Origin of the sequence: Brucella oryzae, assembly GCF_041929965.1 — a bacterium.
Classification (GTDB): domain Bacteria; phylum Pseudomonadota; class Alphaproteobacteria; order Rhizobiales; family Rhizobiaceae; genus Brucella; species Brucella oryzae.
Genome location: NZ_JBHEEO010000006.1, coordinates 1 through 230,686, shown reverse-complemented (window position 1 = coordinate 230,686; position 230,686 = coordinate 1). Strand labels below are relative to the sequence as shown.

The window sequence follows — 230,686 nt, the reverse complement described above, 5'->3', positions numbered from 1 at the left end:
ATCACGTGATCGAGCTAGCGAAACGTCCGGCCGCAGCGCTGGCAAGCATCCTCCTGATACTACTGGCCAGTTCGGTAGTTGCGCAGGCAGAGGATATGCGCGTTGGGCTCGCAGCACCACTGTCCGGGACGTTCGCCCCATTGGGCAATCAACTGGCGGAAGGTACCCGTGTCGCAGCAGCGGCGAAAAGCGTGAAACTCATTATCTCCGATGATCGCTGTGACGCAGATGGCGGCAGGGAAGCTGCGGAACGTTTCGTGCGGGAGAATGTCCGGCTGGCATCCGGTTTTCTGTGTCCGGAAGCGCTGGAGGCAGCACTTCCCATTCTCGCGACGGGAAACATTCCCATTGTAGCATCAGGTGTCAGCGAACCCACACTGACCGAAAGACGCGCAGCATCGCCGATGGCGGTGTTCCGTCTTGCAACCGGCCTCGACAAGGAAACGCAGGCTACCGGAAGTTTTCTCGGCAGTCTTTGGCGCGCACAAGCCTTTGCCATCATCGATGATGGCACGATTGAAGGACGCGAGCGCGCAGCACGTGTTTTGGCCAGCCTCAAAGAACAACAGTTGCAGCCGGCATTTACTGACACCTATCGGCCAGGGCTCGATAAACAAAATGCTCTGGTCGCCCGGTTACGGCGCGCGGGCGCTACCCATGTCTACGTCGGTGGCGAACGTGACGATATAGCGGCTATTGGGGCAAGCGCTGCCGCCCTTAACTATCCGCTGACGATTGCAGGCGGTAGTCTTCTGGAGGCTGCTCCCGGTGCGCAGCCCTTAAGTCAGGGCACTTTGATGATTGCTCCGCTCCGCCCGCAGGATCTTTCAACAGCAAAGCCCGCAATAGACGCCCTGCGTCAGGCAGGGAAACTTGCAGATGCCTATGCGATCATAGGCTATGCCAGCGCCGAAATTGCTAGGAATGCCATCAAGCGTGCAGACGAACAGAAGCAGCCACTTATCGACACACTCCGCAATAGTTCCTTTGAAACCGTTCTTGGCACCATCAAGTTCGATGGCAACGGTATCCGAACCGACAACCCGAACCGCCTGCAGCGTTTCGATGGCAAACGGTTCGTGCTAGCCGACAAGTAGTCCAATCAGGCTTGCAGCGATCACCAGTCCGGTCATCACGCTCATCGTCGACCAGAAAAGGTGAAGCGCGGCATCGATATCATTGGCGTTGGCTTCGCGTTTACCGGACGCATTCAGCATCGGCCCTTCGACTTTTTCAGCGCCATACTGGCGCGGACCGGCAAGCGCCAATCCCAGCCCACCTGCAAAGGCCGATTCCGGCCAGCCGGCATTGGGCGAGCGATGCAGACCCGCATCGCGGCGCATGACGGAGAACGCCTCTCCTCCCGAAAGCCTGCCTTTCGTGATCGCTGTAGCAAGGGAAGCAAGCAGCCCGGTCAGTCTGGCTGGGATATAATTGGCGACATCGTCCAGCTTTGCGGCAAAACGACCGAAGTGACGATAGCGGTCATTCAGATGGCCGATCATGGAGTCGGCAGTGTTGATGAGCTTGTAAGCGAAGAGGCCGGGCAAGCCGCCGACTAGAAACCAGAACGCAGGCGCAACAATGCCATCCGAGGCGTTCTCGGCAAGACTTTCTATCGCTGCACGGCTGACACCGCCTTCATCGAGATGTTCGGGATTGCGCCCGACGATCATCGACACAGCCCGGCGACCGCCTTCAATCCCTTCCTCACGCAATGCCAGCGCGACCGCCTGCACATGATCCGCAAGGCTTTTCTGCGCGAGCAGCACCGTCACGATCAGGATTTCGGCAACTGCACCGGCAGTCCCGGCGAAAGGTAAAGAGAGTTCAAGCACAAGCCCGAGGGCCACGCAGGCCATCACCAGCCCAATCGTCAGCCACATGCCGTTTCGGCCAAGCATTGAGGCAGAGAGATTGCGGTTGTTCCAGCGCTTTTCGCCCCACGAAATCGCTTTCCCGAACAGAACGACCGGGTGTGGTACCCTCTGCCACAGCTGTGGCGGGTCGCCGACAAAACGATCCAGAAGAAGCGCCAGCGAAAGGATAATCAACTTTATTTCCATGAGCTTGACCAGAAAAACTGAATCAAAATTTCAACGCCTTTTCAAACCGCGCAAGCGCCACATCATCCAAAGGCAAACCAATGCGCAACCAGCGCGGGGCGTAATTGAACTTCCGGACCAGAATATGTCTCTCGCACAATCTGGTATAAATCCCGAGTGCATCTGCGTGTTCAACGAGGGAAAACAGCGCCGTTCCGCCAATTTCTTTCAGACCGGAGTTTTCAAGTACAGCCGACAATTCCTGCCGTCGCAGACCAATACGTATGCGATATTCTGCAAGCGCTTCGGTATCGTCAAAGGCATGACTGGCAATTGCAAGCGCTGGCCCCGAAACCGCCCATGATCCAAGCCGCTGCGCCAATGCCTCAACGAAACGAGCGTCGGCAATTGCAAAGCCCAACCGAACGCCAGCAAGCCCAAAGAACTTGCCGAAGGATTTCAATACGATTATCGGCGCATCTTCTGCATTTGCGGCAACGCTGATGGCCTCATGTGCATCGGCGAAAGCCTCGTCAACAACCAGAAACCCGCCGCGAGCACCGAGCTTTTGCGAAAGATGCAGGAGAGCCTCTTTCGAAATCACGCGACCATCAGGATTGTTCGGGTTAACGATGACTGCCGCAATCGCCTCGTCTGGAATTTCATCAATTGTCGCGCATTGCACGACCTTCCAGCCGGAAGCGGAAAATGAGGCCGCATGTTCCTGATAGGTAGGCCCGAGGACGGCAACCGTCGACGGGGCAACCAGCGTCGGAACGAGCTGAATCAAAGCCTGCGTGCCGGGCGCTGCCACAATTGGGGCTTTCTCGTTCAGCCGATAATGGATGCGAGCCAATCGCAGCGTTTCCTGCAGCAGCCCCTCGTCCGGCAAGCGGTTCCAGATTGCCGGTGTCAGTTCGGGAAGCGGAAAATGCTCGGGATTGATGCCCGTCGAAAGGTCGAGCCAATCTTGCGGCCTGCCGCCAAAACGCGCGACTGCCTTGTCGAGCGCACCGCCATGCTCGATTTCTGCGCTCAAGTTTTCTCTCCGCAAAAATCGATGACATGCATGAACGAGCCTGAAACGGAACCGACCCGCAGGCCCACTTCACCAACATCGTCGCCGATAGCATCGCGTGCACGGAAAAGACGATCCGCCTTTCCTTCGCGCACGATGCTGGCATAGTGAAACTCATGCGCCTTCAATGGCTCCGTCCAGGGGGAACCTTCAAGCGGTTCCAGCACACGGTAGCCGAGATGCAATTTTCTTTTCGCAAAGCTCGTCTCAAGCGGCAAAAGCCCCAGCATAGGGTGGGCAACACCCTCTGCATCCTGCAAGCTCTCGCCGAGAACCATGTAGCCGCCGCATTCGCCGTAAACCGTCAACCCACGCGCTGCGGCTTCGCGTATACCTGCCTGAAAACGTCCGGCCTGCGCCAAACGCCCGGCATGCAATTCAGGATAGCCGCCCGGCAGATAGATCGCGTCGGCATCCTGTCTCGGAGACTCATCGCCAAGCGGTGAGAAGAACGAAATTTCCACCCCTCGCCTGCGCCAGCCTTCAAACAAATGCGCATAGGTAAAGGCGAATGCATCGTCGCGGGCAACGGCGATGTGGCTGCCAAGCGGCTTCAGGCGTGGAACATTGGCCATCGCATCGTAACGCTTCGGTCGCGACCAGATCGTCTGCAGCGCGTCCAGATCGATATGCGTTTCCATTGTATCTGCAGCGTGTTCGAGAAAGCTCTCAAGATCGGAGTGCTCGCCCGCCTGCACCAGCCCCAAGTGCCTTTCCGGCAAGGAAAGAGCAGTATCGCGGGGCAATGCACCAAGAACCGGAATACCAAGAGGTTCCAATGCGCCGCGCAACATTGCCTCATGACGAAGACTACCGACACGATTGAGGATAATTCCCGCAATCAGCACGTCCTTGCGAAACTGGCTGAACCCCCACACCAGAGCGGCAATGGAGTGTGATTGTCGCGCGCAATCCACCACCAGCACCACCGGCAAATCGATAATCCGGGCCAGATCGGCAGAAGAACCCTTGCCGTCTATGGCTCCATCAAAGAGCCCCATCATGCCCTCGGCAACCAGAAGTCTGGCGCCACTTTCCGTCATACGAGAGGACAATGCGCTGATAAGTTCAGGGCGCATTGCCCAAGGGTCCAGATTGAAGCAATCCATCCCGCTTGCAGCCTTGTGATAAGCGGGATCGATATAGTCCGGGCCGACCTTAACCGGCGCAAGCTCTTCTCCCCGCCGCTTCAAGGCGCGCAACAAGCCCAGCGTTACCGTTGTCTTGCCAGCCCCGGAAGCTGGCGCTGCTATCATGAAACCCTTCATGCGCTCTGCACTCTCTCACTTTGGTTTCGTCTGGAAAGCGGGTCACTGGATAGGACTTTACCGCTTAACGCGCCCATCCAGTCCAGCCCGGCGCGCAGACGAACCACTTCACCCACGACCACGATGGCGGGCGGGGTCAGCCCCGCCGCTTCGACATCTTTTGCAGCCTGTATCAGTGTTGTTTCAAGCACGGTCTGGTCAGGCAAGCTGGCATTGCATACAAACGCAACCGGCTCATCCGGCGAACGCCCGGCCTCGATCAGGCGCTTGGCGATGAGGCCGATATGCTTCATCGCCATATACATGACGATGACAGGCGATGACCTGGCAATGCCCGCCCAATCGACGCCATCCGGCATGGCCCCGGTTGCGTCATGCCCGGTCAGGAACGTTACCGACTGGTTGATATCGCGATGGGTGGCTGCAATACCTGCATAAGCAAGGCCGCCGATTCCTGCGGTCACTCCGGGAACGATGCGGAACGGAACACCATGTTCCACCAAGGTCAGCGCCTCTTCTGCTCCCCGTCCGAAAACAAACGGATCGCCGCCTTTCAGGCGAAGCACCTTCTTGCCCTGTTTCGCAAGTTCAACAAGCCGCAGGGATATATCGCGCTGTTTCGGCGAGGGCTTACCGCCGCGTTTGCCTGCATATTCCAGCACAGCGTCCGCATTCTTGAGAGAAAGACAGGCATCATCCACCAGCGCGTCATAAACGATGATATCCGCCTGTTGCAAAGCTTTGACGGCGTGAAGCGTCAAAAGGCCGGGATCGCCCGGCCCCGCCCCAACGAGCCAGACATGGCCGGGTTCCATCGCAGGCAAGGTCACTTTGCTCCTCGCAATGACACATGCTGCCGTTTCTTCAGCCTTGTTCATTCTCGTCAACCACATTGATCCACTAGCGGCACAGCTATCAGATACATTATAAGGCGTCCATGAATGACGAAACCGCCCCAACGAATAAAAGTCAGGAAAAAGCCGAGCTTCGCCGCGGCTGGACCACTGGTGCCTGCGCGACCGCTGCCACCAAGGCAGCATTGACAGCACTGATTACCGGAGAATTCCCTGATCCTGTCGGTATAATTCTGCCCAAAGGGGAAGTACCCTATTTCCAGCTTGCTTATGAAGGATTGGGCGAAGGCTATGCGATGGCAGGCATCGTCAAGGATGCGGGCGACGACCCCGACGTGACCCACGGCGCCACGATCATCTCGACAGTGTTTCCGGCTCCTCCCGGAACCGGCATCCTCTTTCGCGCTGGTGAAGGGGTTGGAACAGTTACACGGCCCGGCTTGCAAATTCCTCCGGGCGAAGCAGCTATCAATCCGGTCCCACGTCGCATGATGACGGAAATCTGCGAGCAGACCTGCGCTGAATATGGCCTGCCCGCCGATCTCGTCATTACCATATCGGTGCCCGGCGGCGAGGAGATTGCCAAGAAGACATGGAACCCGCGTCTCGGTATTATCGGCGGCATTTCCATTCTTGGCACCACCGGTGTGGTTCACCCGTTTTCCTGCTCAGCCTGGATACATTCGATCCATCGCGGCATCGACGTTGCGCGTGCAGCCAGACAAAAACATGTGCTCGGCGCGACCGGTTCAACCTCCGAAGACGCCGCGCAGGCGCTCTATGATCTGCCGGATTTTGCCATTCTCGACATGGGCGATTTCGCGGGCGGTGTGCTCAAATATCTGCGTGACCACCCCATCGACAAACTTACAATCGCCGGCGGTTTCGCCAAGCTGACAAAGCTTGCCCAAGGCGCACTTGACCTCCATTCATCGCGCTCGCAAGTGGACAAGAGCTTCCTCTGGACAATCGCCGAAAAGGCTGGCGCGCCGAAAAGCATGAAGGATCAGATTCTCTTTGCGAACACTGCTATGGAAGTGCTTGAACTGACTCGATCATTTGGCATCGATATGGCTACGCCAATTGCGCTTAAGGCGAAAGAGACAGCGCTCGAAACCCTTCGTGGTGCGCCTGTGGAAGTCGAAATTATCGTGACTGATCGCAGTGGAAATATCCTTGCGCGCGTCTGACCCCAAGATACTCATTTTGGGTGGAACGGCCGAGGCTGCGGCGCTTGCAACGGCCTTTGCGGAACTGCCCGTCAATGCCATCACATCGCTTGCCGGACGCACCAGCAATCCAGCAAAACTGACTGGAACAGTTCGAAGCGGCGGCTTCGGAGGCATTGACGGCCTTACCTCTTATCTCGATAGCGAAGGGATCGATCTTATCATCGATGCGACCCACCCTTATGCTGCGCGCATCTCGCAAAACGCAGTTCAGGCAGCAAGCAAGCGCGGCATACGATTGGTGCGACTGGAACGCCCCGCCTGGGAGGAAAAGCCCGGAGACGCTTGGATCGATATTTCCAACGAAGCCGAAGCAGCGAATGCCATCCCGCCCGGTGAGCGTGTGTTTCTGGCGCTCGGTCGCCAGCATATCGCCCCCTTTGCGGAGCGTGCCGACGTTCATTTCATCATCCGTATGATCGATCCGCCGGATGTGACACTGCCACAGGATTGCGAGATCGTTCTGGCAAAACCCGGCGATTACGCTGCGGAGAAGCATTTTCTGGAGGGCCGCAGGATCGGGCTGATCGTCTGCCGCAATTCAGGGGGCACCATTTCCTATGCAAAAATCGAAGCTGCCCGCACGCTTGGGCTTCCGGTCATGATGATTTCCCGTCCACCGGTTGTAGCCAAAAACATTGTCGCCTCGCCGGAAGATGCGATCATATTCGCCCGCGCAGCACTAGGTTTTTGAACGCGCCACATGGCTATGCGCTTCATGATAAAGCGCTGAATCGCGAAAGCTTTTAGGGTCCAGTCCGCGTCCGACAAAAATCATTGCCGTGCGTTTCAACCCGGATGCGGCCACCTTCTCCGCTATATCCGACAACGTACCGCGTAGAATCAGTTCGTCAGGCCATCCGATGCGATAAGCAATGACGACCGGGCAATCAGCACCGTAAAGAGGTGCCAGCTCGGCCTCGATTTTGCTAAGGTTCCGTATGGAGAGATGAATTACCAGCGTCGCCCCCGACCGCCCGAGCGTGGCAAGGTCTTCACCTTCAGGCATCGCAGATGATTTCATTGAGGTGCGGGTCAGAATAATGGTCTGATTGACCTCCGGAATGGTCAATTCTCGTTTCATGGCAGCCGCAGCGGCCGCAAAAGCAGGCACACCTGGCGTCACGTCATAAGGAATGCCGAGGCTGTCCAGACGACGCATCTGTTCGGCCATCGCACCATAGATCGACGGATCACCGGAATGAACCCGTGCAACGTCGAAGCCTTGCGCATGTGCGGCTTCCATTTCGGCGATAATCTCATCAAGGGTAAGCGATGAACTATCGACAAGCCGCGCATCCTTAGGTGCTCCGGCAACAATCTCCTTCGGCACCAGCGACCCAGCATAGATACAGACAGGACATTGCTCGATCAGGCGCAGACCGCGCACGGTGATAAGGTCCGCCGCGCCGGGACCGGCTCCAATAAAATGAACAGTCACGATTTTCCCTTCCTGAGCCGCGGACATGACTTTCCATAAGGTGGAAAGTCAATCTGTTTCCGGCAGCAACTCTTCGATATCGTTGAAGATCGACTGCCATTCTTCATCCGTCAGCTCGAAGAAATTGAAGCTGCGCAACAGGAAAGCACCCTCATTGGCTATGAAGGCCAGCCGAGCCATTCGCCCTTCCCGTGTGGAGACATCAAGCCCATCCCATTGCTTGCGATACCAGAGGCGGGTTTCATCCAGATACTCGGTATTCGGAATAAGACTGGTCATCATAGCCGCGAAGCGCGAGTCGTCTTCGGCATCGCTTTCGCGGGTCACACGAATATGGGCTGCAATATGAGACAGAGCGCCCATGCGGCCTTGCCTTTTCTTGTCGACCTGTGCGTCGAAACGATCGCCCCACCGCCCGATCATCGCTTTTAAAAGCCCGTCCTTATTGCCGAAGCAATATTGGACGCCCCCTTTGGTCACACCGGAAGCCTGCGCGACGGCCTCCATCGTCAGAGCCGCCAACCCACCTTCTGCGACGAGCTTTTCTGCCATATCGAGCACATGGTCGCGGTCGATTGAACGCGGCCTACCCATTTTGTGCAAATTATTACTTTCCATACGGACGGATTTATATTAGGTGGGCCTTCCTCGCAAGTTTGAATACAAGCGTATTGAAAAGGTACTATCCAATGTCGCCTAAAAATCGCTGGCTGGTTCTGACTATTGTTTCCAGCGCATTGTTCCTGATCGTCGTCGACATGACGGTGCTTTACACAGCACTGCCTCGCCTCACCCACGATCTCGCGGCCAGTGCTTCAGAAAAGCTCTGGATCATGAACATCTATCCGCTGGTCGTTGCAGGTCTCCTGCCCGGTCTCGGCACGCTCGGCGACAAGGTCGGCCACAAGCGCATGTTCATGTCCGGGCTGGCGATCTTCGGGCTTGCCTCCTTCTGCGCAGCCTACTCACCGAACCCAGAGTTTCTCATTGCCGCCCGCGCATTTCTTGCTTGCGGTGCCGCCATGATGATGCCCGCGACGCTTTCCATCATTCGGCTGACATTCACCGATGACAAAGAACGTTCGCTTGCGATCGGCATTTGGGCTGCCATTGCATCAGGCGGCGCCGCAATTGGTCCCGTGGCTGGTGGCGTTCTGCTCGAATATTTCTGGTGGGGTTCGGTCTTCCTTATCAACGTGCCCGTTGTACTGATTGCGCTGGCATTGTCGATCTTCACACTTGAAAACCGTCCGCTCGGCTCAAAACGCAAATGGGATCTGATCGGTTCTATCCAGATTATGGTGGGATTGATTGCACTCACCTATGCCGTGAAGGAACTCGCAAAACGCGATGCATCAATGATCGTGTTCGCAGCTGCGCTAGCAATCGGACTGGTCGCGTCGTTTATCTTTGTGCAGCGGCAATTCGCAAGCGACGAACCGCTGATCGACTTCTCCCTGTTCAGCAACCGGCTATTTTCGATGGGCGTTTTCGCAGCCCTTGTGGCCTCTGGATCAATGACAGGTATGGAACTCGTTTTCAGTCAGCGCATGCAGTTGATTGAAGGCATGACACCCTTGCATGCCGGATTGTCCATCTTGCCTATTCCTCTTGCCGCCTTCGTTGCAGGCCCACTCGCAGGAATAATGCTACCACGCCTCGGAACAGGCAAACTGCTATGGTCATCGTTGGGGATCACAGCACTTGGCGTTATCGTCTACATTCTGACTTACAAGACTTCGGCATCGTTTTATCTGATCGGCCTTGCGATTCTCGGATTCGGCGTCGGCGCAGCGATGACAGGTGCATCTTCGGCAATCATGACGAATGCACCAGCTGAAAAGGCAGGCATGGCAGCTTCCATTGAAGAAGTCTCCTTTGAACTCGGCAACGCCCTCGGCGTTACGCTGTTTGGAAGCATTTTGTCAGTGTTCTACACAGCAAGCCTTGTGATTCCTGAAGGCGCAGGTATTCCCGCAATTGTGCGCGACAGCCTAGACGAAGCGCTTCTGGCGGCTCAGTCCCTACCGCCAGCCGATGCACAAACTCTGACAACACTGGCATCAGCTGCTTTTGAGAATGCTTATCTTGCCGTCATCACAGCGACCGCAACTCTGCTTTCGGTTGCTACGCTCGTGGCTTACGTTATTCAGCGGTGTAAAACTGTTATCGCGTAATCCAGGTTCAGGATCGGGCAACAGCCAATGCCGCAGTTGCCCGGCCTGATGCAGTTTTTTCGACCATAAGAAAACCATTAGCCCCTGTAGCAGCAAGCGCAGCCGATTCGGCTACGCCATGACATCCGACAGAACAAAAAACAGCTTCCGATGGATTTTTAAGACGTGGTGTTTCCTCTTCCAGTCGCTCAGCATCAAAGAAACAAAGTGCACATGCATAATGCGCCGCAAGCTCAGTCCATATCGGATCGCCGCGTTTGGTGCTCAAGGTAGCTATGGCATCCGGCCTCGAACACAAACCTTGTGACAACACTTGATCAGCCAAGGCCGAAAGCTCATCGAATGTCACATCCGACGAACCACCCATACCAAGAACGGTATTGTAATTCCTAAAACCCACAGGGTGACGACTGGCGGGCTTTGTGGAGTTCTTCCGGCTTGACGCCAAGCGTATCAGCAATGCGCTGGATCATCGTTGCCTCGGAACGATCAAGCCGATTATCGGAGCATGCAATCTTCACGAGGTCACTCAGCAACGCCAAACGGCGCTCCGGCGCCATCTCTGCCAGCATGTTGGCTGCTTGCTTGGTTGTCGTCTCATAGGCAAAATCCTTGAGATACTCCGCCACCTCTGGAAGCTCTTCCGGCGGAATACCGAAATTCTTTTCGGCAATTTCCTTGAATGCGGCTATTTCAGCCGGATGCTGGTCGCCATCGGCAAACACCACATGCAACAGCAAAAGCAGTTCAGAAGCGAGTGCCGGGTCGTCGGCCACACGCTGCACAGCGCTCTTCTTGCTTAGAAAAGCAGTAATTCGCTCGAAAATGCTCTCGCTCATGGAACCCCTCAAAATATCGGTCAGCGTATAATGAATAACGCCGGATGCATTGGAAAACAATCTCGCTTAACGCACTGGCTTTCTTCGCAGATTATCCTTGTTTGACTGGCGTTCGCCGAGCCACTGCTCTATGTTGCCCCGACCTCTCCCTTTAGGCTCCCCCGATGCTTGAATTCTTCGACACGCTTACCCTGCTCCTGACGGCTGCGGCATTCATAGCAGGAATCATCGATTCCATCGCCGGTGGTGGTGGAATGATTACAATCCCCGCCTTGCTGCTGGCTGGCATCCCACCCGTCGAAGCGTTGGGCACGAACAAGCTGCAAGGTTTGTTCGGTTCATCTTCGGCAACCATCGCCTATGCCCGCAAAGGGCACGTGGACATCAAGCAACACTGGCCAGAAGCTCTTGCCTCCCTCATCGGTTCCGTATTCGGCGCGTTGCTGGCAACAGTTCTCCCCGTCGACATCATGCGCGCAGCGCTGCCAATTCTGCTCATCGCGATTGCGGTCTACTTTGCCATCAAACCGAGCCTTGGCGATGTCGATCGTGCACGACGCATCGGCCCATTCCTGTTCGGCGTAACACTCGTTCCGTTGATCGGCTTTTACGACGGTCTCTTCGGTCCCGGGACTGGATCGTTCTTCATGCTCGCTTTCGTCGCACTTGCCGGTTTCGGCGTACTGAAAGCCACTGCCCATACGAAGCTTCTCAACTGCGCATCCAACATTGGTGGCTTCGCAACCTTTGCCGCCGTCGGTGTCATCAACTGGAAGATCGGTATCTGCATGGGCGTCGCCCAATTCATTGGCGCACAGATCGGCGCAAGCCTCGCCATGAAGGTCGGCTCACGCATCATTAAACCGCTTCTGATCGTTGTCAGTCTGGCGCTGGCAGTTCGCCTTCTTATGGACGAAACCAATCCGCTGCGCCAGTGGATCGGGTTTTAGAGCGCGTTTCGATCTGATTGTATCAGATCAGCGCTCTAAATATTTGTTTTGGGCCGCGCATCTTTTCCGAAAACCGTTTCACACTTTTCGGGATGCGCTCTAAACCCGGAGCGCGACCAGCACTACACCACCGCCAATCAGCAGAATACCGAACCAGTTGATAAGAGACATGCGCTCGCCAAGGAATGCCGCACCGAACAGTGCCACCAGCACAACTGACAATTTGTCGATCGGCGCGACGCGCGATGCGTCGCCGATCTGCAAGGCCCGGAAATAGGCGAGCCACGAAGCGCCGGTCGCCAAACCTGAAAGCACCAGAAATAGCCACGATCTTCCGGAAATCTCGCCCGGTTTCTGCCACTGACCAGTGACCGTCAGAAACAGGCACAGCGCACCGATGATGACCAGTGTGCGCACGAGTGTGGCAAAATCCGAATTGATGCCTTGAATACCGATCTTGGCGAAGATTGCCGTCAGCGCAGCAAAAACCGCCGACATCAGCGCCCAAAATTGCCAGCTATCTATCATCAAAACTCGATACCCTTCTGTGCCTTCACACCAGAGCGGAATGGATGCTTGATCATCTCCATCTCCGTCACAAGGTCCGCCGCTTCGATCAACTCGTCCTTGGCATTGCGACCGGTAATGATGACATGCTTCATCTCCGGCTTGGCTTTGAGAACTTCAATCACTTCCTCGACCGGCAGATAATCGTAGCGAAGCACGATATTAAGCTCGTCGCAGAGCACCATATCGTAGCTTTCATCCAATATCATAGCCTTGGCTTGTTCCCACGCTCCACGTGCCATGGCGATATCTCGCGTCCGGTCCTGAGTCTCCCAGGTAAAGCCTTCGCCCAATGCTGAGATGGTCACCTGTTCGGGGAATTTCTCGAGCACCCAGCGCTCGCCCGTGTCCCAAGAGCCTTTGACGAATTGCACGACACCGATCTTCATTCCATGGCCAAGTGCACGGAAAACCATCCCGAAACCGGCGGTCGACTTGCCCTTTCCCTTACCGGTATGGACGATTACCAGCCCTTTTTCCTCGGTCTTTGTCGCCTGGATCTTGTCGCGGGCGGCTTTCTTCTTGCGCATCTTGTCCGCATGGCGTGCATTCAGCTCCTCTTCCGTCATCGAAAGAAGTTTTTCCGATTTCTCAGCCATTTACCGCCCTTTCCGGATTCAATTTTTGAAGATTTGAACTCAATGTTTCCAACTCGAACCGTGCAGAGTTGGAGCGAGGCGTCCAGAATCCGCGTAAGATGGCATCGTTGAGTTTCGCTGCCGTCTCAGCCAGTGCTGCCGGATTTTTCTCGGCCATGAAATCATGCACCGACTTGTCGGCGATATAAGCCTGATAGACCGCCTCGAAATGATGGTTGCCGACCTTGCCGGTGGTGGCGGCGAAGGCGAAAAGATAATCGACAGTGGCCGCAATTTCTGCCGCGCCCTTATAGCCGTGGCGCATGACGCCTGCGATCCACTTCGGATTGGCTGCACGACCGCGTACGACGCGTGAAAGCTCTTCCTCCAGTGCCCGGATCACCGGCTTATCCGGTCGGGAATGGTCGTTGTGATAGACCGCAGGCATTGCGCCGCTCAAGCTTTCGACGGTAACAGCCATCCCACCTTCGAACTGATAGTAATCATCGCTATCGAGAAGGTCGTGCTCGCGATTATCCTGATTTTGCACGACCGCCTGAACCGAACGAAGCCTTTCCTCAAGAAGGCCGCGCTCTGCTTGCCCTTCCTCGCCCGCACCATAAGCGTAACCGCCCCAGACAAGCCAGGCGTCCGCCAGATCGTTGCGTCCGGCCCAGCCGTTCTCGTCGATCAAGGCCTGCAAGCCTGCTCCATAAGCGCCGGGCTTAGACCCGAAGACACGATAACCCGCACGGCGCTCCGCTGTCTTTTCGTCTGCCCCGTCTGCAACGAGGCGCGCCTGCTCAATCCGCATGCGTGCTGCGACCGGATTATCTTCCGCATCCTCATCAAGGGCTCCCACTGCGCGCGCAGCCTTATCGAATAGTGCAATCTGTTCTGGAAACGCATCGCGGAAAAATCCAGAAATGCGCAATGTCACATCGACGCGTGGACGGCCAAGCTTTGCAATCGGAACAATTTCGTATCCGGTTACCCGGCGTGACGCCATATCCCATACCGGCTTGACACCGATCAGCGCCAAGGCCTGCGCAATGTCATCGCCGCCCGTGCGCATATTCGATGTGCCCCACGCGGTCAGGCCGAACGATGTCGGCCATTCACCATGATCCTGCGTGTAGCGGGTAATCAGGAGCTCCGCCGATTTGCGTCCGAGTTCCCATGCCGCCGGTGTCGGCACGGCGCGGCTGTCAGTCGAAAAGAAATTGCGTCCCGTCGGCAGAACATCCGGTCGCCCGCGTGTCGGCGCGCCCGATGGCCCCGGCGGCACGAAGCGGCCTGAAAGGGCCGTCAGAAAACCTTCAATTTCCGAAGGCCCGCACGAAACGACCATGGGTCGCAATTGCTCTTCGATAGATTGCAGCACAGCCCGCGTCTGTGTCCAGCCTTCCGGGCATGGCACTTCGCCCGCCACCAGTTGCGCGGCAAGAATTTCGATGCGTTCAACCGTATCGCCCGCGATGCGCCATGTTGCGGGACTGGCGGCAAGCAGCATTTCCGGCTTCGTGCCTGCCCATGGCGCCGCCATCGTGCAGTCCAGCGGGTCGAAACTTTCACCAAGCCCCGCATCGGCGGCAATGGCGCGTTGCAGGCTCTGGTCGCCCAACGCGCCGCCAAGCGAAACCGGAATGCCGCGCGGCACACGCGCCAGCGCCACCAGAAGGTCGGTCAGTAACCTGCCTTCAGGCGCGAGCCCGAAAATATGCAACCCGTCGCGTATCTGCATTTCCTTGAGATCACAAAGATAGGCGTCGAGCTTTTGCAGCGCCATATCTTCATCGTCATGGTCGTGAATACCCGCATCGCGATCAAGCCCGATATCGCGCACGAGATCGAGTATCTGCCCTTTCAGCCTCAGCAGGCGGCGCGGATCGACGCCGGAGGCCTCGTAATATTCGTCCACCAGCGCTTCAAGGTCTTTCAGCGGCCCATAACTTTCAGCACGCGTGAGCGGCGGCGTCAGATGGTCGATGATGACCGCGCTGGCGCGACGCTTGGCTTGCGTGCCTTCGCCCGGATCATTCACGATGAACGGATAGATATGCGGCATGGGACCGAGTACGACCTCGGGATAGCAGTTTTCGGACAGCGCTAGCGCCTTCCCCGGCAACCACTCCAGATTTCCATGCTTGCCCATATGCACAATGGCATTGATACCTGCGACCTCACGCAGAAAAGCGTAGAAAGCAATATAGCCGTGCGGCGGCACCAGATCAGGCGAGTGATAAGTCTCTTTCGGATCGATGTTGTAACCGCGCGCAGGCTGAATGCCTACGAAGGTTTCACCCAACCGCATCAACGGCAATGCGAAAGCGACAAGTTCCTGCGCAAAATAAGGGTCATTTTCCGGCGCACCCCAGCGGCCTTCGATTTCCTTCTGAATCGCAATGGGAAGTCTTTCAAAGAAAGCCTTGTATTGATTCAGTGAAATCGTTTCGCGAATCTCACGTCCGTCACGCGCAGCATTGGTCGGGCCTGCCGTCAACGCACGCATCAATGCATCACCGTCCACGGGCAGGTCAGCGACGGGATAGCCGCCCTTCGCCATAGCGTGCAGTACTTCAACCGTTCCGGCTGGCGTATCGAGCCCTACCCCGTTTCCAAGCCGTCCGTCACGGTTCGGATAATTCGCGAGGATAAGCGCAACACGTCTTTCATCAGGTGATTTCCGCTTCAAACGCACCCAGTTTGCAGCAAGTTGCGCCACAAAGCCCACGCGGTTTTCATGCGGCTCGTGTGTCACGATATTCGCTTCCACTGCCGCATCGAACTGTTTTGCAGACTTGAAGGATACGGCACGCGAAAGCACACGTCCGTCCACTTCGGGCAAAGCGACATTCATCGCCAGATCGCGCGCCAACAAGCCCTGCTGTGATGTTTCCCAAACTGCCTTCGGCGTGCCGGAGAAAATCACCTGCAACACCATATTGCCGCGCTTATCGAGTACAGTCGGCTTGCGCTCCGCCCCCGGCGAAGAAATTGCAAACCCCGTGGCATTCAAAACGATATCCGGCGGACAATCCTCGAACAGACCGTCGACGACCGCGGCAGACAATCGATCCTTGAGGCTCGAAACGAATATCGGAAGCGGATTGAGGCCCTTTGCCTGCAAAGCAGCAATCAGCGCATCGACGGGCTGCGTCTGTCCGCTTTGCACCAGCGCCCGATAAAAAATAATGCCCGCGACAGGTGCGTTTGCATCGCTCCAGTGCTTGCGGATGCTGTCCAGCGACAAGACATGCTCTCCCGGCCACCACAGACCAGCCTTGAGCAGAGGTGCAGCACTTTCCGGCTTCTCGGAACCCGCAATCAGCGCAGCGCAGTAGTGAAGGAATGCGCCGGTATTCGCAGCCCCGCCCTCGATCAGATACTGCCAGAGTTCATTTCGCTCGTGCGCAGAGATCGTCGAAAACCGGTCCAGCCCGTGATCCGGCTTGTCGTCTCCCGGCAATACGGCAATCTTGATACCGTGATTGAGTGCGCAAGCATGCAGCGCTTCCAACCCGTAAGGCCAGTATGTCTCGCCACCAATGATGCGCACCACGATGAGGCTCGCATATCTGGCAGTACGCTCCACATAAGCGTCCACCGACATGGGATGGGTAAGACTCAAGAAATTGGCCAGTCGCAAGCTTGGCAAATCCGGCGCAAGTCTGTGTGCCGACGCCAAACTGGCCAGTTCGGTATCGGCAGCGGAAAGGAACAATATCTCTCCCGGCGTCTGGCCGAGATCGACGGCTTCATTGCCGTCGCTGATTGTTCCTTTCTGGGCAAGAAGAAGATGCATTGGTCAGACAGCGTCTTTCACGGCCTTGGCGATGGCTGCTTCATCGATGTCGTGCAGCCCGATCACGACCAGTCGCGTGGATCGCGCCTCATCCTTGCCCCATGGACGGTCGAAATAATGCTCGATGCGTGGGCCGACTGCCTGCACGACCAGACGCATCGGCTTGCCCGGCACATCGACAAAGCCCTTCAGGCGAAGAATATCGTGTTCCGCAATGACCGCTTTCAGCTTTTCCGTGAACAGCTTGGGATCGGCCACAGAGCCCGCTTCGAGCACGAAGCTCTCGAACTCGTCATGATCGTGCTCATGTCCATCTGCATGATGGATTTCATGGTGGGATTTGCGGTTGGTGATGTCGTCTTCAGTGCCAACGCCAAGGCCGAGCAAAACGTCAGCTCCAAGCTTGCCAAAGCTCGCAGGAACCATATTCACCCGGCGCGACGAACGCTCGGCCACATCGGCCTTAACACCGTCGAGCATTGAAGCGTCAATCAGATCGGCCTTGTTGAGGACAATCAGATCGGCTGCATGAATCTGATCCTCAAAAAGTTCCTCTAAAGGGCTTTCATGGTCAAGAGATTCGTCCGCTGCGCGCTGTGCATCCACCTTGTCGTGGTCATCGGCAAAACGACCTTCGGCAACGGCTGCCGCATCAATCACGGTTACCACACCGTCGACGGTTACCTGCGTCTTGATTTCCGGCCAGTTGAATGCGGCGACGAGTGGCTGCGGCAATGCCAGGCCGGAGGTCTCGATCACAATATGATCTGGACGATCAGCGCGATCCAGAAGCTTGGTCATGGTCGGGATGAAATCATCGGCAACGGTGCAGCAGATACAACCATTATTGAGTTCAATCACATCTTCTTCACGGCATGCTTCGATACCGCAACCTTTCAGAATACCGCCATCGACACCGAGATCACCGAACTCATTGATAATCAACGCGATGCGTTTTCCGTCAGCGTTTTCCAGCAGGTTGCGGATCATCGTCGTTTTGCCCGATCCGAGAAAACCGGTGATGACTGTTGCGGGAATTTTCTGTCCCTGCATCGATTTATCCCTTCATCTTGAGCGGCAGCCCTGCCGCCATGAAATAAACTTCATCCGCAACCGCGGCCACTGCCTGGTGCAGAAAGCCTGCATGATCGCGAAATTCCCGTGCCATGCGATTTTCCGGCACGATCCCAAGTCCAACTTCGTTCGAAACAAAAACCACAGACCCGGCAAGGTCCGGCAGCATAGCGACAAGACTTGCCGTCTCAGTTGCTATATCGCGCTCGGCCATCATCAGATTGGTCAGCCACAGGGTCAAACAATCAACCAGCACGAACCGATCCGCAGCAACATGCAATGTTAGTGCGCCAATGAGATCGAGCGGCTCCTCTACCGTCTGCCATTCTGAACCACGGCGGTCGCGGTGAATGGCTATGCGGCTTTCCATTTCCTTGTCGAAGGCGCGTCCTGTTGCCAGATAGAGCGGCTGAAGCCCCGAGGACACGACCATCTTCTCGGCATAGGATGACTTGCCCGAACGGGCTCCGCCAAGGACCAGAACCGATTTTCCCGGCGAAGCCATTTTCATCAACCCTCAATCTCGGACGACGCATAGTGCTGGATGAACCAGCCGAGCGCGAGGCCGATCACCGCCCACATAAACAGGTTGGTCGCCAGCGATGCGACCGCATATTGCGACGCAAGCAGCGCGGGAATGGGAGACGAAATATCTTCCGGATGCGGTGCACCATAGAGATGCGGAGCCATAATCAGCACTAGCCCAAGAATCTTCGCCCAGATTTCCTGGCGTAAAACGATGAGATAGAGCCCCAGACCGCTCAGCACCACGGTTGCAATCCACCATAGCTGACGTTCGGCCAGATCGGCCGCCGGCATTGCCGGCAATTCCGGTGACAATCCCAACGCGGGCAGAAAGGCGACTGCAAAAAAGCCAGCAACACCCCAATAGATGCCGTTCTGCGCCGTAATGCGACGCCCGAGAAGCAAGGCCACGCCACCGAGCAGCAAGGCAAAACCCGCGCCTGCCACGAGATTCGCAAGGATTGTATTGCCCAACCGTCCGAACGGCAGTTCGGCTCCTTCTACTTCAGCATCTGCGGCAGTGGCACCATGTTCATGCGGCGTGGCTTCCGCCTCGCCATGGCTGTGACCACCGCCAGCATCTTCATAGGTTTCGGCCTGCAGGATCAACGGTACTGTCTTCAAATACATGGCTGGAGTAATCAACAGCCCGGCCAAAAGACCGGCAGCAAGCGTCGCCAACAAATAACGGATCAACATTTCTGTCCCTCAATAGCAATTTCGCGCCGATGGCCGTCCGCCATCGAGCCTTGCTCAACTTCAATTCTCAAAAAGGTTAGGCTGCTCAGTGGCAGGGAAAACCATAAGAATGGCGCGTATCGTGTGCTGAATCGTGCAGCGTATCGGAATGGGCAAGCCCTACGCCGTAAATCAGGAACGCGCCGAGAAGCAGAGAAACGACAGCTGTGCCCAGACGGGCAGCAAGCGGCATTGCGAGTGTGCTGGAAACAGAATCTTGAGTACGTGCAGCCATGACAACCTCCGTGCAGGCAGCAGGGAAAAACCTCCCATGGGGTTCAGGCTCTATGCCTTCACGCAACAGGCAGGTCTCCTGGCTCACGGGTCGCGGGGATTGAAGCTACCTTCCCAGAAGCCTTTAATGCTTCCAGTGGTTACCGGTTGCCCGGCTTGCTTCATCCCTCTCCGCTCTACAGTCGCGGGGTCGGCTGCGATAAAGACGCCCGGATTGGGTCCGTCCGTCGCATTCCCTTTTTGGTATCGCCGGGATTCGTCCCGGCAAAGACCTGTTGCATGGTTTTGACACTAGGCTTTCGCCCCATCGGCGTCAATCGCGACCGATGATTGACTACCTCATTTCAAATTAAACAATGCATCGATATCGAGACAGGCTTCCAGCTCCTCGGACAGTTCATCCAGCGCGGCCTCGACACTGGCACGATAACTCATCTGGCTACCGCTCACACCAAGCCCCTGCAAAAATCTCCGACGGAACTCGTCAGCACTAAAAACACCATGAAGATAAGTCCCCATGATCCGCCCATCTGGAGATACCGCTCCATCATCATGCTCGCCAATACGGGCAAATGGCCTCACCATATCCTGTCCGATCGTGCGCCCGATATGAATTTCATATCCGTCCAGCGGCACATTATGGAGAATCGAGGTCGCCTGCACATTGCGGACAACTTTTTCAGGTTCCATCAACGTTTCAACATCGAGAAGCGCCAACCCATCGATATCGCGCACATGGCCCTCGATACCGGTCGGGTCGCTGATGTGGCGACCAAGCATCTGGAACCCACCGCAGATACCAAGCACATAACCGCCCCGTTTCACATGGGCAAACAATTCCAGATCCCAGCCATTGTCACGAACCGCCTGCATATCGGCTATCGTAGACTTTGTTCCCGGCAGAATGACAAGGCCCGCATCGCCGGGAATACTCGATCCAGGCGGCACCATGACTACTTCTACATCCGATTCAGTTTTTAGCGGATCAAGATCATCGAAATTGGCGATGCGCGGCAACATAGGCACCGCAACCACGAGTGACTTCTTTTTTCCGCGTACTGCACGCTCAAGAACAACCGAATCCTCGGCTGGCAGTCGCGATACTGCTTTCAGCCACGGAACCACGCCGAAAGAACGCCAGCCGGTAAACTGGGTAATGGCAGCCAGCCCGTCATCAAAAAGCGAGATATCGCCCCGGAACTTGTTGATCAGAAATCCGCGAACCATGGCGCGGTCCTGTTGGGAAAGAATAGTGTGCGTGCCGACGAGAGAAGCGATAACGCCGCCCCTGTCTATATCGCCAACGAGAACGACCGGGACATCGGCCTGCGTGGCAAATCCCATATTGGCGATATCGCCAGCCCGCAGGTTGATTTCAGCTGACGACCCCGCCCCTTCCACAAGCACAAGGTCCGCGCCTTGGCTGATCCTGGCAAAGGATTCCATGACAGCCGCCATGAGCTGCGGTTTCAACTCCTGATAATAGCGCCCACGCGCTTCGCCCCGCACCTGCCCCTGTACGACGACCTGACTACCCATGTCAGTCTGCGGCTTGAGAAGCACCGGGTTCATATGAACAGACGACGGTACACCACAAGCCAGTGCCTGCAACCACTGAGCTCTGCCGATTTCACCGCCATCGTCGCTAACCGCCGCGTTGTTAGACATGTTTTGGGGTTTGAAAGGGCGAACATTGAGACCACGGTTACGTGCGACGCGGCATAATCCGGCAACAAGAACACTTTTGCCGACGTCCGAACCCGTTCCCTGAAACATGATTGCGCGTGCCATAAACTGCTGCCTAGCTTAAACTGAACTCGCTGGCAACGGGACCGCACGCGACGAACGTCTATGCAAAAATGCGCATCAGTTTATTACAAATGTGAGCAACATTATTCCAATGGAGCGTTGGCAGCCCTCCACCGTTATGATCTAGTCCGGGGGAAGAGCTGCGGTGCTACAGGGAGGAAACCATGGATGCTGCCGACCAGAACCAGTTCGAACTGAATGAAGATCAGCTTGCCATTCAGGATATGGCGCGAGCCTTCGCCAGTGATCGCATTGCCCCATATGCATTGCAATGGGATCGTGACAAACATTTCCCGGTCGATGTACTACAAGAGACCGGTCCGCTCGGCATGGGTGGCATCTATGTACATGAAGATGTCGGTGGCTCAGCACTCAAGCGGCTGGATGCAGTGCTTATTTTTGAAGCGCTGGCGACCGCGTGCCCCGCATTTTCGGCCTTTGTCTCTATCCATAACATGGCCGCATGGATGATCGACACTTTCGGCAACAACGAACAGCGCCAACGCTTGCTGCCGAAGCTTACATCGATGGAATCGCTTGCCAGCTACTGCCTGACCGAGCCCGGATCAGGTTCGGATGCGGCTGCGCTTAGAACACGCGCTACACGCGATGGTGACTATTATATTCTCAACGGCTCCAAGCAGTTCATTTCCGGTGCAGGCGCCACAGATGTCTATGTGACTATGGTGCGTACCGGCGAGGACGGTCCCAAGGGGATTTCCACCATCGTTGTGCCAAAAGATGCACCCGGCCTCTCTTTTGGCGCAAATGAATTCAAGATGGGCTGGAATGCACAACCGACAAGAACCGTTGTTTTCGACAATTGTCGCGTTCCAGTTGAAAACCTTCTCGGTGAAGAAGGCACCGGCTTTCGCATAGCGATGGCAGGGCTTGACGGCGGCCGGCTCAATATTGCCGCCTGCTCGCTCGGCGGCGCACAATCAGCACTCGACAAGTCACTGGATTATTGCAGTCAGCGCAAGGCCTTCGGCCAGACTATTGACCGTTTTCAAGCACTGCAATTCCGCCTGGCGGACATGGAAACCGAACTCTCGGCGTCACGCCTGCTTCTTTACACTGCTGCCAGCAAGCTTGACCGCAAAACGCATGATGCGGGCAAATGGTCCGCCATGGCCAAGCGCTTCGTCACCGATACGGGTTTCAATGTGGCGAACGAAGCACTGCAGCTTTTCGGCGGCTACGGATATCTGCATGAATACGGGATCGAAAAGCTTGTTCGCGATCTGCGCGTGCACCAGATTCTTGAGGGTACAAACGAGATTATGCGTGTCATCATTGCGCGCCAGATGATCGGACGTTGATTTTAAAGTGCATCCCGAAAAGTGTGAAACGGCGTTCGGATAAGATGTACGCACTTCCAGTTAACAACCGCCAAGGGAGGAATTCATTATGGCCACAATAGCATTTATCGGCCTTGGCAATATGGGCGGTCCGATGGCCGCCAACCTCGTGAAAGCCGGTCACACCGTCCGCGGCTTCGACCTCTTGCCGCAACATCTTGATGAGGCGAAGGCCAATGGCCTCTCGATAGCTTCGAGCGCGCAGGATGCAGTCGCTGACGTCGACGTGGTCATCACCATGCTGCCAGCCGGAAAGCACGTTCTCTCCGTCTATGAAGATATTGCGCCCAAAGCCCGAAAAGACTCACTTTTCATCGACTGCTCCACAATCGATGTGGATTCGGCACGCAAGGCACATGAGTTGGCCGCAAGCCACGGACACCTTTCCATTGATGCGCCTGTTTCCGGCGGCACCGGTGGCGCTTCGGCGGGTACGCTGACTTTCATGGCTGGCGGCAGCGACGAGGCGTTCAAACGCGGAGAGCCGATCCTGCAACCGATGGCTGGAAAGATCGTTCATTGTGGTGGCGACGGTGCAGGGCAAGCCGCAAAAATATGCAACAATATGATTCTCGGCATATCGATGATCGGCGTCAGCGAGGCCTTCGTCCTGGCTGAAAAACTGGGCCTGTCCCATCAGGCACTCTTCGATGTGGCGTCAACATCATCGGGACAATGCTGGTCGCTGACGACCTATTGCCCGGTCCCGGGTCCTGTTCCGACATCCCCGGCAAACCGCGACTATAAACCCGGCTTTGCGGCAGCTTTGATGCTGAAGGACCTCAAACTTTCACAGGAGGCTGCCCAAAGCGCTGGCGCGGAAACACCGCTTGGTGCACATGCACAGGAACTTTATAGTCTTTTTGACGGTGAAGGTCATGGCGGCGAAGATTTTTCAGGCATCATCAACTACCTGCGCGCCAAATCCGGGGCAAAATAAACAATTGCCAATGCAAAAAATTTGCATTGTTTAGATTTGCTTAAGTCTCTGATAACCGTACGGTAACGATGTTGGGCTAGAAAGGAGCACGAGACGGGTTTACCCCAGCTCGACGCTCCGGATCTGGTACTGCGTACCGGAGCTCAGTATATCCCGCCAGTGTATTGTTCGGCGGAGATGCCATGCGTAATTGGCAAAACCGTGCACCTCTGGCAGCGCGGTTTTTGCCATTTAGGCCTACGAATAGTTGCCTGAATCTGGCCCGTTGCTCTTCATCCTGCAAAATTGCACAATTACACGCCTTTGTTACAGAGCTTTCAGAGCTGTCCGATTGAAATCTGGACATAATCCTGTGAAATGCAAAGCGCTTCTAATATAGCCTGCTATGCAGGTAATTTTTAAATCAGGGCAATGAGTTTGACCGCACAACGATCAGCCACCGCTGTTTCCACTGCCGACAGGAGGCTTTTCGGCCTGCCTTTGGCTGTAGTTTTCGTGCTGTGCTATTTCGCGTTCCAGACTATTCTTGTCACCGTCGTTTCCAACGGCGCCGGCCTCGATGACGCCGAACAACTCGCCAATATCGGTTATCTGGACTGGGGGTATGGCGGATCGCAACCCCCTCTTTATACATGGATTACCAATCTGGTAGCGTCAGTATTAGGCACATCAATGCTCACGCTCCAGATCGTCAAGTTCAGCATTCTCGCAAGCCTTTTCCTGAGCGTTTACGGTGCCATGAGACTGCTCGGCTTCTCGCGTATTGTTGCCTCGGCCAGCATGCTCGGACTGTTCCTGATTCCGCAAATCGGATGGGAATCGCAACGCGCACTGACGCATTCGGTTGCGGGGACAGCGGGTTGCGGCTGGGCCTTTCTCGCCTTTGCCTGGCATATGCGCGCGCGCCATACAGGCTCTGCCGCCGCACTTGGCGTCGCCATGGCTGCCGCACTCCTTGGAAAGTTTAACGCATCATTCTTCCTGATCATGTTGATTGTGACGGGGCTTTTGATTCCCGAGTACCGCAGGATACTGCTCTCCAAACTGAGCATCGTCACAGTCCTGGCATTTGCGATCTGCTTCGGACCAACAGCATTCTGGATGCTAGCGCACAAATCCAGCGTCTTAGCGCGTGCGAACAAATTTGAAATCGGCGCCTCGGGTAACGTTCTCTTCGACCGGCTGATGGGTGTCGAGAGCCTCGTCGAAGCGGCATTTTTATTCTCCATCCTTGCACTGGCAATCGCGGGCATTATCGCGCTCATTCACTGGAAGAAAAGAACGGCACCCTCCACTCCACTCACTGTCGGCGAGAAGTTCATACGCCTCCTGATTCTTATGGGACTGGTTATCGTTCTAGTCGGAGTTGTTGCTACTGGTGCGAATAACGTAAAAGATCGTTGGCTGCAGCCGGTCCTGTTTCTCACTCCGGCACTGATTGCCAGCTTTATGGGGCGTTATCGGATCGGAAACAGGGCGTTGATCGACTATGCCGTCGTCAGCGCGGTCGTTGCACTAATCGTTCCGCCGGTCCTGAGCTATTATCTGACCTACGGTTCCAGTTCGCCGCCCTATGGACAACTCGACTACCGGCACCTTTACGAAGAAGTGCAGGCCAAAGGCCCGTTCAAGACGATCCTGACGGATAATGCCCAGATACCGGGCAATTTCAGATTGTTTGACTCGTCCTTGCGTGTGGTGCATCCTGAAACGCCGGACGCCGGAGCCCATTTGACACCACCCGTACTCGTCATGTGGTTTGGTGGTGCTGTACCGAATGACCGCATTGCAGCGCTGTTGCAAAATGCAAACATAGCCGTGCCCCCAAAAGGCATCGCCACCACTGATATTCAATACAAAACCCGACCAGACAAGCACATAACAGTCAGCTATTTTCTGGTTCCATAAAGAAAAGGCCCGGGAAACCCGGGCCAGTCGTTCTCTTTACTCTACTGTTTCCTGAACCGCATGGGCGGTGCCCTTCACGTCGCGACCAACGCCGCGAACAGTATTTGCACAGGACGCAAGCGTAAATGCGCAAAGAACGATAGCAACAGGGACAAGTCGGGTCAGCTTCATGACGGTCTCTCCAATGGAATGCGCTTTTCTGCTCTTTTGAAGGAGCAGATGCATAGAGTTCCAAGTCTATTCGAACCAGTTATGCCTCCCGCCACACACGAAGCCCCTGCCCGGCATCTGGTGGTGAAGCCGATTCACTCGGCTGTCACAAAGGAAATCTAGCGCGGCGTTTTTTACTGGCAAGAGAATGTATTAGTTCCTATCCCAATAAACTGTGATCAACCGTCAGCAGGAGCGAAACGTCTCGAAGCGACCGGAACGGCGGTAGCCTTCGAAAACATTCCGCAGATGGTCGGCAACAACCTGAATATGCGGTCCGGCTTCGGGCTTCACAACCATGCCAAGCTGATAACGACCCAGAGCAGGCAGACCATGCTCCGGCCCCAGGGCAACAATCCCGTCACTCAACAGGGTTTTACCGAACGGTGCAATCGCGAGATCGGCCATGATCGCAGCCCGTTGTCCTGTTGAATGCGAACTCATATAGGCAATGCGGTAAGGACGGCCACTGCTTTCAAGCGCTTCCAGCGCACTGCCGCGCCAGGCGCACCCCTCTTCCCAAATAGAGAGCGGCAGAGGCTCCCGGCGATAAGCCGTGCCGCACTTGGCACCAGCCCAAACCAGCTCCTCGTCCAGCAGAACTTCCACATCACCTTTGTTCAATATCGTATGAGATACATTGATCAGCGTCACATCCAGCCGACGTTCGTCGAGCCGCTTGCGCAGGTTGCTGCTCTGGTCGATCACCACATCGACCGTTACGCCGGGATGGCTTTCAGCAAAACGCTTCAACACCAGCGGCAGCACACATTCACCGATATCATCCGGCGAACCCAATCTGACTACGCCAGTCACCGTTGGCGCGACAAACTTCGAGACCGCTTCACGATTGAGAGCCAGAAGACGACGTGCATATCCGAGCAGAATCTCGCCATCGCTCGTCAGCGTGACCGAGCGGGCATCCCGATCGAAAACTGCGACACCAATCTGTTCTTCCAGCTTCTTGATCTGCATCGAAACCGCAGACGGCGTGCGGAACACCGCATTCGCCGCAGAGGAAAAACTTCCCGTATCGGCAATCGCCACGAATGTACGCAGCACATCGATATCGAGCATTGGAAGGGGATGTTGAACGGGCGCTGTCATTACGGACTCCGTTTTCAGTACGCTGTTCAAATTTTCTGATCTTAAGCCTTTCTATATTTCGTTTGATTGAACGTCAAGTCGAATGCACATTCAAGACACGAACAAGCAGAGCTGCAGCGAGCGTATCAACCGATACTTTCTGAATGAGGAGAGAGAAAAATGACCGTTCAGTGCCAATCCGCTCCCAACGGCCGGGCAGCAATCGTGCGGTTCACATCGACAACACAACCCGTTGCGAACGCACCATCATGGTTGCTGGAATTTTACGCCAAAGTGCAGAAGCAGGTGAAAATCTGGTCTTACGGACGTCGCGTGAGGCGTAGCCGTCGTGTACTCGAAGCACTGCCTGAGCACATATTGCACGATATAGGCTGGCCGAACGTGGATGATCACCTGCCGGACATTCACAGAAATACGACAGAATTTAAACGCAAGAACTGACGTCGATTGAGGGCGATCATGCGATCCGCCCTCAATTTCCCGACATTAAAATACCTTTTCGCGGCAGGCATTTAGCCGCACTTTGCAACCTACCCGTTCTGTGTCTCAATAGAACACTATCTTGTTTGCGCCATCACCTTCCCCCGACGAATCCGGGTTGACGCCGCAAGATCACCGGCCTGAAAACGACCGGGAAACACCGGGCCAAAACGACCCGGAGTCGTGACGGAGACACAAGGTTCAGCTGCGTCGGGAACCGCGGCCAGGGCCTTCGAGAATGGGAACGATCGGGCATGATCCAGGCTTCATCGGTTAAGCGGTCTATTGTCTTTTTCCTTGTTCCAAACTTTTCGATGATTGCGTTCGCAACGGCCATCGAGCCATTGCGCATCGCAAATCGGATGCTGGGTTATGACGCCTATCGATGGCGATTGACATCGGTAGACGGAAAGCCGGTGACCGCATCCAATGGTGTGGAATGTGCAGTCAATGCATCGCTGGAAGACGAGCGACGTTTTCTACAGCGCGAACAACGCCCCTCGATGGTATTCGTCTGTTCCGGCGTTTACGTAGAGGAATTTAGAAACAAATCCGTATTCGCATGGCTGCGCGAAGAATATAATCGCGGCGTGGCAGTTGGAGGGTTGTGCACGGGGGCCCATATACTAGCCGCAGCCGGGCTTTTGTCTGGAAAACGCTGCGCAATTCACTGGGAAAATCTTCCGGGTTTCTCTGAGGCATTCCCGAAGGCCGAGGTCTATGCCGATCTCTTTGAGGTCGATGGCAACCTTTACACCTGTGCCGGCGGAACAGCCTCTCTCGATATGATGCTGAAGTTGATCGGGGATGATTTCGACGCCAATCTGGTCAACAAGATCTGTGAACAGGCGCTGACCGACCGTGTTCGCAGCCCGCAGGACAGGCAGCGTCTACCACTGCGCGCACGCCTCGGCATCCAGAACTCCAAGGTCCTAACCATCATCGAAATGATGGAAGCCAATCTTTCAGAGCCGCAGGCACTGATCAATGTCGCCCATACGATCGGCCTGTCGCGCCGTCAGGTCGAACGCCTGTTCCGGCAGGAAATGGGACGCTCTCCGGCCCGCTATTATCTGGAAATCCGCCTCGACCGCGCACGCCACCTGCTTTTGCAGTCGTCCATGCCTGTAGTCGAAGTCGCCGTTGCCTGCGGCTTCGTTTCCGCGTCGCATTTTTCCAAATGCTACCGTGAACTCTACGGGCGCTCACCGCAGCAGGAACGCGCCGATCGCAAAATGCTCATCGCAGCATAGGCTGAATCAGTTTGCGAACACAAAGATCCGCTGCATGAAGCGTGCCTGGCCCGCGTGTAAAAGAATAAGAAAATCAGAACCGTAACGCGTCTTTCGGAATCAGTTTAAAATCAGGTGCGATACGTTCCGCCATATCGCTCGCAGAACAGCTCGATTGCGAAAAACCGTGATTGTGGCCGGCGATGGACGCAGTCGTGTCAGACGGCGAATATGTCGTATAAAGGCAAATGTCGCGACCGACCAACGATTATGGTTTTGTCAAATACTAACTAGGGTCGCATAAAATGGCAGAGTTTCCTAAAAAGGCGAAAGTCGTGATTGTCGGGCTCGGCGGCATCGTCGGCGCTTCGGTCGCACATCATCTGATTGAACGCGGCTGGGACGATATCGTCGGCATCGATAAATCCGGAATTCCGACCGATATCGGCTCGACCGCGCATGCATCAGATTTCTGCTATGCGACAAGTCATGACTTTCTGTCGTGCTGGACCACACTCTATTCTATCGATTTCTATGAAAAGATGGGCCATTACGCCCGCGTCGGCGGTATCGAGGTGGCGCGTGTCGGTGACGATGCCCGCATGAATGAAATCAAGCGCAAGATCGCATCGGGCAAAGCGTTCGGCACCCGTGCCCGCCTGATGGAACCGGCAGAGATCAAGGAAAAATTTCCGCTCATCGAAGAAAGCATGGTTCAGGGCGGCCTATGGGACCCGGATGCCGGTCTGGTCATCCCGCGTTCGCAGACGGTCGCCGGCAAGCTGATCGATCAGGCGGAAGCGGCTGGCAAATTGCAAAGCTTTGCCAATACGCCAGCCCAGTCGCTGCTGGTCGAAAACGGCCGCATCAAGGGCGTCGTCACCCATCGCGGCACCATAGAAGCGGATTATGTCGTGGTCTGCGCTGGCCTCTGGGGGCGCTTGATTGCCGAGATGGTCGGTGAAGACCTGCCTGTCATGCCGATTGACCATCCGCTGACATTCTTCGGTCCCTATAATGAATTCGAAGGCACCGGCAAGGAAATCGGCTGGCCGCTCATGCGCGATCAGGGCAATTCCGCCTATATGCGCGACACGGGCGACCCGAAGACCGCCGAAGGCGGCCAGATCGAATGGGGCTATTACGAAGAGACCAATCCGCGCCTCTGCCACCCGCGCGATCTTCTGGAAAAGCACGAAGCGCGGCTTTCACCATCCCAGCGCGACCTCGATATGGAACAGGTTCTGGAACCGCTCGAACGCGCCATCGAACTGACCCCGATCCTCGGCGAGCTTGGCTATAATGAAAGCCATTCCTTCAACGGCTTCCTGCAAGTCACCACCGATGGCGGCCCTTCCATGGGCGAAAGCCAGAAGGTGCGCGGTCTCTGGTACGCAGTCGCAATCTGGGTCAAGGATGGTCCCGGCATGGGCAAGCTCATCGCCGACTGGATGACCGATGGGCGCACATCCATCGACCATCACGCCATCGACTATTCCCGTTTCTATCCCCACCAGATGACCGAGCAGTTCATCTGGGATCGCTGCACCGAAACGGCAATGAAGGTTTATAACCCGGCAGTGCATCCTCGTGAGCCCTTCTCCAAGGGACGCAATATCCGCCGTTCGCCCTTCTATGAGCGTGAAGTGGAGCTTGGCGGCTATTTCATGGAACTCGGCGGCTGGGAGCGCGCACATGGCTATGCCGCCAATGAGCATCTGCTGGAAAAATACGGCGACCGCGTTCCGGTGCGTGAAAATGAATGGGACAATCGCCATTTCTGGCGTGTTTCCAATGCCGAACATCTCGAGCTGACCGAAAATTGCGGCATCATCAATCTCTCGCATTTTGCCATGTACGATATAGAAGGGCCTGATCATGTCGAGCTGATGGAATGGCTTTGCGCGGCCAAGATTGGCGGCGATGCCAATATCGGCAAGGGTATCTATACCCACTTCCTCGACGACGAAGGTATGGTGCGCGCAGACTTTACGGCAATCCGCATGGCTGACTGCATCCGCATGATCAATGGCGCTGATGCAGGCCCGCGCGATTTCCATTATATGCGCCGCGTGGCTGAAGATAAGGGTTTTGACGTCACCATCACTGATGTGACGGAGAAATATGTCACTATTGGCATATGGGGGCCGAATGCCCGCGAAAACCTCAAGAAGGTTGTCGAGAACCCGGGAGGGCTTGATGCCGAGAACTTCCCCTTTGCTGCGATCAAGCCAATCAGGATTGCGGGCAAGGACGTGACCGCTTTCCGTATTTCCTATGTCGGCGAACAGGGTTGGGAATTGCACATGCGCTATGAAGACGGCCTCGCCGTATGGGATGCGCTGCGCTCCACTGGCACGATTGCTGTTGGTGTCGAAACCTATGCCAATACCCGTCGCATGGAAAAGAGTCTGCGGCTTCAGAATGCTGATCTGCTGACGGAGTATAATCTCATCGAAGCCGACCTGGCGCGTCCGAAGGTCAAGGAAGCCGATTTCCGCGGCAAGGCAAAGCATGTCGAATATCGCGCCCGCGAACATCAGCCCGCCATGCTCTGCACACTGGTCATGACCGATAATGTCGATTCGAAGGGCGTCGCTCGCTATCCGGTCGGTATCATGCCCGTACTGGATCCACAAACCGGAGAAACACTCATAGACGAGCTTGGCCGCCGATCTTTTACAACCTCAGTCGCATATGGTCCAACAATCGGCAAGAACATCGCTCTCGCTTATCTACCGTGGGCTTACTGTCAGGAAGGTTGTAAACTGAACGTAGAATATTTCGGCGAGACTTATCCGGTTGAGGTGCTATCCATCGGATACAAGCCTCTCTACGACCCGGAAAACCTGAAGCCTCGCAGTTAGGAAACGTCATTAAAAAGCCGAGGCAATACCTCGGCTTTTTTGGCCTCCTGAAATGGAAAGCCTATTTCAACGTAGCCTTGCCCCCGCTAAGCGTAATTGTTTCGTCGCCAGTCAGGGCTTCGCGATCTCCATTTGGAAAGGTTACGAAACAGCCCGAGGCGCAGAATTCGACAGTTTCACCAGGCGCGACGATCATTTCGCGCTTGGAAGCACCTTCCGTGACCACAATCGTCTGAGGTCCGCTATCATTGTTGGAAATCTGAGCAGCAAGAGCGCCGCCAACTGAGGCTGAAAAACCGACTACTACACCGAAAACAAGCTTACCCAAGCTGTTGACCTGATTTCTGTTCATACCGTCCCGACCTTTCCATCGCTCCCGCCGCGATATGTCCGATGTTGCGTGAGCCTATTGCCCTCTGTCATCCTCTTTATAAGCGGACAAAACTGAACTGCAACTGAACGAAATGTTCATCAAGCCCGATCGTCTTCATCCTCTTTAATTTCCGGCTTTTCCACGTTCGCCTTTTTCTTCTTGGCACCGGGAGAAAGCTCCTTTTCCTTCTGCATCAAGCCGGAGAGCTTTTCAATTTCAGGCACGCTGAGCATCAGATCGGTCCTGGTCGAAGACAGATGCAACCCTTCCTCGTGGAAGCGCTCGACAATCTGGAATCGTAACTCATTTTTGATACCACCCGTCGATGTGACGTCGGCCACATAGGCGTAGATATCAAAAATCATCAGTGAATCATTCATGCTTTGAAACGCGACAAATGGCTCCGGATTCTTCAAGATCGACGGATGACCACGAACGATTTCGAGAAGCAGCGCGTGAACCCGCCGCGGCTCCTCCGTATAGGAGGCCTGCACATTGATATCGATGCGCCCGAGCTTGTTGCGATGCGTCCAGTTGCCGACATTACCGTTGATAAGCGTTGAATTCGGCACGATGATAGACTGCTTCTGGAAGGTTTCCACTTCCGTCGCGCGTACGCTGATCTTCTTGACGATACCGCTGACTGTGCCAGCTTCAACCCAGTCACCAACCTTGAACGGACGTTCGGCAAGGAGAATAAGGCCGGAAACAAAATTCTGGACAATATTCTGGAGACCAAAACCGATACCGAGAGACAGACCACCGGCAATAAGGGCGAGGTTCGACATATTGAACCCGGCCGCTGATATACCCACCAAGGCGGCAAGACAAAGCCCCACATAGCCTATGACCGTGCGGATCGAATTGCGCACGCCGGAATCGACACGACCACGCGCCATGACGCTATTGTCGAGCCAGTTCTGGAACCAGCGTGTCAGCAAATAGCCAATCACGAACAGCAGCACACCGGTCAGCAGTCCCATGAGCGAGATCGAAATATTGCCGATCTGGAAGCCGGTCATCAGCTGATAGAAAGTGCTTTTTAGTTCAGCCCACTGGAAGCCAAGCTGCATTAGAACAAGTGGAATACCGATTAACGCGACGACGAGATTGATCAGAATCCCTGCCACAAGACCCAGTTGGTCAAGAGTTGCGTCGTCGAAATGAAAACGGTCCCGCATTGCCTTGCCAATCTGGCTGGATGCGAAAGCCTGCTCCTCGGAAATCGCGCGCGCCGTCAGGAAGCCCATATACATGGTAACGAGGAATGCACCTGTGACGACAATTTGCTGCGATATGAAACGTGCCAAACCAATATAGCCGAAAACTGCAGCCAGAACGGGCAGAAGACCCAGTATGATCAAGAATGTTCTGAATGCACGCGACCATGACCGGATGGCACCATCCTTTTCACGTTCAACCGGCTTTAGAAATGCAATCGCAAGAATGAGAACGCCCACCATCACCGTGGCGAGCAAGCTTTTGGCCATAGTCAGCGACAGTGGCGACGATAAAATCTGATTGACCTTTCCGAAGAAGGAATCGAGACCACTGGTCAACGCGGTACCTGTTATCAGCCAGCCCAATACGCGTCCCGGGCGCGGTGCAATCGGAACCAGTCGCCACTGTGGCATATCCGAACTGATACACGCGGACGCCAGTCTATGAATGAAAAAGACAAGCCCGAGCACCAAAAACAGCGATTGGAACAAGGTTGCAATGTCTGTTCTCAAGACATTGAAATAGTTCATGAAAAAATAAGTTGTCGCCAGAAAAACGCCAACAGCTGCCGACGGTATCACCGTAGACCAGAACGCTACCGAAAGACGACTTAGATAGGATGGGGACTCCACCGTTGGATCGCGCTGATAGAGCGTTCCGAGAAGACGTCTTGCACCCAACTGGATAATCAGCGCAGCCGCAAAAGCGAAGAAGGCGGCGGCAAGAAACGACTTGAGCTTAAACGTGCTTACAAAACGCCACCAGGACTGAACAATGCGCCAGAGCGAAACCATCTGATTACTGGCAGCTGATGCGACCTCCGTGCCGAGCGTGGTGTCGATGTTTACACGCTGAGAAAGTGTTCTTGCAAAAAGATCGCGGCGCATGTCACCGATCTTCGCGGACATCTGATTGACGGAAAGCGATGTATCTTCGGTCTCGCCCACGACGGCATTTATTTCTGCTTTCTCAGCGGTCAGACGAGCGCGTTCTTCGCTGACAATTGCTGGTTCCGGCGGCTGGTCGCCTGAAGGTGCTGGGCCCAGCTGTTCCAGCCGCGTATTGATTTCACCGAGACGCGGACGAAATGATACGCCTGCTTCCAGAAGCTTCTTCGAAAGCGAATCGAGCTGAAGCTTGAGGTTGGCCAGTGTTTCATCATTTGAAGCCGCTTTCGGAAGCTGGTCGCTTATCCGCTTCGTTTGCTGCTTTAGATCGTTGATAATCGGCTTTTGCTGTTGAACGACACCGGAAACGGGCACCGGAGCTTGTTGCTGACCGGGGGCAGCGGGCTCTTGCTGAGCTAAGTCGTTTTGCGCCACTGTGGACGGCGCCATTTGTGCCGCCGGCGGTGTCGTTTGTTTGTTGTCCTGCGCAATGCCAGACACAATGCCGCCCGGTAAAAGGCAGCTGATCAGAAGAGAAAATGCAAGAACACGAAACGTCGATGAATATGCCAATTCAATTCTGCCGTTAAATGAGACATGGTTTCAACATAAAGCGCCCTAAAACGGATGCAAGGCGCAGCTCCTTACAAGATTTCATAATACTCGGGAAGCGGATCCATAACGTATAAGACGGGCCTTAATGCCAGTATTTCCTTGTTCGTGCGAACACAAATGATTAATGAGGATTCGCAGTGAGTGTGAAAAGCTGACTCAACTCCACAGATAGACTCTAAAGAAAGTCTTGGCGATTTGATGAAGGGCATGAAAAACACGGAACAGCACAAGCGGCATGGTTTCATGCTGTTCGTTACGTGCGTTCTGTCGTTCACTGCCTTTCTGTTTGCCGTAGATTTTTCGACCTCCGACCAAGATGTTGCTCGCGCCCACTCTGGCGGCATCGCGGCAAGACAGGTCGAAAGCAGCCGAGCAACACCTGTTCGCCAGCAGTCCACTCCGTCACCCCAGCCCATGCGGGCGATTTTGATCGAAGCTATCGCAGCAAAGATCAAAACGGTTTATCTTGATGGCACCGGAGCAGCGCTGCCCGTTACGGCGGCAGCTGTTGTTTTTCCAAAGTCGAAAACAGCCAACGCGGCACAGGATTTCCAAAAGCTTACAGTTTTGCAGAGACATTTTGGCTCTGCCCGTGCGCCTCCGAAAGGCGCATAATGCGCCATTCTTGAAGAATGGCCCTTACGAATCCTAACGTCATTACAAACAATGCCTACAACGCCACTTGATGAGTGGGAATTGGCATCCCAACCGGAACCTTAATCCATGCGTACTTCGAAATGGGTGGTTGTGCTTTATAGCCTGATCGTTGCGATCGGTGTGATTATTGCCTTGCCCAACTTTTTTACTCAAAAGCAACTGGAGGCGATGCCGTCTTGGTTCCCGAAGCGTCAGGTCACGCTCGGCCTTGATCTGCGCGGCGGCTCGTATCTTGTGCTTGAAGTCGATGCAGCGAGCCTGAAAAAAGACCGTTTACGCTCTCTGCTTGATGATGCCCGCAGCAAGCTGCGCGCCGAGCGTATCCAGCCGCAGTCAATCCGCGCTGTCGGCGACGCCGTTGTCGTGACCATCCCTGATGCCGACCAGCGTTCCAAGGCAGAAACTGCACTACGCACCTTGATCTCACAGGTCAACACCAGCGGTTTCGGCACGGCGATCAATGACATAGACGTTGCATCGAATGACAACCAGGTACGTCTCACTCTGACAGAGGCAGGCTTCAACTACCGTCTTGATGCCGCTCTCCAACAGAGCCTTGAAATCATCCGTCAGCGCGTCGATCAAGTCGGTGTCGCTGAGCCTTCCATTCAGCGTGTAGGCTCAGATCGTATCGTCGTTCAGCTCCCCGGCCTTCAGGACCCCGCGCAGCTTCGTCAGCTCCTCGGAAGCACGGCCAAAATGAGTTTTCATATGGTCGCGGACGCCAATCCGAACGATCCACCCCCTCCAGGCGTGACCATCATGCCGGATTCCAAGGATCCGAACATCAAATACCCGATCGAGGATCAGATCGCCTTGTCCGGCGAACGCCTCACCGATGCGCGTGCAGGTTTTGACCAGCGCACCAATGAGCCTATCGTGTCTTTCCGTTTCGATAGTCTCGGCGCACGCCAGTTCGCCGACATCACGACGAAGAACGTCAATCGTCCATTCGCAATCGTACTCGACGGCAAGGTGCTGAGTGCGCCGGTCATCCGTGAACCCATTACGGGCGGCTCGGGCCAGATTTCCGGCAGCTTTACGGTTCAGGACACGGTTGTTCTCTCCGCGCTTCTGCGCGCTGGCGCCTTGCCCGCACCACTGACCGTTATAGAAGAACGGACGGTTGGTCCGGACCTCGGCGGTGACGCCATCAAAATGGGCTTGATCACGGGTATCGTCGGGTTCGTGCTGGTCGCGGTATTCATCCAGCTTCTTTACGGTGTATGGGGTACCATTGCCAACGTAGCACTGTTGCTCCACACATTGCTCACCTTCTCCGCCTTGAGCCTTATCGGCGCAACGCTGACATTGCCTGGCATCGCCGGTATCATTCTCGGTATTGGTATCGCGGTTGACGCCAATATTCTCATCAACGAACGTATTCGTGAGGAAACGCGACGGGGCCTCGGGGCCATGGCCGCGCTGGATAAAGGCTTCCATAGCGCCTTCGCCACCATTGTGGACGCGAATGTCACATCGCTGATCTCGACCTTACTGCTGTTCACCTTCGGCACAGGTCCGGTTCGTGGCTTTGCGATCACCATGATGCTCGGTATCGCTATCTCCATGTTCACGGATGTGACGCTGGTTCGCATGGTCATGGCCTGGTACGTTCGCAAGCGTAAGCTGAAGGTGCTCGTCATCGAACCGTTCCTGAAATTCGTGCCAGAAAAGACGAATATCAGCTTCATGAACGCCCGTTTCGTCGGTATTGGCGTCTCGATCGTGCTGTCTATCCTGTCAATTGGCCTGTTCTTCAAGCCAGGGCTGAATTACGGCATCGACTTCAAGGGCGGTATCCAGGCGGAAATCGTCACGTCACAACCAGCCGATCTGGCACAACTGCGCGAAAAACTCGGCGCGCTGGGACTTGGTGAAGTAGCACTTCAGTCTGCCGGTAGCCCGAACGATGTTCTGATCCGCGTTCAGCGTCAGGACGGTGGCGAGGAAGCGCAGACGGTTGCCGTCAACAAGATGCGGCAAGCTGTTACCGAACTCGACCCCGGTGTGAAAATCGAGCGTACAGAAGTCGTGGGCCCGAAGGTCTCTGGTGAACTGGCGCGCTCAGGCTTCATTGCCGTCATTCTGTCCGCACTTGGCATGCTCATCTATCTCTGGTGGCGCTTCGAATGGTTCTTTGCGATGGGCGCGATCATCACGCTTATCCTGGACACCACGAAGATGGTTGGCTTTTTTGCTCTGTTCCAACTCGACTTCAACCTGACGGCCATAGCAGCACTTCTGACAGCTATCGGTTATTCGGTAAACGACAAGGTCGTGGTTTATGACCGCATGCGTGAAAACATGCGTCTTTATAAATCCAAGCCACTGCGCGAGATCATCGATATGAGTATCAATCAGGTGCTCGTCCGCTGTATCTATACATCGATGACAACGTTCCTGTGTATGCTCCCAATGGCTGTATGGGGCGGCAGCGCGGTTCACAATTTTGCCGTGCCTATGCTGTTCGGTATTGTTATCGCAACGTCGTCGTCGATCTTCATCGCTGCTCCGATCCTGCTTCTGCTAGGCAACTGGTGGCAGCATCGCAAGGAAGTCCACCAGGCGATCGAAGACAGCGCCGCAGCGCAGAAATAAGCCATCTGCCGGGCAAGGTTCAGGCCTTGCCCGGCTCCCATTTACAAAATTGAAAAGCCAGAGGGGGAAGGCACCTGATGCCCCATGACACGCCTTTGATTGCGACAATCGTCATCGGGTTATGTTTGGCCTTCATCTTCGGTGCGATAGCCACCCGTCTGAAAATTTCTCCTCTCGTCGGCTATCTTCTCGCCGGTGTCATTGCCGGTCCGCACACACCCGGTTTCGTTGCAGATCAGGATCTCATTCTTCAGCTTGCCGAAATTGGCGTCATCCTGCTGATGTTCGGCGTGGGCCTGCATTTTTCCCTCAAGGATCTTCTTTCCGTCAAAGCCATCGCGGTTCCCGGCGCGCTTGCGCAGATCGCAGCCGCCGCAGCACTTGGCACCGGCCTTGGCCTCGCCCTCGGTTGGGATGTACAAGCAGGGCTGGTTTTCGGCCTGGCTCTTTCTACGGCCAGTACGGTCGTCCTGCTGCGCGCCATGCAAGAGCGCCGCCTCATCGATACGGAGCGCGGACGCATTGCGGTCGGCTGGCTAATCGTCGAAGATCTCGCAATGGTTATGGCACTGGTGCTGCTTCCGGCAGTCGCCAGTGTAACAGGCCGTGCGGAAGGCACGGCAGCAAGCGATCCCATCGTTTCATGGCTCGGCCTTGGAATTGGCGGCATCATCCTTCTCACCATTGCCAAGGTTGTTCTATTCGTCGCCCTGATGCTCATCGTCGGTCGCAAGGTCATACCGTGGCTTCTGAATGTCGTGGCTCAAACCGGGTCGCGCGAATTGTTCCGTCTGGGCGTGCTGGCCATTGCACTGGGCGTCGCTTTCGGTGCGGCGCATCTGTTTGGCGTTTCCTTCGCGCTGGGGGCATTCTTCGCCGGCATGGTGATGAGTGAATCCGAACTCAGCCATCGGGCCGCAGAAGAATCCCTTCCCTTGCGCGATGCTTTCGCGGTTCTGTTCTTCATCTCGGTCGGCATGCTGTTCGACCCGATGAGCCTGCTTCGCGATCCGCTCCCCCTGCTCGGAACGCTTGCCATCATTCTCATCGGCAAGTCGGTCGCGGCGTTCTTCATCGTCCGCGCTTTCCGCCGCCCGGTCAGCACGGCACTCACCATTTCGGCAAGCCTTGCGCAAATTGGTGAGTTCTCGTTCATTCTGGCGGGGTTGGGCGTCAGTCTTAACCTTCTCCCACCAGCGGGACGCGACCTCATTCTCGCTGGCGCAATCCTTTCGATCTTCCTCAATCCGGTTATGTTCATTGCCGCGGAACGAATGCGCCCATGGATCGAAAAGCGAAGCAAAAGCGAAACGTCTGCCGGTGAAAACACTGGCATCGAACTCAGCATTTCCGAACCTGAACCTTTGCCACAAACGTTGCTAACCGGACATACGATTGTCGTTGGCTACGGCCAGATCGGTGCAAGGATCGCAGCAGGCTTGCGGGTAGAAAACACGCCTTTTCTTGTCATTGAAGATTCGCCGAAGATCAGCATTTCGCTGAAAGAAAAAGGCATTGAAGCCATTGCTGGCAACGCTTCAGATTCAGAAATACTGAAAGCGGCCAATCCCGCCTCGGCTCGAAATTTGGTCATAGCAATACCCAATGCCTTCGAGGCTGGACGGGCGACAGCATTGGCAAGAGCTGCTAATCCAGAAATCAGCATTATCGCACGTGCCTGTTCGAAGGCAGAAGCACAATATTTGCAAGATCTTGGCGCAAATTTTGTCATTTTGGGTGAAGAAGAAATTGCAGCCGCAATGGCAAAAGCAATTGGAATTGAGATCATAAAGAAAAACACTGAAACCGTTTTCGAAGTAGCGGAATCTCAGACCAACACACTGGGATTACTATCGGAAAACGGATCGACAGATATCGTGGGCAGAAAAGGGGACGATATGAAGCATGAAGGCACGGTGACTGGTTGATGAAAGCAAAGGATTACATCTGGCCGGTCGTGGGTATTTGCGCAGTCGGCATTTCGGCTTGGCTTCTCTATCGCGAACTTCGCAGCATCTCGCTCGACGATGTTTTGGACAGTCTTTATGCTATTCGCGCCCATCATTGGGCACTGGCGGCAGCTTCAGCACTTCTGGCCTACAGTTCACTTGCAGGTTATGATCGTATCGCACTCTTGCATCTCAGACGCAAAATTTCCTGGCTGTTTATCGCGCTTTGCTCCTTCACCACCTACGCTTTGTCGCACAATATCGGTGCCTCGGTCGTATCTGGTGCGGTCGTGCGCTACAGAGCGTATTCCTCACAAGGCATGCCAGGCAGCGAAATCGCTGTTCTTATCGCGTTCTGTTCTTTCACATTTATTCTCGGTGTCATCATAACATCCAGCATCGTTCTCTTATTGGAGCCGCATATTCTCATGCGCTTCAACGATGAGCTGACACCAACTGTGTCCATCGTCATCGCACTTTTGATGCTGGCATTCGTGCTGCTTTACATTTTCGGGAGCTGGCTACGCCTGCGCCCGCTTCAGATCGGCAGCTTTCGTCTTGAATATCCACGCATGTCGGTCGTTGTGCAGCAACTCATCGTCGCCCCGCTGGAATTAATCGGTGCCGCCGGTATCATCTATTTCGCCCTGCCCGAGGCTGGTAATCCCGGTTTTCTCATTATTCTCGGCATTTTCCTGGTCTCGTTCTCGGCAGCCCTGATCTCGCACGCTCCGGGTGGTCTCGGTGTTCTGGAACTCGTTTTCCTTACCGGCTTACCGGATATGAATCAGGCTGACGTGCTGGCAGCGCTGATCGTCTTCCGCCTGCTCTATCTTCTTATCCCGTTCGCGATGTCCCTTGTGGTGGTGCTGGTTTTCGAAAAGTCACAGTTTCTGCTCCGATGGAACGAAAAACAGCGAAAATAGAGACTAGCGCGGCAGAGTAGTTTTTTTCGTAAACAGTCGTAAATTGAATTTCTTTTCCTTAAAATAGCACATTCAGCCTTCTATCTTGGAACCAGTTTCGCAGTAGATACGAGTTGCGAAACTGAACGCCCTCCCAAGGCTTAATCCAAGAGGAAAAACACATGCCTGCAACATTGATCATCCCCGGCTACAAGGGATCGGAAGCAGGCCACTGGCAGCGCCAATGGTTGCATGACGATCCGTCAGCATTGTTCGTCGAACAGGACGACTGGCACTATCCGGTGCTATCCGACTGGATGCACGCGCTCGAAGCCAAACTCGCCGAAAATCCGGGGGCAGTTCTGGTCGCACATAGTCTTGGCTGCGCACTGGTCGCACATCTGGCTAGCCGCCCGTCGGCGGCTCATGTGGCGGGCGCCCTTCTGGTTGCACCGGCCGACGCCGAAACAATGGCTCGTAAGGATGATCGGTTCCAGAGCTTTGCTCCGCTCCCGCGCCATGAACTGGGTTTTCCGTCCATCGTCGTCTCAAGCCGCAACGATGAATATATGAGCTTTGCCAAGGCAGAAGCTCTTTCACATGTGTGGGGATCGGGTTTCGTCGATCTCGGCCATGCCGGCCACATCAATGTAGCAAGCGGATTCAGCCGCTGGCCGGAGGGGATAATCCTGGCATCCTCTCTTCATAGAGAACCGGTAAACAACGCGCTTTCCCAAGCAGCATGACCGCCAGCCGCCCATTCAAAAAATGGGCGGCTTTTCGTTTCAGGCACCCTGCCTGCGTTCAAGCAGAACCTTCAAGACAAGGGTAAGAAGAGCGATCAAGGCGAGTGTCGAAGCCGCAGCGAAAGCACCGGCAACGTTGTAGTCGTTGAACAGTAGTTCCACCTGAAGCGGCAGCGTGTTGGTCTTACCTCGGATAGCACCTGAAACGACCGAAGTTGCTCCAAACTCCCCCATGACGCGCGCATTGCAAAGCACGGCACCATAGAGCAATGCCCATTTGATATTAGGCAAAGTGACATAGAAAAAGGTCTGCCAGGCATTGGCGCCAAGGGTTAGGGCCGCCTCTTCTTCATCGCTCCCCTGCACCTCCATAAGCGGGATCAATTCACGCGCCACGAAGGGTGAAGTCACGAAGAGGCTGACAAGAAAAATCGCCGGAACCGTGAACATGATCTTGACGTCATAGGTTTCCAGCAGCGGCCCCAGCAGGCCTTGCGATCCATAGAGGAAAAGATAGGTCACACCGGCTACGATGGGTGAGACTGAGAACGGTATCTCAACGAAAGTAATCAGCAACCGTCTGCCCGGAAAACGAAACTTGGTGACAAGCCATGCGACACAGACACCGAAGGCCATGTTTATCGGCACGACGACAATAGCCGTTAAAACGGTCAGCCATACCGCATGCAGAGTATCTGGTTTCAGTATTTCGCTGAAGAAAACGCCGACACCCTTGCTGAAAGCATAAGAGAAGATAACGGCGAGCGGAGCCCCGATGCAGATCAACGACAAGCCAGCCGCCAGCCAGATCAACAGGTTACGCATCGGCCCGGAATTTCGTGCCTGCAGGCTTGCGCTAACGTTCTGCATAACGAAGCTGCCTTGCCTGAATGAGATTGGTCACAAGAAGCATCACGAAAGCCGTGACAAGCATTACGAATGCAAGCGCTGCGGCAGCGGGATAGTCGTATTCATCAAGCCGGATGAAAACGAGCAGCGATGTCACTTCGGTTTCGAAGGGAAGATTGCCCGAGATAAAGACAATCGAACCAAATTCACCGAGGCTGCGCGCGAAGGAAAGCGACGAACCGGCAAGGAAAGCCGGAAAGATGGTCGGCCAAATAATGTGTGAGAATATCTGCCAGGAACTGGCTCCCAGGCTACGGGCAGCTTCTTCCACATCCGCGCTCATATCCTCCAGTACCGGTTGAACCGTGCGGATGGCAAATGGGATGCTGGTAAAGAACATCGCGATCATGATGCCAAGCGGTGCGTAGGCAACCTTTATTCCGATCGGTTCAAGAAACCGCCCGAACCAGCCGTTCTGAGCAAACAAGGTTACGAGTGCCAGACCTGCTATGGCAGTCGGCAGCGCGAAGGGAAGATCAACGGCAGCATCGATCAGCCGTTTGCCTGGAAATTCATATCGCGTCAGCACCCAGGCCAGCAAGAGACCGAATAGGCCGTTAAATACGGTTGCTACTGCGGCTGCACTCAAGGTGATCTTATAGGTCGCCAGTGCCCGATCTGAGGTCACGATGCTCCAGAAGTCGCTCCAGCCCAGACTTGCTGTTTTCAGGATCATGGCCAGCAGTGGCAAGGCCACAATAACAGCCAGATAAAGCAAAGTGCAGCCGAGGGTCAGTCCGAACCCCGGCAGCACAGAATTACGTTTCATGCTTAGAAGCGACACTGGATTTTTCCAAAAAGCAAGGCGATCCCTCAGGGATCACCAATTGGCTCTGTTTACTTGCCGGTGAAGAGCTGATCGAGCACTCCGCCTTCGGCGAAATGTTCCTTCTGAACTTTCGCCCAGCCACCGAAAGCATCTTCAACCGTCACGAGACGCACATCGGGATAGATATCCTTGTGCTTTGCGATGACGTCCTTGTCATGCACGCGGTTGAAGTTTTGAGCCAGAATCTCCTGGCCTTCCGGCGAATATAGATAATCGAGATAGGCTTCGGCAATCTTGCGCGATCCGCGCTTGTCTACCACCTTGTCGACGACCGTAACGGGAAACTCTGCCAGCAGACTGACTTCCGGTACGACAACGTCATATTTGTCCGGTCCGAGAACCTTTTCGGTTCCGCGTGTTTCAGCCTCGAAAGTCACCAGAACGTCGCCAATGCCACGTTCGGCAAAAGTCGTCGTTGCGCCACGACCGCCCGTATCGAACACGGGCACATTCTTGAAAATCTTCCCGATAAATTCGTGAACTTTTGCCTGATCTCCCTTGAATGCTTCGTTCGCGTACGCCGTCGCAGCAAGATAGGTATAGCGCGCATTGCCCGAAGTTTTCGGATTCGGGAAGATCACCTTCACGTCGTCACGCGCCAAATCATCCCAATTCTTGATGTTCTTCGGATTGCCCTCACGAACAAGGAAAGCAGGGAATGAATAGTAGGGTGACGAGTTGTTCGGGAGTCGCTTCTGCCAATCGGCCGGAATGAGATTGCCCTTGTCATGCAGAACCTGCACGTCGGTTACCTGATTGAAGGTAACGACATCCGCCTCAAGCCCTTCCAGGATCGAACGCGCCTGCTTCGAGGAGCCCGCATGGGACTGATTGACGGTCAGATCTTCACCGGTCTTGGTCTTCCAGTCTGCGATGAAGGCCTTGTTGACCTGTTCGTAGAGTTCTCGCGCGATATCATAGGAAACGTTGAGGATTTCCTTCGGCTCCTGCGCATGAACCGGAGCGGCGCCGAGACCGAGGGCTACCGCCGCATATAGAATAATTTTTCTCATTAGACCCATCCCCACCGCGCTGTTTGCGAAAAGCGCTCTAAACTGGATTGTTTTCGGAAAACAAATCTAACGAGAGAAGAGACAAAATCAATCTAAATCATTGTTTTAAATATATAAACTACATTCAAAGCCATTCATGGAACCTGCACCCAAACCACATGCTGGCATGAGAAAATAATTCTCATCAGGATCGAAACCATAAAATGAAATGCAAAAGGCAGGAGACTTCCGCCCCCTGCCTTCAAACCTTTTCTTGGACTCCTGGTCTCACCAGAAACCGCGATGCTGCCAGCACCAGAGAAAATTATGCTCGCCACGCTCCAGCCGACTACGGCGGCGGGCTGCGATCTCTTCCGCATTCAACTTCATTTCGCGCCAAGGCTGCTCCAAAAAGGCCGGAACACGCAAAAACGTATTCTTCATTTTCGTAGCGAGCAGTTGAACGGTTCGCTTCATGCCTAGCCTCCTCATTGCCTTCCGCTCAAATATTGTCGCGCTTTCGCCGCAACGATGAACGATAGGTTAATTTTGAAGGCTTCTCGGCTTTTGTCAATAACCTACTTATTTTATCGGAGTTAACCGCATGAAATAATTTGCGAGCCAGACCAACCAGCCCGCAAATTCATTCCGATTACACGTCATAGTCGATTGAGGGGATAATGCGGACCTTGCCGATGTGACGACCATTCATCGACTCGATCTTGAACTCCAGTCCATCGGCAACGAAGCTTTCCCCACCCAGCGGCAAATGGCCCAGATGCCAAAGAACATAACCGGCCAGCGTCGTATAGCGATCACCATCATCGAGAAGGTCGCGTTCAAGAAGACCACTCAGCCGACGAATATCGGTAAAGCCATCCACAAGATAACCACCATGACCGTCCGACTGCGCGACCGCCGCCTCCTCATCTTCATCAGGAAACTCACCGGCAATGGCTTCCAGAACGTCGGTGGGTGTCACGACACCTTCGAAAGAACCGTGCTCGTCCACCACCACCGCGATCTGGACAGGTGAGTTGCGCAACTGCTCCATAACGCGCAACACATTTGCATTTTCATGCACGACAAGCGGTTGTTTTACAGTCTTGTCCCAGTCGATAGGCTTCCTATCGCCAATATCGAGCAAAATATCCCTCACAAGCGCCACGCCGATGAACTCATCCACCTGACGACGTGCAACGATGACGCGTGAATGTGACAGCTTGCGAATGGCCGCATTCAGTTCCGCTTCGTCTTCATCGAGGTCAAGCCACTCGATCTCATTGCGTGGCGACATGATGGAACGCACAGGTCGATCAGCCAGATCGAGAACGCCGCGGATCATCTCCTTTTCTTCCGGCAGGAAGACATCCCTAGCCGCTGTCTGCTGGGCAATCACATCGACCGTGTCGGAAAGCGGGTTTTCGCCTCGACCACCGCCCAGCAGGCGCAGGACAGCACCCGCCGTGCGTTCTCGTAGGTCATTGGTGGTTACAAGCTTCTCGCGGTTGCGTCGCGACATCTGATTTGCCGCTTCGATCGATACCGAGAAACCGATCGCTGCATAGAGATAACCCTTTGGAATGTGGAAGCCGAAACCTTCCACGACCAGACTGAAGCCAATCATCATCAAAAAGCCAAGACAGAGGATGACGACGGTGGGGTGTTTGTTGACAAAGTCCATCAACGGCTTGGAAGCAAGCATCATCACGCCAATGGCGATAACCACAGCAATCATCATGACCGGCAGGTGCTGGACCATGCCAACAGCCGTGATGACGCTATCGAGCGAGAATACCGCATCCAGAACGACAATCTGAACAATCACTTGCCAGAACACAGCATGCACGACCTTGGAACTTTTTGGCCCATGATCCCCCTCTAGCCGCTCGTGGAGTTCCATCGTGCCCTTGGCGAGAAGGAAGAGCCCGCCTATCAGCATGATAATATCGCGTCCCGAAAACGACAGCCCCATCAGCAACACCAAGGGCTCTCGCAGAGTGACGATCCAGGAAATCGACGCCAGCAGTACCAAACGCATCAGAAGAGCGAGACTAAGGCCGATCAGCCGCGCACGATTGCGTTGGTGCGGAGGCAGTTTGTCGGCCAGAATGGCGATGAAGACGAGATTGTCGATACCGAGAACAATCTCGAGTATCACCAATGTCACCAAACCTATCCAGGCATTGGGGTCGGCAATCCAGTCCATGGACCAGTCCATGATATGTCGGCTCCTTTAACGATCAGCAGAAATGGAAATTGGAAACTACGCCGCAAGCAGTTTGTGGCCGGGCCGCTTTTGTGCGGTCCAGCCCCTGGCGGACAAAGACTATCGGGAATTGTTCAACGCGCGGGAAGCCCGAACACCCCTCCGGGGAACTCGGACTTCGAGAAGACGAATCGTCAGAACTGTCGTCGGGCATAAAGCGCGATGAACCTTATATGAGGCGCTTGCGAGGCTCCAAGCCTCAGCAACACCGGTTGCCATATGGAACATATTGTTCTGTTATTAAGCAGACTGAAGCCTGCTGCACAAGAGACCGACTATTCGGCTGGTGAGACATGAACGCGGCGCTTACGCTCCCGACGCGGACGGGCTTTGAAAAACCGAACGCCAATGACCGTCACGAGAATGGTGACGATAGTGATCCCGATGACAAACCAGAACATGTGATCACTGTCCATTCTGGCGAAGACACCTGCGCCACGACCAGCCAGCCAGCCAGGAAGGAACATTAGCGGGGCCCATACCAGTGCAGATAGGACATTGGCAGTCTGGAAGCGCGTCTGATCCATCGACATCATGCCGGCAACCATCGGCACGGTGCAGCGTACAGGACCGAAGAAGCGGCCCAGGAACACCGCCGAAAAACCATAGCGACGGAAGAGTAGGCGTGCACGCGCTACACCACTGCGGTGCTTGTTGAGCGGCCATTTGTGAATGATGTTGCGACCAAGCCACCAGCCCAGGAAATAGGAGATAATATCGCCGATAACAGCACCAATGATCGCGCCGATGATAACGGGAATGGGTTCGATGATTCCGGCACCCACGAGGCCGCCGATGGCGATCATGATCGGAGTGGCTGGAATGAACATCCCTATAATAGCGAGAGACTCGCCAAAGGCGATGATGCCCACGATAGGCCCAGCCCATGCCCGATGATCGGAAATAAACTGTCCGAGATCGCCTATTATGCTTTCCATTCCGTCCTCAAATGTCGCGAACCGGATTTTGAAACGATGTGAGCCGTTTCTGTTTTCTTCGGCAAGGGCAACCCGGTGCATAAAGCGCCTTGCTCAGACAAATTTTAGAGGCGATGCCAGTTTCCGTGACTTCAGAACTAATACCAACCGATCAAGTCTTTTATATGCCGTAACTTCTCAGACAAGCATCAATAATTGATGACATAGCTGCGACATTTGCAGCGTGGCTCTACTCCCTGAACGAAACCTCCCCACCGGACGTATTAGTCCAGCATTGGCAAATATGGAACCGCGGGGTTCGGCTTACAACGCCGGAGACGTGAAAAAATGAATCAAATCAAGAATCTCTCATTTCTGATTCCCAAAAGAGCCTTAAGAAATACAACCAGAATACACACACACTGAAAAATACACCGGTAACACGCAGAAATGGATTTTCGAAAGACCCGCATTTCCGGGATTTTTGGGCAAGCTGTCATTTTTTTCAGAAATTTTGCAGTTGAAGGCTGGACAGGTGGAAAAGAGGCCGTTATAGAACCGCTCACTTCACCGGGGCCGCTGCCTCGGCAAAGCGAGTGGGTGATTAGCTCAGTTGGTAGAGCAGCTGACTCTTAATCAGCGGGTCGTAGGTTCGATCCCTACATCACCCACCATTTTCTCTTCTGAAAACAAACACTTCCGCTGATAACTGATCTCTATGAATCAGACAGAATCTTCCTATTCGAACGAACATGTGTCTCCGTATTTGCAGATTCCTCGCTTTCGAGAATGCTTCTGCTTCAGCTTTCTCATACATACCCCAATACATTACCGATAATTAATTGGCATATTCATATGCGGTTCATCTAAAAAGACCGACATTACTCGCACGCCTTTTTAGCGGCGTCCCTGCAAAAGAGTAATGGAGTCAAATAGCCATGAAATCGAAGACCGCATTTATCGCTGTAATTGCGACATCGTTGCTTGCTGTACCCGCACTGGCACAAGAAAATGACAGTGCAAATACTGATAAACCGGTAGCAGAGACGACCGTTGCCCCGAACAAGGACATGAAGGGCAAGCGTGGCCCCGTCGATCTTGAGAAATTTTCACGCATGGATAACCTCAAGGCCGCCGATACCGATGGCGACGGCGTACTTTCTCGCGCCGAAATCGAAGCACTGGCACTCAAGCGCATCGTGAGCCGGGCAGCTGACCGCATGGAGCGTCGCCTTGATATCAATGGCGATGGCAAGGTTACACTTGCCGAAGTGGAGAACCAGCGCAAGAAGGAATTCGCTGCACTGGATCGGAACGAGGATGGCAAAATCGATCGCAGCGAAATGCGTGCTGCGAAGATGCATCACCAGACCAGAGGCTCTCACCACAAAGGCCCACATCACATGGGCAACCACAAGGGTGGTGAGCACAAGGGCCCGATGAAGGATCAGGCAGAAAAGTCACAGGAATAAAGCTGGAATCAAAAACCCGGGCTCAATGCCCGGGTTTTTCATGCATTGATATCAATGTCATCGCTTAGGAGCGGATGACGCCCTTTTTGAAAATGATATTGCCATAAAGCCGTTTCTCACCGGTGCGAATGATCGCAAAAGCGTCGCGAGCGCGGTGATAAAAGGCAAATCTTTCAACCGGATCGACAGAAATCTTCCGTCCCTCGGCCTTTTCTATGACCCTTTCAAATTCGTTGAAAATCGCTGGCGTTTCATTAGGTGCTTGCATGACAGCGGCTGGCTTATCGACAAAATCGTCCAAAGGCAGCAGCGACAAAACGGCCTCCGCCAGATCCGTCGCAGTGATTCCCGGAAAATCCAGTACGTGCACGCCAGAGGACTGCGCCGGATAATTGGCATCGACAATCACGAGATCGTCTCCGTGCCCCATATCGGCCAGAACCTCGAGCAAAGAGCCGGTCAGCAATGGATTGATATTCTTCAACATAAGAAGTCTGTTCCCATAAAAATTCTGTCACCCCACACTAAACAACTCACTTTCAGAATCGCAAGGTCCAAGTGTTGGAGGGTGAGCGGTCTCATCTCGTGGTCGGGTCCAGCTTGTCACGTAGCCAATCACCCACAAAGCTGATCGACAGCGTCGTGAACATGATTACAAATGACGGCGCGAGCATGATCCATGGCGCGCGAGTGAGATATTCGCGGCCATAACCCACCATATTGCCAAGGCTGGTCATTGGCGGCTGCACGCCCAACCCCAGAAACGAGAGACTGCTTTCGAGGAGAATGATTTCCGGGAATGTCAGCGTCATCGAGACGATCAGCGTCGAAGCAATGTTCGGGAGGATATGCTTGAGATACACGCGCGACGGCGTAGCGCCGAGCTGGGTAACCGCTGCCGCATAGCCTTGTGCATTAGCCGAAACGGCCAGTCCACGTGCGACACGGGCATAACGCTCCCAACCGTAGAAACCCATCAGGCAGGTCAGCAGTAGAAGCGAGCTGCCAAAGAATGCCAGCACGGCAAGCGACAGAATCAGAAATGGCAGCGCAGCCTGAAAATCAGCCAGCATGACCACAACCTGTTCCACCGCACCTCGAAAATAGGCTGCAAGGAAACCAAGCATCGTCCCGAACACCGCCGAAATGATCGTCGCACCGAATGCGATGAGCAACGAAATGCGAATGGATTCGATTAGGCGTGAGAGCACGTCACGTCCCAGCTCATCGGTACCCAGCCAGTGCTGTACATTCCCCGGCAGTGCGAGGCGATTTTTCAGGTCAAAGGCTGTGATGTTGTAGGGCTTTATCCAGTCCGCAGTCAGCGCAATCAGGATCATCGCGGCAATCCAGATAAAGCCGATGACGACCATCGGCGGAATGCTTTTGCAGCTCTTTTTCGGTTGCGTGGAAACAGCGGCAATATTGGCAGTCATATCCGTCATCGGTTCATCCTCATGCCTTGCCCTGCGCCTGACGCAAACGCGGATCGAGATAACCATAGAGAAGATCGACGATGAAATTGGAAATCACCATCGTCGCCGCCACGAGAAGCAGGATGCATTGCACGATAGCGAGATCGCGGTTGGCAACCGAAACCACGAGCAACCTTCCCACGCCCGGCCATGAGAAGAGTGATTCAACAACCACTGCTCCTGCAATCAGCGACCCGACCATAAACCCGACGATAGTGACAATCGGAATAGCCGCGTTGGGCAGTGCGTGCCGCCATACCACATTGCGCCAGGACACTCCTTTGGCGCTCGCCGTACGAATATAGGGTTGCCCCAGAATCTCGATCATCGCGCTGCGGGAGAACCGCGCCAGAATGGCCGCACCGCCCAGTCCCATCGTGATGATAGGGAGAATGGCGTGCGTCCAGCTATCCTGTCCGCCCGAAGGCAGCCAGCCCAACGAAACTGAAAACACCAGCACGAGCAGCAGGCCAAGGACAAAACTCGGTAAAGTGAAGCCGATTACGGCAGTGGCCATGACAGCTCGGTCAATGAAGCTGTTGCGATGCAGCGCAGCATAAATTCCGGCGGGAATGCCAAGTCCAAGCTTGATCAACAACGCCGGTATCGTTAGCTGGAGGGTGGCGGGGATGCGCTCCGCCACAAGTGTGATCGCAGACTGACCATCGCGCATCGAAATTCCAAGATCGCCGCGCGCAATGGCTCCGAAATAGCGTAAATATTGCTGCCAGAGGGGATCGTCGAGACCCCAGTTCTTCCGGAATGCAGCTATGGCTTCCGGCGGCGCGTCCGGTCCCATGATGATCTGGGCTGGATCACCAGACATGCGCAACACCACAAAGGCAAATGTCACCACCAGAAGAATGGTCACAAATGCGCGGAATCCGCGAACCGTCAGAAATCTAAGCATGAATATTGTCCGTCTGCGGGGTTCCGACAAAATGGCAGGCCACTTTGCGTCCCGCTGGCATGTCGAGGAGTTCAGGTACCTCGCTGCTGCAGCGCGGAACGGCAAAACGGCAGCGGGGATGAAAGGCACAGCCACTGGGTCGCGCCGCAGGATTAGGCGGCTCACCCTGCAGAATGATACGATCGCTGAGCGGCGTTCCCGCGACAGGAACGCTCGACACGAGTGCCTGCGTATAGGGGTGAAGCGGCTTGGCAAAAATTTCGTCCGAGGATGCTTCTTCGACAATACGGCCCAGATACATAACCACGACACGATCCGAAATATTACGCACCACCTTCAGATCATGGCTGATGAAAACCATCGCAATGCCTTCGCGTTCCTGCAAATCCCGCAGAAGGTTTACGACCTGCGCCTGAATAGAAACATCCAGCGCTGATACTGGTTCATCACAGACAATGAGTTGCGGCCTGGACGCGATGGCCCGCGCGATGACGACGCGCTGACGCTGCCCGCCCGAAAGCTCATGCGGATAGCGAGAAGCCTGATCGGGACGGAGACCGACCGCTCGCATCAGCTCCGCAACACGCGCTTTCTGCTCAGCAGGTGTTCCAATGCCATGGATTTCCAGCGGCTCGGCAATCTGACGGCCAATCGGCAGGCGTCGATCCAGAGCTGCCAGAGGGTCCTGATAGACGAGCTGCATACGCGCCCGTAAAGCGCGCCAGCCTGCAGTCTTCTGGCGAGGCAGGGCTGAACCTTCGAACGTGACTTCTCCCTCACTGGGATCTTCGAGACCGAGAAGCAGCCGCCCGGTCGTGGATTTACCCGAACCGGACTCGCCAACGATGCCCAGCGTTGTTGCCGGAGCGACCGATATGGAAAGCCCGTCGACGGCGCGCACTGCGACCGGTTTTGCAAAAGGGCCTTTGCGCGACGTGTATGTTTTGACAAGATCGCGAGCTTCGATGAGAGCGGCTGTCATTGTGCTATTGCCCTTGTGCTCGCCGGGGTTGAAATATGGCCGCCGATGGACGGCAGCAAATGCGACGCGGCCGGATGGGGATGAAAACAGGCGACCATACGCCCCTCACCGGCATCGTCCTGCGGGACACCGAGTCTTGGCAGGCTTCGAGCGCAGAGGTCACTCGCGCTCAAGCAGCGTGGCGAGAATGAGCAACCTTGCGGAAGCTTGCCGGGCTCAGGAACTGTGTCCTCGATGGGTATGAGCCGGCTGCGCCCGCCCTCAAGGCTGGGAATGGAATCAAACAGACCGTGCGTGTAAGGATGACGCGGAGCAGTAAAAAGCGCTTCGGTCCGGGCCTGTTCGACGATACGCCCGGCATACATGACGGAGACCCGTTCGCAAATTTGCGATACAGCCCCAAGATCATGACTGATAAAGACCACAGCCATGCCGGTTTCCGCACGCAATGCAGCCAATAGATCAAGAATTTGAGCCTGAATCGTAGCATCAAGTGCTGTCGTAGGCTCATCTGCAATCAGGATATCGGGATTACCTGCCAGCGCCATGGCAATCATCAAGCGCTGGTTTTGACCACCGGAAAATTCGTGCGGATAATTATCGATGCGTCGGCCTGCATCCGGTATCCCCACCAGTTCCATCAATCGCAAAGCTTCCGCCCGGGCGGCTGATCCTTTCAGGTTACGATGAAGCCGCACGGCTTCCTCAATCTGTCGCCCAACCCGGATAACCGGATTCAACGAACTCGACGGGTCCTGAAAGATCATCGCAATACGACCACCCCGAACACCTTCGAGCGTGCTGCGCGATGCGGTGAGCAATTCTGTTCCTTCTAGGAGAACACTACCGGAGATCGACGCCTTCTTCGGCAGGAGGCCGAGCGCCGCCAACCAGGTCACAGACTTGCCGCAGCCAGACTCCCCGACTAATCCGACGGCTTCGCCCCGCTCAATCGAGAGGTCGATACCATGCAGAACCGGCACGCCATCAAAGGCTACTTTGAGATTGGAAATTTCGACCAGCGGCATCATGCAATCCTTCTGGTTCATTCACAGTCGCGGGGCTTGAAACCCCAAAGGAAAAGCGAGCCCGGCCGAACCGGGCCCGCCTCTACAAATGGATCATGCCCAGTTGTTTTTGCGGAAATCCATTGCGAAAGCAGGCGCCGCCTTCCACTTCAATGACTTCGGCTTGGCAGTGAACGTCGCGTTCTGGTGAAGGACTGTGTAAGCAGGGTCTTCCCGTTCACAGATTTCCAGCATCCGCTTGAACGCTTCCTTGCGTTTGGCATGGTCGGTGCTGGTTTCCAGAATGACGGAAAGCTTGTTTGCTTCCTCATTCGTCCACTCGCCGACCTGTTGCTGCTGGCCATTCGGACCATGCTGACTGACGATGGAAGAAACCGGGTCGTTGAATGGCGCGGAATTAGACCAGTCGCGCACGGCACGTCCTGGGCTCTTCTCCAGAACCTGCTGCCAGTTTTCTTGCATCTGGATTTCAACGTTCAGGCCCACCTGATTCCACATCTCCACAAGGATCTGCGCAGTTGGGGTCTGGTTGGTATAGTAATTGTTGAGCAGGCGGTAAGGGATTGCATCACCCTTGTAACCGGCTTCTTTCAAAAGCTGTTTGGCGAGATCCGGGTTATACTCCGGAACATTCCAGCCCTGAACGAACATATCGCCATAATAATCCCACTGGAGACCAGCCGGAACGACCGTACGACCGGCCCACAGCGAATCTACGATCGCCTGACGATCGATCGCATGGGTGAATGCGCGACGCACCAACGGATTTTCCAGTTGCGGATGGAACTTGTCGAACACGGTTAGACGGTGGTTGAGAATCGTGCCGCCCTGAACCTCGAAAGCGTCGTTCTTTTCGATGCCCTCAATCTGATCCGGCGGAATATCACAGGCGAACTGATATTCACCCGAGAGCAGACCATTGATGCGGGAGGCCACTTCCGGTACTTCGATGAAGCGGATCTGCTTCAGCGGCGGGCGTCCACCCCAATATTCGTCATGAGCTTCGAGCACCAGCATATTGTCAGGCTTGAACTCGACAACCTTGTAAGGCCCGGTAGTAACCGGCTTGCGCGCCCAATCGAGATAGCTCGGCGACTCTTCCCAACCACGACGGCTCATGATCTGGCTGCCGTAACGGGAGATGCGGCCTTCCATCGTGACGTCCGGCGTACCGTTCTTGAAGCGTACGGTATATTTGTCGACTACTTCGACACCGAGAAGGGCTGGCCACGAGCGGCGCGCCGTTGCTGGCACTTCAAGCGGCAGTTCCTTGCTTTCACGGCCGAGCGGGTTTTTCTCCGAGACATATATTGTCTTGCCTTCGGCTGGCTGCGTGTCTCCAAACATACGTTCCTTGCCAAAGGTGAAGGCAACGTCCTCGGCGGTCATCTCGTCGCCATTGTGGAACTTCACGCCTTGCCGGAGTTTCAGTTCAACGGTTTTGTCGTCAATGCGGGTCCATTCGGTCGCAAGACCTGGCACTGCGGAAAGACCGCCCAGCCAATCACGGTCGATCAACGCTTCCCAGATACTGGAAAAGAAAACGCGTTCGCCGACATTCGACTGCTCGCGAAGAACGTCGAGCGTATTGCTGTTTGCCACCTTCTGGACAGCAATGGTGATCGATGGGCGATTGTCAGCCTGTGCGATTGCAAAGCGCGGCAGGACGAGCGAACCGGCGGCACCGGCTGAAAGGCCAAGCATTCCGCGTCGGGTCAGATTGATCATTTGGTTGCTCCTGAGATCAATGGTTGCGCGTTGTCAGCCCTTGCGGGCCGGATCTGTAATGGGTGAGTGTCCGGTCGGCATGAGACAGCCGCCACGACAAAGCCTTCTGGGCGTAGTCGCGAACGAGAACCGCATAAGCGGGGTCTTCAGCCAGATTGTTGAATTCGTGCGGGTCTGCCTTCAAATCGAAGAACAGTGGCGGCAAAGCCGCAAAATGCACGTACTTGTAGTTTTCGTCCTCAATTACGCAAAGGCTGCAATCATCTTGGGAAAGCTGCACCGAGTTCTGCGGCTGATCGTAGAAGACGTCGCGGAAGTCGAACTCGTAATGCAGTTCTGTACGCCAGTCGGCGGGCTTTCCCTCGCCCAGAAACGGCAGTAGCGAACGTCCGTCGCAAGCACGTGGCGTTTCCCCGCCCAACCACTCGAGGATGGTTGGCATGACATCGATGCTTTCGGAAAAGCCTTCTTCGATCTGGCCAGCGTGCCGGTTCTGTCCTGCATCCTTTATAACCAAAGGAATGCGGAAACTTTCGTCATTGTAACCGATCTTGCCAAGCAGATGATGATCACCGAGCTGCTCACCGTGATCGCTGGTGAAGATGATCAGTGTATCGTCCCACTGACCCGTTTCATCAAGGTAAGCGAAGACCCGCCCCAGACAATCGTCGATTTCCGTAATCAGGCCGCAATAGGTGGCGCGCATTTGGCGAATCTCACCTTCGTCAAGCGTTGCACCCGACCCTTCCGCCCCATGAAAGAACGAACCGCGCCTGATGTGATCGATATAATGCTTCATAAGGGGATGCTGTGCCGCTTCGGCGTCCGGACTATCCGCGCGAACAGGCGCAGGCATATCTTCGGCCTTGTACATCGCATGATAAGGCGCGGAGGCGACGAATGGTGGATGTGGACGATAATAGCCAAGATGCAGGAAGAAAGGCTTGCCATCCCTCCCCTTCAAGTATGTCAACGCGCGTTCGGTGAAGAATGTGGAATCCGAAAACTCCCTCGGGATACGCGACGGCTTGTCGGTAGCGCCCGGAACGGAATGCTCCCCCTCCGGCAGCCAGATATCTTCGCGATTCTCCGGCAGTTCGAAGCCGTTCTGCGCCACCCAGCCAAAATACCCGTCCATATTGGGTTCGAATGCGCCTACGGAGCGAAACCCGTCCATGATATCGCCAAGAACCGTAAAACGCGGATCTCTGTGGGACGTCGAGCGCGGATCAGGTGTCGTCGTCGTGTAACCGATGAGCGCGGGATCGTAGCCGATGGCGCGGAGGGCTTTGCCGAGATTCAAATGGCGCTGATCAAGCGGAACGGTGTTCTGCACTGCCCGATGGTTCATCAGGTAGAGCCCCGTAAGCAGGCTTGCTCTTGCCGGGCCACACGGCACGCAGGTCGTGACGTGATTGCGGAAGGTCAAGCCTTCCCGGCAAAGGCGATCAAGATTGGGAGTTTTGAGGAAGGGTTTGCGCCCCTCCGCCCGCATCAGGTGAGGGATAAAATCTGCTCGCCATTGATCAACGACGATAAGCAGGACATTTTTTCTGGTCATGTTGGCCTCGTTATTTCCGAGGCTTACTAGGACCCTTATATATCAAGGGCATGACCCTTGTGTAATGTTTTGGTGAAGCTCTGATTACAGAAACGCCGACCAAAGATCGGCGTTTCACATATGACGGTGGAATAGTCGATTATTCCGCCTTGGCTTCGATATCGACTTTGTCGAGCAGCAAAATTGGATCCTGCGATGCAGCTACCATTTCGAGAGCGCCAATACCCTTTTCAGCTTTCGCTTTGACGGTGAGCTCAAAAATATTCGGCTTTGCAAGGAAGGTAGAAAACGCCGTCGCAACATCCTGCAACTGTGGCTGGTCCGCCGCCAGATCTTGCAGAGAGGCGGCAGCCATCAAAGACATCACGCTACGCACTTCGTCTTCGGACACCTCTTTTTCTTCGGCATAAATCTTGATGGCCTTGGCGATGATGCCCTTTTCCTCAATCTTCAGGTTTACCTGCTTGGCCTTGAGTCCAAGCAGAGCGACCTGCATCATCACCTTGTCGCCAGAGAAGAATTCCTTGGTCAGACCGCCCATCAAACCAGACATGGAAACGGAGCCCATATCCTTGCCACTGATCGAAATATCCTTGATGATCAGGTTCTGGTTTGCTTCATCCCAGCTTGCCTCGAAGTTTGAGGACATGGTGAGACTATCATAACCAAGCTTCCGAAGCTGCTGGTAGAACTCGTCATCAGCCTGTGTCGGCACTTTGAGCGACATATCTTCGTAAGCAACGCGCACATCGGTCGGAATACCGTTATAAGGCTTGTTGAGAGCGATTTCATAGCTCTTCATGGCGAACTGAATACGCTCAGGTAGAGAAGGAACCGACGGTTCTTCGATTGCCGCCTCATCTCCACCATCCGACTCATCAGCATCCACATCTTCAGACTTCTCATATGGCAGATCAGCGTCGATCCCCACTACCTTAAGTGTGCCGAATTCTGGAAGCATGGTCGTGAAAGGGAAGTTTTCAACTTCTTCCTCATTCAGCGCTGCAAACTTTTTCAGAGCTTCAACTGAAGTCGCCCAGGAGAAGCCCTTCAAGGAAGCTTCCTCCATTTTCATGTAGTCCTGACCTTCGGAAAAAGCCAAACCTTTGATCGTCGCATCCATCTTCTGATTGTCGAAAGCAACTGCAACGCGCTCGATACCGCCCTTACCCTTCGATGCATCAGTTGGCTCGATCTTCATGCCGAGCATTTCAACATCGCCCTTGCCGATGGTGTCGAACAGTGAGCTCACCTGAAGAATAAGCTCGCGCGTTTCTTCCGGCGAAAGTTCATCCGCATTTTCAAGGGACTGGAGCTTCTTCAAGGTTTCGGTGAACGGCACGGCAGGCATACGAGCCGTGAAACCATTGCTGCGAATTTCATCATAGCTGAAGCTCGCATCCTTCGTCTTCATGACGATATTCTTCGCCGAGAAAGGACCGTAGACGGGCTTTGCTTCCTTGTCGTCCGGGCCTGCCTTTTCGGTATAGAGACGGGCGAGGAAGACACCGTCAATGTCCTTGCCCTCTGCGGCACCCATAGTGCCTGTCATCTTGTCCGCGACTTTTTCACCGTCTTCACCAAGCACCTGGATAGTGAAGTCAAAAGCCGTGCCGCCCGCCGTATAACGAGCAACCTTACCGAGGTTGATATCTTCCAGTGCAACGTCCTTGTAGACGATGTTCTGTTCATTATTCGCGACGGTCTGGACAACCTTGATTTCCTGCGCAGTCAGGCGCTTTGCCGAGAACCTGCCAACGCGTTCCGGCAGCGTCAGACCGCTATTGCCGAAAGTATCTTTCAGCATGGCGGTATCGAAATTAGCGTCCTCGATTGCCACACTTGGAATGGAAATCTTGTAGTTTCCAATCTCCGTATCAATGCCCGACGCATTCAGCATGCCGGTGAGGAACAGAAACTTGGGGCGACCGTCAACCGAAGCGATCCGAACGTTGGAGCCATCCTTCAGCGGCAACGTCACGTCGCGCAAATGAATACGTCCGAGAAAATCGGCTTCGATGGAAGAGGCCTTGCCGCCACGTTTTTCAAGCTGCGACGTAATCGTCTTCTCAAGCGTGATCTTATATCCGGTCAAACCGGCGGCAGCGATAGCGATTACCGCAACAGCCGCCCACAGCGCCTTGCGCCCACCCTTACGGGTTCCGTCCTTTGCCTGCTCCACGATGCTGGTCCTTTCAGCGCAAATTAAAACGGTGTCTGTGCAAGCCATTGCCAGAACGAATTCGCAGACGAAAGGGAGGCTTCGACATCGCGTAAATACGGCTGAAACAACTGCTTGAAACACACAGCCTGAATCGGTCAGGCAGACAGATGCTCTAACTACCTGAAATTGCAAGCGCAAGCAGGGTCACAAAAATTTCTCACAATATTTTACAGATTGCTCAAGAAATACATGAACAAAGCAACGGGCCAAGCATTCACATTCTCGATGAAATATCTACGGAGCCATTTCAGCTATTGAACAGGTTACTATCCTTCTCAATCAAACATAGAGATACTGTCAGCCACTCAAAGCGGCTGATCGGGATGCGGAGATGAACCGTAAGCGCCCCAAATGGATTGATCGAAATTCACGATAGCGCCAGTCATCAAGCCGGATTCTTCCGAAGCCAGAAATGCTATCGCGCGGGCAACTTCGACTGGTTCAATCAGCCTTCCGAAAGGCTGGCTCTTAGCCGCTTCATCCAGCCAGTTCTCCGGCGCATTGTGAAACTCGCGTTGGATACGGTCTTCGCCGTCTGATGCCATCCAGCCAATATTCAGGCTATTGATGCGGATCCGATTGCGCAAAACCGAATAGGCTACGTTGCGGGTCAGTGTGTCCAGCGCCCCCTTGGAAGCGCAATAAGCCGCAATGAAAGGCTGGCCGCCCATGGACGACATCGAAGAAATATTGACAATCGTTCCCTCGACCTTGTCGCGCCGGAACAGCTTTATCGCTTCCTGAATGAGGAAGAATGGCGCCCGCGTGTTCACCGCAAACAGACGGTCGAACAATTCCGGGCTTGTGTCCAGAATGGTGCCCCGATCCGTCAGACCAGCAGCGTTTACGAGAACGTCTAGCTTTCCAAAAACACGGTCGGCTTCCGAAACGATCTTGCGGCAGTCTTCCACCTTTTCAAGGTCGGCCTGCACGAAGACGGCTTTGGCGCCAAGACTTGCCAGTTGATCGACCTGCGCTCGTCCTTTTTCAACCGAGCGCCCACATATGACGAGGCCTGTTGCGCCTCTTTCCGCAAACAGTTTCGCTGTTGCCGCTCCAAGCCCCTGCGTGCTTCCTGTGATGACAGCAACTTTGCCGCTGAATTGTCCGCTCATTCTACGCTCCGAAAATCCCTGTCAAACCCGACCACCCAGTTCAGCAGTCAGGTCGGCGAGTTCCTGTCCGCCCGCCATGAGGCTTTGTAGTTCGTCCATGTCCACATCGTTCTTCGTGCGTGTTCCAAGCGTTACACCGCGATTGAGAACTGTGAACTTGTCACCAACCGCATGAGCATGACGAACATTATGCGTAATGAAGATCACACCAAGCCCGCGTGAACGCACGAGATTGATGTATTTGAGAACCATAGCGGTTTGCCGCACGCCCAAGGCAGAGGTCGGTTCATCGAGGATCAGCACTTTCGCGCCGAAGTAAACGGCACGAGCAATCGCCACACATTGGCGCTCACCACCGGAAAGCGTTCCGACAGCCTGCTGCGGATCACGGACATCGATCCCGATCTTGCGCATCTCCTCACGCGTTACTTCTTCGGCCTGCTGCGTGTCGAACCAGCGGAACGGACCGACACCTTTGGTCGGTTCGCGTCCGAGAAAGAAATTGCGCATGACCGACATCAGCGGGATCATCGCAAGATCCTGATAAACGGTTGCAATGCCATGATCCAGCGCATCGCGTGGGCTTTTGAAGATGACCGGCTTCCCCTCGACCAGAAACTCTCCGCTGGTCGGCTTGTGAACACCAGAAAGCGTCTTGATCAGGGTTGATTTGCCTGCACCATTGTCGCCAAGCAGACAATGCACCTGTCCCGCTTCCACGCTCAGCGAGACGCCGTTCAACGCAATGACCGGACCGAAATGTTTAACAAGATTGCGAACTTCAATTATGGGTGTCGTCATGGTAACTCTCCCTCTCAGCGCTCGCCGGTCGCACGCTTGCGAATGAAATTATTGAAGAGCACCGCGATCAGAAGCATTCCTCCCAAGAAGACCAGATACCAGTCCTGATCGATCTGGGTATAGGTCAGCCCGATCAGCACCATGCCGAAGATGATCGCGCCGAAGAACGCACCAATTGCAGAACCATAGCCGCCGGTCAGCAGACAGCCGCCGATAACCGCAGCGATAATCGCCTCGAACTCCTTTTGGAAGCCACGGCGCGCATCGGTTGAACCAGCATCCAGAACGGTAAGGATAGCCACCAACGCCGCAGCCATTGCCGTGCACATGAAGAGTGTCGTCTTGACGCGTCGTACGGGGACACCGGAATTGCGTGCAGCCAGAGCGTCGCCACCGGCCGCGAAAATCCAGTTACCGAAGCGTGTGCGCACCAGCACATAGGTTGCGATAAGGGCAATGGCGATGAACCAGAGAACCTCGACCGGCACACCTTTTACCGAAGGCTCACCATTGGGAAATTTGTCAATCAGATCGTTTTCAGCCATCCAGGCGAAAAGTCCCTGAAAAGCATCGCCGGAAAACAGGCCCGCAAGATAACTGCCCGCTACAGCTTCCTTCACGCCGCGCAGCTGCGTAGCGCCACCTGTTGCCCATTTCAGCCCGACTAGCGACAGACCACGCAAAATGAACAGAAACGCGAGCGTCACAATAAATGATGGCAATCCAGTACGGATAACAATCTGCGCATTCACCACACCTACGAATGCAGCAAACAGCAGCGTGACGATGATGGCGACACCAAGCGGCACCTGCCAGACGACCAGAGCAGCCGCAAAGATCAGGCCTGCAAAAGCTACCATCGAGCCGATAGACAAGTCGAATTCACCGCCGATCATGAGAAGCGCTGCAGCGACCGCCAGAATTCCAAGCTGCGAAGCAGGCGCCATGAAATTCATGATGCCGGCAGCAGTAAACATCGCCGGATTGGCAACTGAAACGAAAAAGACCGTAATTAGGATCAGGCCGGATACCGCTCCTAATTCCGGTCGGCTCAGGAGCCGTTGCATCGGGCTCGCCGACTGAAGCCGCTCATCCTTCGATAGCGCCGCTGTGTTGGCCTTTTCATGGGGAAGTGGCTCACTCATGATCTTCTCCTGATGCATTCTGGGTACAGAGACCCGTTCCCGCCCATTTTCATGGGCGGGTTCGATATCAGATGGTCGAAACGATGCTTACCGGATGCCCTTGGCCGAAAGTTCCACGACCTGCTTGGCCTTGTCCTTGGTGATCAGGTTCGGGCCCGACGGGACATTGCCACCCGGCATCAAACCGTACTTCGCGTTAAGCGCGAGGAACGATACCGGAAGATAGCCTTGCAGGAACTGCTGCTGGTCGATGGCGAAATCCGCCTGTCCCTTTTCGACAGCTTCCAGGAAGCCCGCCGACATATCGAACGTCGCAACATGGATTCCACTGCGACCGCTTTCGGCAGCGGCTTTCACAGCCGGTTCACCTGCCAATGTCGCATTGAGCGTCAGGATTGTGTCGACGGCAGCGTCAGATGCCAAGGCAGCACGAACCTTGGCTTCGTTTTCAGCAGGATCGGTCGATGTCGGCAGAACCGTTACATCGCCAAAGCCTTCCTTGAAGCCTGCGCAGCGCTGATCGAGCGAAACGTTACCCACTTCCTGATTGACGCAAATGCCCTTCTTGCCGCCAGCATTCTTCAATGCTTCGCCTGCGACCTTACCGGCATCGAATTCATCCTGACCGACATGCAGCAGAGCGCCAAGCTTCTTCGAGGCATCGGAGCCGGAATTCATGGAAATGACCGGAATACCAGCTGCTACAGCACGCTGGATCGACGGTCCAAGCGCATCCGCATCTGGAATGGAAACCACAATACCCTGTGGCTTCTGGTTGATCGCGGCGTCGATAAGCTGGGCCATCTGCACCATGTCAAAGGTTTCCGGTGCACGATATTCGACTTTCGCGCCCGTATCCTTCGCCGCTTCGGCAACGCCGTTCTTCACGACAGACCAGAACGGGTCCGAAGCCTGACCATGGCTGACGACGACGATATTAATATCGGCCGCGTGAGCTGCGAAAGACGCAGCCAGCAAGGCCACCCCGGCTACGGCCGACTTCAATAGAGATTGCATGTTCACTCCTCCCTTGTCCGGCACTCCCCGCCGGTTTGCGTTAACGCTTTACCTTCCGCCTGCTGTATTCCGGCGCTCCTCCAAGCTTTTTACCCGTGAACACATGCAGATCATGGATCTTTTCAATAGAATGAAACATTCATAACAAACTCTTGTAGAATTATAATTCCATTTCTGATAGCTCATGTCAATCGCATAAGCTGCCGACGATATGCTTATTTCCCAAAGGAGTTGCGCAGCGCCAAACGCTTCGACCATCGTTTCTGGAGGAATGACAATGGCTGATAGGGCTGAGGTTGTGGTGGCGGGCTTGATCGGGTCCGGCTTCATGGGCAAGACGCACGCCCTTGCGCTTGCTAACGTCAATCGCGTTTTCGACCTACCTATCGATGTGCAGCTTCACACATTGGCCGATGTGAATTCTGAAACGGCGTCAAAAGCCGCAAAACAACTGGGATTTGCAAATGCCACTGGAGATTGGCGGGAATTGATCACCAACCCGGATATCAATCTCATCGACATCACGACGCCAAACCGGTTTCACAGGGAGATGGCGCTCGCCGCCATTGAAGCGGGCAAACACGTCTATTGCGAAAAGCCGCTTGCGCCCACCGCTGCCGAATGCCTCGAAATGACGCTCGCCGCGGAACGGAAAGGTGTTCAGACTGCCGTTGGGTTCAACTATCTGAAAAATCCGATGATAAAACTGGCCAAGGAAATCATCGACAGCGGAGAGCTAGGTGAAATTCGCAATTTTCGCGGTATTCATGCCGAAGATTTCATGGCCGATGCTCGCATTCCGTGGACCTGGCGGCTTGATCCGGCAGGTGGTGGCGGAGCGCTAGCCGATATTGGCAGCCATATCATCGCGGCTGCGCGCTATCTTGTCGGGCCGATAGAAGCTGTTATGGGGAACGCAGTCACTATTATTAGCGAGCGCCCAGATAGTTTGCACCTTTCGCAGATAAAACCCGTCGAAGTAGACGATGCCTGCCACGCTTTCATGCATTTTGAAAACGGGGCAACCGGCACACTCGAAGCAAGCTGGATCGCCAGCGGACGCAAGATGCAGCACGATTTTGAGATTTCGGGATCGAAGGGTTCCCTATTCTTTTCACAGGAGCGCTTCAACGAACTCGACCTGTTTCTCTTTTCCGACAGAAAAGGACAGCAGGGCTTCCGCAAGATTTTCGCAGGGCCTGAACACGAACCCTATGGTGCATTTTGCGTAGCGGGTGGCCACCAAATCGGCTTCAACGATCTCAAAACGATCGAAGTTCGTGACTTCCTGCTTGCCATTGCGGGACAGAAGAACAATCACGCCGATTTTCGCGAAGGATATGAAGTCCAGAAAACCGTGGAAACGATCTATGCTTCTTCCCGCGAGAGTCACTGGAAGAATGTCTAGCCTATACGAGAGGTCGGATGGACGATGAACTCGCCATCCACCATCATGATTTTCGCTCGAATACCATAGACGTCGTGCAGCAACTGTGGCGTGAGAACTTTCGTTGGCTCCCCATCTGCAACGATACGTCCCTTGTCGAGCAAAATAAGGCGCGTGCAATGCTGTGCCGCAAGGCTCAACTCATGCAATGAGGCGACAACAGTCCTTCCCTCCTTCGCGAGCTCGGCAAAACTTTCCATCAATCCAAGCTGATGAGAAGGATCGAGCCCGGCTACCGGCTCATCAGCGAGTATTACGGGCGTATCTTGCGCCAGAACACGCGCAATCAGCACTCGTGCCCGCTCTCCACCGGAAAGCTCGATCGCCGACCTTTCCCGAAATCGGGTAACGTCCATACGCTGCATTGCAGTCTCGATGAGAGCTTTATCCTGTGCACTCATGCTCGCAAAAACCGGCTTCAGGGCAGAGCGTCCCAAAGAAACAAGCATCTCCACTGATACCGGCCACGCAACATCACGCTCCTGCGGCAGATAAGCGAGGTTCCGCGCTTTTGTTGAAGCGCTCATGTAGCGCACATCGCCCGTGTCGAGCGAAATATCCCCGCTGGACCTCACAAGTCCCACAATGGCGCGCAACAATGTCGTTTTCCCGGCACCGTTGGGTCCGATCAGCCCGATGAATTCACCGCCATGAATATCGAAACTTGCGTCGCTGAGTGCCGCCTTCCCGCCAAGCGTAACAGAAAGATTTTTTATCGAAAGCGATGTCATACAAGCTGCCTCCGATACTTGAACACAAGCCATAGAAAGAATGGTGCGCCAATGATTGCCGTCAGAACGCCCAGTTTCAGTTCACGCCCCGGCATGACGACACGCACCAATACGTCAGCCGCCAACAACAGGGCGGCCCCGCCGAAACCGCTTGCAACCAGCAATCGTGATGGACGCGCACCGACAAGCGGACGCAGAAGATGAGGAACGACCAGCCCTACGAAACCGATGGCACCGGCAACAGCGGTGGAAGCACCCACGCAGGCAGCTGTACCCAGCACGGCAAAAAGCTGCACACGAGCCAGATTAACGCCCATCGTGGCTGCAGCATCTGCCCCCAGTGTCAGACCGTCGAGTGATCGTCCGAGTGCCAGAAGCATCGCCCAGCCAATAAGGATAAATGGTGCGGAGAGAACCACATGCGTCATTGATCTATCAGCCAGCGATCCCAACATCCAGAAGACGATTTCCATTGCGGCAAACGGGTTGGGCGACAGGTTGAGCGCCAGCGCCGTCAATGCACCGGCGAGACTGGTCACCGCGACGCCTGCCAATATGACCGCAAGCGTACCGGCATTGCGTCCCGCCAGAAGCTTGACAAGAAACACCGACACGAAAGCGCCTGCCAGTGCGAGCAGCGGCAAGGCCAGCGGAAACAGAAGCGACAGGCCGCTATAGATAGCAATGACAGCGCCGAATGACGCAGATGCGCTCACTCCAAGCAAACCCGGTTCCGCGAGCGGGTTGCGTAAATAACCTTGCAAAGCAGCTCCAGACAATCCGAGCGAGGCTCCGATGAGGAGCGCAAGCAGTGCCCGAGGCAAGCGAATTTCGCGCATGACCAGCACGATCATTTCGCTGTCATCACCCAAAAGCGCCTTGAGGCTGTCAGGGATACTGATCGCCGCCGGCCCGGTCAGCAACGAAACAATGAAGAGCAAAACCACAAGCATGGCCAGCCCGCCGAGCAGAAGATAGAAGCGGTTACGTTCAGTCACGCGCCGCCTCCGCAAGTTCCGCCACGGCTTCAACGCTGAATGGCCCACCGCAAACCGTCAGATTATCCGCTATCGTCACCGCTCTCACCTGTTTTTCAAGCGCCCGCAACGCCGGATGTTCGAAATTCTCGAAAGCCAGCGCAGGCGCACGATCTCTTGAACTACGCACCAGAATATCCGGCTTTTCGAGCACCAGCTTTTCCAACGGCAGCGGAGCAGAACCGCTAACGCCTGCCTTGTCAGCCAGATTATCAAGTCCGGCAAGGCGCACAGCTTCATCGACCAGCGTTCCCCGGCCAGATGTGTAACTATTGGCATAGTAAAGCACGACCGTCTTGCGGAGGACTGGAGGTCGAATTGCCGCCAAAGCAGCTTTCATTTTGTCGATTTCCCGACTTGCTTCTGCCTTTCTTCCGAGCAACTCACCCATGCGGCGCAGATGGTCTTCTATATCACCGAACGAGCGGGCCGGCGCAAACTCTTCCACACGAACACCCAGCCTCCGCAGCAGCCCAACCGTTGCTCTCGACGAGAATGTTCCCGCCAGCACAAGATCAGGTTTCATCAGAAAGACTTCTTCGGCCTGCGCATGGTTGACTGGCAACTCCCGGGCTTTCGCAGCCACGACAGACAGCTCCGGGTCCTGCGACAAGTACGAAACCGACCGCAACTGGCCTTCATTAGCCAGCAGCAATGCCAGCTGATCGGTGCATACGTTGATGGAAACGACGTGCCGAGGAATGTCCGCCGCATCTGCCGAATTTCGAACGAATAGGGCCAGCCCCGCCGCGAGGCAGAAGCTGGTGATCCATTTTGCGGACGCCCTTTTCATTCTCTGTTCAACCTCAGAAATTGCGAGTCAATCCGACATTGATTGTGCGTCCCGGTGCAATATAGCCAGAGCTGCTCTGATAGTCCTTGTCAAAGATATTCTCGACTGAGAACTTCAACTGCGATTGTTTGTCTATGGAATAGAGTGCCACGAAATCAGCCGTCACATAATCTCCAAGTTTCTTGCTGTTCGCGGCATCGACATAGCGCGAACCGCCATAGATCAATCTCGCAGTCAGATCGAGCTTTTCAATTGGCTTGAAGTTGATCTCAGCCGCTGCCTTGAAACGTTCGCGATAGGGAAGATCTTTATCCGTATCCTTATCGATTGGCTGTTTCAGATCAACCGATCCCTTGACGCCCCAGCGGTCATCAAAACGATGCGCCAATGTGGCTTCGAAGCCCGTAACCTTCGCGCTAGCGACGTTGTAGGGCAGATAAGATGGCGCGGTGCTCATGATCGCATCGCGCAACCATGTCTGATAGAACGCCATATCAAGGCTTGTCGAAGCCGTAGCCTGCCAGTTCAAGCCAACTTCATACGAACGGGACTTTTCCGGCTGCAAATCAGGGTTGGCGAAGCCCGGATAATAGAGTTCGTTGAATGTTGGTGCCCGAAAACCCGTGGCATAGGATGACCGTAAAACAAGGTCTGGCAGAACTTCATAACTCGTACCCAGATTATAGGTCACGACATCGCCAAACTGGCCGTTATGGTCATAACGCAGCCCGCCATCGAAGCGCAGCGCCTCATATTCGAGCGAATATTGACCGAATACAGCAGCCAGATCGCGGCTGGTTTCATCATAAGCAACGGTGGTGTTGATCTCCTCACGATAAGCTTCCACACCAGCGGTCGCGGTGTGGTTGACCGTGCCGGTGTCAAAACTCTTTTCGGTCGAGGCAAAGACACCATAACGCTTGGTTTCAAACCGGTCCGAACCGCTCACGCCTTTCCGGAAATTGCGGCTGTTGTCGATACCGGTGCTGAATTCCAGCGTAGACGACCAATCCGCCGTATGATCGATGCGCGTTCCGATCTTGCCCGTAAATGCGGTGCTATCGGCCTGGTTCGGTGACGGCGCCTTGGCGTCATACTGATTGCGCCCACGGCTAAGGAGACCATCCGCATAAATTTTACCCCAGTCGAAATCCTTCGACAGGGCAAAGTTGAAAGAGCCTTGCAGGAATCCGTCGCGATCCGGTTCATGGCCATAGGCGTCCGATGTGGTGAAGTCGTATCCCTGCGTGCCGGTTATAGCTGCGCCAAAAGCATAGTCGATACCGTCGTTGCTTCGCCCCTGAATAGACCCGGAAGCATAGCCACCCCACGGATGGCTGACACCGGTAGAAAGACTACCGCACCAGGAGCGCTCACCGCAGGCTCCGCCCTGCTTGGTGATGATATTGATCACTCCACCCATGGCATCGGCACCGTATTGCGCAGAATGAGAGCCTTTGGCAATTTCAACACGGTCGATGGAACTCAGAGGAATGTTCGCAAGCGCGGTTGCACCGGTTGTCGCCGACGCTGTGCGCACACCATTGATGAGAACGACCGTCTGCTTGGAAGACATGCCGCGCATGTAAATATCCGACGACGAGCCCTGCCCGCCATTCGTCTTTACGGAGATACCGCTATAGGACTTCAACAACGATTGCAGATCGGGAGCGGCCGAGCGTTCTATGTCCACTGAATCGATGACTGTCACCGACGAGGTCGAACGCTGCAGCGAAGACGCGCGGCGCAATGGTGTGACCACGATTGTATCAAGAACGACGACGCCATCGCTGTCCGGCGGACTTTTAGCAAGCGCCGCGGACGGCGGCGCAAGAATACTGGCCGATACCAATAGAACTGATGATTTCAAAAGATGCATTTTCCCTCAACCCGCCGAACCGGAGACCGATACCGGCTTTTCCTCGCACCGCAGGTTGAAGTGATATTGGCACTGAAGCGCCCTTCTTCCCGACGGCAACATTTCAACAATGTCACCGCCACGGACAGCCGCGCCTGGACACACCCCGTATCCATGCATGGGTGACCGGATACGGCAGGTCTCCTGACTTCCGGGTCGTCACTTTCCCTCCGCCTTCCCGAGCGCATCGATTGCTCTCAGTGGCTTTCACCGCTTGCGCGGCTGTGGAGGATAGCTCTCCGGTTACAGTTGCGGGGGCAGTCGCGGCATCAGCCAAATGGCTTCACCGTGTTCCCTTTTCATCCGCCTGAACAGCGGAACCGTTTCCTGAGAATTGCGATAGCAACATGGTTAAGGATTCGCAACTCCGCTAAAGCGCAATCCAGCACAGAAAACTGAATCACATTCGCAAGGAATGGATTCAGCCTCCTGTTTTCAAAGAATTTTCCTATCGCAGGAATGCACGGAAACGCTGGAGCGCGAAGTAGAACAACACTGAGCCAATGACAATCAGTGCCAGAAATTGCGGCCAGACGACGCTCAACCCTGCTCCACGAAACAGGATCGATTGCGCCAATATGACGAAATGCGTATTCGGCGCTGCCAGCATGATTGTCTGGATGATTTCCGGCATGCTTTCGCGCGGCGTTGTCCCCCCTGAAAGTACTTGCAACGGCAATAGCACCAGCATGAGCAACATTCCGAACTGCGGCATCGAACCAGCCGCAGTGGCCAGAAAAATACCAAGGCCGGTCGTTGCGAAAAGCTGGAGCGCTGCACCAACGAGAAACAGCAATACCGAACCATAGATCGGAACGGCAAGTAGTCCCTGCACCACGAAAACCAATGCAAATGCCGAGGCAACCAACACGACCAGCCCCATGGACCATATCTTGCTGACCATAATTTCAACCGGCGTTACCGGCATCACCAGCAGATGTTCTATCGTTCCGTGTTCGCGTTCCCGAATGAGCGCGGCGCCCGTCAGAATGATCGATAGCATTGTGACCGACGAAATCACATTGTTGATCGCGCCGAACCAGCCCTTGTTCAAATCCTGATTGAACCGCGCTCTGAGATTGAGATCAACGGGCGTTTGCGCACTGCCGCGATAGTGATTGAGAAATTCGCTCACTTCACTCGAAACAATCGACTGCACATAACCACCACCAGTAAAGGCCTGGCTCATCCGGGTCGCATCGACATTGAGCTGGATCGTCGGTGAACGTCCCGCCAGAAGATCACGTTGGAAATTCGGCGGTATGTTCAGTGCAAATGTATCAAGCCCCTCATCCATCCGGGCATCCATTTCGTAGGATGAAATCAGCTTCGGCGGTACGAAATATGGCGGATAAAATGCCGTCGTGATCCGGCTCGAAACAGGCGACTGATCTTCATCGACAATCGCTATCGCCGCATTGTTGAGAGTCTCAGGCATCGCTTTCGAAGCCGTATAAATAGCAAGCGTAAAGGCATAGACGATCAGGATCAGCAGCATTGGATCGCGCACCAGACCGCGCAGTTCCTTCACGCCAAGCTGGAATATGTTGGATATCCGCATCTTAGCTCGCCTGTTTCTTGAGAAGAACGATAGCGAGCGCCATGAGAACCGGCACCGCAATCAGCAGCGGCAAAAACGAGCCTGCGAGATCGGCAAACCCCAAGGCCTTGGAGAAAACCCCGCGCGAAATGGTTACGAAATAGGTCGCCGGATAGATTTTGCCGATGAACGCGCCCGCACCTTGCAGCGACGACACGGGATCAATAATGCCTGAATATTGCACAGCCGGAATGAGTGTCAGAAGCGCCGTTCCGAAGATCGCTGCGATCTGGCTGTTCATGAAGGTGGACAGCACCAACCCCATGCCGGTCGCAATCGTGACATAGAGAAGCGCCGCCAGCGCATAAGTCGGGAAGCTTCCCGTAAACGGCACCCGGAAAATAAACACCGCAAAGGCTGTCAGCATCAGGAAATTCAAAAATGCCAGCCCGATATAGGGCAGTTGCTTGCCGAACAGAAACTCGAATTTCGTCACGGGCGTTACGTAAAAATTGATAATCGACCCCAATTCTTTTTCGCGAACGACGCTCAACACTGCCAGCATCGAAGGGATCATGAGTAGCAGCAACGGAATCACCGCCGGCACCATTGCCACGAGGCTTTGCACATCGGGATTATAGCGGTAGCGTATCTCTAAGTTGAAACTGCCGACATTCGCCACACTACCGTAGAGCTCACGGGCTTTCTGCGTCAGCCAGTTGGCATGCATGCCCTGAACATAGCCTTTGATCGTCTCGGCTCGTGTGGGCATAGCGCCGTCAATCCAGGCGGCAACCTCCACCGAGCGCCCACGCATGACATCTGCGGCGAAATTCGGCGGTATCTCGATAGCCAGACTGATCTCACCATCACGCATTCGTCGGTCCAGATCATCGTAGTCGGTTATTGGAGGCTGTTCGGAAAAATAGCGCGAACCTGCAATCTGCTGCGTATAGTCACGGCTTATCGTCGTATCGTCACGGTCGAGTACCGCAAATTTCAGATCCTCGACATCCAGGTTAATACCATAGCCAATGACAAACATCAGGATAACGCTACCGAGAATAGCCAATGTTGCACGGATCGGATCGCGTTTCAGTTCCAGCGCCTCGCGCCGCGTATAGGCCAGCATTCGCCGCAGGTCCGGCAACCAGCTTGACGCCTTCTTTGGGTGCGTCTCGCCTATCTCTGTCGTCGGTTCTGGGAGAATTGCAGGCGACGCCACTGTTTGTTCTGTCTCGCCAATAGCCTCCTGAAGATATGCGACGAAAGCTTCTTCCAGAGTCTTAGCATGGCGACTTTCGGTAATCGCCTTAGGCGTATCGCTAATCAGAACTTTACCTGCATGCATCAGCGAAATCCGGTCGCAAAGCTCGGCTTCATTCATGAAATGGGTAGAAACGAAGATCGTAACATTGTCCTTGCGCGACAGATCGGCGAGGATTTGCCAGAAAGCATCGCGAGCGACCGGGTCCACACCTGATGTCGGCTCATCAAGAATGAGAATATCAGGTGAATGGATCAAAGCCACAGCCAGTGACAGGCGCTGGCGGATACCGAGCGGCAAGGCGTCGGGTAAGGAATCCATGACCTCAATAAGATCGAAGCGTTCGGTCAATTCCTGAATACGGCGCTCGGTCAGATCCGGTGCCATATCGAACAATTTGGCATGGAGTTCCAGATTCTGACGAACAGTCAACTCTGAATAGAGCGAAAACGCTTGCGACATGTATCCGACATGGCGACGTATATCGATATCCTTGGGATCAACCTCTCGCCCGAACAGCCGCGCCGTTCCCTCACTGGCAGGTAACAACCCGGTCAAAACCTTCATGGTCGTGGTCTTGCCGCAACCGTTGGACCCCAGAAACCCGAAGATTTCACCACGCGGAATTCGAAAACTTACATTGTTCACGGCAGTGAAGTTGCCGAAGCGAACGGTGACGTGTTCTGCTTCGATTGCGATCTCAGCATCCGCGCCGAAGTCGCGATGTGGAATTTCGATATCCTGATGGCCTTTTCGCAATTCTTCCGGCAAGAGCGCGATAAAAGCCGCATCGAGATTTGGGGTGTTGGTGCGCTGCAGCAATTCGTGCGGTGTACCCGTCGCCAGAATCTGCCCATCATTCATAGCGACCAGCCAGTCGAAACGCTCGGCCTCTTCCATATAGGCCGTGGCGACGATGACACTCATTCCGGGACGATCCTTGCGGATGTCATCGATCAGTTCCCAGAACTGGCGTCGAGACAATGGGTCAACGCCGGTTGTCGGCTCGTCGAGAATGAGCAGATCAGGATCGTGGATCAGCGAGCAGCAGAGGCTGGTCTTCTGCTTCATCCCGCCTGATAGCTTGCCAGCCGGACGATCCGCGAATGCCGACATGCCCGTGCGCGCCAGAAGATCGGCGATGCGACGCTCACGCTCTTTTCGATTATGTCCGAACAGCCGTCCGAAAAAGTCGATATTCTCGAACACCGAAAGTGTGGGATAGAGGTTCTTTCCAAGTCCCTGCGGCATATAGGCAATGCGGGGATAAGCGGACTGAAGGTGGCGCTTGTCAGAAATATCACCACCGAGAACCTCAATGCGTCCCTGTTGCATCGTTCGCGCTCCGGCGACCAGCGATAACAGGCTCGATTTTCCAACCCCGTCAGGCCCGATCAAACCAACCATGCAACCAGTAGGAATATCAAGATTGACCTCGCGCAGTGCATGCGTTTTCCCGTAGGACAGCCCTACGCCCTGCGCCTGAACAACAAAGCTGTCGTTACCAGCGCCAGCTTTGACAGGAACGTCGTTCATTTCACGGTTTCCGCAAGATTTTTCGGCCACTCAGCATTAGGGTCAAGCTTGACATAAGCCATGCCCGGCAATCCGGTTTTCACCTGCTGGATATATTTTTGAAGCAGTTCTTGCGGGATTTTCGCCTTTACGCGGAACATCAGCTTCTGGCGCTCTTCCTCCGTTTCAACGGTCTTCGGCGTAAATTGAGCCACGTCAGCCACAAAGCTGATCTTTGCTGGAATGACATATTGCGGCGCGGCATCGAGAACAATCCGGGCATCGGCACCCATGGCCACCCGCCCGGCCTGCGCCGTCGGTAGAAAGAAGGTCATATAAACGTCGCTGACGTCGACAAGATTGAGCACCCTCCCACCTGCGGAAAGTACTTCCCCCGGTTGGGCAACGCGGTATTGAACACGTCCCGGCTTCGGCGCTCTCAAGGTAGCGTCGTTGATGTCGGCTTCAATCGTTGCAATCGCCGCTCTGGCAGCCTCGACGGATGCCTCGGCATCCACGACCTGTGCCTTGGCAGCTCCAATGGCTGCTTCCGTGGCCGCAAGCTGCGCCTTGGCTGCACCAACAGCCGCTTCTGCACCCTGCGCCGTGGCGCGATCATCGTCGAGAACCTGTTGCGAAACGGTGCGCGATTGCGTCAATTGCTGGGAGCGAGCCAAACGACGCTGGGCAGCATCCAGTTGCGCTTCCCGCTGTGCCACGATCGCCTCTGCAGCCGTGTGCTCGGCTTCGCGCTGCGTGACAAGACTGCGCGCCGTCTCTATACCAATCTCTGCCCGGCGCAATTGCGCCTCAGCCTGCTTGCGCTGACTTTCCAACTGATCCGTATCCATGCGTGCGAGAATGTCATTTGCCTGCACGAAATCGCCCTCATCTGCGAGGATTTCGCGAATACGCCCCGGACTCTTCGTCGAAATATCGATCTCAACCGCCTCGATGCGACCGTTGCCCTTGGCGATATCTTCCGGCAACCCATCGCCGTTCAGCGCTTTCCAAGCATAATATCCACCCGCGGCAAGGACGATAATCGCTCCTGCCAGTATCCATTGCTTACGGTTGAAAGCCATAATGAAACACCCTCATTGCCATCGTCGTCACAATGCCGTCTTCAAATGAAGCACCGGCAAGCGGTCGCTGCTTGCAAGGGGTTTCATTATCCCCCGCCCTGCCTCTGGCATCGGCCAGAACCTTTTTGGGAGGATATGGAACTACCTTTTCATTTAGCAACCGGTGAATTGGGGGAGCGATCCAAAAACGCAAACTCCCGGTTGGATCTGCTCTAACCACGGTGGCAATCGTCCGCCTTGATTAGGATCAAGAACCGCTAAAATATGTAACAAGGTTGTTGGAGACGCGGGTGCTGATTTGATGAAACAGAGGGGAGCAACGCCGACAGCACCCGCTGGCTGTCGATAGGCGACGTTACGGAAAGATCGCGCTCATGCGCTCGACAGATTGATTTGCCGGGGTGCCATTCGAGTAGGGCCTCAGCACCCCGGGTCACCGACTCTGGTGGAAACCGGCAACGATTGTTAGTTAGCACCCGCTCAAACGAAGCTCTTTGATTTCAATCAAACAAGCCACAATTCAGCAATCCGTCATCATTTTTTTCCGTCAACTTTCCGCGGCCCGCATTTGCCCCACGTCGTCTTCAGATAGTTCGACACAGCTTCGAGCTTCGGGTCAGAGAGGAACCCCTGACGAAAGAGAATGCTCCCTTTCACCTCTGGCAAAGATTCATTGAGTTCTAACTGGCGTTTAATTTCGGTTACGCCCTCACCCGCCTGCCAACTAGGCTCAAGTGTGGTTCCGGAGCCCGCCCGATAGAGTGCCAAGCCGATATAGAGATCAGTCTTCGTACCGCGAACCGTATCGGCCCACCATTTGGCAATCGTCCCATAGGACACATCTTTGCGGCCAAAGGACCAATAAATCTGCGGCGCGATATAGTCGATCATGCCTTCTTTCACCCAACGCCGGGTGTCAGCAAAATCTCCGTCATAGTTGGTTTTTCCGGCACGGGTTGCAGAACCGCGCGTATCCTCCGCAGCGTTGCGCCATACACCGCTCGGGCTGATACCAAAACGGACATTTGGTTTGGTGGCTTTTATCCTGTCTGAAATTTCCCGCACCAGCGTATGGGTATTGTAGCGGCGCCATTCATATTTGCTCGAAAAGCGTGTGCCAAACCGTGCATATGATTTGTCATCGTTAAGTTTCGACGATGCTGTTTCGTAGTAGAAATAATCATCGAACTGAATGCCGTCGACATCATATTTCTGCACGACCTCTGTCGTCACATTCGTCACCCACTCGCGAACCGCCGGAATACCGGGATCGAGGACATAACGGTCGGCTGAAACACCGACCCAATCTGGATGGGACTTGAAAACACTGACTGGCGACTCGTTTGACGAATTCTGCAATTCCTTGCGGGTAGACGGCTTCGTATCCATTGAGACACGATAAGGATTAAGCCATGCATGCAGTTCTATGCCGCGCTTATGCGCTTCGTGAATTGCAAACTTCAGCGGATCAAAGCCCGGATCTTTACCGAGAGTTCCAGTCAGATAGGAAGACCACGGCAAATAGGATGACTGGTAAAATGCATCGGCAGTCGGCGAAACCTGAAAAATGACGGCATTGATACCATGCTCGGATGCTTCATCAAAAAGCTTGAGCAATTCCTGCTTCTGGCGCTTTATGCGTTCGGCATCGTTCTCAATGCGGGATGAACTACGCGACGGCCAATCCAGATTGAGAACTGTCGCTATCCAGCTGGCATGAAATGTGTCGCAGTCGAGAGGCATGAAATAGTTCCGTCTAAACAACTTGTCAGGCAAGGGGTTTGATATGGCTCTTTAACGCATTAGCTTAAAGATAGAAAAACAACAGCGAGGGCAGCATGTACAAGAATATTCTCGTAACGACCGATGGGTCAGAGTTTGCAGAGCGCGGGCTCGTCCACGCATTTAAACTGGCACATAAAGTCGGTGCGAAGGTGACAGTATTGACTGTAACCGCCCCCTATTCCGTTTCCGGACTTCCGGGCGGCTGGACGGATAGCCCTGCCTTCATTGAGCGCTTCGAGCAGGAATGGAACGAATATGCCGATAAAGCTCTCACTCGCGCTCGCGAACTGGCGGCTGAAGCTGAAGTCGGGATTCATACATTGCATGAGGTCGCCCCGCATCCGGCGACATCCATCATTGAGACAGCCAAGGAACTGCGCAACGATCTTATCGTCATGGCTTCCCATGGTCGTCGCGGACTGAAAGGAATGCTTCTCGGCAGTCAAACCTATGAAGTCCTCACTCGCGGCAACACGCCAGTTCTGGTGGTAAAATAAAGCAATATCGAAAAGGCCCGAAAGTATCGGGCCTTCTTCGCTATCAGCCAGTCTGATGACCTGTTGCGCTGTCGATATCGATACGGAAGAAGATCGGATCGAGTTTCCGTTCTTTCCCGTCCTTCGCAATCGTCTTTATATATGCTGGCTCCCACCACGTCGGTTCCGACGCCATAAGCGCGACGATCGAGTTCTTCTCGTCCTCACGTTCGATCTCCCGATAGCGGCCGTTCAATACAACGGTACGCCAATTGGTCCGGGATTCGATATGATCGAAAAGAATGCAAACCGCATCGTTCTTGCGCAGAGCTTCGGTCTTCTGCCCATCGGTAGTAAAAGAATAGAGCGAACCACCGCTGAACCGGAAACTGAGCGGTATGATAAACGGACGATTATCGAGAACATAAGCCAGCCGCCCCAGATGGGTGTGCTGTATCATGTCCCGGATATCGTATTCCGACATTTCCCTGATCATCATGACACGCCTCCACTGTTTGCTTATCTATCGATAAACTAACATAGGGCAGCGTTACGGCGTTGACCTTAATCAAAACATAAACGGGGCTAGTCTATCAGACGAACAAACGTCCTTCTGCAATCTTTACTGCGGTGCCTCCAATCCGTGCTCCTGTGAGCTGTTGCTTGGCGACGTCCAGTTCAAGACGAATCCGCGAGGGCCGCCCCATCTCCATTCCCTGCTCGATCCACCATTGCCAGCTGCCATCAACAGGCTTGTCGTTCTTCTGGATCATACCTGCAAAGGCAGCGGCAGCAGAGCCAGTAGCTGGATCTTCATAGAGATTGGCACCAGTTACAAACATACGCGCATGGAAATTGCTGTCGAATAGAATTGTTTCGCGGCAATATACGTAAATTGGTAAAGGTCGGCCATCGACGTGCGGCAGACTTTCGTTCACATAGACCGGGTCAATGGACACTTTTGCTGCCGCAATCAGATTATGCACCGGCACAAGCAGATAAGGCGTGCCCGCACTCCAGACGGCAGGTACATGGTTCTCAAATCCGATCTCATGCGTGCCAAGACCAATCGCGGCGGCGGCCTCCTCCTTCTCGACCTTGACGTCGAGCCTTTCCGGCAACCGAGGCAGATCGAACTCGGCGAATGCGCTGTTCTCACCAAGTATGACACCGCAACGAACAATGCCCACTTTTTCTTCCAAAGCCACGAGCCTGTCCGTTTCGTTGCCCATTTTGCAACGGCGAGCCAGCGACACGGCCGCTCCAACTGTTGGATGTCCAGCAAAGGGAAGTTCGTAGTCGGGTGTGAATATACGTACTGCCGCTTCATGCGCGGGATTGCTCGGCGGAAAAATGAACACCGTTTCAGAAAGATTGAACTCGCGTGCAATGGCCTGCATGCGCGTATCGGTCAAACCTTCGCTATCATGAACGACAGCCAGCGGATTTCCAGTCAGAGCCTTGTCGGCGAAAACGTCGAAAACCTCATAGAATCTGCCGGAAACGGCGGCGTCACTCATCCCTCATTCTCCCCTCAACAATGCTCGCAAAACCGACTGCAGGATCGCTTTGTCTCCAATGCTTCGTGCTTTTGCATTATTTGCGAGCATAGCCAATTTCACGCCGCTGTCATCTGCAAGTCTGACCAAGTTTTAGAGATTGTTGAAATGCCAGTCAGCAAAGGCTCGCACGTAAGTTGGCGTGGCCTCACCCATCGTCCCTGCTGCTTGCACCGGTATAATCTCTGCTAATTCGGGCTCCACCTCCACAGACAGGTGTTGTTGAATCCTCGATACCAGCTCCGTCGACGACACATCAAAATAATAACGCCGGAAAAGCGCAATGCTGCGATTGCCAGTCACGAGATTGATCTGCTGCTCCGCGGTGGCATCGTGAAGATCGAGGCCCGTTTCCTCGCGAACCTCCCGCTGCCGATTGGCGTCATAATCGACATATCCGTCAACGATATCATTATCATCCACTGAGCCCGCCGGAAAATAGACCTTTCCCGCTCCCGCATTGTGTTCACTCATGCGCCCGGCAATCAAATGCCCTTCACGCGAGACAATCACCCCGACACCGAAAATATGCCACGGACGTTCTTGCGATACGTCACGCCGCCAGTGCATCAGCGTCGCAAAGCTGGTGCGTTTGAAACCGGCCTGAAAAACGCCTCCTTTCAATTCAGCTTCCGGTGCCAGATAGAACTCGCCGTCGAACAAAGTGGGGTTCGTCGCCCGCTCGCGTATCCAGTTCGAAGCAATCGCGTCGCTATTCTCCACGGTATATGACAAAGGACCGGGCAACACCCGGACGTCTGCACTGTCGATAATATGGACGGTGTTTTCCCGGATGTGTTTCATCGCTCAAACCATATTTAGCGTCACTGCGACAGGACAATGATCACTCGCCTTCGGGCGATCCCATCCGGTTCTGGGATAACGGTCGACCTGTTGGTCGGGCGGAAAGATTGTGCGCCAGGGCTGACCACGCCGAATGATGTCCGGAACCGCCTTTTCATTCTTCTTCGCAAATGAAGGAGAAGCCATGATGTAATCGAGCTGGCAAAGATGACGCTCTTGCGGCCCGCGTGTGTGATAAAGCGTCCATCGGTCCATAATGGGGCGGCGTTCAACCAGATTGACAGCAAAGCCATCGGCCAAGAGCACGTCCAGCGCACTTTCTTCTTCAACCATCGGCGTGAACTGATAGCCATTCCATTCGTCACCGCCGATGATGATCCGCTCACGGTAATCATTGAAATCACCGCAAATCAACCAGCGGCGATTTGCAACGTTGGACGGCCCGAACTTATCCTCAATGATACGACGTATGGCGCGGGCTTCCGCGCGCCGCACAGGCAAAGATGCTGTCCGTCCATCAAAGCCGTTACGCGCACCCGTCATTGATTTCAGATGCGTCACGAAAAGCGATATAGGCTTTCCCGCAATGCGAATATCCACATTCAGGCAATCCCGCTTGAAAATACGGTCATGGGGCTCAAGCCCGAGTTCTCCAAGGACAGGCTCGTAGAGACCGAAATCATTGTAGGTTACATAAGCGTAGCTTGTGACTTCATCGATTTCGATAGGCTGTCCGTCCCGTGTCGTGTCGCGCATCATAACGGCGACATCAATGCCGCGGCTATCATTACCGTCTATGAGATATTTATGCCGGAAGCCATGGCCGATCATCTTGAAAAGATAGCTATACTCGAAAGCATTGAGCGCAGCGAGATTATCCACCTCCTGCAGACAAAGAATATCGGCTCTTGTTTCTGCGATAGCGAGAGCTGTCATCTGACGCGTATCGTCTGCGTACGCCACAGCACGCGCCTGCTCGAGAAGGCGATACTGCGCCTCATCATTGATTTCGAACAATTGTAAGGTGCGATCCTGATGCAATTCATTGCGAAAGCCGGAAAAATCGAACCGGCGCATCAGATTTTCGACATTGAAAGTAGCTATGGTAAACATGTCTCCGCAATCTCTCTGCTTGCCGGGCGATTGGCAAGAGGATGCAACCAATAAATTTCTGCCGAAGCCGTGACTTGGATATAGAATATACCCATATATCGGGAGAACGTTGATTGAAGCGAGCCAGAACGATGCGAAAAATGCTGCGCCTGACAATATTGACCGGACTATTCGTTGCTGGCATTGCAAGTGCGGGTTCAGCCGTCGAACTGCGCAACAGCCAATATCTTCCCTCACTAAAACCAAGCGGACCGTTGATTATCGGCGGTCAGGCAGGTGCCAATCGCACAGATCCGAGCGCTCGTAACTGCTACGGTTCAACGCTTTGTCGGGAGAGTGGGACTTATATTACCGAACACGGCGTATTGAACTACAAGAACGGCGATGCCCTGCAATATAGACGCACAATGCAGCCGCCAACTGCGGGGGCGAAACCGAGCAGCAACCATATCCAGTGGTGTTCAAACCGCTATCGCAGCTACCGGACTTCTGACAACACATACCAGCCATTAGCCGGTCCGAGAACAGGTTGCAATTCGCCGTTCCAGTAAGGAAAAGTCGGGTCAAAACCCGACTTTGTATTCGCATCAATCAGGCAGCAGCGGACTTCGTATGGGCCCGTATCAAACGGCCAAGACGCTTGATGCCTTCATCAATCATCTCATCATTGGCGCATGAATAGCTGAGACGCAGTGTGTTGGCACCGGTGCCATCGGCAAAAAATGCCCGACCCGGAACAAACGCCACTTTCTCGCTATCGATGGATGCAGCAAGCAGTCCCGCACCATCCATACCTTCTGGCAGCGTAACCCAGATGAACATGCCGCCTTCGGGCTTCGTCCAGCTTGTGGTCTCCGGCATATATTTCGCCAGCGCTTCGAGCATTTTGTCGCGACGGTGCTTATAAACCTTGTGAAGCTTTGCTACCTGAACGCCAAAGCCGTTGCTCGCAACACGCTGAATGGCAATCTGGTTGATCGTAGACGAATGAAGGTCTGCAGCCTGCTTCATCAGAACAAGCTTGCGAATAACCGGCTTCGACGCCACCACATAGCCGACGCGCAAACCCGGCGCCAGCGTCTTGGAGAAAGAGCCGCAATAGATAGTGCGGGTCTTCTCGATGTCGCCATCGTGACGGGCAATGTCGAGTGCCAGGATAGGCGAAATCGCATCGCCATTGTAGCGAAGATACTGATAGGCCGCATCCTCGATCACCGGAATGTCGAGTTCGTCGGCTTGCGCGAGCAGTTTCTCACGACCGGCACGATCGACGGTTTCCCCGGTCGGATTGCTGAAATCGGCAGACAGATAAGCGAACTTGACCTGACCGCCGGCGTTCTTGGCAGCTTCAGCGTAGGACGCTGGGGTACGATTGCCATTGATCGCCAGCGTATCGTAGTTCGGCTCATAAGCGTTGAAAGCCTGCAGCGCTCCGAGATAGGTCGGCGCTGTCACAAGTGCTGTGTCAGCAGGCGACAAAAACAGCTTGCCCAGATAATCGAGAGCCTGCTGCGAACCCGATGTGATAAACACATTGTCTTCCGTGCAGGGAATGCCGATCTTGGCAAGCTCTCCGACCAGCCAGGTGCGCAGAGGCTTGTAGCCTTCCGAAACAGAATATTGCAGCGCGGCATTGGCTTCAGGGCCGGTAAGAATATCCTTATAAGCTGCCTGGAATTCTTCGTGCGGGAAAAGCGCCGGATCTGGAATACCACCCGCAAACGAGATGATATCGGGGCGTTCCAGAAGCTTCAGCAGTTCGCGGATTTCCGATGCGCGCATACGTTTCGAGCGCGTTGCAAATACATTTTCCCAGTCCAACACGGGAAATCTCCTCAATTAGACTATCCGTACATTTTACGGAACTTGTAATAGCTAAGTCTCCTCAAAACTTGGCTACTGGATGTGAAGCTCTAGCGCACTTTTCAGCAGACGAGAACAGCTTTTCCCATGCTTCTATGGAATAAAGATATTCGGAATTGTTTTGGCCTTCAAAGTGCACGAAACGAAAAAACTGGCGCCGAATTTGGGTTCTTTTCGTTCGCTATATGCTCGCGGCGGATCCCGTCATGACGCACTATGCATGAAGGGGGCGCAAGAAACGCCCCCTCTTTTCATGCTTCGTAGAATTCCAAAATCAGATGATATTCCGGCTCTGGCGTTTGCGTCATTTGCAGGCAACCAGAACCTGAACCTCCCTGATCTTAGTTGCGAGCCTTGTCGACCAGCTTGTTCTTTTCGATCCAAGGCATCATGGCGCGCAGCTTGCCACCAACTTCTTCGATCTGATGAGCGTCGTTGAGACGACGGATGCCCTTGAAACGTGCGCCGCCGGCCTTCCATTCCTGCATCCAGTCCGAGGTGAACTTGCCAGTCTGGATGTCCTTCAGGACGCGCTTCATTTCAGCCTTGGTTTCTGCAGTGATGATACGCGGGCCAGTGACGTATTCGCCCCACTCGGCAGTGTTCGAGATCGAGTAGTTCATGTTGGCGATGCCGCCTTCGTAGATCAGATCCACAATCAGCTTCATTTCATGCAAGCACTCGAAGTAGGCCATTTCCGGCGCATAACCAGCCTCAACCAAAACTTCGAAACCGGTGCGGATCAGCTCGACAACGCCGCCGCAAAGAACAGCCTGCTCACCGAACAGGTCGGTTTCGCACTCTTCCTTGAAGGTGGTTTCGATAACGCCCGAACGACCGCCGCCAACGCCCGAAGCGTAGGAGAGAGCCAGATCATGAGCATTGCCCGAGGCGTCCTGATGAATGGCAATGAGGCAAGGAACGCCGCCACCCTTCTGGTATTCGCCGCGAACCGTATGGCCTGGGCCTTTCGGTGCGATCATGACGACGTCAACCGACTTCTTCGGCTCGATGAGGCCGAAATGCACGTTAAGTCCGTGGGCGAAGGCGATTGCTGCGCCATCACGAAGATTGTCGTGAATGTGCTCCTTGTAGATATCAGCCTGCAACTCGTCAGGGGTTGCCATCATCATGAGATCAGCCCACTTGGCGGCATCGGCAACGTTCATCACTTCGAAGCCGTCGGCCTGTGCCTTCTTCGCGGTCGCAGAACCCTCACGAAGAGCCACACGCACGTTAGCGGCACCGGAATCCTTGAGGTTTAGCGCATGGGCGCGGCCCTGGCTGCCATAACCGACGATAACCACCTTCTTCGACTTGATCAGGTTAACGTCTGCATCCCGATCGTAGTAAACGCGCATTTCCTTATTCCCTTCGTTCAGATTGTTCTTCGGCTTTCTTGCGTCCACCGATGTGTTAGGCCCCGTAAAGGGCGAAAAACTGCTTGGTGGCCCGCCGGGCATCCCGGATAACCACGTCATCAGTCAGTTCCAGATGGTCGCCAAGCAGCAACCGTATTTGCATGTCCCGGACGACGAGCCCGAAAAAAGTGCGAAACGCCTCATCGATATCGTCGAAGGCCAGTAAACGCGCCTCCTGCCCCATATGAAGAATGGGTTTGAGACGCTTGGCCATGGCCACAGGACCGTTGGCCAGGACGATATCACCCAATGTCGATTTGCCGGACGCTGCATGGCTCACCGCCAGCCGGTTCAGCGCAATCGATGTTTCTCCCGATAGCACCAGCAACCAGTCGCGTGCGAAATGCTCCAGGCTCGAAAAAAGAGACTCCGCATCCAGCTTCTCGCGGGTCAGCGGCACCACGCGGACCTTCGATGCCTGCCAGCGAACCATCGCCGTCAGCAGACCATCGCGATCACCAAACCATTTGTAGAGGCTTTCTTTCGAGCAGTTGGCGGCACGTGCGATACTTGCCGTCGTCAAAGCGCGATCCCCGCCTTCCACTAGAAGGCGCAACGCCTGCTCCAGAACATCGTTCTGACGCGGCGAAAGAGCCTGCTGCTTTTGAGCCTGCAATTCGTCGCGGGTATCAGTCACGGGCCTCTTCCTCCACCTTGTACCGTACGGTACGGTTCCTAATTCATAATTATTGTTTCGTCACCGGTCAAGCATGTTCTCAAAAATTACCGCTGCCCAATGCATGATTAGTTTTCATCGATATAAGAATTTAAAAAAGCGCCTTCCCGACACCGGGAAAGCGCTCTTTAAAATGATCGGTACAGAAGGGTTTACAAATTCACCTGCGTTCCGATTTCCACCACACGGCCAGTCGGAATCTGGAAATATTCGGTCGCGTCCGACGCCGTTCGCGCGAGCAGGATGAACAGCTTGTCCTGCCAGAGCGGCAGACCGGAATGGGCCGAAGCCTTGAGCGACCGGCGCGACAGGAAGAACGACGTCGTCATGATATCGAACTTCCAGCCAAGCTTGCGACAAATGCCGAGAGCGCGCGGAATATTCGGCTGCTGCATGTAGCCGAAGGTCAGCGTCACCTGCATGAAACGCTCATTATATTGCGAAACACGCGCGCGGTCGGCGCTTGAAACCCATGGCTTCGATGCGGTCACGACCGTCAGTATGACATTGTTCTCATGCAAAACCTTGTAATGTTTCAGACTGTGCATGAGCGCCGTCGGAGCGCTTTTGGGGTCGCCAGTCAGGAATACGGCTGTGCCCGGCACAATAGTCGGAGGGCGTTTGGTCATTTGCTGGACGATGAGATCAAGCGGAACTTCAGCCTTGCGGGTCTTGTGAAAGAGATGCCGCGTCCCACGTACCCACGTCCACATGATGAGAACGAGTACGATCGCGATACCAATTGAAGCCCAGCCGCCCTCATGAACCTTGATGATGTTCGCACTAAAGAACATCATATCAATGACGAGAAAACCCAGAATAATCGGCAGGGCGCGGCTCACTCGCCAGTTCCAGATGCGGGTCATAACGATATAGAGCAGAACTGTGGTGACCAGCATGTTGCCGGTGACCGCAATGCCATATGCTGCAGCCAGATTACTGGATTTCTCGAACCCGAGCACAAGAATGACCACCGCCAGCCCCAAAAGCAGGTTAACGCGCGGAATATAGATTTGGCCGTGCAGTTTTTCCGAAGTGTGCTGAATTTCAAGACGCGGCAGAATGTTGAGCTGAACAGCCTGACGCGCCACCGAATAAGCGCCAGTAATAACCGCCTGGCTGGCTATCACAGTCGCCGCCGTGGCCAGCAGGACCATAGGCCAAAGCGCAAAGCTCGGCATCATCTGGAAGAACGGCAATGCTGCGGCTTCACCATGCGACAGGATAAATGCAGCTTGTCCAAAATAGTTGAGCAACAGACATGGGAACACGATCCACAGCCACGCACGTACAATCGGCTTGCGTCCGAAATGTCCGAGATCGGCGTAGAGAGCTTCGGCACCGGTCATCGCGAGGAACACGGCGCCAACCGTGATGAACGCCACACCAGGACTAACCGTCAGAAAGCGCACCGCGTAATAGGGATTGAGCGCCATCATCACTGTGGGGTCATCGAAAATATGCCAGAGTCCCGACGCGCCCAGCGCCAGAAACCACAAAGCCATAATCGGTCCGAAGACGATGGCAACCTTGCCCGTGCCCAATTTCTGCACCGAAAACAACGTCACGAGAATAACGACTGTTATAGGAACCACAAACGGCGTGAGATCTGGAGCGACGATCTCAAGGCCTTCCATTGCAGACAGAACCGAAATTGCAGGTGTAATAACTGCATCGCCAAAGAACAATGCCGCTCCGCAAATTCCCACCCCAAGTATCAGGTCCGGCCTTCCCTTCAATGCACTTCTGACAAGGGCCATCAGCGAGAGAATACCGCCTTCACCATTGTTATCGGCACGCAGCACAAACAAAACATACTTGATCGTAACGACCAGTGTCAGCGCCCAGAAGATGAGCGACACCACACCCAGAATGTCACTACGGGCGAGAATGCCGTCACTCGCCGCCGCATGGAGAGCTTCGCGAAAAGCATAGATTGGGCTCGTGCCGATGTCACCATAAACGACGCCCAGCGCTCCAAGCACCAGTGTCTTCATGCTCTCGTTGTGCTGCTCGGCATCTTCAGCAAAAGCGACGCTCTCAGGAACGCCGACGGCGGGCATAGCGGCCTGTACCGGTGTGTCATTACCATTTAGCTCGCCGCTCATGTGCCGGCACCTCGCAACTTCCTGAAACGGTTCTGGCTGGAATTACTGGGGACAAAATTGAAATAATGAGTGTATTCGCAAAAATTGCGAATTGCAGCATCGTGGCCGCACCTTTGCCCAAATCACTTTTAATCATAGATATTGCATCGATTGAGGTGGCAATCCGTCCGAATGCAATAACTGTTGAATTGCCTCGGCGCGGAAAGCGGACGTCGGAAAACTGCTTCAATGCTTCCCTCATACGATCCTGCGCGCCCCCAACGCATATAATTAGTGGCGGACGCCTAAAGCCTGCTTGACCCGAATGCAAATGCACTTTTTGCACAGCTGCAATTTAAGCCATGCATTGAGCGCATTGACTGACGTGTTACGTCAGTGCCGCGATGTAGCGGCTGACCGTTAGCGGCATCCCATACATCAGTGCATCGGCTGTCAATCCATGTCCAATGGAAACTTCGCTCAACCTCGGAATACGTTTCACCAGCGCAGGCAAGTTTTCTACCGTCAAATCGTGTCCTGCATTGACGTCTAGCCCCAACGCTGTAGCCGCGTTTGCCGCCTTTTCCAATCGATCCAGTTCACGCGCTGCAGCAGCCGGGTCATCATAGGTTGCACCATAGGGACCCGTATAGAGCTCCACACGATCCGCACCAGTAGCCTTAGCAAGTTCGTAGCCTACCGGATCAGGGTCAGCGAATAGCGACACTCGCATTCCACCGGCTTTAAGCCGGGCCACGACCGGAGCTAGAAAATCAGCTTTCGACACGAAGTCCCAGCCATGGTCGGATGTCGCCTGCGTTGGATCATCAGGCACAAGCGTTACCTGCTCAGGCTGATGCTTTTCTACCAAATCGAGAAAGGCCTCGCTCGGAAAGCCTTCGATATTGAACTCTGCCTGCGGAAACTCATCATCAATCAGAGCGCGAATATCCCCCAGATCAGAAAACCGGATGTGACGCTGATCGGGACGCGGGTGAACAGTCAAACCAGCGGCACCGGCAATAAGAGCAGCTCGACCCAGACCGGTAACACTTGGCCAAGGCAAATCGCGCCTGTTACGCAGCATCGCAATGGCATTAAGATTGACCGATAATTTCGCAGGCATTGAAGACTCCCGGATGAATATTCCGCTTTATAACGCCTGTTCCGGAAAAATGTGAGTATTTTGCTGTCATACTGCAACTGCAATCCCCAACTGTGAAATCCGCTTGTAACAAACTGGGTTTGCAGGGCTTTCAAGCTCGCATCAATTTACGGTGTAATCGCAACCTTTGTCCCTGCATCGGCGTTTAAAACAGATCAATTACGGAGGTCTACAATGCGAAATGATGACATACCCGTCATTCGCCGCATTCCAACCAATCGGGGCGATGTTTTCGCGTTTGCAATTGAAGGGCATCTTGATGATGCGTCATTGGAGAATCTCTACGGACTTCTCGACGCGGCCTATGAAACGCATGAAGAAATCGATCTTCTGATCCGTCTCACTGGTTATGAGGGGGTCGACTGGACGGCGGCGTTTTCGGAAAGCATGCTCTCCATGCGTTCAAAATCTCTCAAAAAGCTCCGTCATTATGCAATCGTCGGCGGCCCTTTGTGGATTCAAGCCAGCATAACGCTTATGCAGCCTTTTCTATCGATAGAACTTCGCGCATTCGAAGCGGACGAGGAAAACGAAGCATGGGAATGGCTCAGCGCCCGACCCGCAGACGAATAATTATTTAACTATCGTCAGACGTTCGGCCGCACGAGTGATCGCTGTATAAAGCCACCGCTCACGCGTATCGCGAAACGCGAAACTTTCATCAAAAAGCACGACCTCGTCCCATTGGGAGCCCTGCGCTTTGTGCACGGTCAAGGCATAACCATAATCGAAATCGTCGTAGCGCTTCTTGGTCTGCCACGGAATTTCACTATCGGGATCTTCGAACTGCGCTTTGAGCAGCTTGATCTTCGCCACACCGCGATCATCGTCCTCGGGTGTAACCAGAAGATTGATGCCTGGCTTCACCGTCTCCTTGGACGAGGTCATCACCTTCCAAAGCGAGCCATTGAGAAGCCCCTTCGCAGGATCGTTGCGCAGGCAGACCAGTTTGTCACCGGCCTGCGGGTAATCCGCAGTAAACCCTTTTAACTCCCGAAGACGCTGGTTATAGCGGCGTCGCGTTCGATTGGTGCCGACGAGTACCTGATCGGCAGACAGCACCATTTCCTGATTGACGTCGCCTTTTCCGATGACCTTTGCGGCACCATAGTCCCCATAGGGAAGTTCACGCCCTTCCCGCACATCGAGCGCCATACGAATGATCGGATTGTCCTGTGCCTGACGATGAATCTCGGTCAGGAGATAATCCGGTTCGTGTTCCGTAAAAAACCCCCCGCCGGAAATGGGAGGTAATTGTCCTGGATCACCAAGAACGAGGATGGGAGTGCCGAAACTCATCAGATCCCGTCCCAGCGCTTCATCGACCATGGAACATTCGTCCACGACGATCATCGCCGCTTTTGCGACAGGGCTTTGTCGGTTAAGCGAAAAAGTCGGCGCAATGGAAGTCTTGCCGGTGGCTTCATCTTCAATCGCCTCTTCGCCGCGCGGACGATAGATCAGCGAATGAAGCGTGCGGGCATTACTCGCACCTTTCGAGCGCAAAACCTGTGCTGCCTTTCCAGTGAAGGCGGCAAATTGCACATCCCCATCCACATGCTCGGCGAAATAGCGGGCGAGCGTCGTCTTGCCCGTACCGGCATAGCCGAACAACCTGAAGATTGGGGATTGCCTCTCCTTCAGCCACTTGCTGACTGCCGTCAAAGCCTGATTCTGCTTCGGTGAAAACTGCATGCTCCGTTCAGACAAGATTCGTCGGTTAAAAACAAGTGAAATAGGAGAACAAAACAGCATCAAAGCCACAAACCCAATATATAGGATACGCATAAAAAATTTAAGTATACCTAATTAACAATATTAATCAAATTCAATAAACTAATATGAAAACTCACCGCAGTAAAATTCACTATGAATTAACGAAGTTACATTATTATTACCACTATAAAGGAGCACCATAATGATGCTTGTTACTTTTTTTGTATTGGCAATTTCATTAATTATTGGATGGTTTGGACGTCCAACCATCGCAATATTCCTTATTATAATTTGCCTATCATTAGCTGTTAAACAATTTCTATGGGAAATATACAGCCCCGAATATGGTTTCAGAATGCCATGGATTCAGACGCGTATTATCGACCAACCATGGCAACGACAATTCTCTTTTGCTTTCGTTACAAATCAGGAACCTCATGGAGAAGCAGCATGAGCGCTTTCAATCTAGACTTTGGCACAGCTGAACGAAGGACATCCATTACCCTGCTCTCCCTCTATCTTCTGGGTATGATGGCAACCATTGCGGCCATTCTTACAGCTGCCATGACACTCCAATACGTCGATGGCGAATTGCCTTGTCCGCTATGCCTTCTACAGCGTCTCGCGATGTTGGGCGTTTGCTTTGGCATTATGCTTCAGTTCCGGCACGGCTATTCATACCGCAATACGGGCTTGAGCATGATTTTCTCACTGTTCCTACTGATCATATCAGTACGACAGACATTGCTCGATATCTATCCACGCCCCGGGCATGCATACATTGGCAGCACGGTCTTTGGTCTCCATCTGCCAGTCTGGTCAATTCTCATTGCAGTGGCACTTTTGGTTGCCTTCGCATTTCAACTGATCATCTGGGGCGGCAACCCGCAATTACAGCAAAAATCTCTGACACAGTCGCCGCTGCTACGCGCATTTGCTGCGGTGTTAAGCTTGTATGTGATAGTGATTGGCGTGATTAATTTCGTGTCGGTTGGCGTCCAGTGCGGCCTCAACGAATGTCACACCTTTGGCTATGCCCTGCTCAAATGACAGATAGGCAGCGGCCGAGGAGACGCCTCCAGCCGCTGCCATCTATTGACTGGCTAGCATCGCTAATTTTTCCATATCGACATTGCCACCGCTGACGATTACCCCTACCCGCTTGCCACTTAGTATCGATGCCATCTGGCGTGCACCAGCAAAAGCGAGGCAACCCGTAGGCTCGACCACCATTTTCATCCGACTGGCGAAGAATCTCATGCCTTCAACCAGTTCATCGTCGCTGACGGACAGAATATCGCGAACGGTTTCGCGGATAATGGCAAAGGTCATGTCTCCAAGAGCTTGCGTCTGCGCGCCGTCCGCCAGTGTCTTCGGCACGTCGATATGGACTATCTTGCCAGAGCGGAACGATTGCTGACCGTCATTTCCCGCCGCCGGCTCCACGCCGTAGACATCACAGCCCGGCGACAAGGCTTTCGCCACAAGTGCCGAACCTGCAAGCAGACCACCACCGCCGAGACAAACGAACAATGCATCAAGAGGCCCGGTTTCCTCAATCAGCTCCTTGGCGGCGGTTCCCTGTCCGGCAATGATATCGGGATGATTGAACGGTGGAATGAGCGTCAGCCCACCCTCTTCGGCCAGACGCTTCGAGATCACATCGCGGTCTTCTTCATAGCGGTTATAGGTGACAACCTTCGCTCCATAGCCTCGCGTTGCATCAAGTTTCGCTTGCGGCGCATCCTCAGGCATGATGATGGTCGCGCCAATGCCGAGCAGTTTTGCTGCGAGTGCTATCGCCTGTGCGTGGTTACCAGACGAAAAAGCCAGTACACCTCGCGCCTTCTGCTCATCCGTGAACCGCGACAGGGCATTGAAAGCACCGCGAAACTTGAAGGCACCGATGCGCTGGAAATTCTCGCATTTGAAAAAGAACTGTGCGCCGGTTTCGCGGTCGATAGTTGGCGATGTGAATACCGGCGTATGGTGCGCGTAACCTTCGATCTGCTTTGCGGCAGAAACCACATCATCATAAGTTGGAAGCTGGTTACTCATTAGCCCTTCACCCTTATTTCAGCATCGGCCACAGGCTCAAGACGAGCAGCAAGGCCATGATAAAATTGAACCATTTCAAACGAACAGGATCGGAAAGCCAGTTGCGCAGCAATGTGCCAAATCCTGCCCAGACCGAAACGCTCGGCAAATTCACAATCGCAAAGGCGGCGCTGACCAGAAATACCGCGACATAATAGTTGTCATGGCTGGCATAGGTGGCAATTCCAGTGATCGCCATCACCCATGCTTTCGGATTGACCCATTGGAAGGCCGCGGCCTGAAAGAAGGTCATTGGCTTGCTTTTATCGCCGTGTTTTGCCTCTCCGATAGAACGCGACATGGCAATTTTCCAAGCGAGATAAAGCATATAGGCGCCACCAGCAAATTTCAGCGCGGCATAGAATGACGGCGCAGTTTCGATCAAAGTGCCAAGACCAAAACCAATCGCCAGCAACAATATGAAAAAGCCTACACCGATCCCCAGCATATGCGGAATCGTACGGCGGAAACCGAAGTTTACGCCCGACGCTAGAAGCATCAGATTGTTTGGCCCCGGCGTAACGGACGAGACGAAGGCGAAGACAAGAAGTGCCAGAAAAATTTCAACAGACATGTGACAGCCCCAGTTTATAGGGACAAATTAGCTTAATAAAAAACCGGCACAATCGAAACATTGTACCGGTTATCAATGATATTGTATCGATTTTGATTGGAAGCTTACATACTTTCTGGACCACGATTCATGGCAGCGACACCCGTGCGGCAGGTTTCAACCAGTCCGAGCGGCTTCATGATCGAGATAAACTGATCAATCTTGGCGGTCTTTCCGGTAATCTCCAGAATGAAATGATCTGTCGTTGCGTCGACCACCTTCGCCTTGAACGCATCGGCAAGACGAAGCGTTTCCGCCCTTGCCTCGCCTTTGCCGGCGACCTTCACCAGCGCCAGTTCACGCTCAACCGGACGGTCATGACCAAGCTCCGAAGCGCGATGGCTTAGATCGACTACGCGGTGAACTGGAACAATACGAGCCAGCTGGTGGCGGATCTGGTCGAGGACATGCGGCGTGCCCCGCGTCACAATTGTAATGCGCGACAAGTGTTTTTCATGCTCGGTTTCCGAAACCGTCAGGCTTTCAATGTTGTAGCCACGCCCCGAGAAAAGGCCGATCACGCGGGCAAGGACACCCGGTTCGTTGTCGACGAGGACGGCGAGCGTGTGCGTTTCCGGCGTTTGTGTTTCGGCAGCGATAAAATAGGCCGATCCGGAAGCTAGGTTCTGTGCATTCATGATTTCTTTCCTCCGGATCAGACGAGCGCGCGGCCCTTGGCATCGATGGCGTTGGCAACGGCCTCATCTGTTGCTTCATCTGGCAACAACATTTCGTTATGCGCCTTGCCTGATGGGATCATTGGGAAGCAGTTGGCCAGATTTGCTACGCGGCAATCGAAGATAACCGGCTTGTCGATGTCGATCATTTCCTGAATGGCAGCATCGAGATTACCCGGCTTGTCGCAGCGAATACCGTGCGCGCCATAGGCCTCGGCCAGTTTGACGAAATCCGGCATCGCCTCGGTATAAGAGTGCGACAGACGGTTACCATGCAGCAGTTGCTGCCATTGGCGCACCATGCCCATATACTGGTTGTTCAGGATGAAGATCTTGATCGGCGCATTATGCTGGATAGCAGCCGACATTTCCTGAATGCACATCTGGATCGAGGCATCGCCTGCAATGTCGATAACCAGCGCATCAGGGTGCGCGATCTGCACGCCGAGTGCCGCCGGCAGACCATACCCCATGGTGCCGAGGCCACCAGAGGTCAACCAGCGGTTTGGCTCATCAAAGCCATAGAACTGCGCGGCCCACATCTGGTGCTGGCCAACTTCCGTGGTGATATAGGTCTTCCGATCCTTGGTCAGTTCATACAGCCGCTGAATTGCATATTGCGGCATGATAACGTCCTTGTTCGGCGCATAGGCGAGCGAATTGCGGGCGCGCCAGCGATCGATCTGCTCCCACCAGGCGCCGATTGCCTGCTTTTCCGGCTTCTTTTCAGAGGCACGGAATTGCCGAACAATATCTTCCAGAACATGCGCGACATCGCCGATGATTGGAACATCGACGCGAACGCTTTTGTTGATCGATGATGGGTCGATATCGATATGGATTTTCTTCGAGTTCGGAGAAAATGCATTCAGACGTCCGGTTATACGATCATCGAAACGCGCGCCGACGCACAACATGACATCGCAATCGTGCATGGTCATATTGGCTTCGTAGGTGCCATGCATACCGAGCATGCCGAGCCAGTTCTTAGCTGATGCCGGATAGGCGCCGAGCCCCATCAGCGTTGACGTGATGGGGAAATTGCTGATCTCCACCAGCTCGCGCAGCAGACGGGAAGCTGCCGGGCCGGAATTGATCACGCCGCCGCCGGAATAGATGACTGGCTTCTTTGCATTGACCAGCAGACGAACCGCATCCGAAATTGCCTGCGCATTGCCGTCGAGAACCGGACGGTAGCTGGTACGCGGCGCAGTTTCCGGTGACGTATAAATGCCCTTGGCAAACTGGATATCCTTCGGAATATCGACCACAACGGGACCTGGACGACCGGTGGAAGCGACATGAAAGGCTTCGTGTAGGATGCGCGCCAGATCGTTGACATCCTTTACCAGCCAGTTGTGCTTGGTGCAGGGGCGCGTGATACCAATCGTATCGCATTCCTGAAACGCATCGGAGCCGATCAGCGTTGTCGGAACCTGACCGGAGATGCAAACCAGCGGAATGGAGTCCATCAGGGCATCCTGCAGCGGCGTGACGGCATTGGTCGCACCCGGACCAGACGTAACGAGCATCACACCGACTTTGCCGGTCGAACGTGCGTAGCCCTCCGCAGCGTGTCCCGCACCCTGCTCGTGACGGACCAGAACGTGCTGAACCTTGTCCTGCTGGAAAAGCTCGTCATAGATCGGAAGCACGGCGCCACCGGGATAACCGAAGATGCTCTCCACACCCTGATCGATCAAAGCCTGAATGACCATTTCAGCGCCGGTCATTTCGCGTGGGTTGCTCGCTTCTTGCGTTTCTGCGGCGTTTGCGTCCGCCTCACGTTTACCTGCAGTCATTGCTCTCTTCCCGTCGTCTGCATTTCATTTCTGATTTGGATAATAAAAAAGGCCCCCGAGGGAGCCTGTCTTTCGCGCATGGGAGCTTTCGCCGGATGGTTACACCATCCTGCCCATGCGCGCCCGTACCACAAGAATAATAATCGTGTTCATGGTGGCGGACACTAATCGCCGGATTTGGCGTCGTCAACGCATAAATACATTGCTGCGATATTTTCTTAGGCTCACCCGCCCCGAACGATAACTTTATTTCAACAGAAGATTCTTATCCTGACACGAAACCTCCTGTTGAAAGTTGGGGCGAAGTGGGCAGCATGAGCGAATTCGGGGATAGTTCCAACGCGCGAGAACAGGGCAAATATGTACAGCGCAATCGTACGGAAGGCTATGTCATCCAATGCGACGGCGAGAGCGCCATTGTCTCGGCATTGTCAGGTCCCTCTTCGGCAGCATCCGACGATTATTGGGCCGTAGGCCAGCTTATATCCATTCAGACAGGAGACAATCGCGTCGTTGGCCTCATCCGCAACGTGCTTGTTCCCGGAGATATTTGGATACGCGGCGGTGATAACACTCTTCATGTCCATGTCGAGTTTCTGGGTGAAGTTCGTGTACAGCCGACCGGACAAACCACTTTCAACGGCGGCATTTCGCAATTCCCCCACCCCGGCGCTATTGCACATCGCATCCGCGCCACCGATCTTGCTGCGATTTATGCACAAACCGGTCACAGCAGCGTTTCAATCGGTACTCTCACGCAGGATGCAACCGTTCCCGCCTACATATCGGTCGATGACCTTATCTCCCGGCATTTTGCTATCGTCGGCACAACGGGCGTCGGAAAATCGAGCGCAGTCATGCTGCTGCTACGCCGGATCGTCACCGAAAAACCCAATCTGCGTGTGCTCATTCTCGATCCACACAATGAGTTTGCAAGCGCATTCCCGGATCTTGCAGTTGCAGTCGATCAGACGAACATCGAACTACCATTCTGGATGCTGCGACTTGATGAATTTGCAGATGTGATCTTTCGTGGGCGCGCGCCGGACCCAATGGAGCTCGATATACTGCGTGATCTGGTTCAGCTAGCCCGTGAAAAAATGCAGGGTACTGAACTGTCAGCCACGAAAACATTGCGACGACAGCTTGCCGACCGCCAGAGCGTCAGCGCCGACACGCCCATCGCCTATCGTCTGCTTGACCTGATAGCCCTTATCGACGAGCGGATGGGACTTCTCGACAGCAAGGCGGAACGTCCCTACCTGCGCAGCCTTAAGGTTCGGCTGGAATCGATCTCCGCCGATCCCCGCTTCCGCTTCATGTTCGCCGTAACTGGTGGCCCGGAAACAATGCGGCAGGCCATTGGCCGGATTTTCCGCATCCCGCAGAACGAAAAGCCCATCTGCACATTCCAGCTTGCCGGTTTACCGTCCGAGGTTATCAATGCCGTTGCTTCCGTCTTGTGTCGTCTGGCATTCGATATCGCTCTTTCAAGCGAGGGCAGCCTGCAGACGCTCGTGATCTGTGAAGAAGCCCACCGTTATATTCCCGCCGACCGCGACGCCGGGTTCTGGCCAACAAGACAAGCCATAGCGCGAATTGCCAAAGAAGGTCGGAAATACGGCTCCTATCTCGGAGTGATAAGCCAGCGCCCTGGCGAACTTGACCCAACGATCCTCTCACAGTGCAATTCGATTTTTGCGATGCGGCTGGGTAATGAGCGCGATCAGGAAATCATCAGGGGGGCTATTCGTGGCGGCGCGCAAAGCATGGCTGGCTTTCTGTCATCAATCGCTAACCGCGAGGCCATTGCGTTCGGCGAAGCCTTCTCCACACCAATGCGCCTGACATTCGAAACCATCCCGCCGCATCAGCTTCCCGGACGCAGCAAGAGCAAAAGCGCTTTTTCAAGCTGGCGCAGCGAAGGCAAAATATCGCTCGACCGTATCGTGGAAAGACTGCGTGCTTTTGAGAACAGTTCGCAAGCGCAACCGGTGGACCAGAGCGGAGACGAGGATAATCTGTGGGGCAGCCCGGTCTCCACCAATCGCCGGGACCAAACGCCTACGGACGAAACTTACCATCGCTCTTCTCCGTCGAAGCCGCAAACATCACTCAGCCTCGACACAAAACAGAGCATTGAGAAGATGGGCGAACTGGTGCGGAGCTTTCGCAAGGACCGCGATCGCTAGTTTAGCGAACCGAAATTCGTATCAGCCTGGAACTAAGCACAGACGCGGTTACGGCCCATGTTCTTCGCGGCATAGAGCATCTTGTCGGCGCGACGATAGAGGTCCTTCGAGTTCTCGCGCCGGTCCCAAATGGCAAGACCGATACTGACGGTAACGCCAAGCTTCTCATCGCCCAGATCGATTTCAAGCGTCGATATGGCCTTGCGGATACGATTGGCAAGCTTGATCATCAATTCTGCATCCATGTTCGGCGCAAGCACTGCGAACTCCTCGCCGCCAAGCCGGGCAACGACATCATGATACCGCGTATAGTCCTTCAGACACCGCGCCACTTCTTGCAGCACGATATCGCCAATGTCATGCCCATATGTATCGTTCACTGTCTTGAAATGATCGAGATCGATAATCATCAACCCCACAGGGCGCTGAATCCGGTCGAACTGGACCAGATATTCCTTCAGCGCCTCATCGAAATATCGCCTGTTCTGCATGCCTGTCAGGCTATCCGTCAGCGCTGCATGTTCGAGGGTCTGCGACCGTTCGGAAAGATCCTGCGTAATGACCTGCAGCTTGCCGCGGTCCTGCGCATCGGTACGGATTTGCGGATAGATCAGGAATAACCCGCAAGCAATGGTTGCAATCAACACCCATATTGTGACGTAACTCAACTGATCGAGTCTCGAAACCAGTTCCGACGCACTCACATCAAGAGGCAATGTCTGCAATTGTCCGATGTCGACACGAGCTTGATATAGCAACAGCCCAATACCGAACATCAAAACAATCAGAATAAAAAATGCTCGCTCCGATTTATGAAACCGCATAGTCCGCGCCCGCCTCTCCTGTTTCAGAGAGTGCCAGCGAGTTATTTCGTTGTCGTTAATTGAGCGAAGGCATCATCAGAATTTGCATTCACACACCAGCGATCATCGAGCTGATTTCGAAACCAGGTCGACTGGCGCTTTGCATATTGCCGGGTGGCGATAACCGAACGTTCAATTGCTTCTTCCCGCGACATCGAGCCTTGCAGAAATGCCGTGATCTCACGCACACCGATGGCCTTCATTGCGGGCAACGCCGGATCGAGATCAAGCATCAGCAACGCTTTGACTTCATCAATCGCGCCATTGTCCCACATCAGGGCAAAACGCCGGGCAATACGCTCTGAAAGCCATGACCGGTCCGGCAGCAATACGATCTTGCGCGCGCTCTCATCGTCTGCCAGTGCCTGCCCTTTCGTCTGCTGCCAAGCAAGAAGCGACTTTCCGGTGCCTTCAAGAACTTCCAGCGCCCGAACGATGCGCTGGCTGTCGAAGGGTTGAAGGGTTGCGGCCATATCCGGGTCACGTTCGCTGAGAAGCCGGTGAAGAAGTTCCGGACCGTCCGTCTCCATACGTCCTCGCCAGTAGGCGCGAACATCAACCGGCACCTCTGGCATCTGCGACAGTCCACCAAGCAGCGCTCTGAAATAAAGCCCCGTCCCGCCAACAAAGATTGGGGTCCTGTGCTTCATGGCAGGTTGAGATAGCAGGTCAGCCACATCATCCAGCCATCGTCCGGTCGAATAGGATATCGATGGGGCGACATGTCCATAGAGATGATGTTCTGCGGCGGCGAGATCCGCTTTATCCGGTCGCGCAGTCAGAAGATCAAGAACATCGTAAACCTGCATGGAATCAGTGTTCACAATAAAGCCGCCAGTCTCACAAGCCAAACGAATGGCAAGTGCCGACTTGCCGCTGGCCGTCGGGCCAGCTATCAGGATTGCATTCGTGACCGCATTCTCACTCATCGCCGGAATTGCTCTCCATGTCCCAACAGGTTTCTCTCGTCGCCACTTTGATCGCCAATCCGACTAAGGCCTCGCTTGCATCAGCGCTTGGGATTAAAGCCTCAGCAGCAGTGAATGCAACCGGCCTCTATTGGCTGGCCGACAACATCGCCTGCGACATTGCACTTCCATCGGGGATCTGCAGTGAAGAAGCCGAAACCCTGCTGCACCATTCGCTTGATGGCGCGCCGGTCGATGTGGTGGTGCAGGAACAGGAGCGCCGACGCAAGAAAATTCTGATAGCCGACATGGATTCCACCATGATCCAGCAGGAATGCATCGACGAACTGGCAGAGGAAGCCGGTCTTCGCGAGCATGTGGCGGCAATCACCGCACGTGCTATGAATGGCGAAATCGCTTTTGAACCGGCCTTGCGCGAACGCGTGGCCTTGTTGAAAGGCCTGCCGCTCAACGTCATCGACAAGGTCATTTCAACCCGCATCACACTGATGCCCGGTGGGCCGGAACTCGTGCGCACCATGCGCAAACATGGTGCTTACACGGCGCTTGTGTCCGGCGGCTTTACCTCATTCACCCAACGTATCGCCGAAATGATCGGCTTCAACGAAGAACGCGCAAACAGGTTGATCGACGATGGCATGCATTTGACCGGTCTGGTCACGGAACCTATTCTCGGTCGGGAAGCTAAAGTCGAGAAGCTCGTGGAAATTGCCGACCGCCTCGGCCTCACACCGGATGACGCAATTGCGGTGGGCGATGGAGCGAACGACCTCGGCATGATCCAGCTTGCGGGCACCGGCGTTGCACTCCACGCAAAGCCAGCTGTGGCAGCGCAGGCCCGAATGCGGATTGATCATGGCGACCTGACCGCTCTCCTCTATATTCAAGGCTATCGAAAGACGGACTTCGTTCAATGATTATTCTCGAAACGCCTCGCCTCATCATCCGGAACTGGGAGGATCGCGACCGCGATCTGTTCCACGTCATCAATTCCGATGAAGAGGTGATGCGTTTCTTTCCCTTTCGCAGGGACCGCTCGCAATCGGATGAATTGTTCGACCGCCTTCAGAAAATGATTTCCGAAACGGGACTCGGTTTTTATGCGCTGGAAGAAAAAGAAGGGGGGCGGTGCATCGGCTTTGCAGGCCTCGCGCGCACCGATCTCGAACCTCATTTACCGGACGGCACTGTTGAAATCGGCTGGCGGCTGGCAATCCCGTTCTGGGGCAAGGGCTATGTGACAGAAGCAGGCAAAGCGCTGATCGAATATGCTTTTGGCACGCTGGGCCTTACTGAAGTCGTTTCCTTCGCCGTCCATAATAACGAGCGGTCTACGGCCGTCATGCAGCGCATCGGCATGAGCCGTGATCCGGCGAGCGATTTCGATCATCCCCGCGTGCCGAATGAAACTCCGCATCTGAAGCGTCACGCGGTTTATCGCATTCAGGCAGCCTGACCGGCAACCCAGCCTGAAGACCAGGCCCACTGGAAATTATAGCCGCCGAGCCACCCCGTAACATCGACCACCTCACCGATGAAAAACAGGCCGGGAACGGATTTGGCTTCCATGGTCTTGGAGTCGAGATCGCGCGTATCGACCCCTCCAAGCGTAACTTCCGCTGTACGGTAACCTTCCGAACCGGCAGGTTTGATGCACCAGTCGTTTATCGCGGCCTCGACACGGCGGAACATCTTGTCGGACATATCCGCCAGATGACCGGTCGCAGCGATATCTTCGGCTATCGTCTGTGCAAGCTTTCTCGGAAGATAAAGCGCCAGCGCGGTCTGCAATGCCTGCTTGCCGCTCTGTTTGCGTTGCTCACGCAGCGCCTCGAAAATGTCCGTTTTCGGCAGCATCGCAATACGGATTTCATCGCCTTCCCGCCAGTAGGAAGATATCTGCAAGATCGAAGGGCCGCTAATACCACGATGCGTAAAAAGCATTGCCTCGGAAAATTTGGTTTTGCCACAGGAGACAACAGCATCGACGGCAGCACCGGCCAACGGCTTCAGCCGCTCCAATGTATTGGGTTCTAACGTCAGCGGCACCAGTGCCGGTCGTGTTTCGACAATCCGCAATCCGAACTGTGTCGCGATATCGTAGCCGAAGCCCGTAGCTCCCATCTTGGGAATCGACTTTCCTCCACACGCCACCACCAGTGATCGACAGCGCACTGGACCATCCGACAACTGGAGAGAAAAGCCCTGCGTTGATTTCACGACGGAACTGACGCCGCAGCCAAGCTTCAGTCGCGCACCATAGCGCTTCATTTCGCCCAGCAGCATCTCGATTATCTGCAAAGCAGAGCCATCACAGAAGAGTTGGCCAAGCGTCTTCTCGTGATAAGCAATGCGGTGTCGCTCCACGAGCGCGATGAAGTCGCGCTGCGTGTAGCGGCTCATAGCCGAGATACAGAAATGCGGGTTCTGCGAGAGATAGTTCTTCGGGCTTGCATGAAGATTGGTGAAATTGCAGCGACCGCCGCCCGATATACGGATTTTCTCACCGGCTGCCTTGGCGTGATCCACGACCAGCACGGAACACCCGCGCTTGGCCGCCTCGATGGCACACATCATGCCCGCCGCGCCAGCACCTATCACCACAATATCGACTGTTTCCAACTCACCCTACTCCGAATGACGCCGGTCCATAGCACACCGGAGGAAAATGAAACAGAAGGATCAATTGATCCGGACAGTCACAAAACGCAATTCTCCCGATCGGGAAGCGAGCATCAGAAGCGCGTTCTTGCGTCCTTCGCGGCGCAGCGCATCAATACGCTTCTTAACGTCGCCTGGCGTCTTCACAGTCACCTGTCCGATATCGACAATGACATCACCGGTTTCGATACGCTTTTCACCAGCAGCAGAGCCCGGAGAGACGTAAAGAATCGCAACACCCTCCACATCTTCGGCAATACCAAACTCACCACGAACATCGTCATTCAGTTCGCTGAGCTTCATCCCGAGAACGCTCGGGGCAGCATCGCTTTTCTGTTCCTTTTTGGGCGTATCCGGTGTTTGTGTGCCTTCATCACCGCCCTCACTCTCAGGAAGCGGAGCTTGATCTTCTGTCGCGGTTTCAGTGCTCTTGTCATCCTCAACAAGACGTCCAAGCTTGACCTTCAGCGTTTTTTCCTCGCCTTGGCGAACCACAACGATTTCGACTTCCTTCCCGACCGGAGTTTCAGCAACCAGTCGCGGCAGATCGCGGGCGGTATCGACCGGCTTGCCCTCATAGCGGATCACAACATCGCCGGCTTCAATAGCCTTGTTGTCGACGCCCGAGTTTTCGATCAAACCGGCAATCAGCGCGCCCTTGGCTTCCTTCAATCCAAGGCTCTGGGCAATATCTTCGGTGACGGGCTGGATACGTACACCAAGCCAGCCGCGGCGAACTTCGCCGAACTCCTTAAGCTGATCGATAACCCCCACAGCCATCTCAGCAGGGATGGCAAAACCGATACCGATAGAGCCCCCCGAGGGAGAAATGATCGCCGTGTTGATGCCGATCACCTTTCCGTCCATGTCAAACAGCGGACCACCGGAATTGCCCCGATTGATGGCCGCATCGGTCTGGATGAAGTCGTCATAGGGACCAGAATTGATGTCACGCTTTCGAGCCGAGATAATGCCGGCCGTTACCGTTCCGCCGAGACCAAAGGGATTGCCAATTGCGAGAACCCAGTCACCGATGCGTGCCTTTTCCGAATTGCCAAATTGAACAGCTTTCAGCTTATGCTTGGACGGATCAACCTTGAGGATTGCCAGGTCGGTCTTGATATCTTTTCCGACCAGTTCCGCTTTTAGCTTGGAACCATCGTTAAAATTGACTTCGATCTCATCCGCATCGGCAATGACATGATTATTCGTGACGATGAAGCCTTTTTCGGCATCGATGACGAAGCCGGAACCCAGCGACTGGACCTTGCGCGATTCGTCGCCCTGTGCACCACCCTTGTCACCGAAGAAGTCCTTGAAATATTCCTGGAACGGAGAGCCTTCCGGCACCTGCGGCATCGGAACAGCGCCGTCACCTTCGCCGTCTTCTTTAACTGTCTGCGAGGTCGAGATGTTCACGACCGCATCAAGCAGCCCTTCGGCCAGATCGGCGACGGAAGCCGGTCCCTGAGCCGCGATTGCCGGAGGCGTTCCTACCGAAAGAGTGCCAGCGACGGTCATCGCCCCCAATGCCACGGTTGCGAAAAGGGTGCGAGCAAATCCCGCCTTTGGTGCAATTGCCATGAAGCCCTGCTCCGTTCCTGTCTGCTTGCAGTCGTTTGATTAGCGATAAGTCGCTGCAAAATACGGCCTGTTTACGGCCCCGCATAGACTACAGACAATAAATAACAGAAGGAAAGCGGCTTATCCCCTGACAAGCCAGACAATGCCGACGCCAATTGCAAGCGCTACAATCCCGGCAATGCGCAACATGTTCTCCGGTGTCTCGCTTGCCTCTCGGGCAAGCTTCTTCGCCAAAAAAGGAAAGCCGCCGTAGAGCAGCCCTTCGAGAACGAAGAGAAGACCTACGGCGGCTAGAAAATCGCTCATTTGAGCTGTCCCTGCGCGTTACTGGGCAGGGGTTGCCAGCTTGCCGCCAGCATCACGGAAGAACTTGAAGAACTCCGAGTCAGGCGAGAGAACCAGCGTTGTGTCCGGGGTCTCAAGCGCTTCACGATAAGCGGACATCGACCGATAGAAGGCGAAGAATCCCGGGTCTTTGCCTGCAGAACGTGCGAAGATTTCACTGCGCTGCGCATCGCCTTCACCGCGAAGGATTTCCGATTCCTTACGGGCTTCCGCGATTGTTTCGACGACCTGGCGATCGGCAACAGCGCGGATACGCTGGGCAGCTTCACGGCCACGGGCGCGCAAGCGCTCCGCTTCGGCAAGACGTTCCGCCTTCATGCGGTCATAGGTCTGCTGGGAAACTTCAGCCGTTAGGTCGGTACGGCGGATACGCACATCGGCAATGGTCAGGCCAAGCGACGTTGCATCGGGACGAAGCTGGTCGCGCACTTCACGCATCATATCGCCGCGCTCTTCCGAAAGCGCGGCTTCGAAACCGCGCTGGCCGTAAACGCTACGCAATGCAGCATCGAGACGGGTACGAAGACGCTGTTCAGCAAGCAGCGTGCTGCCCGAAACGGTTTCACGGAACTTCCGCGCATCGGTAATGCGATAGACGAGGAACGCGTCGACGTCATAGAACTTGCCGCCCGAAACCTGAACGCGGATATCGTCCAGATCGAAGCGCAGCAGGCGATCATCGATCAGCTGCACGGTATCTGCGTCGAGGAAACCGAAAGGCAGCTTGAAATAGATGCCCGGTTCCGTCTTCACGTCAACGATCTGGCCGAAACGAAGCACGATGGCCTGCTGACGCTCTGATACGATGAAAGTAGCGGAGTAGATCAGGAAAGCGATGACGGCAATGATACCGCCAATAATTGGGAGCTTGTTCTGGGCCATTACTGGTTACCTCCGCTCGGGGTCGTCGTGGTCGCATTCACGCCGGGACGTGGCTGCTGGCGCATGAGTTCGTTCAGCGGCAGATAAGGCACGACATCCTTTCCAGGTTCGACAATAACTTTCTTGGTGCTCTTCAGCACCTGTTCCATGGTTTCGAGGAACAGGCGGTTGCGCGTCACTTCCGGTGCCTTTTGGTATTCACCCAGAACAGAGCTGAAGCGCTGCGCCTCACCTTCCGCATCCTGAACGACACGGTTCTTGTAAGCGGCAGCCTCCTCGCGAAGCTGGGCTGCTTCACCGCGAGCCTGACCGAGCTTCTGGTTCGAATACTGATTCGATTCTTCTACGAAACGGTCTTCGTCCTGTTCGGCCCGCTGCACTTCATCGAAGGCATCAGCCACTTCACGCGGCGGCGCTGCATCTTCGATGGAAACGGCATTGATCTGGATACCGGCCTTGTAAGTATCGAGAGTCTGCTGAACGATGTCGCGAACGCTCGATGCAATTGCGGAACGGTTATCACGGAAAACGTCCTGAGCAGGACGGCGACCGACAATTTCACGGATCGCGCTTTCCGAAACCTGTTGCACCATCGCATCAGGATTATCAACGTTGAACAAGTAAGCACGCGGATCGGAGACACGATAGAGGACAGAGAACTGAACATTCACGATGTTCTGGTCGCCGGTTAGCATCAAGCCCTGAGTCGCCCCCCGATTACCCTGTCCGCCGATATTGATCTGCTTCTCGACAATCTGCGCTTTTTCATAAGTTTCGATCGGCCACCAATGGAAATGCAGGCCGGGCTCCGACACTTCATCCTTCGGCTTGCCGAAACGCAATTCGACAGCGAGTTCGTCCGGTTGCACCGTATAGACAGATTGGTAAAGCCAAAAGCCGATAACAGCTGCACCAATAAGAAAAAGAACGCCGCGATTGCTGCCGCCCTTGCCACCACCGGGGAAGACCTGCTTCAGACGATCTTGTCCTTTACGCAGAATATCTTCCAGATCAGGTGGTGTGTTCTGGCCGCCGCCGCGTGGGCCCTTAGGTCCTTGTCCCCATGGGCCGCCATTATTGTTGTTATTGTTGTTATCGCCGCCGCCGCCCCATGGGCCGCCGCCACCATTCTGATTACTCCAGGGCATCCTCACCTCTCGTCCAGGCGACGGGAAAGCGAGCTGCCCACTCCCGTCATCAACTAATGTTTCCGTTTTATAGGCATCGGGAGGTCCGCTTTCAACGCGAAGACGACAAAATTCGTGAACTATGCTTTACACAGCACGTTTTTCGTACACGAAATAGCGCGTTGGGTGGCTATCCGTCTCACCGGCCGGGACATCCTCTTGCGAAACGACATGCCAGATTTGCGGATCGATTTCCGGAAAATGCGTATCTCCGTCGATCTCGGCCAGAACGCGCGTCAGATGAATGCGGTCCGCAAGAGGCAATGCCTCCGCATAAATCCTTCCGCCACCGATGATGCAAACCTCTCTGACGTCCAAGTCAGCGGCTTGCTTTTGACCGAGCGCAATTGCCTCATCGAGAGAACCGACCGTGCTCGCACCTTCCGCCTGAAATCCCTTGTCCCTCGTCATCACGATATTGGGTCGTCCCGGCAAGGGACGTCCGATGGATTCCCAGGTCCGTCGTCCCATGATAACCGGCTTGCCGAGTGTCAGGGCCTTGAAACGCTTGAGATCAGTTGAGAGACGCCATGGCATATCGTTGTCACGCCCGATGACACCATTTTCGGCGGCAGCAACAATGATCGAAACTATCGGCTTATTAGATGACATGGCGCACCTCAGACCGCAATCGGGGCTTTGATCGTCGGATCAGCTTCATATCCTTCAAGCTGGAAATCCTCGAAACGGAAGGCAAATAGATCCTTCACTTCTGGATTGATCCACATGGTCGGCAATTTCTTTGGCGTCCGGGTAAGCTGCAGGCGCGCCTGCTCGAAATGATTGGCGTAAATATGCGCATCACCCAACGTATGAATAAACTCCCCCGGCTTCAGACCTACGACTTGCGCGATCATCACCGTCAACATTGCATAGGAAGCGATGTTGAACGGTTTTCCGACATCATCACTTTTTTTATAGCGTGGTACCATTTCCAATAGCCTTCCATCCACCAATCTAGCCCATTGATCCGCACTAACAGCGAATCATTGCATCTATTCCAAACTAGTATGTATCCGCCGCTAGGCGGATTCCGTTTAAAATTAGAAAGACTGAACGGCGGTGGATCAATGCTAAAGCCGATTCAGTCTTTCTAATCAAACAAAGCGACGGCCCGAGGGCCGTCTCGATTCGGCGTCAAGCCGAAAACGGACCCGGCGCAGCCGGGCTTTGAAAGCATGCATCAGCACAGCAACCCTTTTATCCAGGCCATAACACACGGCTAAATTGATTGCTAATCGTAGCTCTTACTAAGCTTGAATAAATGATGGAACATGGCGTCCAGTTTGCGTGATCGAATCGGAGGGGGCATGACCGGGTATTGGCAAAAAAAGACGGGTATGGCCGAGTATTTGCGTCTTTATATGCGCGAAGACAAATGGCTCGCTTGGGAAGACCAACCTGCCGATCCTAACGATCCAAGTAGCCGGACAATTCCCGGAGCGAAGAACAAGGTCGGAGAGACGCTTCGCAATGCTTTCAATTCTACAAATGTCATATTTCTCTTAGGGTCCGGTGCATCGTTCTCTGCTGTGAATTCGAGCGGCAGGGGGCAAGCCCCCGGCATGGCAACACTCTGGAAGGCTGTCCGCGATAAAATTGACAAGGAAACACTTAATAACGGTCAAAGCTTCGACGACATTGCCGAAGAATTACTCGGCATGTCGCCACCTAAACCGGAAGAGAAAAGTGCAGGCAATATCGAAAAGCTGCTCAGTCTCTGTAAAATGAAGCTGGAGTTGCTAAGCGTTAAGGCCACTGACGAACAATTTGAGCAGCTTGATTCCGAAGTCTCGGTACTTACAGATTTCATTTCGAAGGCCGAAACCGCTATTCTGAGCGAAGTTGGTTTCGTGGATGAGAAAACATCCCTGCCCGCTCATTCGAATTTGCTGAGAAAGTTTTCGAAGCGAAGTGCTGAGAAACCGCGTGTGAAGCTCTTTACCACCAACTATGATCTTTGTCTGGAAGAAGCTGGAGCGCGACTAGGTATTGTTTTTATTGACGGATTTTCGCACAGCGCCGAACAACGTTTCAATAGAGATTATTTTCAAACAGATATCGTACGAAGATCATCGTCTGGCACAAAGGCCGATTACATCGACAGCGTCTTTCATTTGTACAAAATGCATGGTTCCGTTGACTGGAGAAGAAGATCAGACGGCGCGGTTATTCGGCGAGCCAAAGGCGAAGGAAATGACCTAACTCCTGTGTTGATCTATCCGAGGTCTACAAAGTATCAGGAGGCGTTCGAGACGCCTTATTTAGATATGTTTGCCGCGTTTCAATCTGCGTTAAGAGAACCAGATACCACTATTTTCGTTGCAGGCTTTGGGTTCGCAGACGATCATATAAGCTCACCTATCTGGTCTGCCGTAGAATCCAACCTTTCCTTAAAACTAGTACTTGTTGATCCAGGCTTTATTGAAGAACAGAAGCTAGATGCTATCCAACCTGATCACGCTTTGAAAGCAGAGGAATTTCTACCCAATAAATATCAATTGAAACTGATGCGCTTGATCCAGCAAGGGGACAACAGACTAACGGTCCTTAACGGGCGCTTTGAAGATCTGGTTGACGCGATTCCTTCTGTGTCCGGCGAAACCGACCGCCAGAGGCTTTTAATGCGTTTGGAAGATCTGGGTGGCGTATAATGATTGCGACAAATAATTATGCCTTGATCGATCCCGATAAACGTGTGGGTACCGTAACCCGAGTGGGAGCCTCGTCTGTTGAGCTGACGGTTCCGCTAGGTCTAGCCATTTCCGGACAACGGGGGCTCGCTAGAGGTACTACAGGTGACTTTCTTTTTATTGATTGCGATGCAGCAATAGTTCTTGGTCGTCTGACGGATGTCGTTGTTCCTGAGAGACAACGTTCAGCGTTGGAGCGTCAACTGGAGCAGGAAATCGTCACCGATCCTCAAGGCCGAGCTCAATTATTGGCCACAATTGATAAAACGACGAAAGAGGTTTCTCGCGGTATCAACACCCAGCCTAGGATTGGAGACAGCGTCTATTTAGCGGAAGGACACGCACTCGCAGCGGCGATCCAATCTGCTCTTTCTGGCGAAACAGCAACGGAAAAAGGTGCTCAAAGCCTCATCGAGCTGGGACGCCTTTCTGGACTGAATGACGCTTATATTAAGATCCCGCCAGAAAAACTCTTTGGCAGACATTGCGGCATATTTGGTGCAACGGGTGGCGGGAAAAGCTGGACGCTATCGCGACTTGCTAACGAAGTGGTTCGTCTCAAAGGCAAATGTATATTGTTCGACCCGACTGGGGAGTTCGAAGGTAGAATAGCTGGGGCGAAGGAGTACCGTTTCTCGACAGGCGATGCGCAGCACCCGCTTGTAAGGTTTCCTTACAAGTATCTGTCGGAAACCGACCTGTACGGCCTTCTGACGCCTTCCACTCAGATGCAAGGTCCCAATTTACGAAGCGCAATTAAAAACCTCAGATTATCAGCACTATTACGAAGTGATCCGCAAAAATTTGGCGCTAAGAAACAAGCAAATGGTAACACAATATATTTGGAAGATAAAAACCACTTCATTGAGATCAGGGAAAGTGGAACGATCATAAAAGTTGGGCGAAGTCGGAGTTCCATTAGTAAGGCTCTGATCAATCATTCTTCCGATCTGGACTCGCAATTCTGCGACTTCGATATTCACCTACTCTCTGCCCAAATTCGGGACGAATGTGTTAAGCATAGTTCTTACGACGCCAATGTTAATGGATTTTATGGCAAGGTAGATGATGCCGCGCTAGGATTCTGTAATTCGTTGATCGTCAGAATAGAAAACTATCTTTCCTCTTCAGAAATGAGGTGCTTATTTTCTGAAGACGGCGAAGATGTATGTGAAATCATCAAAAGGTTTATCGATGACCCAAAACAGAATGCGCTTTTACTGTCGTTTGAACGCGTCAGTTTTAAATATAATACGCGCGAGATATTACTGAATACAATCGGTCGATACCTGCTGAATTTAGCACGAGAAGAAGCATTCAAAGAATGCCCGCTCATTTGCTTCCTGGATGAAGCTCATCAATTCGTGGGACGCTCTATAGGTGATGATACCAACCGTATCTCACTGGATGCTTTTGGATTGATTGCAAAAGAAGGCAGAAAATTTGGTCTAACGGCTGCTATTGCCACACAGCGACCGAGAGACGTCCCGACCGACGTTCTAAGCCAGTTGGGAACTCTTTTTGTACACCGCCTAACCAATGATCGCGACCGGGAGACAATTGAAAGAGCATGCGGCGATCTAGATCGTGATGCGGCAGCGTTCATTCCATCGTTGGCGCAAGGTGAGGCAATCATTGTCGGGCCCGATCTTCCTGCACCGTTACCAGTGATTATAACTCATCCCGAAAAGGCTCAGCAGCCAGAATCGAAGGGCCCAGATTATCAGCAATATTGGGGATAGCTCCGCTTGAGAGCAGACAAAGATATATAGTCTGCCGTGTGAAATCACATTGACGACTAGTTCCCTTGTTGTAAGTTAGAAAACGCAACTTGAACGCGAAGGGGGATTTTATGCGTAAACTGATGCTTGGGGTGATACTGTTTGTTTTTTCGGCCGGAGTGGCCTTGGCACATAGCGGCGGAACAGACGCCAACGGATGCCACACTAATCATAAAACGGGTGGCTATCACTGCCATTGATAAGCAAAATGAATGACGCAATTATCTCGTTTACTGAGTATTTGCGTCATTCAATCAATATTTTCTTTTTGAAACTCAATAAAACAAAATTGCTCAACACAATCAGTTTACTCACTCTGCAGCGTCATAAAACAATTCAAATAAACTAGTTTATAACGACGGTACACCTTAAGGATAAGGTAATTACAACCGTTCGCGTCTCGACGCAGTTGCCAGCTAATCCTATTCTAGACACGTCGATATCAGGAAGTCGGTGAACAGGAATGGGTTTTCAACTCATCAACCAGTTTCTGAAAGGTGCAATCTTCACTGCGCTTGCCTTGGCTATTGCCTTGCTTCAGCCATCGTATGCATCTGCTATGTACGTTGATATTAAGTCGAGCTATGAAACTATAGCGCCTGAGCCTGATAATACTCACCAACACTGCCATGCAGATTGCACAGATCTCCCTTCCAGCAAACATTCTGCCTATCTTTCACATGAGGTTCCCTCACAGGCAAGATTGATTAGTTTCAGGTCTGATCCTCCTTGCCACGCGGTCAATAGCGCCGAGCCGACCGTAACGTTGTCGAAAACCATATTTAGGCTAAAACGTCCTCCGCGAGCCTAGACTGTTGTCAGTTTGAACCAGTTCAAAAGACACTTTCAAAGGCACTCCCATGTTCCGACTATCTCTATTGATCGGGCATCTTGCATTGGTATGCGCTGCTCATCCGCCGACTTTTGTCCGTTTTTCAGACAGATCCTCCTTCGAACAAGTTCCACGACAGAATTTTCACGCCATAGGAGTGCAACCATGAAGATTGCACTTTTAGGCCAATTCGGATCCGGCAATTCCGGCAACGACGGTTCGCTGGAAGCAATGATTGACATTTTGCAGTCTCGAATCCCTGACGTAGAATTACATTCGATATGCGCCAATCCCCGTGCCGTTGCTGATCGCTACGGCATCGAAGCGAGTTGGCACGGGCGCTTGGTCCTGCAAAATTCACTCCTTTGTAAACTCAGCAAACTACTCGGGGACGTCCCCCGGAACGTTTTGAGTGTTTTCCAAATGATGAGAACGTTGAAAGGCGTACGATGGCTCGTCGTTCCAGGAACGGGAATACTTGATGACTTTCAGGATACAGCCTTTGGGTGGCCATTCGTGGTCTTCCGATGGTGCCTCATTGCACGGCTACTTCGCGTTAAAATCGCATTCGTAAGCATCGGTGCTGGCCCGCTACATCATCCTTTCAGCCGACGGTTTGCCAGATCAGCGTTGAAAGGGGCTTCCTATCGAAGCTATCGCGATGAATTTACGAAGAATTTTCTCGGATCAATCGGCGTTGAAGTAAAGGGCGATTTTGTCTTTCCGGACATTGCATTTAACTTGCCGCGTCCACCGATGCATCAGATCGACAGCACAGCGCATAAGACGGTAGGCGTAGGCGTAATGAACTATCGAGGCTGGACAAAAAACGACCCAAACGCAGAGCTAATCTATAAAACTTATCAAGAAAAGCTGTCTCGGTTCATCATTTATCTGATTGATCGGGGATTTCGAGTGCGTCTTCTGACTGGTGATATTGGCGATCAAGTAGCCGTCTCAGAAATGGCCCAGAAAGTCCGTGGCTCGATGAGTAAGGATGACACCGATAAAGGCGCGGTCATTTTCGAAGAGACAACTGATCTGCATCAACTGATGCAGCAGATTGAGCAAACCGACATGGTTGTCGCGTCGCGTTACCATAATATTGTCTGCGCTTTGAAAATGGGAAAGCCCCTTATCTCAATAGGCTACAATGACAAGAACGATTATCTGATGGCGGAATTCAATCAGATACCATTCTGCCAGCGTATCGAAACACTCGATTTGGATCGGCTGCAGGGACAATTCGAGAGGCTTCTTCAAAACTATTTTTTGATTAAATCGGAGATCAAAGCTGCCAACGTGGGCATTAGCATTCGAAGCAATGAACAGAACCACATTCTTCTGGAGAAAATTAACGCGCTCACACCCGTATCTTCAGAAAATGCAATGCTGGCGAGGACACGCTAATCCTGGGAAAACGGCCTCATCAGTGGGTCGAAACCCTCTTGATGAGGCCATCGGATCAACAATCCCGGCTCGGAATGATCAGCATGCCTGTCGAAGATCATCAATGGCTTCAGACATACACAAGAAGCGTTTGACGCTGTTGATCACATCACTTGCTTCAGATCTGAATATTCCCCGTTCGTCTTTAACGTCACGGTTACGTCATTGTCTGTCCTGTTGCGCCAGAACCAGCCGTGATTGCCAGTGAAAGCGGCTTCGAGAACACCGGAATCTTCTCCGACACCTCTGCCTTTTTCATAGGAGACCTTATTTCCGTTTCCGTCGCCATGTGTATCGAAGTTCACGACTGCGCCATTTGCCGTCCAGGCAAAATCGACTTTGTCGCCTTCCTCCATGACAAGCTTTACTTCAATCCCTTTCCCCGGTGACAATGTGAAGGATACCTCGTCCGTTCGGACAGGCGGCACGGAAGGAACTGCGGCAGTTGTTTCTGCTGAATCGACGTTGCCAAACCTCTCTCTGGTCGGTGCCGGATCAGTCGCCGCTGGCTTTGCTTGTTCAGGCAGCGAGGATGTGCGCTGTGGTTCAGCAGCGGGCGTTCCGTCCATCGAGGCGGCGATCATCATTTCGATGCGATCCAGGCGTTGAGATATAACCTTAATCTCGCCATTGGCGGCTTCAGCAGTTTCGCCATCAGACTGGGCGGCGGCAGCATCGTCAGCTGCTTCTTTCGCCAGCTGGGTCTTAATTTCACCCATTTCCGTCAACCCCAGGACGCGTCCCACGCCAAGCGGATCAATCGCGTACTCGGAAGGCAATACCACCGTGACCAGGATAGCGATTGCGCTCAGTCCAGCAAGAAATGTTGAGCGCTTTAGTTGGGCCGATGTCGGTAGGTCAGCCCGGTTTGGAAGATCAGTATTATACATTGAAAGCTCCTCAGGCAGCTACGAACAGTCCGGCCAGCTGATATCCGATCAGCACGAATCCGGCGCACATCATCATTACATTTGCGGTATAGGCGTATTTCCAGAAGCTACGCGTGCCGCGCCAATATCCCATCACGATGAGGATCATGCTGAGAGCCAGCAATTGTCCGATTTCCACCCCGACATTGAAGGCGAGCAAGTTCGGAACGAGGCCGTCAGGAGAGATATTGTACTCGATGATCTTGGTTGAGAGGCCGAAGCCGTGGAAGAAACCGAAAATAAGGGTGGCAACCTTGGTATTCGGCTGAAACCCGAGCCAACGCTGAAAAGCACCCATATTATCGAGCGCTTTATAAACCACGGACAATCCGATGATGGCGTCGATAATGTAGCTGTTGATTCCAATGTTAAAGTATACGCCGAGCAACATCGTGGTCGAATGACCAATGGCAAAGAGACTTACATAAATACCGATATGCTTCAGTCGGTACAGGAAGAAAATGACGCCGAACAGGAACAGGATATGATCGTAGCCAGTCACCATGTGCTTGGCACCGAGATAGATAAACGGCAGGATGTTGACGCCGCTTATTTCCTGAATATAGCCCTTGTCACCTTCTGCCACAGCGTGTGCGAAAGAACTGACTACGCCTGCGCAAAGCAGCAGGGTCGTTAAAAATGGCAGAAGCCATGGTCTTTGCCAAAACGTGGCAAAGAACCCATTTCGGGTTTCCGAATGGTGCATTGTGAACTCCAGAGTCCAATAATCGTGAAATTGCCGCCCGAGCGGCGCTTCAAGCGATTCAGATGGATCTGGGCGGACGCTCCAAAATCGGGCGATTGTCTATGATGCCACGATCAGCCAATGACAGGAGCCATCGCTGGCCGCCATCAATAAAGCCGATCATTGGGCGCTCTAGAAATGCAGGAACTTCATGGGAATGATCAGGACTATGTCCGTGACTGTGACCAACGTGTCCCTCGGATGAAGAAACATCATCATGCAGATGTTCGTTCGAAAAGGCTTCCGAGTGCATATCGTGATGGCGAGGGGATTCCGTCGCGAGCTCAATGGATCGTGTCGAATCTACCGCTGATCCCATGCTTACAGTCGAAAAGACGAGCGCAATCACAACCGCGATAGCAGCTGCAATAGAACAGACATGTCTCGTCAATCCGATCAACATGTCCCCTTCATAGTCACCAATTCGTTAATCGTCCATTATCTGGCGGCCAGATTCTGATTGTTATATCCCCTCCTGGGGGATAGGATCGATTCCATGAGCGAACATACCCACAGCCACGAAACCCATCCTGAGATCATAAAGCGCCTGAAGCGCGCCAACGGTCATCTGAAAAGTGTCATTGAGATGATCGAAGCTGGTCGCCCCTGTCTTGACCTTGCCCAGCAGTTGCATGCTGTCGAGAAAGCAATCAGTCAGGCAAAGCGGACACTCATTCAGGACCATCTGGATCATTGTCTGGAAGACGTCGTTGGGCCACTCGAAAAGGACCAACGCAAATCCATCGATGAATTCAAAGAAATCACACGCTATTTGTGAGCCAAATTCATGCCTTCCTTCGCAGAACTGTTACAGCAAGGCTCCGGCCATGCATGGCTCTTCATTCCCAGCGCTATCCTCCTGGGTGCATTGCACGGTCTTGAGCCCGGCCATTCCAAAACGATGATGGCCGCTTTTATCGTGGCGGTGCGCGGTACCGTTCTGCAGGCCGTTCTTCTTGGCCTGGCCGCAACCGCTTCACACACCGTTGTCGTGTGGGGTATCGCACTTAGCGGTATGTACATCTGGCAAGGTGTCGATGCAGAAACGTTCGAACCCTATTTCCAACTCGCCTCGGCGGCTATCATCATTTTTATCGCGCTCTGGATGTTCTGGCGAACCTGGACTGATCAGAAAAGAGCCAGACAGGCGTCCGGGCACGATCATGACCATCACAATCACGGCCACAGCGAAACGCGAGAAATAGATACGGGCCACGGTCTCATCAGCGTGGAGATCTTCGAAGAAGGCGTCCCGCCTCGCTGGCGCATAGGATCCGTTCGAGGTCATAAATGGGTTGCCGACGAGGTGACGCTTGAAACCGAACGCCCTGACGGAACGCGTCAGACATTCTTTTTTGTCGACAGGGATCATTACATCGAATCTTCGGACGAGATTCCTGAACCGCACGAGTTCATGGTCCGGCTGGAACTGACGCATGATCAGCATACGCACGCGTACGATCTGTCATTTTTCGAAGATCATGATCATGATCATGACCATGACCATATGCATGAAGAACTGCGCGGCCTTGATGTGACTAGCGGTGATTATCAGGACGCCCACGAATTGGCCCATGCGAACGATATCAGGCGAAAATTCGCAGACCGGAACGTGACAACGTGGCAGATTGTCCTGTTCGGCCTGACAGGTGGCCTCATTCCCTGCCCAGCCGCAATCACGATCCTGTTGCTTTGCCTTCAGCTCAAGGAATTCACCCTCGGATTCACGCTCGTACTCTGCTTCTCCATCGGGCTAGCAATCACACTTGTAACAGTGGGTGCCGTTGCCGCACTCAGTGTCCGCCACGCTACCAAGCGCTGGAGCTGGTTCTCGACGGTTGCGCGGAAAGCTCCTTACTTCTCAAGCCTGCTGATCATCGCTGTCGGTTTGTACGTCGGTTATCACGGTTGGGTTGGATTGGCTCAACAATCAGCAATCACACCGCCCGTCTAGGTCTCGGAACACATCATGCTTAGAATTCTGGGAAATCGCACCTATCGACACTTGTTTCTCGCCCAGGTCATAGCCCTGATTGGCACCGGGCTTGCAACTGTTGCCTTGGGCCTTCTCGCATTTGATCTGGCTGGCAACGAAGCAGGTGCGGTGCTGGGTACTGCATTGGCTATCAAAATGGTTGCCTATGTCGGTGTCGCACCAATCGCGGCTGCTTTTGCCGACCGCTTGCCACGAAGGACAATGCTCGTTTGTCTCGATCTGGTTCGCGCGGCCGTTGCGTTATTATTACCGTTCGTCACTGAAATCTGGCAGGTCTACGTCCTGATTTTCGTGCTTCAATCGGCATCAGCAGGCTTTACACCAACCTTTCAGGCGACCATTCCTGACGTTTTGCCTGACGAAAAGGAATACACACGGGCCTTGTCATTGTCGCGACTGGCCTATGATATGGAAAGTGTCGCCAGCCCAATGCTGGCCGCCGCTCTATTGACAGTCATTAGCTTTCACAGCCTGTTTGCAGGGACTGTCGTCGGATTTCTTGCGTCAGCCGCCCTGGTTGTCTCTGTTGTTCTTCCGAGTCCCAAGCCAACAGAAAAACGCGGCATTTATGACCGTACCACGCGGGGGATGCGAATTTATCTCGCCACTCCACGCCTAAGAGGTCTGTTAGCGCTCAATCTGGCGGTTGCCGCAGCAAGTGCCATGGTGATCGTCAATACGGTTGTTATCGTGCAGGGCATCTTTGGGCTTGATCAGCGATCTATGGCGGTCGCTCTCGCCGCCTTTGGAGCAGGCTCGATGATCGCAGCCTTCATTCTTCCTCGACTGCTCGATGATGTTGCTGATCGCCGAGCAATGTTTGCAGGCGCGACAATTCTCATAGCAGGACTGTTCGTCGGAACGCTCGTTTCCAATTATTGGTATCTGTTGCCACTCTGGTTTATCCTCGGGCTAGGCTATTCGCTAACCCAGACGCCATCCGGACGATTGTTGCGCCGATCTGCTCAACCTGAAGATCGTCCAGCGATATTTGCAGCGCAATTTGCTCTTTCACATGCTTGCTGGCTTATCACCTATCCCGTCGCCGGTTGGTTTGGTGCGAAAGCTGGTATGCCGATAACATTTGCGATCCTGGCAATTGTCGCCGCATTTGCGCTGGCAATCGCGGCCTATGTCTGGCCAGCCTCCGATCCTGACGAGGTGGAGCATACCCACACCGGCCTAGATGATGATCATCCTCATCTCGCCGATGCAACACCAGTGGGTCAGGGCCATAAACACTCGCATGTTTATGTGATTGATAGTCATCACCCTCAATGGCCAGGCTCACCGATGAGAGATGACGCAGTCGAATGACAGATTTGCTATCGTATACTGGACTTTTCTTCAGTGCGCTTATTGCCGCCACGATCTTGCCGATGCAATCTGAAGCTGTTTTGGTTGGACTGCTCACCAGCGAAAAATTGTCGCCTGTTCTCCTTGTGACAGTTGCAAGTCTGGGAAATGTGATCGGCGCGCTCATTAACTGGACGCTCGGTCGAGGCATCGAGCATTACAAGGATCGTCCCTGGTTTCCAGCGAGTGAGAATTCGCTGGCTCGGGCGCAGAGCTGGTACGGCCGATCCGGGAAATGGTCATTGCTCTTCAGCTGGCTCCCGGTTGTTGGCGATCCTCTGACTGTAGTTGCAGGCATAATGCGTGAGCCTCTGCCTTCTTTCATAATTCTGGTGGCAATAGGAAAAGTTGGTCGGTATGTCGCGCTAAGCGTGGCGACCTTGAAGCTGATATGATGGGCCTGTTCCAGGATCTGATCAGTTTTCAACGTGAGATTTATTATGCGTTCGCAAGGCATATTCAGTCTTTTGCCGATGCGCGAGACTGGGCATCGTTCCTGGCTTATCTGCCCATGGGCATCTTGTTTGGCGCGGCACATGCGCTGACGCCTGGTCACAGCAAAACTCTTTTGGCCACTTATCTGACCGCGTCTCCGTTGAGCGCCTTGAGGGCTCTGGCAGTTTCTGCCGCATTGTCGGTTACGCATGTGGGCCTTTCTGTCGTAATTGCGCTTTTGTCATTGCCGCTCATTTCGGTCACGCTGGGGAGCGTGGGACGCGCACCACTTCTGGAAGGGATAAGCCGAAGCCTGATGGGCCTGATTGGCGCGTGGATGATATTCCGCGCGTTGAGAGGACGTCTTCATAAGCATGATCAGGGTGAAGGATTGGCATTTGGATTTTTCGCAGGCCTGATCCCCTGTCCCCTGACGCTCTTCATAATGACCTATTCGATTACGCGTGGCGTTCCCGAGGCCGGAATAGCTTTCGCGTTCGCCATGATGATCGGAATTTGCGTCGTGCTATCATTACTCGCCTTGATGACGGTGCTATTCAGGCAAGGCGTCGCCCATCTCGTGGAGAACAGATCCCATCTGCTGGAGCGGTTGTCACGTGCCATCGAAGTGCTGGTCGGTTTAATATTGATTGCTGTCGCCATTAGGGAAGTTTCCAGTTGAGAACGTTGCAATTTCTGCATCTGCGAGCCTATTGCCAGTCGATCTGGATTGGTGCTAAAATTTCATCTAAGGGGTTGATCGCGGTTACCCCGTGAGGCGGCAGCCCAAATATCGCGTCCTCTGACCCTTTTGAGGGAGTGGACGTCTATGCCGTCGAACACAGAAATCACCACATCTCAATTAATTCGCCTGATCGGAATGCCTGACGCACCGAGGATAATCGACGTTCGCAGCGCCGACGATCTGGGGAGAGACCCACGTGTCATTCCAGGCGCAGTCAATCGAGACGCTCTTGCGGTCGAAACCTGGGCTGATGAGTTCCATGGCAAACAGGTCATCATATATTGTCAGAAAGGCCAAAAGCTCTGTCAGGGAGCGGCTTCCTGGCTCAGACACAAGGCAATCGAAGCAGAGACGCTCGAAGGCGGCTATGAGGCCTGGATCGCGTCAAATGCTTCTGTGGTCAACCTTGAACGGTTGCCAAACCGCGATCATCAGAACAGAACCGTATGGGTAACACGCGCACGCCCAAAGATTGACCGTATTGCCTGTCCATGGCTGATAAAGCGCTTCATCGATCCCGACGCGGTATTCCTGTTTGTTAGTGCGCAGGAAGTTCTTGAGGTAGCAGACAAGTTTGACGCGACCCCTTTTGATGTTGAAGGGATTTTCTGGAGCCATCGCCGGGATTTGTGCACTTTCGACGTCATGATCGAAGAATTCGAGCTGAAAACACCTTCGCTGCACAGACTGGCAACCATTGTACGAGGTGCAGACACAGCGCGGCTTGATCTGGCTCCCCAGTGTTCAGGTCTGCTTGCGGCCTCTCTTGGTCTGTCTCGAATGTTCAAGGATGATCTGGAACAATTGAACGCAGGATTGTTGCTCTATGACGCATTTTATCGATGGGCGCGTGATGCTGTTGACGAAACCCACAATTGGCCCTCTGGCAAGCCAGGAGGTCAATAATGAACGTGTCTGTGAATCAATCCCGTATCCAAACGCCAACATCTGCTCCTGATCATGGAATTCCGTTCGGAGAAGCATTGCGTGTATGGGCGCGAGTAGCGGCACTGAGCTTCGGAGGGCCTGCAGGTCAGATCGCGGTGATGCACCGAATTATCGTCGAGGAAAAGCGATGGATCGGGGAAGACCGATTTCTGCATGCCCTCAACTACTGCATGCTTTTGCCAGGTCCGGAAGCGCATCAGCTTGCCATCTATATTGGCTGGCTTCTTCATAAAACCAGAGGTGGTCTGGTCGCTGGAATTCTCTTTGTCCTGCCAGGCTTCCTGTCCATCCTGATTTTGAGCCTGACCTATGTGGCGTTCGGCCATGTGACAGCGATTGCAGGTTTCCTTTTTGGATTGAAAGCAGCCGTGCTGACAGTCGTGATCCAGGCTGTCCTGCGTATAGGACAAAGGGCCCTCAGAAATAATGCGTTGATTGCTATCGCGGTCTCTGCGTTTCTGGCGATATTTCTATTCAGTTTTCCTTTCCCGTTGATCGTAGCTATGGCGGGAACAATCGGCTTGATCGCGGCACATTTTGGATCGACGAGCTTTCAAATAGGCGGTGGTCATAAGCGTGCTGCCAACGCTCTTGCAGACAAGGATTCTGTCATCGGAGAAAACACTCCGGACCACGCGACACCCAATCTGCGATGGTCGATCAGCATTTCTCTGGTGCTTTTGTCTTTGTGGCTCGGCCCGGTGCTCGCCTTATATGTCGGACTTGGCCCGCAAAATGTCTTTTCCCAGATCGCAATTTTCTTCAGCAAAATGGCGATGGTTACGTTCGGAGGAGCCTATGCTGTTCTCTCTTACGTAGCTCAGGAAGCCGTCCAACGTTTTGGCTGGGTCACAGCAGGCGAGATGCTCGATGGTCTCGGCATGGCGGAAACGACGCCAGGACCGTTGATCCAGGTCGTTCAGTTCGTCGGATTTCTCGGCGCTTATCGTTCTCCAGGCGACCTGCATCCATACATGGCGGCAACATTGGCGGCTGTTCTGACCACATGGGTGACGTTTCTGCCCTGCTTTCTCTGGATATTCCTCGGTGCCCCATTCATCGAAACATTACGCGGGAACAAGGCAATTTCGGCGGCGCTCACGGCGATAACCGCATCTGTCGTCGGCGTAATAATGAACCTTGCTATCTGGTTCGCCATGCATGTGCTGTTTCAGGAGGTCGTGAAGCACCAGTATGACTGGATCGGCGTATGGAGTCCGGTTTGGGATACGTTGAATGTGCCAGCTCTCGTATTGACAGTCGCCAGCCTCATCGCGGCATTCGTGCTTCGGATGAAAATGATCCCGTTGCTCTTGCTCAGTTCGTTAGCTGGGCTGGCTTGGTATGTACTCCATCAATAACGATGGAAACTGTGGTTTCTAAGTACGGTTATTGAAGAGGAAATTATCGGATGCCTCTGCCCGCTCCACGACGTGCGGTCTGGGCAGAGGCTGTGGATACTGCCTTAATCAATGTGAAATGCGCGAATGCAATGGCAGATGTTCCCGATCTGTTCTATACACAGTTGATGACCAGTACGATCAAAACACTTGGACAGGCTACACGGCATCGATTGTTCGTAATGGCCGAGTGCCGCACATGCAAACGGAGTGCCCGGTTTCTGGCCAGCGATCTCGCATCAATCTTTGGCCATGGAAGGAACCCCTATACCCTCAAGTTTAAATGCACGAACTGCGACTCCTCCAATTGTACTTCGACATTGGAATGGCCAGATTTTGAACGTACTCACGAGCATTATGTTTGGCGGCCCATAAAAGTTAAGGGCGACGATTTCTTATGAAAAAGCTAAATTAATTTAAATTAAAGTTTATGAAGGCCAGCTTTTCGGCATTATTAAACCGAAACCCTTGGATTTATCTCTATAGATAAAGGTTACACCCCTTCGCTCAAGCGCTGCTTGAATTTTGCGTTGGGTTTCAATTTTGACGCCTGCATTTCTCTCAAAGCTTCCGATGGTACGCACGCTTACACCCGCTTCTCCAGCGAGTTCTTCTCGACTTAAGTCGAGTGCGAGTCTTGCAGCCCGCAAAAGTGCAATCGGTATATCCATCCTTTTCTTTTAATTCAGGGAGTATGCAACCGCCACACCCCCTAATTTGCCTTAAATCGGTATTTATTTGCCTTATTTAGGAATTTAATTGCCTATTTATGGCAATTCTGACATAAGCCGCACTATCGCTCACACAGACACCGAATCAGTGAGTTGAAGATTTGATGAAATTAGGCGGATTACCCATTTTGTCCGCTGATGACGTCATCGTCTGAACTGGTTTCACATAAATTTGGCGCATGTAACCCATGTGCTGGACAGGAGAACTTATGCCTGAAAACTCCACAATAGGTCATGTTATTCTCATGAAAAATGAAGTTCCACGACGGCATCCAGGACGTGGATTGAATGCGGCTTTGCAGCTAAGTGAACTTCACAATCGCATTAACAAGCAAGAACGCGATCTTCAGAGTACGGAGCGTTTCGACGAATATTTTCGTTACGCAATCTGGAGCGAAGGAGAAAAAATCATCGGTTTCATTGAAAGTATGATTTCGGCAACTGATGAACGAACTTCCACTTCGACATCAGGAATCCCAATATTATCGCGTAGCGTTGATCAGTTGGCGGCGGTTCTTTCTCAGGAACCCGAATGCAATAAATTCCAAGGGCCCTCTCTGACGACGACTCATTTATCAGGCGGCTTTGCTTTCGATCTCATCGTTTACGATAAGCAACAAAAATGCTTGCGTTATATTCATATCGCCTACGGGATTGGCGCTGAACGAAATGCGCTAATTCAGTACGAAGAAGACAAGGCGAAGCTCGCAAGCTTTTTGCCTCGCCTGGCGGCACAGTACTTTGGCGTTGAGATAGAACGAACAGAGTTCGTCATTATAGATCCGTTACTCAGCGAGACAAAATATCTGGACGGCGTTTGGGCGCTTCACGATTTGGATCAGTTAACTGGTAGATCGGGTACTGCACAACACTTGCTGGAAATTCAGAGACAGCAACGGCACATGCTGAGCTTTTGGTTTAGTAACAGCATTTCCACTGATGAGACGGAACAACATCGAAAGATCGATTCGATCATCAATCGGCTGGCGCTTGAAGAACTGACACGAGCGAAACCTTTGCACTTCCACACACTCGTTCCAGATCAAGCCCAGTAAGCGGGGCTCCTGAGCCATTCTCCGACTGTTGCATGTTCCACGCTGAACGGTTCAGCGTTTGCTCGCAACATTAATCAAACACGTTGAACAAGAAACGCCATTCCACGGGCGCGTTGTAGCGCGCCCGAATGGTCCCTCATTTCTTCATACTTCAGGATCTTATTATGGCTGTCATAATCAAAAACGGAAAATACAATCGCGAACAACTGGAAATCGAAATCGATATGCTGAAGGCCTTGGTCACGGATCTTGAACGCATATTCAACGGTGAACATCCAGATGAGCGCCAACTTTCAAATTCTCCAGCAATAACTTGCTGGAAGCTCAGCGCACGCCGCGCAACTTGCTTAGAGGGTGTATTATTCGAACATCCTCGGCTCGGACAAATCGTGCCTAATGGCATCACTTCAGAACTTTGGCTTCTCGATCTCGACAGAAACTACGCTCGCACATTCAGCCGTTTTTACCGACTGGGCCAAAAAGACATCGGTAATTGAGAAAAACGTACATCGTGCTGCACGTCGTCGACTGACATCGCAGTTTGAGTTTCGCTGCGTACAAACTGAAAGACGTCAGCGCCTGCCAGAGGAAATCTGGCATGAGAACTGTCGGCAATTGCGGACAGCAAAGGGATAAGGGAATGAAACTTTGGATCTGGTCTGACGTCCACCATGAACTGCAAGAAGTCGACTATCCGTCGCGTGAGAACGCGCCAGAATGCGATTTGATAATAATCGCTGGCGATCTCAACGCAGCGCCTGATCTTCACATTACTCTAGAATTCTTGATCAGACGCTTTGAAAAGCCGATTATTTATGTGCCCGGAAATCATGAATTCTACCAAAACAAGTGGCTCATGAATGATCGAGAACGCTCGCTTGAAAGCGACAGGCAAACGATCAAGGCAATCGAAGCCCTTTCTCAGGATTGGCCGCAGCGATTTTACTGCCTTGATCAGGACGAGGTGATTAATGACAACATCCGATTTGTTGGAGCTAGCTTGTGGGTGGATTTCCAGATGAAGCTCTCCAAGAAGTCTGATCTGGCGCAGCGTATGCAAGAAGCGCGGGCAATACTGAATGACTTCCGTGCGATCCGTATGGAAACTGGGAAGCTATTCACGCCTCAGGATATGCTCGATCTGCACCTTTCAGATGCTGCTTACATTCGACAAAAACTGGCAGAACCATTTGACGGACGCACAGTGGTGCTTACCCATCACATGCCGCATCCCGATTGCACACCACCCGTCTATGCAAACTCAATCGGCAACTATTTGTTCGCCTCCGGATCAAACGCTTTCGATGACATCCTTCACTCCGAACGAGCACCTGATTTATGGATTTGCGGCCATACACATCATGCTTTCGACGTTTTCGTCGGTCGAAGCCGGATTATTTGCAATCCGTTTGGTTACAAGTGGGAACAAGGATTAAATGGATTTCGGTGGGATTTGGTGATCAGTACAGAATGAGCAGTATATTATGAGCACAAACTACGCCACATTTTGAAGCAGACTATTCGCCATGGAAAGTTAGTCATCTAAGGATTCAAACGCACTTGCAAGCGAACGAAGCGATTCTGCCGCCGCCTTTTTCTCGCCTTGCCTAATTAAACTGGCAATGCGAGATAACTCAGTGTCGCTTTTGAGTAAGCGTGTTTCCTGAACATCTAACAAGCGCCTTTCGCGCTGAGCGCCGTTTTCCTTGTTCTTCTGATATGTCGGTGAGAGATCCACACGGCGTTTCAACAGTAACTGCAAATATGGTCTTAAAGATTCAATTGAACTATGCCCCATCATTTCTTGCGCCATGGTAAGAGCAGTCTCATGCCAGTTTGATGTTCCGCCAACCGCTATCCCAGCATCTTCAAGTGCGTCCAGCGCTGCCTCGACCATATTCTGCGCGAACTTTGCTCTCAGTCGATGGATGTTTGCATTCTCGACGCCTGCTGCCCTAAAAATCTTTCCTACGATCCTAGTAACACTATCAGTTGAAAGCACCCGTCCTTTTTCCGAGAGAAACACGTATTTACAATCACCACGCTGTCTCCCGCAGATTTGAGCCGCTAGTTCCGCACGTTCTGTTTTTATATATACGATGGTACGGCGGATCAGATCCGATGAGGGGCGTAAAACTCCTCGTTTTTCTTTACCTCCCTTGCGTTTGACCGATATCGGCCAGAAATCCATCTCGTGCATCCTTCGCAACTCATCATCAGTCTGAGGTAGGTCCGATAAGCGGAGCTGCAGTATCTCGTGATTGCGGCCTCCTGTATCAAGGGCCCACGAAAGCAACAATGAGTTTCGGGTCCCATGTCGGAGATCATCAATCGCTATATCAAAAATACTGTCAATCTGATCGGCGGTCGGCGTGTGCCTTTTATTATGACTGGAGGTGACACCGGTCGTAAAAACTGACGTCCGCCAAGCAGTCGTGATCAAACCGTTTCTTCGTTGTTGAACTCTTCTACTGGAGATCGGAAACTTAAAGCTCTTCAAATGGTCGGGGAGAAACTGTCGTTCAACGATCTCTACATGGTCCTTAAGCCTACCAGTTTCCTCCGCCCACCTATAAAAATCATATACTGTATTGATAGAACTATTGATGCGCTTTGCTCCCACCCCATCTAATTTCATTTCAGCAAGCCAAGCACGTAGAGTATCGTCATTCACGTCATCCCAACGATGATTATTTCGATCTCTAAAATTAACAAACTTGCGATATACTTTCGCATATTCTTCTACGGTACTGAAAGGTCTATTGCGCTTTATTGCAATGTTGCGCAGCCAATCTGAAGCAACAGCATCGATGCCGGATGGCCAGACCAGCGTAGGAATGCGATACTCGATTCCATCGAACTTCACTATTGAAGTAATTATTCGTCCCGTTTGTACAGTCTTTCTAAAAGATAGGATTTTGCTATCCGTTGCTTCGCAATAACCATCTTTCTCATAATCGCGTTCACGTACAACGGCATCCCGCGAGTCATCTAGTTTGGCGAGGTAATCATATTCAAAATGGCTCATTCGTTCTTGTAGCGATGACATTCGGCTAAGCTTGCTTTCGCTGATCCCCAGCGCCTTTGCAAGACTCGCTCGATGAAGCTTACCATTGAACTTCGGCGCGTGCCCGCGAAGCAAGTAGGTTTCAAGGATTCCTTCCAGCAGACCGAGATTATCCGACATCATTTGGTCTCAGAAGACGAATTGAACCGTCGCGACTTGCCAGTTCTCTACGCGCCTCGGAAAGCTGGGCTTCTAGCGCCGAATTTTTATCCGCCAGTAATCGATTACTCAACTCCAGATGTTCAATTTTTGCACTGGCTTTTCGCAATGCTTCCCGCTCTTCGTGCCATTGCGAAGTGACCTTAGCCAACAATATCTCGTTTTCACGAAGCTTGGTTTGGGCAAGGACGCGTCTGCTTGACTCAGATCGATAGTGAGGTGTTCTGTTAGACCTCTGAGGTTTCAACGACTTGAGAAGCTCGTCGATTTCTTTCACGTCGTCGCCCCACAAGCGATGTGTCTTCGTAAAGTCACGCTTGGAGCCGATTTTCTCAATACCAAGATCAGGTTTTTCCCACTCTCTGATTTTGTTTAAGCTTGTTGGCAACTTAACGTCCGACGGAAATCCTGTTCTCGACCACTCCTGCAACAGATACTTAATCCGGAGTATTCGGTTATGAACAGATGTTTTCGCGTCTCTATTCATATAAGAACCTAACTTGGCCGCTTTGCTCGAAAAGCTTGTAAAGAGACGAGATTAGCCGCTTGTAGTTCGCCAAATAGCGTGATGGGTTCGTTCGGCTCGCTCACTGATAAATCATCAATCACTCGTTTGATGTAATCTCTATTATGGGGTGTCGTGAGTTCCCAGGGGCATCCGCCGCAAACGGTCGGGCCTGCGTTTGCGAATCTTGGGCCAAAGTGACTAGCTTGCGCAGAATCCATCCGTCTGCAGGAAGCTTTCGACGCCCCTTTTTCTGTGTTTGGACACGCACAAATCACCCATGGCTTCGGTGTAAAAATATAATGCTGACGGTCCATGATGCGCAGCGTCATTTCTATGATCTCCTCCTCCACTACAACCAAAGAACCGTAAAACTTCTCAACCAGTTTCTTAGCCGTTTTCTTCAAGCGGTCACCAACCGCACCAGAGTAAGAAGTGTCACCGGTTGCAATTGCGGTTGCAAGTTTCTTCTTAAACCCCCATTCTTCATTCAGCCATATTGCACTCAATTCAGGATCGAGAGTCAGATACGACCGCGTCATTTCCAAGTTAAAATGCCGCAAATGATGTGACAGTGCCTCAATACTGCCCTGATATCTGTAAAGAAATAGAACCGCGAAGAATCTGCGAAACTGCCTTGTTTGCCAATGCCATTCACGCGAAGTTTCTTCAGAGTCTAAGTATGAACAAGCATTCACCGAGCTTGCATAGTTATCAAGAGTCAAATGGATGTGAAAATGCGATACTCTATTTAGTATCGGATCAAAAAACCTGAACAACGGATCGGTAGGCGCTAGATTACATTGAAAATCCAGATTTTGCATAGACTTAACTGCCTTAGCAACAATATTGGGAACCGGTATCCAAGTCTTGTTCTTATGGTTTTTAACGATAAAAACCTTCATCCACCAGCCGAATTGGTCATTACCAGCAAGGCAATCTCGCTCAATTAGCCGAATTTCTTCTGTCCGCCGAGCCGTGAATGCAGCTATTAGAACATAGCATGCTGATGCAAATTTTATTAACTGCTTTCTCGCGGCAATGGCTTCGAAATGCTTATAGTTACCGTTCAGCCGACCTAATACCGACGTCTTGTAATCAGAAAGGGCAATATCGGCCGTGCCCGTTACTACAATGACACTTTCTTCCAGCAGTTTCAAAACCAGATTTATTGGTGCAATGGGCACCTTTGTCGCTGATCTGCCGAGCGTTTTTGCTGCCGCATCAACGCCATTCGGAAAAGGTTTAAAAAGAAGACCTTCGGCTCGCATGAACTGTCGGAAAACAAATAATGCTTCAATAACTGTTAAATAAGATCTTAAGCGAGTGTCTGTTAACATCTCGTCAAAATACTGTGGGCGTTGCGGAAGGTTGTTTCCGTTTAGCCTTGCAGCTGCATATTCGAACTCAAAATTTAGCTTCGGAGTTCTCCATTTCGGCAGATTACACGCAGCAATCACAGCGTCTCGCTCGAACTCTCTGCCTTTACGAAATTTGTTCGGAATACTTTCCCACGTATCGTAGCGGGATAAGAACGTGCGGACTTTCGTCGATGCACCATAAACGCGATCAGCCCCAAAGGCCGCCGCACCCACCATCTCTTCGATATCGAGAGCGCTCAGTTCTGCAAAGGATGATCGCCGACGTTCGACCACCCAATAGCAAAGTTGAACGACTATTGAATAATAATTGCGATGCGTAAATACCTCTGTAAAACTAGTGTAGATATCTTCACGTAGCCAGAACACTAATTCCTTTGCTGTTTGATATAGTCGTGTATGTTCAGAAAGCAGCTTTCCATCGGGCATGGGCACTGCAAAGTCCAACTCTCGCGTCTTATTTTGACCACCTGTATCATGGACTTTCCAGCAATCACATTCATAAGGTGTACCTGCATCTAACCACGCCCGAATACGATCTGACCCTAGTAATTGCTGATGAAGTGTGTTTGGAGAAATACCTGACATTTCACCACGGTTTCTTAGGAAGAAAATCTGGGGAATTTATAATCTTGTCCGCTAAGCGGCCTGCATCTCGCCAAATTCTCCGAAATTTGAATTTCATTCTCGCTTCGACGGCGTCAACGAAACAAAGCCAAGGAAGCCAAACTGCCTCCCAGCGCTCTGGATGGTCTCTTAACCAGTCTCCTTCAACGTCTCTAAGAGTCAATTGCCAGATTCGAAGAAGTGCTATTTCTTCCACTTTTGCCAAGAGAATAAGTTGCGGACAATCGTAACAATCGAGCGTCGTACAACGCAATCCCTGAGCTCCGGGCTTACCATCCGGATCGCGGCAAAATGTACCCAATCCTGTCCTGGCGATGGAGTCGAGAACCTTGGCAAACTCATGAGCTTCAACGCCCAGTATAATGTGGGCGCTCTCTATGTTCTGTACCACCAAGGTCTCATAGAACCGGTTGAAAAGCGCAATTTCACTGTCATGCATCAACAGGAGTGGGTATCGACCTGTGTAACGTTGATTAACATGCTCACCATGTTGTCCTAACGTAACGCTTGTTCTCACCCGTCCGTCTTCTTCCAAAGCCGCCAACAAAAGAATAGTTGGCCTCAACATACCCGGGGTGATGCGAAGGTTATGAAGTTCAGGTACCGTGGAAATGAGTTTTTTGAAGAACACACGAAACCATTCGTCGGGCATAAGCTGAAAAGTAGTGTTCGTGCGTAGCACGTGGAACATGCCAGCATTTTCCGGGGAAATAGGTATTTTATGATTTCGGCGGACGCCTGCCAGCCAAAGTAAAGCCTTTGCAGCAGGGCAATTTGCTGGAATCTCTGAGTATATTGGTTTTCCACCAGCTTTGATCTTGGAAGAATTCAAGCTGATGTAACCGGCCTCTGGGCTGGGCCTAATGGTGTCGGCGGGCATTACTCGACCGACCACGGGGTTCGCACCTGTTTGAATTAGATAAAGCACCAATGCGGCACCAAACGCTTCAGGCGAAGGCCACAACGACGCCTGCAAGTCAACGAACCCGTCGTTCTCCAATGCTCGCTTCTGTAAGAATGAATACTCAGGTTCGGTAACAGTTTTGCGTGTCGGGACGAGACAATCAAATCTAAGTTCCAAAAGTTTCAGCAGGTTCGCCTTTGCTTGATCAGGTGCATCAAGAGGAAACCATTTTCGAAGCCTCTTCCTGTATGCAGCTTTTCCTTCGCGGACCATGGTTAGCATCCGCCAGTCCTTAGAACAGTCGCGCCCAACAGAGATGAGCTGCTGTCCCCGCTCATAAGTATCCTTGTAAAATTCAAACTTTTGCAGTGCTGCAGTCTCAATTAACTCCAGTCTGCGACGCATCAAATTTCTTATTATTTCTGCCGGGTTATTTCCACGCTTGATGTCTGTTTTGCCGAGTTCCGATCTAAGACTATGAACAAAGGCGCTTTGTTCACGGGCATCAACCTCGATGCCTTTGGCAGCGCCAGCTTGACTAAGCATTTCCGTAGCAAAAAGTAGGTAGTCGTCCGCACTCGTCTCGTTATTCCGATTTACGGGAGCTAGTTTGTGTTTGGCTTCAGCCAATGTTGGATAATGCCCGGATGCTTTTGGACGTCTGGATCTGAATGAAATTGGTATGTGCGCTACCAATCCCTCAGTTGCCATTGCCCGAAGAAGATTTTGCACGTGAAATAGATTTCTGCGGGAAGGAGTTCCAAGGAGCAATGAATTGTAAGATAAAAGTGCTTCTAGCCAGTCGGATTGGCTTGGGTGCACACCATCGTTCACATTCTTAAATACTCTACGGACTACCTCAGTTTTTGTTTCTGCAAACCAACTGAGAAATTGAACGGTCGCTAAGTATGCCCCCTCAACACTAGTTTTGGGTCTTTCGCAAAATGTATTCTGAAAAACTTGTACGATTCTTTGGAGGACGCCGCTGTTCCACCCCATACCAACCAAATTGCTAAACAGAAATACTCTCCCATGAAAAAATCCGGTGAGACCTTCCGCTCGCAATTCTTTCTCGTATTTTACTTCTGCTTCACTGATTAAGTCGACAAGGGGTGGTTGTCTTAACCTATGTTTTGAAATCCTTATCGCCTTGCCAATCTTCGCGCAGTCGAAGGAAAGACCGTTCTTGTGAATTTCCTTTTTCCCATCAGCAAGAAAAGCCTTAAGCCGTTCCAAGGAAGCCACAACATCTCGACGTTTGTAGTCAATGGCTTTAACATGGGCATCAGCAGTTCGATAAAAATCGATCAGCTGCGGAAATCGATCCATGATGGACGTTACTGCCTTGATACCAGCTAGATCGCCAATCTGTTTTCGATCAACCTTGCCGTTACGGACATTTAAAGTACCGTCCTCAATAAGTTTTTGGACGACGGCTTCCATACGCGGAATCGCAGCATCAATGGGATGTAAAATTCCGATCTTATTCTCGTAAGTTTCGAGAATATCTCTATGTGGTGTCAGATATGAGCCAGGTACTCCCAGCATGCAGGCAAGCTGATTTCGCGCGATTTTTCCATATCTGTTTCGTGGAATGGTGCCTTGGCAAAAAAGTTGCGACAGCAACGTTTCCAATCTGTCACGTAAAGACATGCCTCACCTGTTGTCCCGGCACCACTCTCCTGACTGTACGTGAGTCGATTCTGCGAACGACACGTCAGGTCGAGCGCTAAACTAAACCGCGACTGGGGCTTCGATTGCCGGATGAGGATCATAGCCAGTTACGATGAAGTCACTGATCTTATAGTCGTCAATACTATCGGGTTTACGAGCCAATTCGAGCTTAGGGAACGGCTTTGGTTGCCTAGATATGATTGTTTCGGCTAGATGAATGTGGTCTAGGTATAGGTGGACGTCTCCGCCAGTCCAAATCAAATCTCCAGGCAGCATGTCAACTTGTTGAGCCACCATTGCGAGTAATGCCGCCTGTTGCGCGACGTTAAATGGATTGCCCAAGCCCATGTCACTTGAACGCTGAGTTACCATCAACGATAGCCGCGCCGGAGCCGCACCATCAATACCAGAGGCAAAAAATTGATAAGTCATATGGCACGGAGATAATGCCATCTGTTTCAATTCAGGCACGTTCCATGCATGAAACAACATTCGACGACTCGCTGGATCTTTTCTAAGCAACTCAATAACCTCAGCAAGCTGGTCATACTCTGTCCCGTCCGCTGCTCGCCAACGACGCCATTGCTTTCCGTATACCGGTCCCAAATCCCCCCACTCATTGGCGAAGTCTTCATCCAAAAGAATTTTGGTCTCGAACTCTTCTTGAGATAATGAAGTACCCGTAGCTTTTCGATACTTCGCCAAAGGCCAATCTGACCAAATCCGAACATTCTCCTGTAACAATGTGCGAATATTGGTTTGCCCCGACAGAAACCATAGCATCTCTTTAACAGCAGTCTTCCAATATACGCGCTTAGTCGTGTAGACGGGAAAACTGCCGTCAGACATGTCGAAACGCATCATTGAACCGAACATTGCCAATGTCCCGGTACCTGTCCTGTCCATACGTCTGTCACCGTGCTGTAATAACTGGCGAAGGATACTGATATACTGGAACTCGGGATGATTGCTCATTTTTTCCGTCTTCTGCTATTTGATCCGATTGTGCATAACGAGGCCGATACGTGCAATACCGCTCAGTCGTGCAAAAGATAATTTGAATGTCGATTTCGTTTCCTGTTGCGGTACCGGTACCATACGATCCGCGAAGAAAGCCTTTTTCTTTCAAGCCGCTCGGGCGAAAGGTACCGTCTCGATGTCGGAAAACATCTGCACGCCCAGAAAAATATCCGCCGAGCGCTGATAAAGCTGGCAGGAAAGCTTTCCGTCCGCGACATAAAACTGGAAAAGACAGTGACATGGTGGCAGGGCCATTTCATCGACCAGCGCCGGGTTCCACGCCGATACGATCAGGCGCCGCGAATTGGGATTTCCATGCAGCATCTTGAGAAGATTAGCGATCTGATCGATATGGCGGCCATCCGGCGCTGGCCATGAGCGCCATTGATAGCCGTAAACCGGCCCGAGATTGCCATTCTCGTCTGCCCATTCATCCCAGATCGAGACGCCATTTTCCTTCAGATAGGCGATATTCGTATCGCCTTTGAGAAACCATAGCAGCTCATGGATGATCGAGCGGAGATGGAGCCTCTTGGTCGTGAGAACCGGGAAGCCCTCCTCCAGATTGAAACGCATCTGATATCCGAAAACCGACCGTGTGCCGGTGCCGGTGCGGTCGCCACGGTCGACGCCGTTATCCAGCACATGTTGAAGTAGATCGAGATAGGTGCGCATGGGGATTATCCGGAACCGATTCGTTTTAAGACCACTATAAAGAAAAAACCCCGGTGTGAGACACCGGGGCTTCGGTTTCACGAGATCGCTGTGGATCAAAGGTCGCCGAGTTTGCCGAGCTGCTTTGCAACCAGATAATAGAAGGTGACGCGATTTTTGTTGCGGTCGCCCTTCATGACTTCAGCAACATGCGCAACCACTTCATCGCCCTTGGCTTCGTCATCAATGCCGAGTTTCTTGGCAACCCAATTGGTGCGGACGCGCTTCAATTCTTCCGGGTCCGTTGCCGAAACGAGCGAGGAATCGCGATTGCGCAACGCAATACCCAGATGCTTGACGATCTTATCGACTACAGCTTCATCGGCACCGGCATCGTAGCGACGGACATCCGCGAGATATTCACTCATATATCCACTCTCCTTCGAATGGGGTAAAGCACCCCGTTTCAGCCTACGGAAGCCGACTGTATAAGAATTTACGTGCCAGCCCCGATATGTTGCGAGGATTGACCAGCAAAAGCAGGCTGTCAATGAAAAATGAACGCAAGGGCTGGCCGTAGGGCACCATCGGCAAAACCCGTTAAAAACTGTGCCCCCTCTTCCAATCCCGATCAACCGCGCCTATATACGGCATGTCGGCGCAAGCTGACTATGGTGATAAACGGACGGTGTAATAAACCCATTGGACCCGGGGGCGGTACCCGGCGCCTCCACCAGAATACAGATCAGCCTATCGGTTTGTATTGTGGCGGGGGCGAAACAGGATCGACAAGGGTGTAAAGATCGCTCTTTTACTCGGCATGATACCACCGTTATCGGGTCAATTGAGTAGTTGCAAATGACAACAAAGCTCAGGGTTATGCTCTCGCTGCCTAATGGCGGTGCGGGAAACCCACTCTAAAGTCCTTAGGGTTAGCCCCTTAAGGCGGGGTTCGGAGGCACCTGGCAACAGAAGCCTCCACTTTCCCCTTCACATAATCTATGCAGCGGCGGCTTCCGTATCGAGTTCGCTTGCCTTGCGAGAAAGAACGATCTGCGTCAGCACGAAGGCCGTCAGCGCACAACCGGCGATTCCGCCGACCATCGGCAGGGCCGTTCCGTCAAAGAACGAACCGGTTACACCAATCGCTACGCCGCCAATCACGAAATGGAGCGTTCCCATCAGTGCGGAAGCCGTTCCAGCAATCTCACCGTGGTCCTCAAGAGCCAGAACCGCCGTTGTCGGGATGACGAGGCCGAGGAAGCCATATCCCACGAACAGGAAGCCCGCGATCAGCCAAAGCGACTGATGCCCCATGAGCGCAGCGGCGAACATGGCGAGCATTGCCGCTGCAAAGCCGGAGACCGCGAATCGCATAACCCGACGAAGCCCGAAGCGCGATCCCAACCAGCCGTTCAACTGCGACACACCGAAGAACGATACCGCGTTTGCTGAGAACGCGATGGCGTACTGCGTCGGCGTCAGACCATATTGATCGATAAGAACGAATGAGGAATTGGCAAGATAAACAAAAAAGGACGCGATGCCGAAGCCTCCGACAAAAACTAGTCCGAGAAAATAGCGATCCTTTAGCAGGCGACCATAGCCGCGCAAAGCACTACCCAGATTGCTTTCAAGTCGCGCTTCTGCGGTTCGCGTTTCCTTTTGTGCTGTTGCGACCAGAATGATGCCGATAGCAGCAGCGACCAGAACGGCCCAAAAAACGCCACGCCAGCCGAAAAAGCTAATGATGATTGAACCAGTCAACGGTGCGAGAATCGGTGAAATGGAGAAAACCAGCATCAGAAGCGACATGAGACGTGCGGCCTCGACGCCCGTGTGAAGGTCACGCACGACAGCACGCGGAATGACCATGCCCGCTGCAGCACCCAACCCCTGCACGAAGCGGAAAAGCACAAGCACATCTATATCGGTAGCCAAAGCGGAGCCAATGCTGCCGATGCCAAACAGCACCAACCCGCCATAAAGCGGAAGTTTACGCCCGACCATGTCGGACAGCGGGCCGCAGAAAAGCTGCGCAACCGCAAGAGCAATGAAAAAGGCCAGGAGACTCATTTGCACGGCACCAGTTTCCGCATGCAAATCAGCGGCGATGGTGGGCAAAGCTGGCAGATACATATCGATCGCAAATGGACCAATGGCGGAAAGAAGACCAAGAACAATGGCATTGCGCACAAGACTGGAAGCCATGGGGGAGCGCTTTCATCAATGTTTCGTGAGATTCCCGTACCGATTTCGGATCTCCGGTTTTGCTTGGGAGGATGGCGCCATCGGGCTCGCAAAATCGGCACAGGACAGATAAATACTTGTATCCACTACGAGTCTTCGTTTCCGTTCGGTCGCATCAGCCTATTCTCTGATATGGTCGACACTTGAAAACTCTGAAGCGGAAGGCATTCTAGACATATCGTCAAAACAGATTTGACATTGATGTCAAATTAGACACCATTGTCCAAAACGTCAAGCTATCTTATGTTGAAGGCATGAAACCTACTGACATAATTGACATGGCCGTCCTGCCCGAGAAGCGCGCCGTATCCGAAAAGGGCCTGAACTCTGCGGCGATAAAGCCCGGACAGTGCATGAAACGTGACTTCATTTTGTGTTCCGCAGCACGTGTTTTCAATCGCGATGGGTTTCAAGGCGCGAGCATCGACTTGATTGCCAGTGAAGCAGGCGTGTCGCGTCAGACGATCTACAATCATTATCGCGACAAGGAAGCGCTCCTTGCTGCTGTCGTCGAAGATGCGCTTGCGCGCATGAACGCTAGCATGTTCGCTGTTCTGGCTTCATTTCCGCAGACGGGAGAGAATCTGGAACAGGATCTGGTGGCCTTCTCCATCCGCATGAGTCGGAACTGCATCTACGATTCATCCGGTGCGTTTCTGCGCAAGGTGATGCAAACCAGCGAAACCAATCTGCCGCTCGCCGCCAGTATTTGCAGCACCAAGGGTCCGGCGCAAGCCATACCGGCCATAGCAGCGCTTCTGGCGCGCCTTGCTTTGGATGGGCACTTGAACATCGATGATCCGGATCTCGCGGCACGCCATTTCATGGCGTTGATCAATGCCGACACACACTACCATATGCTGACCGGTCAGGGCATTGATGACACAATTATTGAGAAGAGTGCCGTCAATGGAGTACGCACCTTCCTTATGGCCTTCGGAAACCGATAGGGGCAAGCCCATCCTATTGCGTTCAAAAATTGCACATCTTTCCGCCGCAGGCATTGCCCTGTTGCTTTTTCAGGTCATATATCATCGGTTCCTGCGAGAACGAACTTGACATCGACCTCCGAATCCGTGGGATAAGCAAACCATGGTACAGGACCTAATCCGTTACGATATTCTCGCTCAGGAAGCCCTACGCGGCGTCATTCGCAAGGTTCTTGCGGAGGTGTCCAAGGCTGGCTTGCCGGGTAATCATCATTTCTTCATCACGTTCCTGACTGGAGCGCCTGGTGTGCGAATTTCCTCACGCTTGAAGGAAAAATATCCCGAGCAGATGACGATCGTTTTGCAGCATCAGTTCTGGGACATGCATGTGACGGACCAATTGTTTGAGGTTGGCCTGTCATTCGGTGATATTCCGGAAAAACTGACTGTACCTTTTTCAGCCGTTCGCGGCTTCTACGACCCTTCGGTCAATTTCGAGCTCGAGTTCGATGTCGCTGTCGTACAGCCTGAAAGCGACAATGACGAAGGCGGCACTGTAGCCCCTATCGAAATCCTCCCGACGGAAGCACCGGCCGAGAAGGCAGAAAAGCCCAAATCAAAGTCGCGCAAGACTGCAGCCGAAAAAGAAGCCGCCGCGGCCAAAGACAGCAATGCAGATGATGGCGCCGACAAGGAAGCCAAACCCTCTGCCGATGTTGTTTCTCTGGATGCCTTCCGGAAGAAGTAATTTCGCACGCACCGTCCTCATGCGAAGAATGTGCCAGAGCTCATGCTGGTTTTGTCCGTTTGTTTGATTGGATGGTTCAGATTCACTCTTGATCGTGATCAATGGTGAAAAACAAGCAGGCGTTTTATACTCTGTTCTGACGGCAACCAGTTCAGGATTAATTTCGATGATTCGTGCAATTGCTCAGGCAGTATTGTGGATAAGCGGCATCGTAGCGGCCTTCTTTGTGGCAAAGGACGAGCCGAACTTTCCTCTTCTGCAGATGACCGTGGGACTCGTACTCCTAATTCTGGTGTCCTTGGCCATCTGGTGGTTCACCAATCCGAAGGACCCACAGAAATAGCACCAGCCTATTACGAGCTTGCTAGATCGAACCGAAACACAGTATTTTTCAGAAGCTTCAACATTTCCCCGTGGTTTCATGAGCGATATCGTCAATCTCAGGCAATTCAAAAAGCAGAAAGCCCGCGCTGAAAAACAAAAACAGGCTGACCGGAACCGCATCCAATTCGGCCGAACGAAGACTGAAAAAGCTTTCGCTCACACGGAAGCGACGAAAGCGGAACGTTTTCTGGATCAGAACCGTCTGGAAAATAGCAAAAAGCCGGACGAGACAAAGTGAACTCGTCCGGACGGTTACGCAAACATTCCGTCAGTATTCGCGGACACGCAACCAGTTACACACTTGAAGACCCATTCTTTGAATTGATTGAAGAAATTGCGGCCACACGGGAGCTTTCCGTGGCAGCCCTGATTGCTGAGATCGATAGCAAGCGTGACAGGTCGATCAACCTGTCTTCTGCGCTCAGGCTCCACGTCCTGGACTGGCTTAAATCCAGAATAACTCAAGGCTGAGGTGCCGGCACGGCAGGTGCCTGCTCCAGGCTTTTCAGGAATTCATTCAGCGATTGGCCACCCTCCGGCGAGGCCAGAGGATCTTTCGATCCGCCTTGCATCTTCTCTGCCTCAAGCCGTTGAGCTTCCTCGGCAGTTTTCCGGGCCATTTCGCGCGCACTCGCCTCGGCGCGTCGTCTCGCCTCGTCTTCACGCTGCGAACGATCACGTTCCGCTTCGTCCGCTTCGAAAAGCCCAAGCTGGCGCCGAAGGCGCTGTTTTTCCATCAGGCTCGCCTGCATGGATTCAACACGTTCCTGTTCGCGTTCAAGTGCACGCTGGGTCAAAAACTGAACGAGTGGCTGCTTGTCGAATGACACCTCAGGTACGCTGTAGCTACCGCCGAGCGAAAAAGCTACTTGCGGCGAGATACCAGTATCGGCGCCATCGCCATTCTGAAACGTCAAAGTACCGTTTCCGCCAATTCCGAGTGTCGACAGGTCGAATTGCAGATCGCTGAGAAGAGCAGCATTTCCATCGTTCAGATTTGCCGCAGCCATACGCGCGACACCGCCGCTGATCGTAAAGTCAAACTGCGCATTACCGGGTGCAAATGTGCCCTGCCCGGTTGCCCTGTCAGCAATACCGACAAATTGTTTTGAAGCAAGCTTGTCGGAACCGGAGAACTGATCGCCTGTTGCATCGGCTGCAGCGATCATTGCAGGCAACGCCGCACTATCCAGACCATTGACGGTAAAATTCTCCACGTCGAAACTTGCAGTTCCGGCCAGCGATCCGACAAGCGCCGCGACACTCTCACCACTGCCGTTCAGATTGACGGCAGCCTTCACTGCACCACCGAGCGGAACAGCACCATTCTCCGTCTGGTAGAAATCCTTGAGATTTGCACCGCTCCATTTGATCTCTGTCGAGAGGAGAGCGTTCCTGTCGCTATTACTCACAGATACGTTGCCAACGAGATATCCACCGGCCCAATTACCAGTCAGTTCATTCAACTGAAGCCCGTCCATCGTCTTCAGAAGCCGTGTGGAAAAATCCGTAGCAGTTCCAAACCCATCCATGTGAGCCTGGGCTACGTTGAGCTTCATGTCCAGCAGCAACGGCAGTGACGGGCGGAGTGCGAATGCACCACGCGGCCAGATTGACTTCGCAGTAGGCTTTGCCGGTTCGAATGCATCCTGTCCGAGCATGATCGCTGCAAGACTAGCGACCTCAAGCGTCGCGAGCTTTGCCTCGCCTTTCAACTGAGGCAGGCCGCTATCGGCAAAATTGGCCTCCAGCCGTGCCGAAACATCTTCTCCATCCAGCTTTCCGGCCAGATTAGGGAACCGCAAGATACCCTTTGCGAACTGAAAATCGCTGGCGATATCCGCCGAAAGCCCTTCACCAAATCCGGGCAGCGCGAAACCTGCCGTCGCGATGAACGGCTGCAGATCGGCAGACTTCAATTGGGCCTTGCCGCTGGCGGCGACATCTCCGCCGACCAGCGAAATCACACCGTCTGCCGTCGCCGACCCGTCGGGTGCCGTGAGTTTGAGCAATGTCCGCATGCCTGCACTCGGTGCACCCTGCATGCTCAGATCGGCAGTGAGTTCACCAGCGAGCCCCAAAGGCAAGGAAGGCAAGCCGATCAATGCAAGTACCGCCTCGCCTTGCTCCGACATCGCCGTCCCGTTCAATTGCATCTGCAATGGCTCGCTCTCACCCTCACCGCCGCTCGCCGTGCCCGAAAGGTCCAGCTTCATGCCGCCTGTTTTGCCGGTAACGCTGAACGAAAACTCTCCGACATCGGGAGCGCTTTTGATGTTTGCTTCGGCAGGCCGGGCACTCTTGCCCTTGGATGCCGTGCCTTTCACAGGCACCTTGTCGGCTGGTGGCACGGATGGAGCCACCGCATTGGCGATGACATTTATTTCGGTATCCTCGAACAGCCCCGGGAAATTGGCTGCGCGCAACGAAAGCGCATGAAACAGCGGTAGTCGGGGATAACGATTGGCCATCAGCGAGAGGAAACGCGAAAGGTCGCCGGACAGGATCGTTGCATCCAGCGAACCGGAAGGCGTATTGGCAAAAGGCTCATAAGTGCCTGTTGCGGTCAGCGTTGTGCCCGCTACATCATCGAGCAGCAATCGGTCAAAATCGAAGCGGCCATCATGCAGCCGGAGTGCCATATCGACGCTGCCCGCTTCCATGTCCTGATAGCGGACAGGCCCTGCCTTGAATGCCAGGTTCAGCGACTGACCGTCGAGAAAGCCCAGCCCGTCACCACTGGAGAAAAAGGCTGTAAAGGCTTGCAGCGCTTCGCTTTCAACCGCGCCGCCATTGAGTGCCAGCGCGATCGCTGGCTGCGCGCCCCCCTTCACCTCGCGAACAAACGAGCCTTTGAGTGTCGTCTTCCCCAACGCAATTTCGAGATTATCGATCCGCTGCATTCCGTCGCGAAGATCGACCTGTCCTGAAAAACCCGCACCTTCGAGCTTGCGCACGGAATCGTCAACGGTCTCGTTGAGCCAGCTTGCCAGACCGGACGGCTGACGTGAGGCAACGAGCATATCGCCCTTGAAGCCGAAATCCTTGCCAACCGAGAGCGTGCCCTTGGCTTCTACCTTGGTTCGTCCCGGAAGATCGGCAGCGAACTGACGAATATTCCAGTTCTTTCCGTCCGGTTCCGCGCTCACTGTGACCGAGCGTATCGTTGTGCCGCCCGCGATGACGGCAGGAAGGCGCAAATCCACATTGCCGGGTATAGTGGGAATGGGCAGTTGTTCGAGAACGCGGCGTGCTATCGTAATACGATCTGCAACCGGCATGGCGGAACCGGATTGTTCTTCGCTGGCGGCTTCATTCGCCCCCCAGAAAAGCTGCTGTCCATCGGCACTGACCTCGAAACGCGGTTTGGTGCCGTAATCAATGAATGCCTTGCCATTCACCACATAAGGATTGTCGGCAGGCCCCTGCTCCATCCGGAATTCACTGGCATCGAAGCGATTGCGATCTGCCTTGAATTTACCGGTTACTCGCACGCCACTGAAAAAGGGCGTTTCCGTCGGCGTTTTCTGATCCTTAGTCGTCTTGGCAACCATATCGGAAGAGCGAAGCGAAAAGTCACCGGCATAGTCGAGCCGGCCTTCAGTCACGGTCACATCGCCATCGGTCTCGAAAGCAGCCGGGATTGCCTCCGGCGAAATGCGTGCGCGAACGCGCAGCGAACCGTCCGGCTTTGCCTCGCCACTCGTAAGGTCGATTGCCAGCTTTTCGCCCCGAAGAACAAGACTTCCGTTTGCCTGCCATGGACCTGCAAGACTGTTTGCCGAGATCACAGCATTAAGTTCGGTAGCGGTATGACTGCGACCGCTTGCCTCTTCGCGAAGGGTAATTGTTCCGTCACTGACGGAAAGCCGTTCCAGCTTGATCTTCGTCGGATCGAGCGGCGTCGACGGACGGATTGCCCAATCAACCTTGCCGCTTTTATCGAGAGAAATTGTAGCCTGTGGACGATCCACACGCATATCGAAAATCAGAAGCTGGCCGCGCAGAAACGGCATCAGTTCGGCATCCATCGAAAACGTATCGACCGTCATCACCGGATGAGCTGCATCGGCCCCGACACGCACATCGGAAAAAGCGACGGAAGGAAACGGCAGGAGCCGCGCGCTGACGTCACCGGCGACCTTGACGGGGCGCCCCAGAACACGGCTCGCCTCACGCTCGAAATCGGCACGATAGCCGCTCCAGTCAACAAAAGGCGGCACGACAAGTGCTGCCGTCAACAGCAGCACGAGAAGCCCGCCGACGATGACGAATATGCGGCCCAAGAACCAGCTCCGGTCAAACAGATTGCAAGTTAGCGCGAAACAAAGAGTGAATCACGCCGTCTTTATCTGCGCAACATAACGGCATCGATCCGGCGACAACAAGGCAAATTGCATCGCAGCTATATCGATATGCACGCCTGCCTGAATCAAACTCTTGGCAAACCCGTCCAAACGGCTGATTTGAATCACGAAATCAGTATTTTGCCCGGATTCATGATGTTGTCGGGATCAAGCGCTTTCTTGATGGCCCGCATATAATCCGTGGCTTCGCCCAGCTCCATGGCCAGATACTTCATCTTGCCCTGCCCGATGCCATGTTCGCCGGTGCAGGTTCCCTCCATTGCAATGGCGCGCTTGGCCAGCCGATCCATGAAAGCTTCGGCACGCTCCATCTCGCTGGCATCTTCTGTATCGAGAAGCAGGAGAAGGTGGAAATTACCATCCCCCACATGCCCAACAATCGGCGCTATAAGGCCTGTTTCGGCAAGGTCCTTTTCCGTCTCGCCGATGCAATCGGCCAGACGCGAAATCGGCACGCAGACATCGGTGGAAACGCCCTTGCAACCGGGCCTCAGCAGAAAGGACGCAAGATAGGCATCGTGACGCGCCCGCCAGAGCCGGTCACGCTCCTCGGCATCGTGTGTCCACCGGAACTCGCCGCCGCCATTGCCAGTTGCAATTTCTCCAAACAATTCCGCCTGTTCGGCAACGCCATTTTGCGTGCCGTGGAACTCGACAAACAGATAGGGCTGTACCTCGTAAGGCAGTTTGGAATGGAGGATCAGGGCTCGCATCTGAAGCGTGTTCACAAGCTCGATACGTGCAACGGGGATACCCATCTGGATGGTTTCGATTACTGTACGGCAAGCCGAATCCACGTCTGGGAAAGGACAGATACCGCCGGAAATCGCCTGTGGGATCCCCTGCAGTTTCAATGTCAGTTCGGTGATGATGCCAAGTGTTCCCTCGCCTCCAACAAGTAGCCTCGTGAGATCGTAACCCGCAGCCGTCTTCTTCACGCGCTTGGAAGTCTCGATCAGTCGCCCATCGGGCATCACGGCTTTCAGCGCCAGCACATTCTCGCGCATGGTCCCATAACGCACTGCATTCGTACCGGACGCACGAGTGGAAGCCATACCGCCCAGCGTGGCATTGGCACCCGGATCAATCGGAAAGAACAGTCCCGTATCGCGCAAATATTCATTCAGTTCCCGGCGCGTAATACCCGGTTCCACCACGCAATCCAGATCTTCCGCGTGCACGGCAATCACCTTGTTCATACGCGTGAGGTCAAGAGACACACCACCAGCGGGTGCGTTCACCTGCCCTTCGAGCGACGAACCGGCGCCGAAAGCGATAACCGGAACGCGATGTTCGGCGCAGATACGCACAACATCCTGCACCTCCTGCGCAGTCTCCGCAAAGATGACGATGTCCGGCGCCTGTGTCGGCACATAGGTCGTCGTGTGGCCGTGCTGTTCGCGTATAGCCTGACCGGTCTGCGCACGTTCACCGAAACGCTGCTTGAGAATACCCACTGCTGCGGCAATACCGTCCTCATTGCGTGCAAGCGCGACAACATTTTCAAGCGACATCGTTCATTCTCCAAAATTCATATTCAAACAGCAGGCAACGCCAATGCGACCGGGTCTTGTCCAAGGTGTTCGGCGACAGCCCGGATAACCAGATTATGGTCCTCGCGCTGCGGCAGCCCCGATACGATTACGGCGCCGATCACGCCAGCCCCGGAAACACGGATTGGAAATCCGCCGCCCGCCAGCGCGTAATCTTCCACGTTCAATGCTTTATGGGGAGCAAACATGCGATCGTCGCGATTCTGTTCCAGAACAAGACGATAGGTCGAAGCATGAAAGCGGCGCACGACATTGAACTTGCGGCGCAACCACTCTTGATTGTCCACAGTGCTTCCGGCGGTCGTCGCATAGAATAATTGCCGGTCCCACAGCGAAATTTCGGTGGCAATGCCGAGCTTCTCCTTCACGGCGATATCGCGAATGCGAGCGCCCAGCGCAAATGCGCCGTTCTCGTCAAATGACGGAAAAATAAGCGCCTGTTCCTGCCGGATGATTTGCGCAATCGCCTGCTTGCTGTCGTCGCCCTGTGCCATTTTCTGCATTTCCCCGATGAGCTGCACGAAATCTGTGCGTTCCTTGTGCGCTTTCGATCACGTGATTGCAATAAGGGTTGTCCGCCATCAAACTTGATTGATCAGATGCAATCCACTAGTGGAGCCTTATGGTTCAGAACCCCAATACAGATGTGCCTTTGAAAGGCGATCAAATACCGGATTTTGTTGAAACCGCCGTGTTCAAGCGCGACGTGTTCTCGGAAACGCATGCCGGCTATTTCGTAGGCGATCCCGATACCCGCATCATCCGTCGCGTCGTAAGCGCTGCTCCATGGTGGTCGAAGCCGCTGGCATGGATACTGGCCCGGCGCGAAATCCGTGGCCTCAAGACCGTGCGCGGCATTGAAGGTGTCCCGCAGCTTCTCGCCACCGACAAGGACGGGCTGTATCGATCCTGGACGGAGGGAACACCGCTACATCTTGCGCGCCCTTCCGATCCGAAATGGTATCGCACTGCGCACCGCATCCTGCGCGATATGCGCCGTCTTGGTGTCACCCACAACGATCTCGCCAAACCGCAGAACTGGCTGATGACGCCCGAAGGTGAAGCCGCAGTCATCGATTTCCAGCTCGCAAGCGTGCATCGTCGTCGCGGCGCCCTCTATCGCCTGATGGCCTATGAAGACTTCCGCCATCTCATCAAGCAGAAGCGCGCTTTCGCAAAAGACATGATGACACCGACGGAAAAGCGCATTCTGGCACGCCGTTCGCTGCCGTCACGCATCTGGCTGGCGACAGGCAAGAAAGTCTACAACTTCATCACTCGCGGCATTTTCAGCTGGTCGGACGGTGAAGGCACCGGTGATCGCATCGACAATGAAGGCCCTGCGATTCAGGCTGCCCTCAAATCCGATCCTCTTGTCTCGGATGTGGCTCTCGCGCTTTATTCGCTGCCTGCCAAGGGCGTCGGCATCTACGCTTTCGTGGAAACCCTAAGTGCCGACGAAAAAAGTCTGCGCGCAAGGCTTAAAGGACAGAAGGTTGAATTGATCCAGCCGGTTGCCCACCTGCCACGGCGTGCCGACGGAACGATCCGTGACGACATCCTGCGGCTGATTGCGATGAACCAGATGACGGAACTCGACGATCTGTTGCAGCGCGAACCGGAACTGCGTGGACTGGTTGAAGCACTGGCCTCGCATCGCCTGAACTTTACGGATCGTCGCGTCACTCAATTAGAGTAGTCGAATATTTTAACCCTTTCGCTGGTCTTTCAGCCACGAATCATTACATTCGGGTCAAATGCCTGACTTTCCCGACGATATGCCGTTTTTCGGCGATGACGACGCTCCGGCAGGCCGTACGCCCGCTCCCGGTGGTATTGCCGCACGTGCCATGGCAGCACGCAACCAGCAGCGTGGCGAACCCGATTACCTGAAAGGGCTGAACCCGGAACAGCGTCAGGCTGTCCTGACGACAGAGGGGCCTGTTTTGGTACTTGCCGGTGCGGGCACGGGAAAAACGCGCGTTCTGACAACACGTATCGCACATATTCTGACCACCGGCCTTGCCTATCCAAGCCAGATTCTCGCTGTGACCTTCACGAATAAGGCCGCGCGCGAAATGAAGGAGCGTATCGGTCATCTGGTCGGCGGTGCAGTGGAAGGCATGCCATGGCTTGGCACATTTCACTCGATCGGTGTCAAGCTTTTGCGCCGTCATGCGGAACTGGCAAATCTGACATCGGATTTCACCATCCTCGATACCGATGACGTGATCCGCCTCATCAAGCAGCTCATTCAGGCTGAAGGGCTTGATGACAAGCGCTGGCCTGCCCGCACCTTCGCCAACATGATCGATGGCTGGAAGAACAAGGGATTCGGGCCGTCCGATATTCCCGAAGGCGATGCGCGCTCATTCGGTAACGGTCGCGGACGCGAGCTTTATCAGGCTTATCAGGAGCGCCTGCGCACATTGAACGCCTGCGATTTCGGCGATCTTCTGCTGCATCCGATCCGTATTTTCCGCAATCATCCGGATATCCTGCGCGAATATCACGCAAAGTTCCGCTACATTCTGGTGGACGAATATCAGGATACGAATACGGCGCAATATTTGTGGCTGCGCCTGCTGGCTCAGCGACCAAAATCACGAACGCAGGCCGGAGGCTCGCCAGTACAGCCCGCTAGGGCGTCCGAAGGCCCCCGTGGAGCCGATGAGCGCAGCGAATTCGGCGTGAGCGAGAAAAATCCAACACAAGTAAACTTGTGTTGCGTCGGCGACGACGATCAGTCGATATACGGCTGGCGCGGAGCGGAAGTGGACAATATTCTTCGCTTCGAAAAGGATTTTCCCGGCGCAGTCGTCATCAAGCTTGAGCGCAACTACCGCTCCACGGCACATATCCTCGGCGCCGCCGCCCACCTGATTGCGCACAATGAAGGCCGCCTCGGCAAAACGCTGTTTACCGAAGCGCCCAATCCCGACGATCCGAAGGTAAAAGTTCATGCAGCTTGGGATTCGGAAGAGGAAGCCCGTGCGGTCGGCGAAGCCATAGAGCAAGCCCAGCGTCAGGGGCATCTCCTCAATAACATGGCGATCCTTGTCCGCGCCTCCTTCCAGATGCGTGAGTTTGAAGACCGTTTCGTCACGCTCGGCCTCAATTACCGCGTCATCGGCGGTCCGCGCTTCTACGAGCGTCTCGAAATCCGTGATGCGATGGCCTATCTGCGCGTCGTGGCACAACCGGCCGATGATCTGGCGCTGGAGCGCATCATCAACACGCCGAAGCGTGGTCTGGGCGAAGCCGCGATCCGCCAAATCCATGATTATGCCCGTGCACGCGATATTTCCATGTTCGCTGCGGCCTGCGACCTCATTGAAACCGAAGAATTGAAGCCGAAGCCACGCTCCGCATTGCGCGAAGTGGTCGAAAACTTCCTGCGCTGGCAGTCCCTGATCGACAACACGCCACACACGGAACTGGCCGAAACCATTCTGGATGAATCCGGCTATACGGCCATGTGGCAGAATGACAAATCGGCGGAAGCACCGGGTCGGCTTGAAAACCTCAAGGAACTGGTCCGTTCCATGGAGGAATATGAGAGCCTACGCGGTTTCCTTGAGCACGTTGCACTCGTCATGGATGCCGAGCAGAATGAGGATTTGGATGCCGTCAACATCATGACACTGCATTCTGCCAAAGGTCTGGAATTTGAGACCGTCTTCCTTCCCGGCTGGGAGGAAGGCTTGTTTCCGCACCAGCGCGCGCTCGATGAAGGCGGACGTTCCGGCCTTGAGGAAGAACGCCGCCTCGCCTATGTCGGCGTGACTCGTGCCAAGAAAAATCTGCACATCTGGTTTGTTTCCAACCGGCGTATTCATGGCATGTGGCAGTCGACCATTCCTTCCCGTTTTCTGGAAGAGCTGCCGGAAGCGCATGTGGAAGTGGCCGAGCTGGAAGGCAATTATGGCGGTTACGGCGGCGGCTATGGACAGTCCCGCTTCGACAAGGCCGATCCTTTCCAGAACTCCTATTCGACACCCGGCTGGCAGCGCGCGCAGCAGAACCGTTCCGATGCCACACGCAACAACTGGGGCTCGCGCTCCGGTAGTCGTGTCGAACGCATCGGCTATGGCGAGACCGATTCGGGTTTCGGTGCCGGGCGCGGCTCCGTGAAGGCACGTACGATAGATGGCGAACTGGTAGCGAAATCAGTGGCTGACAAGCCATCGGCCTTCAAGCTTGGTGATCGTGTGTTCCATATCAAGTTCGGAAATGGCACGATTTCGCTTATCGATGGCAACAAGCTGACCATCGATTTCGACAAAGCCGGACAGAAGCGCGTTCTCGACAGCTTCGTCCAGCCTATCTAGTTTCCATCACAGATGAAGGATCGGGGCAGCCGGACTATTCCGGCTTGCCCTTCGCCCAAGTGACATCGCCCTTATAGAGCGGTACGGTTGAAAGCGAAGTCTTGGCCGAACCGTCCTGAACCTGCGTCGCATGGGCGAGATAAAGCAGCGTATTGTTTGTCTTGTCGTATATGCGCGTGATGACAAGCTTCTTCCAGATCAAGCTTGTGCGTTCGGAGAAAACCCGCTCCCCGCCCTTGCCGAGTTTGATGTCTCCGATGGTGATCGGCCCGGTCTGCTCGCATGAAATGGAAGCGTTGGACGGGTCTTCGAACCAGTTTCCCTTTTGCAGGCGGTCGATCATGCCGCGCGAAAACGACGCCAGATGACAGGTCACACCCTGCACCTTCGGGTCCTGCACCGCATCAATGACGATATCGTTTCCAAGCCAGTCGACGCCAACCTTGCCAACTTCTTCCGCCGACGCCGCCGAAGCAGCAACGACCAGCATAGGAGCAAGCAATAACCCGGCAAAACGCTTCAATCCGACCATATCTTCCAACCTCCAGAACTGTTGTGATGCGAAGGTGGATGAACAATTGCGGCTTTGCAAGAGCCGGAATTCAACCGCTCCACTTCTCAAGGAACACTTCGATTTCGAGCGTCTGAATATCCGGTACTGCCTCATAGAGCTTTTCCACCGGCCAGTTCCACCATTCGACTTCAAGCAGCCGATCGATGACGACATCATCAAAACGTTTCCGGATGAAATGGGCAGGCACGCCACCGACCACATGATAAGGTGGCACATCCTTTGTCACCACCGCATTCGCACCAATCACAGCGCCATGGCCGATCCGGATGCCCGGTGTGATGACCGCACCATGGCCGATCCATACATCGTTTCCGATGACCACGCGCTGCGCCTGACGCCTTGCCCGGAACTCTCCATCAACGCCCAGATAGCGAAAATACTCATTCGGACGATAGCTGACTTTATGAGTCGTCAGCCGCTCCATCGGGTGTTCGAGCGCATTGATGCGAACATTCGCGGCGATGGAACAGAACTTGCCGATCTCGGCATAAATCCCCTCACCGTTTCGCTCGAAATAGGTGAAGTCACCCACAGTAACTTCACGAAGAATCACACGCTCGCCGATATCGGCATATCGTCCCAGTTTCACGGATTTCAGCTGGGCCGTGGAATGAATGCGCGGTTCGCTGTTCTGGAAACGCAGATCATCCGACGACATCATTGTAAATTCACCTCAACCTTCCTACCGCGCAGCCAGCTCTGGAACGAATGCCTAAGCCGCTTCCTGCGAACCATCTTCCTCGCCGGAAAGATAATCCTTGATAACATTCGGCAGAACATCGTCAAACTTCGCAATGAGGGTCTGGTGAACCTGGCCACGGAACGCGGGAGCGAAACGCTCGAACCCCTGCACGCAGCCGAAAGGCGCTGATCCTGATTCGATTGCCGCCAGTTCTTCCGCCCAACGCTTCTCCTGGACGAAATCAAGATAAGCCAATTCTCTCGTCGGTCGAACGGAAGCATTGTGCCGCAAGATTTCCAGATGATTGGCAAGAGCAACCGTATTGAACTGTTCGATATCCCGATACCGGAAACTGATCTGCTTATTCAGAACATCGGGTTTCTCGGCGAAAAAAGTTGCCAGCGTGCTGCGCCGTAGCGGGTGCGGGTGATGATGGATCGACATGAAACGATCCTTCATGCCAGCGGCAACGGCGCCTTTCCATTGCGCCATCCGGAATTTCGGAAACGTATATTCGTATCGCGATATCTTGCCGAGCAATCGGCGCAGCTTGTACTTCCAGTGGGTGTTTTCAGGTCGCACCCAATCACCATGGAGAACGGGACGTTCGTCCTCATAGAGATCGGAAATTGTCAGCGGTGCATTCACAAAGAAATCGTCGTTGGAATAGATGAAATGTTCCGACAATCCGGGTATCCGCCACATCGCGCCTTCGATAGCGCGGGCGTTGAACGAAGGGCGGACAGCAGGCAGACCTTCGAAAATGTCATCATGTGACACGATCTGGATAAAGGAGGCATCGCATTTGCCCTCGTGCTTGAACGCATCGAGGAGCCGTGGCTTCTGATGATCGGTGATGATGAAGATGCGCTTGATGAACGGCGCGAATTTGATGACAGAAGCGATATTGTAATAAATCTCGCCATTATCGAGATAACGTTCGCTGGTTATGGCTTCAAAATGCGTGCGAGCGGAATCGGGAGCAAATTGTCTTCTGGCAGCCATATGCGCCGGGTCCTGCCCATCGACCCAAGCAATTACATAATCGATTTCCACTATGGCTCTCACAATAAATTGCTATTTTATGACGGAATTATAACAGTTCGATCAAGCTTGCAAAATGTAAAGAGTTGAGTGCTTGTTCAACTTTGGTCGCGCGCGGAAAGCAATCAGATGACACTTTTTGAAACGTCATGCTCCAACACGCGACAAATAGTCAAAAATTTCAGAAATTATTGAAAATTGAGCAGATAGCAGTACATTAACGCCATGCTCTTAATGATGGCAGGATGCGGCTATATCAACGGTTCTGCAGCGCATAAAGAAAAGATAGGTTGTTGAGCAGCGCAGCAAGGCGCGTTCGGAAATTCAAGGCTGACTGGACATGAAAAAATTCCTGCCCATCTTCATCATCGCCTTCATCGTCGTTATTGTCGGCGCTGCAGGTTTCAACCTTTTTCGCGACAAGCAGGCAGCAAAAGAACCTTTTGGTGGTTCACTTAACCTCGTGACCATGAATGGAACGCCTTTTACAGAGAAGGACCTGCGCGCTACACCCGCAGCCATCTTTTTCGGTTTCACCCATTGCCCGGACGTCTGCCCCACCACGCTTTACGAGCTGGATGGCTGGCTGAAACAGCTCGGGCCGGAAGCCAGTGATATCAAGGCCTATTTCATCACTGTCGACCCGGAACGTGACACACAGGAAGTCATGAAGACCTACGTGGGCAACGTTTCCGATCGCATCATCGGCATCACCGGCACACCGCAGAATATTGCTGATGTAGTCAAGTCGTACCACGTCTATGCCAAGAAGGTTCCGGGTGAAGACGGTGAGTATACGATGGATCATACGGCATCGGTATTTCTGCTCGACAAGGGCGGCCGCTTCCGCAGCACCATCGCCTATCAGGAAAACCCGGATACGGCTCTGGAAAAGTTGAAGAATCTGGCCAAAGGGGGAGCAAAGGGCTAGTGCAGTTCCGGTGAGAAGCCGAATCGTAAATCCACGCTGGCTATTTGGTTTTACGCATTATCCGACGTAAAACCACTTCGCACTTTTGCTGGAAATGCTCTAAGTAGAGGCTCCGAAGCATTTCCATCGGAAATGCGTCAAAGATAGAGAGCTTTTTACTTCATGGCCCAATCACGACTTTTCTTTTCGGCGGATAAGGCGGAAGCCGAGCGCGTCTACAATATTCTCGAACAAGCTTTCGAGGATGACGGCTTTCCCATCGCTATCACCGAGATTGACGAAGACCGGCAGATTTTCGAGGTTTCGGTCTATGTCGAGGACGATGCCGAAGATGTCGCGAGCCGGATCGATGCGCTGGTGGGGATAGGCCTTTTCGCCGTCGAGGAACTGCCTGACATCGACTGGGTCACGCATTCGCTGGAAGGACTGAAGCCGGTCCGGGCCGGACGTTTCTTTGTCCACGGCTCGCACGACCGCGATAAGATCGAAGCAGGCGACATTCCTATCGAAATCGATGCCGGCCTTGCCTTCGGCACTGGCCACCATGGAACGACCGCAGGATGTCTCGAACTGATCGAGGAAACCGTCAACAACGAACATCCGACCAATGCGCTTGACCTTGGCACCGGCAGCGCCGTTCTCGCCATCGCCATCGCCAAGCTCGCTCCGATTCCGGTTTTGGCTACCGATATCGACCCCGTTGCCGTTACGGTCGCTGCCGAAAATACCGCCAAGAACAGCGTGGCAGAACATATCGTCACGGCGACGGCGGAAGGCTTCGACCACCCGATTTTCCGTTCCTACTCGCCATTCGACTTGATCGTCGCCAACATACTTGCCAATCCGCTGATTGAGCTTGCTCCTTCCCTCAAGGAACATATGGCATCCGGTGGTTCCATCATTCTTTCCGGAATACTTGACAGCCAGCACGATGCGGTGCTCGCTGCCTATCAGGCGCAGGGACTCACCCACCAGAAGACGCTGCATCGCGAAGGCTGGGTGGCGATCCACCTGAAATAAAGCTGCTTTCCTCATTTTTGCGAGTTACGCCCATGGCTTTTCAGAGTTTCGACGTCACCACAAATCCGGCCAATGGTGGCCCACGCGTAGCGAAGCTGCGCGCGAAAATGGCTGAACTTGGCCTCGACGGCTTTCTGGTTCCTCGCGCGGATGAGCATCAGGGCGAATATGTTCCACCCCATGCGCAGCGCCTCGCCTGGCTGACCGGCTTCACCGGATCGGCCGGTGCCGCACTCATCCTCAAGAACAGTGCCTATATCTTCGTTGATGGACGTTATGAGCTGCAGGTCCGCGCCCAGACCGATCCGAAGGTCTTCTCCTATGAAAGCCTCGTTACAAATCCGCCGGCTTCCTGGCTGGCAGACAACGGCAAGGGCCTGCATATCGGCTTCGATCCTTGGCTCCATACCATTTCCGAAGCCCGCAGTTTACGTGAAGCACTGGAGGCTCAGGGCGGTCAGCTCGTTCCGGTCGAAATCAATCTCGTCGATGCCGTATGGGATGATCAGCCCGAAGTGCCGACGGCGGAAGTCACTATCCAGCCGGCCCGTTTCGCAGGACATGAAGCTGAAGACAAGATCAAGGAAATGCAAGCAGCAGTTGCCGCAAGCGGCGCTCTTGCTACCGTCATGACCGACCCGTCATCGGTCGCATGGGTATTCAATATCCGCGGCAAGGATGTGTCCAACACACCGCTTCCGCTGAGCTTTGCCATCATTCCTGCGAAGGGTGAACCAGAGCTTTTCATCGATGAACGCAAGCTCGCCATTGAACCGCGCGCCTATCTGACCCAGCTCGCCAAGCTCTCGGCGCCGAGCGATCTGGAAGGACATCTCAGCGCTCGCGCAGCGGAAGGCGAGACTATTCTGCTCGATCCAGTTCTTGCAGCCGAAAAACTTCGCCTCATTGTCACCAGCGCAGGTGGCAGTGTAATCGAAGGCAAAGACCCTGCTCGTATTCCACGTGCAATCAAGAACAAGGCCGAGCTTGACGGCTCACGCGCTGCCCATGAGCGTGACGGTGTGGCGATGGTCAATTTCCTCTCATGGATCGACGCGCAAAAGCCCGGCACAATCGATGAAATCGGCGCAGCACAGAAGCTGGAACAATCGCGCACCGATGCCGGGCGCGACTTCCAGATGCCGCTGGAAGACATATCTTTCGACACGATCTCCGGTGCGGGGCCAAACGGCGCAATTATCCATTATCGCGTCAATACCGATACCAACAGAACGCTTGAAGACGGTGAACTCTATCTGGTCGATTCCGGCGCACAATATCGCGACGGTACCACAGACATCACCCGCACCGTCCCCATCGGCAAGGTAACGCCAGAGACGATCAAGGCATTCACGCTCGTGTTGAAAGGTGTGATTGCGATCACGACGGCTCGCTTCCCGAAAGGCACACGCGGGCAGGATATCGACGTTCTGGCGCGTATCGCACTATGGAAGCATGGTTTCGACTATGCACACGGAACCGGCCACGGCGTCGGCTCTTACCTGTCGGTGCATGAAGGCCCGCAGAGCATTTCGAAGAAGGGCGCGCAGGAACTATTGCCGGGTATGATCCTTTCCAACGAACCCGGCTATTACAAGCCAGGTTCATTCGGCATCCGCATCGAAAACCTCATCATCGTCACCGAACCGGAAGTGCTGGAAGGCGGCGACATTCCGATGATGGGCTTCGAGACACTGACGTTCTGCCCTATCGATCGGCGCCTGATCGACAAGTCGCTCTTCACGCAGGAGGAAATCGACTGGCTGAATCACTACCATGCCAGCGTGCGCGAAAAGCTTTCAGCCCATCTCAAAGACGCTGAACGCAAATGGCTCGAAGCGGCAACCGCGCCGCTTTGATAAAGCCTTCACACGGTGAAATGGCGTAGCGCGATCAAAAGCGCTACGCCCGCAAAGAACATGGTCATCATACTGAGCCGCAGCGAAAGCACGATACAGACTGCGAGGACGAGCAGTTCCCGCCAGCCGTGATCAGAAGCGGGGGCGGCCACAATGGCCGTTAAAACGGCTGCAGGCACGGCGTTGAGCGCCGCTTCAACCCGATAATGCACATGGCTGAAGCGTGACAGCACCAGATGTCCGCCAATACGGGTGAGATAGGTGCAAAGCGCGCCTGCAAGAATGATCCAGATCGTGGTGGACATTTATGCTTCCCCCTCGCGTGGCTTGGCAATAATCGCCGCAAGTACAATGCCGCCGAGTGCACCCAGCGAAACATGCCATGGCGACCCGACGAACTTGTAGGCCGCCACTGCTGAAACCGCACTGACGATCACGACCGGCAACCAGTTCTGCCGATGGCGGAAACTCATCACCATGCCGAGAAAATAGATCGGCAACAGAAAGTCGATGCCGAAGGCGTAGGGATTCGTGATCAGATTGCCGAACAGCCCGCCAATCAGCGCTTCGAGAACCCAGGTCAGATAGAATGTCAGCCCGATAGCCATATACCAGACAAACGTGACTGGCTTGCCAGCTTCCGCCCGCTGTTCGACTTCCGCATACTGGATGTCCACCAGGACGAAAAAGGCCAGCGCCTTCTGCCATGGCTTGAAGTGACGGATACGCCGACCGGTAGTCGCCGAATAAAGCACATGCCGGAAATTAACGGCGAAGATCGACATGACGATCATCCACGGCGCGATGTTCTGGCCGAAGAGATCGAGCCCGACCATCTGGCTGGCACCGGCATAGATGATGGAACTCATGAATACCGCTTCGGCGAGCGACAATCCGTTATCGACTGCAAGTGCACCGAACAGCAAGCCAAAGGGCGCTCCGGCAACGACAAGCGGAAGTCCGCGCCGGACACCGTCAATAATATCGGCGCGCGCCGAAGCCCTTACGGGCCGAAAAGTCTGATCCACGAATATTCACTCCTCCGAATGAAGAGTAACTAGGAAATTCTGTAGCGCGTTGGAATATGATTTCCCAAAAAATCATACTATTAAACAGCGATGCCGCATTTGCGCATCACTCATAAATCCGGCTGATACATTCATGAACGATCATGATTGTTGCGGAACGGTCTTTTCGATCCTGTGCATCCAGTCCACAAGCGGGCGAGCCCGTTCGGTGAAGTCGACAAGATGATCGGCCAGATCAGCGCGAGTAATCGTTTCAGGATCGATTTCCATCCGCACGGAGAAATGCCGATTGCGAATTGCTTCCAGCAAATCATCATCGGTCACCGCCTCAAAACCACGCGGCGTGCGTTTCAGCCGGTCGTAGTCGCTGATTTTCAAACCGTTTTTCTTGAGTTTCGCGACCATGGTGCGGAATTCTTCCGGCTTCTCTGCAATGGCCGTGCGTATAGCCAGAAGCAGTTCCTTCTTCGGCCCCCACCAAGCCACACAGGCGTAGCAGTCGCGGACACCCGGCAGGCCGATGCAGACATAGAAGCACCCGCTTTCGTCCCATTTCGTGCCCGATTGCGACAGCAGTGCAGACAGGTGGCGGTTATAGGGTGCTTTGTCCTTGGAAAACCGCGTATCGCGTTTGATGCGGAACTGCGATTTCACTCGGTCGCCCTTGAACGGCAGACCGGCCTTTTCGAAACGACCTGTCAGTTCGTCCACAAGATCGCCAAGCGGCTCCTTCAATTGCTGCTCGAAAAGATCCTTGTTCTCAACGAACCATTCGCGATTCTGGTGAAAATCCAGAGCTTTCAGAAACGGGATCGCTTTCTCACCGAATCCACTGAACGGGGCCATTATTCTTCTCCGACCAATGTGAACCAGGCGTCTTCATCGATGACTTCGATGCCAAGCTCCGACGCCTTGGCGAGTTTGGAACCCGCTCCCGGTCCGGCCACCACGAGATCGGTCTTTTTCGACACCGATCCGGCTGTCTTTGCCCCGTAGCGCTCGGCCATGGCCTTTGCCTCATCGCGTGACATACGTTCCAGACTGCCGGTAAATACCACCGTCTTGCCTTCGACCGGCGAACCGGTAGCAACACGCGCTTCCTCATCAAGCGGCGTTACTTCGGCGAGAAGAGCGGCCAGCACTTCGCGGTTATGTGGCTCCGCATAAAAATCCACGACAGCTTCAGCAACGATGGAACCGATGCCCTCAACCGCAATCAGTTCCTGCCAGGATTCGTTACCCTTATCGGTGCGGTCGCCTTCTTTCGGCGGTACAGCCTCCAGAGCAGCTTTTTCAAAAGCCGCATAAGACAGATAGGCCCGCGCAAAACGCTTGGCATTCACCTCGCCAACGTGACGGATGCCAAGGCCGAACAGAAAACGATGCAGGGTAATCTCGCGCCGGTCATTGATCGCATCGTAAAGCTTCTTCACGGAAGTCACGCCGAAGCCTTCGATGTTCTCGAGTTTCTTCAGAGGCGATTCGGCTTGTCGTTTTTGAAGCGTGAAAATATCCGCAGGCGATTTGATCTTCAGGCTGTCATCTTCGGCATGGAAGAAAAACTCGACCTGTTTTTCGCCAAGACCTTCAATATCGAACGCATTGCGCGAGACGAAATGACGAATGCGCTCAACCGCCTGCGCAGCGCAAGTCAGACCGCCGGTGCAGCGATAGACCGCCTCGCCCTCTTCGCGCACCGCATGACTGCCACAGACCGGGCATTCATGCGGGAATTGGAAAGGCACCGCATCAGCCGGACGCTTCTCCAACACGACATCTACAATCTGGGGGATCACATCGCCAGCGCGCTGCACGATGACCGTATCGCCGACGCGAATGTCATGTTCGTCTGCGCGAATACGCTCACCCTTAAGGCCGACACCCTTGATATAATCCTCGTTATGCAGCGTCGCATTGGTCACGACCACACCGCCGACAGTGATCGGCTCCAGTCGCGCCACTGGCGTCAACGCGCCGGTGCGCCCGACCTGAATGTCGATACCGCGCAAGATCGTCGTAGCCTGTTCTGCCGGAAACTTGTGCGCAATGGCCCATCGCGGGCTGCGCGAGCGGAAACCGAGCCGTGTCTGCAGATCGAGCCGATCAACCTTATAAACGACACCATCAATGTCATAATCGAGCTGCGCCCGCTCCAGCCCGATCACGCGATAATGTGCAAGAAGCTCGTCCGCACTGTGCAGCCGCTTGGTCAGCGGGTTGACCGGGAAACCCCATTCACGGAAAATCTCGACCATGCCCGTCTGCGTATCGGCAGGCATGTCCGACATTTCACCCCAGGCATAGGCGAAGAATTTGAGCTTGCGGCTCGCGGTCACCTTGGCGTCAAGCTGGCGGAGCGAACCCGCTGCCGTGTTGCGCGGGTTTACATAAGTCTGCTTGCCTTCGGCGGCCATCTGCTCGTTGAGCGCGAGGAAATCGCTCTTGGCCATATAGACCTCACCACGCACTTCCACGACGGAAGGCGCTCCCGCCGGAAGCCTGTTGGGAATCTCAGCAATGGTGCGGATATTTGCCGTCACATTCTCGCCGGTCGTGCCATCCCCGCGCGTCGCACCGCTCACCAGAATTCCGTTCTCATATCGGATCGACATGGAAAGTCCGTCGATCTTCGGTTCAGCGGTAAACGCGATGGAATTATCCGGCAGATGCCCCAGAAAGCGATAGACGCTGCCCACGAAATCGCGCACGTCCTCATCTGAAAACGCATTGCCGAGCGAGAGCATCGGGCGGGCATGAACAATCTGCGCAAATTTGGAAACCGGTGCAGTACCGACCCGCAAGGACGGACTATCTGCCCGCACCAGATGAGGAAAACGCGCTTCAATCGCGTCGTTGCGCCGCTTCAGCGCGTCATACTCGGCATCCGAAATCTCTGGCCGGTCATTGGCATGATAAAGCTCATCATGATGGGCAATTTCACGCGCCAGCCGTTCCAGTTCAGAAGCGGCTTCGGGTTCGGTCAGTTTTTCGACGGAAACATCGGTCATAAGCGGAGCAAAACCTGCTGATTCAATTTTGCTCAACATAACCAAGAAATGGCATCGCGCCTACACCGGCCCGACATTACGAACATGCAAATCCCCTGACAGCGTCTTGTCAGGAGACGAGTGCACTGTTCTCCGCAAGCAGTCGTTCCGCTGCTGCGCGCGCTTCATCAGTGATGCTGGCGCCGGCAAGCATACGCGCGATTTCTTCCTGCCGCTCATTCACTCCAATGGATCGGATCGAGGTTGCCATACGGTCTTCATCGGTCGCCGACTTGGCAATCAGGAAATGTGTGGAGGCACGGGCTGCCACCTGCGGTGCATGTGTGACCGAAAGAACCTGCACCCGATCGGAAAGCCGGGCAAGGCGCTGGCCGATGGCATCCGCTACTGCACCGCCTACGCCGGTGTCGATTTCATCGAATACGAGCGTCGGCGCGGAACCGCGATCCGCAAGCGCTACCTTCAGCGCCAACAGGAAACGTGAAAGCTCACCACCCGAGGCGACCTTCATCATTGGCCCGGCCCGCGTACCCGGATTGGTTCGCACCCAATATTCAACCGTATCGATGCCTTCCGTCGCCCGTGCTTGCACGTCTGTCGTCATCTCAACGATGAATTCTGCGCGCTCCAGCTTCAGTGCTGGCAGTTCGGCCATCACTGCAGCCTTCAGATGCTCCGCGGTTTCCTTGCGCAAACCGGAGAGCTTGGCTGCCGCCGTGTCGTAGGCCGCCCGCATTTCAGTCGCCTGACTTTCCAACTGGATAAGCTTTTCCGCTCCAGCGTCCAGATCGGCAAGATCAGCATCCATCTTGTCACGCAGCGCGGGCAAGCCTTCCACCGCGACAGAATATTTGCGCGCGGCAGCGCGGAGCGCAAAAAGCCGCTCCTCGACCTGTTCCAGCACGCGCGGATCGAAATCGATCTCGCGCATGGCATGATCTATACCGTCCTGTGCGAGAGCAAGACTGTTCAGTGCTTCATCAATCGCTTTGCAGACCGGCTCCAGCAGATGCGGCGCTTCCGGAATCTTGCGCTCCAGACGACGCACAAGACTCGACAGCGATGGTACAGGCGAGCCCTGCCCCGACAGGAGCTCACCGGCTTCATTCACGTCACCGGCGATCTTTTCGGATTTCATCATGATCGCGCGGCGCGCGGCCAACTCTTCTTCCTCACCAGGCTGCGGATCAAGTTTGGTCAGCTCTTCAACCGAAGAACGCAGATAATCGCCTTCACGCTCGGCCTGTTCGACGCGGGCGCGATGTTTGGCAAATGCGGTTTCCGCATCGCGCCAGGCTCTATGGCGCTCACGAACCTCTGCGGCCTCTTGTTCCAGACCGCCGAAAGCATCCAGCAATGTCCGATGAAGATCGGTATCGATCAGCGCGCGATCATCGTGCTGGCCATGAATTTCCACAAGCCTGCGTCCGAGATCGCGAAGAAGAGCAACACTAGCCGCCTGATCGTTGATGAAGACACGCGTGCGACCATCGCCCATCTGCAGGCGGCGCAGAATGATGTCACCATCATCGTCAAAACCGTTATCGCGCAGAAAAATCCGGGCCGGATGCGCGCCCGGCACATCAAATACTGCTGTCACCTGTCCCTGATCGGCACCATGGCGCACCAACGAGGCGTCGCCACGTGCGCCTAGCGCCAGTGAAAGCGAATCAAGCAGGATGGACTTGCCCGCTCCGGTTTCACCGGTAAGCACGGACAAGCCCGTCTTGAACTCGATGTCGAGCCTTTCAATCAGAACAATATCGCGGATCGACAGGTGCGACAGCATGTCGGGCTCAAACTGATTATGAACCGCCGCCCGTGATGAGCGACGAAGCCTTGGCCAGCCATGAGCCACCGTTTTCGCGCGGCTCAAGACCACCACTCTGCAGCAGTTTGTAGCTGTCCTTGTACCACTGGCTGTCCGGGAAGTTCTTGCCGAGAACCGAAGCGGCCATCTGCGCTTCCGAAGTCAGGCCAAGCGCATAATAGGCCTCGACCAGACGCGCCAGAGCTTCTTCCACCTGACGGGTGTTGGAATATTCCTCGACCACGCCGCGGAAGCGCTTGATGGCGGCCAGATATTCCTTGCGTTCCAGATAATAACGGCCAACCTGCATTTCCTTGCCGGCGAGCTGATCGCGGGCGAAGCGGATCTTGGCCTTCGCATCGTCGGTATATTCCGAATCCGGGAAGCGATCGACCACTTCCTGCATCGCGGCAATGGCGCGGCGGCTGGCAGCCTGATCGCGGGTCACGTCCGGGATCTGGCGGAAGTAGGAAAGACCGATGATGTAATAGGCATAGGCCGATTCAGGGGATGTCGGGTAAAGCGTGTTGTAACGCTTCGCCATCGAGATCGCTTCTTCGTAATTGCCCTTACGGTAGTTGGTGAAGGCAGCCATCACAAGCGACTTGCGCGCCCATTCCGTATATGGATGCTGGCGGTCGACGGCAGCGAACTTCTTCGCGGCTTCATCGAGGCGACCTGCATCCAGATTGGCGAGACCTTCATTGTAGGTTTTGTCGGCAGGATCGATCGTCTCTACATACTTGGTGAGATCGATGTCGTCGTCCTTGCTGGCACAACCGGCGAGCGGGATAAGAACGGCGATAGCGCCAGTCAGCAGCGCGGTTTTCGTCACACCCTTGAATTTGAAACTCGTCATGCGGTCTCCGGCCTTTTGACAGCGTCATTCCTGTTTGGAGTTGCGTGCTTCTAGCACCGCACGGCTGCTCCATCCATACAAATCATTCAGCATCAGCGAATGTCCCAACATAGCTGACGCCGTTTTGGTCGTCCATAAACCACATGCAAGCGAAATCGGCAATCGTCTAGCTGATCTATCGCCAAAATTTGGCCCGAACAAACCTCGGACGGCGCATGAAACGCGTAACCAGTGTGAATTGTCCCCGGTATCGACCACCCGGATGGGTAGATGCTCCCCGATCAATCCACCGCAGAACGGCGCACCGACTCAATTGCGAGGTGAACCGGTGAACACGGCCCAATTAAGGCCGTGCACTGATACATATTCATTTCTTCCTTGAGATTAGAGCGCCCAGGGAGCGGCGATATTCGGCTTCACCGCAACAAAATCAGATGCTCTGGAATTCCGACGAATACCAGAAGACTCGACAATATCGAAAGCCGTCTTATCAGACAGCAGTGCCTTCACCGTTTCAGCATTCAGTCTATGCCCGCTGCGATAAGAACGGAAACAACCGATGAACGGAAGGCCCGCCAGTGCAAGATCACCAACGGCATCAAGCGTCTTGTGACGAACGAATTCGTCCTTGAAACGCAAACCGCCGGGGTTGATGACCGAATTATCGTCACCGATGACAAGAGAATTATCGAGTGAGGAGCCAAGCGCATGGCCTGATGCCCAGAGCCGTTCCACATCCTTCATGAAGCCGAAGGTACGCGCAGTGGAAAGCTCCTTGCGGAAGGTCGCTTCGTCCACATCATCTGCAAATTTCTGTCGCCCGATCAGCGGGCATTCGAAGTCGATCTCGACCTCAAACCGTGTACCTGCGAAGGGACGAAATTCACCCCAGGAGCCGCCAGCTTCGACGCGGACAGTTTTCAGAATACGGATGAAGCGTCGCTTCGCTTCCTGCGTGACGATACCCGCCTCATCGAAAGCTTCGATAAAGCGTGCAGAAGTACCGTCAAGAATGGGAACCTCAGGTCCGTCGACTTCCACAACAAGATTATCGATACCCAAGGCAGCGATCGCCGCCATCAGATGCTCGACCGTATCAATCTTGGTCTCTTTCGGTCCAAGCGACGTGCAAAGGTCAGTTGCGCCAATCTGTGAAACATGGGCGCGCACTTTCGGCGCCTGGCCCTTCAGGTCTGACCGCTGAAACAAGATACCCGTATCGGCATCGGCCGGAAAAAACGTCGCCGAAGCCGGAGCCCCGCCATGAACGCCGGCGCCTGAAAGCGTGACCGCACGACCAATTGTCCTTTGATAAGCGCTCAAGACAGTTCCAATCTGCTGAATAAAATGAATGCAGGCCGTTCAAACGGAATTTCAACACAGCCCATTTCGCAATTCTTTGCGTCTATATGGATAGATATAGCTAAAATTGCGACAGGAAATACAGAAGGTTCACAAACTTGTGCGGCCCGAACCATACCCTGTTTCAATTAAAATAATAATTTGCGTGGCTTGAACAAAATCACGCTTTTTAACGTCAGATTACAAAGAGCGCGATATTCAGCCTTTCAGAGCCTCGAAAGTGAACATTTCGCTATCCGGCGTAATGACGCCATCGCATTTATAGCTGGCATGCACCTTCGAGGATTGGAAGCCAGCAGCACACAGAGCAAGTTCCATTTCCCATATACCCCATAAACGGAGAGCGAAGGTTTCGATTTCGGTGTTGACGAGCTTGCCGTTACTCCAATGTTCATAACGTAGCAGAGAGGTCGTCGTCTGGTTTGCAAAGTCCGTCTCCAACCGCTCTTCCTGCAATGTGAGCATATCGTCGCCGTCCTCCCAATGCCGCATCGCTCCCGCAGGAGCACTGAGCCAGCGAATGGAATCGAGATCGAGAATGAGCCGTCCCCCCTCCTCCAGAGCGTCATGGAACCTCCGCAGAACCGCGATTGCTTCTTTTATGTCAGTCACAAGCTGGATCGAGCCAGCAGGAACGATGACAGCAGAAAACGTCCTGTCGAACATGAAATCGGAAAAACTCTGCTGACTGAGATTGGCCGTCAAGCCGCGCGCTCTGCAGGCGCTCTCGCAATAGGCCAGCATTTCCGGCGAGGTGTCGAAGCCATGAACTTCAAGCCCCGATTCCAGCAGCGGGACGAGCATGCGCCCGTTGCCGACGGCAGGCTCCAGGATGGGGCCTGAAATGCCGGCTAGTAAATCACGGTAAAGTTCGATATCGCCAAAAGATCGGCCCACAGGCTTGTCCAGCTGATAAACTCTGGCGGCAAGATTTCCATAACGATTGTTCATTCCACCCTCCCCCGCTGCACCGCCGATCATCCGTCGAGACAGATTCTCAAGCGAAACACTCTCCATACAAGATGGTACCTCAAAAGCAAAAAAGGCCCGCCTGAAACAGGCGGGCCTTGAATGCATTTACCCGGGAAACGCTCAGTTCGACTGACGGCGCAGAAAGGCCGGGATTTCGAGCTGATCTTCTTCCGAAGCGGCACGCGGCTGCGGACGGCCCTGATCGTCAAGCTGGCCGCGACGCGGTGCGTAGATCGACGAATCCTGCTGCGGAGCACGGCGTTCGGCCGGACGCATGCCTGGTTCACGATGCTGTGCCGGCTCCAGACGAGCTGCAGGCTGATCATCCTCGCGACGCGACAGGCCGTGGGTCAGACGCTTCAGGAGGCTCATCGGACCGCGCGGCTCTTCTTGTGCTGGCTGCTGCGGAGCGCGACGGGCATTGATTTCAGCCTGTGCAACCGGCGGGAAATCAGACACGGCAGGCATACGCGGAGCCGGGCGCGGTTCACGAACCGGCTGTTCATGCATCTGTGGCTGCTGGTAGGCCTGCGGCTGCACGGCCTGATGGCCTGCCGGAGCCTGCGGCATCGGTGCACGGGCAACCGGAGCACGCTCGAAGGATTCCGGTGCCGGAGCCTGGAAGATGCGGCTCTGCGGACGGAATTCCGGCTCGGCGGAAGCGGCAGGCGCTGCCGGTGCGGCTGGAATTTCAGCTTCGGCGGACTGGATTGCCTGGGCGATCGGGTCAACCTGACGCGGCTGCTCAACGACCGGAGGACGAAGTGCGCCATGCGGAGCCATCGGCTTTGCCTGAGCCGTCTGCTTTACCGGCTGGCGAAATTCCAGCGGCGCAGGCGCCGCGTCTCCTAACTGCTTATCGATACCGGTAGCGACGACAGAAACGCGGATGACGCCTTCGAGACCTTCGTCGAAGGTTGCGCCAAGGATAATATTCGCATCCGGATCGACTTCCTCGCGAATACGCGTAGCAGCTTCGTCGACTTCGAACAGGGTCATGTCGCGACCACCGGTGATCGAGATCAGGAGGCCCTTCGCGCCGCGCATTGAGGTTTCGTCGAGCAGCGGGTTGGCGATTGCAGCTTCGGCGGCAGCCATTGCACGGCCTTCACCGGAAGCTTCGCCTGTACCCATCATGGCCTTGCCCATTTCGCGCATCACCGAACGAACGTCGGCGAAGTCGAGATTGATGAGGCCTTCCTTGACCATCAGGTCGGTGATGCAGGCAACGCCCGAATAGAGCACCTGGTCAGCCATTGCGAAAGCATCGGCGAAGGTGGTCTTGTCGTTGGCGATGCGGAACAGGTTCTGGTTCGGAATGACGATGAGCGTATCGACATTCTTCTGCAGTTCTTCGATGCCGAGGTCGGCCGTCTTCATGCGACGGGCGCCTTCGAAATGGAAAGGCTTGGTCACGACACCAACGGTGAGAATGCCGCGTTCACGGGCAGCGCGTGCCACGACCGGAGCTGCACCCGTACCGGTACCGCCGCCCATGCCGGCAGTCACGAAGCACATATGCGTGCCGTTCAGATGATCGACGATTTCGTCGATGCATTCTTCAGCAGCCGCGCGACCAACCTCTGGCTGGGAACCAGCACCAAGGCCTTCTGTGACAGCAGCGCCAAGCTGGATCATGCGTTCGGACTTCGACATCGTCAAAGCCTGAGCGTCGGTGTTGGCTACGACAAAATCCACGCCGCGCAGACCGGCATTGATCATGTTGTTGACCGCATTGCCACCGCCACCGCCGACACCGAATACGGTGATGCGAGGCTTCAGCTCGGTGATATCCGGCTTTTGCAGATTGATAGTCATAGGTCCTTGTTCCTCTTAAGCCTTACCACCGCTTCGCCACCGCGGTGTGGATTGGTTGTTACCCAGATGGTCACGCCCCAAAAAGTCGACATGCTAATTCAACACGCTGCTTCAACAGTTCACTCAATGCTTACTCAAAAACTCTCTCTCAGCCATTGGCTGACACGTTGAATGCGCCCACCCGTACCGGTCATGAGACCGGAGGAAGCTGCTTTCACCGACCGCTCTTCTATCCCCGCCACCTGCGGGTAAATCAGAAGTCCGACGGTCGCGGCAAAAGCTGCCCCCTTAGCCGCCTCAGGCAATCCCGCTATTCCTAGAGGACGCCCGATTCGTACATTTCTTGCAAGAATTCGCCTGGCTGCCTCTGGCATTCCTGGCAGCTGGCTTGCGCCGCCGGTCAGAACCACACGCTTGCCGACAATATGTCCAAGACCTGACTGGTTGAGCCTGTCGCGCACCAGTTCAAGCGTCTCTTCCACTCTTGCACGGATAATCCGCGTCAGTACCGAGCGCGGATATTGATTGGGTACGTCCCGTTCATCGTCACCGATGGGCGGAACAGAAATAAGGTCTCGATCATCGGCAGCGCTCGGCAGAGCAGAGCCGTACATGACCTTGAGGCGCTCAGCGTCTTCCATCCGGGTGGAGAAGCCGCGAGCCACGTCCATCGTCACGTGATTGCCACCGATGGCCACTGCATCGGCGTGAATGAACTTGCCTTCGGAGAAGACGGAAATCGTTGTCGTGCCGCCGCCCATATCAATGCAGGCCGCCCCCATTTCAGCTTCATCACCGACAAGAGCTGCAAGGCCGCTCGCATAAGGCGTCGCAACGATGGCTTCCACGGACAAATGGCAGCGATTGATGCAAAGCTCGAGATTGCGCAGCGGAGCCGCATCAGCCGTCAGCACATGCATATCGACGCCGAGGCTGTCGCCCAGCATACCAAGCGGATCGCGAATACCGCGCTCACCGTCAAGCGTGTAGCCAACCGGCAGCGAGTGAACGAGGTGGCGTTCAGCAGCAAGCGCCTGCTTGGCGCCAGCGGCCAGTACGCGGCGAATATCTGTCTGCTCAACCTCATGACCGCCAAGATTGACGCTCGCGGTAAAGGTTTCGCTCTTGAGGCGACCAGCCGAAATATTGACGATGAGACTATCAACGGTCAGGCCAGCCATGCGTTCTGCTGCATCGACAGCAAGACGGATCGACTGCTCAGCCGCATCCAGATCGATGATGACGCCCGACTTGACGCCGCGCGAACGCTGGTGACCGATGCCCAGTACTTCCATACGGTGCGTGCGACCCGGCAGCAGCGCGCCGCCTTCATGCGGACGCAGTCGTGCGATGACACAGGAAACTTTGCTCGACCCGACATCCAGAACCGTTAACAGGCGCACCTTGCGCCCTGCAGTTCCGCCTTGTGATGATCCCTTGCCGCCCAGAATACTCATACGCGCTTCCCCGTGCGGGATAGTTCCTTTTTACGCTCCGCCAGGAACTTCTGGCGCTGCTCCATGCCACTTGCAGACAATTGAACCGTCACGCGGTCGTCGAGACGAAGATCGACCGCAGCGATATCGCGCGACAAAAGATGCTTTTCCTGATCGAGCTTTTCGACCTGCGCCAGCGCCTTCAACGGATCGTCTTCCGGCAACATGATGCGCACGCCATTGTCCAGAAGAAGGTCCCAGCGACGGTCGCCAACGCGGATATAAGCGCGAACCTTTCCGGCCAGACCGGGATAGGCAGCAATCTCGTCGACGAAACCCTTGACCTTTTTCTCGGCACCATCGCCCACAACGAGAGGCAGTGCATTATAACGGCCAGGACGGAACGGAACGATGGTATCGCCCGCCGCATCGATCAATGAAAGTTCCTTGTCGTTCTGCCAGATCGCAAAAGCCTTGCGCTCCTGAAGCGAGACGAGAACAGTACCCGGATAAACCTTGCGCACTTCCGCACTTTCAACCCAAGGCAGCTTATCAATGGACTGCCGCGCCTCCTCGGCACTCAGACCGACCAGAGACGTTTCGCCGTCGAGATTGAGTTGACCCAGAATATCGATGTCGGAAGTTTCGTTGTTGCCTACGACTTTCACGTCCTCAATTGCGAAACCGAGTGTGGACGCAGTCGCCTTGACGACCTCGGGCGTATGCCCGCCGACCGCCATGCCATAAAGGCCGGTCGCACCGAGAAAACCCAGCATGCCGACGGTACCGGCATGGCGTGGAATATTGACATTGCCCTGGAAGAGACGGACGGCAAAGCGGAACGGCTTGCGCAGGAAGCGCGGCAGGACAAAAGCAGCATTCATCACACCCGATGCATCCCGCATCGCGCCCGAGCGCCCATATCCATCCGATTTTCCGTTCAACGCAAACAAGACGCGTCCTCCACCATCCAACTCAACAATTCACCGAAAGAGATACCCGCCGCCTTGGCGATATCAGGCACGAGCGAGGTAGGAGTCATCCCCGGCTGGGTATTGATTTCCAGCCAGATAACTTCGCCATCTTCGGAGAAACGGTCATCGAAACGGAAGTCCGACCGGCTTACGCCCCGACACCCGATTGCCCGATGCGCCGTAAGGGCCATTGTTTGTATTTTTTGGTAAATATTTGGTAAAATTTTTGCCGGACACACGTGAGATGACGCGCCTGCAACATATTTTGAATCATAGTCGTAGAACTGATGTCCCACCGGAATGATCTCGCACACATCCATGACGCGATCACCCATCACCGCGCAGGTCAATTCCCGACCGGGAATGTATTTTTCGACCAGAACCTCGGCACCGTAGCTCCACTCAGCCGAACCGATGATTTGCGGCGGATGCGTCTGGTCCTCCTTAACGATCACAACACCAAAGCTCGAACCTTCACGGACCGGCTTGACCACGTAAGGCGGCTCCATCGGATGCTCTGTACCGATTTCAAAACGGTTGAGCAGAAGCGAGGGAGCAACAGTAACGCCATCAGCAGCTGCAACCTTCTTGGCGCGATCCTTGTCCATGGCGAGCGCCGAAGCAAGTACACCCGAATGCGTGTAGGGAATCTGGAGATATTCGAGAACACCCTGAATAGCACCATCCTCACCGAAAGGGCCATGCAGCGCATTGAACGCAACATCAGGTTTCAACTCGGCAAGAACGCTGGCAACATTGCGATCCACATCAACACGCGTAACGCGATAGCCACGCTCTTCAAGGGTCGAAGCGCAAGCCGTTCCGGAGGACAAGCTGACCGGACGCTCCGAAGAGAAACCGCCCATCAAAACGGCGACGTGCTTTCCCGTCATGTTAGCATCCCCTCTGCGCAATCCCCTGCGCATCGATTAAACAGAGTCCAGACAACCCAGCAGCACAGGCCGCAGGCACCCGCGGCAGGAAAATCCTGCCGAATCAAATCACTGTGTGGTTAACCCTAAAGAATCAGAGGATTGATTCCGTGGCAAGTCCCTATAGGACAGGACGAAGCTTAGGCTTCGCTTGTGAGGGCAAAAAAGCCCGGAATTTCAGGTAGAAAATCCGGGCAACTTTTTTATTAGAATTTTCCCAAAAACTCTTCAACCGGCTCACCCTCGCGGAACAAACCGAGACGTTTGATTTCCCAGTGAAGGCGAATGCCCGAATTTTCGAAAACTTTGGCGCGAACCGTCTCACCCAAAGTCTCCAGATCATGCCCCGTTGCAGTGCCGGTATTGATCATGAAATTGCAGTGCATTTCGGACATCTGTGCGCCGCCAACACGCAAACCGCGACAGCCTGCCTTGTCGATTTCCTTCCAAGCCGATGTGCCTTCCGGATTCTTGAAGGTCGAGCCGCCAGTCTTTTCACGCACTGGCTGCACTGTCTCGCGATGATGCTGCACTTCGTCCATCGCACGGCGGATCTCCTCGCGCTCGCCCGGTACGCCCTCAAACAGGACCGAGGTGAAGATCAGGTCCGGCGACGCCGAGGAATGGCGATAGGCATAACCCATATCGGCATTGGACAGCACATGCACCTCGCCCTTGCGGTCGAGCGCACGCACTTCCACCACGCGCTCGCGCGTTTCGACACCGTTTGCGCCAGCATTCATGCGCAAAGCGCCGCCAATACCGCCGGGTATGCCATGATAGAAATGAAAACCTGCCAGCCCTGCTTCCAGCGCCGCTGCGGCCACACGCTTGTCAGGCGTTGCCGCCCCTGCCCGCAGCCGCGTGTCGGAAACCTGTTCGACTTCGCCGAAACCTTTTGCAGAAAGCCGCACGACAAAGCCTGGAACTCCGCCATCGCGCACGAGCAGATTGGAGCCGATGCCCACCACAAGGAGCGGTATTTCTTCCGGCACGGCTTTCAGAAATGCGGAGAGATCTTCCTCGTCGGCAGGCTGGAACAGAACCTGCGCCGGTCCGCCAGCGCGGAACCAGGTGATCTTGTCCATACCCGCATCGGGCGTCAGCCGACCACGCAGGCCCGACAGTTTGCCGTCGAGCTTCTTGAGAAGCGTCTCGCCGCTTTCCATCTTACTTCTTACCCTGTTCTGCCAGTTCCTTCGGCAGTGCGTAGGCCCACTGCGTGATATTGCCTGCGCCGAGGCAGACCACGAAGTCGCCCGGCTCTGTAATCGACGCAACCAATGGCGCCAGCGCCTCTGGACCACTGGCATAGCGCGCATCGCGATGACCTGCGGTTTTGATGCGCGATACGAGCGCCTCGGAATTGACGCCTTCGATCGGATCTTCGCCTGCCGTATAGACCGGCGCCACGATGACCGTATCGGCATCGTTGAAACATGCCGCGAATTCGTCGAACAGGCTAGCCAGACGCGTGAAACGGTGCGGCTGCACGATGGCAACCACACGCCCCTTCGTGGCCTCACGCGCCGCTTTCAGCACGGCGCGGATTTCAACCGGGTGATGGCCGTAATCGTCGAATATCTCGACGCCATTCCATGTGCCGGTATGGGTAAAGCGCCGCTTCACACCGCCGAACGAGCCGAGGCCGCGACGAATATCGTCGGCAGAGATACCCAGTTCGTGCGCAACAGCGATTGCTGCCGTCGCATTGGATACGTTGTGCTGGCCCGGCATCGGCAGGCGCAGATCCTTGATCTCAGTCGCCTCACCCTTGCGGGAACGGATCACAACATCGAACAGGCTCACTGCGCCGTCCATGCGATGATTGACGAAACGCACATCGGCCTGCGGGTTTTGGCCATAAGTCACAATGCGGCGATCTTCGATGCGGCTCACCAGAGCCTGCACTTCGGGATGGTCAAGGCACATCACGCCAAAGCCATAGAACGGAACATTCTCGACAAACTGCCCGAAAGCCGCGCGCACATTGTCGAAATTGCCGTAATGATCGAGATGTTCCGGATCGATATTGGTGATAACCGCAATATCCGCTGGCAGCTTCAGGAAGGTTCCATCGCTTTCATCTGCTTCCACCACCATCCAGTCGCCGTCGCCCATACGGGCATTGGTGCCATAGGCGTTGATGATACCGCCATTGATGACGGTCGGATCAAGGTGGCCTGCATCAAGCAATGCGGCAACCATCGACGTTGTGGTGGTCTTGCCATGCGTACCGCCAATCGCGACCGCATGACGGAAGCGCATCAGTTCGGCCAGCATTTCAGCACGGCGCACAATGGGCAGCAGCTTTTCGCGTGCAGCAACCAGCTCGGGATTATTCTTCTTGATCGCCGTCGAAACGACAACAACCTCGGCATCGCCGATGTTTTCAGCCTTGTGGCCGACAAAGACCTCAATGCCTTTTTCACGCAGGCGCTGTACATTGGCGCTGTCGGACTGATCCGAGCCCTGCACATGATAGCCAAGATTATGCAGCACTTCGGCAATACCGCTCATGCCGATGCCGCCAATTCCGATGAAATGGACAAGCCCGATATTCAGCGGCATTTTCATGGCCGAGTTCCTTCTTTGAATTCCTGAACTGATTTACCCGCTGCAATAGCCTCTGCCAGATCAGCAAGCAACCGCGCTGCATCCGGCTTACCAACGCTTTTTGCAGCTTTTGCTTGTGCTTCGAGGCGCTCCGGCTGATTCATCGCCGCCTGAAGTATCGTCGCCAGCCGTTCGGGCGACAATTCCGACTGGCGCACGACCTCGCCACCGCCGACAGCCGCAAGCGCTGCCGCATTCGCCGCCTGATCATGATCGAGCGCATGCGGAAACGGCACCAGCATTGCCGGACGGCCAATCACCGTGATCTCGGAAACGGTCGAAGCGCCGGAGCGCGAAATCACGAACTGGGCATCCGCCATGCGTGCCGGCATATCGTTGAAAAACGGCGCGACATCGGCAGGAATACCCAGCTTCTTGTAAGCTTCCCGCACGGCGGCTTCGTCTTCCTTGCGCGCCTGCTGGGTAATCAGCAGCCGCGCCCGGTCTTTCTCGGACAGCAAGGCCACGGCAGCGGGAATGGCTGTTGAAAAGAACTGCGCGCCCTGACTGCCGCCAAAAACCAGCAGCCGGAAACGTTCATCCGCCTTGACCGGTTTGTAGGGCGTTCCGGCAGCGGCGAGAACTGGCGGACGCACCGGATTGCCAGTCGTGACCGTCTTTTCGGCATAGGCCCCGCCGGTCTCGGGCAGAAAACCACCAGCAATTGCTTTCACGCGACCTGCAAGCCCTTTATTGGCGCGGCCCATGACGGCGTTCTGCTCGTGGACCATGGTCGGAATCTGCATGTTGCTCGCGGCATAGAGCGGCGGCAGCGTCGGATATCCGCCAAAGCCTGCAACCAGCTTCGGTTTCAGCCGACGAAACAGTTTGCGGGAATCGAGATTGCCCTGCCACAGCGACCAGAACGTCTTCATGAGCGCTAACGGATTGCGGCCTGCAATTGTCGCCGAACGAATGACGTGGACATGGTCTTCCGCGAAGGCACCCGCGAAACGCTGCGCGCGCGCATCGGTCGCCAGATGGACGTCCCATCCGCGTGCCTTCAATTCATGCGCCAGCGCTTCCGCTGGAAAGAGATGGCCGCCTGTTCCACCGGCGGCCAGTACGATTACGCCTTTCCCCATATTGCCCTCACAAAGCCGGAATGCGCCTGTTCACATCGGTGCCCATGCTGACCGTATGGGTCATACGCGCTTCCGGACGGCGGCGCGTCAGAGCCAGAAGAATACCCATCGTGATGGCAATGGCGATGAGCGAGGAACCGCCATAGGAAATAAACGGCAGGGTCATTCCTTTTGCAGGCATAAGATGCAGGTTCACGGCCATATTGATGATCGACTGGAAGCCGAACAGAATGACGATTCCCGAAACGGCCAGACGGGTGAACGGATCACGCTCACGCAGTGCAATCGAAAGACCGCGCACGACGATGAAGGCAAACAGCAGCATGATAATCATGCACAGAATGATGCCGTATTCTTCCGCCGCAACCGAGAAAATGAAGTCGGTGTGGCTGTCCGGAATGATCCGCTTCACGGTTCCTTCGCCCGGACCTTGTCCGAACCAGCCGCCGCGCAGGATCGCTTCGCGACCGGCATCAACCTGAAACGTATCGCCCTCGCCCGTCATGAACCGATTGATACGCCCAGCAACGTGATCGAACATGAAATAGGCTGAAACACCACCGCAAACCGCAAGGCCACCGAGAACCAGAATCCAGAACATCGGCAGTCCCGCGAGGAAGAACATCGCTCCCCATGTGCCTGTGGTCAGCATTGTCTGGCCAAGGTCAGGCTGGAGAACGAGCAGAGCGGCTACGGTGCCGAAAAGCAGCATGGCTAGAAAATTGCCGGGCATGTCTCCACCGCGTTCACGTTCCGAAAACAGCCAAGCGCAAACCACCACAAAGGCGGGTTTCATGAATTCCGACGGCTGGATGGAGATACCCGCAAGATTGACCCAACGCCGCGCGCCCTTCACTTCGATGCCGAAAAACAGGGCGGCAACCATCAACACAAGCGAAATGCCAAGCAGGATCAAAGCAAATCGCCTGATCTGGCGCGGCGACAGAAACGACACGCCGATCATGACGGCCACCGCCGGAAGCATGAAGAAAATCTGACGTTCAACGAAATGGAAACTGTCGAGGCCGATGCGCTGGGCCACGGCAGGACTTGCGGCGAATGACAGCAGAATGCCAAGCCCCATCAGAGCAAGACATGCAGCGAGGAAGAAGCGGTCTATTGTCCACCACCAATTGGCGACAGGACCGCGATCGACACGGCTTACCATCAGCTTTTTCCTCCTATCGGCTCAACACCCGGAAGCGCCAGAACAGCGCTGCGGAATGCATCGCCGCGTTTTTCAAAATTCTGGAACTGGTCGAAGCTCGCGCAAGCGGGCGACAGCAGCACGACCGGCTCGGGAGCAGCATCGTTACCAGCATCGTGGGCCGCGTGTTCGACGGCAACCGCAAGCGTGTCGGAAATCTCGAACGGCGCTGCGTCGCCAAGCGTTGCGGCAAACTGCGCTGCGGCTTCACCAATCAGATAGGCCTTGGCAATTCGCGGGAAGAACCCGGCCAGCGAGGCAATCCCGCCAGCTTTCGGCACACCACCTGCAATCCAGTAGATGTTCTGTGGAAAGGACGACAATGCCGGAGCAGTTGCTTCCGCATTTGTCGCCTTGGAATCGTTGACGAACAGGACTTTGCCGCGATGGCCGACCTGTTCCATGCGATGGGCCAGACCGGGGAAACTCTTCAACCCGGCATGAATTTCTTCAAGGCTTAAGCCCACCGACAGACAGGCCGCAATGGCTGCAAGCGCATTCTGCGCATTGTGCGCACCGCGCAGCGAACCGATACCTTCCAGCGAAGCGATTTCGTCGATTTCCCCATCCTGCGCCCAGAAGAGCTTTGCGCCGTCAGCAAAATAACCTTTGCCAAGCCGCTTTTCCTTGGAAATCCGCACGACATTTACGCCGCCACGATAAAGCCGGTCCGCAATGGCTTCGCAGTAAGGATCGTCAACGCCGATGATCGCCGTGTCGCTCGCGGCCACCAGACGTTCCTTGATCGCGGCATAGTTTTCCATCGAGCCATGACGGTCTAGATGATCCGGCGTCAGATTGAGCAGGATGCCCGCCGTCGGGTTCAGCGATGGCGCGAGGTCGATCTGGTAGGATGAGCACTCGACCACATAGAAGCGATTTGTCTGCGGGGGCTCCAGCGTCAGGATTGCCGTGCCGATATTGCCGCCCAGCTGCATATCCCGGCCGGAAGCCTTGATGATATGGGCAATCAAGGCGGTGGTCGTCGATTTGCCGTTGGTGCCGGTAATGGCAATGAAAGGGCAATCGGGAGCAATGTGACGGCGCTCGCGGACGAACAGCTCCACATCGCCGATGATTTCGACACCTGCGGCATGGGCCAGATCGACAGTCCAGTGCGGCTTTGGATGCGTCAGCGGAACGCCCGGCGAAAGCACGAAAGCCGCAAATTGTGACCAGTCAGCCTGCCGAAGATCGCCTGTGGCAATACCCGCGCTCTGGGCACGGGCAACGCTGTCTGGATTGTCATCCCATGCAATGATCTTTGCGCCGCCCGCAAGAATGGCCTTGGCGGTCGCAATGCCCGACCCGCCCAGTCCGAAAAGGGCGACTGTCTTATCCTTGAGGGCGGTGATCGGGATCATTCGATATGCCTGTTATCTGAGCTTCAAGGTTGAAAGGCCAATCATCGCGAGAATGATCGCAACGATCCAGAACCGGATCACGACCTGGCTCTCGGTCCAGCCCTTCTTTTCAAAATGGTGGTGGATAGGCGCCATGAGGAAGACGCGCTTGCCGGTCAGCTTGAAGGAGCCGACCTGAATGATGACGGAAAGGGCCTCCATGACAAACAGGCCGCCGATGATGGCGAGGACGATTTCGTGCTTCGTCGCAACCGCAACCGTGCCGAGCATACCACCCAGCGCCAGCGAACCCGTATCGCCCATGAAGATAGCCGCGGGAGGCGCGTTGAACCACAGGAAGCCAAGTCCCGCGCCGATAACAGCACCAAGAACCACAGCAAGTTCACCTGTGCCTGGTACGAAATGGATCTGCAGATAGTCGGCGAAGATCGCATTACCGGAAAGATAGGCGATGAAGCCGAAGGAGGCTGCAGCCACCATGACCGGCACGATTGCAAGCCCGTCGAGACCATCGGTCAGGTTTACGGCGTTGCCTGCGCCAACCATGACGAAGGCGGCAAACGGAATGAAGAACCAGCTCAGATTGATGACGAACTGCTTGGCAAACGGGAATGTTAGCGACGACGAGAATGGCTCCTGCCCTGCCCGCATAATGACGAAAGCAGCAACAGCGGCGATCAGGAATTCGATGCCAAGACGCGCCTTGCCGGAAAAGCCCTTGTCGGACTGCTTCGTCACCTTGAGATAATCATCATAGAAGCCGATAGCGCCAAAACCGACCGTGACCATCAGCACGACCCAGACATAGACGCTTGAGAGATTGGCCCAGAGCAGGCACGACACAAGGATGCCGGTCATGATCATGAGACCACCCATGGTGGGCGTACCGGCCTTCTTGAAGTGGGTCTGCGGACCGTCAGCGCGGATCGGCTGGCCTTTCCCCTGACGCACCCGCAGCGAATTGATGATCGACGGGCCGAACAGGAACACGATCAACGCCGATGTAATCATCGCGCCGCCGGTGCGGAAAGTAATGTAGCGGAACACATTGAGCGGTGTCATATGTTCGGCGAAGAAGGTGAGAAGCATCAACATGTAGAGAAAAATCCCTCAAATACCGCTTACTCCGCGGGTTCCACCGGCGGAAACTGGCTGATCAGCGCCTTGACAATTTTGGAAAAGCCGATCCCCTTCGACGATTTCACCATGATGACATCGCCCGGACGGACCGCCTTGATCACCAGCGGCAACAATTCGTCGGTGCTTTGCCTGTACTCGGTCTGAATTTCAATCGGCAAGGCATTTTTAAGTGCCGACATGTCCGGTCCACCGATAAAAAGCGCATTAACTTCGGCATCCACAATCGGGCGCGCCAGATCGGCGTGAAGTTTGCCCGACTGGCGGCCAAGCTCCAGCATGTCCCCCAAAACAGCAATGCGACGGCCACGCGAGCCTTCCGGTGTCGTCGAATGCAGCAGCGACAGGGCTGCGCGCATCGAGGTCGGGTTCGCGTTGTAGCTCTCGTCGATCAGCGTGAACGTGCCCTCGGGATGTTGCAGCACGTGGCGCGCGCCGCGACCGCCTTCGGCAGAAAGTGTCGCCATGGCCATCATCACCTTGGCGATATCGGCCCCGACCAGATCAGCGGCACCCAGCACGGCAAGCATGTTCTGCACGATATGGCGGCCCGGCATCCCGACCTTGACCGCAGCCTCATGCGTGCCGATCTTCACCGTCATGCACGAGCAGGTTGGGTGCAACTTCACTTCGCGCAGGCGGTAGTCGGCGCGGGCATTCTCGCCGAAGGTGACGATATGCTCGACACCGGCCTTTTCGGCCAGTTCTTCCAGCTGCCTGAAACGCTTGTCGTCGCGATTGAGAAGCGCATAGCCGCCCGGCACGATGCCTTCGAAAATCTCCGCCTTGGCGACGGCGATTTCTTCCAGATTGGAAAAGTGGCCAAGATGCGCCGGTGCAATCAGCGTAATCAGCGCCACATGCGGGCGCACCATCCTCACCAGCGGACGAATTTCGTCATGATGGTTCATGCCAATTTCGAAGACGCCGTAATCCGTATCGGCAGGCATGCGCGCAAGCGTCAGCGGCACGCCCCAATGATTGTTGAACGACGCCACAGAAGCGTGGACCTTGCCGACTTCGGAAAGCACATGGCGCAGGGCTTCCTTGGTCGTCGTCTTGCCGACGGAACCAGTCACCGCGATGATCTGCGCCTTCGAGCGGGCCCGCGAGGCAATACCGAGCTTGGTCAGGGCCTCAAGCACATCCTCGACCACGATCATCGGCACTTTGGAATTGCCGAATGCGGGTAGACGATGCTCAGCCACCACGAGAAGACCCGCACCAGCAGCCATCGCAGAAGTTACGAAATCATGCCCGTCGAATTGTTCGCCCTTGATGGCAAAGAACGCCTCGCCCGGTTTCAGCGAACGGCTGTCGATTGAGATACCGGTTATGCCGCCGGGAAGGTTGCCGAAGGGCCTGCCTTCCATGGCTTCAACCATATCGTTGGATGTCCAGAGCCAGTCACTCATTCCGAGCGCTCCTCAAGACGGGCAGCAAGGGCGGCGGCTACTTCCGCATGATCCGAGAATGGCAAGGTAATATTGCCGACAATCTGCCCTTCTTCGTGCCCCTTGCCTGCAACGACCAGCGTATCACCCGGCTGCATCATGGAAACGGCGGTAAAGATCGCTTCACGACGATCACCGATTTCAGTTGCGCCCGGTGCCGCCGCCATGATTTCGGAGCGGATTTGGGCTGGAACCTCCGAACGCGGATTGTCGTCCGTGACGATCGCCACATCCGCCAGTCGCGAGGCGATCTCACCCATGATCGGACGCTTGCCCTTGTCGCGGTCGCCACCGCAACCGAAAACAACGATCACCCGGCCCGTCGTAAACGGGCGCACGGAAGTCAGAACATTTTCCAGTGCCTCGGGCTTATGGGCGTAATCGACATAGGCCGGGGCGCCATCTTCCGTCGCGCCGACGAGATCGAGTCGTCCCGGTGCGCCTTTCAGGAGCGCCAAGGCACGCATCGCAGCTGCAGCCGGAACGCCCGTAACCATGGCAAGCCCTGCAGCAACCAGCGCATTCGCGACCTGAAAATCTCCGGCGAGCGGCAGTTCGATCTCAAAGATATCGTCGCCGATACGCACTTCAACATGCTGGCGGAAACGCTCATGCTCTACCCGCTTGAGGGCAATGAAATTGCCTTTCCGTCCAACCGTTTTCACGTCGCATCCAGCACGCGTTGCCGCCTCAATGGCCTGCGCGGAGAAATGATCGTCGGAGAAGATGATGGCTGGCGCGCCCTTCGGCAAAAGCGAGCTGAAGAGGCGCATCTTCGCGCCCAGATATTCCTCAATGGTCGCGTGATAATCCATATGGTCGCGACCGAGATTGGTAAAGGCCCCGGCAGCGAGCTTGACGCCGTCCAGACGGCGCTGGTCGAGACCATGGGATGAAGCTTCCATGGCCGCATGGGTCACGCCTTCATCGGCAAGCTCCGCCAGAACACGATGCAGCTCCACCGGATCGGGCGTGGTCAGCGAATTATAATCGCTGCGGGTCGGCGAGAATACGCCGGTCGTGCCGATATTCGCCGCCGGAAAACCGGCATAGGCCCAGATCTGTCGGGTGAAGGAGGCGACGGAAGTCTTGCCGCTGGTACCCGTAACCGCAACCATAACTTGTGGCTGCTTGCCATAGAACTGCGCCGCAGCGACTGCCAGTGCAAGCCGCGGATCACCAACATGGAGGACCGGCACGCCTGCATCGGCGATGGCCGTATCCTTGCCTGCGATGACGGCGCTGGCGCCGCGCTTGACGGCATCGGCGACAAAAGCCGCGCCATCCGCCTTTACGCCCTTCAGCGCTGCGAAAAGAAAACCGCGTTCGACCTTGCGGGAGTCCGACGTCACGCCGGTGATCTCCACCTCACCGGCATTGCCGGAGGCCAGTTCCTTAAAGAGGGCGATTTCCTTCAATTTCATGGTCATACCAAATCCAGATTCAGTTGTGCGCGTTTCGCTGCAAAGGTTGCTTTATGCGAATCAATTGTATTCGTTGGAAACCATTGCTGGCGGCACTTCCTGTTGAAAATCAGGCCTGCCGCTGACATTTTCCACTGTTGCGGGCAGAGCTTCGAGTTGGAAATCGGGCTTCACACCGAGGAACGATGCAGATCTGCGGATAATCTCTGAAACCATCGGCGCTGCATTAAGACCTGCGGTTGCGCTGAACTTGCCCTCCTCCGGCTTCGGTTCATCGATGATGGTCAGCACGACATAGGTCGGATCGTCCATCGGAAATGATGCCAGAAACGCATTGAAGCGCACGTCTTTCGAGTAGCGGCCATTCACGACTTTTTCCGCCGTACCGGTCTTGCCGCCGACGCGATAACCCGGAACCGTAGCACGCTTGCCAGAGCCGCCCTGAGCGGTCGCATTGAGGCGATAGAGGTAGCGCATATCCGCAGAAACCTGTGGATGAATGACCTGTTTGGCGACCTGATTGGCCTGAGCCTGCGAACGCATCAGGAAAGTCGGCTCCATCAGCTTGCCGCCATTCATCAGCGCAGCTGCACCAACCGCCGTCTGCAGCGGTGTCGTCATCATGCCGTGGCCGAACGAAATGGTCATGGAATGGACCTTCTTCCACACGCGCGGTTCGACGGGACGCGCCACTTCCGGCAGCTCCGTCTGCATGCGGTCGAGAAGGCCGATCTTCTTCAGGAATGCGCGATGCCCTTCAATGCCGACTGCATCCGCCTCACGGCCTGAGCCAATATTGGATGAGAAGATGAAGACTTCTGGCAATGTCAGCCAGCGGCCCTTGCCGTGGAAGTCGCGGATCGTCTGGCGACCGAATACCAGCGGACGGCTGGCGTCGAGTTTCGACTGCAGGTTGAACTTTCCGGAATCGAGCGCCATCGCCGTGGTAAAGCTCTTGATGGTTGAGCCCATTTCATAGGTGCCTGCCGACATGCGGTTCAGACGGTCCTTGTCCAGTGCATGGACCGGGTTATTCGGATCGAAATCCGGCACCGAGGACATGGCGATCACCTCGCCGGTCTTGACGTTCAGCACCACCGCACCGGCAGCAATCGCCCGGTAGCGTTCCATGGCCTTGACCAGCACGTCGCGCATGATGTGCTGCACGCGAATATCGATCGACAGGCGCACCGGTTCCAGCGACTGCCCGGTCGCCAGACCCACGGAACGCAGGTCGGTCAGCCCTTGGCTGTCGATATATTTCTCCATGCCCGCAATGCCCTGATTGTCAACATTGACCAGACCGAGGATGTGCGAAGCGGTTGGGCCGCCCGGATAAAAGCGGCGCTTTTCCGTACGGAAGCCGATGCCCGGCACGCCGAGCGCCATGATCTGGCTCTGCTGTCTCGGGGTCAGTCCGCGCTTGACCCAGACAAACCCGGCACCGCTTTTCAGACGCTTATATGTCGCTTCCCAATCGAGATCGGGTAGCACCGTCGACAGCATTTCAATGGTTTCGTCGGGATCGACGATCTTGCGCGGCTCGGCATAGAGCGAAGCCGTCTTGATGTCGGTTGCCAGAATTTCACCATTGCGATCGAGAATATCGGGGCGCGACGCCAGCTGGTGAACCGCCGGCCCTGTATTATCCTCGTTTTCACCCCCGATAACGCCGAAATAGATAAGCTTGCCGCCCATCACCCCATAGATGCCGACAAAACAGGCAATGGCCATCCAGAGGCGATTACGCGCGCGGTTACCATGCTTTTTGCGCGACCCGACAAAAGCCATGTTGCCGGCCAGCTTTTCATCACCAACCGGCTCAACATCACCTGCCCGCATATTCTTTTTTCTGAAAAGTCCAAGCCGCATGATCAGTGCCTCGTCCCGCTTTTCTTGACGCTGCCGGTCGTGATGGCATCTTTTTCGAGCACGCCGCTTGCGAGCAATTCGTCGCTGCCGGAGATAATCTTCTGAATATCGTCAATCGGACGTTCCGGAATTTCGTTGACGTCCCGCGCAAGCTGTTCCGGCTCAATCGGCTGAAGGTTCAATTCCTTCGCGTAAACGCCGACAAGGCTCTGCAAGCGGCCAGGCTGGGTCATCAAAGCCCAATCTGCGCGCAGAAGAGTGATCGTGTCCTTCTCGGAGTTGATCTGTCGCTTCAGCTTGCCGATGACCGCGATCTGCTTTTCCGCGTCATATTTGATCGTGTAGGTGACAGTCGCCGCCACCAGCATCGCCGCTATCATGATGATGTCGAAAGTACGCAGCACTCGTTTAACTCCGGGCCAGTTCGTTCGTTTCGGGCAGTTTCGGCAGCCCGAAAAGCGATAGATCGTCTTCCAGTGGCGGGTTTTCCGTCCTGATCCCTGCGCGCAGCTTTGCCGAGCGCGCGCGCGGGTTTCGTTCTTCTTCCTCAGCCGTCGGGCCGACAGCCCCCTTGACCGCGGGTGTAAAGCTTGGCAGACGGACATGCGTTTCCGGCAGATGACGCGATCCGGCACTGCCGCCCGCGCGGTCAGCGAAATAACGCTTCACCATGCGATCTTCCAGCGAATGGAAGGTCACGATAACCAGCCGACCACCCGGTTTCAGGATACGTTCGGCAGCAAGCAGTGCCCGCGCCAGTTCGCCCAGCTCATCATTCACATAGACGCGCAGCGCCTGAAAAACCCGTGTCGCCGGATGGATACGATCCTTCGGATTACGTCCCACAAGCGTTTCGATGGCATTGGCAAGATCGAGTGTGCGCGTGAAAGGCTGTGCCGTGCGGCGCTTGTCGATCATACGCGCGATGCGGCCCGCATGGCGTTCCTCGCCGAGAAAATTGAAGATGCGGGCGAGATCGCCAGTCTTGAGACGGTTGACCACATCGGCAGCGCTTGGCCCTTTTTTCGACATGCGCATGTCGAGTGGGCCATCCTTCTGGAAGGAAAAGCCGCGCTCGGCCTCATCGATCTGCATCGACGATACGCCAATGTCGAGCACAACGCCGTCCACCTTCTCTCCCGCTTCCCTAACCTGCGCAACCGCTTCATCAAGAGCGGAAAACCGGGACTCGACCAGATTGAGCCTGCCCAGAAACTGCTTTTCCATCGCTTTCCCGGCTTCGATTGCCGTCGGATCGCGGTCAATCGCGATCACGTCTGCTCCCGTTTCCAGAATGCGGCGCGTATAACCACCGGCACCGAATGTCCCATCGACAATCACTGCACCGGATACAGGCTTCAGGGCGTCGATCACTTCGGCAATCAGCACCGGAACGTGACGGACTTCAGCCCCTTCGGCTTGAGAATTGTCTCCGCCGAGGCTTGCCATCATTCCGATCCTTTCCCGGGTACTTGGCCCGTTTTCTAAAGCGTGTTGCGCTTCAATCTTTTGTTTTCACGCATGTTTTGTTCCAAAATCGGTTTCCAACTTCAGAAAACATGTCTTAGCGCTTTGCCTACGGATTCCGCCCATTTGCCGTCAACCTGGCGACATGGCGGATTCGTTCGTCAGTTATCGGATATTAAGCTTAATGAAGCGTTATCCTTTGGCTCAGCGCAGGGGAAAATGAGTAAGGGAGTAAGGGAGTAAGGGAGTAAGGGAGTAAGGGAGTAAGGGAGTAAGGGAAGAGATCGCTTATTCTTGGACAAGGCAAATATTTTACTTGCCTTGTCCAACACCTGCCCACACCCTATTCCCCTATTCCCCTATTCCCCTATTCCCCTATTCCCCTTCACTTCCCGTTGACACCCGGCGCACGTCCTATTATTTAATGCAAATAGTTTGCAAATGCATAAACACCCAAGGTATTGATTATGGCACCCCATGGAGCAGGCCCCTCCGGCGCTGGTGAAGCTACATTTGAAGGTTGGCGGCGTGATCGCGGCGAAGCGTCTATGTCCGACGTCCACCGCTCTATTAGAGTTAATCGTTCCAGTTCGAAGTTCCGTCGCGCACTTTCCTTCTTTGGCCCCGGCTATCTGGTAGCAGTCGGCTATATGGACCCCGGCAATTGGGCCACTTCGCTCGCTGGCGGCTCCCGCTTCGGCTACACATTGTTGTCCGTCGCGCTGCTGTCCAATCTGATGGCTGTGCTCCTGCAGGCGCTCTGCACTCGCCTTGCGGTCGCGACGGGCCGCGATCTGGCGCAGGCCTGTCGCGATGCATATCCGCGTTTTCTTGCATGGCCGCTCTGGCTTTTAGCCGAACTCGCTATTTGCGCCACCGATCTCGCTGAAGTCATCGGCACGGCAATCGGCCTCAACCTGCTCTTCGGCATTCCGCTGGAAATCGGTGTCATCATCACCGCCGCCGACGTGCTTCTGGTCCTCTATCTCCAGAACAAAGGCTTCCGTCGCGTCGAGGCGCTCATCATCACGCTTCTTGGTGTTATTACGCTCTGTTTCCTCATTCAGATTCTAATGGCCCAACCGCAGTGGGGTGCGGTCATCAAGGGATTTGCCCCAACAACCGAGATCATCCGTAATCCGGACATGCTCTATATTGCACTTGGTATCATCGGTGCCACGGTCATGCCGCATAATCTCTATCTGCATTCCGGCATTATCCAGACACGCGACTACGGCCATACAACCCCTGAAAAGCGCGAGGCCATACGCTTTGCGACGCTGGATTCCACCATTGCACTCACATTTGCGCTGCTGGTCAATGCGTCGATCCTGATCCTGGCTGCAGCGAGCTTCAATGCCACCGGCAATACCGCTGTCGAAGATCTGGATAAGGCTCATGCTCTTCTGAATCCGCTGCTGGGATCAGCCCTTGCACCGACATTGTTCGCTATTGCGCTTCTGTGCTGCGGGCTGAACTCGACCATTACCGCGACGATGGCCGGTCAGATTGTCATGGAAGGCTTCATCGATATCCGCCTGAAACCGTGGCTGCGCCGTGCAATCACCCGCTTCGTGGCCATCGTTCCGGCTGCTGTGGTGACAATTATGTATGGCTCACAGGGGACGACCGAGCTTCTGATCCTGTCTCAGGTCGTGTTGAGCCTTCAGCTGCCTTTTGCCATCATTCCGCTCGTTATGTTCACAGCGGAGAAAAAGAAAATGGGATCGCTGGTCGCGCCGCGCTGGGTGACGATCCTTGCCGCTATTACTGCTGCGATCATCGTCGTCCTGAACATGAAACTCATCTATGATTTTCTAACAGGTGTACCAATTTAAGCCCCTCCCAAGGCTTTTCGAACGGGCGGTTCCGTATCTCGGAACCGCGCTTCATTTTACTTCACTGCGGCATTGCCGCCATCGGCATAAAGCGCCGAACCCGTGACAAAACTCGACATTGGGCCTGCCAGAAACAGCGCGGCCTGTGCGATTTCTTCAGGCTGAGCGATCCGCTTCATCGCATGCAGGCCTGCAGCCCATTCCTTCTGCTTCTCATCTCCGCCCATCGGCGTATCGACACCACCCGGCAAGAGCGCATTTGCCCGGATACCAAGGGCGCCGTAATCGGCGGTTATGCCCTTGACCATCCCCATGAGCGCCGCCTTCGAGGTTCCATAAACCGACATGCCGGGAATGCCCACACTCGTGCCGACAAATGTCGAGGTGAAGACAATCGAGCCGCCACCCCGTTCAAGCATCAAGGGGATTTGCGACCTTGCTCCCAGAAATGCCGAGGTCAGATTACCTGCCAGCACCCCCGCCCAATCATCGGGCGAGATTTCGGCAAGCGGCGCTATAGGGCCTACCGTGCCAGCATTGTTGACGGCTATATCAAGCCCGCCGAATTCATCCTTCGCTGCCGCAGCAAGTGCCTCATGCGTTTCAGCTTCCGACACATCTCCGGCAACACAATGCGCTTTTCCGCCAAACGCAGCGATCTCCTCCGCAACGCGTTCGAGACCGGCGCGCCCGCGAGCATTCAGCACAATGGCTGCGCCCTCTCTGGCAAAAAGCAATGCAGCGGCGCGTCCTATTCCGGACGATGCGCCGGTGATGACTGCGACCTTGTCTTTCAAGCTGGACATATTGAGCCTCCATGATTTCGTGGAGGTCCCAATTAATATCCCTGCTGCAATGCAACTATCCGTTTCTTGCGTTCGAATGCCGAAACGGTTTTGCGCAGGACAATATGACAAAACAAATAGTTAGAGCGGTTCCAGCGTTTCTTTTAAAAAAGGAACCGCTCCAAAGAAAATTGTCAGCCGGTCTGTAAGCCGGGTTCTGTATGGCCGGGCTTGCGCCCGACGTGGCAGCCATTCATCTGGGACGGATGTCGCCACCCGCCTCGTGCAACCCACCCGGACGGCTGATCCGGAAACTGATTACCAGTCCTTGCGGACCGATGCGCCGTCCCTATTCGGTCTTGCTCCCGATGGGGTTTACCGTGCCGTCTGCATTGCTGCAGACGCGGTGGGCTCTTACTCCACCCTTTCACCCTTACCCCGTCATCCCTACCGTTTCATCATGCAAACGGTAGGGAAGACGGGGCGGTCTGCTTTCTGTGGCACTTTCCCTGGGGTCACCCCCGCCGGGCGTTACCCGGCATCGTGTTTCCATGGAGCCCGGACTTTCCTCACCTGCCGCCTTTCGGCATATGACAGGCGCGGCTGCCCGACCGACTGACAGCGCGCATATAGCAACGATAATGGAACAGCGAAACCGGATTCCGGAAAAAATCTGAACTCAGCCGCAACAGAAAAGCCGACAGCGTCTCCACTGTCGGCTTTCCGTTCACATCAGGCGGCCTGTACTCTACGCGACCGCCGACGTAAATCTGCATTCGCGTCAGAGCGCGCGCATATAGGCCTTAACCGAGCTGCAATACTTCGCAGAAGTCGGGTTCATGCGCGTTGCACCATGACCGGCATTGTACTTCAGGATCGTGCCGCAGGTGCTTCCACCGCCGAGCTTCTGCGCCTGGGCCAGATACTTCATGCCGAACTGGATGTTCGTGGAAGGCTCGTAGAGGCCTTTGGCGGAACCCGTGTAGCCGAGACCACGTGCGGTCGAGAGCTTGATCTGCATGAGGCCGATTTCACCGGCCTTGCCACGCACATTCGGCTGGAAATTGCTTTCATGACGCACAACTGCATGGGCCAGCGCAGAAGGCACGCCGTAGGTCGATGCGTAACGATTGATGATGCTGGAATAGCTGCTACCACCCTTGGCATTACGGGCCGTCGAGCCTTTCGACAGCGCACGCTTGCCAGTGGAACCCTTGGTAGCCGGGGCCGCACGGCGGCTGACGACCGAAGCCTTCTTCGGTGTTGTGGTTGGCTTTTCCGCCTCGGAAATCTTGTTCTGCTGGCGTGCCTTGAGGAGAGCTGCGAGGTTGGTCGGTTCAGTTGAAGGGGCACTCAGTGCTGGATTCAGGCCAAACGAACTCATCGCGCCGACGAGGGCGCAAACAACAACAAATTTAATTTTCATAACCTACCGTCTTGGAACGTTTCTTTTGTCAGACCGCCCGTCTTGGGGGAGACGATCCTATTCTTGATCCCGCCCGATATGGATTTTTAGGCCCGTGTCCGCTGGGATTGAGCGTTGAAGTGCCGGGCAAATGCAGCCGAAGATTGGTTGCAAAAGTAAAATAGTCTTACAGGTTGTAACATTCGTGATTCATGCAAAGGCGAGCCGCCGCTCATAAAAATCACCGGAAAGCCGGTGTTGGACCGATCTATTTTTTTGAAATCATTGCAGAAATGCGAATCAACGTTAAATGGAAGAATTGCCTGCACACGCCTGGTCAGGCGGTAACATTCTGCAGGGAAAAAATCAGCCGGTAGAGTGTATCTATAGTAGACACATCGGCCACGCCGTCCACATTTTGTGTCCGAAAATGACGCTGGAAGGCCTTAATCACGGTTTCAGTACCTTCATCGAAGATGCCCGTAATAGCAATTTCGTAGCCGTAAAGCGCCAGCATGGATTGTAGGGCTTCAACCGGCTGGCCGTTTTCGCCGCGTGCCAGAAACCGCCCACCCTGGATCGGGGCCGGCTCGATATAATGCCCGACGCCCGCATCATGGAGCCGCTTCCAGGGAAAGTTCTGGCCAGGGTCGGTCTTGCGCGATGGTGCGATATCCGAATGGGCCAGCACATTTTCCGGCTTGATGGAATAACGCTCGCATATATCGCGACAAAGGCGGACGACCGCATTGATCTGCGCATCCCTGAAAGGCGGATAGTCTTCCAGATTGCCCGGATTGACGATCTCGATACCGATGGAAGCGGAGTTGATGTCCGTTTCGCCCTTCCAATAGCTCTTGCCCGCATGCCAGGCGCGCGCCTTTTCCGAAACCATCTGCACAATCCGTCCGTCTTCATGGACAAGGTAATGCGCGGAAACTTCCATATCCGGTGACTTCAGAACCTGCACCGCCTCTTCGGCGGTCGGCAAGCCGGTATAATGGAGGATGAGAAAGGCAGGCACCTTGCCATCGCGACGCGGACCAAAATTGGGTGACGGATCGAGCGTTGCTCCGGCAAAATCGGGCTGATCGAGCGCCAGCTCCCGCAACAACTTGCTCTCGATTTCGCTCACGCTGCTCATGCAGCCTCCAGATTCTTCTCAATGCTCGCCCAGGCAGCGTTTATCGCCGCCAGACGCCTGTTGGCAATGGTTATGAATTCCAGCGGCAGGCCCTCCGCCACCAGCCGGTCAGGATGGTGCTCCTTGACCAGCGCACGATAGCGCTTGCGGGCCATCTCGAAGGAAACGCCCCGCTCCAGCCCCAGAATGGCATAAGGATCGTCAGCGCCGCGCTGGACATGCCGGATCGCGATCCGATCGAAAGCAACTTCGTCATAGCCGAAAATATCGGCTACGCCTGCAAGAAAGGCCATTTCCTTTTCGTGCACATAGCCATCGGCAGTGGCAATATGGAAAAGGCCATCCAGAATATCCTCAAGCAAATGACAATCGGTCTGCCCTTCGCTGCACAATCCGGCAAGCTGGCGCGCATAGGATTCGTAGCCTGCGACGTCCTGCTTGGCGAGATCGTAGAGCCGCGCGACATGCGCTGTCTCTTCCTTCGGCACGGCAAATATGTCCTGAAAGGCGCGGATTTCATCCTGAGTGACAACCCCGTCAGCCTTGGCCATCTTGGCTGAAAGCGCGATCATCGCAATGGAAAATGCCACCCGGCGGCGTGTATCGGCATCACCTTCGAAAACGGTGCGCACGGCTTCGATAACGCCAGTAATGGCATTCGACGCCACGTAAGTGACAAACTCACCAATGCGAACCCAAATCGACATGGGTCTTTTCTATAGAATTCCGAATGAACTGAAAACCGCCCGCACGGGCGAAAGTCGAAAAAACAATCATTTAGAAAGAATGGAAAGGCGCTGACCTGAATTGTTGCCCAGTTCTGCAACGAAAGCCTATTGCTGCGGCTCACGTTCGTCGAAGGAGCGCTGTGCTGTTGCGACCGCTGCTTCTCCTGCCGCCTGCGCCTGCTGATCCGTCTGACCCACAGATTTTGCCGCAGCGACCGCATTTGCGCGCGCGCGTTCAATGGCTGCCGCTTTCTCTTCCGGGCTTACCACGCCGGAACTATCGCGAAGTGATTTGACCAGATCGGGACCTTTTTCAGTGGTTCCACTTTCTGTCGGCCTGGCAGGCTGCGATATGGCGGCCGCGCCCTGTTCGCCGCCATTTGTTGTGGCAGCGGTCTCGTCACTTCCCTTGCCGCAGGCGGCAAGCGCAACAAGAACAATCGCAGAGATGAAAAACAGGAAATTACGGTTCATGACAAAAGCCATAACCGAACCCAGCCTGCGTTGAAACACGGAAAACGCAGAATGCCCGTCTTTTCCCGCCGTGATTGCTTTAACGTTCATCTCAATCTCAAAGCTCATTGGCCTGAAGCCTATTGGCGCGAATGGCGATCCGGAAATCGAATCGCCACCCGAATGCAGACGCATCATGCGTCACGCCTTCACAATATTAGTTGGAAGGTGCGGTACCCGTACCCGGCGTCGATGGTGCCGGAGTGGTCGGGGCTGGCGTCGTCGTGTCATTGTTCGAAGGCGCTGCCGGCGCGGATGGTGCCGGTGCGTTGCTCGTGTCGTCCTTCTTGTCGTTGCAAGCTGCAAGGCCGAGAAGTGATACGGCGGCGACAGAAGCAATCAGAAACTTCTTCACGTTGGCTCTCCTTCCTAGATCAGGCTCGTTGACCTGGTTTCAGGCATCAAATGGCGATATTGCCAAAGGCCTCTCTCTGTTTCTCCGTGCGTGACCGGTTTGCCCGGCCAATCACCTTTACGGTCGTTCATCGACACAGAAATCCTGTCGACTGGGACCGTCACACAAGAAAACGGCAACAGCGCGAAAAAGTTCTCTCAAATAGTCTTACCGAGCGTAATAAAGCGACAGTATTACAGGCATATAACCGCGTTCATCGGGTTTAAAAACCCGCAATTAATTCGTCACGCCCCTGTCACTGGACGATGTTTAACTTTGCAAAATCGAAGTCTGGATTCGTGCTTTAGGGGAACATTTGATGACAGATCCAACAGCCGACGACAAAATTCTCAAGCGTGCGGTGACACAGAATAGCGCCCTCACGCGGGCAGGCTGTTCCGAAAGGTTGTTCGCCTGGCTGTTCAAAGGGCTGGTCTATCCGCAAATATGGGAAGACCCCGAAGTGGACATGGCGGCTCTGGCTATCAAGCCGGGCCATCGCATCGTCACCATCGCTTCGGGCGGATGCAATGCCATGTCCTACCTGACCGCCGATCCGGCACGTGTGGAGGCCGTCGACCTCAATCAGGCACACGTGGCGTTCAACCGGCTGAAACTTGCCGCCGTCAAGAACCTGCCGGACTACGATGCGTTCTACCGATTTTATGGAAAGGCTGACGACAAGACCAATCTTGCCGCCTACAAGCGCTTCATCCGCCCGCATCTGGACGGTGAAAGCCGGTCTTATTGGGAAAAGCGCAAGTGGAATGGCCGCCAGCGTATTTCCATTTTCTGGCGCGACCTCTATCGCCATGGCTTGCTTGGTGTCTTCATCGGCATGGGCCATCGCGTGGCGCGGCTCTACGGGATCGATCCGCGCGACATCTTGAAGGCACGCACGATGGAAGAACAGCGCAGTTTCTTCGACACGGCGCTCGCACCGCTCTTCGAAAAACGCATGGTGCGCTGGGCCACGGCCCGCAAATCATCCCTTTTTGGGCTGGGCATACCGCCACAGCAATATGATGCCCTAGCCACTGCCGGAAATGGCGACATGGCGCTTGTTCTGCGCAGCCGTCTTGAGAAACTGGCCTGCGGCTTCCCTCTTACCGACAATTACTTTGCCTGGCAGGCATTCGGGCGCGGCTATAGCGGCAATGAGGAGACTGGGCCTCTCCCACCTTACCTGTCACGTAGCAATTTCGAAATGGTACGGACACGTGCGGATCGCATGACGGTACAGAATGCGAGCTACACCGACTTTCTCGCGGCCAAACCTGTCGCTTCCGTCGATCGCTACATTCTGCTCGACGCGCAGGACTGGATGAATGACGTGCAGCTCAATGCCCTTTGGAGTGAAATCACTCGAACGGCAGCACCGAATGCCCGTGTCATCTTCCGCACTGCTGCGGAACCCAGCCTGCTTCCGGGACGGGTTGCACCGCAAATTCTGGATCGCTGGGAATATCAAGCAGATGAATCCCGTAGCCTGCACGACCGCGACCGCTCGTCGATCTATGGCGGGTTCCATCTTTATACGCTGAAGGATGCCTGACATGTTGCGCAGCCCGTGGAGCGTTCAGGGTGTCGATCATGCCAACCTTATGGACCGCGTCTATCGCCGTCAGCGCCATTTCTATGATGCGACCCGCAAATATTACCTTCTGGGCCGCGACCCCATGATAGCGGGACTGTCCGTACCCAAGGCGGGTACGGTTCTGGAGATCGGCTGCGGCACCGGTCGCAATCTGGTGAAAGCTGCGGAAAACTATCCCGACGCGAAACTCTTCGGCATCGATATTTCGGCAGAAATGCTGGATACGGCACGCCGGGCGGCGGAGCGTGCAGGCATTGAAGATCGCGTCCGGCTTGATCGTGCCGATGCAGCCCAGTTCGAGCCTGAGCGCTTGTTCGGGCAAACCGGCTTCGACCGGATTTTCATTTCCTATGCCGTATCGATGATCCCGCAATGGCAGTCGGTCATTCGTGAAAGTATCCCGCATCTCAATCCGGGTGGGGAATTGCATATCGTCGATTTTGGCGATCAGGCCCGGCTGCCGCGCTGGTTCGGAAAGGCACTCTTCAAGTGGCTAGAATGGTTCCATGTCACGCCCCGCAGCGACTTGTTCACGGTTTGCGATCAGCTCGCGCACGAACATAGTGCAATTGCTAAGAAGCATATTCTTTATCGCGGCTTTGCCTGGATAGCGATCATTCGTTCGACAACGTCGCCCGCTCCCAAAGATTAGCACCAAACTTGCCCGCCGGACTGGTGACGTCCGGCTTCGGATCGCGTAACCGTTAGAGAACTGATTCGCGATACGGAACCACTATATGAACCGTCTGGCCAGCTGCAGCATTCTCGCCCTCGGCGCTTTCATTCTTTCCGCCTGCACGACGGTGGACTACGACTTTTCCGACGTAAGGAAATCAGGCAGCTCGGTGGCGCGGATCGCACCGCCCTCCGGCCCTGTGAAGGCACCGCGTTTCGGTGATCGCGACCCGCACGACTGGACCGGCAAAACGCCGTGGCACTATCCGATCCATGGCACAGACGTTTCCAAATATCAGACCAATGTGGACTGGAGCGCCGTGCGCGCCAGCGGCATTTCCTTCGCCTTCATCAAGGCGACCGAAGGCGGCGACCGCGTCGATGACCGCTTTAAGGAACATTGGAACGGCGCCCGTCAGGCAGGCATCGCCCGGAGCGCCTACCATTTCTATTATTTCTGCCGTCCAGCCATCGAACAGGCACGCTGGTATATCCAGAACGTGCCGCGTGATCCGGGCGCGCTTCCGCCCGTTCTCGACATGGAATGGAACCCGCAATCGCCGACCTGCAAGCTGCGCCCCAATGCTGCCGTTGTGCGCAAGGAAATGCGCATCTTCCTGCAGGCGCTGGAAAAGCATTACGGCAAGCGTCCGATCGTTTACACGACGGTCGATTTCTTCGATGACAATGATCTGCGGCAGATGGCTGACTATCCGTTCTGGCTGCGCTCCGTTGCCGGTCATCCGGACGAAAAATACGGCCCGCATCCTTGGACATTCTGGCAATATACCGGCACGGGCGCCATTCCCGGCATCAAGGGTGACGCGGACATCAACGTCTTCGCCGGCGATGCCAAATCGTGGAAAAAGTGGCTGGAAAGCAACAAAGTTCGGTAACACAGCGCGGTTTGGCAGTTCACACCAAGTTTTGCTTCATTTCCGAGGCTTGTTGAGGCAATAGCTAAAACAATCCCCGAAAGGGAGCCATCGGCTCCCTGTTTAATTGTGAGTTACCAATGAAGTTTTTTGCTTCAGTTATCGCAGCCGCCTTGCTTGCATCGACAGCCATGTCCCATGCACAGGCTGCCGCGTCTCCCGCGCCCGCTGCGACGCCAACTGAAAACACCGTCAATCTTCCCAAGCCGGAATGCGAGATCGATTACGGCCAGTGGATGGACAATCTGACCAAGGAAGCCCGTGACGCCGGCGTCGGCGAAAAGGGCATCGCCGAACTGCACAAAGCCATGCTTGAGCAAAAGGTGCTTGATCGCGACCGCAAGCAGACTGTTTTCAACCTGACTTTCACCGAATTTTCCAAGCGCCTCATCTCGGAAGCGCGCCTGAAAAAAGGCCGCGAAAATCTGGCCAAATATGCCGATGTCTTCAAGAAGGTCGAAGATACCTATGGCGTTCCGGGGCCAGTGCTTGCTGCCTTCTGGGGGCTTGAAACCGACTATGGTGCCATTCAGGGCGATTTCGACACGCTGAATGCGCTCGTTACCCTCTCCTACGACTGCCGCCGTCCAGACCTGTTCCGCCCGCAGTTGATCGCCCTTCTCAAGCTATTCGATCAGGGCGTCGTCGATGCAGCGACAACCGGCGCATGGGCTGGCGAAATCGGCATGATGCAGCTTCTGCCGAAGGATTATCTTGAACGTGGCGTCGATGGCGACGGCGACGGCAAGGTCGATCTGAAGAACAGCGTTCCCGATGCCATGATGACCGCGGGTCGCATGATTTCAGAACTTGGCTGGAAGCGTGGCCAGCCCTGGCTGGAGGAAGTTCGCCTGACCAAGGATCTGCCTTGGGAAGAAGCGATCCGTACTAACCGCAAGCCGCATTCCTGGTGGGCTGAGCAAGGCGTAACGGGCCTCAACGGTCCACTCGGCCCGGATGATGGCGACGCATCGCTCCTGCTGCCGCTTGGCCGCAAGGGACCGGCTTTCCTCTCCTATCCCAACTTCGATGTGTTCGTGGAATGGAACAAGTCCATCGTCTACGCCACAACCGCCGCTTATTTCGCGACCCGTCTGGCCGGTGCACCTGCCTTCGATCCGGGCAACCCGGTTCCGGGCTTGACGCAGGAGCAGCTTAAGGAGCTCCAGACCAAGCTTCAGGCCCGCGGTTACGACATGGGCGGAAAGATCGACGGTGTGTTCGGTCTCCTAACCCGCGATGCTGTGCGCGCCGAACAGATGCGCCTTGGAATGCCGGCCGATTCATGGCCGACACAGGAGCTGCTCAACAAGCTCTGATATTCGACAAGGCGCGGTCTTCAAAACCCGCGCCTTTTCCTTTCCTGAAATGAAATGCGCCTCATGCTCACCACCCTGATCGTCGTCCTGCCCGTATTTGCGCTGATTTTCTCCGGGTGGGGTGCCTTCAAGCTGAAAATACTCGGGCCTCATGCGATAGCGGAGCTGAACCGTTTCGTCGTCTATCTGGCGCTGCCCGCCCTTCTCTTCGACATCATGGCCAATACCCACGGAAGCGAGCTCTGGCAGCCGGGTTTCATCACCGTGTTTCTGCTTTCAAGCGCCATTGCTTTCGCTTTGCCCTTTCTGGTGCGGCTGCGCGGAAAACTGCCTCTGGCGGATACCGCGCTTGACGGCTTGAACGCCGCCTATCCGAATACCGGCTATATGGGCATCCCGCTTTCGATGATCGCCTTCGGCTCCGGCGTTTTGGCAGCGACTACCATTTCGATCATCATCACCGTCTGCGTCACCTTTGCTTTCGCAATCGTGCTGATCGAAATCGGCCTGCAGACCGAAAAGAAACCACTTCGCCTCGTCTGGAAGGTTCTGCGCTCGCTGATCCGCAATCCGCTGCTTGTCGCTCCCGCACTTGGTGCCATGGTGTCCTTTCTGGGGCTAGCCATCCCGGCCCCGGCTGAAACCTTCCTGAAGATGCTCGGTGGCGCCGCATCCCCTTGCGCGCTGGTGGCGCTTGGCCTGTTCCTCGCCCAGCCGCGCAAGATCGAACGCGAAAGCGTCAATGCCATCGCTTTTCTCGTTTCGGTCAAGCTCATCATCCAGCCGCTCGCAACCTGGCTGCTGGCCGTCTATGTATTCGGACTGCCTCCCCTGCTCGCGCAAAGCGCTGCTCTCCTTGCAGCACTTCCGACCGGCACAGGCCCCTTCATGCTGGCCGAACATTATCGTCGCGAGGCGGCGATAACCTCCAACGTCATCCTCTATTCAACCGTGATATCTATCCTCACCTTATCGGCATATTTGGCGTTAATTCGCTAAAAAACGCAAAAAACATGTCAAAAAACCTGTGGCAAGTGCGGCGAAAACAGCACCAAAAGTGGCAGTTCGGTGTCTTTTTCATGAAATGTGAATAAATTTTTCTAGTCAAATATTTCAATAGTTTAGGTGGTAAACGATAGGTTTATTTCTCCATCACGGCAGATTGCAGCACGAAATCTTCTTTTGTTCGAGACGTTTTGCGCTTAGATTCGGGCTTCCTACCAGCGCGCGTCCGGTCAGCCGGGCGTATATGAAGGAGACAGACCAATGGGACTTACGCGATCTTTGAATGTCCTCATGATCTGTGCGGCATTTGCATTTGTTGCAGCGTTGATAGCAGGCGTCATCCCTTGATGCATGTCTCCCAAAAGTGGAAACCGGTTTTGGGATAAAGACATGCATGAAAACAAAAGCTTAAAGCGAGATACGCTTTAAGGGGAATTAGCCTAAACCATTACGGCGGCTTCGGTTTTGAGGATAGGCCGACCCGCGCGAAAACAAGAAAGCCCGGCGTCACCGCCGGGCTTTCGTTTGTTTCAGGCAACCTCCAGAGCGGCTTCCGTCTTCGGCCTTATGCCGATCATGTGACAGATCGCAAAAGGCAGATCGGCGCGATTCATCGTGTAGAAATGGAAATCCTGCACGCCGCGTTCGATCAGATCCATCACCTGTTCGGCGGCAATCGCGGCTGCAACCAGCTGATGCGTCTGCGGATCATTGTCCAGTCCGTCGAAACGTTCCGCCAGCCAACTTGGAATATGGGTCGCCGACCGCGCGCAGAAATTTTTGACCTGCTTGAAATTATGCACCGGCAGGACACCTGGAACGATCGGGATATAGATACCTGCACGGCGAACGCGTTCGACATAACGCTCGTAAAGATCGTTCTCGAAGAAGAACTGGGTGATGGCGCGCGTCGCTCCATTATCGACCTTGCGCTTCAGCATATCGATATCGGTCGCAAAATCCGGGCTTTCCGGATGCTTTTCCGGATAGGCGGAAACTGAAATGTCGAAATCCGCGATGTTGCGCAATCCACCGACCAGTTCGGCGCCGTTCTGATAACCACCCGGCGTCGGTACATATTTTTCGCCAATACCGGCTGCCGGATCGCCACGCAGCGCCACGAAACGGTTGACACCGAGAGCTGCGAACTCACGCACGACGCGGTCGACTTCCTCGCGTGTCGCATCCACGCAGGTCAGATGCGCTGCTGGCTTGATATCGGTTTCCTTGAGGATGCGCGCCACGGTACGTGCAGTGCGTTCACGCGTAGAGCCTCCGGCACCATAGGTCACGGAGACGAATTCAGGCTGCAGCGGAGCAAGCCGCGTCACCGTATCCCAGAGACGCTGTTCCATTTCCTCCGACTTGGGCGGGAAAAATTCAAACGATACCCGGGTGGTCTGGCCAACATCCGGTCGGCGGGAAAGACCGTAAAAACCCATCAAACTGTCTCCGTCATGCTTATTGTCTGTTTTTGTCGCATGTCTTTATCCCATCGTAGCGGGATCAGAAATCAGTCCAGTGGACTGATTTCCCCGCGAAGGCGGTTCCTGCTTTTGGGAGACATGCGAAGCCGGATCGGCAATGAGAAGGCGCGGATCGCGGGCAAGCCACAGCTTCACTGTCAGCCCTTCGTCTCCATTGGCCGCCTTCGGCTCCAGTTCCAGTGTTTTTTCCGGCTCAAGACCGGCCTCTCTCATCCAGCCCAGCATCTGCTCGTCGCTGAAGCCAAGACGCAAATGCGCGTGTTCCTCGCGCAGGAATTCGAGCTTGTGCGGTGCGAAATCCACGATCAGCAGCCGCCCATCGGGGCGCAAGGCCCGCGCCGCTTCACGAATGGCAGCAAGCGGATCATCAAGGAAGTGCAGAACCTGATGAATAGTCACCAGATCGAAGCTTTCACGCTCGACAGGCAACGCGTAGACATCGCCCTGCCGAACCTGCGCATTGCCGATGGCTGCAAGGTCGAGATTGGCTCGCGCCACAGTCAGCATGTCACGATTGATGTCGATGCCGACACCACGAATGTAAAGCGGGGCAAAAAGCTCCAGTAACCGGCCAGTGCCCGTGCCGACATCCAGCATGGCCTGAAACGGCTTGTCACCGATAACCTTTTTGAGGGTCACTTCGACCGCATTCTCGGAAACATGCAGTCTGCGAATCTGATCCCAGCTCCCGGCATTGGCGCTGAAATAGGCGGCAGCCTTTTCCTGACGACTGGACTTCACCTGCGACAGCCGTTCCATGTCACGCTCAACCAGCGCATCCGCCTTGTCGAGCCGCGCCAGAAGCCCTCGCGCAAGATCGCCGCTGATCGCATTGTCCGCGAGACGAAAATAAGCCCACGCGCCTTCCTGATAGCGATCGATGAGATCGGCTTCTGCAAGTAGCTTCAGATGCCGCGAAACGCGCGGCTGGGACTGCCCCAAGATCGTCGTGAGATCGGAAACAGTGAGATCACCGCGTGAAAGAAGCGCCAGAATGCGCAAGCGGCTGGGTTCAGCCACCGCTTTCAGCACATCCACCATCAGATCGAGTTGCAGTTGCAAACCGGCCATGCCTTCCGCTCTTTGTTGATCCAGCACTTCATCTACGGCAATCCGTAAAGATATAAAGATATGTTTATATGGAAAGCGATTTCTGCGCAAGTGATTTTCGTGGCAGAATGAAACGAGCGAAGGATTCGCACACAAAAACTTACGGTAAGGACAAGCCATGCGTGCAGGCACAATGCGCCAGAAGGCAATCGCCAAATCGCTGACGCTCCTGCTTCCGGCAGTGCCCTATTCGGATTCCGAGCCGATCCGTGCTGCAGCGCTCAGCCCCCATATGAAGACGCTGCCGCCCTCGACTGCCGTCTGGCTGGCGACGGTCGCGCATGTGCGCCACACGCATACCGACTACGATGTGTTGCGCGATGATGGATATGACAAGGATTCGGCGCGCTTCTTCGTGCTGGACGCGATCAACGCCAAGCTGACCGAATGGCGCGCGACGCGGCTCCTGTCGCCGGAAGACAACGAAGCGGTGGAGATGTGAAAACGCCGCCCGGAGGCGGCGTTTTAATAGGCAGGAGAACACGGATTACTCTGTACCGTGACCTTGCAAATAGCCGTGTTTACGCGGGTTCGGCATGAGAAGGCTGACGACAAAGACAACCACCATCATTACGGTCACATACCAGAAGAAGCCGCTTTCCATGCCCTGCTTCTTGAACCATAGCGCCACATATTCAGCCGTGCCCCCGAAGATTGCATTGGCAATGGCGTAAGAAAATCCGACACCCAGCGCCCGAACTTCCGCCGGGAACAATTCGGCCTTCACGATGCCGCTGATCGAGGTGTACATGCTGACAACCGCCAGAGCGATCACGATATAGATGAATGCCAAGGTCGAGCTCTGCACCGAACCAATCAACGTCATAAGCGGGATTGTGGTCAGGATCGAAATGCCGCCAAAGCCGATCATCATCGTTTTGCGGCCGATCCTGTCGGACAACGCGCCGAAGAGCGGCTGCATCAACATATAGGCCAACAACACAAAGGTCATGGTTTCGCTGGCAGTTTCCTTGCTCATGCCAGCGGTGTTGACCAGATATTTCTGCATATAGGTAGTGAAGGTATAGAAGGCGAGCGAACCGCCAGCCGTGAAGCCAACGACGACAAGAAAGGCCTTGCGATGGTTCTTCCAGATATTGGCGAAGCTGCCTGCTGCCTTGTTGGCGCGGGTTTCTTCCGTGGAGGTTTCATGAAGTGTTCGCCGCAGGAAAAGCGCGACGATGGCCGCAACGCCGCCAATGGCGAAGGGAATGCGCCAGCCCCATGCATGAAGCTCGTCCGCTGTCAGGAAGAACTGCAGCACCACGATCACCAGAACTGCAAGCAGCTGGCCGCCGATCAGCGTGACATACTGGAACGAGGAAAAGAAACCGCGACGCCCGGCCAGCGCCACCTCACTCATATAGGTAGCGGTGGTGCCGTATTCGCCGCCCACCGAAAGGCCTTGCAGCAAACGAACGATCAGCAGCAGGAATGGTGCCAGAATGCCGATGCTCTCATAGGTCGGCAAAATGGCAATGGCGAATGAGCCAAGGCACATCATCGTAACCGAAATCAGCATGGATGTGCGGCGACCGAGCTTGTCGGCGATGCGGCCGAACAGCCAGCCGCCGATGGGGCGCATCAGGAAGCCAGCGGCAAAAATCGCAGCTGCATTCAACAACTGGCTGGTCTGATCCTCGGCAGGGAAAAACTGCGATGCGAAATAAAGCGCACCGAAGGAATAGACATAAAAATCGTACCACTCCACTAGATTACCCGATGCGCTGGCCACGATGGCAAAGACGCGGCGGCGCGTGTCATGGGCATCATGTGCCGCTTCGACCTCGCCATTGGCGTCAGCATGCATTTCTGCATTATTCATTCTGAAAACTCCCGATAGCAGGCGGTTCTGAAACAGCCTGCAAGCGCCGATCCCAAGCAGGGATTACCGAAATCGGCGATTGTTTCACTTCATAAACATAAAACTACGAACCGCATTCAACCGGAAAGCAGGGCTTGCATTTGAAATGTCCTCCCAGTCGAAATCATGCTGTTCGGATCAATTGCAAAGACGCAAAAACGCCTGAAACAGTCCTTGAACCGGCGGCCTCGGCGTTCATTCCCATTGAAAAATAAAACGGAGCAAGAGCATCGAAACCGGCCTCCTGAACGCAATCGCAACGGGATGGCGCGCATCGTGGCGTTGCGATCATGACGGCTCCATATCTAGAGCGGCTTCAGGATGCGGACAGACCATAGGAACAAAATCGTTTGCATGCAATCTATTCTAATATGAGAAATTACTAAAAGACATAATTGATATTGCCGTACAATGAGCCATCAACGTAAATCATTGAAGTAATTACAAAATTATCAAATCACTCTACACGGACGATCAATCAATTCCCCGTGTAGAGCGATTTTTCGGGCAATTATTTCTTCTGAACGACCAGGAAAATACGCGGGAAACGCAGCAGGACTTTCCCATCGACAGCCGCCGGATAATGCGGCGTGATCCTCGCTTTGTAAGCCTTCAGATAGTCGGCTTGCTCCTGTTCATCGAGTGGATCGAGAAACGGCCGCAATCCTGTCCCCTTCACCCATTCCACAATGGCATCCACGCTATCCAGCGGATGATTATAGACCGTATGCCATATATCCAGCCGAGCGGCCTGACCGGCGAGCGCGTTATAATATTCCATCACCGGGGGCAGAAGTCCCCTGCCCTTTGTGCCGATCTTGGTGACGAAGGCCTCTGTTTTGGCAACGTCACGCATACCGACATGGGTAGGTTCACCCATGTTATCCGGCATCTGAACCGCCAGCACCGCGCCGGGACGAAGTAGCGACAAGAGGCGTTTCATCTGCTCGATATGATCCGGCAACCACTGGAAAACAGCATTGGAGAAGAGAACATCGGTTTCCGCATCCGGCTCATAGCTCGCCACATCGCCGATAGTGAAATCAACTTTCGGCAGGCGAGCTTTGGCCTTCTCGATCATATCAGGCGATGTGTCGAAGCCGGAAACATCCGCATCCGGCCAACGCTCAACCAGAAGCTCCGTCGAATTACCCGGTCCGCAGCCGATATCGACAACCCTGCGCGGCCTGTCGACCGGTATCTGGGCCAGAAGATCACGCGCCGGGCGGCTTCGCTCATCTTCAAACTTCAGATATTGATTGGCGGACCAGTCTTTCATCATGTTTCCCTTCATCAAATAAAAAAGGCCGGTGCGATGCACCGGCCTTAACTTTAAAGCGCCAAAGGTTCGTTGAGGTTCTGGCTATGGCGAGACGAAAATGGTGAGGTTCGAGAACCGGAGCGGAGCGTACTTTGCGTACGTGAGCACCGGAAGCGCAGAACCACGCCATTTGCCGACCGCCAGAGCCTGAACATCTCGAACCTTACCGTGTGAGCGGCTTGTAGGTCACCCGTTTCGGGTTGACGCTATCCGGTCCAAGACGACGAATCTTGTCGGCTTCATAGTCCTCGAAGTTGCCTTCGAACCATTCGACATGGCTATCGCCTTCGAATGCGAGGATATGCGTTGCCAGACGGTCGAGGAACATACGATCGTGGCTGATGATAACGGCGCAGCCAGCGAAATTTTCCAGCGCATCTTCAAGCGCGCCGAGCGTTTCGGTGTCGAGATCGTTGGTCGGCTCGTCGAGCAGCAAAACATTGCCGCCGGACTTCAGCATCTTGGCAAGGTGAACGCGATTGCGCTGACCGCCGGAAAGATTGCCGACTTTCTGCTGCTGGTCGCCGCCCTTGAAGTTGAACGCACCGCAATAGGCGCGACTGTTCATTTCAAACTTGCCGAGCTTGATGACGTCATTGCCGCCGGAAATCTCTTCCCATACGGTCTTGTTGGCATCAAGCGCGTCGCGGCTCTGGTCGACATAGGAAAGATGAACCGTGTCACCGATGCGAACCGAACCGTTATCCGGCTGTTCCTGTCCCGTCAGCATCTTGAACAGCGTCGATTTACCGGCGCCGTTCGGGCCGATCACGCCGACAATGCCACCCGCCGGCAGCTTGAAGGAAAGATCGTCGATCAGCAGGCGGTCGCCATAGCCTTTCGACAGGCCGTCAACCTCGATGACCACCTGACCGAGGCGCTCGCCGACCGGGATAATGATCTGCGCATCGCCGGGGCGACGTTCTTCCGCGCTCTTGACCAGTTCGTCATAGGCCTTGATACGCGCCTTGGACTTTGCCTGACGCGCCTTAGGGCTTGCGGAAATCCACTCGCGTTCGCGCGACAGCGCCTTTTCACGGGCAGCTTCTTCGCGGCCTTCCTGCGCCATGCGCTTGGCCTTGGCTTCCAGATAGGCGGAATAATTGCCTTCGTAAGGAATGCCGCGACCGCGATCGAGTTCGAGAATCCAGCCCGTCACATTATCGAGGAAGTAACGGTCGTGGGTGATGATCAGCACCGAACCCGGATATTCACGCAGGTGTTTTTCAAGCCAGGCGGTCGTTTCGGCGTCCAGATGGTTGGTCGGTTCGTCGAGAAGCAGCAGGTCGGGCTTGGAAAGCAGAAGCTTGCACAGCGCCACGCGACGCTTTTCACCGCCCGAAAGCTTGGTCACGTCGGCATCGCCCGGAGGGCAACGCAGCGCTTCCATGGCCATCTCGACCTGGCTTTCCAGATCCCACAGGTTCTGGCTGTCGATGATGTCCTGAAGCTTCGCGCCTTCATCTGCCGTCTCGTCGGAATAGTTCATCATCAACTCATTGTAGCGGTCGATGATGGCCTTCTTGGCGGCAACGCCTTCCATCACATTGCCGAGCACGTCCTTCGACGGATCGAGCTCCGGCTCCTGCGGGAGATAACCGCAGGTAGCGCCCTCCGCGAGCCATGCCTCGCCGGTATATTCCTTGTCGAGACCGGCCATGATCTTGAGAACGGTCGACTTACCCGCACCGTTCGGACCGAGAATACCGATCTTCGCGTCGGGATAGAAGGAGAGATGTATATTCTCCAGAATCTTCTTGTTGCCATAAGCCTTGTTGAGGCCGGACATGTGATAAATGAACTGGCGTGCCATAAAGCGCGTCGTCTCCACGGGTTGGAAAGCGCGGGCGGGTTCAAACGAAGCCGAACCGTGCGGAAATTACTGACGCGTATGTAGGCCAAATAGAGAGCGGACGCAAACGGCATCGCGCAAAACATCGATGTCCTGGGGCATGGCCAGCCGGGGCTTGCAACTGAAAGTTGAGACGAAAAGAATGAAACCGGGCGCGGATATTTCCGTCACCCGGTTTCCCCTCTGGCCACCATCCGCGAAAGTTTCCTCCCTTTCATCGGACGGCCTGCAAATTATGACGTAAAATCTCTTTTTAAGCGCCCCTGATTGCCCTTCAAAACCCCTGTCTGCAAAGCTAGATTTGCCCAAGCTTTTTCGCTTTTCAAGCAGAATCTGCACAAAAAACGCAATTGCCTAAATTTCATTCACGCCCTGCGCCAATGCCTGTTTAAGCGACGCCGCATCGGGGACGATTGACTATTTGCACAGCATAAAACCAAATGGCGAAATGACATTCAAAACCATTCATCATCTAGCCGTTTCCGACGGATCAGAACTGCCATTCCGCACCGTTCGCGCCGAAACACCGCGAGCCGTCGTCCAGATATGCCATGGCCTTGCCGAACATTCCGCGCGCTATGAGCGCTTTGCCTATGCCCTGGCCGCGGCGGGCTACCACGTCTATATCCACGACCATCGCGGGCACGGCAGCAATATCGGCGTTCATGCGCCAAGGGGAATGTTCGCACAAAAGCAGGGCTATTCCGTGGCTATTGAGGACGTGCGGGCGCTCAACCGGCATATTCACGAAAACCATCTGGGTCTGCCGGTGGTGCTTTTCGGACATTCCATGGGCGGGCTGATTGCGCTGAACTATGTGCTGGACTACGCCAACACGATTGATGCGACGGCCATCTGGAACGCAAATTTTGACGGCGGCGCGGAAAGCGCTGCGGCCCTTGCACTTCTTTATATGGAGCGCATGCTGAAAGGCTCGGACGTTCCGAGCAGCATTCTGCCGAAAATGACCTTCCGCGCCTGGGGCCGGTCCATAAAAAGCCACCGCACATTATTCGACTGGCTTTCGCACGACCCGGCGGAGGTCGATGCCTATATCGCCGATCCGCTATGCGGCTTTGATGCCAGTGTCGCGCTGTGGATCGATATTTTTCGCATGATCCGGCGCGGCGCCGACAATCGAAACTTCGCGGAAGTTCCACGCAACATGCCGTTCAATCTCACGGGTGGGGCGGAAGACCCGGCAACGGCAAACGGTGCCGCCGTGCGCAGACTGGCGGACAGAATGCGGAAAATGGGTTTCGAGCGTGTGCAATGCACGATCCTGCCCGGCACCCGCCATGAGAGCCTCAACGAGGTCAACCGGCATCAGGTGACACAGAATTTTCTGGATTGGCTGGCGGAAGCTCTTCCGTATCCGGCGATGTCCGGCTAGAAAACGGCAGTCAACCGATCAATCGAACTATTATCCGGGCTCGTGGTCTGATTCCAACATTTGCATCCCTCGGTTCAAGCGCTGAGCAAATGTTGGAATCAAAAAGACCACGAGCAAACATGTGTATCTAGTGGATTTTTCGAATTTGACGTTTGAAACAGCGTATGTGTCAGCCGGGATTCAAACGTCAAATTCAATCCACTGGAACTCACGATTACTTGAACCGTCTTGGCTTTGCCATCCAATCAATGCTATGGAGCGCGCCTTGCGCGCTATCGGATTTCCGGGCAGGAAGCCGGGCTTAAGCAGATAGCGCGAGGAATAAAGGAACACTCCGCTTGGAAACACCGACGATTTCTGTGGTTATCCCCTGCCGCAACGAAGCCGACAATCTCGCCTTTTTGCTGGATGAAGTCGATGCCGCCATGCAGGGCCGCGCATATGAAGTCATCGTCGTCGACGACGGTTCGACGGACTCGACCAGCGATGTACTCGCGGGTCGCATCCATGCAGGCAAGCCGCTCCGCCATCTGCGCCATGACCGGTCGTCAGGCCAGAGCGCCGCTGTGCGCTCCGGTGTTTTCGCAGCACGCGGCAAGATCGTCGTGACCATGGATGGCGATGGGCAGAACAACCCTGCCTATCTCCCCGTTCTGGCGGATGCCCTGATGAAGGCCGGACCGGACTACGGCATTGCCGCCGGACAGCGCCTCAAGCGCACGGATACCAAGCTCAAGCAGCTTTCATCACGCTTTGCCAACAATCTGCGCGGCGCGATCCTCAAGGACAAGACGCGCGATTCCGGCTGCGGCCTGAAAGCGTTGCACACCGATCTTTTCCGGCAATTGCCGTTCTTCGACGGATGGCACCGCTATCTGCCTGCCTTGGCGCTGCGCGAAGGCTATGATGTGGTGCATGTCGATGTGGTCGACCGCGAACGCCGCCACGGCAAATCCAATTACGGTATTCTGGACCGCGGCGTGCGCGGCATTCTCGACCTTTATGGCGTCTGGTGGCTGCGGAAGCGCCGCAAAGTCGTTCCGCGTGTGAGAGAGATCACCCATGACTGATATTTTCAACAGCCTGTCACAGTGGCTGCACGAGGTTTTCGTGGCGCAGTGGGACGGCTGGATCGTGCTGGGCTTCGTCGCACAGGCCTGCTTCACCATGCGCTTCGTCGTGCAATGGCTGGCATCCGAAAAGGCAAAACGCAGCGTCATGCCGGTTGCCTTCTGGTTCTTCTCGCTTTTCGGCGGCATGCTGCTTTTGATCTATGCGATCCAGCGCAAGGACCCGGTCTTCATCGCAGGCCAAGGACTTGGCCTCGTCGTCTATATCCGCAATCTCTGGCTCATCGCCAATGAAAAGAAGCGGCTGACAACCGGGGAGTAAACTCCCCCAGTACTTCACTCAGATTGGAAGCGTCCGTCCAACGGAACGATAATCCAGCCCGGTGCCCGCAATGTCCTCGGCCTTGTAGACATTGCGCAGATCGATCAGCACATTTCCGGCCATGACATGGGCCAGCCGTTTCAGATCGAGCGCGCGATAGGCGTTCCATTCGGTCAACAGGGCAACGACGCCCGCACCCTTCGCCGCTTCATAAGCCGAATTGCACCAGGCGACACCGGGAAGCACTGCTTTGGCAGCATCCATGGCTTCCGGATCATGCGCCTGAACCTTGATCCCCGCTTTCTGAATGGCCCCGATAATGTCGAGCGCGGGAGACTCGCGAATATCATCGGTGTTCGGCTTGAAGGCGACGCCAAGAACGGCGACCGTATCCGCACCGTTTTCCTTGGCGGCGGTCACAATCCGTTCGGCCATGGACTGCTTGCGCGCTTCATTGACCGCAATGACCTGCTCGATCAGCGATTGCGGCGCATCGTATTTCTTGCCGGTTGCAGCGAAGGCACGCGTGTCCTTCGGGAAGCATGATCCGCCGAAGCCCGGACCGGCATGCAGGAATTTCGAGCCGATGCGGTTGTCCATACCGATGGCGCGGGCCACTTCCTGCACATTGCCGCCTGTTCGCTCACAAAGGTCCGCAACCTCGTTGATGAAGGTCACCTTCATGGCGAGAAAGGCATTCGCCGCATATTTTATGATTTCCGCATTTTCCAGCGACGTGACGACCATCGGCGTTTCACGCAGGTAAAGCGGACGATAGAGGCGCTGCATCGCGGTTCTGCCGCGCTCATCCTCCACCCCGACGACAACACGGTCGGGTCGCATGAAATCCTCTATTGCCGAACCTTCCCGCAGGAATTCCGGATTGGACACCATCGAGAACGAAACACCCGGATTGGCAGCCTTGATGCGGTCGCGTATGCGCGCATTGGTGCCGACCACGACCGTCGACTTGATGACGACCACGGCTCCCGGTTTCATGGCGGCGGCAATTTCATCCGCAGCCGCTTCAATATATTGCAGGTCCGCCTCGCCATCACCGCGACGGGACGGCGTGCCGACGGCAATGAAGATGACATCGGCGTCCGCGACACTTGCCGGCAGATCGGTACTGAACTCCAGCCGGCCATCGCGAATATTGCGGGTCATCAGCTCATCGAGACCCGGTTCGAAGATGGTGACTTTCCCGGCCTTCAGCCGCTCGATGATCGACGGGTTCTTGTCGACGCAGGTGACGTGAAAGCCGAATTCGGCAAAACACACACCCGAAACCAGACCCACATAGCCCGTTCCGATCATCGCCAGCTTCATATGTTCAGTCCTTCAGTTTGCTTTCGCGAGAACTTATAGTGATTTCCAGGTTCAGTTACGTTACATGCAACCCGGAAGCATCAAACAACGCCATTTGCAGACAGCCGGAACCAAAATATCGGTAGGCTCACAGCCATTTGTCGTAGTCGGACACCAGGAGATGCAGTGGCTTCTCATTTTCTTCAATATTCGAGAAACGGCCAATCGGCTCGCGGAAAATATTATCGGTCAGGTCGTCATTGACCGTCGAAACCTCACCAATCAGCACATCGCCGCCCTCGCCCCAGAACGCATGCCAGTTGCCCGGCAACAGTGTCACGCTCTCGCCCGGCTGCAGCTTCAAATGCGCGCCCGCTTTCTGCGTCACGAGACGCCCATCGGTTGCGACCGTCACGTCGGTTTTCTCATCCACACTGCCGTCCGGCAGCGAGTTGAACAGTTCCAGCACCAACGTGCCGCCGCCACGATTGATGATGTCTTCCGCCTTCACCACATGGCGATGCATGGGCGAAAGCTGATTTTCACGCGAAATCATGATCTTTTCGGCATAGAGCATTCCGCCGCCGCGCTTGAGGTCATCTGCATTGCCATTACGCGTGGTGAAGAGGAACAGGCCGAGATCAGCGAACTTGCCCTGCCCGTAGTCCGTAATATCCCAACCGAGGCGCGCATCGCGGATGGCGTGTGCATCCGAAGAGGTTCGCGTCTTCAGTTCCTCGGGCGACCAATAAGCGAATGGCGGCATGATATAGCCGAAAGAGCGGATGAATGCGTCGCTTTCGCGGATGATTTCGTTGATTTCAGAACGTTTCATGGCCACCGATCCTCCCATGGGATGAAACAGATTGGGATGTGGTTGACGTGGTAGCTGGCTTTTAAACCAATTTGCAATCCCGGAAACGCTCCGAAGGCGATTGTAACACACATTTGCAAAGATCCGGCCACGCTGCAAAAGCGAAATTTTGGCGTGTCGTCTTTACGCGAAAACCATGTCGCATCCCAATGCGCGTTTGGAATAGTTCAGTGATTGAATCAGGATAACGGAAGCCAGTTCACAGACCTCGGGAAATGTGGGCAAGCCATTGAGATAACGGGACAAGCCGTGCTTCCGGAAGACAAAGGGAACACCGGATCTGGCTATGGTCGCTGGGAGAACAGCGGAAGGCTGGTCCAAGTTGGAAAGCAAGGGTTCGATACTATGGACGTTCGCAACGAAATGCTGGGGCTGTTGACCGGGCGCGACCCCAATTTCAGCCTGGAGCAGAAATTCTACACCGATCCCGACTATTACAAGCTCGATCTGGAGAACATCTTCTACAAGGACTGGCTGTTTGTCGGCCATGATTGCGAGCTGCCGAAGACCGGCTCCTACATGACCGTCCAGATCGGCGCTTATCCTGTCGTCATCGTTCGCGATGCGCAGGGCGGCATTCGTGCCTTCCACAATTCCTGCCGCCATCGCGGCTCGCGCATCTGCGCGGCTGAAAAGGGAACCGCCGCAAAGCTCGTCTGCCCTTATCATCAGTGGACCTATGAATTGGACGGACGCCTGCTCTTCGCGCGTCAGGTCGGCCCTGATTTCAAACCTGCCGAATATGGCCTGAAGCCGGTGCATTGCGAAACCGTCGCTGGCTATATCTACGTTTGTGTCGCCGAGGAAGCGCCTGATTTCACAGCTTTCCGCAATCTGGTCGAACCCTATCTCGCGCCACACAACATCAAGGATGCGAAGGTGGCCTTCGAAATGTCGATTGTCGAAAAAGGCAATTGGAAGCTCGTCTGGGAAAACAACCGCGAGTGCTATCACTGCGCCGCGAACCATCCCGAGCTTTGCCGCACCTATCCTGAAGCTCCGTCGGCCACCGGTGTACAGGGCGTAATGGAAGACCCTGAAATCAACCAGCTCTGGAAGAATTGCGCCAGTGTCGGCCTGCCGGCGGAATTCAGCATGTCCGAGGATGGACGCTATCGCATCACCCGCATCCCGCTTCTGCGCGACGCGGTGAGCTACACCATGTCCGGCAAGCCGGCAGTCAAGAAGCCTTTGAGCGATCAGGTGGCGGGCAACACGAATATCGGCGCAATGCTGCTGTTCAACTATCCGTCGACATGGAACCACCTGATGGCGGATCATGCAATTTCCTTCCGTGTTCTGCCGCTCAGCGCCGAGGAAACGCTTGTCACCACCAAATGGCTCGTCCACAAGGATGCTGTCGAAGGCGTGGACTACGATCTCGATGATCTGACCCATGTCTGGATCCAGACCAACGATCAGGACCGGCAGATCGTCGAGGAAAATGCGGTTGGCATTCGCTCGCCCGCCTATCAGCCTGGCCCTTACTCGGTCGAACATGAAGGCGGCGTGATGCAGTTCCTCGAATGGTACACCAACACCATTACGCCGCGTCTGCGTGGCGAAGCGGCAAAGCTCAGCCGCGTCGCGTGAACTCGTAATGCGAATTGAAAAGTGAGAAGGCCATGCAGCCTCTGAAATATCTGGACGAGATGCTGCCGTGGAACGACAGGTTGCAGATGCTGGAATGCATCTCGGCCATCGAAGAAGCGCCAGACGTCATGACCTTCTCCTTCAAGACCACCGAGGACAACTGGTTCCGCTATACGCCGGGCCAGTTCGTCACTCTCGAATTGCCGATTGAACGGACGGACGGCCTGGGTCCGGTGCTGCGGACCTATACGCTTTCCTCAACCCCTTCCCGTCCCTATCATGTCTCCGTCACGGTCAAGGCGCAGAAGGACAGCGTCGGCACGCGCTGGATGCTCGACAATCTGCGCCCGCCGATGAAGATCAAAGCCTACGGACCGAATGGCGATTTCTCGCTCGCCAACCATCCCGGCGAAAAATATCTCTTCGTCTCTGCCGGTTCCGGCATCACGCCGATGGTCTCCATGACGCGCTGGCTTTTCGACTGTGCACCGGCAACCGATCTGGCCTTCATCAATTGCGCGCGCACGCCCGACGACATCATTTTCCGGCGCGAACTGGAATTGCTCGCGGGTCGCATGGAAGCAATGCATCTGGCCTTCATCGTCGAGCAATCATCGGCACGCCATGTCTGGCCGGGACTGCATGGGCGTATCGACCGCGCCCGGCTTGAACTGCTGGCACCCGATTTTCTGCATCGCAAGGTTTTCTGCTGTGGACCGGAACCGTTCATGAACGGTGTGCGCGGACTGCTGGAAGACGCCGGTTTCAACATGGCCAATTATCATCAGGAGAGCTTTAATCCGGCCAGCGAGATTTCGTCGATCCCGGTGCCTTCATCGCTCTCCGAGTCCGCAACCGCCCCGGCAGCGCCCGTCACCCCGACCGTGGCAGCTGCCAGCGTCGTCTTCAGCCTTTCCGGCCTGGAAGTGGAATGCACGGAAAATGACACGATCCTGCTTGCCGCACGCAATGGCGGTCTCAAGATTCCGAGCGCCTGCGAATTCGGAATCTGCGGTACCTGCAAGGTAAAATGTCTTGGCGGCGAGACCGAGATGAACCACAATGGCGGCATTCGCGACGATGAAATTGCCGAAGGCTATATCCTCGCCTGCTGCAGCCGCCCACGTGGTCGCGTGGAAATTGATGCCTGATAACGGAGCCTGAATCAAAAAGCGGCATGTGTGTGCGAAAATGGTGATTTTCGAGTACCGGAGCGGAGCGTACTTAAGGGTACGCGAGCACCGGAACGCAGAAAATTGCCATTTGCAGCCACACAGGGCGACTTTTGGAACAGGCTCTTAGGCTTTTTTCAAAAATTCGGTCCGCAGCACCAGTCCCTTGACTTGCTTGGTGCTGCAATCGACTTCAGCCGGATTTCCGGTGAGGCGAATGCCCTTGACCAGCGTTCCCCGCTTCAATGTCGTGGAGGTTCCCTTGACCTTCAGATCCTTGATGAGCGTGACGGAATCGCCGTCATTCAATTGAGTGCCATTGCTGTCGCGGACGATTACGTCTGTCATGATGGTTTCCTGTCTGGTTCCTGATTAGAATCGTCCGTAGCACTCTTGTCGATGTTATACCAGAACGCGGCTTATTGCTGGTCTCGCGAACCCTGTCTGGCTATAGTTGATTATGAAATAAGCAAAGCGAGTATTCTATGATCGGTCATGCACTTGTGGTTGTCGACGTCCAGAATGATTTTTGCCCCGGCGGTGCGCTGGCGGTTGATCGCGGCCACGAAATCATTTCCACCGTCAACCGACTGATCGATGAAAGCGAACACGTCATCCTCACGCAGGACTGGCACCCCGCCAATCATTCAAGCTTCGCCTCGACTCATGCCCACGCCAAGCCTTTCGATACGATCGAAATGGCCTATGGCCTGCAGACGCTTTGGCCCGACCATTGCGTGCAAGGCAGTCATGGCGCGGATTTTCACGCTGACCTGCAATGGACGCGGGCACAACTCGTCATTCGCAAAGGCTTTCGCATCGGCATAGACAGCTATTCGACATTCTTCGAAAACGACCATAAAACGCCGACCGGTCTTGGCGGATATTTGCGCGAACGCGATATCGGTTCGCTCACACTGGTCGGGCTGGCCACCGACTTCTGCGTCGCTTATTCGGCGCTCGACGCCGTTGCAGAAGGCTTTCAGGTGCGGGTCCGTCTGGATGCATGCCGTGGCATCAACCTCAACGGCTCGATGGACATCATGCTGCAAAAAATGAAACAGGCTGGCGTCGAATTGATCGACGAGCCTGCCTCAACATCGCATCTACTCTAACTCGCCGTCCGGCATAGCGACAAAGATCAGCACCGCAATGATGGTGATGAAGAAGCGGAACGCGGATTCGATCCCGTTCCATGTTTGCGACATCCACATGCCGAACCATTCTCCGCCGACCGACATGAAGCCAACCTGCCAGACCAGAAAGCCGAGCGACAGACCGGCGATGGCCCATTTCTTGGAGCGATTGAAACTGACCGCCCGGTCAGTCAGACGGCCAAGCATGGCAAAGGCCCCGATCCAGCACAGGATCGCCGTTAGCGTTTCCGCCGCAATGATGAGAATATAGGCTGCATTATGCAGCATCGGATTATTGATGGCGCGATATTTGATCGTGGCATCGGGAAAGATCGTGTCCATCATCAGAACATGCTGCACAAACCCGAAATTGGTGTCGTAGTCGGTGATGTTACCGAATGAAACCAGCGTTGCGAAAAAAGCAATCGCCGCCACGAAGGCGGTTTTACTCAACCGTGTCACGACCATGGAAATCCCCTTCCCCGAATTGGCCGCAGCGCGCCGGTCATGTCCCTTGAACCGGCCTGCTGCATGAACGCGATATCAATCACACTCGCGTGATGGTCCTCAGTTCGAGCGATTCGGTCAAGACCAACAAAAAGGGCAGCCGAAGCTGCCCTTTTTAATCCAGTCAGACAAATCAGATTAGTGCCCTGTGACCTCTTCGGCTTCTTCCTGCCAGTTCGGATTGAGCCGGTTATAGCGCAACGAAGACATGAACGAGAGACCGATCAAAGCCGCACCGATAAGGCCGGTAATGACTTCCGGAATATGCACCAGCGTCTGCACATACATAATGACCGCCAGAACCAGGATTGCATAGAAAGCGCCATGTTCGAGATAGCGGTACTGGCCCAGCGTCTTGCGCTCGACAAGCATGATGGTGAGCGAACGCACATAGAATGCGCCGATGCCAAGGCCGATGGCGATGATGAACAGATTCGTCGTCAGTGCGAATGCACCGATAACGCCGTCAAACGAGAAGCTGGCATCAAGCACCTCAAGATAGATGAAGGCTCCCAGGCCACCGCGACGGACCATGTCCATCTGCTCCTGCGTCGCATCCAGAATCTCGCCAAGCCCTTCGACGGCAAGGAAAGTCAGAAGACCGAACAGCGCGGCAATCAGGAATGTATGCGAATGCTCTGCATCCAGCTGGTAGGAGAAAAAGATGATCAGAGCGATTGCGACGCCGATCTCGACACCCTGCACAGAGGCGAACTTCGACATGCGGCTTTCGATGGCCTTGATCCAGTGCACATCCTTTTCGACATCGAAGAAGTACTTCATGCCGACCATCAGCAGGAATGTGCCGCCAAATGCGGCGATACCTGTGTGTGAATCCGATATCACGCGGGCATATTCATCCGGCTGCCAGATCGCAAGTTTCAGCGCCGATATCGGATCGGTCCACATCGCAACCGCGACGATGGCCAGTGGGAAGATGATGCGCATGCCGAAAACGGCAATGATAATGCCCCAGGTCAGGAAGCGATGCTGCCATTCCGGAGTCATGTCACGCAAAATGCGCGCATTAACGATAGCGTTATCAAAGGAAAGCGAGATTTCCAGAACGCTCAGAACGGCGCAGATGATGAAGACGGAGACCATTCCCCCAAAAGTGCCGGTCATTTCGTAACCGAGCCAAACGGCACCTGCGAGACCCAATACGGTAAAAACCATGGGCCAGATGAAATAACGAAGAGTGGCCATTGCAAACCATCGAATTATTATTGTTTATCAAACGGAAACAGGCACCGGCCATCGCAGCGCATACCCCCGCGAAGCGAAACCCGCTTCCCTTCATACGCTCTACCTGACCACTGCTCTTCCCGCCAAGGCGTATCGGCTATGTAAGTAGCTTGCCAGATGCAAACAAGAGAAAGCGTGGCAATAAGTTGGCTACTTTGCGGATTTGATGTGCTGAAATATTTCGTTACTAACACCTGATACTAAAGTAGGGCAGACCCGCAATCTCATGCACTGATCCATGCAGTAAACTCTTCCGAAAACGCCTGATTTGTACGAATTGTCACGTAGCAAAAACTTCATCTCAACATAGATTCATAGTGCGGGCCGCATAGCTTTATCGGCTACGCCCACTTTAGAAACGAGGAAATTCAACTGATGATTGCGCCGGAAGAGCTACAGCGTCGAATAGAGAAAAGACTTGCCGAGAGCAGTTTTTCACAGCCGGAACTTCTGATCCGACGGGCGCATCGCATGGCACAGGAAAACAGGAATGGCTCGACCTCGGGTGCGGACGCACTGCTGAAGGAAGCCGGTTCACAAATTGGTCTGCAGGAGCTTTCCGATATAATCGACCACAAGCCCTGGCTGCTCGAAACGATTATCAACGGTGCAGGAAAGAAAGGCGGCAACTCCGACCACCATTAGATGCATTTGTCTTTCGAACGTAACTGCAAGGGGAGAAATAGATAATGATAACCGGACCTCAATGCCGTGCAGCCAGAGCACTTGTGGAGTTCTCCCGCGATCGCCTGGCCCAACTATCGGGGATCGACGCATCGACCATCGAGCAGTTCGAGCGCAAGCTCGGCGCGCCATCAGATGAACAGATAAAGGCATTGGCCGACACATTGGAAAAAGCTGGAGCCTTATTCATTCCGGAAAATGGCGGCGGTGCAGGTGTGCGCCTGAAATTCAATCGTTCGGAAACCCGACGCATTGCTAATCTGGAGAACGAAGGTGGTCTGACTGCCTCCGACGACGTCCCGTAGTAAGACAGCCGTCGGGCAGCAAAAGCGTCTTTTCGAAAAGACGGGCGCGCCGACCGGGTTCAATCAGATCGGCGCTCCAGACTCCAAGGCCCGAAAGGCTTACTTGTTCTTGATTAGCTCTCACTTTCCGACTTGCCAGATTCGGCTTCTCCACCTCACCTTGAAAAGAAGAAAGGCATCGCTCCTATCGATTAAATGACTGCACCTACCGAAAGTCAGCTACAATAAACTCAAGTATCAATTTTCAGTTTATTTCCAAAATTATTTGCATATATATGGAGAAAGAATGGAATCCGATATGCAATCAGGATTGCCGATACATACTCGAGGGGGCTTTTTCGGTGGAAGACGAAATATCGCGTAACCAGAACGGAAGTTTACTGATAAAGTTTTTCAGAAGTATTATATTAGCATCGGCTATTTTAACAGGCACATCAGCGGCATCGCTCGCCGCAGATACCATAGCACCACGACCAGAATTTCAGGATCAGCAGCGCTGGCGCATAATCTTCAGCCCTTATGTCTGGGGCGCATCACTGAACGGTAGCGCCGGCCTGTTGGGGCGGAGCACCGATGTGAACATCCCCTTCCGCGAGATTCTCGACAATCTCGATATGAGCTTCATGGGCAATGTCGATGTCGGTAACGGAACGGTTGGCTTTTTTATCGACGGGCAGTACGTCAAGACCAGCCAGGATGAAAACCTCCTGGACAACGAGCTTGCTCTCGATATCAAAACCACGACCCTCTCGGGTGGGGCTTACTATCGCGTTTATGAAAAGCAGCTCGAAGGAACGACGCTCTTCGGAAACCAGCGTATTTTCGCAATTGAGCCAACGATCGGCGTTCGCTGGACAAAGCTGGAGGCCGGGCTTGAAGTCGGTCGCTTCAGCGGGTCACGCAAGGTGGAATGGACTGACCCATTCGTGGGTACGCGTGTTTTCTACGACATCAACGATCGCTGGAACATTTTTGCAGAAGCCGACATTGGCGGTTTCGGCGCTGGAACCAAGCTCAGCGCTAACGGCCAGATCTATCTCGGTTATCGCACGCTTGTTTTCGATGTCCCCACGACATTCCGCGTCGGCTATCGAGCACTTTATCAGGATTATAAGGACAACGATGTGGTTGGGAAATTCAAATATGACGTGACCCAGCATGGGCCAGTCGTCGGTTTCTCCGTTACTTTCTAATCCACGACATAATTATTTTCATTGATCTGACCCGTCGGCAAAACCGGCGGGTTTTTGTTATTCCTGCCCGTTGATCAGTTCTGGAACATGTCTCCCGAAAGTGAGAACCGGTTTCGGGAGACATGCATGAAAACAAATAGATAGAACGGTTCCAATGATTCCGTTTTAACTGGAACCGTCTAAGTAAAATTCAACGACTTCCGATAATAATAGGCGCGATATCAATTGGGGGGATGAATGACTTATATCTTCGAGTTGCCGATTTACCTTTCGTTTGCGGCCTTCACCATACTCGGGCTTGTGTTCTACGCAGTCGGACGTTTTGCGCTCGACATGCTGTCCAAGCATGCAGCCAGCGACATTCTCTCGATTCCTATCGGTGCGTTTATCAGCACCATTGCAACAGCCTGGGCCCTGTCACTCGGCTTTGTCGCAGCGGATATATGGAGCGTTAATTCCCGCGCTGATCAGGCCATCAGTGAAGAGCGTTCGGCCATTTCCCGTTTGATCGGAACCTCCCACGCTGAAATATTGAACGCACCTGCACTTACCGCCGCTCTTACCGGCTATCGCCTTGCCGTCATCGACGATGAATGGCGCGACAAGATCAATGTCGAGCCGGCAGATTCAGTTGAAACTGCGCTGCAGAATATAAGGCGCGAGATCATTAATCTGGCGCGCACCGACGTACCCTCGCCCGTTATCTCCCAACTTATCAACGACTTCGATGAATTGCAGGACGCACGCAATACACGCCTGGCCGTCGGATCGACCTCAATTGACTACTACAAATGGTATCTCGTGCTCTCGCTGACATTTCTGACAGCCATAACCATCGCCGCCACCCATGCGGACCGCGTGCGGGCTGGCGTGAAGGCGCTCGTCATCTATTCGCTCACTGCCTCTTTCTGTCTCTGGATTCTTGCAATCCATGCCAATCCCTATCAGGGACTGGAACGCCTTGAACCGTCCCTCCTTTTCACCAGCCACAAGCACGGCTAAGATACCGGGAGATTCGATCTATTTTATCCTGCTGAAATTGCAGGGAAATATCTTCGGATAGAACCCCGAAAAATGTGAAACGGTCTTCGGACAAGATGCGGTGTTCAAAACGAACAGTTGGAAAGCGGAGCAGCGATTTGATGAAACTGCTGGGCGCTAGTGCCCTCATAGGTTTGGTGTTGCCGGTCGGACATGCTTCGGCGCAGACCTTCAGCGTCTGCCACGGTTATGAATGCCATTATCGGACCAAGGTTACGCTGACTGCGAAGGACGAGCAGCGCATCCGAAACCTTCTGCACAATGGCAGTCGCAGCGCGGACGGCGAGCGGAAGGCATTGCGCACGGCAGTTGCAATCTTCGAACAACGCAGTACCGCGGCCATCGGCGTTCGGGACAAGCCGAGAATGCAATTCGGCAAAGCCCGCATCAAGGGCCAGATGGATTGCATCGATGAATCGACCAATACCGATAGCTTCCTTCGCTATCTGCAATCGCGCGGCTGGCTGAAACATCACACGGTCGCACGCCGCACATCGCGCGGTGTCTTTTTCGACGGTCGTTATCCGCACTGGACTGCTGTCATCGAAGACAAAAAGGGCCAGAAATGGGCCGTCGATTCCTGGTATGAGGTGGGCGGCGGACCGCCTGACATCATGCCGCTCCAGCAATGGAAGCAGCGCGGATATATGGGCGGGCGTTAAAACCCGCGCGCCTGCCTTTCCACCTACAATCACTGCCTTATATCGCGTTGCGAGGGCATCCTGCCCGTGAGACTACCGGGCATCACAGAGGGGACGATCCATGCCGATTTTGAAGCGGTCTTTTTCCAGCATCTGCACCACAGCGCTCGTTGCAGGCAGCATGCTTGCCGCACCAATTGCCGAAGCCTGCACGCGTTTTGTTTATCATGGGACCAACAATCAGGTTATGACTGCGCGATCCATGGATTGGAAAGTGGACGTTGCAACCAATCTCTGGATATTCCCGCGCGGCATGAAACGTTCTGGTGAGGCAGGCAAGAATTCAATCCAGTGGACATCCAAATATGGCAGCGTCATCGCCTCCGGTTATGATATTTCCACGACAGACGGGCTGAACGAAGCTGGACTTTCCGTTGGCGCCCTGTGGCTGGTCGAATCCGAATATCCCAAATATGACGGCACCACACCGGGCCTCAGCATCGCGGCCTGGGCACAGTATGTGCTTGATAATTTCGCCACGGTCGATGAGGCGGTCAAGGAGCTGGGTACCGATCCTTTCACAATTGTCACGGACAAGGTCCCCGGCGAAGACAGGCTGGCAACATTACATCTGGCGATATCCGATTCCAGCGGCGACAGTGCGGTCATCGAATATATCGACGGCAAGCAGGTGATCCATCACGGCAAGCAATATCAGGTGATGACCAACTCGCCGACCTATGACGAACAGCTGGCGCTTAACTCCTACTGGACCCAGATTGGCGGCACTGTCATGCTGCCGGGCACCAACCGCGCTGCAGACCGTTTCGCACGCGCCTCCTTCTACGTAAATGCTATCCCGAAAGCCGAAGACCCGGTTGAGTCGATTGCCAGTGTTTTCAGTGTCATTCGAAACACCTCGGTCCCATACGGTCTGACGACGCCCGACCAGCCGAACATTTCCTCAACACGCTGGCGGACGGTCGCCGATCAGAAGCGCAAGCTCTATTTCTTCGAATCCGCTTTGACGCCCAATGTCTTCTGGGTTGATTTGAAGGAAGTCGACTTTTCACAGGAGACCGGCAAGGTCAAGAAACTCGATCTAGGTGCCAATCAGACCAACACGTTCAATGGCGTCGTCAACGACAGTTTCAAGGAAAGCGAGCCCTTCAAGTTCCTCGGCCTCTGAGCTGGTTCTACAATTTTTTTGTGAACCAATCCTATCCTGCCGCGTTAGTTAACCATAACCAAGCCAGAACGGGGGCCAGAACGGAGGAACAACCAATGGACTGGAATCGCATTGAAGGAAACTGGAAACAGGCCAAGGGCAAGATCAAGGAACAGTGGGGTAAACTCACCGATGACGATCTGGACCAGATCAACGGTCAGCGTGAGCAGTTGGAAGGCAAAATCCAGGAACGCTATGGCATAGAAAGGGACCGCGTGCGTTCCGATCTGGACGATTGGTATAATCGCCAGACCTGGCTTTCATAAAATCGCATCCTTCAAGAGAAAGCCCTGCTGCACGGCAGGGCTTTTTGATCGTTATCGACAACGATCCACGCGCTGTAGAGATGCCGATAGCCCCATCAGGGAAAACGTATAGCGGGTCTGCGTACCGCGTGCCGATGTTGCCTGCACATTGAGCGTTTTGCCCGCGCGCATGGCGCGCATCAGCTTCGCTTCATCAGCAACATTTTCCGCCCAGGCGCGATTGCCCTCGCTGAAGAACGGAAAGCGCGCGCCATCCACCATCACATTGACCGAGCTATTAGCCTTCAGGTCATACCCCATCACCAATTGAGGGCTGTACTGGCCGTCCGTCTTGGAAATAATCACGAAATTATCGCCGTGCCGCACACCGGCGGGATGAAAATTGATCGGCACCGTCAAGGCATAGCACTTGTTACCCGCAAGTTCGGTGTTCTGGTAAACGCCCCAATCGCGGAATTCACCCAAATAACTCGTCTTCGCTGAAGCCGCGAGAGAACTCGCCACCAACCCTGCCAATGCCAGCGCAACGGTGGTTGCATTTTTTCTCATCGCCCAAAACCTCCATTTTGTTGCCATTTCACGTCACTTAAAAAATTGTTTCATTGCGTTACTATTTTCTTAACGAACTGCTAAAATTTGTTGAAAGTTTGCGATAGGCCGGACGCGAAATAAATCAGCGTTCCGAAAACGTCCCGGATGTCGAAGAATCCGGAAATGCTACTGCATTTCTGGTGCGTAATTCTCTCTTTGGCCGAACTGTCATCAAAGCCGAAAGCAGCAAAAACGCGGAAATATATCGGCCTTATGCGACCTGATCGCCTTGGCTTTGGTATAGACGTTTTCCCTGATTGACACACCCTGGAGCTAACGATAATGCCATGTCAAGTTGTGGGGACAATGGGGGCATTCGATGCAGTGCATCGTCATCAATCTAGATCGTTCTACGGACAGACTTAAGGAAATAGCAGAGGAATTTGAAAGGGTTGACGTACGGTTTATCCGTTTGTCTGCGGTTGACGGCCGCGCGCTTTCACCTGAGGACATGGAGCGGCTGACACCAGCGACGAGCCTTTGGCCACATGCTATCACACCGTCAGAACTCGGGTGTTATCTGAGCCATCGAAAATGCCTGGAAATCATTGCCAACGGCAAAGAAGAGTATGGAGCGGTCTTCGAAGACGACGTTTCTTTCAGTCCTCATATCGGGCGCCTTCTCAAGGATGAGAGTTGGATTCCGCCTTCTGCTGACCTTGTAAAACTGGAAACGACCAGCAAGACGGTGCTCGTCGGGAAATTATCGGAAATAGCAGATACGCATATACGTATCGGTCGGCTGCTCTCGATCCATCTTTGCACGGGTGGCTATATTATCTCGCGGAGTGCAGCGCAAAAAGTATTGTCGCTGATGGAACAGGTGTTAGTACCAATCGATAATCTGATATTTGATCCGAACTACGACTGTTTCCACAGTTTGAAAATCTATCAGGTTTCACCGGCTGTATGTATCCAACGCCGCCGATTGGGAGAACATCAGGAGAGCCTGATTCAGCTGGAGCGCCGAACCCAGCGGACGAAGCGAAAAGGGTTCGCAAAGCTGGTAAAGGAAGTACAGCGCCCATTCCAGAAATGTGCCCGTGCTATGCGTGGCGTTTTTATCAATGTTTTCACGGATCAGCATTGGAAACCTGTGAAGTTTGATAATAAAGCGCGGTAAGTTACTACTCTTTTGGGCGCTAGAGCATTTCCCCTCTAAATTGAATCGTCGGAAATGCTCTATCTATTTGTTTATACACACGTCTTTGTCCCAAAACCGGTTTCCGCGTTTGGGAGACATGCTCTAGATTGATCTTGGCAAACGCCGATCAACTGCAGTTTCGCGCTTTTTTTAACCGCTGCGTTTGCAAATATGGACTTTTCACCCGGCGCATTAAAGCGGCTTTTCGCGATGCCTGGCAATATGCGTAGTAAACTCCGAGTCACCGTAACCCAATTTTCACGGCAATAGAGCTTCAAAGCTCGTCTCGTCCGGAAATGTTGATTTGATTGAACGACAGAGCCAGAATTCAGGGCGAGCAACACATTAGCAATTGCTGCAAGACTGAAGAAAGAATGGTGGGCCCGGAGGGACTCGAACCCCCAACCAAGCGGTTATGAGCCGCCGGCTCTAACCAATTGAGCTACAGGCCCCACGCATCCTTGCCCTACCCTAAAGAAAGCCGGGACACAAGCTGTCAAATGCATCAGTTGCCCTAATGCGCACATATTCAGTTGCGATGCATGCAGCCTGGAGCATTTCCAGCAAAAATGCGAAGCGGTTTTGCGTGGGATAATGCGACGAAATAAATACTTAGAGCGGCTCCAGCGACTCTGCTTTAACTGGAACCGCTCTGGAACCACGGTCTTTCCGATTTGAACCGGCAGTTGCAATTGGCACGCATTTCAAGTCTGATATCGTCGGCTTCAGACAAGAGAGGGAACTTAAGAAATAAACGATTTCAAAGGCAAAGCGGTCGACCTTATCGGGACCATCAGCTTTGCCAAAGCTGCCTCAACTTTCTCTATAGGAGATTTTATGAACAACCGCGCTACCACTCTTCTTGCAACCTCCTTTTCTGCAATCATGCTCGCAGGCGCACTGGCACTGCCAGCTCAGGCACAGGAGAATCAGATGACGAAGCAGCCTGCGCGTATCGCCGTTACCGGCGAAGGCACCATGACCGCCTCGCCCGATATGGCCGTCCTCAATCTCTCCGTGCTGCGCGAAGCGAAGACAGCACGCGAAGCCATGACCGCCAACAACGAAGCCATGGCAAAAGTACTCGAGGCCATGAAGAAAGCCGGTATTGAAGACCGCGATCTTCAGACCGGCGGCATCAACATCCAGCCGCGCTATGTCTATCCTGACGACAAGAATGGCCTGAAAGAGCCGAGCATCACCGGCTATACGGTTTCAAACAGCCTGACGGTTCGCGTGCGCGATCTGGCCAAGGTCGGTAATGTGCTTGATGAATCTGTTACACTCGGCGTCAATCAGGGTGGCGATCTGAGCTTCGTCAACGACAACCCGTCCGCCACGATCAATGAAGCGCGCAAGCGCGCCGTTGCCGACGCCATAGCCAAGGCAAAGACCCTTGCCGATGCCGCCGGTGTAGGCATTGGCCGTGTCGTCGAGATCAACGAACAAAGCCGCCCTCCAATGCCGATGCCGATCGCTCGCGCCCAGTTCAGGAGCATGGCTGCCGCAGCGCCGGAAGACGCCGTGCCAGTTGCAGCTGGTGAGAACAGCTACAACGTTTCGGTCAATGTCGTTTTCGAAATCAAGGAATAATGGCAACCCAATTGGCAATTGTGAAGGGGCGCACCAGCGCCCCTTTTCTTTTGCCTGTCAGCAAGAAAAGCCCCGGCCTGATTTGTTCAGGCCGGGGCTTTTGAAACTTGAGCCGCGCGTCTTAGCGAATGATCGGGCAACCGCGTACATTTGCGAACACGACACCGGCAGGGCGACCGTGACGGAAGCCGTGAACCCGCACCGACTTGCCACGATAAACAACACGCGCATTGCGAATGCCCATGCGATTCGCCTTCATCTTGGCACCCTGAATGGAGCAAGCGCGGCCCCGATAGACCGGACGGCCATGGCGATAGCCTCGGTAATCGACATTAACGATTGCGGAACTTGCCGAAGTGCTGACGGCTGGAGTGACAACCGGCGATGCAGCGCTGGCCGAAGCTGCCGTCGAAAAGATGGCGGCAACACCAAGAGCGGCGGTTACGACGAACGACTTGAGCGAAATAGCAGACATCTTTGAACCTCTTTCAATTTGTTTTCAGGTCTTGCCTGAGACACCCGAGAAGTAGCGCCCGATAGATGAACAGAATGAAAAGTCCGTGTTCATGTGCCGTTCAGCTTTCCGTAAAACAGAAGGCATGTCTGCGCACACCTTTATAAAATAAATAAATTCAATAAGTTATAATAATACAGAGTCGGCTCCACCATACTCGAAGCACAGATTAAATTTACGCAATGTTTGAAAAAAGCAGGCGAGCCTTCAGCGGTGGCTCGGCATCGCCATATGGTCGAGATAATCTTCGTCATCTTCCAGGTCGTGATCAAAAGCCGTCACCTTGCCGCGAACGGAAATGCCAGCCTCGTGCACAGTCTCGGATGAACCCGAAACAAGCGGATGCCACCAATAGAGGTCCGAACCTTCAGCAACCAGACGATAGGCGCAAGTCACAGGCAGCCAATCCACTTCGTCAACGATTTCCGGTGTCAGAAAAACACAATCCGGCACTGTCTTCTTGCGGTTCGGATAATCACGGCACTGACAGCTCTCTGGATTGAGCAGCGTACAGGCAACGCTGGTCCAGTAAATCTCGTTTGTGTCGTCATCCTGCAGTTTATGCAGGCAGCATTGGCCGCAACCGTCACACAAGCTCTCCCACTCGCTGCGGGTGAGCTGGTTCAAGGTCTTGGTGCGCCAGAATGGTTTGTCGTTCATGATGAAGCGTATAATGGAATTATGTCGGGAATGGCGTGGACAAATCGCCGCCCTAGAACACTTGAAATTCGATCCTGATCGGGTTAGTAAGCGAACGTCATTATCATGACCGTAAGCGTCTTACGTTAGGCAACGCATCAATCTCGCCGGGAACGGCAATTCGTATTGATGTTTCGTTGCGCCTTCCCCGCATAATATTCAGGAATACACATGTCTCAGTTTGAATGCGCACGCCGCAGGAAACTGCCCGCACGCTATGCATCCATCGTGATGCCTTTCATTCTATCGATCATGATGACATTCATTGTCTCCTTGATTGCGACCGCCAAGAGCCTTGGCGTTAGCCATCCCGACCTCGCATCGAGCTGGATGACGGCATGGGCTCTTTCGTGGGTGGTCGCTTTTCCGGTTCTCCTCGCCATTCTGCCCCTCGTACGCAGAATGGTCGCCATGGTGTGCGACCCGCATTAACCTCTAAACAGCAAAAGCCGCGCATTTTGCGTGCGCGGCTTTTTCAATTCTCTTGCGGACGGTTCAGCGGAAAATAGCTTCGCCCTGTTCATCCACGATCTGCCGGCCCTTGTTCAGCGAAATGCTGGCGGCATCTTCGATGCCGGGGCAACGGTCGGCACGAACAAAGCGATATTCCTTCACTTCGCCATCGATCGTCTTGGAAATGACGCCGCAGACCTGATACTGCCCGCCCTCGCTATAGGGCGTGGCAATGATCAGAAAGTCCTTGTGTTCAAGGCGACCCGCCTCTTTCGGCTCTGCCGGTGTCTCAGAGGCAGAGCCTCCACCGAAAAAACGCTTCAAAAAAGACATATCGCCTCCCCTTCCCGTATATTCTCGTTCAGTATCGCCTAGCTGTCCAGGAACGAGCGCAGCTTACGCGAACGGCTCGGATGCTTCAGCTTGCGCAGCGCCTTGGCTTCGATCTGGCGGATACGTTCGCGGGTAACCGAAAACTGCTGGCCGACTTCTTCCAGCGTGTGGTCGGTGTTCATGCCGATGCCGAAACGCATGCGCAGAACACGTTCTTCACGCGGCGTCAGCGAAGCCAGAACACGGGTCGTCGTATCGCGCAGATTGGCCTGGATGGCCGCATCAATCGGCAGAAGTGCGTTCTTGTCCTCGATGAAATCGCCCAGATGTGAATCTTCCTCGTCACCGACCGGCGTTTCGAGCGAGATCGGCTCCTTGGCGATCTTCAGTACCTTGCGCACTTTTTCGAGCGGCATTGCAAGCTTTTCAGCCAGTTCTTCCGGCGTTGGCTCACGGCCGATTTCATGCAGCATCTGGCGCGACGTACGAACGATCTTGTTGATCGTTTCGATCATATGCACCGGAATACGGATGGTGCGCGCCTGATCGGCAATCGAACGGGTGATTGCCTGACGAATCCACCAGGTCGCATAGGTCGAGAACTTGTAACCGCGGCGATACTCGAACTTGTCGACAGCCTTCATCAGGCCGATATTGCCTTCCTGAATAAGATCGAGGAACTGCAGACCACGGTTCGTGTACTTCTTTGCAATCGAGATGACGAGACGAAGGTTGGCTTCCACCATTTCCTTCTTGGCGATGGTCGCTTCGCGTTCGCCCTTCTGCACCTGATTGACGATACGGCGGAATTCGCCGATGGAAATTGCGGTCTCGGTCGCAAGCATCTGGATTTCGGAGCGCAGACGGTCGATGGCGCGCTCTTCCTTGGCTGCGAATTCCTTCCAGCCGCGGGCCGAAAGCGTACTGACGCGCTCCACCCATTTCGGGTCAAGTTCGTGGCCCTGATATTCCTTGAGGAATTCCTCGCGACGCACGCCGAAGGATTCGGCCAGACGCAGCAGTTTGCCTTCGTTCTGCACCAGACGCTTGTTGATGTCGTAAAGCTGTTCGACGAGCTGTTCGATACGGTTCTGGTTCAGCGACAGCGATTTCACTGCCTTGATGAGCTGATCCTTCAGTTCCTTGTAGCGACGCTCCTGGCTCGACGACAGTTCGCCCGTCGCGGCCAGACGGCCCTCGACCTGTTGATCCTGGAGCTTGCGCAGCTTCTTGTAGGTATCGGCGATGAGGTCGAGCGTTTCCATGACCTGCGGGCGCAGTTCGGCTTCCATGGCCGCCAGCGACAGGTTGGCTTCGTCCTCGTCCTCTTCTTCCTCTTCCGCAGGCATGTCGCCGCCGACATTGGTAATGTCGTCGTCATCACGCGAGCGGCGCTGAGGCTTGTCATCGCGCGGCTTTTCCTCTTCCACGCGCTCGATCACCGGAGCCTGCTTGGCTTCCGGACCGGCATAGGTGGTTTCGAGGTCGATGATTTCGCGCAGCAGAATGTTGGAATCGTTCAGCTGGTCGCGCCAGATGATGATCGCCTGGAAGGTCAGCGGGCTTTCACAAAGCCCGGCGATCATGGTTTCACGACCGGCCTCGATACGCTTTGCAATCGCGATTTCGCCTTCACGCGACAGAAGCTCGACAGACCCCATCTCGCGCAGATACATGCGCACCGGATCGTCGGTACGGTCGGTCGGCTCTTTCTTGGTCGTGGTGGTGGCAACAGCCGTGCCGCCGGATTCGACCAGCTCGCCGCCCTCTTCCGAGTCGTCGTCGCCGTTTTCTTCGCGGTCGTTGTCCTGCTCGTCATCTTCAACGACATTGATGCCCATATCGGAAAGCATCGACATCGTGTCTTCGATCTGCTCGGATGTCACTTCCTCGGAAGGCAGCACGGCGTTCAGCTCGTCCATGGTGACGTAGCCGCGCTTCTTCGCGAGTTTGATCATCTTCTTGACAGCATCGTCAGAAAGGTCGAGAAGCGGACCGTCGGCAGCACCTTCGCGCTCGACTTCGGCTTCTTCGTTTTCCTTAACCTTCGTTGCCATATGTTCTTCTCCAGGCGACCCCGGTCGCTTCTAAGATATATAGAGTTCTCGGACAGTTTTGCGAGGCCGCAATCCGTCAGTTGATTCTGCGAGTAGCCGATTTCCTGTTAATGGCGGATTAACCTTGCCATCGGTATCGGGCTTCTTCATCTCCGATTTCCTGTGGGCAGATCAGGCGGTCGATCAGACAATGCCTTTTCTCGGGCCATCTTTCCGGCCCACTTTTCCAGCCCAGCTCCAGTTGCTGCCCCACAGCCTCGGACATCACCGGTTTCTGTTCTTTTCTATGTTCGAACTGTCGTGATTCCGTCATTTACGCCACACGTCAAGAGCGACTCACCTGATTCGCGCTTAAAAAGCGAATCATTTTGTTGTCGCGGTCTTTTCGTTGGCCAGATAGAGCACGTTTTCCAGATCGCAACCCTGCATTTCCAGCTGTTCTCGCAGAAATGATTCGAAAAACCGAATCAGAAACCGCCGGGCGGACGCCCCGAAGACAGGCCGAAACCGTCGATCAGAGCTTCAGTCGCATCAGCTTTCAAAATCTGATTTTGTATATCTCTGAGACGCGCAAACAATTCGCCCGTCTCGTCTGTTTCAAGTGCGGCCTCAACGGCTCGCAGCTCCTTATGTAGTGTGCGCGCACGCTGATGCAAGTGAAGCGCCTGCCGAAGGGCTTCGCGTGCATCGTCTTCTGCAGCCAGAGTAGTCGCAGTCCAGAGTTTCGCGCCCTTCACCACAAGTTCGAGCATCTCGATCTGCTCACCATGACCGGCATTGACCAGTGCGCGCCGCATGGCGTGGCCATCTTCCATGTGACCGGCAGCAAGCACATCCAGCATGGCCAGATGCAGTGACTTGAGAGCCTCGTGCCCCAGATCGAGCGCGGCCAGCGTCTCGAAATCCTCTTCAATCAGACGTGGGTGATTGAGAAGCGTCAGAACAATTGCCGTTTCGCGCAAGGGAGCGTGTGATCCCGCGCCCGGCCTGCCGCCCTTAACGAGCGTGGAGCGCACCAGACTGTCGGAAATCGCAAGACGGCCATTACCGCCGGCCGCTCCACCGCGCCCACGCCCGCCTTCATTCCTGCGATTGAAAGACGAATTGCGCTGTCCACCGCCTTGATATCCCTGGCGTCCCTGACCGAAGAAGGCCTGCGCCCGCTCGCGCATATCCTGGCTGTAGTGGCGGCGAATATCTTCATTGGCGATGCGGCTGGTGATTTCGCGCAGGCGCGCTTCCAGCTCAGCCCGGCGTTCCGGTGTATCGAACACGCCGCCCGCCGTTTCCCGCGTCCACACCATATCGACCAACGGTCTGGCATCACGCAGGACCGCATGAAATGCAGTCGGACCTTCCGCCTTGACGAGATCGTCCGGGTCCTGCCCCTCCGGCAAAAGCGCAAAGCGCAGCGATTTTCCGGGCTGCAAGGCAGGCAATCCGAGATCGACGGCGCGATAAGCGGCACGTAGCCCCGCCCCGTCGCCATCGAAGCACAGAACGGGTTCCGGGCTGATGCGCCAGAGGAGTTCGAGCTGTTCTTCCGTCAGCGCCGTCCCAAGCGGGGCCACCACCTGATGGACACCCGCCTGCGCCAGCGCGATCACATCCATATAGCCTTCGACGGCTATGATGGATTTGGCAGGCTCGCCCCCTTGCGGCTGGCAGGCCTTGCGCGCCCGCAAGCCGTTATAGAGAACCCGCCCCTTATGAAAGAGTTCAGTCTCTGGCGAGTTCAGATATTTGGCCGGAGCATCGGCGGAAAGCGCACGCCCGCCGAAAGCAACGATGCGCCCACGTAAATCCTCGATCGGGAACATGACACGATCGCGAAAACGGTCATAGGACACGGCAATTCCCTCGCCGTGCACGACGAGACCACACGCCTCGATCTGCTCGCGCGACACGCCTTTGCCTGCCAGAAACTCCTTCAATGCGTTGCGCGATTCCGGCGCATAGCCGATGCGGAATGTCTGTTGCGTGGCGCTCGAAAGTCCGCGATCCCGCAGATAGGCGCGCGCCTTGGCGCCGACGGCGCTTTGCAGCTGGCTTTCGAAGAACTGCGCAGCCAGCTCCATGACGTCGTAAAGCGTAGCGCGCTGTGCCTCACGCTTTTCCATTTCCGGATCGCGCGCAGGCATCGGAACACCCGCCATGTCGGCCACACGTTCCACCGCTTCCGGGAAACTCAAGCCTTCAAGATCGGTAAGAAACTTGAAGTGATCACCGGTCACGCCGCAACCGAAACAATGATAGCGGCCCTTGCGATCTTCGCAGTGAAAGCTCGGCGTCTTCTCGCCGTGAAACGGACAGCAGGCCCAGAAATCTCCCTTCGGAGGATTGCTTTTCTTGCGGTCGAACGAAGCGCGCGTTCCTATCAGCGTCGAGATCGGGACGCGGTCTCTGATCTCATCGAGAAAGGATGGCGGAAAACGCATTACAGATTTCACTTTCAATTCGTTCGGGCAGGCAGATGATAGTCTATAGCCTATATAGGCGCGCCCGCTCCGACAGTCCATCGCACGCTTATGTCCCTCCCCGCTAATCACATGTCGCTGCCAAACAGGCGCATTGTCACAAAACTGTCATATATTCGTCATGACACTAAGGGGATGGATTGCTTTTAGTCGCGAACAAGCCCATATCTCTTGAAGATTTGATTAGCCGGAACATATTTTTTCTTCATTTGTTGCGTTAGCTTAATCAACCTGAGTTACTACACCCACCTCCAACCCGAAGGGATTTTGCCGTGAATGGTTCTTTGGTCCTTTTGCATCTGGCCGGAGCAGTTGCCCTTTTGTTATGGGCGACGCGCATGGTCCGGACCGGGGTGGAGCGTGCCTATGGCGACCGTCTGCGCAGACGCCTGCGCAACCAGATGCAGAACCCGCTGCTTTCCGTCGCCTTTGGCCTTGCCCTCGCTGTCGCCCTGCAAAGCTCGACAGCAGTTACGCTTCTCGTCGGTTCATTTGTCGGTTCAGGTTTTGTCAGCGGTGTCGCAGGTCTCATGGCTGTGCGCGGCGGCGAGCTTGGCTCCGCCCTCGTCGTCAAGATCCTGAGCTACGACCTCACCCTTCTGGTGCCACTCTGCCTTGTCATCGGCACCGGCATCTTCATGACCACCGAGCGCCGCGACTGGCGCCAGATCGGTCGTATTCTGGTTGGCATCGGCCTTCTCATCATGTCGCTGGAGATGACCGGACAGGCCACCGAGCCACTGCGGCAAAGCGAATTGCTGCCGGTCATCGTCGACTATCTGTCCGGCGATCCGATCACAGCCTATCTGCTCGCAGCCCTGATGACATGGCTGTTTCATTCCAGCGTTGCCGCCGTCATCCTGCTCACCACTTTTGCCTCGCGCGGCCTGATCCATCCAGAGCTTGCCGTGGTGATGGTTCTCGGCGTCAATCTGGGCTCATCGATCATCGCCCCGATCCTGACCCGCCATGCACCGCCTGAAACCCGCGTTGTGCCGCTCGGCAATCTTTTGATGCGCGGCGCCGGGTCGCTCATCATGCTGGTGCTTTATGAGACCTTCAAACCGTCCGTCGCCTTCCTCGGCAGCGATCCGGTTTCGCAGGTGGTCAATGCGCATATCCTGTTCAACGTCATCGTGATGATTGCCGGCATTCCGCTGTCCGGCCTCGTGCTGCGTGCAACCGAAGCATTGGTCAATCTCAATGCGGACAAAAACGCCCCGGCTTCACAGCAGCCGATCGAGATCGAGCAATATAGCGCGCTCGACACTGCCGTACTCGACCGGCCTTCGCAGGCGCTCGCCAATGCAACCCGTGAAGTGGTCGGCGTCTGCGACACGATCGAAGTCATGCTGCGCCGCATCATCGAGCTTTATGAAAAGCCCGATCAGGCGCGCATCGATGAACTGGAAGCCCTCGATGACCGCGTGGACAAGCGCCATGCCGCGATCAAGCTCTATCTGACCAAACTCGCAACCCATGAGCTCAGCGATTTCGAGTCGCTGCGCATGCAGGAATTGCTGGGTGCCTGCGTGAAGCTTGAGCAGGTCGGCGACATCATCGTGCGCAACATGCTGGCGCATGTTCAAAAGAAAATGGATCACAAGCTGGAATTCACCGAGGAAGGCTGGAAGGAACTCAGCCATTTCCACGCCATGGTTCTGGCCAATGCGCATATGGCGTTCAATGTGATCGTTTCGCGCGATGGCCGCACGGCCCGTCAGCTCGTGCAGGAAAAAGACCAGCTGCGTGAACTGGAAAAGCAGACCAGCATGCGTCATTTCAGCCGCCTGCGCGAAGGCGCCACCCGCAGCATCGAGACAAGCAGCATCCATCTCGACACCATCCGCGATCTTAAGCAGATCAACTCGCTGCTCGCCTCGATGGCCTATCCCGTCCTCGAAGAACAGGGGCTCCTCAGCGATACGCGACTCAAGACCGTCAAGCAGAGCTGAAATCAGTCCATGCGGCGGCGGGCACACACCCGTTGCCGCAAGACGTTGAATATCAAAAGGAAATATCCGCAGCAGGGCGAACCCGCACACGGGCATTTCCAGCCTTGAAGCCATTCAGCGTTTCGTTGTGATGCGCAACGATATCCGCAAATTGCAGGCTGGCAGTGTCGCCCGTAGTATGCGCGTTCCCAATCAGAGTGACGTCATAACCGAGAGAAACGGCGCGCCGGACGGTCGTGTCGATGCAATATTGCGTCTGGCAACCACCCACGACGAGATGCGAAATATCCAGTTTTTGCAAAAGAGCCTGAAGGTCCGTCTCATGGAAAGAGTCGCAGCTGCGCTTTTCAATGAGAACATCTCCCGGTTTTAAAGCAACCTCTTCGCGGATTTCCCATCCGGCTATGCCTTTTTCAAGCTCGTCACCCGGACCGCCATCATGCTGCACCATGATGACCGGAATTCCAGCCTCATGCGCTTTCTCCCGCAGATCGCGCAGTCTGATGACAATCTCATCAAGGGTACGGTCGATAATGGGCTGCCGTTCCAGAGTGCCCGTCCCGGCCACGATGTCGTTTTGAACGTCTATAACAAGCAAAGCTGTTTTCATCAGTTCACACCCGGTCGTTGATCAGTCGTTGCCATGCATAGCACAAGAAAAAGCCCCCGCCAGAGCGGGGGCTAAACAAAAGCAAAGGCACTTATGCCTCACGCTTTCACTGCAGCAGCGATTTCACGATGGCGCTCGCCTTGGTGAAATCCATCTTGCCTGCATAGCGCTCCTTAAGAACAGCCATACATTTGCCCATGTCGCGGAGGCCCTGAGCACCAATTTCGGCAATCACATCCGCACAGGCCTGTTTGACTTCATCCTCGGTCATCTGCTGCGGCAGAAACTCGGAAATGATCGCGATTTCCTCGCGCTCGGCTTCTGCGAGCTCAAGGCGGCTGCCTTCTTCATAGATGCGGGCGGATTCTTCGCGCTGCTTGACCATCTTGCCGAGAATGCCCAGCAATTCTTCGTCCCCGACCGGGTCCTTGCCAGCGGTACGGTTGGCGATATCTCGGTCCTTCACCGCAGCCAGGATCAAACGCAGCGTCGACATGCGACGCTTCTCCTGTGCTTTCAGCGCGGTCGTAAGGGCCTGGGAAATCTCCTGGCGAAGCATAACGTCTCTCCTGACGGTGTAAGTTCTATATTGTTCGTTTCGTGCATCTATACAGCAAGCGAACAGAAACGCCGAGCTGTCCGAACCGACATCCCGAGAAATAATGCGATGATCATCGTCATTATTTCGGGAAAGCCAGGCTTCCGACGATTGACCCGGCCTTCAAGTTTCTCTATTGCTCAAGGCTTAGCAGGACATCGGCACGTGCTGGCAGTGGGAGGTTTCAAATCCCCGCTGCCTTTTGGCGCATATATGACCCTTGACGCTTCATCTTTCAAGCTACCTTACCGGTGGCAGGCTGAAACACGGCAGCACACGCTGGCGCGCGGCTAACAAACAGGAGTGCAGACCATGACAGAAACCACACCGAAAACAGCACCCTGGACTGTTGAGAAGCGAACCGCCATCCTCGTACTTGCCGATGGAACCGTGATCGAAGGCAAGGGCCTCGGTGCAATCGGTGCAATTGAAGCCGAGGTCGTGTTCAACACAGCGCTGACCGGTTACGAAGAAATCCTGACCGACCCGTCTTATGCCGGTCAGATCGTCACCTTCACCTTCCCGCATATCGGCAATGTCGGCACCAATGCCGAAGACGTTGAAGACCTGACGCCTGCCAATCGCCACGGCGCGGTCGGCGCGATCTTCAAAGCCGACATCACTACGCCATCGAATTTCCGTGCAACGGATGATCTGGATGCCTGGCTGAAACACCGCGGCGTCATTGCGCTGGCAGGTATCGATACGCGCGCGCTGACGGCACTCATCCGTGAGCGCGGTGCGCAGAACGCGGTCATCGCGCATGATCCAAGCGGCAAGTTCGATCTTGATGCGCTGAAAGCACGCGCCGCCGCATGGAGCGGTCTTGAAAATCTCGATCTCGCCAAGGATGTCACGGTCGGCCAGAGCCTCACATGGAAGGAAACGCCATGGACGCTCGCGGATGGCTATGGCGAACAGGACGCGCCGGAATATCACGTCGTCGCGCTCGACTTCGGCGTGAAGCGTAACATTCTGCGCCTGCTCACCGGTCTCGGCGCGAAGGTCACCGTGCTGCCTGCAACAGCAACGGCTGAAGACGTTCTGGCCCATAATCCCGATGGCGTTTTCCTGTCCAACGGCCCCGGCGATCCGGCTGCAACCGGCGAATATGCCGTGCCGACCATCAAGAAGCTTGTCGAAACCGACCTTCCAGTCTTCGGCATCTGCCTCGGCCACCAGATGCTGGCGCTCGCGCTCGGCGGACGCACCGAGAAAATGCATCAGGGCCATCACGGCGCCAACCATCCGGTGAAGGACTACACGACCGGCAAGGTCGAGATCGTCTCGATGAATCACGGCTTCGCGGTCGATTCAGATTCGCTGCCGGAAAATGTCGAGGAAACGCATGTGTCGCTCTTCGACGGCACCAATTGCGGCTTGCGCGTCGTCGGCAAGCCGGTCTTTTCCGTGCAGCACCACCCGGAAGCATCGCCCGGCCCGCAGGATTCGCACTATCTGTTCCGTCGCTTCATCAACCTGATCCGCGAAAAGAAGGGCGAAACGCCGCTTCCAGAACGCGAACAGGCGGCTTAAACCCTCTAAAAGAATTATCAAAGTAAAAGGCCGGAGTGAAAACTCCGGCCTCAGGCTGCTGACAAACCCCTGGCTATGCCTGGGGTTTTGTGATTCATTGGGATATGTTGAAGAAACCAGC

Annotated in this window: 206 protein-coding genes, 2 tRNA genes, 2 other RNA genes, 2 pseudogenes and 2 riboswitches (1 of these 214 cut by a window edge); of the genes and pseudogenes, 77 read left to right on the top strand and 135 right to left on the bottom strand. The window is 54.6% G+C overall.

The genetic code is table 11. The features are described 5' to 3' along the window. On the top strand, positions 1 to 1,097 hold the 3' portion of the coding sequence (locus JNC70_RS08695) for a branched-chain amino acid ABC transporter substrate-binding protein (protein WP_104755860.1). It extends 10 nt beyond the left edge of the window; the window shows 1,097 of its 1,107 coding nt (coding positions 11-1,107); its start codon lies off the left edge, out of view; its stop codon occupies positions 1,095 to 1,097. Here JNC70_RS08695 and cbiB read toward each other — a convergent pair. The 4 genes from cbiB to cobA are packed head-to-tail and all read right to left on the bottom strand — an operon-like array spanning position 1,083 to position 5,269. Further along, positions 1,083 to 2,066: an adenosylcobinamide-phosphate synthase CbiB gene (gene cbiB / locus JNC70_RS08690; RefSeq protein ID WP_104755861.1), complete on the bottom strand. Its 984-nt coding sequence runs from the start codon at positions 2,064 to 2,066 to the stop codon at positions 1,083 to 1,085. The genes JNC70_RS08695 and cbiB overlap by 15 nt on opposite strands. Before the next feature lie 22 nt (positions 2,067 to 2,088). Next, entirely contained in the window at positions 2,089 to 3,084 is a 996-nt protein-coding gene (gene cobD, locus JNC70_RS08685; protein WP_104755862.1) for a threonine-phosphate decarboxylase CobD, read from the bottom strand. Then, a complete protein-coding gene (locus tag JNC70_RS08680; protein ID WP_104755863.1) occupies positions 3,081 to 4,391 on the bottom strand; it encodes a cobyrinic acid a,c-diamide synthase CobB in 1,311 nt (436 codons plus the stop codon). Before JNC70_RS08680 ends, cobD begins: the two co-directional genes overlap by 4 nt. Further along, positions 4,388 to 5,269: a uroporphyrinogen-III C-methyltransferase gene (gene cobA / locus JNC70_RS08675; protein WP_104755864.1), complete on the bottom strand. Its 882-nt coding sequence runs from the start codon at positions 5,267 to 5,269 to the stop codon at positions 4,388 to 4,390. The genes JNC70_RS08680 and cobA overlap by 4 nt, the downstream gene beginning before the upstream one ends. A gap of 59 nt (positions 5,270 to 5,328) precedes the next feature. Here cobA and JNC70_RS08670 point away from each other — a divergent pair, with 59 nt between their 5' ends. After that, entirely contained in the window at positions 5,329 to 6,435 is a 1,107-nt protein-coding gene (locus JNC70_RS08670; RefSeq protein WP_104755865.1) for a cobalt-precorrin-5B (C(1))-methyltransferase, read from the top strand. Next, entirely contained in the window at positions 6,422 to 7,168 is a 747-nt protein-coding gene (locus JNC70_RS08665; RefSeq protein ID WP_104755866.1) for a cobalt-precorrin-6A reductase, read from the top strand. The genes JNC70_RS08670 and JNC70_RS08665 overlap by 14 nt, the downstream gene beginning before the upstream one ends. On the opposite strand, the gene cobM is transcribed toward JNC70_RS08665, so the two are convergent. Next, the gene (cobM, locus tag JNC70_RS08660; RefSeq protein WP_104755989.1) at positions 7,157 to 7,915 is read right to left on the bottom strand and encodes a precorrin-4 C(11)-methyltransferase; all 759 of its coding nucleotides are present in this window, start codon (positions 7,913 to 7,915) and stop codon (positions 7,157 to 7,159) included. The genes JNC70_RS08665 and cobM overlap by 12 nt on opposite strands. A 48-nt stretch (positions 7,916 to 7,963) precedes the next feature. Continuing rightward, positions 7,964 to 8,509: a TetR/AcrR family transcriptional regulator gene (locus tag JNC70_RS08655; protein ID WP_245414766.1), complete on the bottom strand. Its 546-nt coding sequence runs from the start codon at positions 8,507 to 8,509 to the stop codon at positions 7,964 to 7,966. 95 nt (positions 8,510 to 8,604) lie between these two features. Here JNC70_RS08655 and JNC70_RS08650 point away from each other — a divergent pair, with 95 nt between their 5' ends. Beyond that, positions 8,605 to 10,092 carry an MFS transporter gene (locus tag JNC70_RS08650; protein ID WP_104755868.1) on the top strand — a complete coding sequence of 496 codons (1,488 nt, stop codon included), beginning with the start codon at positions 8,605 to 8,607 and terminating at the stop codon, positions 10,090 to 10,092. 7 nt (positions 10,093 to 10,099) lie between these two features. Here the strand turns inward: JNC70_RS08650 and JNC70_RS08645 are convergent, their stop codons facing one another. Both JNC70_RS08645 and JNC70_RS08640 read right to left on the bottom strand, forming a co-directional pair. Beyond that, a complete protein-coding gene (locus JNC70_RS08645; protein WP_104755869.1) occupies positions 10,100 to 10,459 on the bottom strand; it encodes a cobalamin biosynthesis protein in 360 nt (119 codons plus the stop codon). A gap of 22 nt (positions 10,460 to 10,481) precedes the next feature. Beyond that, positions 10,482 to 10,931 (bottom strand): tellurite resistance TerB family protein, encoded by a 450-nt coding sequence (locus tag JNC70_RS08640; RefSeq protein ID WP_061346103.1) that lies wholly within the window; start codon positions 10,929 to 10,931, stop codon positions 10,482 to 10,484. A 164-nt stretch (positions 10,932 to 11,095) separates the two neighbouring features. Here JNC70_RS08640 and JNC70_RS08635 point away from each other — a divergent pair, with 164 nt between their 5' ends. Further along, positions 11,096 to 11,881 carry a TSUP family transporter gene (locus tag JNC70_RS08635; RefSeq protein ID WP_104755870.1) on the top strand — a complete coding sequence of 262 codons (786 nt, stop codon included), beginning with the start codon at positions 11,096 to 11,098 and terminating at the stop codon, positions 11,879 to 11,881. Positions 11,882 to 11,980: 99 nt separating this feature from the next. Here JNC70_RS08635 and JNC70_RS08630 read toward each other — a convergent pair whose 3' ends face one another. From JNC70_RS08630 to JNC70_RS08595, 8 genes are all read right to left on the bottom strand, one after another. Beyond that, the gene (locus JNC70_RS08630; protein ID WP_104755871.1) at positions 11,981 to 12,409 is read right to left on the bottom strand and encodes an EamA family transporter; all 429 of its coding nucleotides are present in this window, start codon (positions 12,407 to 12,409) and stop codon (positions 11,981 to 11,983) included. After that, positions 12,409 to 13,047 carry a cob(I)yrinic acid a,c-diamide adenosyltransferase gene (cobO, locus tag JNC70_RS08625; RefSeq protein WP_104755872.1) on the bottom strand — a complete coding sequence of 213 codons (639 nt, stop codon included), beginning with the start codon at positions 13,045 to 13,047 and terminating at the stop codon, positions 12,409 to 12,411. The genes JNC70_RS08630 and cobO overlap by 1 nt, the downstream gene beginning before the upstream one ends. Continuing rightward, positions 13,040 to 16,831, bottom strand: a complete 3,792-nt coding sequence (gene cobN / locus JNC70_RS08620; RefSeq protein ID WP_104755873.1) for a cobaltochelatase subunit CobN — start codon at positions 16,829 to 16,831, stop codon at positions 13,040 to 13,042. Before cobN ends, cobO begins: the two co-directional genes overlap by 8 nt. A gap of 3 nt (positions 16,832 to 16,834) precedes the next feature. Then, the gene (gene cobW / locus JNC70_RS08615; RefSeq protein ID WP_104755874.1) at positions 16,835 to 17,884 is read right to left on the bottom strand and encodes a cobalamin biosynthesis protein CobW; all 1,050 of its coding nucleotides are present in this window, start codon (positions 17,882 to 17,884) and stop codon (positions 16,835 to 16,837) included. Positions 17,885 to 17,888: 4 nt separating this feature from the next. Further along, on the bottom strand, positions 17,889 to 18,410 hold the full coding sequence (gene cobU, locus JNC70_RS08610; protein ID WP_104755990.1) for a bifunctional adenosylcobinamide kinase/adenosylcobinamide-phosphate guanylyltransferase: 522 nt from the start codon (positions 18,408 to 18,410) through the stop codon (positions 17,889 to 17,891). Between the two features lie 5 nt (positions 18,411 to 18,415). Continuing rightward, a complete protein-coding gene (locus tag JNC70_RS08605; RefSeq protein ID WP_104755875.1) occupies positions 18,416 to 19,129 on the bottom strand; it encodes a CbtA family protein in 714 nt (237 codons plus the stop codon). Between the two features lie 85 nt (positions 19,130 to 19,214). Beyond that, the gene (locus JNC70_RS08600; RefSeq protein WP_061346096.1) at positions 19,215 to 19,403 is read right to left on the bottom strand and encodes a CbtB domain-containing protein; all 189 of its coding nucleotides are present in this window, start codon (positions 19,401 to 19,403) and stop codon (positions 19,215 to 19,217) included. 51 nt (positions 19,404 to 19,454) lie between these two features. Continuing rightward, positions 19,455 to 19,693, bottom strand: a riboswitch (cobalamin riboswitch). Between the two features lie 48 nt (positions 19,694 to 19,741). Further along, positions 19,742 to 21,193 (bottom strand): cobyric acid synthase, encoded by a 1,452-nt coding sequence (locus tag JNC70_RS08595; protein ID WP_104755876.1) that lies wholly within the window; start codon positions 21,191 to 21,193, stop codon positions 19,742 to 19,744. A 182-nt stretch (positions 21,194 to 21,375) separates the two neighbouring features. Between JNC70_RS08595 and JNC70_RS08590 the strand changes: the two genes are divergently transcribed. The 3 genes from JNC70_RS08590 to JNC70_RS08580 all read left to right on the top strand — a co-directional run bounded on the left by JNC70_RS08590 (position 21,376) and on the right by JNC70_RS08580 (position 25,420). Continuing rightward, positions 21,376 to 22,533 carry an isobutyryl-CoA dehydrogenase gene (locus tag JNC70_RS08590; protein ID WP_104755877.1) on the top strand — a complete coding sequence of 386 codons (1,158 nt, stop codon included), beginning with the start codon at positions 21,376 to 21,378 and terminating at the stop codon, positions 22,531 to 22,533. 88 nt (positions 22,534 to 22,621) lie between these two features. Then, positions 22,622 to 23,512, top strand: coding sequence for a 3-hydroxyisobutyrate dehydrogenase (gene mmsB / locus JNC70_RS08585; RefSeq protein WP_104755878.1), 891 nt, complete (start codon positions 22,622 to 22,624; stop codon positions 23,510 to 23,512). 411 nt (positions 23,513 to 23,923) lie between these two features. Next, positions 23,924 to 25,420: a glycosyltransferase family 39 protein gene (locus JNC70_RS08580; RefSeq protein ID WP_104755879.1), complete on the top strand. Its 1,497-nt coding sequence runs from the start codon at positions 23,924 to 23,926 to the stop codon at positions 25,418 to 25,420. Between the two features lie 36 nt (positions 25,421 to 25,456). On the opposite strand, the gene JNC70_RS08575 is transcribed toward JNC70_RS08580, so the two are convergent. Next, positions 25,457 to 25,591 carry an entericidin A/B family lipoprotein gene (locus tag JNC70_RS08575; protein ID WP_012091850.1) on the bottom strand — a complete coding sequence of 45 codons (135 nt, stop codon included), beginning with the start codon at positions 25,589 to 25,591 and terminating at the stop codon, positions 25,457 to 25,459. 225 nt (positions 25,592 to 25,816) lie between these two features. Further along, entirely contained in the window at positions 25,817 to 26,737 is a 921-nt protein-coding gene (locus JNC70_RS08570) for a LysR family transcriptional regulator (protein ID WP_104755880.1), read from the bottom strand. Between the two features lie 159 nt (positions 26,738 to 26,896). Between JNC70_RS08570 and JNC70_RS08565 the strand changes: the two genes are divergently transcribed. The 3 genes from JNC70_RS08565 (at position 26,897) to JNC70_RS08555 (ending at position 31,316) form a co-directional block, all read left to right on the top strand. After that, positions 26,897 to 27,178: a DUF1127 domain-containing protein gene (locus JNC70_RS08565; protein ID WP_104755881.1), complete on the top strand. Its 282-nt coding sequence runs from the start codon at positions 26,897 to 26,899 to the stop codon at positions 27,176 to 27,178. A 293-nt stretch (positions 27,179 to 27,471) separates the two neighbouring features. Further along, entirely contained in the window at positions 27,472 to 28,470 is a 999-nt protein-coding gene (locus JNC70_RS08560; protein ID WP_104755882.1) for a GlxA family transcriptional regulator, read from the top strand. A gap of 284 nt (positions 28,471 to 28,754) precedes the next feature. Next, positions 28,755 to 31,316, top strand: coding sequence for a GcvT family protein (locus JNC70_RS08555; RefSeq protein ID WP_104755883.1), 2,562 nt, complete (start codon positions 28,755 to 28,757; stop codon positions 31,314 to 31,316). Between the two features lie 61 nt (positions 31,317 to 31,377). Here the strand turns inward: JNC70_RS08555 and JNC70_RS08550 are convergent, their stop codons facing one another. After that, complete coding sequence (locus JNC70_RS08550) at positions 31,378 to 31,668, bottom strand: hypothetical protein (protein WP_104755884.1); 291 nt, start codon at positions 31,666 to 31,668, stop codon at positions 31,378 to 31,380. A 119-nt stretch (positions 31,669 to 31,787) separates the two neighbouring features. Next, positions 31,788 to 34,370, bottom strand: coding sequence for a mechanosensitive ion channel family protein (locus JNC70_RS08545; protein ID WP_104755885.1), 2,583 nt, complete (start codon positions 34,368 to 34,370; stop codon positions 31,788 to 31,790). A gap of 240 nt (positions 34,371 to 34,610) precedes the next feature. Between JNC70_RS08545 and JNC70_RS08540 the strand changes: the two genes are divergently transcribed. The 5 genes from JNC70_RS08540 to JNC70_RS08520 all read left to right on the top strand — a co-directional run bounded on the left by JNC70_RS08540 (position 34,611) and on the right by JNC70_RS08520 (position 41,270). Then, positions 34,611 to 35,027 carry a hypothetical protein gene (locus tag JNC70_RS08540; protein WP_104755886.1) on the top strand — a complete coding sequence of 139 codons (417 nt, stop codon included), beginning with the start codon at positions 34,611 to 34,613 and terminating at the stop codon, positions 35,025 to 35,027. Positions 35,028 to 35,135: 108 nt separating this feature from the next. After that, positions 35,136 to 37,670, top strand: a complete 2,535-nt coding sequence (secD, locus tag JNC70_RS08535) for a protein translocase subunit SecD (RefSeq protein WP_104755887.1) — start codon at positions 35,136 to 35,138, stop codon at positions 37,668 to 37,670. Between the two features lie 77 nt (positions 37,671 to 37,747). Beyond that, on the top strand, positions 37,748 to 39,598 hold the full coding sequence (gene ybaL / locus JNC70_RS08530) for a YbaL family putative K(+) efflux transporter (RefSeq protein WP_104755888.1): 1,851 nt from the start codon (positions 37,748 to 37,750) through the stop codon (positions 39,596 to 39,598). Beyond that, a complete protein-coding gene (locus tag JNC70_RS08525; RefSeq protein WP_104755889.1) occupies positions 39,598 to 40,545 on the top strand; it encodes a lysylphosphatidylglycerol synthase domain-containing protein in 948 nt (315 codons plus the stop codon). The genes ybaL and JNC70_RS08525 overlap by 1 nt, the downstream gene beginning before the upstream one ends. Positions 40,546 to 40,706: 161 nt before the next feature. Continuing rightward, positions 40,707 to 41,270, top strand: coding sequence for an alpha/beta hydrolase (locus tag JNC70_RS08520; protein WP_104755890.1), 564 nt, complete (start codon positions 40,707 to 40,709; stop codon positions 41,268 to 41,270). A gap of 39 nt (positions 41,271 to 41,309) precedes the next feature. Here JNC70_RS08520 and cysW read toward each other — a convergent pair whose 3' ends face one another. The 6 genes from cysW to JNC70_RS08490 all read right to left on the bottom strand — a co-directional run bounded on the left by cysW (position 41,310) and on the right by JNC70_RS08490 (position 47,207). Beyond that, a complete protein-coding gene (cysW, locus tag JNC70_RS08515) occupies positions 41,310 to 42,140 on the bottom strand; it encodes a sulfate ABC transporter permease subunit CysW (protein WP_104755891.1) in 831 nt (276 codons plus the stop codon). Beyond that, positions 42,127 to 42,948, bottom strand: coding sequence for a sulfate ABC transporter permease subunit CysT (gene cysT, locus JNC70_RS08510; protein WP_104755892.1), 822 nt, complete (start codon positions 42,946 to 42,948; stop codon positions 42,127 to 42,129). Before cysT ends, cysW begins: the two co-directional genes overlap by 14 nt. Positions 42,949 to 43,016: 68 nt before the next feature. Then, positions 43,017 to 44,021 carry a sulfate ABC transporter substrate-binding protein gene (locus JNC70_RS08505; RefSeq protein ID WP_104755893.1) on the bottom strand — a complete coding sequence of 335 codons (1,005 nt, stop codon included), beginning with the start codon at positions 44,019 to 44,021 and terminating at the stop codon, positions 43,017 to 43,019. A 267-nt stretch (positions 44,022 to 44,288) separates the two neighbouring features. Then, positions 44,289 to 44,477 (bottom strand): hypothetical protein, encoded by a 189-nt coding sequence (locus JNC70_RS08500; protein ID WP_104755894.1) that lies wholly within the window; start codon positions 44,475 to 44,477, stop codon positions 44,289 to 44,291. 175 nt (positions 44,478 to 44,652) lie between these two features. Then, entirely contained in the window at positions 44,653 to 46,221 is a 1,569-nt protein-coding gene (locus tag JNC70_RS08495) for a TerC family protein (RefSeq protein WP_104755895.1), read from the bottom strand. A gap of 323 nt (positions 46,222 to 46,544) precedes the next feature. Continuing rightward, positions 46,545 to 47,207 carry a DedA family protein gene (locus JNC70_RS08490; RefSeq protein WP_104755991.1) on the bottom strand — a complete coding sequence of 221 codons (663 nt, stop codon included), beginning with the start codon at positions 47,205 to 47,207 and terminating at the stop codon, positions 46,545 to 46,547. A 577-nt stretch (positions 47,208 to 47,784) separates the two neighbouring features. Here JNC70_RS08490 and JNC70_RS08485 point away from each other — a divergent pair. Both JNC70_RS08485 and JNC70_RS08480 read left to right on the top strand, forming a co-directional pair. Beyond that, a tRNA-Lys gene (locus JNC70_RS08485) sits at positions 47,785 to 47,860 on the top strand. Between the two features lie 264 nt (positions 47,861 to 48,124). Continuing rightward, the gene (locus JNC70_RS08480; RefSeq protein WP_104755896.1) at positions 48,125 to 48,658 is read left to right on the top strand and encodes an EF-hand domain-containing protein; all 534 of its coding nucleotides are present in this window, start codon (positions 48,125 to 48,127) and stop codon (positions 48,656 to 48,658) included. Positions 48,659 to 48,722: 64 nt separating this feature from the next. Here the strand turns inward: JNC70_RS08480 and JNC70_RS08475 are convergent, their stop codons facing one another. The 12 genes from JNC70_RS08475 to JNC70_RS08420 all read right to left on the bottom strand — a co-directional run bounded on the left by JNC70_RS08475 (position 48,723) and on the right by JNC70_RS08420 (position 62,644). Further along, positions 48,723 to 49,145, bottom strand: coding sequence for an RbsD/FucU family protein (locus tag JNC70_RS08475; protein ID WP_104755897.1), 423 nt, complete (start codon positions 49,143 to 49,145; stop codon positions 48,723 to 48,725). A 91-nt stretch (positions 49,146 to 49,236) separates the two neighbouring features. Further along, the gene (locus JNC70_RS08470) at positions 49,237 to 50,031 is read right to left on the bottom strand and encodes an ABC transporter permease (protein ID WP_374788580.1); all 795 of its coding nucleotides are present in this window, start codon (positions 50,029 to 50,031) and stop codon (positions 49,237 to 49,239) included. An 82-nt stretch (positions 50,032 to 50,113) separates the two neighbouring features. Next, entirely contained in the window at positions 50,114 to 51,043 is a 930-nt protein-coding gene (locus JNC70_RS08465; protein ID WP_104755899.1) for an ABC transporter permease, read from the bottom strand. After that, complete coding sequence (locus tag JNC70_RS08460; protein WP_104755900.1) at positions 51,036 to 52,025, bottom strand: ABC transporter ATP-binding protein; 990 nt, start codon at positions 52,023 to 52,025, stop codon at positions 51,036 to 51,038. The genes JNC70_RS08465 and JNC70_RS08460 overlap by 8 nt, the downstream gene beginning before the upstream one ends. Continuing rightward, on the bottom strand, positions 52,022 to 53,056 hold the full coding sequence (locus tag JNC70_RS08455; protein ID WP_104755993.1) for an ABC transporter ATP-binding protein: 1,035 nt from the start codon (positions 53,054 to 53,056) through the stop codon (positions 52,022 to 52,024). Before JNC70_RS08455 ends, JNC70_RS08460 begins: the two co-directional genes overlap by 4 nt. A 90-nt stretch (positions 53,057 to 53,146) precedes the next feature. Next, positions 53,147 to 54,781 carry an ABC transporter substrate-binding protein gene (locus JNC70_RS08450; protein WP_104755901.1) on the bottom strand — a complete coding sequence of 545 codons (1,635 nt, stop codon included), beginning with the start codon at positions 54,779 to 54,781 and terminating at the stop codon, positions 53,147 to 53,149. 16 nt (positions 54,782 to 54,797) lie between these two features. Next, positions 54,798 to 56,342, bottom strand: a complete 1,545-nt coding sequence (gene pehA / locus JNC70_RS08445; protein WP_104755902.1) for a phosphoric/sulfuric ester hydrolase PehA — start codon at positions 56,340 to 56,342, stop codon at positions 54,798 to 54,800. Between the two features lie 139 nt (positions 56,343 to 56,481). Further along, the gene (locus tag JNC70_RS08440; RefSeq protein ID WP_104755903.1) at positions 56,482 to 58,524 is read right to left on the bottom strand and encodes an aq_1923 C-terminal domain; all 2,043 of its coding nucleotides are present in this window, start codon (positions 58,522 to 58,524) and stop codon (positions 56,482 to 56,484) included. Between the two features lie 347 nt (positions 58,525 to 58,871). Then, positions 58,872 to 59,681 carry an SDR family oxidoreductase gene (locus JNC70_RS08435; protein WP_104755904.1) on the bottom strand — a complete coding sequence of 270 codons (810 nt, stop codon included), beginning with the start codon at positions 59,679 to 59,681 and terminating at the stop codon, positions 58,872 to 58,874. A 21-nt stretch (positions 59,682 to 59,702) separates the two neighbouring features. Further along, positions 59,703 to 60,482, bottom strand: a complete 780-nt coding sequence (locus JNC70_RS08430; RefSeq protein ID WP_104755905.1) for an ATP-binding cassette domain-containing protein — start codon at positions 60,480 to 60,482, stop codon at positions 59,703 to 59,705. Positions 60,483 to 60,496: 14 nt separating this feature from the next. Then, the gene (locus JNC70_RS08425; RefSeq protein ID WP_104755994.1) at positions 60,497 to 61,627 is read right to left on the bottom strand and encodes an ABC transporter permease; all 1,131 of its coding nucleotides are present in this window, start codon (positions 61,625 to 61,627) and stop codon (positions 60,497 to 60,499) included. Positions 61,628 to 61,714: 87 nt separating this feature from the next. Next, the gene (locus tag JNC70_RS08420; RefSeq protein WP_151555681.1) at positions 61,715 to 62,644 is read right to left on the bottom strand and encodes a sugar ABC transporter substrate-binding protein; all 930 of its coding nucleotides are present in this window, start codon (positions 62,642 to 62,644) and stop codon (positions 61,715 to 61,717) included. A 277-nt stretch (positions 62,645 to 62,921) separates the two neighbouring features. Here JNC70_RS08420 and JNC70_RS08415 point away from each other — a divergent pair, with 277 nt between their 5' ends. After that, positions 62,922 to 64,052, top strand: coding sequence for a Gfo/Idh/MocA family protein (locus JNC70_RS08415; protein WP_104755907.1), 1,131 nt, complete (start codon positions 62,922 to 62,924; stop codon positions 64,050 to 64,052). On the opposite strand, the gene JNC70_RS08410 is transcribed toward JNC70_RS08415, so the two are convergent. From JNC70_RS08410 to JNC70_RS08375, 8 genes are all read right to left on the bottom strand, one after another. Beyond that, positions 64,049 to 64,822, bottom strand: a complete 774-nt coding sequence (locus tag JNC70_RS08410; RefSeq protein ID WP_104755908.1) for an ABC transporter ATP-binding protein — start codon at positions 64,820 to 64,822, stop codon at positions 64,049 to 64,051. The two genes, JNC70_RS08415 and JNC70_RS08410, sit on opposite strands and share 4 nt — an antisense overlap. Beyond that, complete coding sequence (locus tag JNC70_RS08405; protein WP_104755909.1) at positions 64,819 to 65,820, bottom strand: FecCD family ABC transporter permease; 1,002 nt, start codon at positions 65,818 to 65,820, stop codon at positions 64,819 to 64,821. Before JNC70_RS08405 ends, JNC70_RS08410 begins: the two co-directional genes overlap by 4 nt. Further along, positions 65,813 to 66,652 carry an ABC transporter substrate-binding protein gene (locus tag JNC70_RS08400; protein ID WP_104755910.1) on the bottom strand — a complete coding sequence of 280 codons (840 nt, stop codon included), beginning with the start codon at positions 66,650 to 66,652 and terminating at the stop codon, positions 65,813 to 65,815. The genes JNC70_RS08405 and JNC70_RS08400 overlap by 8 nt, the downstream gene beginning before the upstream one ends. A 13-nt stretch (positions 66,653 to 66,665) precedes the next feature. After that, a complete protein-coding gene (locus JNC70_RS08395; RefSeq protein ID WP_104755911.1) occupies positions 66,666 to 68,531 on the bottom strand; it encodes a TonB-dependent receptor domain-containing protein in 1,866 nt (621 codons plus the stop codon). Between the two features lie 156 nt (positions 68,532 to 68,687). Further along, positions 68,688 to 68,910, bottom strand: a riboswitch (cobalamin riboswitch). A 108-nt stretch (positions 68,911 to 69,018) separates the two neighbouring features. Further along, a complete protein-coding gene (locus JNC70_RS08390; protein WP_104755912.1) occupies positions 69,019 to 70,131 on the bottom strand; it encodes an ABC transporter permease in 1,113 nt (370 codons plus the stop codon). Between the two features lies 1 nt (position 70,132). Then, on the bottom strand, positions 70,133 to 72,913 hold the full coding sequence (gene rbbA, locus JNC70_RS08385; RefSeq protein WP_104755913.1) for a ribosome-associated ATPase/putative transporter RbbA: 2,781 nt from the start codon (positions 72,911 to 72,913) through the stop codon (positions 70,133 to 70,135). Further along, entirely contained in the window at positions 72,910 to 73,977 is a 1,068-nt protein-coding gene (locus tag JNC70_RS08380) for an HlyD family secretion protein (protein WP_104755914.1), read from the bottom strand. Before JNC70_RS08380 ends, rbbA begins: the two co-directional genes overlap by 4 nt. Positions 73,978 to 74,511: 534 nt before the next feature. Beyond that, complete coding sequence (locus JNC70_RS08375; protein WP_104755915.1) at positions 74,512 to 75,720, bottom strand: glycoside hydrolase family 10-like protein; 1,209 nt, start codon at positions 75,718 to 75,720, stop codon at positions 74,512 to 74,514. Between the two features lie 95 nt (positions 75,721 to 75,815). Between JNC70_RS08375 and JNC70_RS08370 the strand changes: the two genes are divergently transcribed. After that, positions 75,816 to 76,259, top strand: a complete 444-nt coding sequence (locus JNC70_RS08370; protein WP_104755916.1) for a universal stress protein — start codon at positions 75,816 to 75,818, stop codon at positions 76,257 to 76,259. Between the two features lie 43 nt (positions 76,260 to 76,302). Here JNC70_RS08370 and JNC70_RS08365 read toward each other — a convergent pair whose 3' ends face one another. From JNC70_RS08365 to JNC70_RS08350, 4 genes are all read right to left on the bottom strand, one after another. Then, positions 76,303 to 76,737: a pyridoxamine 5'-phosphate oxidase family protein gene (locus tag JNC70_RS08365; RefSeq protein ID WP_104755917.1), complete on the bottom strand. Its 435-nt coding sequence runs from the start codon at positions 76,735 to 76,737 to the stop codon at positions 76,303 to 76,305. Positions 76,738 to 76,831: 94 nt separating this feature from the next. Then, positions 76,832 to 77,758, bottom strand: a complete 927-nt coding sequence (locus tag JNC70_RS08360; RefSeq protein WP_104755918.1) for a PhzF family protein — start codon at positions 77,756 to 77,758, stop codon at positions 76,832 to 76,834. A 132-nt stretch (positions 77,759 to 77,890) separates the two neighbouring features. After that, positions 77,891 to 78,601, bottom strand: coding sequence for an NUDIX hydrolase (locus tag JNC70_RS08355; RefSeq protein ID WP_104755919.1), 711 nt, complete (start codon positions 78,599 to 78,601; stop codon positions 77,891 to 77,893). Between the two features lie 3 nt (positions 78,602 to 78,604). Next, positions 78,605 to 79,714 carry an endonuclease/exonuclease/phosphatase family protein gene (locus JNC70_RS08350; protein WP_104755920.1) on the bottom strand — a complete coding sequence of 370 codons (1,110 nt, stop codon included), beginning with the start codon at positions 79,712 to 79,714 and terminating at the stop codon, positions 78,605 to 78,607. 131 nt (positions 79,715 to 79,845) lie between these two features. Between JNC70_RS08350 and JNC70_RS08345 the strand changes: the two genes are divergently transcribed. Next, entirely contained in the window at positions 79,846 to 80,265 is a 420-nt protein-coding gene (locus JNC70_RS08345; RefSeq protein ID WP_104755921.1) for a BA14K family protein, read from the top strand. Between the two features lie 40 nt (positions 80,266 to 80,305). On the opposite strand, the gene JNC70_RS08340 is transcribed toward JNC70_RS08345, so the two are convergent. The 5 genes from JNC70_RS08340 to JNC70_RS08320 form a co-directional block, all read right to left on the bottom strand. Beyond that, positions 80,306 to 81,538: an aminotransferase-like domain-containing protein gene (locus tag JNC70_RS08340; RefSeq protein WP_104755922.1), complete on the bottom strand. Its 1,233-nt coding sequence runs from the start codon at positions 81,536 to 81,538 to the stop codon at positions 80,306 to 80,308. Positions 81,539 to 81,918: 380 nt separating this feature from the next. After that, positions 81,919 to 82,938, bottom strand: a complete 1,020-nt coding sequence (gene ilvC, locus JNC70_RS08335) for a ketol-acid reductoisomerase (RefSeq protein WP_104755923.1) — start codon at positions 82,936 to 82,938, stop codon at positions 81,919 to 81,921. A 55-nt stretch (positions 82,939 to 82,993) separates the two neighbouring features. Then, positions 82,994 to 83,635 (bottom strand): TetR/AcrR family transcriptional regulator, encoded by a 642-nt coding sequence (locus JNC70_RS08330; RefSeq protein ID WP_104755924.1) that lies wholly within the window; start codon positions 83,633 to 83,635, stop codon positions 82,994 to 82,996. Positions 83,636 to 83,826: 191 nt separating this feature from the next. Next, positions 83,827 to 85,782 carry a potassium transporter Kup gene (locus JNC70_RS08325; protein WP_104755925.1) on the bottom strand — a complete coding sequence of 652 codons (1,956 nt, stop codon included), beginning with the start codon at positions 85,780 to 85,782 and terminating at the stop codon, positions 83,827 to 83,829. A 367-nt stretch (positions 85,783 to 86,149) separates the two neighbouring features. After that, positions 86,150 to 86,887, bottom strand: coding sequence for a pyridoxine 5'-phosphate synthase (locus tag JNC70_RS08320; RefSeq protein WP_104755926.1), 738 nt, complete (start codon positions 86,885 to 86,887; stop codon positions 86,150 to 86,152). Between the two features lie 213 nt (positions 86,888 to 87,100). On the opposite strand from JNC70_RS08320, the gene JNC70_RS08315 reads away from it, so the two are divergent. Continuing rightward, positions 87,101 to 87,499: a SpoIIAA family protein gene (locus JNC70_RS08315; protein ID WP_104755927.1), complete on the top strand. Its 399-nt coding sequence runs from the start codon at positions 87,101 to 87,103 to the stop codon at positions 87,497 to 87,499. Here JNC70_RS08315 and JNC70_RS08310 read toward each other — a convergent pair whose 3' ends face one another. Continuing rightward, entirely contained in the window at positions 87,500 to 88,621 is a 1,122-nt protein-coding gene (locus JNC70_RS08310) for an ATP-dependent DNA helicase (RefSeq protein WP_104755928.1), read from the bottom strand. 223 nt (positions 88,622 to 88,844) lie between these two features. On the opposite strand from JNC70_RS08310, the gene JNC70_RS08305 reads away from it, so the two are divergent. Next, on the top strand, positions 88,845 to 89,096 hold the full coding sequence (locus JNC70_RS08305; RefSeq protein WP_104755929.1) for a hypothetical protein: 252 nt from the start codon (positions 88,845 to 88,847) through the stop codon (positions 89,094 to 89,096). After that, a complete protein-coding gene (locus JNC70_RS08300; RefSeq protein WP_104755930.1) occupies positions 89,093 to 89,692 on the top strand; it encodes a disulfide bond formation protein B in 600 nt (199 codons plus the stop codon). The genes JNC70_RS08305 and JNC70_RS08300 overlap by 4 nt, the downstream gene beginning before the upstream one ends. Before the next feature lie 42 nt (positions 89,693 to 89,734). On the opposite strand, the gene JNC70_RS08295 is transcribed toward JNC70_RS08300, so the two are convergent. From JNC70_RS08295 to JNC70_RS08280, 4 genes are all read right to left on the bottom strand, one after another. Continuing rightward, a complete protein-coding gene (locus JNC70_RS08295) occupies positions 89,735 to 90,700 on the bottom strand; it encodes a threo-3-hydroxy-L-aspartate ammonia-lyase (protein WP_104755931.1) in 966 nt (321 codons plus the stop codon). A 13-nt stretch (positions 90,701 to 90,713) separates the two neighbouring features. Continuing rightward, on the bottom strand, positions 90,714 to 91,313 hold the full coding sequence (locus JNC70_RS08290) for a LysE family translocator (RefSeq protein WP_104755932.1): 600 nt from the start codon (positions 91,311 to 91,313) through the stop codon (positions 90,714 to 90,716). A 104-nt stretch (positions 91,314 to 91,417) separates the two neighbouring features. After that, the gene (gene ilvN, locus JNC70_RS08285; protein ID WP_104755933.1) at positions 91,418 to 91,990 is read right to left on the bottom strand and encodes an acetolactate synthase small subunit; all 573 of its coding nucleotides are present in this window, start codon (positions 91,988 to 91,990) and stop codon (positions 91,418 to 91,420) included. Between the two features lie 17 nt (positions 91,991 to 92,007). Next, positions 92,008 to 93,831 (bottom strand): acetolactate synthase 3 large subunit, encoded by a 1,824-nt coding sequence (locus JNC70_RS08280; RefSeq protein ID WP_104755934.1) that lies wholly within the window; start codon positions 93,829 to 93,831, stop codon positions 92,008 to 92,010. Between the two features lie 314 nt (positions 93,832 to 94,145). On the opposite strand from JNC70_RS08280, the gene JNC70_RS08275 reads away from it, so the two are divergent. Then, a complete protein-coding gene (locus tag JNC70_RS08275) occupies positions 94,146 to 96,023 on the top strand; it encodes an ATP-binding protein (protein WP_104755935.1) in 1,878 nt (625 codons plus the stop codon). Between the two features lie 32 nt (positions 96,024 to 96,055). Here the strand turns inward: JNC70_RS08275 and JNC70_RS08270 are convergent, their stop codons facing one another. After that, positions 96,056 to 96,847 carry a GGDEF domain-containing protein gene (locus JNC70_RS08270; RefSeq protein ID WP_104755936.1) on the bottom strand — a complete coding sequence of 264 codons (792 nt, stop codon included), beginning with the start codon at positions 96,845 to 96,847 and terminating at the stop codon, positions 96,056 to 96,058. Positions 96,848 to 96,888: 41 nt separating this feature from the next. Next, on the bottom strand, positions 96,889 to 97,815 hold the full coding sequence (miaA, locus tag JNC70_RS08265) for a tRNA (adenosine(37)-N6)-dimethylallyltransferase MiaA (RefSeq protein WP_104755937.1): 927 nt from the start codon (positions 97,813 to 97,815) through the stop codon (positions 96,889 to 96,891). A 17-nt stretch (positions 97,816 to 97,832) separates the two neighbouring features. Here miaA and serB point away from each other — a divergent pair, with 17 nt between their 5' ends. Then, entirely contained in the window at positions 97,833 to 98,732 is a 900-nt protein-coding gene (gene serB, locus JNC70_RS08260; RefSeq protein ID WP_104755938.1) for a phosphoserine phosphatase SerB, read from the top strand. After that, positions 98,729 to 99,271 carry a GNAT family N-acetyltransferase gene (locus tag JNC70_RS08255; protein WP_104755939.1) on the top strand — a complete coding sequence of 181 codons (543 nt, stop codon included), beginning with the start codon at positions 98,729 to 98,731 and terminating at the stop codon, positions 99,269 to 99,271. Before serB ends, JNC70_RS08255 begins: the two co-directional genes overlap by 4 nt. On the opposite strand, the gene JNC70_RS08250 is transcribed toward JNC70_RS08255, so the two are convergent. The 7 genes and pseudogenes from JNC70_RS08250 to thyA (JNC70_RS08220) all read right to left on the bottom strand — a co-directional run. Continuing rightward, positions 99,259 to 100,437 (bottom strand): BaiN/RdsA family NAD(P)/FAD-dependent oxidoreductase, encoded by a 1,179-nt coding sequence (locus JNC70_RS08250; RefSeq protein WP_104755940.1) that lies wholly within the window; start codon positions 100,435 to 100,437, stop codon positions 99,259 to 99,261. The genes JNC70_RS08255 and JNC70_RS08250 overlap by 13 nt on opposite strands. A 60-nt stretch (positions 100,438 to 100,497) precedes the next feature. Beyond that, positions 100,498 to 102,060 (bottom strand): Do family serine endopeptidase, encoded by a 1,563-nt coding sequence (locus tag JNC70_RS08245; protein ID WP_104755941.1) that lies wholly within the window; start codon positions 102,058 to 102,060, stop codon positions 100,498 to 100,500. A 120-nt stretch (positions 102,061 to 102,180) separates the two neighbouring features. Beyond that, complete coding sequence (locus JNC70_RS08240) at positions 102,181 to 102,366, bottom strand: DUF2065 domain-containing protein (protein ID WP_104755942.1); 186 nt, start codon at positions 102,364 to 102,366, stop codon at positions 102,181 to 102,183. Between the two features lie 18 nt (positions 102,367 to 102,384). Beyond that, positions 102,385 to 103,287 carry a protease modulator HflC gene (gene hflC / locus JNC70_RS08235; protein WP_104755943.1) on the bottom strand — a complete coding sequence of 301 codons (903 nt, stop codon included), beginning with the start codon at positions 103,285 to 103,287 and terminating at the stop codon, positions 102,385 to 102,387. Next, complete coding sequence (gene hflK, locus JNC70_RS08230; RefSeq protein ID WP_104755944.1) at positions 103,287 to 104,435, bottom strand: FtsH protease activity modulator HflK; 1,149 nt, start codon at positions 104,433 to 104,435, stop codon at positions 103,287 to 103,289. Before hflK ends, hflC begins: the two co-directional genes overlap by 1 nt. 126 nt (positions 104,436 to 104,561) lie before the next feature. Further along, positions 104,562 to 105,086: a dihydrofolate reductase gene (locus JNC70_RS08225; RefSeq protein WP_104755945.1), complete on the bottom strand. Its 525-nt coding sequence runs from the start codon at positions 105,084 to 105,086 to the stop codon at positions 104,562 to 104,564. An 8-nt stretch (positions 105,087 to 105,094) separates the two neighbouring features. Beyond that, a pseudogene (gene thyA / locus JNC70_RS08220) lies at positions 105,095 to 105,388 on the bottom strand (thymidylate synthase); the annotation flags it as partial. A 396-nt stretch (positions 105,389 to 105,784) separates the two neighbouring features. Between thyA (JNC70_RS08220) and JNC70_RS08215 the strand changes: the two are divergent. From JNC70_RS08215 to JNC70_RS08200, 4 genes are all read left to right on the top strand, one after another. Beyond that, entirely contained in the window at positions 105,785 to 107,128 is a 1,344-nt protein-coding gene (locus JNC70_RS08215; protein ID WP_151617398.1) for an SIR2 family protein, read from the top strand. Further along, on the top strand, positions 107,128 to 108,909 hold the full coding sequence (locus tag JNC70_RS08210; RefSeq protein ID WP_151617399.1) for an ATP-binding protein: 1,782 nt from the start codon (positions 107,128 to 107,130) through the stop codon (positions 108,907 to 108,909). The genes JNC70_RS08215 and JNC70_RS08210 overlap by 1 nt, the downstream gene beginning before the upstream one ends. A 110-nt stretch (positions 108,910 to 109,019) precedes the next feature. Continuing rightward, positions 109,020 to 109,148 carry a YHYH domain-containing protein gene (locus JNC70_RS08205; RefSeq protein ID WP_151617400.1) on the top strand — a complete coding sequence of 43 codons (129 nt, stop codon included), beginning with the start codon at positions 109,020 to 109,022 and terminating at the stop codon, positions 109,146 to 109,148. A 797-nt stretch (positions 109,149 to 109,945) separates the two neighbouring features. Next, complete coding sequence (locus tag JNC70_RS08200; RefSeq protein ID WP_192798810.1) at positions 109,946 to 111,190, top strand: polysaccharide pyruvyl transferase family protein; 1,245 nt, start codon at positions 109,946 to 109,948, stop codon at positions 111,188 to 111,190. Positions 111,191 to 111,333: 143 nt separating this feature from the next. Here JNC70_RS08200 and JNC70_RS08195 read toward each other — a convergent pair whose 3' ends face one another. Continuing rightward, positions 111,334 to 112,119, bottom strand: a complete 786-nt coding sequence (locus JNC70_RS08195) for a hypothetical protein (protein WP_151617402.1) — start codon at positions 112,117 to 112,119, stop codon at positions 111,334 to 111,336. Between the two features lie 10 nt (positions 112,120 to 112,129). After that, complete coding sequence (locus JNC70_RS08190) at positions 112,130 to 112,804, bottom strand: HupE/UreJ family protein (protein ID WP_445433025.1); 675 nt, start codon at positions 112,802 to 112,804, stop codon at positions 112,130 to 112,132. 595 nt (positions 112,805 to 113,399) lie between these two features. Between JNC70_RS08190 and JNC70_RS08185 the strand changes: the two genes are divergently transcribed. The 7 genes from JNC70_RS08185 (at position 113,400) to chrA (ending at position 119,744) form a co-directional block, all read left to right on the top strand. After that, a complete protein-coding gene (locus JNC70_RS08185) occupies positions 113,400 to 113,681 on the top strand; it encodes a metal-sensing transcriptional repressor (RefSeq protein ID WP_151617404.1) in 282 nt (93 codons plus the stop codon). Positions 113,682 to 113,690: 9 nt separating this feature from the next. Further along, positions 113,691 to 114,857, top strand: coding sequence for a nickel/cobalt efflux transporter (locus JNC70_RS08180; protein ID WP_151617405.1), 1,167 nt, complete (start codon positions 113,691 to 113,693; stop codon positions 114,855 to 114,857). Positions 114,858 to 114,872: 15 nt separating this feature from the next. Next, complete coding sequence (locus JNC70_RS08175; protein ID WP_151617406.1) at positions 114,873 to 116,216, top strand: MFS transporter; 1,344 nt, start codon at positions 114,873 to 114,875, stop codon at positions 116,214 to 116,216. Beyond that, complete coding sequence (locus JNC70_RS08170; protein ID WP_151617407.1) at positions 116,213 to 116,650, top strand: YqaA family protein; 438 nt, start codon at positions 116,213 to 116,215, stop codon at positions 116,648 to 116,650. The genes JNC70_RS08175 and JNC70_RS08170 overlap by 4 nt, the downstream gene beginning before the upstream one ends. A gap of 5 nt (positions 116,651 to 116,655) precedes the next feature. After that, positions 116,656 to 117,372: an urease accessory protein UreH domain-containing protein gene (locus JNC70_RS08165; RefSeq protein ID WP_151617447.1), complete on the top strand. Its 717-nt coding sequence runs from the start codon at positions 116,656 to 116,658 to the stop codon at positions 117,370 to 117,372. Between the two features lie 147 nt (positions 117,373 to 117,519). Then, positions 117,520 to 118,341, top strand: a complete 822-nt coding sequence (locus JNC70_RS08160) for a chromate resistance protein ChrB domain-containing protein (protein ID WP_151617408.1) — start codon at positions 117,520 to 117,522, stop codon at positions 118,339 to 118,341. Next, entirely contained in the window at positions 118,341 to 119,744 is a 1,404-nt protein-coding gene (chrA, locus tag JNC70_RS08155; RefSeq protein WP_151617448.1) for a chromate efflux transporter, read from the top strand. Before JNC70_RS08160 ends, chrA begins: the two co-directional genes overlap by 1 nt. Positions 119,745 to 120,211: 467 nt before the next feature. Here the strand turns inward: chrA and JNC70_RS08150 are convergent, their stop codons facing one another. Next, on the bottom strand, positions 120,212 to 120,454 hold the full coding sequence (locus tag JNC70_RS08150; RefSeq protein WP_151617409.1) for a helix-turn-helix domain-containing protein: 243 nt from the start codon (positions 120,452 to 120,454) through the stop codon (positions 120,212 to 120,214). Between the two features lie 269 nt (positions 120,455 to 120,723). Between JNC70_RS08150 and JNC70_RS08145 the strand changes: the two genes are divergently transcribed. The 3 genes from JNC70_RS08145 (at position 120,724) to JNC70_RS08135 (ending at position 123,043) form a co-directional block, all read left to right on the top strand. Continuing rightward, positions 120,724 to 121,569 carry a hypothetical protein gene (locus JNC70_RS08145; RefSeq protein WP_151617410.1) on the top strand — a complete coding sequence of 282 codons (846 nt, stop codon included), beginning with the start codon at positions 120,724 to 120,726 and terminating at the stop codon, positions 121,567 to 121,569. A gap of 164 nt (positions 121,570 to 121,733) precedes the next feature. After that, positions 121,734 to 122,066 (top strand): hypothetical protein, encoded by a 333-nt coding sequence (locus tag JNC70_RS08140; RefSeq protein WP_235909067.1) that lies wholly within the window; start codon positions 121,734 to 121,736, stop codon positions 122,064 to 122,066. Between the two features lie 143 nt (positions 122,067 to 122,209). Beyond that, entirely contained in the window at positions 122,210 to 123,043 is an 834-nt protein-coding gene (locus JNC70_RS08135) for a metallophosphoesterase (RefSeq protein ID WP_151617449.1), read from the top strand. Positions 123,044 to 123,103: 60 nt separating this feature from the next. Here JNC70_RS08135 and JNC70_RS08130 read toward each other — a convergent pair whose 3' ends face one another. From JNC70_RS08130 to JNC70_RS08100, 7 genes and pseudogenes are all read right to left on the bottom strand, one after another. Further along, the gene (locus JNC70_RS08130) at positions 123,104 to 124,756 is read right to left on the bottom strand and encodes a tyrosine-type recombinase/integrase (RefSeq protein ID WP_313733481.1); all 1,653 of its coding nucleotides are present in this window, start codon (positions 124,754 to 124,756) and stop codon (positions 123,104 to 123,106) included. Beyond that, positions 124,746 to 125,282 (bottom strand): hypothetical protein, encoded by a 537-nt coding sequence (locus JNC70_RS08125; RefSeq protein WP_151617413.1) that lies wholly within the window; start codon positions 125,280 to 125,282, stop codon positions 124,746 to 124,748. The genes JNC70_RS08130 and JNC70_RS08125 overlap by 11 nt, the downstream gene beginning before the upstream one ends. 8 nt (positions 125,283 to 125,290) lie before the next feature. After that, positions 125,291 to 127,267, bottom strand: coding sequence for a site-specific integrase (locus tag JNC70_RS08120; protein WP_151617414.1), 1,977 nt, complete (start codon positions 127,265 to 127,267; stop codon positions 125,291 to 125,293). Position 127,268: 1 nt separating this feature from the next. Beyond that, on the bottom strand, positions 127,269 to 129,863 hold the full coding sequence (locus JNC70_RS08115; RefSeq protein ID WP_151617415.1) for a hypothetical protein: 2,595 nt from the start codon (positions 129,861 to 129,863) through the stop codon (positions 127,269 to 127,271). Positions 129,864 to 129,944: 81 nt separating this feature from the next. Further along, positions 129,945 to 130,859, bottom strand: a complete 915-nt coding sequence (thyA, locus tag JNC70_RS08110) for a thymidylate synthase (RefSeq protein WP_151617416.1) — start codon at positions 130,857 to 130,859, stop codon at positions 129,945 to 129,947. A 198-nt stretch (positions 130,860 to 131,057) separates the two neighbouring features. After that, positions 131,058 to 131,579, bottom strand: a pseudogene (locus JNC70_RS08105) (thymidylate synthase); the annotation flags it as partial. 95 nt (positions 131,580 to 131,674) lie between these two features. Then, positions 131,675 to 131,986, bottom strand: coding sequence for a DUF2853 family protein (locus JNC70_RS08100; RefSeq protein ID WP_104755947.1), 312 nt, complete (start codon positions 131,984 to 131,986; stop codon positions 131,675 to 131,677). Between the two features lie 187 nt (positions 131,987 to 132,173). Here JNC70_RS08100 and ssrA point away from each other — a divergent pair. Next, positions 132,174 to 132,541, top strand: a transfer-messenger RNA (tmRNA) gene (gene ssrA / locus JNC70_RS08095). Positions 132,542 to 132,557: 16 nt separating this feature from the next. Here ssrA and JNC70_RS08090 read toward each other — a convergent pair. Beyond that, positions 132,558 to 133,769, bottom strand: a complete 1,212-nt coding sequence (locus JNC70_RS08090) for a multidrug effflux MFS transporter (RefSeq protein WP_104755948.1) — start codon at positions 133,767 to 133,769, stop codon at positions 132,558 to 132,560. Between the two features lie 293 nt (positions 133,770 to 134,062). Here JNC70_RS08090 and JNC70_RS08085 point away from each other — a divergent pair, with 293 nt between their 5' ends. From JNC70_RS08085 to JNC70_RS08065, 5 genes are all read left to right on the top strand, one after another. Further along, entirely contained in the window at positions 134,063 to 134,758 is a 696-nt protein-coding gene (locus JNC70_RS08085) for a TetR/AcrR family transcriptional regulator (RefSeq protein ID WP_104755949.1), read from the top strand. Between the two features lie 142 nt (positions 134,759 to 134,900). Next, positions 134,901 to 135,485: an SspB family protein gene (locus tag JNC70_RS08080; protein WP_104755950.1), complete on the top strand. Its 585-nt coding sequence runs from the start codon at positions 134,901 to 134,903 to the stop codon at positions 135,483 to 135,485. Between the two features lie 166 nt (positions 135,486 to 135,651). Further along, complete coding sequence (locus tag JNC70_RS08075) at positions 135,652 to 135,828, top strand: hypothetical protein (protein ID WP_167394065.1); 177 nt, start codon at positions 135,652 to 135,654, stop codon at positions 135,826 to 135,828. Positions 135,829 to 135,906: 78 nt separating this feature from the next. Beyond that, on the top strand, positions 135,907 to 136,107 hold the full coding sequence (locus tag JNC70_RS08070; RefSeq protein ID WP_104755951.1) for a DUF4169 family protein: 201 nt from the start codon (positions 135,907 to 135,909) through the stop codon (positions 136,105 to 136,107). Next, complete coding sequence (locus tag JNC70_RS08065; protein ID WP_104755952.1) at positions 136,104 to 136,340, top strand: ribbon-helix-helix domain-containing protein; 237 nt, start codon at positions 136,104 to 136,106, stop codon at positions 136,338 to 136,340. Before JNC70_RS08070 ends, JNC70_RS08065 begins: the two co-directional genes overlap by 4 nt. Here JNC70_RS08065 and JNC70_RS08060 read toward each other — a convergent pair. From JNC70_RS08060 to JNC70_RS08050, 3 genes are all read right to left on the bottom strand, one after another. Further along, on the bottom strand, positions 136,331 to 140,155 hold the full coding sequence (locus tag JNC70_RS08060) for an AsmA family protein (RefSeq protein ID WP_104755953.1): 3,825 nt from the start codon (positions 140,153 to 140,155) through the stop codon (positions 136,331 to 136,333). The two genes, JNC70_RS08065 and JNC70_RS08060, sit on opposite strands and share 10 nt — an antisense overlap. 185 nt (positions 140,156 to 140,340) lie before the next feature. Then, entirely contained in the window at positions 140,341 to 141,750 is a 1,410-nt protein-coding gene (locus JNC70_RS08055) for an FAD-binding oxidoreductase (RefSeq protein WP_104755954.1), read from the bottom strand. 23 nt (positions 141,751 to 141,773) lie between these two features. Beyond that, positions 141,774 to 142,283, bottom strand: coding sequence for a heme-degrading domain-containing protein (locus tag JNC70_RS08050; RefSeq protein WP_104755955.1), 510 nt, complete (start codon positions 142,281 to 142,283; stop codon positions 141,774 to 141,776). 128 nt (positions 142,284 to 142,411) lie between these two features. On the opposite strand from JNC70_RS08050, the gene JNC70_RS08045 reads away from it, so the two are divergent. Both JNC70_RS08045 and JNC70_RS08040 read left to right on the top strand, forming a co-directional pair. After that, positions 142,412 to 143,488 carry a serine/threonine protein kinase gene (locus JNC70_RS08045; RefSeq protein ID WP_104755956.1) on the top strand — a complete coding sequence of 359 codons (1,077 nt, stop codon included), beginning with the start codon at positions 142,412 to 142,414 and terminating at the stop codon, positions 143,486 to 143,488. 58 nt (positions 143,489 to 143,546) lie between these two features. Beyond that, positions 143,547 to 146,120: an ATP-dependent helicase gene (locus tag JNC70_RS08040; RefSeq protein ID WP_104755957.1), complete on the top strand. Its 2,574-nt coding sequence runs from the start codon at positions 143,547 to 143,549 to the stop codon at positions 146,118 to 146,120. 34 nt (positions 146,121 to 146,154) lie between these two features. Here JNC70_RS08040 and JNC70_RS08035 read toward each other — a convergent pair whose 3' ends face one another. The 3 genes from JNC70_RS08035 to JNC70_RS08025 form a co-directional block, all read right to left on the bottom strand. Further along, positions 146,155 to 146,652 (bottom strand): CreA family protein, encoded by a 498-nt coding sequence (locus tag JNC70_RS08035; RefSeq protein WP_104755958.1) that lies wholly within the window; start codon positions 146,650 to 146,652, stop codon positions 146,155 to 146,157. Between the two features lie 70 nt (positions 146,653 to 146,722). Continuing rightward, positions 146,723 to 147,355 (bottom strand): DapH/DapD/GlmU-related protein, encoded by a 633-nt coding sequence (locus tag JNC70_RS08030; RefSeq protein WP_104755959.1) that lies wholly within the window; start codon positions 147,353 to 147,355, stop codon positions 146,723 to 146,725. Positions 147,356 to 147,406: 51 nt separating this feature from the next. Beyond that, complete coding sequence (locus tag JNC70_RS08025; RefSeq protein WP_104755960.1) at positions 147,407 to 148,432, bottom strand: stealth family protein; 1,026 nt, start codon at positions 148,430 to 148,432, stop codon at positions 147,407 to 147,409. A gap of 328 nt (positions 148,433 to 148,760) precedes the next feature. Between JNC70_RS08025 and JNC70_RS08020 the strand changes: the two genes are divergently transcribed. The 3 genes from JNC70_RS08020 to JNC70_RS08010 all read left to right on the top strand — a co-directional run bounded on the left by JNC70_RS08020 (position 148,761) and on the right by JNC70_RS08010 (position 152,230). Further along, entirely contained in the window at positions 148,761 to 149,351 is a 591-nt protein-coding gene (locus tag JNC70_RS08020) for an SCO family protein (protein WP_104755961.1), read from the top strand. Positions 149,352 to 149,513: 162 nt separating this feature from the next. Further along, positions 149,514 to 150,371: a 50S ribosomal protein L11 methyltransferase gene (locus tag JNC70_RS08015; protein ID WP_104755962.1), complete on the top strand. Its 858-nt coding sequence runs from the start codon at positions 149,514 to 149,516 to the stop codon at positions 150,369 to 150,371. Between the two features lie 32 nt (positions 150,372 to 150,403). After that, a complete protein-coding gene (locus JNC70_RS08010; protein ID WP_104755963.1) occupies positions 150,404 to 152,230 on the top strand; it encodes an aminopeptidase P family protein in 1,827 nt (608 codons plus the stop codon). 8 nt (positions 152,231 to 152,238) lie between these two features. Here JNC70_RS08010 and JNC70_RS08005 read toward each other — a convergent pair whose 3' ends face one another. The 23 genes from JNC70_RS08005 to rsmH all read right to left on the bottom strand — a co-directional run bounded on the left by JNC70_RS08005 (position 152,239) and on the right by rsmH (position 180,040). Next, positions 152,239 to 152,535 carry a branched-chain amino acid transport AzlD family protein gene (locus JNC70_RS08005; protein WP_061346017.1) on the bottom strand — a complete coding sequence of 99 codons (297 nt, stop codon included), beginning with the start codon at positions 152,533 to 152,535 and terminating at the stop codon, positions 152,239 to 152,241. Beyond that, positions 152,536 to 153,258: an AzlC family ABC transporter permease gene (locus JNC70_RS08000; protein ID WP_104755964.1), complete on the bottom strand. Its 723-nt coding sequence runs from the start codon at positions 153,256 to 153,258 to the stop codon at positions 152,536 to 152,538. 141 nt (positions 153,259 to 153,399) lie between these two features. Continuing rightward, on the bottom strand, positions 153,400 to 154,104 hold the full coding sequence (locus JNC70_RS07995; protein WP_104755965.1) for a DUF2461 domain-containing protein: 705 nt from the start codon (positions 154,102 to 154,104) through the stop codon (positions 153,400 to 153,402). After that, positions 154,104 to 156,266 (bottom strand): NAD-dependent DNA ligase LigA, encoded by a 2,163-nt coding sequence (gene ligA / locus JNC70_RS07990; protein ID WP_104755995.1) that lies wholly within the window; start codon positions 156,264 to 156,266, stop codon positions 154,104 to 154,106. The genes JNC70_RS07995 and ligA overlap by 1 nt, the downstream gene beginning before the upstream one ends. 109 nt (positions 156,267 to 156,375) lie before the next feature. Next, positions 156,376 to 158,055: a DNA repair protein RecN gene (gene recN / locus JNC70_RS07985; RefSeq protein ID WP_104755966.1), complete on the bottom strand. Its 1,680-nt coding sequence runs from the start codon at positions 158,053 to 158,055 to the stop codon at positions 156,376 to 156,378. Between the two features lie 16 nt (positions 158,056 to 158,071). After that, on the bottom strand, positions 158,072 to 158,935 hold the full coding sequence (locus JNC70_RS07980; protein WP_104755967.1) for an outer membrane protein assembly factor BamD: 864 nt from the start codon (positions 158,933 to 158,935) through the stop codon (positions 158,072 to 158,074). 384 nt (positions 158,936 to 159,319) lie between these two features. Continuing rightward, a complete protein-coding gene (gene lpxC / locus JNC70_RS07975; protein ID WP_104755968.1) occupies positions 159,320 to 160,258 on the bottom strand; it encodes a UDP-3-O-acyl-N-acetylglucosamine deacetylase in 939 nt (312 codons plus the stop codon). A gap of 237 nt (positions 160,259 to 160,495) precedes the next feature. Then, entirely contained in the window at positions 160,496 to 161,248 is a 753-nt protein-coding gene (locus JNC70_RS07970; RefSeq protein WP_104755996.1) for a class I SAM-dependent methyltransferase, read from the bottom strand. Positions 161,249 to 161,389: 141 nt separating this feature from the next. Continuing rightward, entirely contained in the window at positions 161,390 to 163,087 is a 1,698-nt protein-coding gene (gene ftsZ / locus JNC70_RS07965; RefSeq protein ID WP_104755969.1) for a cell division protein FtsZ, read from the bottom strand. Between the two features lie 134 nt (positions 163,088 to 163,221). Continuing rightward, on the bottom strand, positions 163,222 to 164,544 hold the full coding sequence (ftsA, locus tag JNC70_RS07960) for a cell division protein FtsA (RefSeq protein WP_104755970.1): 1,323 nt from the start codon (positions 164,542 to 164,544) through the stop codon (positions 163,222 to 163,224). Beyond that, positions 164,541 to 165,476 (bottom strand): cell division protein FtsQ/DivIB, encoded by a 936-nt coding sequence (locus JNC70_RS07955; protein ID WP_104755971.1) that lies wholly within the window; start codon positions 165,474 to 165,476, stop codon positions 164,541 to 164,543. The genes ftsA and JNC70_RS07955 overlap by 4 nt, the downstream gene beginning before the upstream one ends. Further along, complete coding sequence (locus JNC70_RS07950) at positions 165,464 to 166,390, bottom strand: D-alanine--D-alanine ligase (RefSeq protein ID WP_104755972.1); 927 nt, start codon at positions 166,388 to 166,390, stop codon at positions 165,464 to 165,466. Before JNC70_RS07950 ends, JNC70_RS07955 begins: the two co-directional genes overlap by 13 nt. A gap of 245 nt (positions 166,391 to 166,635) precedes the next feature. Then, positions 166,636 to 167,598 carry a UDP-N-acetylmuramate dehydrogenase gene (gene murB, locus JNC70_RS07945; RefSeq protein WP_104755973.1) on the bottom strand — a complete coding sequence of 321 codons (963 nt, stop codon included), beginning with the start codon at positions 167,596 to 167,598 and terminating at the stop codon, positions 166,636 to 166,638. Between the two features lies 1 nt (position 167,599). After that, positions 167,600 to 169,006 carry a UDP-N-acetylmuramate--L-alanine ligase gene (gene murC, locus JNC70_RS07940; RefSeq protein ID WP_104755974.1) on the bottom strand — a complete coding sequence of 469 codons (1,407 nt, stop codon included), beginning with the start codon at positions 169,004 to 169,006 and terminating at the stop codon, positions 167,600 to 167,602. Further along, the gene (gene murG, locus JNC70_RS07935) at positions 169,003 to 170,130 is read right to left on the bottom strand and encodes an undecaprenyldiphospho-muramoylpentapeptide beta-N-acetylglucosaminyltransferase (protein WP_104755975.1); all 1,128 of its coding nucleotides are present in this window, start codon (positions 170,128 to 170,130) and stop codon (positions 169,003 to 169,005) included. Before murG ends, murC begins: the two co-directional genes overlap by 4 nt. A gap of 7 nt (positions 170,131 to 170,137) precedes the next feature. After that, positions 170,138 to 171,298, bottom strand: a complete 1,161-nt coding sequence (gene ftsW, locus JNC70_RS07930) for a putative lipid II flippase FtsW (protein WP_104755976.1) — start codon at positions 171,296 to 171,298, stop codon at positions 170,138 to 170,140. After that, the gene (gene murD / locus JNC70_RS07925; RefSeq protein ID WP_104755977.1) at positions 171,298 to 172,701 is read right to left on the bottom strand and encodes a UDP-N-acetylmuramoyl-L-alanine--D-glutamate ligase; all 1,404 of its coding nucleotides are present in this window, start codon (positions 172,699 to 172,701) and stop codon (positions 171,298 to 171,300) included. The genes ftsW and murD overlap by 1 nt, the downstream gene beginning before the upstream one ends. Before the next feature lie 12 nt (positions 172,702 to 172,713). Continuing rightward, entirely contained in the window at positions 172,714 to 173,796 is a 1,083-nt protein-coding gene (gene mraY / locus JNC70_RS07920) for a phospho-N-acetylmuramoyl-pentapeptide-transferase (protein ID WP_104755978.1), read from the bottom strand. A 26-nt stretch (positions 173,797 to 173,822) separates the two neighbouring features. Then, positions 173,823 to 175,253: a UDP-N-acetylmuramoylalanyl-D-glutamyl-2,6-diaminopimelate--D-alanyl-D-alanine ligase gene (locus JNC70_RS07915; protein ID WP_104755979.1), complete on the bottom strand. Its 1,431-nt coding sequence runs from the start codon at positions 175,251 to 175,253 to the stop codon at positions 173,823 to 173,825. Beyond that, positions 175,250 to 176,722 carry a UDP-N-acetylmuramoyl-L-alanyl-D-glutamate--2,6-diaminopimelate ligase gene (locus JNC70_RS07910; RefSeq protein WP_104755980.1) on the bottom strand — a complete coding sequence of 491 codons (1,473 nt, stop codon included), beginning with the start codon at positions 176,720 to 176,722 and terminating at the stop codon, positions 175,250 to 175,252. Before JNC70_RS07910 ends, JNC70_RS07915 begins: the two co-directional genes overlap by 4 nt. 54 nt (positions 176,723 to 176,776) lie before the next feature. Further along, the gene (locus JNC70_RS07905) at positions 176,777 to 178,588 is read right to left on the bottom strand and encodes a peptidoglycan D,D-transpeptidase FtsI family protein (RefSeq protein WP_104755981.1); all 1,812 of its coding nucleotides are present in this window, start codon (positions 178,586 to 178,588) and stop codon (positions 176,777 to 176,779) included. Between the two features lie 2 nt (positions 178,589 to 178,590). After that, positions 178,591 to 178,992 carry a cell division protein FtsL gene (ftsL, locus tag JNC70_RS07900; protein WP_104755982.1) on the bottom strand — a complete coding sequence of 134 codons (402 nt, stop codon included), beginning with the start codon at positions 178,990 to 178,992 and terminating at the stop codon, positions 178,591 to 178,593. Positions 178,993 to 178,996: 4 nt separating this feature from the next. Then, complete coding sequence (gene rsmH, locus JNC70_RS07895; protein ID WP_208623456.1) at positions 178,997 to 180,040, bottom strand: 16S rRNA (cytosine(1402)-N(4))-methyltransferase RsmH; 1,044 nt, start codon at positions 180,038 to 180,040, stop codon at positions 178,997 to 178,999. Between the two features lie 482 nt (positions 180,041 to 180,522). Between rsmH and JNC70_RS07890 the strand changes: the two genes are divergently transcribed. After that, positions 180,523 to 181,893 (top strand): Nramp family divalent metal transporter, encoded by a 1,371-nt coding sequence (locus JNC70_RS07890; protein WP_104756180.1) that lies wholly within the window; start codon positions 180,523 to 180,525, stop codon positions 181,891 to 181,893. Between the two features lie 56 nt (positions 181,894 to 181,949). Here JNC70_RS07890 and JNC70_RS07885 read toward each other — a convergent pair whose 3' ends face one another. The 7 genes from JNC70_RS07885 to JNC70_RS07855 all read right to left on the bottom strand — a co-directional run bounded on the left by JNC70_RS07885 (position 181,950) and on the right by JNC70_RS07855 (position 186,823). After that, positions 181,950 to 182,699, bottom strand: coding sequence for an SDR family oxidoreductase (locus tag JNC70_RS07885; RefSeq protein WP_104756181.1), 750 nt, complete (start codon positions 182,697 to 182,699; stop codon positions 181,950 to 181,952). Between the two features lie 169 nt (positions 182,700 to 182,868). Next, positions 182,869 to 183,297: RNase P RNA component class A (gene rnpB / locus JNC70_RS07880), an RNA gene on the bottom strand. 162 nt (positions 183,298 to 183,459) lie between these two features. Beyond that, entirely contained in the window at positions 183,460 to 184,104 is a 645-nt protein-coding gene (locus JNC70_RS07875) for a lytic transglycosylase domain-containing protein (protein ID WP_104756182.1), read from the bottom strand. Between the two features lie 316 nt (positions 184,105 to 184,420). After that, a complete protein-coding gene (locus JNC70_RS07870; protein WP_104756183.1) occupies positions 184,421 to 185,227 on the bottom strand; it encodes an N-acetylmuramoyl-L-alanine amidase in 807 nt (268 codons plus the stop codon). Next, positions 185,224 to 185,934 carry a J domain-containing protein gene (locus JNC70_RS07865; protein ID WP_104756184.1) on the bottom strand — a complete coding sequence of 237 codons (711 nt, stop codon included), beginning with the start codon at positions 185,932 to 185,934 and terminating at the stop codon, positions 185,224 to 185,226. Before JNC70_RS07865 ends, JNC70_RS07870 begins: the two co-directional genes overlap by 4 nt. A gap of 126 nt (positions 185,935 to 186,060) precedes the next feature. Then, positions 186,061 to 186,519 (bottom strand): hypothetical protein, encoded by a 459-nt coding sequence (locus JNC70_RS07860; RefSeq protein ID WP_342587826.1) that lies wholly within the window; start codon positions 186,517 to 186,519, stop codon positions 186,061 to 186,063. Positions 186,520 to 186,625: 106 nt separating this feature from the next. After that, a complete protein-coding gene (locus JNC70_RS07855) occupies positions 186,626 to 186,823 on the bottom strand; it encodes a hypothetical protein (RefSeq protein ID WP_104756186.1) in 198 nt (65 codons plus the stop codon). 358 nt (positions 186,824 to 187,181) lie between these two features. On the opposite strand from JNC70_RS07855, the gene JNC70_RS07850 reads away from it, so the two are divergent. The 5 genes from JNC70_RS07850 to JNC70_RS07830 all read left to right on the top strand — a co-directional run bounded on the left by JNC70_RS07850 (position 187,182) and on the right by JNC70_RS07830 (position 192,387). Next, on the top strand, positions 187,182 to 188,417 hold the full coding sequence (locus tag JNC70_RS07850) for a BtaA family protein (RefSeq protein WP_104756187.1): 1,236 nt from the start codon (positions 187,182 to 187,184) through the stop codon (positions 188,415 to 188,417). A gap of 1 nt (position 188,418) precedes the next feature. Beyond that, complete coding sequence (locus tag JNC70_RS07845) at positions 188,419 to 189,111, top strand: class I SAM-dependent methyltransferase (RefSeq protein ID WP_104756188.1); 693 nt, start codon at positions 188,419 to 188,421, stop codon at positions 189,109 to 189,111. A gap of 85 nt (positions 189,112 to 189,196) precedes the next feature. Beyond that, positions 189,197 to 190,030, top strand: a complete 834-nt coding sequence (locus JNC70_RS07840) for a glycoside hydrolase family 25 protein (protein WP_104756189.1) — start codon at positions 189,197 to 189,199, stop codon at positions 190,028 to 190,030. 119 nt (positions 190,031 to 190,149) lie between these two features. Further along, a complete protein-coding gene (locus JNC70_RS07835; protein WP_104756190.1) occupies positions 190,150 to 191,388 on the top strand; it encodes a lytic murein transglycosylase in 1,239 nt (412 codons plus the stop codon). Between the two features lie 63 nt (positions 191,389 to 191,451). Beyond that, positions 191,452 to 192,387 (top strand): AEC family transporter, encoded by a 936-nt coding sequence (locus tag JNC70_RS07830; protein WP_104756219.1) that lies wholly within the window; start codon positions 191,452 to 191,454, stop codon positions 192,385 to 192,387. A gap of 536 nt (positions 192,388 to 192,923) precedes the next feature. Here JNC70_RS07830 and metF read toward each other — a convergent pair. Continuing rightward, positions 192,924 to 193,835 carry a methylenetetrahydrofolate reductase [NAD(P)H] gene (gene metF, locus JNC70_RS07825; RefSeq protein ID WP_104756191.1) on the bottom strand — a complete coding sequence of 304 codons (912 nt, stop codon included), beginning with the start codon at positions 193,833 to 193,835 and terminating at the stop codon, positions 192,924 to 192,926. A gap of 45 nt (positions 193,836 to 193,880) precedes the next feature. Then, on the bottom strand, positions 193,881 to 194,951 hold the full coding sequence (locus tag JNC70_RS07820) for an ArsR/SmtB family transcription factor (RefSeq protein ID WP_104756192.1): 1,071 nt from the start codon (positions 194,949 to 194,951) through the stop codon (positions 193,881 to 193,883). 157 nt (positions 194,952 to 195,108) lie between these two features. Here JNC70_RS07820 and JNC70_RS07815 point away from each other — a divergent pair, with 157 nt between their 5' ends. Next, positions 195,109 to 195,432: a DUF2293 domain-containing protein gene (locus tag JNC70_RS07815; protein ID WP_104756193.1), complete on the top strand. Its 324-nt coding sequence runs from the start codon at positions 195,109 to 195,111 to the stop codon at positions 195,430 to 195,432. Between the two features lie 45 nt (positions 195,433 to 195,477). On the opposite strand, the gene JNC70_RS07810 is transcribed toward JNC70_RS07815, so the two are convergent. The 3 genes from JNC70_RS07810 to ettA form a co-directional block, all read right to left on the bottom strand. Further along, complete coding sequence (locus JNC70_RS07810; RefSeq protein ID WP_104756194.1) at positions 195,478 to 196,815, bottom strand: MFS family transporter; 1,338 nt, start codon at positions 196,813 to 196,815, stop codon at positions 195,478 to 195,480. Between the two features lie 550 nt (positions 196,816 to 197,365). After that, a complete protein-coding gene (gene tam / locus JNC70_RS07805) occupies positions 197,366 to 198,133 on the bottom strand; it encodes a trans-aconitate 2-methyltransferase (protein WP_104756195.1) in 768 nt (255 codons plus the stop codon). 205 nt (positions 198,134 to 198,338) lie between these two features. Then, on the bottom strand, positions 198,339 to 199,988 hold the full coding sequence (ettA, locus tag JNC70_RS07800; protein ID WP_104756196.1) for an energy-dependent translational throttle protein EttA: 1,650 nt from the start codon (positions 199,986 to 199,988) through the stop codon (positions 198,339 to 198,341). Positions 199,989 to 200,475: 487 nt separating this feature from the next. Between ettA and JNC70_RS07795 the strand changes: the two genes are divergently transcribed. The 3 genes from JNC70_RS07795 to JNC70_RS07785 all read left to right on the top strand — a co-directional run bounded on the left by JNC70_RS07795 (position 200,476) and on the right by JNC70_RS07785 (position 202,812). Next, on the top strand, positions 200,476 to 201,420 hold the full coding sequence (locus tag JNC70_RS07795) for an alpha/beta fold hydrolase (protein ID WP_104756197.1): 945 nt from the start codon (positions 200,476 to 200,478) through the stop codon (positions 201,418 to 201,420). Between the two features lie 338 nt (positions 201,421 to 201,758). After that, positions 201,759 to 202,490 carry a glycosyltransferase family 2 protein gene (locus tag JNC70_RS07790; RefSeq protein ID WP_104756198.1) on the top strand — a complete coding sequence of 244 codons (732 nt, stop codon included), beginning with the start codon at positions 201,759 to 201,761 and terminating at the stop codon, positions 202,488 to 202,490. After that, the gene (locus tag JNC70_RS07785; RefSeq protein ID WP_104756199.1) at positions 202,483 to 202,812 is read left to right on the top strand and encodes a lipid-A-disaccharide synthase N-terminal domain-containing protein; all 330 of its coding nucleotides are present in this window, start codon (positions 202,483 to 202,485) and stop codon (positions 202,810 to 202,812) included. The genes JNC70_RS07790 and JNC70_RS07785 overlap by 8 nt, the downstream gene beginning before the upstream one ends. Before the next feature lie 18 nt (positions 202,813 to 202,830). Here the strand turns inward: JNC70_RS07785 and JNC70_RS07780 are convergent, their stop codons facing one another. Together JNC70_RS07780 and JNC70_RS07775 are read right to left on the bottom strand one after the other, a co-directional pair. Then, the gene (locus tag JNC70_RS07780) at positions 202,831 to 204,141 is read right to left on the bottom strand and encodes a UDP-glucose dehydrogenase family protein (protein WP_104756200.1); all 1,311 of its coding nucleotides are present in this window, start codon (positions 204,139 to 204,141) and stop codon (positions 202,831 to 202,833) included. A gap of 127 nt (positions 204,142 to 204,268) precedes the next feature. Beyond that, entirely contained in the window at positions 204,269 to 204,955 is a 687-nt protein-coding gene (locus JNC70_RS07775) for a D-lyxose/D-mannose family sugar isomerase (RefSeq protein WP_104756201.1), read from the bottom strand. Positions 204,956 to 205,339: 384 nt separating this feature from the next. Here JNC70_RS07775 and JNC70_RS07770 point away from each other — a divergent pair, with 384 nt between their 5' ends. After that, positions 205,340 to 206,587 (top strand): aromatic ring-hydroxylating oxygenase subunit alpha, encoded by a 1,248-nt coding sequence (locus JNC70_RS07770; RefSeq protein WP_104756202.1) that lies wholly within the window; start codon positions 205,340 to 205,342, stop codon positions 206,585 to 206,587. A gap of 32 nt (positions 206,588 to 206,619) precedes the next feature. After that, entirely contained in the window at positions 206,620 to 207,738 is a 1,119-nt protein-coding gene (locus JNC70_RS07765; protein ID WP_104756203.1) for an FAD-binding oxidoreductase, read from the top strand. A gap of 147 nt (positions 207,739 to 207,885) precedes the next feature. On the opposite strand, the gene JNC70_RS07760 is transcribed toward JNC70_RS07765, so the two are convergent. Further along, on the bottom strand, positions 207,886 to 208,107 hold the full coding sequence (locus JNC70_RS07760) for an alkylphosphonate utilization protein (RefSeq protein WP_006467255.1): 222 nt from the start codon (positions 208,105 to 208,107) through the stop codon (positions 207,886 to 207,888). A 137-nt stretch (positions 208,108 to 208,244) separates the two neighbouring features. Here JNC70_RS07760 and pncA point away from each other — a divergent pair, with 137 nt between their 5' ends. Next, on the top strand, positions 208,245 to 208,874 hold the full coding sequence (pncA, locus tag JNC70_RS07755) for a bifunctional nicotinamidase/pyrazinamidase (RefSeq protein ID WP_104756204.1): 630 nt from the start codon (positions 208,245 to 208,247) through the stop codon (positions 208,872 to 208,874). Here the strand turns inward: pncA and JNC70_RS07750 are convergent. Both JNC70_RS07750 and JNC70_RS07745 read right to left on the bottom strand, forming a co-directional pair. Continuing rightward, on the bottom strand, positions 208,866 to 209,363 hold the full coding sequence (locus tag JNC70_RS07750; RefSeq protein ID WP_104756205.1) for a DUF2165 family protein: 498 nt from the start codon (positions 209,361 to 209,363) through the stop codon (positions 208,866 to 208,868). The genes pncA and JNC70_RS07750 overlap by 9 nt on opposite strands. Positions 209,364 to 209,540: 177 nt before the next feature. Continuing rightward, positions 209,541 to 210,608: a DUF475 domain-containing protein gene (locus JNC70_RS07745; protein WP_104756206.1), complete on the bottom strand. Its 1,068-nt coding sequence runs from the start codon at positions 210,606 to 210,608 to the stop codon at positions 209,541 to 209,543. Between the two features lie 414 nt (positions 210,609 to 211,022). On the opposite strand from JNC70_RS07745, the gene JNC70_RS07740 reads away from it, so the two are divergent. The 7 genes from JNC70_RS07740 to JNC70_RS07710 all read left to right on the top strand — a co-directional run bounded on the left by JNC70_RS07740 (position 211,023) and on the right by JNC70_RS07710 (position 216,005). Further along, complete coding sequence (locus JNC70_RS07740; protein WP_104756207.1) at positions 211,023 to 211,292, top strand: hypothetical protein; 270 nt, start codon at positions 211,023 to 211,025, stop codon at positions 211,290 to 211,292. Positions 211,293 to 211,336: 44 nt separating this feature from the next. After that, positions 211,337 to 211,636: a helix-turn-helix domain-containing protein gene (locus JNC70_RS07735; protein WP_208623463.1), complete on the top strand. Its 300-nt coding sequence runs from the start codon at positions 211,337 to 211,339 to the stop codon at positions 211,634 to 211,636. 401 nt (positions 211,637 to 212,037) lie between these two features. Further along, positions 212,038 to 212,829 (top strand): hypothetical protein, encoded by a 792-nt coding sequence (locus JNC70_RS07730; protein ID WP_374788579.1) that lies wholly within the window; start codon positions 212,038 to 212,040, stop codon positions 212,827 to 212,829. A 237-nt stretch (positions 212,830 to 213,066) separates the two neighbouring features. After that, entirely contained in the window at positions 213,067 to 213,831 is a 765-nt protein-coding gene (locus tag JNC70_RS07725) for a bestrophin-like domain (RefSeq protein WP_104756209.1), read from the top strand. Between the two features lie 140 nt (positions 213,832 to 213,971). Continuing rightward, the gene (locus JNC70_RS07720; RefSeq protein WP_104756210.1) at positions 213,972 to 214,532 is read left to right on the top strand and encodes a hypothetical protein; all 561 of its coding nucleotides are present in this window, start codon (positions 213,972 to 213,974) and stop codon (positions 214,530 to 214,532) included. Positions 214,533 to 214,632: 100 nt separating this feature from the next. Next, positions 214,633 to 215,700, top strand: coding sequence for a linear amide C-N hydrolase (locus JNC70_RS07715; protein WP_104756211.1), 1,068 nt, complete (start codon positions 214,633 to 214,635; stop codon positions 215,698 to 215,700). A 95-nt stretch (positions 215,701 to 215,795) separates the two neighbouring features. Next, positions 215,796 to 216,005 (top strand): CsbD family protein, encoded by a 210-nt coding sequence (locus JNC70_RS07710; RefSeq protein WP_104756212.1) that lies wholly within the window; start codon positions 215,796 to 215,798, stop codon positions 216,003 to 216,005. A 51-nt stretch (positions 216,006 to 216,056) separates the two neighbouring features. Here the strand turns inward: JNC70_RS07710 and JNC70_RS07705 are convergent, their stop codons facing one another. Further along, a complete protein-coding gene (locus JNC70_RS07705; RefSeq protein ID WP_104756213.1) occupies positions 216,057 to 216,554 on the bottom strand; it encodes an invasion associated locus B family protein in 498 nt (165 codons plus the stop codon). 361 nt (positions 216,555 to 216,915) lie between these two features. Here JNC70_RS07705 and JNC70_RS07700 point away from each other — a divergent pair, with 361 nt between their 5' ends. Further along, a complete protein-coding gene (locus tag JNC70_RS07700) occupies positions 216,916 to 217,719 on the top strand; it encodes a glycosyltransferase family 25 protein (RefSeq protein ID WP_104756214.1) in 804 nt (267 codons plus the stop codon). Positions 217,720 to 218,115: 396 nt separating this feature from the next. Here the strand turns inward: JNC70_RS07700 and JNC70_RS07695 are convergent. Then, positions 218,116 to 218,192, bottom strand: a tRNA-Ile gene (locus JNC70_RS07695). A 385-nt stretch (positions 218,193 to 218,577) separates the two neighbouring features. On the opposite strand from JNC70_RS07695, the gene JNC70_RS07690 reads away from it, so the two are divergent. Continuing rightward, positions 218,578 to 219,333: an SIMPL domain-containing protein gene (locus JNC70_RS07690; protein WP_104757511.1), complete on the top strand. Its 756-nt coding sequence runs from the start codon at positions 218,578 to 218,580 to the stop codon at positions 219,331 to 219,333. A gap of 121 nt (positions 219,334 to 219,454) precedes the next feature. On the opposite strand, the gene JNC70_RS07685 is transcribed toward JNC70_RS07690, so the two are convergent. Then, positions 219,455 to 219,808 (bottom strand): antifreeze protein, encoded by a 354-nt coding sequence (locus JNC70_RS07685; protein WP_104757510.1) that lies wholly within the window; start codon positions 219,806 to 219,808, stop codon positions 219,455 to 219,457. A 246-nt stretch (positions 219,809 to 220,054) separates the two neighbouring features. Continuing rightward, on the bottom strand, positions 220,055 to 220,507 hold the full coding sequence (locus JNC70_RS07680) for a YcgN family cysteine cluster protein (protein ID WP_104757509.1): 453 nt from the start codon (positions 220,505 to 220,507) through the stop codon (positions 220,055 to 220,057). Positions 220,508 to 220,717: 210 nt separating this feature from the next. On the opposite strand from JNC70_RS07680, the gene JNC70_RS07675 reads away from it, so the two are divergent. Then, complete coding sequence (locus tag JNC70_RS07675; RefSeq protein ID WP_104757508.1) at positions 220,718 to 220,978, top strand: DUF2798 domain-containing protein; 261 nt, start codon at positions 220,718 to 220,720, stop codon at positions 220,976 to 220,978. A gap of 63 nt (positions 220,979 to 221,041) precedes the next feature. Here the strand turns inward: JNC70_RS07675 and JNC70_RS07670 are convergent, their stop codons facing one another. The 3 genes from JNC70_RS07670 to dnaG all read right to left on the bottom strand — a co-directional run bounded on the left by JNC70_RS07670 (position 221,042) and on the right by dnaG (position 225,827). Then, positions 221,042 to 221,332 carry an HlyU family transcriptional regulator gene (locus JNC70_RS07670; RefSeq protein ID WP_104757507.1) on the bottom strand — a complete coding sequence of 97 codons (291 nt, stop codon included), beginning with the start codon at positions 221,330 to 221,332 and terminating at the stop codon, positions 221,042 to 221,044. Between the two features lie 38 nt (positions 221,333 to 221,370). Then, entirely contained in the window at positions 221,371 to 223,389 is a 2,019-nt protein-coding gene (rpoD, locus tag JNC70_RS07665; protein ID WP_104757506.1) for an RNA polymerase sigma factor RpoD, read from the bottom strand. Positions 223,390 to 223,856: 467 nt separating this feature from the next. Then, positions 223,857 to 225,827 carry a DNA primase gene (dnaG, locus tag JNC70_RS07660; RefSeq protein ID WP_374788578.1) on the bottom strand — a complete coding sequence of 657 codons (1,971 nt, stop codon included), beginning with the start codon at positions 225,825 to 225,827 and terminating at the stop codon, positions 223,857 to 223,859. Between the two features lie 311 nt (positions 225,828 to 226,138). On the opposite strand from dnaG, the gene JNC70_RS07655 reads away from it, so the two are divergent. Beyond that, positions 226,139 to 227,821 (top strand): Na/Pi cotransporter family protein, encoded by a 1,683-nt coding sequence (locus tag JNC70_RS07655; RefSeq protein ID WP_104757503.1) that lies wholly within the window; start codon positions 226,139 to 226,141, stop codon positions 227,819 to 227,821. 52 nt (positions 227,822 to 227,873) lie between these two features. On the opposite strand, the gene JNC70_RS07650 is transcribed toward JNC70_RS07655, so the two are convergent. Both JNC70_RS07650 and JNC70_RS07645 read right to left on the bottom strand, forming a co-directional pair. Further along, entirely contained in the window at positions 227,874 to 228,431 is a 558-nt protein-coding gene (locus JNC70_RS07650; RefSeq protein WP_104757502.1) for a cysteine hydrolase family protein, read from the bottom strand. A gap of 106 nt (positions 228,432 to 228,537) precedes the next feature. Then, positions 228,538 to 228,990 carry a GatB/YqeY domain-containing protein gene (locus tag JNC70_RS07645; RefSeq protein WP_104757501.1) on the bottom strand — a complete coding sequence of 151 codons (453 nt, stop codon included), beginning with the start codon at positions 228,988 to 228,990 and terminating at the stop codon, positions 228,538 to 228,540. A 351-nt stretch (positions 228,991 to 229,341) separates the two neighbouring features. On the opposite strand from JNC70_RS07645, the gene carA reads away from it, so the two are divergent. Continuing rightward, the gene (gene carA / locus JNC70_RS07640) at positions 229,342 to 230,565 is read left to right on the top strand and encodes a glutamine-hydrolyzing carbamoyl-phosphate synthase small subunit (RefSeq protein ID WP_104757500.1); all 1,224 of its coding nucleotides are present in this window, start codon (positions 229,342 to 229,344) and stop codon (positions 230,563 to 230,565) included. Positions 230,566 to 230,686: the final 121 nt, after the last annotated feature.

Bases quoted from the DNA above. Each gene is read 5' to 3' on its own strand.
- ftsZ (WP_104755969.1), bottom strand. From the start codon at position 163,087: ATGACTATCAATCTGCAAAAGCCGGATATCACCGAGCTGAAGCCTCGC.
- JNC70_RS07670 (WP_104757507.1), bottom strand. From the start codon at position 221,332: ATGTCTTTTTTGAAGCGTTTTTTCGGTGGAGGCTCTGCCTCTGAGACA.
- JNC70_RS07760 (WP_006467255.1), bottom strand. From the start codon at position 208,107: ATGACAGACGTAATCGTCCGCGACAGCAATGGCACTCAATTGAATGAC.
- JNC70_RS08070 (WP_104755951.1), top strand. From the start codon at position 135,907: ATGAGCGATATCGTCAATCTCAGGCAATTCAAAAAGCAGAAAGCCCGC.
- JNC70_RS08670 (WP_104755865.1), top strand. From the start codon at position 5,329: ATGAATGACGAAACCGCCCCAACGAATAAAAGTCAGGAAAAAGCCGAG.
- JNC70_RS08455 (WP_104755993.1), bottom strand. From the start codon at position 53,056: ATGATGCCGCTGGTCGAAATTTCCAATCTCAAAGTAGCCTTTGATGGC.
- JNC70_RS07705 (WP_104756213.1), bottom strand. From the start codon at position 216,554: ATGAGAAAAAATGCAACCACCGTTGCGCTGGCATTGGCAGGGTTGGTG.
- JNC70_RS08380 (WP_104755914.1), bottom strand. From the start codon at position 73,977: ATGGCTTTCAACCGTAAGCAATGGATACTGGCAGGAGCGATTATCGTC.
- JNC70_RS08170 (WP_151617407.1), top strand. From the start codon at position 116,213: ATGACAGATTTGCTATCGTATACTGGACTTTTCTTCAGTGCGCTTATT.
- murC (WP_104755974.1), bottom strand. From the start codon at position 169,006: ATGAAAATGCCGCTGAATATCGGGCTTGTCCATTTCATCGGAATTGGC.
- JNC70_RS08520 (WP_104755890.1), top strand. From the start codon at position 40,707: ATGCCTGCAACATTGATCATCCCCGGCTACAAGGGATCGGAAGCAGGC.
- JNC70_RS08495 (WP_104755895.1), bottom strand. From the start codon at position 46,221: ATGGACTGGTCCATGGACTGGATTGCCGACCCCAATGCCTGGATAGGT.
- JNC70_RS08345 (WP_104755921.1), top strand. From the start codon at position 79,846: ATGCGAAAAATGCTGCGCCTGACAATATTGACCGGACTATTCGTTGCT.
- rpoD (WP_104757506.1), bottom strand. From the start codon at position 223,389: ATGGCAACGAAGGTTAAGGAAAACGAAGAAGCCGAAGTCGAGCGCGAA.
- JNC70_RS08550 (WP_104755884.1), bottom strand. From the start codon at position 31,668: ATGAACAGAAATCAGGTCAACAGCTTGGGTAAGCTTGTTTTCGGTGTA.
- JNC70_RS08580 (WP_104755879.1), top strand. From the start codon at position 23,924: ATGAGTTTGACCGCACAACGATCAGCCACCGCTGTTTCCACTGCCGAC.
- JNC70_RS07770 (WP_104756202.1), top strand. From the start codon at position 205,340: ATGGACGTTCGCAACGAAATGCTGGGGCTGTTGACCGGGCGCGACCCC.
- cysT (WP_104755892.1), bottom strand. From the start codon at position 42,948: ATGAAACGTAATTCTGTGCTGCCGGGGTTCGGACTGACCCTCGGCTGC.
- JNC70_RS07850 (WP_104756187.1), top strand. From the start codon at position 187,182: ATGACAGATCCAACAGCCGACGACAAAATTCTCAAGCGTGCGGTGACA.
- JNC70_RS08460 (WP_104755900.1), bottom strand. From the start codon at position 52,025: ATGACAGCCGCTCTCATCGAAGCTCGCGATCTTGTCAAAACATACACG.
- JNC70_RS07995 (WP_104755965.1), bottom strand. From the start codon at position 154,104: ATGGCCCCGTTCAGTGGATTCGGTGAGAAAGCGATCCCGTTTCTGAAA.
- JNC70_RS08010 (WP_104755963.1), top strand. From the start codon at position 150,404: ATGGCTTTTCAGAGTTTCGACGTCACCACAAATCCGGCCAATGGTGGC.
- JNC70_RS08505 (WP_104755893.1), bottom strand. From the start codon at position 44,021: ATGAGAAAAATTATTCTATATGCGGCGGTAGCCCTCGGTCTCGGCGCC.
- JNC70_RS08055 (WP_104755954.1), bottom strand. From the start codon at position 141,750: ATGTCGCTTGAAAATGTTGTCGCGCTTGCACGCAATGAGGACGGTATT.
- metF (WP_104756191.1), bottom strand. From the start codon at position 193,835: ATGGGTTTTTACGGTCTTTCCCGCCGACCGGATGTTGGCCAGACCACC.
- JNC70_RS07690 (WP_104757511.1), top strand. From the start codon at position 218,578: ATGAACAACCGCGCTACCACTCTTCTTGCAACCTCCTTTTCTGCAATC.
- JNC70_RS08555 (WP_104755883.1), top strand. From the start codon at position 28,755: ATGGCAGAGTTTCCTAAAAAGGCGAAAGTCGTGATTGTCGGGCTCGGC.
- JNC70_RS08365 (WP_104755917.1), bottom strand. From the start codon at position 76,737: ATGATGATCAGGGAAATGTCGGAATACGATATCCGGGACATGATACAG.
- JNC70_RS07645 (WP_104757501.1), bottom strand. From the start codon at position 228,990: ATGCTTCGCCAGGAGATTTCCCAGGCCCTTACGACCGCGCTGAAAGCA.
- JNC70_RS07845 (WP_104756188.1), top strand. From the start codon at position 188,419: ATGTTGCGCAGCCCGTGGAGCGTTCAGGGTGTCGATCATGCCAACCTT.
- JNC70_RS08245 (WP_104755941.1), bottom strand. From the start codon at position 102,060: ATGGCAATTGCACCAAAGGCGGGATTTGCTCGCACCCTTTTCGCAACC.
- JNC70_RS07980 (WP_104755967.1), bottom strand. From the start codon at position 158,935: ATGACGAGTTTCAAATTCAAGGGTGTGACGAAAACCGCGCTGCTGACT.
- JNC70_RS08085 (WP_104755949.1), top strand. From the start codon at position 134,063: ATGAAACCTACTGACATAATTGACATGGCCGTCCTGCCCGAGAAGCGC.
- JNC70_RS08590 (WP_104755877.1), top strand. From the start codon at position 21,376: ATGGATGCTGCCGACCAGAACCAGTTCGAACTGAATGAAGATCAGCTT.
- JNC70_RS08390 (WP_104755912.1), bottom strand. From the start codon at position 70,131: ATGCGGATATCCAACATATTCCAGCTTGGCGTGAAGGAACTGCGCGGT.
- cobO (WP_104755872.1), bottom strand. From the start codon at position 13,047: ATGGCTGAGAAATCGGAAAAACTTCTTTCGATGACGGAAGAGGAGCTG.
- JNC70_RS08225 (WP_104755945.1), bottom strand. From the start codon at position 105,086: ATGTCATCTAATAAGCCGATAGTTTCGATCATTGTTGCTGCCGCCGAA.
- JNC70_RS08240 (WP_104755942.1), bottom strand. From the start codon at position 102,366: ATGAGCGATTTTCTAGCCGCCGTAGGTCTTCTCTTCGTTCTCGAAGGG.
- JNC70_RS08270 (WP_104755936.1), bottom strand. From the start codon at position 96,847: ATGCGGTTTCATAAATCGGAGCGAGCATTTTTTATTCTGATTGTTTTG.
- recN (WP_104755966.1), bottom strand. From the start codon at position 158,055: ATGCTGTCGCACCTGTCGATCCGCGATATTGTTCTGATTGAAAGGCTC.
- JNC70_RS08575 (WP_012091850.1), bottom strand. From the start codon at position 25,591: ATGAAGCTGACCCGACTTGTCCCTGTTGCTATCGTTCTTTGCGCATTT.
- cobW (WP_104755874.1), bottom strand. From the start codon at position 17,884: ATGCAGGGACAGAAAATTCCCGCAACAGTCATCACCGGTTTTCTCGGA.
- JNC70_RS08305 (WP_104755929.1), top strand. From the start codon at position 88,845: ATGATGCTTGTTACTTTTTTTGTATTGGCAATTTCATTAATTATTGGA.
- JNC70_RS08480 (WP_104755896.1), top strand. From the start codon at position 48,125: ATGAAATCGAAGACCGCATTTATCGCTGTAATTGCGACATCGTTGCTT.
- JNC70_RS07725 (WP_104756209.1), top strand. From the start codon at position 213,067: ATGACTTATATCTTCGAGTTGCCGATTTACCTTTCGTTTGCGGCCTTC.
- JNC70_RS08275 (WP_104755935.1), top strand. From the start codon at position 94,146: ATGAGCGAATTCGGGGATAGTTCCAACGCGCGAGAACAGGGCAAATAT.
- murD (WP_104755977.1), bottom strand. From the start codon at position 172,701: ATGATCCCGATCACCGCCCTCAAGGATAAGACAGTCGCCCTTTTCGGA.
- JNC70_RS07710 (WP_104756212.1), top strand. From the start codon at position 215,796: ATGGACTGGAATCGCATTGAAGGAAACTGGAAACAGGCCAAGGGCAAG.
- murB (WP_104755973.1), bottom strand. From the start codon at position 167,598: ATGGAAAGCGGCGAGACGCTTCTCAAGAAGCTCGACGGCAAACTGTCG.
- JNC70_RS07765 (WP_104756203.1), top strand. From the start codon at position 206,620: ATGCAGCCTCTGAAATATCTGGACGAGATGCTGCCGTGGAACGACAGG.
- JNC70_RS08415 (WP_104755907.1), top strand. From the start codon at position 62,922: ATGGCTGATAGGGCTGAGGTTGTGGTGGCGGGCTTGATCGGGTCCGGC.
- JNC70_RS08030 (WP_104755959.1), bottom strand. From the start codon at position 147,355: ATGATGTCGTCGGATGATCTGCGTTTCCAGAACAGCGAACCGCGCATT.
- JNC70_RS07815 (WP_104756193.1), top strand. From the start codon at position 195,109: ATGCGTGCAGGCACAATGCGCCAGAAGGCAATCGCCAAATCGCTGACG.
- miaA (WP_104755937.1), bottom strand. From the start codon at position 97,815: ATGAGTGAGAATGCGGTCACGAATGCAATCCTGATAGCTGGCCCGACG.
- JNC70_RS08315 (WP_104755927.1), top strand. From the start codon at position 87,101: ATGCGAAATGATGACATACCCGTCATTCGCCGCATTCCAACCAATCGG.
- rbbA (WP_104755913.1), bottom strand. From the start codon at position 72,913: ATGAACGACGTTCCTGTCAAAGCTGGCGCTGGTAACGACAGCTTTGTT.
- JNC70_RS08360 (WP_104755918.1), bottom strand. From the start codon at position 77,758: ATGAGTGACGCCGCCGTTTCCGGCAGATTCTATGAGGTTTTCGACGTT.
- JNC70_RS08465 (WP_104755899.1), bottom strand. From the start codon at position 51,043: ATGCTTAGATTTCTGACGGTTCGCGGATTCCGCGCATTTGTGACCATT.
- JNC70_RS08180 (WP_151617405.1), top strand. From the start codon at position 113,691: ATGCCTTCCTTCGCAGAACTGTTACAGCAAGGCTCCGGCCATGCATGG.
- chrA (WP_151617448.1), top strand. From the start codon at position 118,341: ATGAACGTGTCTGTGAATCAATCCCGTATCCAAACGCCAACATCTGCT.
- JNC70_RS08090 (WP_104755948.1), bottom strand. From the start codon at position 133,769: ATGGCTTCCAGTCTTGTGCGCAATGCCATTGTTCTTGGTCTTCTTTCC.
- ilvC (WP_104755923.1), bottom strand. From the start codon at position 82,938: ATGCGCGTTTACTACGATCGGGATGCAGACGTTAACCTGATCAAGTCG.
- JNC70_RS07780 (WP_104756200.1), bottom strand. From the start codon at position 204,141: ATGAAGCTGGCGATGATCGGAACGGGCTATGTGGGTCTGGTTTCGGGT.
- JNC70_RS08595 (WP_104755876.1), bottom strand. From the start codon at position 21,193: ATGGCACGCGCAATCATGTTTCAGGGAACGGGTTCGGACGTCGGCAAA.
- JNC70_RS08635 (WP_104755870.1), top strand. From the start codon at position 11,096: ATGCTTGAATTCTTCGACACGCTTACCCTGCTCCTGACGGCTGCGGCA.
- JNC70_RS08525 (WP_104755889.1), top strand. From the start codon at position 39,598: ATGAAAGCAAAGGATTACATCTGGCCGGTCGTGGGTATTTGCGCAGTC.
- ftsA (WP_104755970.1), bottom strand. From the start codon at position 164,544: ATGAGTATTCTGGGCGGCAAGGGATCATCACAAGGCGGAACTGCAGGG.
- rsmH (WP_208623456.1), bottom strand. From the start codon at position 180,040: ATGATGGCAAGCCTCGGCGGAGACAATTCTCAAGCCGAAGGGGCTGAA.
- pncA (WP_104756204.1), top strand. From the start codon at position 208,245: ATGATCGGTCATGCACTTGTGGTTGTCGACGTCCAGAATGATTTTTGC.
- JNC70_RS08160 (WP_151617408.1), top strand. From the start codon at position 117,520: ATGCCGTCGAACACAGAAATCACCACATCTCAATTAATTCGCCTGATC.
- JNC70_RS08075 (WP_167394065.1), top strand. From the start codon at position 135,652: ATGATTCGTGCAATTGCTCAGGCAGTATTGTGGATAAGCGGCATCGTA.
- ettA (WP_104756196.1), bottom strand. From the start codon at position 199,988: ATGGCACGCCAGTTCATTTATCACATGTCCGGCCTCAACAAGGCTTAT.
- JNC70_RS07905 (WP_104755981.1), bottom strand. From the start codon at position 178,588: ATGCGGCTTGGACTTTTCAGAAAAAAGAATATGCGGGCAGGTGATGTT.
- JNC70_RS07970 (WP_104755996.1), bottom strand. From the start codon at position 161,248: ATGAACAATCGTTATGGAAATCTTGCCGCCAGAGTTTATCAGCTGGAC.
- JNC70_RS08600 (WP_061346096.1), bottom strand. From the start codon at position 19,403: ATGGCTGCACGTACTCAAGATTCTGTTTCCAGCACACTCGCAATGCCG.
- JNC70_RS07820 (WP_104756192.1), bottom strand. From the start codon at position 194,951: ATGGCCGGTTTGCAACTGCAACTCGATCTGATGGTGGATGTGCTGAAA.
- JNC70_RS08140 (WP_235909067.1), top strand. From the start codon at position 121,734: ATGGCTGTCATAATCAAAAACGGAAAATACAATCGCGAACAACTGGAA.
- mraY (WP_104755978.1), bottom strand. From the start codon at position 173,796: ATGTTGATGCTTCTCACCTTCTTCGCCGAACATATGACACCGCTCAAT.
- JNC70_RS08350 (WP_104755920.1), bottom strand. From the start codon at position 79,714: ATGTTTACCATAGCTACTTTCAATGTCGAAAATCTGATGCGCCGGTTC.
- cobA (WP_104755864.1), bottom strand. From the start codon at position 5,269: ATGAACAAGGCTGAAGAAACGGCAGCATGTGTCATTGCGAGGAGCAAA.
- JNC70_RS07685 (WP_104757510.1), bottom strand. From the start codon at position 219,808: ATGTCTGCTATTTCGCTCAAGTCGTTCGTCGTAACCGCCGCTCTTGGT.
- JNC70_RS07720 (WP_104756210.1), top strand. From the start codon at position 213,972: ATGAAACTGCTGGGCGCTAGTGCCCTCATAGGTTTGGTGTTGCCGGTC.
- JNC70_RS07810 (WP_104756194.1), bottom strand. From the start codon at position 196,815: ATGAATAATGCAGAAATGCATGCTGACGCCAATGGCGAGGTCGAAGCG.
- JNC70_RS07915 (WP_104755979.1), bottom strand. From the start codon at position 175,253: ATGAGTGACTGGCTCTGGACATCCAACGATATGGTTGAAGCCATGGAA.
- carA (WP_104757500.1), top strand. From the start codon at position 229,342: ATGACAGAAACCACACCGAAAACAGCACCCTGGACTGTTGAGAAGCGA.
- JNC70_RS08500 (WP_104755894.1), bottom strand. From the start codon at position 44,477: ATGAAGCGAACCGTTCAACTGCTCGCTACGAAAATGAAGAATACGTTT.
- JNC70_RS08470 (WP_374788580.1), bottom strand. From the start codon at position 50,031: ATGGTCGTCATCGGCTTTATCTGGATTGCCGCGATGATCCTGATTGCG.
- JNC70_RS08200 (WP_192798810.1), top strand. From the start codon at position 109,946: ATGAAGATTGCACTTTTAGGCCAATTCGGATCCGGCAATTCCGGCAAC.
- JNC70_RS08150 (WP_151617409.1), bottom strand. From the start codon at position 120,454: ATGGATATACCGATTGCACTTTTGCGGGCTGCAAGACTCGCACTCGAC.
- JNC70_RS08450 (WP_104755901.1), bottom strand. From the start codon at position 54,781: ATGATCAATCTGACCCGACGCGGAATGCTTGGCCTTTCAGCCGGTGCC.
- JNC70_RS08540 (WP_104755886.1), top strand. From the start codon at position 34,611: ATGAAGGGCATGAAAAACACGGAACAGCACAAGCGGCATGGTTTCATG.
- dnaG (WP_374788578.1), bottom strand. From the start codon at position 225,827: ATGCGTTTTCCGCCATCCTTTCTCGATGAGATCAGAGACCGCGTCCCG.
- JNC70_RS08490 (WP_104755991.1), bottom strand. From the start codon at position 47,207: ATGGAAAGCATAATAGGCGATCTCGGACAGTTTATTTCCGATCATCGG.
- JNC70_RS08035 (WP_104755958.1), bottom strand. From the start codon at position 146,652: ATGGTCGGATTGAAGCGTTTTGCCGGGTTATTGCTTGCTCCTATGCTG.
- cbiB (WP_104755861.1), bottom strand. From the start codon at position 2,066: ATGGAAATAAAGTTGATTATCCTTTCGCTGGCGCTTCTTCTGGATCGT.
- JNC70_RS08630 (WP_104755871.1), bottom strand. From the start codon at position 12,409: ATGATAGATAGCTGGCAATTTTGGGCGCTGATGTCGGCGGTTTTTGCT.
- JNC70_RS08435 (WP_104755904.1), bottom strand. From the start codon at position 59,681: ATGAGCGGACAATTCAGCGGCAAAGTTGCTGTCATCACAGGAAGCACG.
- JNC70_RS08650 (WP_104755868.1), top strand. From the start codon at position 8,605: ATGTCGCCTAAAAATCGCTGGCTGGTTCTGACTATTGTTTCCAGCGCA.
- murG (WP_104755975.1), bottom strand. From the start codon at position 170,130: ATGGGGAAAGGCGTAATCGTACTGGCCGCCGGTGGAACAGGCGGCCAT.
- JNC70_RS08295 (WP_104755931.1), bottom strand. From the start codon at position 90,700: ATGAGTAACCAGCTTCCAACTTATGATGATGTGGTTTCTGCCGCAAAG.
- JNC70_RS08175 (WP_151617406.1), top strand. From the start codon at position 114,873: ATGCTTAGAATTCTGGGAAATCGCACCTATCGACACTTGTTTCTCGCC.
- JNC70_RS08205 (WP_151617400.1), top strand. From the start codon at position 109,020: ATGCGTAAACTGATGCTTGGGGTGATACTGTTTGTTTTTTCGGCCGGA.
- JNC70_RS08290 (WP_104755932.1), bottom strand. From the start codon at position 91,313: ATGTCTGTTGAAATTTTTCTGGCACTTCTTGTCTTCGCCTTCGTCTCG.
- JNC70_RS08020 (WP_104755961.1), top strand. From the start codon at position 148,761: ATGAAAAAATTCCTGCCCATCTTCATCATCGCCTTCATCGTCGTTATT.
- JNC70_RS07775 (WP_104756201.1), bottom strand. From the start codon at position 204,955: ATGAAACGTTCTGAAATCAACGAAATCATCCGCGAAAGCGACGCATTC.
- JNC70_RS07835 (WP_104756190.1), top strand. From the start codon at position 190,150: ATGAAGTTTTTTGCTTCAGTTATCGCAGCCGCCTTGCTTGCATCGACA.
- JNC70_RS08475 (WP_104755897.1), bottom strand. From the start codon at position 49,145: ATGTTGAAGAATATCAATCCATTGCTGACCGGCTCTTTGCTCGAGGTT.
- JNC70_RS08125 (WP_151617413.1), bottom strand. From the start codon at position 125,282: ATGAATAGAGACGCGAAAACATCTGTTCATAACCGAATACTCCGGATT.
- hflK (WP_104755944.1), bottom strand. From the start codon at position 104,435: ATGCCCTGGAGTAATCAGAATGGTGGCGGCGGCCCATGGGGCGGCGGC.
- JNC70_RS08135 (WP_151617449.1), top strand. From the start codon at position 122,210: ATGAAACTTTGGATCTGGTCTGACGTCCACCATGAACTGCAAGAAGTC.
- cysW (WP_104755891.1), bottom strand. From the start codon at position 42,140: ATGCAGAACGTTAGCGCAAGCCTGCAGGCACGAAATTCCGGGCCGATG.
- JNC70_RS08255 (WP_104755939.1), top strand. From the start codon at position 98,729: ATGATTATTCTCGAAACGCCTCGCCTCATCATCCGGAACTGGGAGGAT.
- JNC70_RS08210 (WP_151617399.1), top strand. From the start codon at position 107,128: ATGATTGCGACAAATAATTATGCCTTGATCGATCCCGATAAACGTGTG.
- tam (WP_104756195.1), bottom strand. From the start codon at position 198,133: ATGAAAGACTGGTCCGCCAATCAATATCTGAAGTTTGAAGATGAGCGA.
- JNC70_RS08325 (WP_104755925.1), bottom strand. From the start codon at position 85,782: ATGAGCGGCGAGCTAAATGGTAATGACACACCGGTACAGGCCGCTATG.
- hflC (WP_104755943.1), bottom strand. From the start codon at position 103,287: ATGGCCCAGAACAAGCTCCCAATTATTGGCGGTATCATTGCCGTCATC.
- JNC70_RS08680 (WP_104755863.1), bottom strand. From the start codon at position 4,391: ATGAAGGGTTTCATGATAGCAGCGCCAGCTTCCGGGGCTGGCAAGACA.
- JNC70_RS08605 (WP_104755875.1), bottom strand. From the start codon at position 19,129: ATGTTGATCCGTTATTTGTTGGCGACGCTTGCTGCCGGTCTTTTGGCC.
- mmsB (WP_104755878.1), top strand. From the start codon at position 22,622: ATGGCCACAATAGCATTTATCGGCCTTGGCAATATGGGCGGTCCGATG.
- cobN (WP_104755873.1), bottom strand. From the start codon at position 16,831: ATGCATCTTCTTCTTGCCCAGAAAGGAACAATCAGCGACGGCAATGAA.
- JNC70_RS07795 (WP_104756197.1), top strand. From the start codon at position 200,476: ATGACATTCAAAACCATTCATCATCTAGCCGTTTCCGACGGATCAGAA.
- JNC70_RS07750 (WP_104756205.1), bottom strand. From the start codon at position 209,363: ATGGTCGTGACACGGTTGAGTAAAACCGCCTTCGTGGCGGCGATTGCT.
- JNC70_RS08185 (WP_151617404.1), top strand. From the start codon at position 113,400: ATGAGCGAACATACCCACAGCCACGAAACCCATCCTGAGATCATAAAG.
- JNC70_RS08565 (WP_104755881.1), top strand. From the start codon at position 26,897: ATGACCGTTCAGTGCCAATCCGCTCCCAACGGCCGGGCAGCAATCGTG.
- JNC70_RS08410 (WP_104755908.1), bottom strand. From the start codon at position 64,822: ATGACATCGCTTTCGATAAAAAATCTTTCTGTTACGCTTGGCGGGAAG.
- JNC70_RS08100 (WP_104755947.1), bottom strand. From the start codon at position 131,986: ATGAGTGAATATCTCGCGGATGTCCGTCGCTACGATGCCGGTGCCGAT.
- JNC70_RS07715 (WP_104756211.1), top strand. From the start codon at position 214,633: ATGCCGATTTTGAAGCGGTCTTTTTCCAGCATCTGCACCACAGCGCTC.
- JNC70_RS07860 (WP_342587826.1), bottom strand. From the start codon at position 186,519: ATGAACGTTAAAGCAATCACGGCGGGAAAAGACGGGCATTCTGCGTTT.
- JNC70_RS07890 (WP_104756180.1), top strand. From the start codon at position 180,523: ATGGCACCCCATGGAGCAGGCCCCTCCGGCGCTGGTGAAGCTACATTT.
- JNC70_RS08400 (WP_104755910.1), bottom strand. From the start codon at position 66,652: ATGAAAAGGGCGTCCGCAAAATGGATCACCAGCTTCTGCCTCGCGGCG.
- JNC70_RS08215 (WP_151617398.1), top strand. From the start codon at position 105,785: ATGACCGGGTATTGGCAAAAAAAGACGGGTATGGCCGAGTATTTGCGT.
- JNC70_RS07680 (WP_104757509.1), bottom strand. From the start codon at position 220,507: ATGAACGACAAACCATTCTGGCGCACCAAGACCTTGAACCAGCTCACC.
- JNC70_RS08080 (WP_104755950.1), top strand. From the start codon at position 134,901: ATGGTACAGGACCTAATCCGTTACGATATTCTCGCTCAGGAAGCCCTA.
- JNC70_RS07865 (WP_104756184.1), bottom strand. From the start codon at position 185,934: ATGTCGATTTGGGTTCGCATTGGTGAGTTTGTCACTTACGTGGCGTCG.
- secD (WP_104755887.1), top strand. From the start codon at position 35,136: ATGCGTACTTCGAAATGGGTGGTTGTGCTTTATAGCCTGATCGTTGCG.
- JNC70_RS07910 (WP_104755980.1), bottom strand. From the start codon at position 176,722: ATGACCATGAAATTGAAGGAAATCGCCCTCTTTAAGGAACTGGCCTCC.
- JNC70_RS08430 (WP_104755905.1), bottom strand. From the start codon at position 60,482: ATGACGACACCCATAATTGAAGTTCGCAATCTTGTTAAACATTTCGGT.
- JNC70_RS07675 (WP_104757508.1), top strand. From the start codon at position 220,718: ATGTCTCAGTTTGAATGCGCACGCCGCAGGAAACTGCCCGCACGCTAT.
- JNC70_RS08375 (WP_104755915.1), bottom strand. From the start codon at position 75,720: ATGCCTCTCGACTGCGACACATTTCATGCCAGCTGGATAGCGACAGTT.
- JNC70_RS08420 (WP_151555681.1), bottom strand. From the start codon at position 62,644: ATGCAATCTCTATTGAAGTCGGCCGTAGCCGGGGTGGCCTTGCTGGCT.
- JNC70_RS07785 (WP_104756199.1), top strand. From the start codon at position 202,483: ATGACTGATATTTTCAACAGCCTGTCACAGTGGCTGCACGAGGTTTTC.
- JNC70_RS07870 (WP_104756183.1), bottom strand. From the start codon at position 185,227: ATGAGCAGCGTGAGCGAAATCGAGAGCAAGTTGTTGCGGGAGCTGGCG.
- thyA (WP_151617416.1), bottom strand. From the start codon at position 130,859: ATGAGCAATCATCCCGAGTTCCAGTATATCAGTATCCTTCGCCAGTTA.
- JNC70_RS07885 (WP_104756181.1), bottom strand. From the start codon at position 182,699: ATGTCCAGCTTGAAAGACAAGGTCGCAGTCATCACCGGCGCATCGTCC.
- JNC70_RS08645 (WP_104755869.1), bottom strand. From the start codon at position 10,459: ATGGGTGGTTCGTCGGATGTGACATTCGATGAGCTTTCGGCCTTGGCT.
- JNC70_RS07700 (WP_104756214.1), top strand. From the start codon at position 216,916: ATGCAGTGCATCGTCATCAATCTAGATCGTTCTACGGACAGACTTAAG.
- JNC70_RS08280 (WP_104755934.1), bottom strand. From the start codon at position 93,831: ATGACTGCAGGTAAACGTGAGGCGGACGCAAACGCCGCAGAAACGCAA.
- JNC70_RS08115 (WP_151617415.1), bottom strand. From the start codon at position 129,863: ATGTCTTTACGTGACAGATTGGAAACGTTGCTGTCGCAACTTTTTTGC.
- JNC70_RS08015 (WP_104755962.1), top strand. From the start codon at position 149,514: ATGGCCCAATCACGACTTTTCTTTTCGGCGGATAAGGCGGAAGCCGAG.
- JNC70_RS08195 (WP_151617402.1), bottom strand. From the start codon at position 112,119: ATGTATAATACTGATCTTCCAAACCGGGCTGACCTACCGACATCGGCC.
- JNC70_RS07875 (WP_104756182.1), bottom strand. From the start codon at position 184,104: ATGAAAATTAAATTTGTTGTTGTTTGCGCCCTCGTCGGCGCGATGAGT.
- JNC70_RS08005 (WP_061346017.1), bottom strand. From the start codon at position 152,535: ATGTCCACCACGATCTGGATCATTCTTGCAGGCGCGCTTTGCACCTAT.
- serB (WP_104755938.1), top strand. From the start codon at position 97,833: ATGTCCCAACAGGTTTCTCTCGTCGCCACTTTGATCGCCAATCCGACT.
- JNC70_RS08320 (WP_104755926.1), bottom strand. From the start codon at position 86,887: ATGCCTGCGAAATTATCGGTCAATCTTAATGCCATTGCGATGCTGCGT.
- JNC70_RS07735 (WP_208623463.1), top strand. From the start codon at position 211,337: ATGATAACCGGACCTCAATGCCGTGCAGCCAGAGCACTTGTGGAGTTC.
- JNC70_RS08045 (WP_104755956.1), top strand. From the start codon at position 142,412: ATGGTTCAGAACCCCAATACAGATGTGCCTTTGAAAGGCGATCAAATA.
- JNC70_RS08310 (WP_104755928.1), bottom strand. From the start codon at position 88,621: ATGCAGTTTTCACCGAAGCAGAATCAGGCTTTGACGGCAGTCAGCAAG.
- ilvN (WP_104755933.1), bottom strand. From the start codon at position 91,990: ATGAATGCACAGAACCTAGCTTCCGGATCGGCCTATTTTATCGCTGCC.
- JNC70_RS08130 (WP_313733481.1), bottom strand. From the start codon at position 124,756: ATGTCGGATAATCTCGGTCTGCTGGAAGGAATCCTTGAAACCTACTTG.
- JNC70_RS08120 (WP_151617414.1), bottom strand. From the start codon at position 127,267: ATGTCAGGTATTTCTCCAAACACACTTCATCAGCAATTACTAGGGTCA.
- JNC70_RS07830 (WP_104756219.1), top strand. From the start codon at position 191,452: ATGCTCACCACCCTGATCGTCGTCCTGCCCGTATTTGCGCTGATTTTC.
- JNC70_RS08425 (WP_104755994.1), bottom strand. From the start codon at position 61,627: ATGAGTGAGCCACTTCCCCATGAAAAGGCCAACACAGCGGCGCTATCG.
- JNC70_RS08655 (WP_245414766.1), bottom strand. From the start codon at position 8,509: ATGGGTAGGCCGCGTTCAATCGACCGCGACCATGTGCTCGATATGGCA.
- ybaL (WP_104755888.1), top strand. From the start codon at position 37,748: ATGCCCCATGACACGCCTTTGATTGCGACAATCGTCATCGGGTTATGT.
- JNC70_RS08355 (WP_104755919.1), bottom strand. From the start codon at position 78,601: ATGAAACACATCCGGGAAAACACCGTCCATATTATCGACAGTGCAGAC.
- JNC70_RS08570 (WP_104755880.1), bottom strand. From the start codon at position 26,737: ATGACAGCGCCCGTTCAACATCCCCTTCCAATGCTCGATATCGATGTG.
- cobU (WP_104755990.1), bottom strand. From the start codon at position 18,410: ATGGCTTCGCCGGGAAAATCGGTTCTGGTCCTTGGCGGAGCCCGTTCG.
- JNC70_RS08640 (WP_061346103.1), bottom strand. From the start codon at position 10,931: ATGAGCGAGAGCATTTTCGAGCGAATTACTGCTTTTCTAAGCAAGAAG.
- ftsW (WP_104755976.1), bottom strand. From the start codon at position 171,298: ATGGTAAGCCGTGTCGATCGCGGTCCTGTCGCCAATTGGTGGTGGACA.
- pehA (WP_104755902.1), bottom strand. From the start codon at position 56,342: ATGACCAGAAAAAATGTCCTGCTTATCGTCGTTGATCAATGGCGAGCA.
- JNC70_RS07740 (WP_104756207.1), top strand. From the start codon at position 211,023: ATGATTGCGCCGGAAGAGCTACAGCGTCGAATAGAGAAAAGACTTGCC.
- JNC70_RS08395 (WP_104755911.1), bottom strand. From the start codon at position 68,531: ATGCATCTTTTGAAATCATCAGTTCTATTGGTATCGGCCAGTATTCTT.
- JNC70_RS07840 (WP_104756189.1), top strand. From the start codon at position 189,197: ATGAACCGTCTGGCCAGCTGCAGCATTCTCGCCCTCGGCGCTTTCATT.
- JNC70_RS08145 (WP_151617410.1), top strand. From the start codon at position 120,724: ATGCCTGAAAACTCCACAATAGGTCATGTTATTCTCATGAAAAATGAA.
- JNC70_RS07950 (WP_104755972.1), bottom strand. From the start codon at position 166,390: ATGACGGGAAAGCACGTCGCCGTTTTGATGGGCGGTTTCTCTTCGGAG.
- JNC70_RS08300 (WP_104755930.1), top strand. From the start codon at position 89,093: ATGAGCGCTTTCAATCTAGACTTTGGCACAGCTGAACGAAGGACATCC.
- JNC70_RS07650 (WP_104757502.1), bottom strand. From the start codon at position 228,431: ATGAAAACAGCTTTGCTTGTTATAGACGTTCAAAACGACATCGTGGCC.
- ligA (WP_104755995.1), bottom strand. From the start codon at position 156,266: ATGACCGATGTTTCCGTCGAAAAACTGACCGAACCCGAAGCCGCTTCT.
- JNC70_RS08050 (WP_104755955.1), bottom strand. From the start codon at position 142,283: ATGGCACAGGGCGACGACAGCAAGCAGGCGATTGCGCAAATCATCCGG.
- JNC70_RS07745 (WP_104756206.1), bottom strand. From the start codon at position 210,608: ATGGCCACTCTTCGTTATTTCATCTGGCCCATGGTTTTTACCGTATTG.
- JNC70_RS08560 (WP_104755882.1), top strand. From the start codon at position 27,472: ATGATCCAGGCTTCATCGGTTAAGCGGTCTATTGTCTTTTTCCTTGTT.
- JNC70_RS08040 (WP_104755957.1), top strand. From the start codon at position 143,547: ATGCCTGACTTTCCCGACGATATGCCGTTTTTCGGCGATGACGACGCT.
- JNC70_RS08370 (WP_104755916.1), top strand. From the start codon at position 75,816: ATGTACAAGAATATTCTCGTAACGACCGATGGGTCAGAGTTTGCAGAG.